Here is a 182782-nt window from a genome sequence, read left to right on the forward strand (position 1 = left end):
TATGATGAGATTGATCACGCCCGTCGTCGGAGACAGAAGATTGATGACGATGCCGGCGACGATCACCACCGAGATGAAGTGCGGCAGGTAGACGATCGTCTGGGAGAACCGCCGGCCGAACTCGCTTTGCAGTTCGTTGAACATCAGCGCCAGGATGATCGGCACCGGGAAGGCGAAGATCAGCCCGAGCCCGCTGATGGTGATCGTGTTGATGAAGGCGCGGATGAATATCTGATCTTCGAGAAGGGTGCGGAAGTTCTCAAGACCGACCCAGGGACTGCCGGCGATGCCGCGGAAGGGGCTGAAGTCCTTGAAGGCTATCTGCAGCCCTTCCATCGGCTTGTAGAGAAACAGCAGAAACCAGACGATCATCGGCAGGGCGAGCAGATAGAGCTGCCAGTCCCGGCGAAGATCTTCGCCTATGCCTTTCAGATAGTGGGTCATTCTCGATGTCATCATCCACCTCATGAACGGCCGTTGACGGCCCGGCCGGTTTCCAGGTCGAAAATGTGAAGCCTGTCAGTCGGCATCAGCAGTTGCCGGACCTCGGCGAGCTTCTGGACATCGGACGGCGTGTCGACCTTGGCGACGACCGGCTGGCCGGCGATCCGGCAATGCAGCAGGGCTTCGGAACCAAGCGGCTCGACAAGATCGACCGTCGTCGGAATGGTCTGGACATCCGCGACCGTGCCGGTCTCAATCTCCAGATGCTCCGGCCGCAGACCGACGAGAATGCGCTGGCCCGCGTCGAGGGTGGCGGCGCTCCAGCCCGGGAGCGTCAGTAGCGCCGGACCGTCATCGGTCCCGTCGATCCGTGCGACGGCCACGCCGTTCGCAGCCGTCACGGTTGCTTTCAGCAGGTTCATGGGCGGCGAGCCCAGGAAGCTCGCGACGAAGGCATTCGCCGGATTGAGAAAAAGCTCCATGGGAGAGCCCACCTGCTCGACGCGGCCGCTATTCATCACCACGATACGGTCGGCGAGTGTCATGGCCTCCACCTGGTCGTGGGTCACGTAGATGCTGGTGACGCCCATGCGGTTGTGCAGCCGGCGGATTTCGGCGCGCATCTGGGTGCGCAATTTGGCGTCGAGGTTCGAAAGCGGCTCGTCGAAAAGGAAGACCCTTGGCTTGCGCACGATCGCGCGTCCCATCGCCACCCGCTGTCTTTGACCGCCGGAAAGGTCTGCCGGCTTGCGCTTCAGGTAGGGCGTCAGATCGAGGATCGTCGCCGCCTCGCTGACAGCTGCCTCGACCACTGCATTCTTCTCGCCGCGGACGCGCAGGCCGAAAGCAATATTTTCCGCGACATTGAGATGCGGGTAGAGCGCATAATTCTGGAAGACCATGGCGACATCGCGATCCTTGGGCGCCATGCGGTTGACGACGCGCCCACCGATGGAGATCGTGCCGCCGGAGATATCCTCAAGCCCGGCGACCATGCGCAGCGTCGTCGATTTGCCGCAGCCCGACGGGCCGACCAGGACGACGAATTCGCCCTGCACCACCGACAGATCGATAGAATGCACGACTTCAAGTGCGCCGTAGCGTTTCACTACGTCGTTCAATTCCACTGCAGACATTTCAGTTTCCTCCCGCTGCGTCCGCCTTCAGGTCAGACTGCGCCGCGGCCTCCGTTTTTCCGTCGTCGTTGCATTGATGGATTCGATGTAGCTCCACAGCTTCGGATCTTTTGAAAGCTCCGTGATCTTGCTTTCCAACGAACCCAGATGCCGGGTCATCGCCGCCACCGCCGCATCCGGGGACGCAGCCCCGATGGCCTCGACAATGGCGCGATGTTCGTCGATGACCTCGCCGGTGCGGCGCACCCCGAACACCATCTTCAGATGACGCATGCGGTCGATTTCTCCCTTCGCCTGATTGACGAAAGACCAGACGCCGCTGAGGCGCGCCGCCGCAAAGATCGCCTTGTGAAAGCTCTCGTCCAGTTCGAAGAAGCTGGTGTAGTCCTCGCTCGCGACGGCCTCGATCTGCTGGTTGAGCAGGAGTTCCAGGCGGCCGAGATCCTCGAACGTGTGGCGCTTGGCCGCTTCCGCTGCAGCTCCCGCCTCCAGGCGGAACCGGATAAAGCAGGCCTCGATGTAACGCTGCACCTCGATCGTCGCGACGAACGTGCCCCCTTGCGGGACGACCTTGATCAGGCCCTCTTCCGAAAGACGGATGATTGCCTCGCGCACCGGCGTCTTGCTGACATGCAGGATCGCGGCGACCTCCTTCTCGGGAAGGGCGCGGCCGGGAAGCAGCCTGACTTCGACGATAAGCTGCCGCAGCAGGCGATAGACCTTGTTGGTCGTATTGCCCGTGCCTTCCATCAGGAACGGCCGGAGCAATTCCTCAAGGGGAAGAGCAGGAATCTGCACGACTTCAGACATATCTATTCACCAACTGATATCTTAGTTTCCAGATTGATGTCCTAGCTGAGAATTGTCAAGTCCAGATGCCCAAGATTCTCGGGCGCCAAAAAACCGCCGCAACGGAGCGTTGCGCGGCGTATGGAGGCGATGTCCAAATGTGCATGAATTACGTTTTGCGGCTTGCGCCTGCAGAGGCTGTTCGCGCCGAACACGAAGGCGTCCGGACTCGCGGGCGCCCGCATCAAGTGGCAAGGCGCGGCGCAAAAGGGGCAGGATTCTAGGACCCCGAGTGAGTCTGCTCGAATGAATGCTTACCGAGACCTGTCAGAACACATCGCGGGCCGGTCGTCAGGCGGACACCTCCATCCGCTCCGACGGCCACGGTCTCGCTGAACCCGAGTGCTTTCGCTGTCGCATAAAGATGGAAAACCATGCCTTCTTGCAGAACCCAGTTCGATGTCGGCAGGAAAACCCTCGAAAAGTCGCTGCTGCGCGGCGTGCGGGTATAGAGGCCCAATGTGTAAGCCGTCACGTTTTCGTATGTCGGCCGCAGATGTGCGTTAAGCGCGCCCTGCCGCATGATGGCATCGATATCGCGAGCGACGGCACCCGGCTTCATCGCGGCGATCTGGCGATCCTGCAGCGCCACGAGCTTTTCGGCAGCCGCATTGAGGGCGGCCGACGGCTCCCCGACCACGACCGGGCGCATCATGCGGGCGCCATAGTTTCCAACGCGCGGGATGAGTTCGACATGCAGGACGTCGCCCTGCATGATCGTTTCGGTCTTGAACGCACCATGCAGAAACTCGTGGCTGCCGGTGGCCTTGACGACGGGGCCGACTTCGCCGGTATCGGCACCTTCACGCAGGAAGACCTGCGAGGCGATTGCCGCCGCATCGCGGGTGGTCATTCCCGGACGGGCCTGCCGTGCGATCTCCAGCATCGCCTTGTCGGCGATTGCGGACGCCTGACGGAGTACGGCAATCTCATCCTCCGACTTGACCCAACGCAGGCTGTCGCTAAGCCCCGGCATGGGAATGAAGCGCGCATCCGGCAGCAGCGCCGAAAGCCGAGTGAACGTCGCAGCGCTCATGCTATAGGAATTGGTATCGAGGCCGATGCGCGCTCCAGCAAATCGGCGCTCGCAGATGCTTGCAGCGACGGCCGCTTGCGCGTCGTCGGTATCGGCGAAACCGACCACGTCGGAAATCCAGCTCTTTTCCCGGCACGGCGCCTCGTCCAGCGCCCGCAGTGTGAACCAGGCATTGCCCTCGCGCGGCAAAAAGGCGGCGCGGTACATGGTTTCGGAGACGGTGTAGCCGGTCAGCCAGGCCAGCAGCTCGCCGCTATCGACGAGCAGCAGATCGACGCCGGCGGATGCCATGGCGTCCCGGGCGCATGCGATACGGCGATCGAATTCCGCCCGGGAGAACATGGTCAGGCAACCTCGCAGATATCGAGGATGGTCAGCATGTAGACGCGGATCATGTCGAGATAGTCGACGATGTCGACACGCTCGTCGGGCATGGTGTTGTAACGGCCGCCGGGGCCGCACACGATGCCTTCCATGCCGAGTTCCTTGTAGAGATGGCCGGCATCGGTGCCATAGAAGCGGGTCGGCGTGATCGCGCCGGTCGGTTGTTTTTCGCCGCGCACGGCTTCATAGGCCGCGTTGATCGACTTGACGATGCGCGATGTCGGCGAAACCTCGAAGGGCGGCATCAGCGGGCGACCCTCGATCAATTCCGGAACCAGCTTTGCCTTGAGGCCGGGGAAGCGGCCTTCAAGGGCCACCAGTTCCTTTTCGAGATCGGCCAGCACACCCTCCTGCGTCTGCCCCGGCGCATAACGGCACGAGCCCTTGAGACGGACGAAATCCGCGACCTGCGGCGGGCGCCATTCTTCGAGACCGCGCCCGAGCGCACCATGGACGACGCCGACATGGCCGCGGTTGATCGACCGGTGCACGTCGCTCCTGGCGCCGCTGAAGGTCATGGCGTTGATGCGCGGGATGATATCGCAAGCCGCGGCGATCGCGTCGACGGATTCCTCGCGCTTGGAGAGGTGGCGCGTGTCGCCGGTCAATTCGATGACGTAGCTGAGAGCTGCCGCGTGCATGGTGACGGCGACGAGATCACTCGGCTCGCTGTTGATGAAATAGTCCGCCTTGACGCCGTGCCTGATCGCCGCAAGCGTGCCGACGCCGCCCTGCAGTTCGCCGACCACGAAGGTCAGGATAACGTCGCCCTTGAGCCTGACGCCGGCGTCGAGCAGCGTCTTGACTGCGCAGAAATAGGCGGCATCGCCGGCCTTCATGTTCGACACGCCGATACCGTAGATGAACTTGTCATCGACAAGGCCGGCATAGGGATCGACCGTCCAGCCTTCGGTGACCGGATTGGTGTCGAGATGACCGTTGAACAGCAGGCTCTTGCCGCCGCCGGTGCCCCCGAGGCGTCCGATCGTGTTGAAGCGGCGGCCTTCGTCGAACGGCTGCAATTCGGCTTCGACCCCGATCTTTTCCAGTTCGCCGGCCATGTAGCGCGCAAGATCACGCTCACCATCGGTTTCCGAATGGCTCTTGTGCTGAACCATCTTCGACAGGAAATCGAGGCAGGCCTTTTCGTCGATCCGATCCACCAGGGATTTCGGGTCCATTGTCATACTCCTTGATGCATTGTCATAGGTATTGGCCCGCCGCGCGTGGCACCGCCTCGATCAGTCGGCGGGTATATTCGGCGCGATCCTGGCTATCGATGTCTGCCGCCGGTGCGATCTCGACGAGATTGCCGCGATACATCACGGCGATCCGGTGGGCGATCTGGCGGATAAGGTTGAGGTCGTGGGTAATGAACAGGTAGGCGGTGCCGCTGGCCTTCTGCAACTCCAGCAGCAGCTGGACGATGGACGCCTGCACCGACACGTCGAGCGCCGAAGTGATCTCGTCGCAGATCACCAATTTCGGCTTGGAAGCAAACGCACGGGCGATCGCCACCCGCTGTTTCTCGCCGCCCGACAGCTGATGCGGATACCGCTGGGCATGCGTGCGCGGCAGGCGCACCTGCTCCAGCATATCGCCGACCTTCTGGTCGAGATGAGACGCGTCCCCGAACAGCTTTAGCGGTCGCGACAGGATCTCGCTGATCTTCTGGCGGGGATTGAGCGAGGCGTCAGGGTGCTGGAAGATGATCTGCACGTCCTTGCGATAGGCATTGTCCATGTCGCCAAGGTTCCTGATCTCGCGACCGTCGAACCAGATCTTGCCCTCGAAGCGGTTGAGACCGGTCATCGCCTTCGCCAGGGTCGACTTGCCGGAGCCGGATTCACCGACGATGCCGAGAATTTCCCCCGGATTGATGCTGAGGCTGATGGCATTGTTGCCGGCAACGCGTTCGGTGGCGCGGCCGGTCAGCGCCGCCAGAAACAGCTTGCGCCCATAATGGACGCTGACGTTTTCGATACGCACCAGCGGCTTGTCCGCGTCAACGACGATGTCGCCGACCAGCCTGCGGGCCGGATCGGGAACCGCTGCGATCAGCTCGCGGGTATAATCCTGCTGCGGATTGGCAAAGATATCGCGCACCGCACCCTGCTCTACGATCTCGCCGCGACGGATGACGGCGACGCGGCTGGCCGTGYGCGACACCAGCGCCAGATCGTGGGAAATGTAGAGCGAGGCGACACCGGTCTCGGCCTGCAGTTCCACGAACAGGTCGAGGATCTGGCATGAGGTGATGACGTCGAGCGCCGTCGTCGGTTCGTCGAAGATGATGCATTCGGGATTGCACGCAAACGCCGATGCGATGACGACGCGCTGCTTCTCGCCGCCCGATGCCTCGTGCGGCATGCGGTTCATCATCGCGGCCGGCGTCTTCAGGCCGACGCGATCCAGCATCGCCTCGCCTTCCTTCCAGGCCTGCTGTCGTGTCAGCCCGCGGTGACGGACCAGCACCTCGGCGAGCTGGGTGCCGAGCGACAGGGTCGGGTTGAGCGACGTGCTCGGATCCTGGAACACCATGCTGATCCGCCGGCCGCGAAAGGCCTCGATCTGGGCATCGGTCTTTTCGAGCAGGTTCTCGCCGCTCAGCAGGATGCGGCCGCCCGGTTCGCGGGCGTTCTTGGGCAGATAGCGCATGATCGACCAGGCAAGCGAGGTCTTGCCGGAACCGGATTCGCCCACCAGGCCGAGGATTTCGCCCCGGTGGACGGAAAGGTCGATGTTCTTGAGCGCATGGAAGACGCCGGAGGCCGTGTCGTAATCCAATGAGTAATTCTCGATCGCGAGAACCGGAGTTTCTGGTTTTGTCGTCATCATGGCAGCCTCAGGTTCGCGGATTGAGGGCATCGCGAAGACCGTCGCCCAGAAGATTGAAGCCGACGGCGACGACGGCGATCGCCACGCTCGGCCAGATCAGGATGCCGGCACTCAGGTGCATGTAGCGGCGCGCCTCCGAGACCATCAGGCCCCATTCGGCCGCCGGCGGCTGTGCGCCGAGACCGAGAAAACTCAGCGTCGCAAACAGCATGACCGCAAAGGAAATGCGGATGGTCATCTCGACGATGATCGGCGCGATGACGTTCGGCAGCATTTCCCGCAGGATGATGTAGGCGGAGCTTTCGCCACGGGCGACCGCCGCATTGACGTAATCCTGCTTGCGCACCGACAGCGCGACGCTGCGGGTGATGCGGGCCATGCCCGGCGCAAACGCGATGGCAACGGCGATCAGCGCGTTGACCGTGCTGGACCCCAGAAGGTTGACCACCAGAAGTGCAAACAGCAGGCTCGGGATCGACATGACGGCATCGATGGTGCGCATGATCAATTCATCCGCCCGGCCGCCGAGGAAGGCGGAGGTGGTACCGACGAAGGCGCCGAGCAGCGTGCCGGCGATGGTTGCGAGCACGGCCATGACCACGGTGGCGCGGGCGCCGATCAGCAGGCGGCTGAAGATGTCGCGGCCATATTGATCCGTTCCCAGCCAATAGGCGGCGCTCGGCCCCTTGTATCGCGCAAGCGGTGCAAGCGTTTCCGGGTCGTGCGGCGCGAGCATTGGTCCGAACAGCACGATCACCAGCACCAGCAGGACAAGCAACATGCCGATCGCGCCCTGCGGCGTGCGCAGGAGGCGTTTGATGAAATCAGTCATACTGGATCCTCTTGTCGAGCCAGGCATAGAGGATGTCGGCGATGAAATTGACGATCGAATAGGTGGCCGCCATGATCAGCACGCCGGCCTGGATGGCCGGCAGGTCACGCGCCTGGATCGCCACGATCAGCTGGCGGCCGATGCCGGGAATGGCAAAGATCTCTTCGACGACAATGACGCCGCCGAGCAGGTAACCCACATCGAGCGCAACGATGGTGATGGTCGGCAACAGCGCATTGCGCAGTGCGTGGCGACGAAGGACTTGTCCGCGTGAAATCCCCTTCAGCCGGGCGGCGCGGATATAATCGGTGTGCAGCACGTCAACGAGTTCCGACCGCACCATCCGCGAGACGTGGGCAATCAGGATCACCGAAATGACGCAGACCGGCAGGACCAGATGCGCGATGCCGCTCGAAAAATTCTCGGTGAGCGGCACATAACCGGTCGGCGGCAACCATTTCATCAGGTCGGCGAAGACCAGGACGGCCACGGTCGCCGTGACGAATTCGGGAAGCGCCACGCCGGCGTAGGAGATCAGGCTGACGACCATGTCGGCGATCTTGCCGCGACGGACGGCGGCGATGATGCCGAGCGGAATGGCGAGAACCAGCATCAGGCCGATCGACAGGAAGGCCAAAAGCAGTGAACGGCCGAGCGCCTCGAACATCACCGGGCCGACAGGCTGGCCGGTGCGTAGCGAGGTGCCGAGATCGCCCTGCAGCACGTGGCCGAGCCATATGGCATATTGCTGCCACACGGGAGCGTTGAGCCCCATGTTTTGACGCAGCGCAGCGAGGGCGTCCTGTGTCGCATTCTCGCCCAGCATCATGACGGCCGCATCGGCCGGCAGGATCTGGGTGATGGCGAAAACGATGAGCGATACGATGAAGAGCGTATAGACGATCATCACCAGCCGCTTGGCTATATAGTTCGGGGACACGGTCGTGTTCCTTGTTCCACCAGCCGGACGCTCAAGGAGCGTCCGGCATAGTTGGGGTTAGCCGCGCTTGGGCGCCTTGTCGGTCAGGGAGGCGTAGTCGAGGCGGAAGACCGAGGCGCGTGGATGCGCTTCGTAACCCTTCACCCAGCTCCGCTTGGCCGACAGCACGTCGAAGAAGGACGGGATAATCGAGGGTACTTCCTCGTTCATCAGTTCCTGAGCCTTGGTGTAAAGCTCGGTGCGCTTGGCTGCGTCGATCGTGCCGCGAGCTTCGGCGACCAGGGCGTCGAAGGCCTTGTTGTTCCAGCGCGTCTCGTTCCAGGAGGCATCCGAGGTATAGAGAAGCTTGAAGATTCCGTCCGGAGTCGGCTGCATGTTGTAGAAGCCGACGTAGAAGCTGCCCTTCTTCCACACCTGCTCCAGATAGGTGGCATGCGGCATTGTCTGGACGTTGATGGTGATGCCGGCTTCCTTGGCCATTTCCTTGAGGGCGACGGCAAGCTGCGTGCGCACCGCCGGGCGGTCGGAGGCGATGAGCGTTGCTTGCAGGCCATTCGGGAAACCGGCTTCCGCGAGCAGCTTCTTGGCTTCCGCGATATTCTTCTGGCGCTGTTTGGCAGCCTTGAAGAACTGGTAGGACGGGTTCAGCGGCGTGTCGTTGCCCGGCGTTCCAAAACCTTCGGTAACGAAGTTGACCATCGCCTCGCGATCGACCGTGAGCGCGATCGCACGGCGGACGCGCGCGTCGTTGAACGGTGCGGTGTCGCAACCGAAGTTGATGTTGCAGAACTGGCCGGACGGCGTGCGCAGGACCTCGACGCCGTCATTGCCGTCGAGCCGCAGGTATTCGGTCGGCTGCAGCGTCGAGATGATGTCGACATTGCCGGCGATCATCGCCGAGCCTTCGGCGGAGATATCCGGGAATACCTGGACTTCGATACGATCGAGATAAGGGCGTGCCGGGTCGTAATAGTTCGGGTTGCGTTCGACGACGATCAGGCGGTCCGGCTCGTAGGATACCAGCTTGAACGGGCCGGTGCCCACAGCCTTGGTGGAAAGGCTCTTGAGATCGCCGGTGGCGATCGAGGCCGGAATGATGCGAGCGTTGGTGTAGGCCATCGCGACCGGCAAGTCGGCATAGGCGCCGGAGAGCTTGAACTGCACTGTCGTATCGTCGACGGCGACGATGTCGGAGATCGGGCCGACATTGTTGCGGCCGGGCGACGCGGTTGCCGGATCGAGGATTGCCTTGAAGGTGGCGACGACGTCCTTTGCCGTGAACGGCGAGCCGTCATGGAAGGTCACGCCCTTGCGCAGCTTGAACGTCCATTCGGTCAGGCTGCCATTGGGCGTCCAGCTTTCGGCCAGATCCGGCTCGACCGACATGTCGACCTTCAGGCGTGTCAGATTGCTATAGAGCAGCTCGGTCACCAGGTATTCCGGGTTGACGCGGGTCAAAAGCGGATGGATGACGCTTGCAGCCTGGTCGACGGAGATGCGCAGCGTGCCGCCCTTGGCCGGCTTTGCGGTCTGCGCCAGGCCAAGCGCCGGTGCAGCAAAGACGGCGGCGGTGCCGGCGAGGAAGAGGCGACGTTTCATTTCCAGCATTTTTCAGTTCCCTTATGGTTCAGGCGCGGTTTTCAGGAATGGAGTCGGCGGCAAAGCCCGCCGCGAGATAGGCCAGTATGCTTTTCGCCAGGGCGATGATGTCCTGGCGGGTGGTATGCTCTTCGGGACTGTGGATGCAGCTTTCCGGGCGGCCGAGCCCGCCCAGCAGCACCTCCTGTGCAAAGCCGGACTTCTGCACGTAGCCGAAATCGGAGCAGCTTGCGGCGCCCCATTTTTGAAAGTCTTCCGGCTTGTAGCCGAAGCCCAGCGACAGCGCCTCTTGCCAGCGTGGCCAATGCGGACCTTCCGGATCGTCCGTCGGGATGAGGTGTCCGACCAGATCAATTTTGAGCCCCAGCCCCGTGCCGGCAACGCTGTCGCGGATCACGCTTTCGATCTCGGCGCGCGCATCCTCATAGCTTTCTTCCGGAGCGTAACGGCGGCTGACGAGAATCTTGATCTCCGCCGGCACCTGTCCGCCGGCGGTGCCGCCATTCACGGCCGAAATCGAAAGCTGCGGTCGCAGCGGACCTGACGCGTGCGGCGGCGGCGCCAGCGCGGATGCCCGGCTGGCCACGTCCAGCTTCAAGACCATCAGGGCATTGAGCATGGGCAAGGCGCCTTCGATCGCATTGATGCCGGCGCCGGTGCGATTGCCTTCGCCGGCATGAACGGCGTGCCCCCTGATCGTCACCTGCAGATGGAAGACACCGAAGCATCCAGCCCAGATGCGCGGCGCCGCGGACCCGTTGAAATTGAGGATATGACCTTTCAACTTGCCCTGCTCCGCCAGATAGCGAATGCCGGGATAGAGGCCTCCTTCCTCATCGGTGCAGAGGAGCAGCATCGGATCGTAATAGAGAGGCAGGCCGCATTTTTTGGCGGCGCGCAACGCCAGCAGGGTGGCTGCGATCGTGCCCTTCATGTCCGCTGCCCCGAGCCCGAACAGATCGTCACCCTCGACCGTCAGCTTCAAAGGATCGCGTGCCCAGCCAGGCGCGGCCGGGACCGTGTCGACATGATAATAAAGACCGCAGACGGGCTTTCCCATTTCGCGGGTGGCAATGAGATTGGTCCGCTGGCCGGATGCCGGTCCCCCGGCCACGTACCAAAGATCACGCGGCACGACGACCCGCTCGAACTCAAACCCCAGGGGCGAAAGCAGTTCGGCCATCAGATCGGCAAAAGCGTCATAGCCCAGACCCGGCGGGAATGAGGTGTCAACTTCGATCATCCGGGCCAGATCATCGACAGCAACCTCGACATCCCGCTCAATCGCTGCCATGGCAGGTCCAAGGATCTGTTGCGAAGAAGCTGGCTGCGGCGTGGTCATGGCAGTGTCCTCGGTACCCGTCGCGCCAGCCTCCCCAGCTTGCGCTTTAATATAAACTATATAGTAATACTGCGTAGATCGAGACCCCGAGTCAACTCCAAAGAAGAGGCAAATCATTGCCGGAACTGCCCAATAATTCATCAGGAGTGATCAAGCTGACGGAACTGTCGTTGCCGCTCTATGAAGTGGTCAAACGACAGATCACCGAAGCGATCATGCTCGGCAAGCTGGAACCGGGTTCGGTTCTGCCGAGCGAAGTGGCGCTGTCGCAAACCTATGGCGTGGCCGTGGGCACCATCCGGCGGGCGCTGATGGATCTCACCAATGACGGCCTTCTCAGCCGTCGTCGCAAGACCGGCACCGTCGTGACCGGCCGCAAGCCGCAGCACAGCCTGCGCCTGTTTTTTCAGTATTTTCGACTGCACGGGCTGGACGGTTCGCTCAGCAAATCGGTTACCAAGGTGACTTCGCTCGACAGGAGCGTTGCTTGTGGGGCCGATGCGCGAAAACTTCAGATCGAGGAAGGCTCGCCGATCGTCACCTTCCACCGGGTGCGTTACGTCGACGAGCGGCCGATCATGCACGAGACACTGACGCTTTCCCGCGAACGCGTTCCGGACTTCCCGGAAAGGCCGGAGGAAATCCCTCAGCTCTTCTACCTGCATCTGCTGGAAAATTACGGGATCCGCATCTCGGCCATACGCGAACAGATCGGTGCCGATCTTGCGAACGATTTCGATGCCCGGTGGCTGGATCTGGCCCTACCCGCTGCCGTTCTGACGATCGACGAGGTCGCCTATGATCAACTGGCGGTCCCGGTTCTCATCTCCGCCCATCGCGCGACGACTGCACACCATAGGTATGTCAACGAGGTTCAATGAGAATGTGGCCGTTGACGGTGGTGGACGACTATCCTGAACGGGAAGGTCGTCCATCCTGCCGCCGTCAGTTCTCCAATGCCTGCATGACGAGATGGCTGTCGACATATTGGACCATGGTGGCGATCTTGCCATCCGATACGCGGTAGAGATGGGCAAAGCTCGCGGTCATGGACTTGCCCGTGGCCTTGTAGGTGCCGGAATAGAAGCCGAAGGCGGCTACGCGATCGCCGTCTTCCAGATAGGTATGGACTTTGGCGCTGTAGCCGATCCATTCGGTGGCGAGCCGGTGAAAGACACCGGCGATGATGGCGTCGGTTCCCACATAGGTGCCGGCATAAGGAAAGCCTTCGGCCTCCGTCCAGCTCGCATCGGGCGCCAGGGCCGCAACTAAGTTGCGGCCATTATCTTCCGAGGTGCCCTCATACGTGGCGCGGATGAGATCGAGATTTGCACCCATGACCGGTCAGCCCCACTTCATCTCGCCTGTGGCGACCTTGGAGCCGATGTCCAGAGCAATGCCCATGCCGAGGCCCGGGAAGCGTGCTTCTATCGCCGCCTTGAGTTCGGGCGAGCCCTTGGCCTTGGCAAGTTCTTCCTCGAACGCCTTCAGATAGGCAAGGGTATGCGCGACACCTGAAAGGTCAGTCGACGCTTCCGGGGTCATATGGCCGGCGACCACGATTGCCGGTTTGCGCGCTGCGATCTTCTCGAGATTGGCGATCCAGGCGGCCCGCAGTTCGGCGCTGTTGGTGTCCGCGGTCCAGACGTGGACGCCATTGAAGATCAGCACCCCGCCGAAGACCGCGTTCAGGGAAGGGACGAAGAGATAGCGGCGATTGGACAAGCCTTCCGCGTCGACGATCTCGATGGTTTCGCCGTCCACCGTCAGCGTCTTGCCGTCAAAGGCTTCCGGAAGAACGACGTCGGCCAGTGTCTGCGGACCGTTTTCCTTGAGCTGCGGACCCCAGACGGCGAGCTTCTTCTCGACGCTGCCCTTGATGGCGGCAACCGTAGCCGACGCGGCGATTACCTTGGCATCCGGGAAAGCCGCCTTGATCGGCCCAAGGCTGAAATAATAATCCGGATCCGACTGGCTGATGTAGATCGTAGTGAGCGTCTTGCCAGTCGCCTTGATCGCGTCCGCCAGCGCCTTGCCGTCTGGGAGCGTGAAGCCGCCGTCGATCAGTACGGCTTCCGTCGCACCGGAAACCAGAACGGGAGCGCGGAAAAAGCCGTTCTGCCCGGCGGGGAAATGCTTCCAGGTCAGGGTTCCGGCTGCATGGCCAAGTCCTGCAGGCGCAAAAACGGCGGTGGCGCCGGCGGCGAGAGTGGTTTTCATGATCGTTCTCCTTGTAAACATGGAATGTCTCCGGGGGCTTCGTTCGCTATCTGGGACTGAGAGATGACAGCCTTGCAGGTTTCGCCTCTCCTGCCTCGCTCCTTGTGAAGCCAAAGATGACACGGCGAGATAGAACGAAGAAGACCAACAAATACGACAGAATGTATGCTATAAGTTGACAGTCACGCGGGGGCTTTTATGCAAGAAGCGAGAAATCTCAACCGGCTCGCCTATTTTGTCGCTGTCGTCGACGCGGGATCTTTCACCCGGGCGGCGGAGTATCTCGGCATTACCAAGGCAGTCGTCAGCCAGCAGGTTGCCAGGCTCGAACAGGAGGTCGGCACCACGTTGCTGATGCGCACGACGCGGCGGGTCCAGCCTACCGAGGCAGGACAGATGTTTCACGCCCGTTGCGTGTCGATCCTCAGAGAGGCCGAGGATGCGCTGGGGGAACTGGCTCAAGCCAGGTCGGAACCCAAGGGCCTGTTGAGGATCACCGCACCCTACGACTATGGCACGTCGGTAGTCGTGCCTTTGGTCACCGCCTTCACGTCCCGCTATCCGGATTGCAGGGTGGAACTCAATCTCAGCGACAGGATGGTCGATCTGGTCTCTGAGAACATGGACCTCGCCGTTCGCGTCGGGTGGCTGGCCGACTCAAGCCTCCAGGCCAGACGGATCGGCTTCTTTCGGCAATATCTTGTCGGCCCGCCTCAGTTTGCCGCACGACTAGCGGAATTAAACGGGCTCGCCGATTTGCCCGCCCTGCCCTTCGTTGCCAATAACGCGCTGCGAGAACCTTTGGAATGGACGTTTACGCGCGGTGATCAGGAGGCACTCACGGTGCGGTTCAAGGCGTCTATCGCCATCAATACCACGCCGGCGGTCATGGAAGCGGTAAGGCAAGGTGGCGGATTGTCCGTGCTGCCGGATTTCCTCGCGACTGCTGAGTTGGCCGATGGACGCCTTCTCCACGTCCTGCCTGAATGGCAGCTACCGTCGGGCGGCGTGTTCACGGTCTATCCGGCTGCACGTTTTCGCCCGCCTAAAGTGTCTGCGTTCGTGGACATGCTGATAGCGGCGCTGAGAACGGAACCGCCGCGCGTGGAATAGGCAGATGGACACTTGACAGATTTTTCAATTAACCCATAGTAGAAATTGGTCAGACAATCTGACCGCTTGCGCATCAGAGGAGTGATGCGCTCGGAGGAGTTCGATGTTCGTGGCCTTGGAGCCGCGCCGGCTTTATCGCCAGGTTGCGGAGCAGATTCGTACACTGATCGATACGGGGGAGTTGAAGCCGGGTTCGAGGCTTCCGCCCGAACGAGAGCTTGCCGAGCGATTTTCCGTTTCCCGGCCGACGGTCCGCGAGGCTCTGATCGTGCTCGAGGTCGAAGGCCGGATTCAGATCCGGATGGGATCCGGCGTCTATATCAGCAGTACTCCGCGACAGCCCGCCAGCGTCCTGCCGAACGACGAAGGAGGCGGTCCCCTGGAAATCCTTCAGGCGCGCTGCCTGATCGAAAGCAGCATCGCGGAGGAGGCCGCGCGTCTGGTGACGCCCGATGGCATCGCCCGGATCGATCTGCTTTTGGAGCGCATGGAGCAGTCGCTGGACGACGGCCCGGTCGCTCTTGCCTGCGACCGCGATTTTCATACGGCGATCGCCGACATCATCGGCAATTCGGCCCTGAAGCACTTCACCGGGCTGATCTACGATACGCGGATGTCGCCCTATTTCACGAAGCTCGCCAGCTATTTCGAAGGGCCGCACACATGGAAGCTGGCGCTTGAGGAGCACCGCATCATTCGTGACGCCATTGCAGCGGGAGACCCTGCCGCGGCACGCGAGGCCATGCGCCGTCATCTGACGCTGGCGCAAAAGAGATTCTCGGAAAGCTTCGAGGAGGAGCAGACCAGAGAAGACTGACCGTCCATCATTGCGGTGGGGTCGACCATACAGTTCCGTTTCACTGGGAGGAAAGAATGAAACACCGACTGAAGACATTGCTTGGCGCCGCCGCAGTCATCATTGCATCGACGCTTTCGGCGCATGCCGAAACCGTGCTGAAATGGGCTCATGTCTATGAGACATCCGAGCCTTTCCACACCGACTCGGTCTGGGCTGCCGGCGAAATCGCCAAGCGGACCAATGGCCGCTACAAGATCGACGTATATCCGGCTTCACAGCTTGGAAAAGAAGCCGACATCAACCAGGGCCTCAAGCTCGGCACCGTGGATATCATTATCTCCGGCTCCAGTTTTGCAGCGCGCGATTACAAGCCGATCGGCGTCACCTATTATCCCTATATCTTCCGCGATGCGAGCCACCTGATCGCCTATACCAAGAGCGACATCTTCAAGCGTCTCGCCAAGGGCTATGAAGACAAGACCGGCAACCATATCGCCGCCGTAACCTATTACGGAACGCGCCACACCACATCCAACAAGCCGATTTCAAAGTGCGCCGACCTTCAGGGCGTGAAGATGCGCGTGCCGGATGTTCCGGCCTATCTCGCCATGCCGCGCGCCTGCGGCGCCAATACGACGCCGATCGCCTTTGCCGAAGTTTACCTCGCCCTGCAGAATGGCACGGTCGACGCGCAGGAAAATCCGCTGACCACGATCGAGGCGAAGAAGTTTTATGAGGTGCAGAAGAACATCGTCCTGACCGGCCATATCGTCGACCACCTCAACACGCTGTTTTCGAAGAAGCTGTGGACCAGCCTGTCCGACGAGGACAAGAAGATCTTCTCCGACGTCGCGCAGGAAGCCAGCGTGCGCTCGTCGAAAGCGATCGAAGCCCGTGAAAAGGAACTGGTCGACGAGTTCAAGAAGAAGGGCCTGACCGTGACGGAAGTCGACAAGGCAGACTTCCAGAAGAACGTCGTCGAAAAGGTCAAGCTCGAAGATTTCGGCTATGAAAAGGCCGACTGGGAAGCAATCCGCGCAATCAAGTAAGCCCATGGCGCGGTCTTCGGGCCGCGCCTGTTCGACAATTCCTTCCATTGCGCATGGGACCTGCCGTTTCGGCTGATCATCCGGCATGCTCGCCGCAGCTTTCTGAAGGCTGCGGCGGCTCGCCCGGCCGGCGGACGTTTCCCCGGCGCAGTGAGGTTCATATCCGGACAGGATGCTATCGATGTCAGCGTCGCAGGAAATTCATACCAAGGTCACGCCTGAAGAACTTGCCCATACATTTGACGAGGCGCCAACTGAGGCCAATCTCAGCGCCTATGCGTTCGAGGACTGGATCACCCTGGCCCTTTTCTGGCTGATGACGGGTTGCGTCTTCCTCCAGTTCTTCACGCGCTACGTCCTCAACGACAGTTATGCCTGGACAGAGGAAATCGCCGTCAACTGCCTGATCGGCGTGGTGTTCCTGGGCGCCGTGATGTGCGTGCGCACATCGCGACATATCCAGGTGGATGTCCTCTATCATTATCTGCCCGCCCGCCTGACCCGCGTGATGGCGACGGCGGTGGATCTCATCCGCATCGGCTTCTTCCTCTACGGATCATGGCTGATGTGGCGTTACATGGAGATCGTGGCGGACGAGGAGATGGTGACGGTGCAACTGCCGCGCAACATCGTCTTTTATTCCGTGTTTGCCGCCTTCGTGCTGATGCTGCTGCGCTCGATCCAGGTCTTCATCGCCAACATGCGCCGGGGTTACTCCGTTCTGGAGCGACCGGAAGCTTTCCAGAGCGTGGAGGATTGACGCCATGTTGCTGCTCATAGGCTCGTTTCTTGTCCTGATGCTGATCGGACTTCCGGTCGCCGTCTCCATGGCCGTGTCATCGGTCCTGTACATCGTCTTCTACGATGTCGCGCCCGACATCATTGCCGCGCAGCGGCTGATTGCCGGCGTCGAAAGCTTTCCGCTGCTGGCGGTTCCATTCTTCATCCTCGCCGGCAACCTCATGAATATCGCTGGCGTCACCGGCCGCATCTACGCCTTCGCCGTTGCCCTTGTCGGCTGGATGAAGGGTGGCCTCGCGCAGGTGAACATCATCGGCTCGGTGGTGTTTTCCGGCATGTCGGGCACGGCCCTTGCAGATGCCGCGGGTATCGGCACCATCGAGATCAAGGCCATGCGCGATCACGGCTATCCGGTGGAAGCGGCCGTCGGCGTTACCGCGGCCTCTGCCACGCTCGGGCCGATCTTTCCGCCATCGCTGCCCTTCGTCATCTACGGCATGATGGCGAATGTCTCGATCGGCGCCCTGTTCATGGCCGGCATCGTGCCCGGCGTCGTCATGACGGTGCTGATGATGGTCACCGTCGCGGTCTTTGCCTATGTCAAACGCTGGGGCTCGGATGCCCCGTTCAGCATCAAGGGCCTGATCGGCGCGTCGTCGGAGATCCTCGTCGTGATGATGGTCCCCGTCGGCATCTGGGTGCTGCTGACGCTCGGCCTGTCGCTCAACCTTGCCATTTTCATTGCATTGGCCGTGCTGCTGATATGCGACTGGTATTTCAACTTTTCCGCGGTGATGGCGCTGATGACCCCGGTCATCCTGATCGGCGGCATGACCATGGGCTGGTTTACGCCGACGGAGGCAGCCGTCGCGGCCGTTCTCTGGTCGCTTTTCCTCGGCATGGTGCGCTACAGGACCATGACATTCAGGACGATCGCCAAGGCGAGCTTCGACACGATTGAAACGACGGCATCCGTGCTGTTCATCGTGGCCGCAGCCTCCGTGTTTGCCTGGCTTTTGACCGTCAGCCAGACGGCGCAGCTTCTGTCGAATGCGATTCTCTCCATCACCAGCAACAAATGGATCTTCCTGATCCTGGTAAACCTGCTGATGCTGTTCGTCGGCTGCTTCCTCGATACGATTGCGGCGATTACCATCCTCGTCCCGATCCTGCTGCCGCTGGTCAAGCAGTTCGGTATCGATCCGGTGCATTTCGGATTGATAATGACGCTGAACCTGATGATCGGCCTCCTGCATCCGCCGCTCGGCATGGTGCTCTTCGTTCTGTCGCGTGTCGCGCGACTGTCCGTCGAGCGAACAACGATGGCGATCATTCCCTGGCTGGTGCCGCTCATCATCGCCTTGCTGCTGATCACCTTCATCCCGGCCATCACTCTCTGGCTGCCGACGGAGATGGGACTGATCCGCTGAAACCCGGTCCCGTACGGCTTTCTGAAGCCTACGGGGCACGATCTCTCTGACTGGAAAGGCATCCAAGCATGAAGACGCGCGTCGCTCGTCTCCACGGTATCCGTGACATCAGGATCGAAGATCTTGATTACCGCACGCCCGGCCCGGGCGAGGTGCTGTTGGCCATGGCGGCGGGCGGCATCTGCGGCTCGGACCTCCATTATTACCAGGATGGCGGGTTCGGGCCGGTGCGGGTTCGCGAACCCATCATCGCCGGCCACGAGGCCTCCGGCTTCGTCGAAGCCTTGGGTGCAGGGGTTTCCGGGCTCGATCTTGGGCAACTGGTAGCGGTCAACCCATCGCAGCCCTGTGGCCATTGCCAATACTGCCGGATTGGCCAGCCGATCCATTGCCTCGACATGCGTTTCATGGGCTCGGCCATGCGCCTGCCGCACGAAAACGGCATGTTCCGCGAGAGGCTGGTCGTCCCCGCGATCCAGTGCCATCCGGTGGGACGTGACGTGTCGCCGGGCGAGGCTGCCTGTGCGGAGCCGCTTGCGGTGTGCCTGCATGCCATCGCTCAGGCCGGAGACCTGTCGGGTCGCAACGTGCTGGTCACGGGGGCAGGCCCGATCGGGCTTCTGACGGTTGCCGCGGCCCGGCATGCGGGTGCCGCCAGGATCGTGGTGACGGATCTGGCCGACGCAGCCCTGTCGCGGGCGCCGTCGATGGGAGCGACCGAGACGATCAACGTGGCCTCCGATCCGGACGGGCTCCTCCCCTTCCAGGAGAACAAGGGCAACTTCGACGTGGTGTTCGAATGCTCGGCTTCAGGTGCGGCCCTGCGATCGGCATTTGCCGCGATCAAGCCGCGCGGAACCCTCGTCCAGGTCGGCGTGACCGGTGACATGACCATCCCGCTCAATGCGCTGGTCGGCAAGGAGATCGTCTGGCGCGGCTCGCAGCGTTTCCATGCAGAATTTGCCGAGGCGGTCGATCTGATCGCCACGCGGCGCATCGACGTGCGGCCGATCATCTCGCACAGTTTCCCGCTTGATGCGGCGACCGCGGCTTTCGAACAGGCCGGAGATCGTTCCAAGGCCTGCAAGGTGCAGATCACATTCAAACAAACTGAGAAAGCGTGAAGGACGAGACATGAGACATACGTGGCGCTGGTTCGGCCCGATCGACAAAGTGAGCGTAAGAGACGCGGCGCAGGCCGGCGCGGAAGGCATCGTGTCAGCGCTCCACCACATTGCGACCGGCGAGGTCTGGCCGGTCGACGAGATTTACAGGCGACACGAGGAGATCAAGGCTGGTGGCCTGGTGTGGGATGTCGTGGAGAGTGTTCCGGTTTCCGAAGACATCAAGACGCAGACGGGCGACTGGAAGCGCCATATCGCCAACTGGCAGGAAACGCTGCGGCGCCTGTCGACCTCCGGCATCCGCACGGTCTGCTACAATTTCATGCCGATCCTCGATTGGACACGCACGGACCTGCGCTGGGACACCCGCCATGGCGCCAAGGCCATGCGGTTCGACCTGACGGATTTTGCCGCCTTCGATATCCATATCCTCAAACGTCCCGAGGCTTACCGCGATTACCCGGAATGGCTACAGGAGGACGCGGCGGAACGGTTTTCCGAGATGGCGGACGCCAAGATCGCCGCCTTGGGCAAGAACATCGGGGCCGGCCTGCCGGGCTCGGCGGACGGCTATACGCTCGACCAGCTGCTGGAAAAGCTTCGCTCCTACCAAGGTATCGACCGGGCTCGACTGCAGCAGAACCTTGTCGACTTCCTGACTGAAGTCACGCCCGTGGCGGAAGAGGTCGGCATCAATATCTGCGCTCACGGGGATGATCCGCCCTGGCCGCTGCTTGGCCTTCCGCGCATCTTGTCGACCGAGGCCGATTATGCACATATGCTGGATCAGGTCGGCGCGCGCGCCAATGGCGTGACGCTCTGCACCGGCTCGCTCGGCGCCAGACCCGATAACGATCTGCCCTTCATCGTCTCGCGCTTTGCCGACCGCATCCATTTCGTGCACCTGCGGAATGTGACACGGGACACCGACACGGTCCCCTGCTCTTTCTTCGAGGACGAACATCTGGAAGGCGCAACGGACATGGTTGCGGTGATCGCGGCGCTGCTTTCGGAAGAGGCCCGTCGCTGCGAGGAAGGCCGCGAGGACCACCGCATCCCCATGCGGCCGGATCACGGGCAGGAAATCCTCGACGACCTGACGCGCGGAGCTCAGCCGGGCTACCCCGCCATCGGGCGGCTCAAGGGGCTGGCGGAGCTTCGCGGCATCGAGAGAACTCTGATACATGCCCGCTACGGCTTGCGGGCATGATCATGAGCCACTGGTTCGGCATCGCATGTTTGCGGCCGATCTCCGGCGGTTTTCACGGATAGGCCGTCGAGCCGTCCGGCTTGCGGGTGATCTTGCGCTCCCAGTGGATGTAATCGTCCTTGGCCAGCACCTTTTCGTCGATCTCGATACCCCAGCCCGGGCGATCCGGGCGCAGGTTCATATATCCGTCCACCGGCATATAGGGGTCGAGCGCCCAGGGCGCGTGCACATGCGGCTTGAACTCCAGGATCTTGAAGTTCGGCTGGGCGGCGGAGAAGTGGATGTTCACCGCGGTTGCGAGCGGCCCCATCGGGTTATGCGGTGCGACGGTGACATAGTGGGCTTCCGCGATCGCCGCGATGCGGCGCATTTCGCTGACGCCGCCAACGACGCAGATGTCCGGCTGGATGATGTCGGCGCCGCGGGCGGAGAGCAGCGCCAGGAATTCGAAGCGGTTGTAGAGAGATTCGCCGGTCGCCAGCGGCACCGTTACCTTCGACTTCAATTCCGTCCATGCGGGAATATGTTCAGGCCGGATCGGTTCTTCGTAGAAAAGCGGATCATAGGGTGCGATCGCCGCAGCCAGCTGGACGGCCTGGTAAGGTTCGTAGATCTTCGCGTGTGCATCGAAGGCGAATTCGAAATGCGAAGGGGTGATCTCGCGGATCTTGCCGAAATAGTCGCCCGTTTCCTTCACCAGTTCGCCCCAGCGGCTGTTGTGAAGATCGCGGCGGTAGGGGCTCAGCTTGAACGCGGTATAACCGTAGTCTTCATGGAGCTTGAGCGTCTGATCGAGCGCATCCTGTGGATCCGGTGCGGTATAGACGCCGCAATAGACGCGGACGCGGTCACGCACATTGCCGCCGAGCAGCATGTAGACCGGCAGACCCGCAGCCTTGCCGGCGATATCCCACAATGCGTGATCGATTGCGGAAATCGCGGCAAGACCGAGCGCCCCGGGAGGAAACCGGCACTGTTGGTTGAGCTTGAGGACGAGGAATTCCACGCGGCGCGGGTCTTCTCCCTCGATCTGGTGGAAGAAGTAATCGAGAAGCGGCGGAAGCGCCCAATCGGGGCCATGATTGTAGCATTCGCCCCAGCCGGAAATGCCTTCGCTGGTCTCGATCTTGAGCAGCAGGCGAGGACGGTCGTCCACGCGCTGCATGTATGTCTTTATTCCGGTAATATGCACCTTCGTTTCCTCCTCAGGCGGCAAGCGTTTCGGTTTTGACGCGATCGACGATGGCGCGCAGGATCCGCCGCTCATCCTCGTTGAGGGCGACGACGCCCGGAATGCGCACCGGCCCCACATCGGTGCCGAGCATGCCGAGCGCTTCCTTCACGACTGTCACGTTGGCGCCGTTATTGTATTTCGTGCGCAGCGTTTCGAAGCCGGCGATGCCGTCGATCAGTTGCCGCGCCGCTTCATAGTTGCCGGTCTCCAGCGCCCGGTGGATGGCGTGCGAGCGTTCGGGAAACACGTTGACGAGACCCGAGGTGAAGCCTTTGGCGCCCATGGCGTAAAATGCCGGCGCCCAGCCTTCCGCCAGGCCGCAGACCCAGATCGCGGGAGCGTCGCGGGTCGCACGAATGACTTCTGCGAGCAGCATCAGGTTCGACGAGGCGAACTTGATGCCGGCGATGTTCGGATGCAGGGCGAGCTTTCGAAAATCCTCGACCGAGAAACTATCGCTGCGCACGTAGGCGATGACCGGTACGGTGCAAAACTCCGCCAGTTCCAGGAAATAGCCGGCCTGATAGGACGGCCCGGCAAATGGGTCCATGGGATGGTGGCCCATGATTGCATCAGCACCTTCGGCAATCGCATCCTTGGCAAGCGCCTTTGCTTCGCTCAGCGAGCGACCGACGGCGGCGCTCACCAGCGACATGCCGTCGGCCGCCTTGATCGTGGTGGCATGCACGATGCGAACTTCGTCCATAGTGAGCGTGAAGAACTCGCCGGTATTGCCAGCCGCCATCAAGTTGTGGACCTTGGCAACCGCCAGGCGCCTGATCAGCTCTCCCAGCTTTTCGACGTCGACAGTCCCGTCTTGCCGGTAAGGCGTCACGGGAACACCGGAAATGCCGGTCAGCGCCTTTCTTACAGTCTGAAGCCTGTCATTCACGTCCGATATCCTTTTTGCTGCCGAAAACGATGTTCAAATAGGTTTCGCCGGAGCGCACGACATGGTTGCGCATCTGCCGCTCGGCGAGATCCGCATCACCGGTGACGATAGCCTTAGCGATGGCGGTGTGTTCTTCGAGGGCTTTTTGCCGCTCGGCGGGATCCATGTGGATGACGCGGCGGATGCTGGCGTCATAAAATTGCTGCCGCTCGATCAGTTTCGCCAGATAACTGCAGCGCGAACTGCGGTGAATGTGCTCGTGGAATTGCTCGTTGAGGGAAATGAGGCTGTCCGCATCCGCCGAGGTCGTCGCCTTTGCCATCAGGTCGGCTATTGCCGTCAGCTCGGCGCCGGCAGGCTTGCCGATGCGCTTGGCGGCCAGGTGCGCAATCATCGATTCGAGCGCCGCGCGGGCAAGAATCATCTCCTCCGCCCATCCCATATCGAACCGGATGATGACGCCGCGCCGGGGCAGCGCCTCGACCAGGCCTTCCGTCTCGAGTTGCCGCAGCGCCTCCTTGATCGGCGTGGTACTGACGCCGAATTGTTCGGCCAGGCTGCGCTCGTTGACCTTCTCCCCAGTTGCGAACCGCCCCGCGAGGATGGCAGCCCGCAAGCTGCGATGGACGTGATCGCGCACGGTCATCTGAAATTTCGGGTCGATCTTCGCAAACGGTTCGGACCGTGGGCTTCCGGTGGGCTCAGGAATCATTTTCGCGAAATCCGTTGACGAGGCGGTGAGAGTACAGCATCTGATATACCAGATTTCAGATCTATGTCGATACGGGTTGCGTTCTGCTTCGCGTGCCGCTGTGCGCGCCGTCGATCATCATCCGCCCGACCCTCAACATGTCGGGCATCCTCCTCACGGTCGCCGGTCTCGGCTTTCTCGGCCTCGGCGCCAGGGCGCAACTGGTGGTGGGAACCCGCCGACATCGATGACAATCTTCGGCAACATCATATAACAACTATAAACAATCATTCGCGCCGAAGTCGCTTAGACCGTCTCCAGATTATCGATGGAGCGGCATGTTGGTTACGATTGTTTGCATGAAATGGGGCACGGCTTTCACCGCCAGCCATGTCAATGCTCTTTATGCCGGTGTGCTGCGCAACATGGAGGAGCCGTTCGACTTTGTCTGCCTGACCGACGATCGTCGCGGCCTTGCTTCCGGCATTCTCACTCGTCATATCCCGAATCTCGGCTTGCCTGAGCAGGCGTGGAGACGAGGGTGCTGGCCCAAGATCGGCGTGTTTGCCCCGGGTCTTTTCCCGCCCGGAGACGTCGTGCTTTTCCTCGATCTCGACGTCATGATCCAACAATCCCTCGCCCCGCTGGTCGGCGTGCTTCGGGAGCGCCGTCATTTTGTGATCCAACGGGAATGGAATCCGGATCTCTGGAGCCTTCTCCCAAATAGCTTCAGGCCGGACAGGGGTGCCCAGTCATCCGTCTTTGGATTTCATGCAGGACATGTCGATGGAATTTACCACGACTTTGTAGGCAAAGCTGAGGCGATCATCGCGCAATTCAAAAACGACCAGTCCTACCTGACGCAGGCGGTGCGGCAAAAAAGTTACTGGCCGACAGGTTTCTGCGTCAGCTTCAAGAGAAGCTGCACAAAATACTTTCCGATCAATCTGCTCCTGCCGAGGATCAGGCAGCCGCGGAACGCAAAAATCATCGTCTTCCACGGGAAGCCGAGGCCCTGGGATACGATGGTCGAAAAAGGCCAGCGGTGGGGATCGAAAAGGCGATTTGGCGTCGGCCCCGTCCCATGGATCAAACAATATTTCAACCAGGCGGACGCGATGTTGGCTTCCCTCACCAATGCTGCAGACAATTTCGACGCGGGCGCCCATGCCTCCGCAGCAAATGCCGGCCCAGAGCGGGCAAACCCGCCGAGTTATAGCCATAGCTGAGGTGGTCACCGCGCAGATAGGCGAAGCAAGAAAGTTGCCCGCAGGCGGATTAAGGCCATACGCGCAAGCCTTCACCGCACCTGCGCGGTAATGCCGTCAGCCTGGAGATCTGCTGGAAACGTTAACCGCGCCAAGAGGCCGGATGGCTCCCCGTCCAACAGTTCCAGCGTTCCTCGGTGAGCTTGCACGATTTCCCCAACGATGGACAATCCCAGCCCGAACCCGGCGTTGCCGTCAGTCCTCGCCGCATTCAGCTTGAAGAATGGCTCCAACACCTGCGCACGTGATTGCTTCGGTATCCCGGGGCCGTTGTCCGATACGTCGACAACGACCTTGTCTCCGCGTCGCTTCAGCTCGATTGCGACCTTGTCGCCAAATTTCACAGCGTTTTCACAAAGGTTGGTCACTGCACGCGTTATCGCGAGGGGCTTGCAATTGGCGGACAGATGATTGGGGCCGATATAATTGATTTTGTGACCCACATCGTCAAATTCGCTGCAGATCGTCTGCAGAGTCGTTGCCAGGTCGATCGTCTCTACCTGCTCTCGATGATGGTCGTCACGCAGATAGCTGAGGCTCTCTTTGAGGAGACTATCGATGCGAGAGATATCCGCCAGCAACATATCGCGCAATTGCCCGTCGCCGACCCGCTCTACTCGAAGTCTCAGTCTCGTCAATGGCGTGCGCAGATCGTGGCTCACCCCGCGCAGCATCCGCGTCCTGCCTTGAATCATATCGGTGATACGATCGCTCATCCCGTTCAAGGAGCGCGCAACAGCGACGATCTCTACGCTGCCTTCCTCTTCGAAGATTACCCGGCCGGATGTGATGTCAGCATTCGCAGCCGCGGAAGCAATCTTCCGTAGCGGCCGCGTGATTGCCCAGACCCCGAACGAAGAAAACAGCACGATCAAAGTAATAACCGCCACCAGATAATCGAGGACCTCGCTCCAGAACGCCGTGCTGGGAAGGCCGTCCAAAACGAGGATTGTTTTATCGTCAATCTCAGCTGAGACGACGCGCTTGTCATCAACAAAGGTCTTCCAGCCGCCGAGTGGCGTCTGTCTCCCATCGGGCGAAAAAAGCCAGTCTATCGTAGCGTCCAGCACACTTTCCTCCGGCCATGAGCTCTTGAACGTTTCCGCAAAGGCGCGAGGTCGCAGAGTGAAGTGCCAACCGGCACGATTGGCTGCTTGAAGAACGATGTCGCGCTCTTCGGGCGTGGACGTTTTGAGGATGGAGCTTATCGTGAACACACTGTCGGCGAGTTCCTCAACATCAACTAGCGAGTATCCGCTTTCAACCCGCTGCTTGAGAAAAGAGCCGCCTAAAACGGTGATGGTGAGGCTGAGAAGAATGACGCCCGTGATCTGACTATGGATCGTCGATAGGCCTGGAAGCCGGCGAAAGAACATGAGCACCCTTTTGGAATTGAGAAGCGCGCTTGAGCCGAGGCCGCTCGGCGAACCGGAAACATAGTCGAACTCCCTCACAAGATCCCGCGTTTCCTGCTGCGCGATTATTACGTTTTGTTACGGCGGGGCCGCCTCGTTGCCGATCGCGGCGGGCTGCAACAAAGTGCAACAAAAAAACACGCAACCGAGGGCTCCAGCATGAAACACAAGCCATCGCAGGCTCCTCTGTTGGGGGGACTGATAACCTGTTCTGGAGCCCTTATGCTACATCTTAAAAAAGCCAAGCGGCGTCTTTCGCCCCTCGCCTTATGCGCCGCATTCAGCGTTGCGGGATTTTCTCCAAACGCCTATGGCGCCGACCAGACCGCCACCGAGCAGACGCCGGAGCCACCTTTCGACAAGCAGCGTTTCGACAAACGCCAACCGGAGCGCAATTGGAGCCTGATCCTTGGCGCAGGCGCTTCTTACGAGCCCAAATACGAAGGGAGCGACGAATTTGAAGTCAGCCCCATTCCCTTCGTCGTGTTTACCTACGGCAAATGGTTGGAAATCGATCCAGGTGGGATCAGCGTCACTGTCCTGGATCAAGGCGGATTTTCCATTTCCGCTGCGGTTGGCTACGAATCAGGGCGGGATGAGGGTGACGGTGATCGCCTCCGCGGCCTCGGCGACATCGACTTCGCCGCAACAGTCGGCGCAAAAGTCGGCTATGATTGGGGTCCGGTCAAAATCTATGCGAGCGTCGACCAGACCATCAATGGCAGTGAAAGCCTGATCGGAAAGTTTGGGGTAGAGTACTCGGCCCCGGTCACGGAGCGTCTCATTCTGGGCGCACGCGCCGAAGCCACCGTGGCCAATGACAAACATATGCAGGCCTATTTTGGCGTCGATGCCGCTCAGTCGGCACGTTCAGGCCTGCCTGAATATAAAGCGGAAGCAGGCTTGAAGCGTGTCGACCTTTCTGCCTCTGCCACATACGCACTGAGCGATCATTGGTTGGTGCGTGGTGAAGCAGGCATCGGAGTGCTCACCGGAGATGCCGCGGATAGCCCGATCGTCGAGAAGAAGATCCAGCCTTCCGTTTCTGCTTTTGTTGGCTACAAGTTCTAAAGCCGGCGAGCGAAGATAAATGGCGTGTCGCCTGCACGGATCGCATCCGATCCGCAGGCGACATGCGTTGCCGTGCGCAATATGGCAGTTGCGGCGGCGGAGAAAGATCGCGGCCGCTACTTCAGACCTCCTCCACCGACGCGGTGAACGTATATCCTCCCAGCCTGACCGTCTGCAGGAGCGTTGGCTCGCGAGGATCAGCCTCGATCTTTTGGCGGAGGCGGCTGATATGCACATCGATACTGCGCTCGATCGGCCCAGCCAGCCCGGAATGGGTAAACAAGAGCAGCTCCTCGCGGGTGATGACCCTGCCCGGATTTCTGCAGAACGCCAGCAGAAGATCGAATTCCGTCGTTGTCAAAGCGATGCGAGCGTTGCCGGGGTCGTGAAGCCGGCGCCGCATCGGGTCAATCACCCATCCGTCAAACCGCAGCTTCCTTTGAGCAGAGCTACTTGTCAGTCCGTAGGAGGCGCGACGCAGGAGACTGCGAATCCGAGCGACCACTTCTCTTGGGCTGAAGGGTTTCGTAATGTAATCATCGGCGCCGACTTCCAGTCCCACGATCCGGTCGACTTCCTCTCCGAGTGCCGTCAACAGGATTATCGGGATCGTTCTTTCCGAACGGATGCGTTTGCAAATGCTCAGGCCATCTTCGCCCGGCAGCATGACATCGAGGATGATCAGATCATAGGAATTGCTGCGAAGCAGGGACTGCATCACGTTTCCGTCCTCAGCCACGGTCGGCAGCATCCCGCTTTCCTGAATTGTCGACGCCAGAAGATTGCCGATTTCGAAGTCGTCTTCCACGATCAATATCTTCGCGGATGCTGAATTGGGCTGCATAGGTCTTTTCCTGTTTAAGGACCCGACAATGGGCCGGCTGCTGGTCCTCGAATATTTCGCTTTATTAAGTTTTGTTACGGTCACTACACGCAGTGATACCAAACGCGCCCAGCCATGGCGATAAGAGCCGCAGCCGCTCGGCAACATACGGCAGGGCCGGCCAGGTGGTTGGCCGGCCCTCCATTGGTAGTGCAAGCGTCCTTGCGGCGCCTGCAACCTTCAGATCTCGGCCGACTGGAGGAAGGGCTTGAAGATCCGAGCGGTACGATCGCCAAAGTCGGAAACGATCAGGTGGAGCGACGGGATGACGATCAACGATAGAACCGTGGACACGAGCAGACCGCCAATCACCGCGATCGCCATCGGCGCCCTGAATTCGCCTCCGTCCCCTACCCCGAGCGCGGAGGGGGCCATTCCCCCGATCATAGCGAACGTGGTCATGATGATGGGGCGAACTCGCTCCGAACAGGCTTCGACGATCGCAGCGACCCGAGACAGCCCATGGGCTTCACGTTCAATGGCGAAGTCCAGGAGCATGATGGCGTTTTTCGTCACGATCCCCATCAGCATCAGGATACCGATGACGACGGGAAGCGAGACGGCGTTGCCGCTCAGCATGAGGCCAGCTGCAACGCCGCCGATCGACAGGGGAAGGGAGGCCAGGATGGTCCAGGGCGCCAGCACGCTTCCGAAGAGGAGGATGAGAACGACAAGCACAAGCATGACGCCCGATCCCATCGCCACCGCAAAGCTTGAGAACACCTCGCCTTCGGTATCGGAATCCCCGGTCGCCTGAATGCGCACGCCCGCCGGCAGGTTCTTGACGCTATCGAGCTGTGCGAGCCTATCGAGACCCTGGCCCGACGTCATGCCGTCAGCCATGTCCGCTGAGATTTCGATGCGACGCTGGCGATCAAATCGCTCGATGGCGGCGACCCTCTCATCGAAGCTGACGTCGGCGACGGAAGACAACGGAACCGACGTCCCTCTCGTCGTCGGTACCGACAGCATTTCAAGGGTTGGCAAATCGTCGCGAGCATGCGTTTGGAGCAGCACACGGATTGGGATCTGTCGGCCGCCGTCAACGAAGTTGGGCAGCCGGCTGTCGACGTCGCCCACGGTCGATACGCGGATCGTGCGGGCAAGTTCTGCCGGAGATACACCGATCGTTGAAGCCTTGTCCGCGTCAATTTTTACCCGCAGTTCCGGTCGTGTTGCCGCGTTGTCGGCGGTCGGGTTGACGAAGTTTCTGTCGGCTGCGAGCTCCTGCAGTATGTTATCTGCGGCCTGCTGAGCCAAAACGCCATCCGCGGACAGGACAGCGAAAGATATGTCCCGCCCACCGCGGGTGTTGAGAAAGCGCAGCCTGACATCCGAAATGGAGGAAAGCGCCTTTTCAAGATCGGCTTGTATCGAGAACGATGAACGGTCGCGGTCGGATTTGTGGAGCAGATCGATCAGGACGACCGCATATCGTACGTCTTCCTGTCCGGCCGTACTCGACCCCGCCCTGACGAATACGCCTTCCACCGCGGGATCCCGCCGGATCAGGGCGGCTATTTCGTCCGTCGCTGCTCTTGTTTCGTGCAAAGCGGCTCCAGGCGGCAGCTCCACCGAGAGGGTCAACCGCCCCGTGTCCTCTTCCGGCAAAAAGGCGGTCGGCAAGGAGGTCAGGGCGTATAAAGCCAGTGCGAAAGCCGCGAATGCGGATCCGACCGTCATCCATCGCCACCGCAGACTGACCTTCAGCACTCCCTCATAGGCCGACACCAGGCGCCCTCTCAGAATGTGGGACGGAGGAGCGTTCGTCATGATGTATGCAGCCATGATTGGGGTGATCAATCGGGCCACCAGAAGTGAAAAGAACACCGCTATCGCAACGGTCTGCCCGAATTCTCGAAAGTACAGCCCGACCACTCCGCTCATGAAGCCCACGGGTATGAAGACAGCCATGATCGTTGCGGATATGGCTATGACCGCAAGCCCTATTTCGTCAGAGGCGTCCAACGCAGCCCGGTAGGCGGATTTGCCCATGTCGCGGTGACGCACCACGTTTTCGATTTCAACGATCGCATCGTCCACGAGAATTCCTGTCACCAGGGTGATCGCAAGCAAACTGAGGATGTTGAGGGAAAAGCCCAGGAGATCGATGGCAAAAAAGGTCGGGATGATCGAAAGCGGAAGCGCGATTGCGGCCACGACCGTGGCCCGCCAGTCGCGCAGGAATAGAAATACGACGACGATTGACAATGCCGCGCCCTCATAGAGGGTATGCATGGCCGAGTTGTAGTTGCCCGCCGTGTAGGACATATTGTCGTCGACCAGCTTGAAGCGGGTCGACGGCTGTTCGAGATGTAGCTTCTCCAGTGCGACGGCCACTTCCTCCGCAACAGCTAACTCGCTCGAACCCTTTGAGCGATAGACCACGAAACCTACGACGTCCTCCTGATCCAAAGTAGCAAAGGCGCGGGCCTCCGTGATCGTATCTTGGACGTTTCCGACATCTTCCAGTTTCACACTGGCGTCGTCCGACAGGAGGATGCGAGAACCACCAAGTTCTGCAATCGTCTGCGCCGCCGCGGCGGTCGTCAGCGTCCGTTCTCTGCCATTCAGGTTGCTGCGGCCCCCGGAACGATCCAACTGGCTTGCGATGAGGCTCTCGTTAACGGCATTCGCCGTCAGGGAGAGCGCCAGCAATCGCGAAGGATCGAGTTCGACATGGATTTCCCTGTCAGCACCTCCGACACGATCAATGCGGCCAACGCCCTTCAGACCCTGCAACTGCCGGGCAACAACATCGTCGACGAACCACGAAAGCTCAGCAACGGCCATGTCCTGGCTTGTCACGGCATAAGTCACCACCGCCTGCGCTTCTTCCTCAGCCCGTTCGATGACAGGCTCATCTATTCCATCGGGAAGATCGCTGCGGATTTTCGCAACCGCGTCGCGGACGTCACCCATGGCGCGGTCTGGCGAAATCACGCCCAACTCAAATTCGACAGCGGTAACGGAACGGCCTTGAGTGACAGTCGACTTGATCTCTTCCACGCCTGCAAGAGACGCTACCGCGTCTTCAACAAGACGAGTGACTTCAGTCTCCAACTCGCTCGGCGCGCCGCCGGGTTGGTCGATAGTCACATTCACCGCCGGCTCGTCGATGGTCGGGAAGTAAGTAACGGGCAGCCGTGAAAAGCTGTAAAGACCCGCGGTGACAAGGAGTAGGAATAGGAGGATCGAAGGAAGCGGGTTGCGAATAGCCCAGGCCGATATGTTCATTGAAGTCGAGCTCCGAGCCGATTTGGCGTAGATGTGGAGGCGTCGGCATGCGTTGCCGGTGTCGCGGCCAATACGGGCCTCACCCGCTCCTGTGCCTTCAGGAAGGCACCTGATTTCAGGACGACCTCCTCTCCCTCCCGGATGCCGTCGACGATTTCCACGAAGCCGCCTTGCTGTAATCCGATGTGGACCGGGCGGATATCCACGAGCCCGTCTGAAACGACGTAGACGTTGTGGCCAGCCGCCGTGCTTTTGACGGCCGTTCCCGGGAGGAGAACATTCTGCCGGTCTTCGACACTGATACTACCCCGCGCAAAGACGCCTGGGATAAGTCCGGCCTTGTCTGCAAGTTCGATCCGCACCGTCCCGCTTCTTGTCTTGGGATCGAGTTGCGCGGCATTCAACCGGACGGTTCCCGCGATGGCTCGGTCGTGTCCTGGCAAGGTAATTTCGGCGCTCATGCCTTCGCGCAGCCGAACGAAGCTTGTCTCCGTCACCTGCGCCACGAACTCGATATCATCATCGTCAGCGATGACAAAAAGAGGTCCGGCGGAACTCGATGTCATCCCCCCGACACGCGCTTTCCGGCTCAAGATCCGACCCGAGCTGGGGGCCCGCAGGGTGCTTCTCTGAACAGTCAGTTCGATTTCCCGCCGCTCGCTGGCGATCAACTGTTGATCTGCGTTGGCGAGCTCCAACGATTGGCGCGCCAGTCGCAATTCCGCGACGGCTCGGGCGTGAGCGTTCAAGTCTTCCTCGAGGACATTGTCGGCGATCGCTCCTTTTGGCTGTAGCGAGCGGCTGCGTTCCAGCTTCTTGCGCGCTTCGGCTTCGGTGACCGTTGCCACATCTATCTTGCTGCTTTCGACGGCCACGGCAGCACGCGCGCGAAGGAGGCTCACCGCATTCTTGTCCAGCAACATCAGTGCTTCGGTCGTGTCCAGGAGCGCGAGCGCCTGGCCGCGTTCAACATGTTGCCCGGCCTCTACCAGAATCTGTCTGACCTCCTTGCCGACGACGGCGGGATAGACCTCGATTTCTTCCCGCGCCGCGAGCGAACCAACCACCTCGATCCTTTCCGTCAACGCGCCTCGCTTGGCGACGATCGTCGTCACCAGCATTTGGGCGTCTGCGGACGCCACTGTCGAAAACGCACATGCGAGCATCGCTGCTTTAGCGACAAGCGTGCAGCAGCGTCGAAGCGTGGATGATACGGTCGATAACGCGATCATGGAGTGGACCTTTTAACTGGGCCGGCGAGCGCCCTGGCGTGTTTGGTCACACGATAGCGATGGGGAGGAGCCGCACTGTGTAGTCGCATTAAGAAATGTTGCGGCCCGCTCGTGCCTCGGATCCTCAAGAGGCGCGGCCCGGTAAACTCTGCGTCTGGAAGTAGGACTAAAGACCGGCCTGCTGCGGGGCTAAAGTCTGAATCGCGGTGACGGCCACAGTTTGGTCGGATTTTGCCTGAACTTTTCGGGCTGCAAAAATAGGTTTTCGGGGTTCCAAACAAAGCACGGCGGCAAAATACAAGCGAAGCGGGAGTTATCACAAGTTCTGCTCAACTGGGGGCTCCATGCTTCATGCACGCGACCGACAATTGGATGGTCTTAGAACTCTTGCCATCTCAATGGTTCTATACGCGCATTTTTTCGCGGCCGACGGGTCGCATTGGGGCCATATCGGCGTACGCCTGTTCTTCGTCCTCAGCGGCTTCCTGATAACGCGAGTTTTGCTGGAAGCGCGCTCTACCGCCCAGTTCGAACCACGCACCGCGATAGGATCGTTCTATATTCGCCGGGCGCTGCGCATATTTCCGCCGTACTTTGCGGTGCTGAGCTTCGTCTGGCTGGTCAACCTCGAGCAGGCGCGCGGCAGCATCAAATGGCATGCCCTTTACCTCTCGAATTTCTGGTATGCCCTTCGCGATGAATGGACGCCCTGGGTACTTTGTCACACCTGGAGCCTGAGCATAGAAGAGCAGTTCTATGTCGTGTGGCCGCTCGTCATCCTGCTCGCCCCGCGCCGCTGGCTTGAGCCGATCTGCATGGCTCTCATCGCATGCTCGCTCGCCTATCGGTTCTATTGGCCGTTCACGGGGACGCCTTCGCTCGCGCGGGATCTTCTTCCTCCAGCGTCGATGGACGCCCTGGTGGCCGGCGCGCTCCTTGCGCTCCATCGAGCGCGATCTCAGACATTGCCGCACTGGATGCGGCTAAGCTCGGCGCTGTTGCTCGTTGCAACAGCCATTTTGATGTGGCTGAAACCGCTCCCACTGTCACCGACGCTCGCCTGGATGAATTGGATCGGCTTGGAGGTCCTTCCTCTTGTTCCGCTCACGGCCTTGGTCGGATACTGTTCGTCAGGCCTGCGGGGAACTCCCGGCCGTCTATTGGAATCCGCTCCGATTAACGCAGTCGGACGTGTCAGCTACGGGGTTTACCTGTTCCATCCGATCGTCCTGTCCTTCGTTGTAGGCGCACAACCGTGGATTCCGTTCAACGTCTCGGAACAGGGTTTCGGTCGCCTCATCTTAGGAACCACCGGAACATTGGTATTGGCCGCGATCTCGTGGCTGGCGTTCGAAAAACCACTCAACCAGTTCAAGCGCTATTTCCCATACGTCCCTCAAAGAAGGCTTCAACCCACGTATGACGCGCCGTCTGCCGCAGCCATTTCGAAGGCTGGGCAAGTACAGGAACCTCAAATTGCCACGCCATTGCGAGTCGAACGATGTCCTCCCCGCTGATCTCCGTCGTATTGCCCGTCTACAACGGCGAACCTTATCTCGCTGCGGCGGTCGAGAGCATTCTGCGCCAGGACTACAAGCGCTTTGAGATCGTCGCCATCGACGATGGTTCAAACGATCTCTCGCTGGATATTCTGCACCGATATCAGAAGCTTGACGATCGCGTTCGCATCGTCTCGCGCGAGAACCGCGGGCTGATCGCGACCTTGAACGAGGGCATCGCCCTGGCTAGAGGTGACCTGATCGCCCGAATGGACGCGGATGATATCTCCTATCCAACCCGCTTTTCCCGCCAGGTCTCGCTCTTTGAGCAGCAGCCCCAGCTTGCGATCTGCGGAACGGAAGTCGATCGGCTTCTCGGCAACCGCGTCGTGCGCAGCACGCCCAATCCCATTTATCAGTCAGGGGATTGGCACATACTGTCGCTGTTCTTCACGATCTTCCTGCATTCGACGGTGATGTACAATCGCAAGATCATTCCGGAAGATATGCTGGTTTATGACGCAAGCTATGTCCATGCGGAGGACTTCGATCTCTTCAGGCGCATTACGCGCGCGTTTCCGGCGGCGATGATCGACGAGGCCCTGATCGCCTATCGTATCCACAGCGACAGCGTTACCAACAAGCACAAGCGGCAGATGCGCCGAACCCACCTGAAGATCGTCGCCGAGAACCTCGAACGGCAGGCTCTTAACGATGATCCCGGTGCTCTTCTTGCTATCGGCGCAGCCGTTACGCCGGAAACGGTGCGCCGAGCCGCCGATTGCGTGCTCGCGATCGAAGAAAAGGTCGCCGAGCAAGTTGGTGCAAGCGCCAGCAACTACGCAGAAGGCGCCTTGTGCTTCTTCTATTTCCTCTATCAATTCATTGCCGATGAGCAACGTCCTGAGTTGACCCACGCATTTCTTATGCGAACGGGAAAATGGGACGTCATCCGGCGGCGGGAGCGTTATGGCCTTCGAGCCGCCGTCGCTGCGCCCTGGTTGAGCCGCATGTCGGAAGAGGCGATCCGGCGGCTCGATGGGGTGGCACGGTACTATCAATCGGTGCCGGCCAAGACGGTGTTACCGCTTCGAGGGCTCGCCTGATGCCCAGAGAGCGTCCCCCTCTGTCCCCCGATGGGGGTCACCCCATCGATGCAAGCTTTATCGTCTGCACCCGCAACAGGGCGGCCGCGCTCGAGGCATGTATCAGCTCGATCGAAGCCGCCTGCCAAGCCGGTTCCCTAAACTGCGAGCTCGTGGTGGTCGACAATGGATCCACCGACGATACAGCCACGCGTCTATCCCGCATCGCGGCGAAATCCGCTGTTCCCGTCAGATGGATGGTGGAGCCGCGGCCTGGCCTTGCTGCCGCGCGCAATACGGGAATGGAGCGGGCGCGAGGCAGGCTTCTGATCTTTGTCGATGATGACTGCGTCGTCGACGGTTCCTACCTCCAGGATCTGAACCGGCATTATTCGGCAGGCGAGCGATGCATCGTCCGGGGCGGCCGCGTCGATCTCGGCAGCCCGCACGATCTGCCTTTTACAATCAAGCGGTCGCGATTCCGGGCCCGTTTCACGCCGGATGTTCATCCGGGCGGGTTCGTGCTTGGCTGCAACATGACCATGCATCGAGAAGCGGCAGCCTGCATCGGGCGCTTTGACGAGCGGTTCGGGGCCGGCGGCCCGCTGCGGTCCGCAGAAGACACGGATTACCTCGTCCGTGCCTATCAACTCGGCATTCCAATCGAATATGTTCCCGACATGACGGTCCAGCATTTTCACGGGCGAACCACACGCGATGCAATCGAACAACTTCACCGGGATTACAGCCTTGGAAACGGCGGCCTTTGCATCAAGCATGCGTTCAAGGCTCCCTGGCTGCTTCGCCATTTCTGCTGGACGACCCGATCGGCCTGGCGGGAGCTGTTCGGCGGCTACCGTTTCGATCCGGAAATTTCCCTGTCCCACCTGACGATCGTGGGCATGAACCTGGTCGGAGCAGCCAAATTTGCCTTGCTCGCCATTCGGTGGCCCAAACAGGCGGATCCTGGGACGACCAGCCATCTGCCCCGTCCGCAACGGGAATCGCCGCCATGCTAGATGTCCTCACATCGAGTTCTCACCTCCTGCGCAACGCTCTGGGGAAAAACACCGGTCTGTTGGCGATCGTCGTCATCCTGGGACTGAGCAGCGCCGTTCTCGAAGGCACAGGCATTGGTCTTGTCATTCCGATGCTCAGCATCATTGCCGGTGAAAATGATGCTTCGGGAATGGCCGGCCTTTCCGCCGTTTTTCAGCGGGTGGGAACCGGATTGGACGATCAGACCCGGCTGATCGTCATCGCGGCCGCCATTCTCGGATTGATCACCGTGAAGAACGTGCTGGCTTTTGCCAACGCGGTGCTTGCCAATTTCATATACGGCAAGGCCGGCCATTCGATCCGGAACCGTCTCGCCGACCAGCTTTTGACGATCGGCTATCCGTTCTTCCTGCAGCAAAGCCCGGGGCGGTTGCTGAACATCATCTCCAACGAGTCCTGGCGGGCCTCGGATGCTGTCCAGACCATCCTTGCAGCGATCGTGAATGCGTCAGCGGCCATTATCCTGCTCGCATTTCTGCTGCTTCTTTCGTGGCAGATGTCGCTGTGTGTCACACTTGGGCTTGTCCTGATCCAGGCCATCCATGCTTTGCTATCGGCAGGCCTGAAGGGCCCGAGCCGCAAGGTCACGTCGTTCAACAGTGAACTTGCCGCGAGGATGCTTCACCTTGTTCATGCCGGGCGCCTCATCCGCGCATTCGGACAGGAACAACGTGAAGGAACGATCTTCGACGCGGCTTCGAATGCCGTGCGAAAGGCGGGTTTCGTTCTTAACAGCCGCCAGGCAGCTCTCCCCCCGCTAACCGAAGTCCTGCATTCCGCCCTCTTTCTGGGTGTGGTTGTCAGCGCATGGCGGATTGGGGTCGGTTTCCCGGTCATCGTGGCTTTTGTCGTCCTGCTCTATAGGCTGCAACCGCATGTCCGCGCGCTGCAGATGGCCTGGAGCCAGATTCAGGGATGGAGTGGAGCGCTGGAAGAAGTCGGATGGCTGCTGGATTCCTCCGACAAACCAGCGGCGCCCCAGGGAAGTCGTCCGATCCAGGGGCTCCGCCGGCAGATCAAGTTCGACCAGGTGACCTTCAGGTATCCGGGTTCCAGCACACGACCCGTGGTCCTGCGTTCGGTAAGCTTTGATATTCGCCAGGGCCGCTCGACGGCAATTATCGGACGGTCGGGCGCCGGCAAGAGCACGATAGTCAATCTCCTATGCCGGTTTGTGGAGCCTGATCAGGGCAATATTCTTGTCGACGGCATTCCACTCGACCAAATCGATCCCGCCGAGTGGCGCCGACAAATTGCGCTTGCCAGCCAGGATCTTGAACTGGTGGATGGCACCATTTTCGAGAATATCGTCTACGGCCACGAGACCTCCCTTCTCGCGGCGGAAAACGCGGCCAGACTTGCCGAGGCGCATGAATTTATCGAGAAGCTGCCTGACGGATATGAAACTGTCGTCGGCTACCGGGGAGCGAGCCTGTCTGCCGGTCAACGACAGCGGATCGCCCTGGCAAGAGCTCTGGTCCGCGATCCGGAAATTCTGATCCTAGACGAGGCCACAAATGCCATGGACGGCTTGTCCGAGGCATCGATCGTGGAGACGTTGAAATTAAGAGCCGGGCGCCGCACCACGATCGTTGTCAGCCATCATCACAGCACCATTTCCTTCTGCGACGAGGTTGTCATTCTCGGTGCCGGCCGCGTCCGCAATCAGACGCCCTTTGCCGAAGTTGCAACCTTGAGCATGGAACAGCTTTACGAACATGAGATGTCGCATGGCAGCCCATCGTGAAAATCCCGTTCAAATCCGCAAAGTTGCTGCGCTCTCACAATCAACTGCCAGGCGACAATCGACGCTGCCCCTGATGATCCGACGATCGGGGTGTGTCGGCAGCGGCCTCGCTCCGACGCATCCGGACATCTGAGCGAAGGCCACCGTTCGTTTTGAAGGACAAACCCTTTAGTCGCCGCGCGAATTTCTCATCACGCGCAGCCTCCGAGCTCATCCTCGATGTGGACCCGGATGATCTCGTCGAAATTTTTCTCCGCGGTAAAGCCGAGGGCGGTGGCGCGTTTTGCCTCGAAACCGGGCGCCCAGCCCGCAACCATTTTCATGATCATCTCGTCCGGTACCCGACGAATGAGGTTTACCGCTCTTTCGCCCCCCACCCGGCGGAGCGCATCGATCTGCTCGCCGACGGTCGCACTGACGCCCGGCATGGAAAGATTGCGATGCGGGCCGACCTGATCGAGATCCATATTCGCCGCATGGACGAGGTATCCGACGGCCGAGCGAGGCGATGTATGCCAGTGGCGCACGTCATCCGACACGGGCAGGATCGCCTCCTGCCCGATCAACGGCTCCCGCAGAATGTTGGAGAAGAAGCCGGATGCGGCCTTGTTCGGTTTGCCGGGCCTGATGCACACGGTCGGCAGCCGGATGCCGATGCCCTCGAAGAACCCGCGGCGGGTGTAGTCCGAAAGAAGCAGCTCTGAAATGGCCTTCTGGGTGCCATAGCTGGTGAGCGGCGTCAGGTGGAAATCATCGGGAATGGGGAACGGAAGCGGGGCACCCGCGACAGCGATGGACGACGTGAAGACGACCCGCGGCCTGTAGCCGTCCTCGCCGTTTGCGAGGCGGATTGCATCGAAAAGATAGCGGGTGCCATCCAGATTGACCCGGTAGCCCTTTTCGAAATCGAGCTCCGCCTCCGCCGAAACGATCGCAGCAAGGTGAAAGATCACGTCGGGGCGGGACCCGATGAGTTTTTCGGCCTCGCCCGGCATCGAGAGGTCGGCGTCGCTCGTCACCACGGACCCGGAAAAACTCTGCGGGTGCTCGGGCTTCACGACGTCGACGAGGGTCAGCTTGTCGATCGGCTTGCCGAGAATGCCGCCCTCCGCAATGAGACGCGCCGTCAGTTTGCGGCCTACCATCCCGGCCGCGCCTATGATCAGAATATGCATGCTTCCTCCCGTCTCGACCCGAGGCGACGACTGCCCGGATACGCTAATATTTATATTGTACGGTTGTCTGATAACCTTATATGCTTCGGTTGAAAACAGGATAGTTGTGCGCCGAGACAAGGCGCAGAGCAAATCAAACTATCCCGCCAAGGGACGGATCTTCCAAAGGAACCACCGAGAATGACGAGCCTGCAAACTGACCCGGCCGGAGAGCATCGCCTCCTCCTGCGATCGATGCTTGGCGAAGACCTTGTCTTGACGGATGCGGATGCGATGGCGCGATATTGTCGCGACTGGCACGGGGACGTCGCGAGTTCGGCGGTTGCCGTCCTCAGGCCGCGGTCGACGGAAGACGTGGCCGTCTGCGTCAAAGCCTGCCGTGAGCTCGGCCTCGCGATTGTCCCGCAGGGAGGCAATACCGGCCTAGTGCTGGGCGCTATCCCGGATATGCCGGAGCGGCAGGTCGTTCTCAGCCTCGAACGCATGAACCGCATCCGCAAGATCGACGCCGACGACTTCTCCGCCGTCGTCGAGGCGGGCTGCATCCTGTGGGAACTGAAGGAAGCTATCGCCGCGGAGGGAATGTTCTTTCCGCTGGCCCTCGGTGCGCAGGGAAGCTGCCGGATCGGCGGCAATATCTCGACCAATGCCGGCGGCATCAACGTGCTCCGATACGGCATGACACGCGAACTGGTGCTGGGCCTGGAGCTCGTGCTGCCGGACGGAACGGTCTTCGACGGCCTTTCGACGCTCAGGAAGGACAATCGCGGCATAGACTTGAAGCAACTCTTCATCGGCGCCGAAGGCACGCTCGGTATCGTCACCGCCGCATCGATCAAGCTGACGCCCAACCCCGACCAGGTGGCGACCGCCCTTGTCGGTCTCGCATCCCTGGAGGATGCGATCACCCTCTATCGCCGTGCCCGGCGCGACTGCAGCGACCTGATGTCCGCCTTCGAATTCATGCCGCCGCTTGCCTTCACGCTCGCCCGTGAGGCCATTCCGGACCTGCCGATCCCGATGGCGACCGATTATCCCTGCTATGTCCTCATGGAAGTATCCGGTTCCGGGCTCGTCGATATCGACAACCTGATGCAGCGGTTCCTAGAAGCGGTCATGGAAGATGGCATCGTCGTCGACGGCGCGATTGCCTCGTCACAGGCGCAGGCGAGAAACCTTTGGCTGATTCGTGAAGGAATGAACGAGGGCCAAGCGAAACGTGGAGTTCATATGCGCAGCGACGTTTCGGTTCCGCTCTCCAAGGTACCTTCCTTTGTCGCCGAGGCCGAAAAGGCGATCCACGAAGCGCTGCCCGATTGCGTCTGTGTCTCCTACGGTCATGTCGGAGATGGAAATGTTCATCTCAACGTTCTGCCGTCCGTGGAACTGCCCCATCAGCAGCGGCTCGAAAGGATCTATCAGTCGAAAACGATCCTGAACCAGGTGCTTGACCGTTTCCACGGCAGCCTCAGCGCCGAACATGGCATCGGCCGGCTCAAGCGGGCGGATTTCGATGCACGCCTCCCCGAAACCAAGCGCCGACTGCTGACGGCTATCAAGAATGCCATCGATCCTGACATGGTGATGAACCCGGGCTGCCAGTTGAATTTTACCGGGAAGTCGTAGAAGAGCGTCACAAGGGGAGAGCCGGCGCCGTGGTAATGGACTTCAGCCAGATCAGACGAAACGAACACCTGCCCGCCCGGATCGCGTCGCAGATCGGACGCGAGATCAGCGACGGCCGGATAACGGCCGGCGAAAAATTGCCCACCGAACATATTCTGGCAAAGACCTTTGGCGTCAGCCGGTCTGTCGTGCGCGAGGCGATCGCGCAGCTTCGCAATGAGGGCCTGGTCGAGACCCGGCAGGGTGTCGGAGCGTTTGCCACCGATATCGAGCACCGCCATTCGATTCGCATCGAACAGGGCAATCTCGCCCACCGAGCCAGTTTTCAAAGCCTGTTTCAGCTGAGGCTGCCACTGGAGATCGAAGCTGCCGGTCTCGCCGCGGTCAATCACACGGACGAAGACCTTGTGAGGCTCGACGAAGCGCTCGAGCAGATGACGGGCGGAGAGAAGTGGACCGAAAAAGGCATTCTCGCCGACCTCGCCTTTCATCGCCAGATCGCGGCTTCCACGCATAACGAATACTTCCTGCTATTCATCGGTTTCATCGCGGAGCGAATTCATCTTGCCATCAATACGGCTCGGGAGGCAGCCGTATTGACGGAAATCGTCGAGGTGACGATCGCCGAACATGTCGCGATCCGCGACGCCCTCGCCAGCCGCGATCCGGTCTGTGCCCGGGAAGCGATGCGCCATCATCTCCACGGCGCGGCAAGCCGCCTCGACCTTCAATTGGAGGTTTATTGGGGTGTCGGCCGGGGCTCAAGTTAGATCGATCCAGCGATTTCCTGAAACAGGCCAAGGGCCGCTGGACAGCGGGTAAAACTGTCTTTAGAGATACCGCAGGTGGAGGGTTGTCAGACATCCTGACAATTGAGGGAGCGCTGGAGAGGTCTTTGCGATGGAGGAGAGGCTGATCGCATATCAAATAGGAAACCGCATCGTGACGTCCAGCCTGCCGCTTGAGCCGCTGGTCGATGAAGCGGATCATCGGGGCAAATGCCCGGAGCGGAACTTGAGGTTGTCGACGGTGACGAAGACGCTCGCCCGGCGCGGGCGTTTGTAGGAATTCGGGAGGGGAATATGCAAAAGGCAATCGATCTATTTTTTAAGGCATTGGAAGTCCTATTGATCCTGCTGCTTTCAGCAATGGCGATCATGGTGTTTGCCAATGTGGTTCTTCGCTACGCCTTCAATTCCGGCATGTCCGTCTCTGAGGAATTGTCCCGCTACTTCTTCGTCTGGCTGAGCTTCGTCGGCGCAGTCGTCGCCTTTCGCGAACATGGTCACCTCGGCGTCGAAAGCGTCGTGGCGCTTTTCGGCCGCAAGGGCCGGCTCGTCTGCATGATCCTGTCTAACCTCGTCATCCTCGCTTGCTCGATGATCTTTTTCTGGGGGACTTGGCAGCAGTTCGAGATCAACGCCAGCATGAGCGCGCCGGTGACCGGGATTTCGATGATCTGGGTCTACGGCATCGGCCTGTTTACCGGCGCCGGCTTGTCGCTGATCGCGCTGGAGCGGCTGTTCCGCTATGTCACCGGCCGCGCGACGGCGGAGGAGATCAGCATCTTTGCCGGTGAAAACCTGACGATCGAGCAGATGGCGGAGCGTACCTGATGACACTTATCGTATTCATCGTATCGCTTCTCGGAGCCATGGCGATTGGCGTGCCCGTCGCGTTCTCACTGATGTTCTGCGGCGTCGTGCTCATGTGGTACATGGACATGTTCAACACCCAGATCATCGCCCAGAACATGATCGCCGGTGTCGACACCTTTACCCTGCTTGCCATTCCATTCTTCATCCTGGCCGGTGAGCTGATGAACTCCGGCGGCCTGTCGCGCCGCATCATCGATTTCGCGATTGCCTGTGTCGGCCATATCCGCGGCGGCCTCGGCATTGTCGCGATCATGGCAGCCGTCATCATGGCCAGCATTTCGGGCTCGGCCGCTGCCGATACGGCAGCCCTTGCCGCCATCCTTATCCCGATGATGGCGAAGGCTGGCTATAACGTGCCCCGTTCCGGCGGTCTTATAGCGGCGGGCGGCATTATCGCGCCGATCATTCCGCCGTCGATGGCCTTTATCGTATTCGGCGTCGCGGCCAACGTGTCGATTACCCAGCTTTTCCTCGCCGGCATCTTTCCCGGCATCCTGATGGGCGTTGCGCTGGTCATCGCTTGGTTGATCACCGTGCGCCGGGACAAGGTCCAGCCGTTACCGAAAGCGCCGATGAGCGAGCGGCTGCATGTGACCGGCAGGGCCGCCTGGGCGCTCGGCATGCCGGTGATCATTCTTGGCGGCATCAAGGCCGGCATCATGACGCCGACCGAAGCTGCGGTGGTTGCCGCCGCCTATGCGCTCTTCGTCGGCATGGTCATCTATCGGGAGCTTAAACCGAGCGAACTGCCGCGTGTCATCCTGCAGGCTGCCAAGACCACATCGGTCATCATGTTCCTGGTGGCTTCGGCACTGGTGTCCTCATGGCTGATCACCGCCGCCAATATTCCGTCCGAGATCGTCGGTTATATCGAGCCGCTGATCGACCGTCCGATGCTGCTGATGTTCGCCATCATGATCCTGGTGCTGGTCGTCGGCACGGCGCTCGATCTGACGCCGACCATCCTGATCCTGACGCCGGTCCTGATGCCGATCGTCAAGCAGGCGGGAATTGATCCGGTCTATTTCGGGGTGCTGTTCATCATGAACAACTCCATCGGCCTCATCACTCCGCCGGTCGGCGTCGTATTGAACGTGGTCAGCGGCGTAGCGCGCATTCCGCTTGGCAAGGTGACGGCCGGGGTCTGGCCGTTCCTGATTGCCGAAACGATTGTGCTGTTCCTGCTGGTCCTGTTTCCAGACCTCGTGCTCGTGCCTGCACGCTGGCTCCATTAAACCTGTCTCAAGCTCATCCATGGGAGGATAATATGAGAAAACTGTTACTGACGACCACCGCCCTTGCCATCGCATGCGCGTCGGCCGTACCGGCCTTCGCCGAATTCAAGGCGCGCAACATCCGCGTCTCGAACGGCATCAATGCCGATCATCCGGTTGGAAACGGCATCAATGCGATGCAGAAATGCCTGGACGAGAAGTCCGGCGGCAAGATGAAGTTGACCGCCTTCTGGGGCGGCGCACTCGGCGGCGACCTGCAGGCCACCCAGGCGCTGCGTTCCGGCGTCCAGGAAGCCGTGGTGACGTCGTCGTCGCCGCTGGTCGGCATCGTCCCCGCCCTCGGCGTTTTCGATCTGCCCTTCCTCTTCGGCAACGCCCAGGAAGCCTACAAGGTCCTCGACGGCAAGTTCGGCGACATGATGAACCAGAAGCTCGACGCTGCCGGCCTCGTCAACCTCGCCTATTGGGAAAACGGCTTCCGCAACCTGTCGAACTCGGTTCGCCCCGTCACCAAGTGGGAAGACTTCTCGGGGATGAAGGTTCGCGTCATGCAGAACAACATCTTCCTCGATACCTTCCAGAACCTCGGCGCCAACGCCACCCCGATGGCTTTCGGCGAAGTCTTCTCGGCTCTCGAAACCAAGGCGATCGACGCGCAGGAAAATCCCTACGTGACGATCGACACGTCGAAGTTCTTCGAAGTGCAGAAATATGTCACGGAGACGAACCACGCCTACACGCCATTCCTCTTCCTGTTCTCCAAGGCGATATTCAACACCTATGCGCCGGACGAGCAGGCAGCCTTGCGCGCCTGCGCAGTCGTCGGACGCGACGTTGAGCGCCAGGTGATCGGCGATTTGAACAAGAAGTCGCTCGAGAAGATCAAGGCGGCCGGCCTGCAGGTCAACACGCTGTCGCCGGAAGAGCAGCAGCGCATCCGCGAAAAGTCCGCGGTCGTCTATGAGAAGCACAAGGCTGAAATCGGCGCCGAGGTGGTCGACAACATTGTCGCCGAGCTCAAGGAAGTCCGCAAGTAACGGAACGCCCGCATCCCGGATGTAGTCCGTCTGAGGAATGCATACCCGCGGTGCCCTAAAGCGCCGCGGGTTATTTCATTCCGGAACAGCCGGAAGCACGCTCTGCCGCTTCTTGAGCATCTGTTCGCGGATGAAGATGAAGAGGCCGGACGCGACGATCAGGGCTGCCCCGACCATCATGCCGAGCCGCGGCATATCGCCGAAAAACATCCAGCCGAAGATCACCGCCCAGAGCAGCAGCGTATATTGAAGCGGCGCGACGGTCGCCGCATCGGAAACCTTGAGGGCGCGGTTGACCAGCATATGCGCTGCCATGGCGACGATGCCGAGCAGTCCGAGCAGAAGAAGGTCGCGGTTCGACGCGATCGGCGACCAGTCCAAGGGCGCGAAGGCGAGGCCGGCGATGCCGGCGCCCACGACCTGGAAAAACACCAGCGCACTATCCGGCGTGCCGCGCAGAAAGCGTCCGGAAATCAGCATGAAGGCAAACGCGGCGCTGCCGACGATCGAAATGACCGCCGGCATGCTGAACATGGCGCTCGAAGGTTCGAGCGTGATGATGACGCCGACGAAACCGACGGCAATCGCCGTCCAGCGCCGCCAGCCGACCTTTTCGCCGAGCAGAAAGGGCGAGCATGCCGCGACATAGATCGGCGCCGCCAGCCAATAGGTCATGACGTCAGCGAGCGGCAGATACATGACCGCATAATAGAAGCAGAACACTTCAGCCGTCGAAAACGCCACGCGGAAAAACTGCATGCCGGGCCGTTCGACGGCCAGTAGATTGCTAAAACCTGCCTTCCAGACCATCGGCACCAGGATGATCAGTGCCGCAAGGCTGCGGATCAGGACAACCTGACCCAGCCCATAATTCGCGACGAGCCATTTGCCCATGGCGTCGTTCAAGGCAAACATCAACATGCCGAGAAGCATCAGCATCGGGCCGGTCATGCTCGCGGTTCTGAGCATGGTCGCCGAGGATATCGTCATTTCAGTCGCACCTTAGAGAATGGAGGCGTCGGACGTCCGCCAGCTGACGGTGAAGGCGCGATCGAGCTCGGGGTTGAGCTCCATGCCAAGACCCGGGCCTGGCGGCACCGTGATCATGCCGTTTTTCACCTCCGGCAGCGCCGTCACCAGGTCGCGGTACCACGTCTTGTAGAACGCGCGTACGCTTTCCTGCACCAGTGCGTTCGGTGCATTGAGAGACAGATGGGTCGATGCGCAGAGAACGACGGGGCCGGTGCAGTCATGCGGTGCGACCGGCAGATGCCAGGCTTCCGCCATGGAGGCGATCTTGCGGGCTTCCGAAAGGCCGCCGCACCAGGAAATGTCGAGCATGACGATGCCGGCGACGCCGGTTTCCAGGTAGTCGCGAAATCCCCAGCGGGTCGCGAGCGTCTCCGAGGCTGAGATCGGCGCCGGCGATACTTCCGCATAACGCTTGAGGCTCGACAGGCTGTCCATCTTGATCGGATCTTCATGCCAGAAGGTCTGGTAAGGGGTCAGGGCCTTCGCAATCTGCATGGCCGGCAGGAGCTGCCACATGGAATGGAACTCGACCATGATATCCATCCGGTCGCCGACGGCCTTGCGGATCTTCTCGAAAGGCTGAAGCGCAAGCTTCATATCCGGCATCGATATATACTGGCCTTTTGTCCTCTCCGCAGCCGCGTCGAACGGCCAGATCTTCATCGCCGTGATGCCCTCTTCGAGCAGCGACAAGGCCAGTTCGTCGGCACGATGCAGAAAGCCGTTGAGGTCGTCGTAAGCTGTGCCACCGGTCAGACCGTAGTTGGCGGTCGCCTGGCCGGTTGCCTTCTTGATATATTCCGTGCCGGCGCAGGTATTGTAGGTGCGGATTTCCCGGCGGCTGAAGCCTCCCAGCAGCTGGGCGATGGGCTGGTTGGCGACCTTTCCGAAAATGTCCCAAAGGGCGATATCGAACGCCGAATTGCCCCGCACTTCCGCGCCTGAGGAGCGAAAACCGATATAACCGACCAGTTCCTGCGCCAGGAGGTCGATCTGGAGCGGGTCGCGGCCGATGACCCTTGGAGCGACATATTCGTGGATGTAGCTCTCCACGGTCTCGGCGCCGAAAAAGGTTTCGCCGAGGCCGGTAATTCCCTCGTCGGTGTGGACAAGCACCCACAACAGGTTCGCACGCTCTGCGACGCGCACAGTTTCAAGCTTGGTGATTTTCATGTTTCTTCCCTTGGCGAAATTCAACCACAGGCGGCGGTCTTTGGTAAGGCAGGATCTTGTATTTTCCCGCTCCCTGAACACCGTCACCTAGACAGGCCAAAATCAGCCTATTGCGCCGTTGACAAAATGTCGACAAAGTGATGACATATTCTTATCAAGGCGAGGGTGAGGCAGGTGACGGAAAAACCGAACAAAATTCGGGGCCGCCATACATGGGAAAGCGGGCAGAAGACGGTGAGCATGGCTGCCAACAGCTGCCGTGCCGAAGGTCATGCGCATCTTGTGGGTCACCCTGTCGACGCCCTCATTCGAGCGGCCTGCGCCGCCATTATCCGGTAGGAGCTCCCCGAGTGACGCCAACCGCCCCCACCCCGCTTCTGGCCGTGGATGACCTTTCGGTCGAGTTCGGCGCCTCCCGCGTCATCGAGAATTTGAGCTTTTCCGTTTCGGCCGGCCAGACCGTCGCGATCGTCGGCGAGTCCGGTTCGGGCAAGTCGGTGACCTCGCTGTCGATCATGCGGCTTGCGGACATGCTCGGCGCCAATTACCCGACCGGGCGCATCCTGTTCCAGACATCAGGCGACGAGATCGATCTCCTGAAACTCGACCAGAAGAAGATGCGCAGCATTCGCGGCAAGGAGATCTCGATGATCTTCCAGGAGCCGATGACCTCGCTCAACCCGGTCTTCACGATCGGCGACCAGGTGGCCGAAATCCTGAAGCTGCACGAGGGTAAGTCGAACAGCGCAGCGCTTGCCGAAGCGAAACGGCTGCTCGACATGGTGCGGCTGCCGGATGCGGCGGAACTGCTGACCCGTTATCCGCACCAGCTTTCCGGCGGCATGCGCCAGCGCGTGATGATCGCCATGGCACTTGCCTGCCGGCCAAGGCTGCTGATCGCCGACGAGCCGACCACCGCGCTCGACGTCACCATCCAGGCGCAGATCCTCAATATCCTGCGCGACCTGCAGAAAGAACTTGGTGCCGCCGTCATCTTCATCACCCATGACATGGGCGTCGTCGCCGAGATGGCCGACGACGTGGTGGTGATGTGGAAAGGCAAGGCGGTGGAAAAGGGCAAGGCACTCGACATTTTCGAGAAGCCGACCAATGCCTACACCCGCACGCTGCTCGCGGCCGTGCCGAAGCTCGGCAGCATGACCGGCGAGGAATTCCCCAAGCGCCTGCCACTGACCGTGCTCGAAGATGGAGAGCCGAAGCTTTCAGGCGTCGAACGCATCCAGGATACCGCCCGTTACGATGCCGATCCGCTACTGTCGGTGCGCGATCTCGTGGTTCGTTTCGACATCAAGAAGGGGCTGCTCGGCAAGGTCACCCACCGCGTCCACGCCGTGGAAAAGGTCTCCTTCGACATCCATCCGGGCGAGACGCTGGCGCTGGTCGGCGAATCCGGATCGGGCAAGTCGACGATCGGCCGCACCATCCAGCAGCTTCAGAAGGCAACGGCCGGCAATATCACCTTTTCGGGCAAGCCGCTCTCGGCAATGACCATGGCGGAACGGCACAACCTGCGCCGGGACGTGCAATATATCTTTCAGGACCCGTTCGCCTCGCTCGATCCGCGCAAGACGGTCGGTTTCTCGATCGCCGAACCGATCCGCACCCACGGCCCACTCGACAGCGAGAAGGAGATCGCAAAAACCGTCGATGCCCTGCTCGAGCGGGTCGGCCTCACCTCCGCGCACGCCCGCCGTTATCCGCACGAGTTCTCCGGCGGCCAGCGCCAGCGCGTTTGCATCGCCCGGGCGCTCGCCTCGAAACCGAAGCTGATCATCGCCGATGAGGCACTGTCCGCACTCGATGTCTCGATCCAGGCACAGATCATCAACCTGTTCATGGATCTGCAGGAAGAGCGTGGCCTCGCCTACCTCTTCATCAGCCATGACATGGCCGTGGTCGAAAAGATGAGCCATCGGGTGGCGGTGCTCTATCTCGGCCAGATCATGGAATTCGGCAATCGCCGCCAGATCTTCGAAACGCCGACGCACGACTATACGCGGCGGCTTCTTTCGGCCGTGCCGGTCGCCGATCCGCGCCGGCGCAAGCCGTTGGCGATGATCGAGGGAGACATTCCAAGCCCGATCCGGGCGGTCGGAAACGAACCGGTGCTTCTCGCCCGGGAGGAAATCGCGCCAGGCCATTACGTGGCACGCGGTGCATGACGATTTGACATTCGGTTTTTCAACAGGAGCAAAAACGATGATAAAAATACAGAGGGGTTTGCGGACGGCATTCGTGGCGATGGCGCTCGCAGGCGTCGCATTCGCGCCGGTCTCGGCGCTCGCCGCCGGCAAGCTGACGGTGTCCTCGCCGCAGGATCCGGGCAGCTGGGATCCGATCGACACATTCCTGGTCAACTGGGCCTCGGTCTCGACCAATATCTTTGACGGCCTCACCTATCGCGGCCCCGACCTGAAGCTCGTCCCGGGTCTCGCGACTTCCTGGGAAGTGCTCGACAACGGCATGCGCATCCGCTTCAAGCTGCGTGAAGGCGTGAAATTCCACAACGGCGAAACCTTCAATGCCGAAGCGGTCAAATTCACCTTCGACCGCCTGCTCGGCCCGGAAGGCGCCAAGGGGCCGCAGCAATCCAACTACAATTCGATCGGCAGCGTCGACGTTGTCGATGCCAACACGATCGACATGAAGCTGAAGGTGGCCGATCCGGTCATCCTCACCAAGCTCGCCGGTTACGGCGGCATGATCGTTCCGCCGAAATACATCGCCGAAAAGGGCGATGCCTATTTCAACGCCCATCCAGTCGGCACCGGCGCCTTCAAGTTCGTTTCCTACGAGCCGAAGGTGAACATCGTTCTCGCCGCCAACCCGGACTATTTCGGCGGCGCGCCGAAAATTTCGGATCTGGAATACAAGTTCATCTCCGAGCCGGCTACAGCGGTTGCCGAACTCCAGGCCGGCCGTGTCGATCTCGTTATCCCGCCGACCATTCCGATCGGCATGATCCCGACGATCCAGGGCAATGCCAAGCTCGCCGTGGTCACTTCGCCCGGCCCGACGGTCTATGCACTGCGCTTCAACACGCGCGACGGCATCACCAAGGATCCGAAGGTTCGCCAGGCGCTGATCATGGGCGTCGATCGCGACGCGATCATCAAGTCGATCCTCGGCGGCCAGGCACAGCCGATCGCCAGCTTCCAGGGGCCGCTGTCCTTCGGCTTCGACAAGGCCATGAAGCCGCTGCCCTACGATCCGGTCAAGGCACAGGCTCTGCTGAAGGAAGCCGGCGTCGCGCCGGGCGCATCCCTGCAGATCGACCTTCGCGGCAACGAGGCGACCTTCATCGAAGTCGCCCAGGCGATCTCCGCCTATCTGCAGACGATCGGCATCACGGCAACGATCAAGCCCTATGAGACCAACGTTCTCTTGAACGACATCATTCCCGGCGGCAAGACCGGCGCGATGTTCCAGCAGTCCTGGGGCGGCTGGACGCTCGACTACGACAACACAGCCGTCGCCATGTACCACACCGGCGAAAAGTGGAACCCCTACGACAGCGACCCGAAGATGGACGAACTGCTTGCCAAGCAGCGCACCATCACCAATGTCGCCGAGCGCGAGAAGGTTCTGCAGGAAATCGCTCATTACGCAGCAGACCGAGCGCTGGAAATGCCGCTCTACAACTTGAACGCCATCTTCGGCATCAACAAGCGCGTGAAGAACTTTACGCCGGTGCCGGACAGCCGTTTGAAGTTCACCGACGTCACCGTCGACTAAGACTTCGCGGAGCCGCCGCCTTCGAGTGGAGGCGGCGGCTCCGACAAGAAAACGAGGAACGAGAGATTGGCCGTATTCCTGGTAAAACGCCTTTTGCAGGCGATTTTCGTCGTGATTGCCGTGACGCTGACGGTCGCTTTCGCGATCCGCCTCACCGGTGACCCGGCGCTGATGCTGACGCAAGGCGCCGGCAGCGTCACCGAGGCCGATCTCGTGCGCATCCGCGAGGGTCTCGGCCTCAACGAACCGTTCTTCGTTCAGTACCTGAATTTCCTGAAGGGCATCTTCACGCTCGATTTCGGCAAGAGTTTTCTGGGCGGCACGCCGGTATCGCTGCTGATCGGCAAGGCACTGCCGGCGACGCTGGCGCTCGCCTTCACCTCGCTGATCGTCTCGATCGTCATCTCCATTCCGCTCGGCATCAAGGCCGCCACCGCGCGTGGCAAATGGGCCGACCAGATGATCCGCATCCTGTCGCTCGTCGGCCTGTCGTTTCCAAATTTCTGGCTGGCGACGATGCTCGTCCTGCTCTTTGCGATCGCCCTGCCACTGCTGCCGCCAAGCGGCATGGACGGATTTGAAAGCTTCATCCTGCCGGCCGTTACCATGGGCATCATCCTGACAGCGACCAATGTCCGCCTGGTGCGCACCACCATGCTGGAGACGCTGCGCTCGCAATATATCATGGTCGCCCGCGCCAAGGGGCTCAGCGAAAACGCCGTGCTTTATAAACATGCACTCCGCAACTGCGCCATTCCGCTGATCACCTATTTCGGCCTGCAGTTCGGGGGCCTGCTGGGCGGCATCGTCGTCGTCGAGCGGGTGTTCAACTGGCCGGGCCTCGGCACGCTCGCCTTCGACGCCGTCGGCGCCCGCGACTATCCGGTGCTGCAGGCGGTCATCACAGTCCTGTCGCTGATGATCATCGGCATCAACCTCCTCGTCGACATTGCCTACGGCCTCGTCGATCCCCGCATCCGGACGGAGTGAGAGCCATGGCCTTGCGCACTGCTTCCTCGAATTTCCTGAAGCTCGAATTCGTCCTCGGCGCCCTGCTGGTCGGCGTCATCGGTCTTGCCGTCATCTTCTCCGGCGTGATCTTTCCCGGCGGCGCCGAAAAGATCGACCTGATGTCGCGCCTCGTTTCGCCGTTCGTCAGGCCTGCGCATGTCTTCGGCACCGATCCGCTCGGGCGCGACGTCCTCGCCCGCGTCATGGCCGGCGGCAAGATCTCGCTGCTGGTCGGCTTCGTGTCGGTTGCCGGCGGCGTCACGATAGGTGTCTTCATGGGCCTGATCGCCGGTTATTACCGCGGCATCTGGGACATGCTGGTGATGCGTTTTGCCGATATCCAGCTGGCGCTCCCCTTCATCCTGCTCGCCATTACCTTCATCGCCATCGTCGGCGGCGGGCTGACCAACACCATCATCCTGCTGATCGTCTCGCAATGGGTGCAATATGCCCGCCTGGTGCGGGGTTCGGTGCTGACGCTGCGCGAGCGGGAGTTCATCCTTTCGGCGCGTGCGATCGGGGTCAAGAACTGGCGCATCATCGTCCAGCACCTGCTGCCCAACCTGATCGGCCCGGTCATCGTGCTGATGACGCTCAACGTCGCCACCAACATCCTGCTCGAATCGAGCCTCACCTTCCTCGGCCTCGGCATCGACCCGACCATCCCGAGCTGGGGCGGCATGCTCGCCGAAGGCCGCACCTATCTGCAGACCGCCTGGTGGGTCAGCGTTTTCCCGGGCCTTGCCATCCTTCTCACCGTCCTTGGCCTCAACCTCCTCGGCGACTGGCTACGCGACAGTCTCGATCCCACAGGCAGAACCTCCGCATGACACTGATCCACGAACAGCAGGTCGAGCGCACGCTCGATGCCCTCGTCGCACGTTTTTCCGGCGCCCGAGGCACGAAGATCGAGGCCTGGGTTTTCGACGACGAGAAGACCCGCAGGCAGGCCGAAGCGAAGCTCGCCGCCACCGGCGTCGAGGCAAAGTTCCGCAGCGCCTACAAACCCTTGCTTCACTTCCTCCTCGAAGAGGTCGATCTCGATAACCTCTCGGCCCTGCACATCGTTTATCCGGTACACACGGCCTGCCCGAAAAACCGTTTCCTGCTCGAAGCCTATCCCTTGGCTGGTCTTGTAAACGAAGCGCGGCTGACCTTCGAAGCGGGGGTCGAAGATGCCTTTTACGCTTTGACGCTGACCGCAAAGGACGGCAGCATCGAAACCCATAAAGTTTTCGCACCGAACCGGCTCCACACGGATTTCATCGGCGAAACATTGCTGTCGCCGACCGGCTGGCTAAGCCTCGATGGCGGAACCGGCGAACGGTTGGAGACCGACTACGAACTCCTGTTCGTCTCGGCCGTGGAAGCTGTCGCGGCCCATGAGTGGGGGACGAAGGAGCCTTATTTCGACGAGCTCAACATCGCCGTCACCCTGCCTGCCGAAGACAGGCGTCTGCCCGTCGGCGAGGAGGTCGTCAGTCTGCGCGAGGCGCTGCACGAGGATTTCTATTTCACGCTTCTGGAAGTCTTCCAGAAGAAAGCCGGCCGTCCGATCGGCGACCGCGGCCTGCAGCCGGGCCAGATCATCCCGGAAATCCGCGACGGTGAGACCCTCTCCGTCCGCGTCGAAACGCGGCCGCTGTGGGCTTCCGAGGCGGTGACCGAGCCGCAGCGTCTCGCTTCAGCCGTGTCGCCGGTCTCCGTGGCCCAGATCCGCAAGGAACTCGCGGCAATCGATGGCGTCGCCTTCGAAGCCCGCTCGCGGAGCGGCCGCGCTGTCGAAGCTCGTTATCACTCAGGCGCTGACAAGCCGGTCATCATCAGCGGTGGCCAGCATGCAAACGAGACGACCGGCATCGTCGGCGCACTGCGCGCGGCGCAGACGCTTCACTCACGGCCAAATTCGCATTTCGTCATATCGCCGCTCGAAAATCCCGACGGTTACCAGGTGCATTGGCGGCTGCGCACTGACAACCCGCTGCACATGCACCATGCTGCACGCTACACCGCGCTTGGCGACGATCTCGAATATCGCTCCGGCAAGGACCTGTTCGAAAAGGCGATCCGCATCGAGGCGGAACGGCTGAGCGGCGCCAGGCTGCACGTCAACCTGCACGGCTATCCCTCGCATGAATGGACGCGGCCGCTTTCCGGCTACGTGCCGCGCACCTTCGCCATGTGGACGGTCCCGAAGGGCTTCTTCCTGATCATGCGCCATCACGCCGAATGGACGGAACAGGCGGAAATCCTGATCGACCGCGTCAGCCGCCACCTCGCCGCCATTCCCGGCCTCGTCGCCTATAACGCCGCACAGATCAGGCTTTTCGAAACCCATGCCGGTGAAACCGGCTTCCGCATCATCAACGGCTTCCCCTGCCTGATCTCGATCGACGACCGGCACACGGTTCCGCTGACCTTGATCACCGAATATCCGGACGAAACCATCTACGGCCCGGCCTTCATCCAGGGGCACACGGCGCAGATGGAGACCGTGCTTGCCGCCTACGATGCGATCCAGACGATCGACGAACCGGCCGCGAGCCCGCAACCTTCGGCATAATTATTTCCGGCAAGCACTCGGCGGACATTTCCGCTTGCTTATGCGAGGGGACCTGTTAAACGTTTAACGGTAAAACGTTTAACAGTGAGGCTGCGGTGTCCCGCAAACGTGCAACGCTCAAGGAAGTCGCCGAACGCGCGGGCGTTTCGATCGCCACCGTGTCGAACGTCTTCAGCGGCCGCAAGCCGGTGAACGACGATCTGCGGGAGAAGGTCGAGCAGGCTGCCAAGGACCTTTCCTTCCAGATCGACCGCGCCGCTTCGCAGCTGAAATCCGGCAAGGCCCGGGTGGTCGGCGTTCTCGTTCCGGATCTCGACGACACGTTCTTCACCTCGCTCATCTCGCGCATCGAAGTGATGGCGCTGAAGGACGGTTACGACGTCATCGTCGCGAGCTCGCGCGACGACCGGCAACTGGAGGAATCCAGGCTGCAGACGCTGCTCGGCTGGCGGCCCTCGGGCATTATCGCCGTGCCTTGCTCCGATACGATACCGGCAGCACTTGCCCGCGAAGTCGGGCATCTGCCGATCGTGCTCGTCGACCGAGTGATCCCGCAATCGGCCGCCGCCGATACGGTGACGATCGACAATTTCGAGGCGGGAGAAATCGCCGGTCGTTATCTTGTCGAGATGGGCCATTCCGATATCGTGCTTGCCGCGTCGCATCTCGATATCGCGCCGATCCGCGAGCGTGTCCGCGGCGCGACGTCGATCGTGCGCGAGATGATCGGCCGGGAGCCCGTGGCAATCGCGCTGGGCTCCAATGCAGAACGAGGCGCCGAGATCTTTGCGCATTGGCTTGAACGCCATCCGCTGCCTTCGGCGGTCTTTGCCCTGACCAACGTCACCACGCTCGCCGTGCTCACCGCGCTCGCCAGGCAGCGGATCGACATTCCCGACCAGGTCTCGATCATCGGCTTCGACGACTACACATGGATGAGCGCCCGCAAGACGGCGCTCACCGCGATCCGCCAGCCGGTCGACGAGATCGCTCACCTTGCCTGGGAACGGCTGCAGAAGCGCATGCGGGGCGATGCCTCGGCGCCGTCGCCGAGCGTTCTCAATACCAGCCTTCAGGTCCGGGATTCGACCCGCCGCCTCGTGTCACCGCCCGTGGAGGGGCTTCTCAAGAGCTTGGAGGAACAGGCGGCCGATACGTCGGACAAGGTCAAGGAGCGACCGAACCGCATTCACTAGGCGTCAGACAAGAACGCCAGCCAAAGACTACGCTCGCATGGGAGGAGCATTTGCGTTTGAACAAGATCACCGAGGTCGTGCCATTCCTGGCGCCGGTACAGATACTGATCCTCAGTGTCATCGTCATACCGTCGTTTTATGTCGTGTGGCTCAGCCTGCATGCCTCCAGTTTCGGGCAGTCCGCGACCTTCTTGGGCCTTCAGAACTATATCAAGGTGCTGACCGATCCGGCCTTCCTGCTGGCGCTCGGCAACACCGTCCTCATCGTCATCTTCGCCGTGCATCTGGAACTGGCGCTCGGGCTTGGAATGGCGCTGCTGTTTGCAAGCGGCCTGCCGTGCCGGCGTGTTCTCCTCGTTGCGGTCCTGGCGCCCTATGCCGTCAGCGAAGTCATCGCCGTCGCCATGTGGCGTTTCCTGTTCGATCCGGATGTCGGCCCGGTCACCGCCATGCTCACATGGCTCGGCCTGCCGATGCTCGACTGGTCCTTCGAGCCGTCTCACGCCCTGATCATGATCGGTCTGCTGACCATCTGGCTGCACCTGCCCTTCACCTTCATCATTCTTTATGCGGCGCGCCTGGCGATCCCGAAGGATCTCTACGAGGCGGCCCGCATCGACGGCGCCAAACCTTTCGATGCCTTCCGCCGCGTGACGATACCGCTGCTCGGGCCGGCGATCGTCGTGGCGCTGCTGTTTCGCTATATCTTCGCCTTTCGCATCTTCTCGGAAGTCTGGCTGATGACCCAGGGCGGGCCGGCCCGTTCGACGGAAGTCGTCGCGGTCTATCTCTATCAGGAGGCGTTCAGCTTCAACGCCTTCGGCACGGCCGCCGCCACCGCCTGGATCATGGTGCTCGCATCGCTGCTTCTGGCGACCGGTTATGTCTTCCTCCTTCGCAAGCAGGTGGCCGGCAATGCGCACTGACAAGCTCGCCATCGGTCTTGGAAAAACACTTGCGGTCACGGTCATCCTCGCCTGGTCACTGTTTCCGATCGCCTTCCTCGTCATGTCGTCGTTCAAGCCAGGCCAGGATATTTTCGCCGTGCCGCCGAAACTCGTCTTTTCGCCGACAGTGCAGCACTATGTCGAACTCTGGAACGGCTGGGGCGTGTTCTTCACCGGGCTCCTGAACAGCACCATCATCACTGCCGGTGCGACCATCATCGCGATCACCACCAGCACGGCGGCGGGTTACGTCTATTCGCGCCACAGCAGCCGGATGCTGGACGCGAGCGTGATGTTCCTGATCATCGTGCGCCTCATCCCGCCGATCGTCGTGACGCTGCCGCTGTTTCCGATCATCAACGCGATCGGCCTCAACGATACGCATATCGTGCTGATGGTGCTTTATGCGACCTTCTTCGTGTCGCTCGGCACGGTGCTGATGCGCACCTTCATCGACCAGATTCCGCGTGAACTCGATGAAGCGGCCCAGATCGATGGCGCCAAGCGGCTGACGATCTTGAGGCGCGTCATCGTGCCGCTCGCGGCACCCGGCATTCTCGCGGTCGCCGTCTTCGTCGTCGTCTTTGCCTGGAACGAGTTCCTGTTCGCCTTCATCTTCACCGCGACCAAGGCCAAGACCGCGCCGCTGGTGATCTCCGAAATGATCGGATCGATCGACGGCGTCGACTGGGGCGTGCTGTTTGCGGCGTCCACCGTCCAGCTCATACCGGTTCTGCTCTTCGTCATCTTCATGAACCGCTATCTCGTGGCCGGCCTGACCGCCGGCGCGACCAAGGGTTAGTCACCCGGGTTATTCAACTGTCTGCAAGGGAGGGAAATCATGTCAGACAAATCGCTTACCAACATCACACGGCGCGGCTTCTTAGGCACCGCTATGGGAGGAGCGGCGATGCTCGCCGCCGGGCCGTCGTTTGCGGCGGGCAAGACGCTGAACGTCTTGAGCCACAAGGTGCACCAGACGGTGCTCGGCACCGGCGACGGTGACCTGCTCAAGGACTGGCGCGCGACAAACGATGCCGACGTCGTCTGGACGACGTTTGATTCCAATCCGCTCCAGGACCGCCTGTTCCGCGAGGCGAGCCTCAGCTCGACCGATTTCAACGTCGGTTACATCGTCGACAACCGCCCGACCAAGCAGATCGCCGCGATGTTCGAGCCACTCGATGCCTATCTCAAGAAGGATGCCATCGAGGACTTCGGCGATATCGCACCGGGCCTCGTGCAGGGCATGACCGTCGACGGCAGACTGATCGGCATTCCGGTCCGCCATGCGACCCAGGGCCTCTTCTACAACGAAGCGCTCCTCGAAGAGCAGGGCATCACCGCGCCGCCGACGACACTCGAAGAACTGGTGGAGCAGGCCCAGAAGCTTACCTTCACCTCCAAGGCCGGCACGCCGGTCGCCGGCATGGTGCTGGCAAGCGACCTCGCCGTCTTCCCGGTCATGTTTGCCCGCGCCTTCGGCGGAGATTTCATCAACGCCAAGTTCGAACTTCTGCCGAATCCCGAGGCCATGGAAAAGGGCCTGACCATCCTTCGCAAGATGTTCGAGGGCGCCGCCCTGCCGCGCAGCTACGCGACCACCAAGAACGACGACCAGGTAACCTGGCTGCAGCAGGGCCGCGCCGCCTTTACCGTGCTGCCCTTTGCCCGGTTTGCTCAGCTCAACAACAAGGAACAGAGCAAGTTCCCCGGCAAGATCAAGGCGATCGAATTCCCGATCTCCGCAGGATTGAAGGGCAAGATGCCGATGTCCTCGATCGTCGAGGCCTGGGGCATGGTCATCCCCGCGAACTCCAAGGACAAGGACCTGTCCTGGAAGTTCATCAAGGAAGTCTCCAGCAAGCGCGCCACGCTCGGCATGGCCAAGAATGGCAATGGCCCGGTCCGCGTCTCCACCTATGCAGACCAGTCCTTCGCCGCGAACAGCCCGGTCGCCGCCGTCGAGGCCGCGGTGCTGAAGAATGCCCGCGGCGCCTTCCCGCCCTTCCCCGAAGCGGCACGTGCCCAGTCGATCTTCCTGGAGGAAGTCCAGCTCGCTGTCCTCGGCCGCAAGGAGGTCAAGGAAGCCGTAGCCTCGATCGCCACGCGGGTGAAGCCCCTGCTTCAGGCCTGAACATTTGTGAAGACCGTCCGGGCGCTAGCCGCCCGGACGTCGGATATCGCCGAAACAGGCATGAACGATGCGGGACCCTGAAGGTCCATCCACGAAAGAGACAAGGACAATGTTGAACACCACCAGTCGATCGATCCAGGAGCCCGCCCGGGCAACCCCCATCATGGCGGAATATGACGTGCTCGTTATCGGCGGCGGACCGGCCGGCCTGACGTCGGCGCTCGCCGCCGCGGAAGACGGGCTTCGGGTGGGACTTATCGAAAGCCGCAGCTTCGTCGGCGGCAACATGACCATCGGCCTTCCGGTCCTCGGTTTCCTCGGCCAGAAGGGCAACCAGATCATTGAAGGCCTGCCACAGAAATTCATCGACCGTCTCAAGGCGCGCGACGGCGCCAGCGAACACCGGCCCTGCCCGCTCCACATGGGCATCACGCTCGTCGAACCGGAAGCGGTGAAGACCGTGGCGCTCGAAATGCTGACGGAAGCGGGCGTCGAGGTGTTGTTCTACACGTTCTGCGCCGGCGTCGTGATGGATGGAGACATGATCCGCGGCGTCATCACCGAGAGCAAGAGCGGCCGCGGCGCGATCCTCGGCAAGGTCGTCATCGACTGCACCGGTGACGCGGACGTCGCCTATCGCGCCGGCGTCCCCTGCGAGAAGGGCAACGAAAACGGCGGCATGCAGCCGCCGACGCTGATGTTCTGCATCGCCGGCGTCGATACCGAAAAGCTGCGCCTCAGCATCGCCAACCAGCCGCCACAGGCACGCACCTATCTCACCGACTTCATCCCGGCGGAATATTTCGGTCAGAACAACCAGTTCATCGTGGTTGGCCTGCGTGAGCTGATCATCAAGGCGGAGGCCGAGATGGGCCTGAAGATCGCCAATGAACGCACGATCATCATCACCGGCCTGAAGGCCGGCGAAGTCTGGATCAACATGACCCGCGTCAAGGGCGTCGATGGGACGGATGCATCCAGCCTCACGATGGGCGAAATCGAGGCCCGCGGCCAGATCGACGACATCGTCACCTACCTGATCAACTACGTCCCCGGTTTCGAGAAGGCCTATTTCACCAAGACGGCGCCGTTCCTCGGCATCCGCGAAACACGCCGGATCATCGGCGAATATGTGATGAACCAGGAGGACGTGCTCGGCTGCCGCCATTTCGACGACTCGATTGCCGTTGCCAGCTATCCGATCGACATCCACCGCCCTGCCGACGACGGCTGCACGCTGATCTGGTGCGGCGACTGCTACGACATTCCCTATCGCTCGCTGATCCCGACCAAGGTCAGCAACCTGATCGTTGCCGGCCGGGCTATTTCCACCACCCATGAGGCGATGGGCGCGATCCGTGTCATGGCGACCTGCATGGCGATGGGCGAAGCGGCAGGACGGGCGGCAAAGATCTCGGTGCGCAGTAACCGCGCGCCCGCCGATATCGATGTCAGGGAACTTCGCCGCCAGCTGATCGCCAAGGGCGCCTATCTGCGCGTCAAGGACAGTGCCGAGCGCGCAAGGGAACTGGAAGACGCCTGACCGCAAACCGGCAGGCCCGGCGGTGCACGCTGCCGGGAATGGGATGGTTTGGAACGTTTGTTTTGCCCACAGGCGGACCGTGGGCGACGGGTGCGGTCCGGCGGCTTGTCCAACGGTGCCGCGCCCGAAGATTTCAAGGAAAGTGAGGAAGCATGGCAAGTTTGCGTCTGGCCGGGCTCAAGAAGAGTTTTGGTGCCGTGGATATCATCAAGGGCGTCGACCTTGAGATCAAGGACGGCGAATTCGTGGTGTTTGTCGGGCCTTCCGGCTGCGGCAAGTCCACGCTGCTGCGGATGATCGCAGGGCTCGAAGACATATCCGGCGGCGAGCTTTATATCGGCGACCGGCTTTGCAACGAGGTCCAGCCGCGCGAGCGCGGGATCGCCATGGTGTTCCAGTCCTATGCGCTTTATCCGCATATGAGCGTCTACGACAACATGGGCTTTGGGCTTTCCCTGAACAAGACGCCGAAATCCCAGCTCGATGCCCGGGTGCGCGAGGCGGCCCGTATCCTGAAGATGGAGCATCTGCTGGAGCGCAAGCCGAGCCAGCTTTCCGGCGGCCAGCGCCAGCGCGTCGCCATCGGCAGGGCGATCGTGCGCAAGCCCGGCGTCTTCCTGTTCGACGAACCGCTTTCGAACCTTGACGCCGCGCTTCGCGTGGATATGCGCATGGAGCTTGCCAAGCTGCATCGCGATCTGGGGGCGACGATGATCTACGTCACCCACGACCAGATCGAAGCGATGACGCTTGCCGACAAGATCGTCGTGCTCGACGGCGGCCTGGTGCAGCAGGTCGGCTCGCCGATGGAACTCTACAAGAACCCGGCAAACAAGTTCGTCGCAGGCTTTATCGGTGCGCCGAAGATGAATTTCCTGCCCGTGAAGGTGCAGTCGGTCGCCGGCGATACTGCGATGGTCGCCTCCGATACGATGCCCCCGATCCCGGTCAAGGGAAGAGGCTTTTCGATCGGCGATCAGGCCTGGCTCGGGATCAGACCGCAATTCCTGAAACCTGGCCCGCCGACAGACGGCGAAGGAGCTCTTCGCGGGCGCATTGCGCTGGTCGAGCGTCTGGGAACCGAGACGATCATTGCGGTCGATACTGCCGAAAACGAGAGAGTGGTCGCCGCAATCCCGGTGGATGTGGAACTGGCATTCGGGGATGCCGCCGAGTTTCAGTTCAACCCGCAGGCTGCGCATCTGTTTCACTGATCGGGGCACAAGCCGGGCCGGGCCACTGCAATCGGCTCCAAAGCGGCTCCCATACTGATTGTTATAATACCGAAGCAAGGAACGACATGAGACAGGATCTTTCCGGAAAGGTGGCCGCAGTGACCGGTGCGGCGTCGGGCATCGGCCTCGAATGCGCGCGAGCCCTGTTGGCCGAAGGCGTCAGCGTCGCTCTTGTCGACAGGGCCGGCGATACGCTCCAAACACTCTGCTCGGAACTGGGGCCGAACGCTTTTCCGCTGGCGATCGATCTGACCGATTCCGCAAGCGTCGCAACGATGATGCCCCGCATCCTCGACCGATTCGGCAAGCTCGATATCTTCCACGCCAATGCCGGCGCCTATATCGGCGGAGACGTCGTCGAAGGCGACCCGGATGCCTGGGACCGCATGCTCAATCTCAATATCAACGCCGCCTTCCGTTCCGTCCAGGCCGTGCTGCCGCATATGGTCGAGCGCAAGACCGGCGATATCATCATGACCAGCTCGATTGCCGGCCTGGTGCCGGTCGTCTGGGAGCCGATCTACACCGCCTCCAAACATGCGGTGCAGGCGTTCGTCCACACCGTGCGGCGCCAGGTCGCCAGACACGGCATCCGCGTCGGCGCGGTCGCGCCGGGGCCGGTCATCACCGCATTGATCAGCGATTGGCCCCAGGCGAAACTCGATGAGGCGATCGCGGCGGGAGGTTTGATGGAGGCGACGGAAGTCGCCGAAGCCGTGATGTTCATGCTCTCGAGACCCCGCAACATCACTATTCGCGATCTCGTCATTTTGCCTCTCAGCACGGATCTCTAGTCATGACCCGCTTCTTTATCGGCATCGATGTGGGAACAGGCAGCGCGCGGGCCGGCGTGTTCGATGAAGCCGGGACGCTGCTGGCATCCGCCAAACGCCCGATCACCATCTGGCACGAGGCCGGCAATATCGTCGAGCAATCCGGCGAGCAGATATGGCAGGCGGTCTGCGAAAGCGTTCGCGAAGCCGTCAGTTCCGGCGGTATCCCGCTGTCGGCGGTTGCGGGAATAGGTGTCGACGCGACCTGCTCGCTGGTCGTCGTCAACACTGACGGGATGCCGGTCTCGGTCAGCCCCTCGGGAGAGGCCGACCGCAATGTCATCGTCTGGATGGATCACCGCGCCGCCGGCGAGGCGGCCGAGATCAACGGCAGGCGGCACGAGGTCCTGCGTTATGTCGGGGGCAAAATTTCGCCGGAAATGGAAACGCCGAAGCTTCTCTGGCTGAAGCGCAACCTGCCGCGATCGTTTGCGGACGCCGGACATTTCTTCGATCTCGCCGACTATCTGACCTTTCGCGCGACGGGATCGCTCAGCCGGTCGGCCTGCACCGTCACCTGTAAATGGACCTATCTCGCCCATGAAAAACGCTGGGATGCCTCATATTTCAGGGCGATCGGCCTTGGAGAACTGGCCGAGGAAGGCTTCAAGCGGATCGGGACCGACATCGTCGATCCGGGAACGCCGGTTGCAAACGGCCTGACGGAACAGGCCGCTGCCGATCTCGGCCTGAGGCCGGGAACCCCTGTCGGTGCCGGCCTGATCGACGCCCATGCCGGCGGCATCGGCACGCTCGGCGGTCAGGACTCCGAAGGCCATGCGGACGTTCGAAACAGGCTCGCCTATATTTTCGGGACATCCGCCTGTTCCATGGCCTCCAGCGATAATCCCGTGTTTGTCGATGGTGTATGGGGGCCGTATTATTCGTCGATGGTCCCCGGACTGTGGTTGACCGAAGGCGGTCAGTCGGCAGCCGGCGCTGCCATCGATCACCTGGTCACGATGCACCCGGCATTCGCTGAAGCGCGCTCCAGGGCCGAAGCCGACGGGATATCGCTCGTAAGCTGGCTCGACCGCGAAGCGACGAGACTGTGTCCAGATCTCGCCCAGGCCGTTGAATTTGCCGGCACTGTCCACGTCCTGCCCGAATTCATGGGCAATCGGTCGCCGCATGCGGACCCCGATGCGCGCGCCGTCATTGCGGGGCTCGGGCTGGAAACCGATATTGCCAGCCTGATCTCGCTGTTTGTCGCCGGGCTCTGCGGCATCGGCTATGGCCTCAGGCAGTTGCTGGACAAGCTGTCACAGAGCGGCATGGCCTTCGACCTGATCATCGCCAGCGGCGGTGCCGCGCAAAGTCACCTCGTGCGTCAGATCCTGGCGGACACGACAAATCTGCCGGTCGCTGTCGCCGATACGGAGGAACCGGTTCTGCTCGGCAGTGCGATGCTTGGAGCCGCCGCGGCGGGCCGATACGGATCGCTGCAGGAAGCCATGAGCGCGATGTCGCGTCTCTCGACGCTCTACAGCCCCGCCGGAGGCACGATCCGTCAAATGCACGATCACCGATACCGCACTTTTGGTCGGCTTCAGGAGGTGGAAAGGCAGATACGGTCAGATCGCAGAACGCTATCGTCTTGAGAGATCTGGACTGGGCCACATGACATGGGTAAGCACGGTCGCGTCGCCTAGTTCTCTCCGCCCGGCGTGAAGCGGGCGACCAGCGCGTGCCGGTCGCCCGGATAGGTGAAGCGCACGAATGTTACCGGACCGGTGCTGCCCCAGGTCCGTCGTTCGATGGCCAGACAGGCAGCGTTCCTGGAAATGTCGAGCCTCTTTGCGACCTCCGCGCCGGCCGACTGGGCATAGATCCGATGTTCCGCAGTGCTCCACGGGATCTGGCTGATGAGCCAGGTCCCCGGCGCCGACTTCGAAAAATCCTCGCTCTCCGCTTCGGGCACGGTCGTCAGGTTGATCAGCCGCTCCTCAAGGCAGAACGGCCGTTCGCCTGCATGGTGAAGGCAGACGAGATCGAGGACCGAGGCCGTTTCCGAAAGCTCCAGATGTTGCCGGTCTAGGGGGGTTGCTTCGCGTCGAGCCCGATTTTCAAGCCGGTAGGAATAGGCAAGCTTAAGGGAGCGGACCTCCGCCTCGATACTATGGATTTCGAGCACCGCGGCCTGCGTCACCGGTTGCGCCACGAAACTGCCGGACTTCTTGCGCCGCTCGATCAGCCCAGCCCTCGCCAGATGCGTCAGCACCTTGTTGGCGGTCATCCGCGAGCAGCCGTATTGTACGGCAAGGTCGACCTCGAAAGGCAGGCGATACCCGGGAGGCCATTCGCCGGAGACGATCCGTCCCTCTATGTCGCTCAAAATGCGATGATGGAGGGTGGCTTCCTTGCCATTCGTCATGCTGTCAGCAATTCCTGCATTACCATCCTGAACCGGCGGCCGATCGCATCCCGCCGGACATGCCGCCCACCCTCGACCTGCTTGCGGCCAAGCGCCCAGACGCAATCCAAGGCAATGCCACCCGCAAATATCCAATGGTCGAGAATCTGATCGGCGGCAAGATAGGGAACGTCATTGACGTCGAGCGAGACGATATCGGCGTAATTGCCCGCTACCAAGCCGGCAGCAGCGTTAAGCGCCATTCCGCCGCCCGAAAGCGCCGCCTCGAACAGCCGCCGCCCCGTCGAACCCTCCGGTTTTGCCAGGACATTGCGCCTCTTCAAGCCGAGGCGCTGGGAATATTCGAGCTGACGCAGCTCCTGCGCCACGGAAATCAGCATGTTCGAATCCGAACCGATGCCGAAGCGGCCGTTCTGGCCGAGGAAAAGATCCCCGGGGAATATCCCATCTCCGAGATTGGACTCGGTGATCGGGCAGAGCCCTGCGATAGCGCCGCTTTCCGCCATGCGGCGGGTTTCATCCTCGGTCATGTGAGTTGCGTGGATGAGGCACCAGCGTTCGGTCACCGGCATGTTTGCAAACAGCCATTCGACGGGCCGGGCGCCGGACCAGGCAAGGCAGTCCTCGACCTCCTTCACCTGTTCGGCGATGTGGATATGCACCGGGCCGTCGCCTGCCATTTGCACGACCCCATCGAGTTCCTGCGGAGTGGCGGCGCGGAGGCTATGGGGCGCGACGCCAAGTTTGGCGCCGGGCATGGCCGCAGTCAGGCGACGGCAACCTTCCATCGTCTTGGCGAAATCGTCGATCGAGTGGATGAAACGGCGTTGGCCCTCGATCGGCGCAGCGCCGCCGAAGCCGGAATGCGCGTAAAAGACCGGCAGCAGCGTCAGGCCAATACCGGCCTTCGCACTCGCTGCCGCGATACGTTCGGCCATCTCGGCGATATTGGCGTAGTGGCCGCCATCCCCGTCGTGGTGGAGATAGTGGAATTCGCCGACCCGCGAAAAGCCGGCCTCCAGCATTTCCATATAGAGCTGCGAGGCAACGGCCTCGACCTGTTCCGGCGTTATCGAGAGCGCGAACTTGTACATCAGCGTCCGCCAGCTCCAGAAACTGTCGTCGCCGGGACCGCGAATTTCCGTAAGGCCCGCCATGGCGCGCTGGAAGGCATGGCTGTGCAGGTTCGGCATCGCAGGCACCAGCACCTTGTGACGCTCATCTCCTGCCGCAGCCTCGATGCCGACCTCCACTCCCGCAAGTCGGTCCGCCTCGATCGTCAACCTTACATTCTGCTGCCAGCCATCCGGCAGGAGAGCCAATTGCGCATGAAGCGTGGCCATGGACGCCCTTCCCTTTTCCTCGCGGAGACCAAAATTCTTCTTGTCACTCGGATTATTATGTATATACATGTTCTTCCATAAGGAAAGGCGAAAAGCTTATGGATGGGGAAGATTCTTCAAAATCTGCAGCAGGCTCCGCATCGCTTTGGCACAATGCGCGGATCGCCACTTTTGCTCCCTCGGCATCCGGCCTCGGCATTATCGAAGCCGGCGCGATCGCCGTGCGCGACGGGCGGATCGCCTTTGTCGGCGCAATGGCCGACCTGCCTGCCGAATTTGAGAAATCCGAACACAAAACCGATTGCGGCGGGCGGTGGATCACCCCGGCCCTGATCGACTGTCACACCCATCTGGTATTCGGCGGCGACCGCGCGATGGAATTCGAAATGCGCCTGGCGGGATCGACCTACGAGGAGATCGCACGGGCCGGCGGCGGCATCATCTCCTCTGTGAAGGCAACCAACGCACTCTCGGAAGACGAACTCCTCAACCAGGCGCTTCGCAGGCTGGACACGCTGCTCGCCGAGGGTACCGGCACAGTCGAGATCAAATCCGGCTATGCGCTGAACATCGCGGGCGAACTGAAAATGCTTCGAGTTGCCCGCAGGCTTGCCGAAGTCCGGCCGGTGCGGATCGTCACCAGCTGGCTTGCCGCCCATGCGACACCGCCGGACTACAAGGGCCGCAACGGCGATTATATTGCCGACGTGGTCCTACCGGGCCTCGAGGTTGCGCATTCGCAAGGGCTCGTCGATGCGGTCGACGGTTTCTGCGAAGGCATCGCTTTCTCGCCGGCCGAAATCAGCCGGGTTTTCGACAAGGCGAAATCACTTGGCCTTCCCGTCAAGCTGCACGCGGAACAGCTGTCCGATCTCGGCGGCGCACGCCTTGCCTCCTCCTATGGCGCGCTGTCGGCCGACCATCTGGAATATCTTTCCGCGGCGGATGCCAGGGCGATGGCGCAGGCAGGTACGGTCGCCGTGCTGCTGCCGGGCGCCTTCTATACGCTTCGCGAAAAGCAGGCACCGCCCGTCCAGGCGCTGCGCGATGCCGGCACCCGTATCGCGCTGGCGACCGACAGCAATCCCGGCACATCACCGCTGACCTCGCTGCTCACGACCATGAACATGGGCGCGACGCTGTTCGGTCTGACGGTCGAGGAATGCCTTGCCGGCGTCACGCGGGAAGCCGCCCGCGCCCTCGGCCTCCAGGCTGAAACAGGCACGCTCGAGGCCGGGAAATCCGCCGACTTCGCGATCTGGGATATCGAACGGCCGGCGGAGCTTGTCTATCGCATCGGCTTCAATCCGCTGACGGCACGAATCTTCAAGGGCGAGAGGGTTTCCGCATGAGCATCATTCTGACACCCGGCTCGGTGAGCCTTCGCGAGCTTCAGGACATATACTGGAACGGAACGCCGGTGCGGATCGATCCTTCGTTCGACGCGGGGATAGAGAAGGCTGAGGCGCGGATCGCCCAGATCGCCGCCGGCAACGAGCCGGTCTACGGCATCAATACCGGCTTTGGAAAACTGGCGTCGATCAAGATCGACAGCGCCGATGTCGCGACGCTCCAGCGCAATCTGATCCTCTCGCATTGCTGCGGCGTCGGCGCTCCGCTTGCCGAGAATATCGTCCGCCTGATCATGGCGCTGAAACTGATTTCGCTCGGCCGCGGCGCATCCGGCGTCCGGCTCGAACTGGTGCGCCTGATCGAGGCGATGCTGGAAAAGGGCGTGACCCCGCTCATCCCGGAAAAAGGCTCCGTCGGCGCCTCGGGCGATCTCGCGCCGCTCGCACATATGGCGGCCGTGATGATGGGCGAAGGCGAAGCCTTCTATCAAGGCACGTTGCTGCCGGCTGCCGAGGCTCTCGCGAAGGCCGGATTGAAACCGGTCGTGCTGGCCGCCAAGGAAGGCCTTGCCCTGATCAACGGCACCCAGACCTCGACTGCCCTGGCACTGGCCGGCCTGTTCCGTGCCCATCGCGCCGCCCAGACAGCACTGGTAACCGGCGCGATGTCGACGGATGCCGCCATGGGCTCCTCCGCGCCTTTCCATCCGGATATCCACACGCTTCGCGGCCACAAGGGCCAGATCGATGCGGCCGCGGCTCTGCGCGCGCTATTGTCGGGTTCGGTCATCCGCGAAAGCCATCTTCAGGGCGACGAACGGGTGCAGGATCCCTATTGCATCCGCTGCCAGCCGCAGGTGGACGGCGCCTGCCTCGATCTGCTGCGGTCGGTCGCACGCACGCTCGAGATCGAAGCCAATGCGGTAACCGACAATCCGCTGGTGCTTTCGGATGACACCGTCGTTTCCGGCGGAAATTTTCACGCCGAACCGGTGGCCTTTGCCGCCGATCAGATCGCGCTTGCCGTCTGCGAAATCGGCGCGATCTCCCAGCGCCGCATTGCGCTTTTGGTTGACCCGGCCCTCTCCTACGGACTGCCGGCGTTTCTTGCGAAAAAGCCGGGGCTCAATTCCGGGCTGATGATCGCGGAAGTCACGTCCGCCGCCCTGATGTCGGAAAACAAGCAGATGTCGCATCCGGCCTCGGTCGATTCGACGCCGACCTCCGCCAATCAGGAAGACCACGTTTCGATGGCCTGTCATGGCGCGCGCCGGCTTCTGCAGATGACCGACAATCTCGCGACCATCATCGGCATCGAGGCGCTGACGGCGGCGCAGGGCGTGGAACTGCGCAAGCCGCTGACGACCAGTCCTGAACTCCAGACGGTGATCGCCACCATCCGCTCCGTCGTTCCGAGCCTGGAAGAAGACCGCTATATGGCAAACGACCTCAAGGCGGCGACAGATCTCGTCGCTTCAGGCGCGCTCGCCGCATCCGTTTCAGGGGATATCCTGCCGGTCCTGGAGGCGTGAAATGGCTGTCCTTGAAACCAGACAGGGCACGTCTCCCGTCATTCTCGGCTTTCCGCATACGGGAACCGATGTGCCCCCAGTGATCTGGGACCGGCTGAACGACAACGGTCGCCTGCTTGCCGATACGGACTGGCATATCCACCAACTCTACGACGGCCTTCTGGCGGATGCGACGACGGTGCGCGCCACGTTCCACCGCTACGTGATCGACGCCAACCGCGATCCGCAAGGCGCCAGCCTCTATCCCGGCCAGAACACCACTGGCCTGATCCCGGAGACGGATTTCGACGGCAGAAGCATCTGGAAACAGGGCGCCGCGCCGGCCGAAGCCGTCACCACTGAGCGGCTGCGCGATTTCCATGCGCCCTATCACGCAGCGCTCGCGGCCGAAATCGAGCGGGTCAAATCCATTCACGGCATTGCCGTGCTCTACGATTGCCACTCGATCCGCTCGCATATCCCGTTCCTGTTCGAGGGCACCTTGCCCGATTTCAACATCGGCACGGACATGGGCAGGACCTGCGCCCCGGCCATCGAACAGGCGGTGCTCGATGTGACAACGGCAGCTTCGGGCTACAGCAGCATCCTCAACGGCCGTTTCAAGGGCGGCTGGACGACGCGGTTTTACGGCAGGCCGGAAACCGGCGTCCACGCGATCCAGATGGAGCTTGCCCAGTCCACCCATCTTGCCGCGAAAGCCCTGCCCTTTGCCTATGATCCGGCCAAGGCAGAGCGGCTGCGCGTCCATCTGAAAGATATTCTGACGCGGATCGAGCGGGTGGCCCTCGGCCTCGCGTCGCAGAAAAACAACAACCGATAAAGGGAACGTTCCGATGACCAATCCCCGCCACAACATCCGCGAAATTCGCGCGCCCCGCGGCAATCAGCTCAACGCCAAAAGCTGGATGACGGAAGCGCCGCTGCGCATGCTGATGAACAATCTCGACCCTGACGTGGCGGAAAACCCCAACGAACTGGTCGTTTATGGCGGCATCGGACGCGCCGCCCGCACCTGGGACGATTTCGACCGGATCGTCGCGACGCTGAAGACGCTCACGGAGGAAGAAACGCTTCTGGTGCAGTCCGGCAAGCCGGTCGGTGTGTTCCGCACCCACAAGGACGCCCCACGCGTGCTGATCGCCAACTCGAACCTCGTGCCCCATTGGGCGACCTGGGACCATTTCAACGAGCTCGATAAGAAGGGGCTGGCCATGTATGGCCAGATGACCGCCGGTTCGTGGATCTATATCGGCACCCAGGGCATCGTGCAGGGCACCTACGAGACGTTCGTGGAAGCCGGACGCCAGCATTATGGCGGCAATCTCAAGGGCAGATGGATCCTGACCGGCGGCCTTGGCGGCATGGGCGGCGCCCAGCCGCTTGCCGCCGTCATGGCCGGCGCCTGCTGCCTGGCCGTCGAGTGCAATCCCGACAGTATCGATTTTCGGCTGCGCACCCGCTATGTCGACGCGAAAGCGGAAACGCTCGACGAGGCCATGGAGATGATCACCCGCTGGACGGCAGCCGGCGAGGCAAAATCCGTCGGCCTGCTCGGCAATGCGGCGGAAATCCTCCCCGAGATGGTCCGTCGCGGCATTCGTCCGGACATGGTCACCGATCAGACCTCCGCCCATGACCCGATCAACGGCTACCTGCCGAAGGGCTGGACGATCGCCGAATGGAAAGCGAAACGCGAGACCGATCCGAAGGCGGTGGAAAAAGCCGCCCGCGCGTCGATGCGCGAACATGTGGAGGCGATGATTGCCTTCTGGAACGCCGGCATCCCGACGCTCGACTACGGCAACAACATCCGCCAGGTCGCCAAGGACGAGGGGCTGGAAAACGCCTTCGCTTTCCCCGGCTTCGTGCCGGCCTATATCCGTCCGCTGTTCTGCCGCGGCATCGGCCCGTTCCGCTGGGCCGCCCTTTCCGGTGATCCGGAAGACATCTACCGCACCGATGCCAAGGTGAAGGAACTGCTGCCGGACAACGCGCATCTCCACAACTGGCTCGACATGGCGCGCGAGCGGATTTCCTTCCAGGGCCTGCCGGCGCGCATCTGCTGGGTGGGATTGGGCGTGCGCCACAAGCTCGGCCTTGCCTTCAACGAGATGGTCCGCAACGGCGAGCTGAAAGCGCCGATCGTGATCGGCCGCGACCACCTGGACTCCGGATCGGTCGCCTCTCCCAATCGCGAGACGGAAGCGATGAAGGACGGCTCGGATGCGGTATCCGACTGGCCCCTCTTGAATGCGCTTTTGAACACAGCGTCCGGTGCCACCTGGGTGTCACTGCATCACGGCGGCGGCGTCGGCATGGGTTATTCGCAGCATTCCGGCATGGTCATCTGCTGCGACGGCAGCGAGGACGCCGACCGCCGGATCGAACGCGTGCTCTGGAACGACCCCGCCACCGGCGTCATGCGCCATGCGGATGCGGGTTACGAGATCGCCGTGGATTGCGCCAGGGAAAACGGACTTCGCCTGCCCGGCATTCTCGGCAACTAACCCATGAAAATCCTGCGCGCCTCCGACCACAAGCGAATGCCGTGGAAGAACGGCGGCGGCGAGACGGTGGAGATCGCCGTCTATCCAGCCGGTGCTTCGATCGAGGGCTTCGATTGGCGCATCAGCATGGCGACCGTCGCTTCTGACGGACCGTTCTCGATCTTTCCGGACGTGGACAGAACGCTGTCGATCCTCTCCGGCGCGGGCATGGAGCTGACGATCGATGGCGGCGAGCCCCTGATCCTCGATCTCGATTCCGAGCCCCACCCATTTCCGGCCGACAGGCCGGCTTCGGCAAGGCTTTTGAACGGCAGCGTAACCGACCTCAACATCATGACGCGGCGCGGCCGGTTTTTCCACCGTGTCATCAGGCAGCCGACGCCGGTTTCGCTGTCGCCGTCCGCCTCCTTGAAGTTCGTTCTTGCGACCGGAAAACACACGATTGCCTTCGGTTCGGAGAACGCCGCCCTCGGGCCACTTGATTGCCTGGCCTTGGAGGCCGAAGCGAGCAGCGATCTCGTTATCTCAGGGGGCACAGGTGTTTTCCTGATAGAGCTGGATCCCTACGGCGGGGACAATTTACGCTGACACTCCCAGTTGGGGTTGTCAGGCGCGGTCCTGCCGATGTCGTTTGCCTCGACAGTCGAAGGGAACGACCATGCTTCGCCTCGTCAAGCGCGGGCCGGGTCATTGACCGCCCGCTGGCAGACCACAGGAACGGCGACCACGGGCTCTTTTTGGTTGTCGCCATTTTCTGGACGGGCAGGCTTCAGAATGAGGAGACCGCGACCAGAAGGCCGGCCAAGGCCGAAGGCTCCAGTGAGGTTACGTCGTATATGCAGGGTGTCGCGAATACGGCTGCTCCGAGGAGGTAGATAATCACCAGTTTCATTGGGTTCTCCAAGGACGAGGCCTCAGCCTCGTCCAGTGCGCATTCCATCCCTGTCGTTGCGATCCTCAGGCAAGGATCAGCTCGACGTTGATGTTGCCGCGGGTCGCCTTCGAATAGGGGCAGGTCTGGTGGGCTTCTTCGACAAGCGCCCTGGCAAGATCCGGATCGATGCCCGGCAGGCTGATGTTGAGGCGGGCCTGCAGGAAATATGCGCCCTCGGTGGTTCCGAGATCGACCTCGGCATCGACCGCCGTCTCAGTGGGGAGCTTGATCTTCCGCTTGCCCGCTGCAATCCCCATGGCGCCGATGAAACAGGCCGACCATCCGGCTGCAAAGAGCTGCTCGGGATTGGTACCGGCATGGGGGCTGCCGGGAGGCGAAAGCTTGACGTCCAGCTGCGCATCGTCACTGCGCGAGAACCCATCGCGCCCGCCGGTGGTATGCGTCTTGCCGGTATAGAGAACCTTGTCGATCGTGGTCATGGAACACTCCTTTGTTCGTGTCGCCGATTGCGGCATCCGTTGACGGGGAGTGGTTTGACGGGTCGATATATCCGGCATGTTTCTAAAATCACCGGAAATGTATCGAAGCGTAATGCCGGCCTCGCCGGACATTCTCTCATACAAAACGCTTCGAGAATTTCGGCCGCTCTCGGAGATCAGCGGATGGTGATTTCAGCGGCCAGCCCGCCGCCGGCGCGATTGTAGAGCCTGACCGAACCGCCGATCGCTGCGGCCAGTTGCTGGGCGATGGCAAGGCCAAGTCCCGTACCGCCGGTCTCGCGGTTGCGGGATTGCTCCAGCCTGAAGAACGGCTGCATCGCAGCCTCCAGCATATCTTCCGGAATTCCCGGCCCCCGATCGAGGACCGTAATTGCGAGGTCGCCCTCGCCTCGTCGCTCAACGCCGATCTCGGCCGCGCCGGCAAATTTCACGGCGTTGTCGATAAAGTTCGACAGGATGCGGCGCAGGGCATACGGCTTGGTGGACGCAGTCCCCTGAACCACGCCCAGCACGGTCACCGCCTTGCCGGTGTCCTGATAGTCATAGGCAATGCTGTCGATGAACGAGGCAAGGTCGATGCGGGAAATTTTCTCGCCATTGCCATGCGCGCTGCGCGCATAGGCTATGCCGTCCTGCACCAGCCGCTCGATTTCGCCGAGGTCATGCACCAGTTTATCCCGCTCGGGCGAATCGTCCGCCATGTCGGCGCGCAGCCGCATGCGGGTGATCGGCGTCTGCAGATCATGGGCGATGGCGGCGAGAATCTGCACCCGTTCCTCGAGATAGTGGGCGATCCTGTCGCGCATGGCGTTGAAGGCCCGTGCAGCATGGGCGACTTCGCTCGGGCCGGTCTCGCTCAAGGGCGGGCCCTTCCTGTTGGGATCGAGCGCATCGGCGGCGGCCGCAAGGTCTCCGAGCGGACGGATCGCCTGCCGGACCGCAAGCCAGGTGCAGACCACCAGAAGCGCCATCTGGATGGCGAACACGTAAGGAAGCCATTCGGCGATCGGCATGACACCGGTCGGGGTAACGTCGATGGTGAGTGGAGAGCCGTCGGAAAGGGTGAGATGACCCTGCAGCCGTCTGCCGTCACCGGGAATGGACTCCACCCGCAGCGGGAACTGATGCCCGACCGCCTCCTCGATCTTGCCGGTAATCTCCGCGCCGCGGCCCGACACATCCGGCACGCCGGCAATCCCCGGGCCGAGCACCAGGCGGTAGTTGCCGCGGCTCAGCCGATCCAGCCAATCGGCCCGCTCGCCGGCCGGCAGCCGGTCGAGGATGGCGATCGATGTCGCAAGATCGTTTTCAAGCGTGCCAAGCATGACGGCCTTTGCCGACATGTAACGTTCGATGAAGAGGATACTGAAGGAGAGCCCGTAGGCGATGGCCAACCCGGCAAACAGGATGAGGAAAAGCCGGGCACGCAGGGTGCTCGGCCACCACTTGCCGGAACGGGAGATGCTGGCGGTCACAGCTTCGGCTCCGAGATCTCGACGGGAACCGAGAAGACGTAACCTTCGCTGCGCACCGTCTTGATATAGGTCGGCTCGCGCGCGTCGTCGCCGAGCCGCTGGCGGAGCCGGCTCACAAGCAGGTCAATCGAGCGGTCGAAGAGGTCCGCATCGCGGCCCTGGGTGAGGTTGAGGATCTGGTCGCGGTTCAACACGCGCTGCGGATGGTCGATGAAAACGCGCAGCAGCCGGTATTCGGCGCCGCTCAAGGCGATTTCCGTGCCCTGTTTGTCGAGCAGATGGCGACCGACCGTATCGAGCTGCCAGTCGCCGAAGGTCAGCAACTGGCCGGCTTCGCTGATCTGCAGGTTGGGCGGCAGCATCCGCGTCCGGCGCAGGACCGCCTTGATGCGCGCCAGCAGCTCGCGTGCGGCAAACGGTTTCGGCAGATAATCGTCGGCGCCCATTTCGAGCCCGATGATCCGGTCCATCTCGTCGCTGCGGGCGGTCAGCATCAGGACCGGCGTCGCCTTGTGCTTGCCGGCCCTGAGTTCGCGGCAAAGCACGAGCCCGTCATCGCCCGGCATCATCACGTCGAGCACGATCAGGTCGACCGAATTGGCTTCGAGGAAACTGCGCATCTGGCGGCCATCGGCGGCCACCGTCGCGCGAAGGCCGTTCTTTTTCAGATAGCTCGACACCAGCTCGCGGATTTCGCGGTCGTCATCGATGATCAGGATATGGTCGACATGATCCATTTTCGGACTTCAGATCCTTTTTCCATGGCAACGGTATCGCGCCGCTCTTCCTTCTTTAAACCGGAGGATGGCCGCCGCGAAGCGGAGAAATATCTCCGCGGCAGCCGTTAGAGGTTTAGAACCGGTCGACATCCAGAACGGCCTGCGCAAAGGCCTTCGGTGCCTCCTGCGGCAGGTTGTGGCCGATCCCGCCGGTAATGGTACGATGCTGGTATTTTCCGGAGAACTTTCTCACATAGGCCGAAGGCTCGGCATGCGGGGCGCCGTTGGCATCGCCCTCCATGGTGATGGTCGGCACCGAGATCGTCGGCCCCGTGGCGAGCTGTTTTTCAAGGGCGTCGAACCGGGCCTCGCCGTCGACAAGGCCCAGCCGCCAGCGGTAGTTATGGACGACGATCTCGACGTGGTCTGGATTGTCGAATGCGGCGGCGGATCTTTCAAAGGTCGCGTTGTCGAATTTCCAGGTGGGCGAGGCCGTCTGCCAGATGAGCTTATTGAAGTCGCGCCGGTTCTGCTCATAGCCAAGCCGGCCGCGTTCGCTGGCGAAATAGAACTGGTACCACCAGGCAAGCTCGGCTTTCGGCGACAGAGGCTTCCTGTTGATCTCCGGGCTGCCGATCAGGTAGCCGCTCACCGATACCATCGCCTTGCAGCGTTCCGGCCAGAGCGCCGCCATGATATTGGCGGTCCTGGCGCCCCAGTCGAAGGCGGCAACGATCGCCTTGTCGATTCCGAGCGCATCCAGGAGCGCGATCATATCGGCCGCAATGGCCGACTGCTGGCCGTTGCGCGGTGTGTCCTTCGACAGAAACCGGGTCGTGCCGTAGCCCCTGAGATAGGGCACGATGACGCGATAACCGGCCGAGGCGAGCAGCGGCGCGACATCCACGAAGCTGTAGATATCGTAGGGCCAGCCATGCAGCAGCAGGACGACCGGACCGTTTGCCGGACCGGTCTCCGCATACCCCACATCGAGCACGCCAGCCTTGACCTGCTTCAGCGTTTCGAAGGACGTGTTGGTGCCGGCCTTGGCCGGAGTCGGTGACGTTACGGGAGCCTGAGCTCCGGCAGTGCCGGTCATTCCGAATTCGACCGCTGCAACGGTCATGGCGGCAACACCGAAGAAGCGGCGACGCTGGTGGTTGATTGGGTCGGACATCGATCTCTCCAATTCATGTTGAACACGATCGGAAAAGAGCCCTGGCCATGTATCCCCGATGTGTCCCGAGCCGCGGGTTTTGAATGCGGATGTAGCATCCGGCCGTCGAGATACGTTCTGATACAATTCAGGCACTGCCGATCCGGGCACCTTCCGCCGCGCCTGGCGATTTGTGTCGCTCTGTAGCGCGTCGGGTAGTTTCCTACACTTCGGTACATTTCCCCTCGAAGTTGGACACATCCGGGATACGCCGCGCCGACCAGATTGGCCCGTTGCTGGTCGAGCCGCACCGCCGCCCAGAACCCGAACACTCGGTATCAAAGGAAACGATGATGACGCTTCTTATCATTGCCTATCTTGGAGGCGCGCTGACGATCCTCAGCCCGTGTATTCTCCCTATTCTTCCCTTCGTCTTTGCGCGCGCCGGACAGCCGTTCGTCCGCAGCACATTGCCGATGCTCATTGGCATGGCCGCCACGTTTGCGCTCGTCGCCACGCTTGCAGCCGTCGGCGGCAGCTGGGCCGTCCACGCCAACGAATACGGCCGGCTCGCCGCCATCGTCCTTCTTGCAGTCTTCGGCGTCAGCCTCCTTTCGCCGCGCGTCGCAAGCTTCGTCACCCGGCCGGTCGTCGATTTCGGCAACAAGCTCATGAATGCCTCGGGCAAACCCGGTTCGGTGCGGACCGCAGCGAGTTCATTCGTCCTCGGCATGGCGACCGGCCTGCTCTGGGCGCCTTGCGCCGGCCCCATTCTCGGCCTCGTCCTGACCGGTGCCGCGCTGCAGGGCGCGAACCTTGAAACGACATTCCTGCTCGCTGCCTATGCGGCCGGCGCGGCAACTTCCCTCGCCATTGCGCTCATCGTCGGCGAAAAGGTCTTTGCCGGGATGAAGCGTTCGCTCGGTGTCAGCGAACGAATCCGCCAGGTCTTGGGTGCCGCCGTACTTGCCGGCGTCGCGGCCATCGCGCTCGGCCTCGATACCGGCCTGCTCGCCCGTCTGTCCTATGCGAGCACCGCCTCCTTCGAACAGGCCGTGCTCGACAAGCTCCACGCAAAGCCCGCAAACGGATCGCCTTCGGAAATCGCCAGCAATGACATGATGGTGGCCTCCGCCGATACCGCCCGGCCGTTCCGCAGCAACCTGCCGGTCGAAGGCCGTGCGCCTTCGCTCGACGGCGCGGTCGAGTGGCTGAACTCTGCCCCGCTGACGGCTGAACAGCTCCGCGGCAAGGTCGTGCTCGTCGATTTCTGGACCTATTCCTGCATCAACTGCATCCGCACCGTGCCTTACGTCCGCGCCTGGGCCGAAAAGTACAAGGATCAAGGCCTCGTGGTGATCGGCGTGCATGCCCCGGAATTCGCCTTCGAGAAGAAGATCGACAATGTCAAAAAGGCCGTCGGCGACTTCAAGATCGGCTACCCGATCGCAATCGACAACGACTACAAGATCTGGCGCGCCTTCGAAAACAGCTATTGGCCCGCCCAATATCTGATCGATGCCAGGGGCCAGATCCGCTACCATCACTTCGGCGAAGGCAATTACCGGCAGTCCGAGCAGGCCATCCAGGACCTGCTGCGCGAAGCCGGCAGCGAGACGGCTGCCACCGCACCGGTGGTGCCGGACGCCAAAGGCGCCGAAACAAGCCCGGACCTGCGCAATGTCCGTTCCGGCGAAACCTATCTCGGCTACAAGCGCGCGACCAACTTCGCCTCCCGGGAAACCCTGCTCGCCGACGCCGCCCGCGACTATTCGGTCGAGGAGCCCAGCCTCAACGAATGGGGCCTCTCCGGCACCTGGACCGTCGGCGCGGAACAGGCAACGCTCGGCCAGCCGGGCGGCGGCATCGCCTACCGGTTCAGCGCCCGCGACCTGCATCTCGTCCTCGGTCCCGGCGCTGCCGGCAAGCCGGTGCGCTTCCAGGTGACGATCGACGGCAAGCCTCCGGGAATAAACCACGGCGCCGATATCGACGCCGATGGCAACGGCACGGTGACCGCGACAAAGCTCTACCAACTCGTCCGTCAGGCCGGCGATGTCGAGGCGCGCAATTTCGAGATCCGCTTCCTCGATCCCGGCGTCGAAGCCTACGCCTTCACCTTCGGCTGAAACCTCATCCAAAACCTCCCCTACATCAACTGACAGGAGTTAAGCTCATGAAAAGACGTGTCTCCACCTTCGCACTTGCCCTCGCCACCAGCGTCATCGCCTTTGCCGCACAGGCCGCCGAGGTCAAGAACATCGTTATCGTCCACGGCGCGCTGGCTGACGGCTCGACCTGGCGCAAGGCGACCGAAATCCTCGAAAAGCGCGGCTTCAACGTCACGATCGTCCAGCAGCCGATCACCTCGCTTGCCGACGATATCGCCGCGACGAACCGGGTGCTGGACCTGCAGGACGGCCCGACCCTGCTCGTCGGCCACAGCTATGGCGGCATGGTGATCACCGAAGCCGGCCACAGCCCGCATGTCGCAGGCCTCGTCTACGTGGCGGCGTTCCAGCCCGACAAGGGCGAAAACCTGCTCGGCCTCGCAAGCTCCAAGCCGGCCGGCGGCATGAACATCCGCGAGACGAAGGACGGCAAATATCTCTATATCGACCCCGCCGCATTCCCCGGCGATTTCGCCGCGGACCTGCCGAAGGACGAAGCACGGTTCCTTGCGAGATCCCAGGTGTTTGCCGCCAAGGAGGCTTTCTCGGCCAAGGTCGGCGACCCGGCCTGGCACGCCAAGAAGAGCTGGTCGATCGTCGCCACCGAAGACCGCTCCATCAACCCGGAACTGGAAAGGGACATGGCGCGGCGAGCCGGCAGCGACATCACCGAGATCAAGGCAAGCCATGCCGTCTTCGCCTCCCAGCCGGAGAAGGTCGCCGACGTCATCGAACGTGCGGCCAGGCAGGCGGGCGAATAAGTCCTGAGAGACGACAGCCCGGCGCAGAAAAACCTCCCGCGCCGGGCCTGCCTCAAACTCCGGGATATCGGACCTCAGGTCCGGCCTATCTCTCGATCTGCGAAACGTGGTTGAGCGCGATCACCCATTTGCCGTCGCGCTTGCGCATCAGCCGGGTGTTGACACCGGTCTGGTTGCCGGCCGGCCGGACCAGCTTGTAGTCGCTGATCAGCTGGGCCGCATCCGGCGCCAGCATTTCGATGCGGATGTTGGTGAAGGCGAGCTCGCCTTGCGAGCCCGGAGACCCGCCGTAATCGGCGATATAATGCTCGAGCGTCGCCTGCCAGTCCTTTTGTATACGACCGCGCGAGACGAAGATGACGTCGGGATTGGCGAACCCGGCCATGTAGCCATGGAAATCGGCCCGGTTCCAGGCCGCCTGCATGTCGGCAATGACGGTGCGGATGACGTCTTGATCTGTATTGGACATTCGGTAATTCATGCCTTTCCAAGAAGATTGATCTTGGCGACGGCGTCGTCTTCCTGCCGCTGCCGTTTGACGAGAACTTCCTGTGCCGCCGAGACGAGATGCCGGCGAAGCGCGTTTTCCACCGCCTTGGCATCTTGATCGAGGATCGCGTCGACGATCTGCTGGTGCTCGCTGCAGGAACGCTTCAGGCGTCCCTTGTCTTTCAGCTGGTATTTGCGGAACGGCGCGAGCTTCAGCCGCAATGTCTGTGCCGCGGCGATCAGGTCGCTGTTGTGGCTGCCCTGGAACAGAAGGCTGTGGAAACGGGTATTGATCTCGTTGTAGCCAGCGTGATCGCCCTCTTCGGCAAGCGCATTCATCTCCCGGTGTAGGCTTTCGAGCTCGGCGCGCTCGCTCATCGTCATCCGATGGGAGGCAAGGCGCCCGCAGGTGGCTTCGAGTTCGGCCATGGCCTCGAACATCTCGTCGATCCGCTCGGCCGAGATCTGCGTCACGATCACGCCCTTGTAAGGCTCGCGCTCGGCAAGCCCGCGCCCGCACAGAATATGCAACGCTTCCCGCACCGGCGTGCGCGAGACGTTGAACTGGGCGGCGATGGAGGTTTCGTCGAGGCGCGATCCCGCTGCGATCTCGCCGTTGATCACCGCCTCTTCAAGCTGTTCGGCAATCGCGTCGCTGCGAATTTTCTTTCCCGTGGCAGGTGTGTCCAGCATCTCTTTGTTTTCCCAAGCAGCGTCCCTTAGAGCCAGGCGCCTTTCAATTATGCGAGCATGAGTAGGTTACACAATACGCTTGCATTGTGGGCAGAGAATATACAATATGTCCACAGGGAGTGGCCGCATGTTGGCGCCTGCGGCTGACTGCAGCGTTGGCATGTACATAATCCAGCCTCTATGACTTTGACTTGTCGACAAGTCTCCAGCATGGAGGCGGTCTGCGCGCATGTCGTGCTGGATGAGAGATTGGGAATCGATATGACCTTCACGACGCGACCGGAACTCAGAGGCACATTTGGCGCCGTGTCGTCCACCCATTGGCTGGCCTCGGCCGTCGGCATGTCCATTCTCGAAAGGGGCTTCACGGCTTTCGACGCGGCGGTCGCCACCGGTTTCGTCCTGCAGGTCGTCGAACCGCATTTGAACGGCCCCGCCGGCGAAGTGCCGATCATCGTCACGCCGGCCGGCGCCAAGGCGCCGACCGTGATTTCCGGCCAAGGCCCCTCGCCTGCCAAAGCGACGGTCCGGTATTTCAAGGATCTCGGCCTCGACATCATTCCCGGCACCGGCCTGCTGCCGGCCTGCATTCCCGGCGCCTTCGGTGCCTGGCTGACGCTGCTGCGCGACTACGGCACGGCCGAACTCGAAGACGTGCTGGCGCCGGCGATCTATTATGCCCGCACTGGCCACCCGCTGGTGCCGCGCATCGCCAATACGATCGCTTCCATGCGCGAACTCTTCGAAACCCACTGGCCGAGCTCGGCGGAAGTCTACCTGCCCGGCGGCGTAGCACCGCAATCCGGCAAGCTGTTCCGCAATCCGCAGATCGCCGACGTCTATCAGCGCATCATCGACCAGACCAAATCTGCCAAGAACCGCGAAGCGCGCATCGATGCGGCGCTCGATTTCTGGTATCGCGGCCCGATCGCCGAGCGGATCGAGGAATTCTGCGCCACCGAAAACGTCTGGGACGTTTCGGGCCGCCACCACAAGGGCCTGATCACCGCCCAGGACATGGCCGACTACAAGCCGCTGATCGAAAAGCCGGTCTCGGTGACCTATGGCGACTACGAGGTCTTCAAATGCGGACCGTGGTCGCAAGGCCCAGTGCTCCTGCAGATGCTGCAGATCCTGAAAGGCACCAACATCGCCGATCTCGACACGATGAGCCCGGATTTCATCCATCTCATCGTCGAAACGACCAAGCTTGCCATGGCCGATCGCGACAGCTGGTACGGTGACAATCCGGACGTACCGATGAAGACCCTCCTGTCTTCCGGTTACGCCGATATCCGCCGTGCGCTGATCGGCAGCACCGCCTCGATGGAAATCCGCCCCGGAGCGCCCGATGGGCGCAATCCCAATGTGCCGCCGCTTCGCGCCGTCGGTACCATCGCGCAGCCGGGTCTCGGCGGCGGCGAGCCAACCGTGGCGCGCGAACACAAACTGCCGAACGATCGTGAAGGCGAGCCGACGCTGACCCGCGAAGGCGCCCAGCGCGGCGATACCGTGCAGGTCAGCGCCGTCGACAAATGGGGCAACATGGTTTCGGCGACGCCGTCCGGCGGCTGGTTCCAGTCGAGCCCGGTCATTCCGGGCTTGGGATTCAGCCTGACGACCCGCGGCCAGATGTTCTGGCTCGAGGAGGGTTTCAACTCCACGATGATGCCGTCGGTGCGCCCGCGCACCACATTGACACCGTCGACGGCCTTCCGCAACGGCAAGCCCTACATGGCCTTCGGCACGCCCGGCGGCGACCAGCAGGATCAGTGGCAGCTGATCATGTTCCTGCGCCACGTCCACAAGGACATGAACCTTCAGGAGGCGATCGACGCGCCGTCCTTCCATACTGACCACCTGCCGAGCTCCTTCTGGCCGCGCGAGATCAGCTTCGGGGCGGTGACGCTCGAAGCGCGCTTCCCGGAAGCGGTGCGCGAGGAACTGGCGGCACGGGGCCACAAGATCACCATCAGCGATGCCTGGTCGGAAGGCAGGCTGGCCGCCGTCGCCCGCGAGATGGATGGAGATACCCAGCTGATCAAGGCCGGCTCCAATCCGCGCGGTGTGCAGGGATACGCGGTCGCGCGCTGATCTTCGAATTCGAGTTTAAAACAAGAGAGGGAATGTTGATGAAACCACTTTATCTCGCACTCGCAGCCGGCCTGGCGCTGAGCGGCATGACGGCACTCGCCGCCCCCGCCGCTGCCCAGTCGGTCCTCAAGATCGGCCTGCAGGACGATCCCGATACGCTCGACCCGGTTTCCAACTGGAGCTTCGTTGGCCGCCACGTGCTTCAGTCGCTCTGCGACAAGATCGTCGACATCGACACCGAAGGCAAGATCGTCCCCATGCTGGCGACCAGCTGGGAATGGAACGCCGACAGCACCGCGCTGACGCTCAAGCTGCGCAACGACGTGGTTTTCCACGACGGCACCAAGATGGATGCCGCCGCGATCAAGTACAATCTTGACCGCGAACTCACCATGAAGATCTCCCGCCGCAAGGCGGAAATCAGCGCCGTCAGCAGCGTCGACGTGGTCGATCCTTTGACCGTCAAGATCAACCTCAAGGAACCGTCGGTTCCGCTTCTGGCCGCCCTCAGCGACCGCGCCGGCATGATCGTGAGCCCCAAGGCCGCTGAAGCGCTCGGCGAAAAGTTCACCGACGCCCCGGTCTGCTCCGGCCCGTACAAGTTCGTCGAACGTGTTACCCAGGACCGTATCGTGCTGGCCAAGTTCGACAAGTACTACAATGCCGACCAGTACCATTTCGACCAGCTCGTCTATCGTGGCATGCCGGACTCCAACGTCCGCCTTCTCAACCTGCGTTCGGGCCAGCTCGACCTGATCGAACGTCTCGCCGCCACCGACGTCGAAGCCGTCAAGGCCGACAAGGCCCTCGCCGTCGCTCCGGTCGTCGGTCTCGGTTACTACGGCATCACCTTCGACATCACCGGCGAAGGCGCCGACCTCGACGCCGGCAAGAAGGCCGCGATCCGCGAAGCCTTCAGCCTGGCGATCGACCGCGACGCGATCAACAACGTCGTGTTCGAAGGCCAATTCACCACCGGCAACCAGCCCTTCCCGCCGGCCAGCCCTTATTACGACAAGAACTTCCCAGTTCCGGCCCGTGACCTCGGCGCCGCCAAGAAGAAGATGGCCGAAGCCGGCGTCAAGGCGGTCGATCTGGAACTCCTGGTTCCGACCGATGCCGAGCGCCAGCAGGTCGCCCAGCTCATCCAGGCCATGGTCGCCGAAATCGGCATCAAGGTGTCGATCAAGCCGACCGAACTGATGACGCTGCTCGACATCGCCCGCCAGGGCAAGTTCGAGTCCCATCTCGTCGGCTGGAGCGGCCGTGTAGACCCGGATCTCAACATCACGCCGATGCTTGCCTGCGGCGCAGCCGGCAACGACGCGCATTACTGCAACAAGGAGCTGGATACGATCCTCACCAAGGCGCGCGCCATCGGAGATATGAATGCCCGCAAGGTCGAGTACAGCAAGGCGATCGCGATCCTTCTCAAGGACCTACCGCTCGTCTATCTCTATCACTCGCAGTGGATCTTCGCGCACAATTCCAACATCACCGGCCTGAAGCCTGCCCCGGACGGCATCATCCGTCTGACCGGCGTCAGCCGTAAGAAATAAGTTGGCAATCGAGCTTCGATGAGCACGTCTCAAGATATCCTCAGCAACCCGTCAGCCCGATCCGTTCGGGCTGACGATGCCGTTACGCCCGTATTGGAAGTGACGGACCTGCGTGTCGCCTTCGAAGGCGACGCGCGGACCGTCACCGCGGTCGACGGCGTCAGTTTCACCGTCCGGAAGGGCCGCACCCTTGCGATCGTCGGCGAGTCCGGCTCCGGCAAGAGCGTCACCTCGCTTGCCGTCATGCGGCTTCTGCCCGAACACTCCGCGCGCATTTCCGGCAAGGTCAATTTCGACGGGCGCCAACTGCTCGACGAGACTAAGAGCGCGATGCGGTCCTTGCGCGGCAACCGGCTGGCGATGATCTTCCAGGAGCCGATGACCTCGCTCAACCCGTCCTATACGGTCGGCGAGCAGATCAACGAAGTCATCCTGCGCCACCGCCCGATTTCCAAGAAGGAGGCGACCGAACGCGCCATCGCCATGCTCCGGCTGGTGCGCATTCCCTCGCCCGAGACCCGCTATCACCAATATCCGCACAATCTTTCCGGTGGCATGCGCCAGCGCGTGATGATCGCCATGGCGCTCGCCTGCGATCCGGAACTGCTGATCGCCGACGAGCCGACCACGGCGCTGGATGTCACCATCCAGGCGCAGGTACTCGAGTTGATGCGCGAACTGCAGGAAAAGACCGGAACCGCCATCGTCCTCATCACCCACGATCTCGGCGTCGTCGCCGAAGCCTGCGACGACGTGATCGTCATGTATGCCGGCCAGGTGGTCGAACAGTGTTCGGTCGAACAGCTCTTCACATTTCCCGAGCACCCCTACACGATCGGCCTGCTCGGCTCGTTGCCGCGCCTCGACGAAAAACGCGAGCGACTGGTGGCGATCACCGGCACCGTGCCCGACATGGCCAATCCGCCCAAGGGCTGCCGTTTCCAGGCCCGCTGTCCCTTCCGCATCGACAAATGTGCCGAAATGCCCGGCCTGATGGAAGTGTCTGCGGGACATTTCAGCCGTTGTTGGCGCGCGCCCATGGAGGACCTCGTCCCATGATCAAGCCGGTGCCCTCCTCTCCCGCCGGCACGCCGATCATCGAGGTCCGCGGTCTTGGAAAGAAGTTCGTCGTCAAGCGCACCGTCTTCGGGCGGCCGCTGGCTGAAGTCGGCGCGGTCGACGACGTGACCTTCTCGCTGATGCCGGGGGAGACCCTTGCGGTCGTCGGCGAGTCCGGCTGCGGCAAGTCCACCCTTGGCCGCATGCTGATCCGGCTGATCAAGCCGACCTCCGGCGAAGTCTTCATCGACGGTCACAACGTCACCAATGTCAGCCATGCCGTGATGCGCAAGCAGCGCCGGCATGTGCAGCTGATCTTCCAGGATCCCTATGCATCGCTCAATCCGCGCATGACGATCGCCCAGACGATTGCCGAGCCGCTGATGCTGCATAACATCGTACCCGCCGGCCAGCGCCCCAAACGCGTCGCCGAGCTCCTGGAAATGGTCGGCCTGCGTCCGGAACAGGCGAACCGTTATCCGCACGAATTTTCCGGCGGCCAGCGCCAGCGTGTGGTGATCGCACGTGCGCTTGCCTCCGAGCCGAAGGCGATCATCTGCGACGAGGCAGTGTCCGCGCTCGACGTATCGATCCAGGCGCAGGTCCTCAATCTTCTGAAGGATCTGCAGAAGCGGCTTGGTCTCGCTTTCGTGTTCATCAGCCATGATCTCGGCGTGGTGAAGCACATCGCCGACCGCGTCGCGGTCATGTATCTCGGCAAGGTGGTCGAGCTCGGCACCGCCGAGATGATCTTCTCGACGCCCCGCCATCCCTATACGCGCGCGCTGCTGTCGGCCATTCCGGTCGCCGCACCGCCGAGCCAGCACCGGTCCCGCGCCGCACGCCTGCACGGCGACCTGCCAAGCCCGATCGCTCCGCCGCCAGGCTGTCGGCTGCACACGCGCTGCCCGCATGCGCGTCCGGAATGCCAGACAGTCAGCATGGCGCTCGATATCGAGCCGAACGGCCACGCCAATGCCTGCGCCTTCTGGCGCGAGCTGCCGGCGCAGGACGCCGACCATATCCGCGAGCCGCGCAATCCGAAACTCGAAAAGCTGTTCGCAGCCTTCGAGGCGATGGCCGCGCGTCCGGCACTAACGGCAACGGAGAGCTAAGCCATGTCCTCGCTTCTCGCCCGCCGCCTGCTGCAGCTCATCCCGACGGTCATTCTCCTGTCGCTGATCATCTTTTCGCTCCAACATCTCCTGCCGGGCGATCCGGCGCTGGTGCTTGCCGGCGACAATCCGGACGAGGCCACGCTTGCCGCCATCCGGGAACAGTACCATCTCGATCAGCCGGTCGTCGTCCAGTACATCTTCTGGGTCAAAGGCGTGTTGACCGGCGATCTCGGCGAATCCATGCGCCACAACCGGCCCGTCCTCGACCTCATCCTCCTCAAGCTGCCGGTCACTCTGCAGCTCGCGGTCATGGGTATCGTCGTCGCGCTGGTGCTGGGCATTGCCGGCGGCGTCATCTCGGCACTTCGCCAGAACACCCCCATCGACTACATGACCAATGTCGTGTCGCTCGCCGGCATTTCGGTGCCGAACTTCTGGCTCGGTATCATGCTGATCATGTTCTTCTCGGTCTATCTCGGCTGGCTGCCCGCATCCGGCTTCGTCAGTCCCTGGGAAGACTGGAGGATGAACCTCTCGACGACGATCATGCCGGCCTTCGTGCTGGGATCGGCGATCGCCGGGGTCATCATGCGCCATACCCGCAGCGCCATGCTGCAGGCGCTGGAAAGCGATTATGTCCGCACCGCCCGCGCCAAGGGCCTCAGCGAATGGGTCGTGGTTTTCAAGCACGCCATGCGCAACGCGCTGACGCCGATCATCACGCTCGGCGCGCTGGAATTCGGCGCTCTGCTCTCCGGTGCGGTGCTGACCGAGCAGATCTTCACGATCCCCGGCTTCGGCAAGCTCATCGTCGATGCGGTCTTCACCCGCGATTATCCCGTGGTGCAGGGCGTCGTGCTGGTCACGTCGATTTTCTACATCATCCTCAACCTCCTGGCTGACATCGGATACATCCTCGTCAACCCCCGACTGAGAAGCTGACCGTGCTGACGATCTCCGAACCCAAGACATCGATCAATCCCGTCTCGGCCTTCTTCCGGGGACGGTTGTGGCGGCGGCTCTCGAAACGCAAGAGCGCCCTCGTCGGTCTGGTCGTCGTGCTGATCATGGTGTTCGTCGCGGCCTTCGCGCCGCTTCTGGCACCCTATGATCCGGCCGCCCAGAGCTGGACGGCGGTCCGCAAGGCACCGTCCGCCCTCCACTGGATGGGCACCGACGAAGCCGGCCGCGACATGCTCTCGCGCATCATCTGGGGCGCCCGCGCCTCGCTGATGGCCGGCCTCACCTCGGTCGGCATCGCCATGGCGATCGGCGTGCCGCTCGGACTTGCAGCAGGTTTCCTCGGTGGCCTCATCGACGGGCTGATCAGCCGTTTCACCGACGCCATGCTCGCCTGCCCGTTCTTGATCCTGGCGATCGCATTCGCCGCCTTTCTCGGCCCAAGCCTCACCAATGCGATGCTGGCGATTGGTATCACGGCTATGCCGTTGTTCATTCGCCTGACGCGCGGCCAGGTTCTGTCGATCAAGGCGGAGGAATATGTGGAAGCGGCAAGTGCTGTCGGCAATCCGCAATGGCGCATCGCGGTCCGGCATATCCTGCCGAACATCCTGCCGCAGCTGATGGTTCAGGCGACGCTGACCATCGCATCCGCGATCATCGCGGAGGCCAGCATGTCCTTCCTCGGCCTCGGCCTGCAGCCGCCCGCCCCCTCCTGGGGTTCGATGCTCAACTCGGCGCAGCGCTTCCTCACCAACGCACCGTGGATGGCGCTCTGGCCTGGCATGGCGATCTTCATGACGGTGCTGTCCTTCAACCTCCTCGGCGACGGTCTCCGCGACGCTCTCGATCCGCGCTCCCGTTAAGGAGTAGGATAGTCGTCTTCCGAAAGCTCCAGCCAATTTAGCCCTCGGGATGAGGCAAAGCTTCGCACCGCGGAAAACGCCGTCGCAATCGATCGTCAAACTTTCGCAGATGACTGATTTATGTTTGGGCCATCATCAGCGCGTCAGCGGATAGATCAGCTGGCCATCCTCCTCACCTCTTGGGAAAGCACCCTCGCGGCTGCGCTTTTCTGACTGCTGGTAGCCCTGCGGGCTGATGCCGATATAGCGCTTGAACATGCGGGAGAAATAATAAGCGTCCGTATAACCGGAAAGCTCGGCGGCTCGCTTCACCGTGCAGCCGCCGGCCATCAGGCCCATGGCCCGCTCCATCCGCTTGAATTCCTGGAACTTGTCGGGCGTCCAGCCGACCCGCTTCCTGAACTCCCGCTTGAAATAATCCGGATTATAGGGCGCCGAGTTGATCGTTCTTTCGACGATCTCCTCGCCCAGCGGATCGGCGGCGATCTGGCTCGCGGCCACCATCACCGAAAAGGACAGCGCATCCGGATTGTTGACATTGCCGACCGACTGCTCTTTCCAGCCGATATGGGCCTGTTCGATGAACTCGATCAACAGGAACATGAAAAGATGGTGCTGGAGGAGCGTCGTCGAATAGGGCGGCGCGTTGTCGTGGTAATAGCGCGTCAGCGGCTCCATCATCTCCCACCGGGCGAGCGTGACGGCATGTTTCAGGTTCATCTGAGCGATAAGGTCGAGCCGCCCGAAGAGGTCGAGGGTAAAATGCTGGGCGATGCCGGTATAGGCCTCCAGCGAGGTCGAATGGCCGGAAAACCAGGTTTCCGCAGGCAGCAGCATCGCCCTGCCCGGCGCCATGTCGATCGTCTCGCCTTCGACCTCATAGCGCGCCGAACCCGTCAGGCAGATGATCAGGTCGTGCACGCTGTTCGATTTGTCGACGCCCCAGGTATGCGAATGCTGCATCCTTATGGTTGAACGCGTCAGCGTCAACGCCATCGCATTCATCGGAATGGCAGACAGAATGCTACCTTCGATTTTATCCATCCTTTTCCCCGAATTCGTCGATTTGATCTGGCTGGCAAAATGAGAATATCAGCCCGGGAGCTGAAAACTCAACACGCCTGAGACATTAATGGGAGGAAATGGCGCTTCAATTGCGGAAGCCTGAGGGATCAGGCGTGTCCGCAGATAGAAGAGCCAGAGGTCGCGATGCACAATATAGCAAGTGTCTCTTCGTTCAACGTCGCCTCTATCGGCGGCGGTTCGCTCAACTGCGCGACGAAATCCACGGGCGACGTCGCCTGTGACGGAACCGTCACCGCGCATGCCGGCCAGATGCTGCGCCTGCCGGAAGCGCCGGCCGGATTGGGGCAGCCGGCATGAGCGGCGACAACAAGTTTCTGGGGCTGTTCTACCTGTCGCCCTTCATCATCGGACTGCTGGTGTTCACGGCGCTCCCCTTCCTAGCGTCGCTTTATCTGAGCTTCACCAACTACAACCTGATGAACGAGCCGGTCTTCACCGGCCTGCAGAATTATATAAGGCTGTTCACCAACGACCGGACGTTCCGCAAATCCCTCTGGGTGACGCTGATCTACGTGTTCACGACGGTGCCGCTGAAGCTCGTCTTCGCGCTCTTCATGGCCGTGATCCTCAATTACAAGCTGAAGTTCATCAACGTGTTCCGGACGGCCTATTACGTGCCGTCGATCCTCGGCGGCTCAATCGCCATCGCGGTCCTGTGGCGCTACATCTTCGCCGATGTCGGCCTCGTCAACATGGGCCTCGCCCTCATAGGCTTCGAGCCGGTCAACTGGTTCGGCGACCCGACCAATGCGCTGTTCACCATCACGCTGTTGCGCCTCTGGCAGTTCGGCTCGGCCATGGTGATCTTCCTCGCCGCCCTCCAGAGCATCGACAAGACGCTCTACGAGGCCGCCTCGATCGACGGCGCCAGCAAATGGACGAGCTTCGTCTACATTACCCTGCCGCTGATCACGCCTGTGATCTTCTTCAACCTGATCATGCAGATGGTCCAGGCCTTCCAGGAGTTCAACGGGCCCTACATCATCACCCAAGGGGGGCCTTTGAAATCCACCTATCTCCTGCCGATCTACATCTATGACGAGGCCTTCAAGCGCTTCGACATGGGTTATGCCTCGGCGATCGCCTGGGTCCTGTTCCTGATCATCATGGCCCTCACCCTCATCGCCTTCTGGTCTTCGCGCCACTGGGTCTATTACGCCGGCGACAAGAGGAGCTGACCGTGACCGATCACATCCTCTCCAATTCTCCAGCAGCCCGCGACATCGACGTCGTCCGCAGCCGCGAAACACGCCGCCACCGCTTCAATGCCGTGCTGCGTTACGCCCTGCTGACCCTGGTCGGGTTGCTTATGCTCTATCCGCTGATCTGGCTGATCGGCGCATCGTTCAAGACCAATTCGGAGATCTTCTCCAATCCCGGCTTCTGGCCGGAACACCCGACGCTCGACGGTTATATCAGGGGCTGGAAGACCTCGACGCCCTATTCCTTCGGCACGTTCTTCGTCAACACGCTGTGGATCGTCATCCCGAAGGTGATCGGTACGGCGATTTCGTGTACGGCGGTCGCCTACGGTTTCGCCCGTTTCGATTTTCCGTTCAAGAAAGTGCTGTTTTCCGCGCTGATCGCGACGCTGCTGCTGCCGAACGTGGTCACCCGCATTCCGCAATACCTGATCTTCCGCGATCTCGGCTGGCTCGACAGCTACCTGCCGCTCTGGGTGCCTTCGGCGCTGGCGGGCGATGCCTTCTTCGTCTTCATGCTGGTGCAGTTCCTGCGCGCCATCCCGCGCGACATGGAGGAGGCCGCCCGTGTCGACGGAGCGACAACCTGGCAGACGCTGATCTTCATCGTCGTGCCGCTCTTGATGCCGGCGCTGATCTCGGTCTGCCTGTTCCAGTTCATGTGGACGATGAACGACTTCCTCGGCCCGCTGATCTATATCTCCTCGGTCGAAAAATACCCGATCTCGCTGGCGCTGAAACTGTCGATCGACACGACCGAAGCCTTCGAATGGAACCGCGTTCTGGCAATGTCGGTGCTGTCGCTGGCGCCGGCGCTCGCGGTCTTCTTCCTCGCCCAGAAATATTTCATCGACGGCATCTCCTCCGGCGGGATCAAAGGATAGTCACATGGCGCGTCTTCAGCTGAGAAACCTCGAAAAAGACTATGGTACCTTCCGCGCCGTGCATGGCATCAATCTCGATGTCGAGGATGGCGAGTTCATGGTGCTGGTCGGCCCCTCCGGCTGTGCCAAGTCCACCACGCTCCGGATGATCGCCGGGCTGGAACGGATCACCGGCGGTGAGATCCGCATCGGCGGCGAACTGGTCAACGACAAGACGCCGGGCGACCGCGGTATATCCATGGTCTTCCAGAACTACGCGCTCTATCCGCATATGAAGGTGCGCAAGAACCTCTCCTTCAGCATGCGGCTGAAGCGCCGTCCCAGTGCCGAGATCGAGCAGGCGACGAGCCATGTCGCCGGCCTCTTGGAGATCGACCCGCTGCTCGACCGTCTCCCAAAACAGCTCTCCGGCGGCCAGGCGCAGCGCGTCGCGGTCGGCCGGGCGCTGATCAAGAAACCGCAGGTCTTCCTGTTCGACGAACCGCTCTCCAATCTCGACGCCAAGCTGCGCGCCTCGATGCGCGTCCGCATCACCGACCTGCACAAGCGGCTGAAGGCGGAAAACCAGCAGGCGACCGTCATCTACGTCACCCATGACCAGACCGAGGCCATGACCATGGGCGACCGCATCTGCGTCATGAAGGACGGCCACATCATGCAGGTCGCCGACCCGGTGACGCTCTACAGCCGCCCGGCCAACACCTTCGTCGCCGGCTTCATCGGCAGCCCGGAAATGAATTTCCTCGACGGCACGTTCGAGGGCGACAACAGCGTGCGGGCGGCGGAACAGCTGATCACGCTCGGCGACGAGTTCACCAAGCGGATTTCCGGACGCAGCGAGCACGTCACGCTCGGCATCCGCCCGCAGCATCTGCGGATCGCCGTAGCTGAAACGCCCGGCACCATCAGGGGCAAGCTTACCCATATCGAGTTCATGGGCCACGAAGTCTACCTCTATGTCGACATCGGCCCGAAACGCCTCATCGCCGTCGTGCCGTCCGCGTCCTACGACCGCGGCGCGCTTCGCGACGACTGGGTCTGGCTCTCGGCCGATCCGAAGGGCGTCCATCTGTTCGACCGCCAGTCCGGGGAAAACATCAGCCTGGCGATTTGAAACGTCATCGTTCCAACTTGGGAGGAGCCAAAATGAGAACCATGTTCATGACGGCGGCTTTGTTTGCCGCCACCAGCCTTTCGACCGCATTCGCTTCGGATCTGCGCATGTCCTGGTGGGGCAGCGACGACCGCCATATCGCAACCCAGGAGGCCCTGAAACTCTGCGGCGCCAAGTTCGGCCACACGATCGCGCCTGAATTCACCGGCTTCCAAGGCCATCAGGAAAAGATCGCCACCCAGCTCGCCGGTCGCACCGAGGCCGACATCATGCAGGTGAACTGGCCCTGGCTGCCGCTGTTCACCAAGAACGGCGACGGCTTTGCCGATTTGAACCAGTACAAGGACATCATCGACCTCAGCCAGTGGTCGAAGCCGGACCTCGACAGCGGCACCGTCAAGGGCAAGCTGAACGGCATTTCCGTCTCCACCACCGGCCGGGTCTTCATGTTCAACAAGACCACCTATGACAAGGCCGGCATCCCGATTCCGAAGACCTGGGAGGAGCTGATCGCCGCAGCGCCGAAGATGAAGGAAAAGCTCGGCAAGGAGTTTTATCCCTTCGAAGGTGCCGCCCTCGATGCCCGCCTGATGGTGATCCTGCGCACCACCCAGAAGACCGGCAAGGACCTGATCGACCCGGCCACCAACAAGGTCGCCTGGAGCGAAGCCGAACTCGTCGAAGGATTGGAATTCTACAAGACCCTGGTCGACAAGGGCGTCATCGAGAGCTGGAAACAGGTCGCCGCCGGCGGCAACACGCCGCTGCATGAAAACCAGAAATGGGCCAAGGGCCAGATCGCCGGCACTTATCAGTGGGACAGCACCTACGGCAAGATCGCAACGCCGATGGAAAAAGGCCAGGAACTGGTTCCCGTCAAGCTCCTGACCATCGAGGGCGCCAAGACCGACGGCGTCTATCGCAAGCCCTCCATGTTGTTTTCGATCTCCAGGAACAGCAAGGACCCGAAGGGCGCGGCCCAGGTGCTCAATTGCCTGCTCAACGATCCGGCAGCGGTCAAGATCATGGGCGCCACGCGCGGCATTCCGTCCAGCAAGATAGCGCTCGATACGCTGACCAAGGAAGGCAAGATCAAGCCGGTGCAGATCGAAGCCTACAAGCGGGTGATGGAGCCGACCAGCCCCGGCGTCTCGCCGCTCAACGAGCATCCGCGCGTCACCGAAGTCTTCGACACCAATTTCGAAGCCTTCGCCTATGGCCAGCAATCCTCCAAGGATGCCGCAACCGAGATCATCGCCGGCATCAACCAAGCGCTGACGGGGATCTGAGGACGTGACGGACGTCGCCATCGAACTCCTGATCACCGGCCCCCGCAGCGCGACCTTCCGCGTCGATGCCGAAAGGCATCTCCACACGCGCGAGGAAGCGCTTGCCTGGCAGGTTCGGAGGCTCGATGGCGCGTTGGTGGCCGAGGGGACGACGTCGAAGGTCGTCTTCACCGTCGCCTCCCTTGAGCCGGGAGCTACCTATCACCTGCATGCAGGCGAAGCCCGGCTCGAATTTATCACACGGCAGGAAGCGGCCCTGATCGACATCCGCGATTTCGGCGCCTCGACGGATGCACGAGACAACGCGCCGACGATCCAGCGGGCCATCTCGGTGCTCGCTCCCGGAGCCACGCTGAGAATACCGGTCGGGCGCTGGCTGAGCGGCCCGATCTTCCTCAAGAGCGGCATGACCCTGCTCGTCGAGGACGGTGCGGAGCTCGCGGCGATCGCCAGCAGGCAAGACTTTCTGATCCTGCCGGCGCGCCATGCGGATGGCCGCATTCTCGGCACCTGGGAAGGCGTGGCCGAGCCCTGTTACGCCAGCCTGATCAACGCGATCGACTGCCGGAATGTTCATCTCGCCGGCACCGGCATTATCGACGGCGGCGGTGATCGTGGCGACTGGTGGTCATGGCCGAAGGAGACCCGCCAGGGCGCCAGACGCCCCCGTACCGTCTTCCTTTCGGCCTGCGAAAATGTCACGCTTTCCGGCCTCACCGTCCGCAACTCGCCGTCCTGGACGGTCCATCCGGTCCTCTGCAAGGGGCTTGTCGCGGCGGACCTGACGATCAAGAACGATCCGGATTCTCCGAATACCGACGGGTTCAACCCCGAAAGCAGCTCCGATATCCATCTTGTCGGCCTGCACATTTCGGTCGGCGACGACTGCATCGCACTGAAGGCCGGCAAACGCAGCCCGTTCGGCGGACCCGACCGCCCGACCGAGCATGTGCGGATCGAGAACTGCCTGATGGAGCGTGGCCACGGTGCGGTCGTCATCGGCAGCGAGATGAGCGCCGGCATCAGCGACATCGCCATCCGCAACTGCCACTTCAGGGGCACGGACCGCGGGCTGCGCATCAAGACGCGCAGGGGACGCGGCGGCACGGTCGCCGACATCCGGCTGACCGACAGCCTGATGGAGGACGTTGCAACCCCGGTCGCCGTCAATTCCTTCTACTTCTGCGATGCCGACGGCCGGTCCGATTACGTCCAGTCCCGGTCGCCGCTACCGGTCTCCGTGGAAACGCCGAGCATCAGCTCGATCACCGTTAAGAACGTCACCGTTTCGGGCGCGCGAACGGCCGCCGCCGTCTTCTACGGACTGCCGGAGGCGGCAATCCGGGATATTGCCTTCGAAGACTACACCGTCTCCTTCGCGCCGGATGCCGAGGCCGAGGTGCCGGAAATGGCCTCTCTTCTCCTGCCGCTCCGGCATGCCGGGATCGTTGCGGAAAACGCCGTTTTCAGCCGCCTCGCGCGACTTTCTCCGGTTTCCATTCATCCAGCTCAAGACTGAAATCCGATGCTTCAGGACTATTTCGAGACTTACGCCCGCGATTATGAATATTACAAAGGCGGCGCCTGGTGTTACGAGGACGGCTGCCTCTATCGCGGCCTGATCGCGCTTTACGAGGCGACCGGCCAACGGTCGTGGCTCGATCACCTCATCCGGCTGGTGAGCGGCCAGATCGATGCACAGGGCCGGCTTGTCGGCTACGAGATCGACGAGTTCAACATCGACAACATCCTGCCCGGCCGGGCCCTCGTCTTTCTCCATCGGCTGACCGGCGAGAGCCGCTGGCTTGATGCCGCCGCCCCGCTGGCGCGGCAGCTCGAAACGCATCCGCGCACCGGCAGCGACGTCTATTGGCACAAGCTGCGCTACCCGCATCAGATCTGGCTGGACGGGCTCTACATGGCGCTGCCCTTCAAGGTGGAATATGCCCGCGCAGCTTCCGAGCCCCAGATGGTCGAGGAGGCGCTTCGGCAGTTCACCGCCGCACTCGACCTTACCTATGACCGGCAGGCGGAGCTTTATCGCCATGGTTACGACGAGGCCCGGCAACAGGCTTGGGCGGATGCCGAAAGCGGCCTTTCGCCGGCCCATTGGGCAAGATCGATCGGCTGGCTGGCAATGGCCTTCGTCGACATCATCGAAAACCTGCCCGTCGGCGCAGCGCGGCGGGAGCTGACCGACCGCGCCGCGGCGCTGGCGTCCCGGATCATCGCCCTTCGCACCGCGGATCACCGCTGGCTGCAGGTCATCGACCGGCCGGATGAGGCCCAGAACTACCCGGAAAGCTCGGCAACGGCGATGTTCTCCTATTTCCTCCAGAAGCTCGCGCGGCTCGGCGGGCCGGCCGGTGTTTCCGAGGCCGGTAGAGCGAGCCTGCAATCGCTCGTCGGACATGAACTGCGCCAGGATGCGGATGGACGGTTGAGGCTCCATAACATCTGTTGCGTCGCAGGTCTCGGAGGCTTCAACGGCCGCTATCGCGACGGCACCGTCGGCTACTACCTCTCCGAGGAAATCCGCGCCGACGACATCAAGGGTGTCGGACCGATGATGATGGCCTATGCGGAAACGCTGCTAGACACGCAATCGATGATGTCACAGTCTGCGCAGCCGGAGGGCCGGGTCGAGCTCATCGCTGCCCTCAAGCGATAGCAGCGTACGCGCCAAAAAACAGGAGAAAACAGACCATGACGATCGATGTCCGAACGCGCCATGCCGTTCACTACAGCCAGTCGGAGCGCATGACGAGTGCGGAGCTGCGCGAAAATTTCGTGATCGAGGATCTCTTCGTCGCGGGGACATTGCAGGCTGTCTATACCCACTACGACCGCATGCTGGTGGCAGGCGTCACGCCGACACAGACAAGCGTCGGCATCGGCAGCGAACTGGCGAAACTTGTCGGCGCGGATTACGTCTTGGAACGCCGCGAGCTTGGCCTCATCAATATCGGCGGATCGGGCCGCGTCATCGCCGATGGCAGGGCTTACGCGCTCCAGCCGATGGACGGGCTCTATCTCGGCATGGGAACGAAGGAAATCTTGTTCGAGAGCGACAACCCGGCTGCGCCCGCGAAATTCTATATCAACAGCGCGCCGGCGCACGCCGCCTTACCCTCGCAAGTCATCAGCAGCGCAGAAGCGATCGAGAACAATCTCGGCGATAGCGCCACATCGAACAAGCGCAAGCTCTACCAGTACCTGCATCCGAAGGTGCTGCCGACCTGCCAGTTGCTGATGGGGCTGACCCGGCTGGAAACCGGCAGCGTCTGGAACACCATGCCGGCGCATCTGCATGACAGGCGGATGGAGGCCTATCTTTATTTCGAGATCCCGGAAAACGCCTTCGTCGTTCACCTGATGGGCCGTCCGGCGGCGACAAACCATCTGATCATCCGCAACGAACAGGCCGTGCTCTCGCCGCCCTGGTCGATCCATTGCGGCGCCGGCACCGGCGCCTATGCCTTCATCTGGAGCATGGCCGGAGATAACCAGTCCTTCACCGATATGGACATGGTGGATATGAAGAGCCTCAAATAGGCCTCGAAGTCGGTCCGCCAGCGGAGCACCGATCTGCTCCGTCAGACCGGCACAATGCGCGGCTCCTGCCGAGGCGCCGCACGATCGCGTGGATGCGCCGGGTCCCTGCATGGCCCGGTGGAGCGGCGCTCGATGATCCTCGACGCGACCTGGACCCTGCGGGCGGGGGTTCCCGGCTGGCGCGGGTTCTCGATCCGCTCGAGCAGCAGCCGCAGGCCGACAGCTCCGCATTCCTGGCCTTCCATGCGCACCGTCGTCAGCGCCGGCGAGATCTGTTTTGCCGGCGAAAAATCGCCAAAACCGACCACCGAGACATCATCGGGAATGCGATAGCCCTGGCCCAGGAGCTCGGAAACGACGGTAAGCGCCAGGCCGTCATGGGCGCAGAAGAAGGCGGTCGGTCGCGCGCCTTCTTCCTTCAGTGCGCGATAGGTTTCGGCAAAACCATTCTCCTCCTCGAACTGCAGGACATGCAACGTGACATCCGGGTGACGTTCGGCGATTTCGCGGGCGCCATAAAAGCGCTCGCGGCGGCCGCGATAGCCGGGTGTGCCATGGACATAGGCGATGGAACGGTGACCGAGGTCTACCAGGTATTGGATCACCGCCTGTCCTGCCTCGTGGTCGGTGCCGGAGACCTGATCGGCATCCTCCAGCGGATCGACCCAGCCGAACCGGATGATCGGAGTGCCGGTCGCCATGGCGGCGCGGATCGCCTCGCGGTCGTGAGGTCCGACCAGCAGCAGCCCGGCGCAGGTTCGGGCCAGTTCTTCAAGCTGCCCCTGGCTATGGGTCCATAACATCCTGAGAGCCATGCCGAGCCTGTGCGCCTCTGCCTGGACGCCGTTCTGGATCTGCATGTGCAGCTCGCTATTGACCGGATCGAGATCGTGAAACACCACCGCGATATCGCCCGGCGTGGTCTGGCTGGCGGGCTTGCTATAGCCGAGACGCAGGGCTGTTTCGCGGATCCGCTCGCGGGTTTCCTCGCTGACGCCGCTCTTGCCCGATAACGATCTGGATACCGCATATTTCGAAAGGCCGACCTCGCGCGCGATGGTCTGTAAGGTAACCCGCCCCCTGCTCTTCATTGCCCATCCCCCTGCAGCTACCGTGTGGCTACACTGCTGCACTGCAAAACGCAATTTTGCCAAACAACGCTACATAACACTTTACCTAACAGTATTCGAATGCAAACTTTTCGTTATCCACGCCCAAGGGAAATAATAGGTGACGGCGGGGACTGTGTGGAGGAGACACCCATGATCAAGCTGAAACGTCGCGCGTTTCTGGCCGGGACTTCGGCCGTTTTGATTTTGCCGGCCCTGCCGGCCTTAGCCGTCGACTACAAGGAAGCAAGCCTTTTGAAGGACAAGGTCGCCAGCGGCGCCCTGCCCCCTGTCAAGGACCGGCTGCCCGCCAACCCGCTTGTCATCAAGCCGGTCGAAAGCGTCGGGAAATACGGAGGCGACTGGAAGCTGGCGCTGGTCGGCGGCGGTTCGCTCTCCATGCTGTTCCGCTACCAGGCCTATGAACCGCTGCTGCGTTATACGCCGGACTGGTCCGGCGTGACGCTGAATGTCGCGGAAGCCTTCGAAGGCAACGCGGACTCGACCGTCTACACCATCCGGCTGCGCAAGGGCATGAAATGGTCGGACGGGCATCCCTACACCACGGCCGACGTCAAGTTCTGGTATGACACGGTGCTCACCGACAAGCGCGTCGCCGTCACCAGCCAGGGCCACTGGAAAACCGCTGGCAAGCCCGCCAAGCTGGAAGTAGTCGACGAGCAGACCTTCAAGGTCATCTTCGAAAAACCTAACGGTATGTTCCCGTTGCAGGTCGCATGGTCCAACCTGGACCACACCACCCGCTGCCCCAAGCACTATCTCGAACAGTTCCATATCGACTACAATCCGAAGGCGGATGAGCTGGCCAAACAGCGCGGTTTCCAGAGCTGGATCGCCGCATTCCAGTCTGCCTCCGGCTTCCAGGACGACAACGCCTTCTTCCTCAATTCCTCGAAGAAGCCCTGCCTCAACGCCTGGATGTTCACGATCGCGCCGGGCGAAAACACCGAACGAGTGGTGGCCGAGCGCAATCCCTACTATTGGAAGGTCGATACCGAGGGCAACCAGCTGCCTTATATGGACCGCATCGTCTACCAGATGGTCGCCGATCCGCAGGTACTGCTGTTGAAATGCATGCAGGGCGAAATCGACCTGATGGACCAGTATATCGCCACCCCCAACAACAAGTCGGTTCTCTACGACGCGCGCAAGCAGGGCGGCTACGATTTCTACACTCTGACCTCCACCGAGGCCAACGTGATGAACTTCATCTTCAACCTGAACCACAATGATGAGACGAAGCGAAAGCTCTTCCGCAACAAGAAGTTCCGCGCGGCCCTGTCGACGGCGCTCGACCGCCAGACCCTGATCGATGCGGTGCTGGTCGGCCAGGGCGCCCCCGCCCAGCCGTCGATCAAGGAAGGCGACCCGCTTTATAATGAGGTGCTCGCCAAGCAGTTCACCGAGTACAGCGTCGACAAGGCGAACGCGATGCTCGACGAGCTGATCCCCAAGCGCGACAGCCAGAATTTCCGTCTCGACGAGAAGGGCCGGCGGCTGACGATCATCTTCGAGATCGACCAGGCACGGCCGATCTTCCTCGATCTCTTCCAGCTGGTCATCCCGATGTTCCAGGCGGTCGGCATCGATGCGCAGATGCGCACCATGGACCGCTCTCTGTGGGAGACCCGCGTTCGCCAGGGCCGCGACTTCGACGCCACTGCGCACCAGTTCGGCGCCAATGGCGGCGTCGCGGCGATGCTCGATCCGCGCTACTACGTGCCGACCGACAGCAATGCGATGTATGCCCCGGCCTGGCAGCTCTGGTATCTCGATCCCAAGAACGCCAATGCCGAGGAACCGCCGGAAGACACCAAGAAGCAGCTTGCACTCTATGACAAGCTGAAGGCCACCTCGGACCAGGCAGGCCAGCGCGAGATCATGAAACAGCTCCTGCAGGGAGCTGCGGAAACCTTCTACGTGTTCGGCATTTCGCAGCCGCCGGACGGCTACGGCATCGTCAAGAACAACATGAAGAACATCACCAAGACCATGCCGAATTCGTTCGGCTGGCCGACCCCCGCCCCGACCATGCCGGAGCAGTTCTACAAGGTCTGACGACCTCGCACATTCCGATGTTTTCCGGGCGCCGGTCTCACCCGGCCGGCGCCGAGGGCACCCCTTTTCCGATGATTGGACGCTATCATGCTTGAGGCGAGACGACAGAACACCGATACCTTGCGGACCCCGGACTGGTTCAGGACCGCGACGCGCTGGACCCAGCTGACCTTCGTCGAGGACGATCCGGACAAATACGACCCCGCCTTCTGGATCGACGTCTTCAAGCGCACGAAATCCAACGCAGTCTGCCTCAGCGCCGGCGGCTACATCGCCTACTATCCAAGCAAGGTCCCTTATCACTACGTCAGCCAATATCTAGGCGACAAGGACATTTTTGGCGCGCTCGTCGATGCGGCCCGCAAGCTTGACATGCATGTCATGGCCCGCGTCGATCCGCATGCGATCCACGACGATGCGGCAAAGGCCCATCCGGAATGGGTGATGATCAATGCCGACGGCACGCCGCGCCGCCACTGGGCCTATCCGGATGTCTGGGTCGCCAACGCCTATGGCGACTACAATTCCGTCTTCATGCCGGAGGTGGTGAAGGAGATCGTCCGCGAATACGATATCGATGCGATCTTCGCCAATCGCTGGCAGGGCCATGGTGTCGACTACAGCGAGGATAGCGCCCGCCGTTTCAAGGACATGTCCGGCTACGCCCTGCCCAAGAAGGCGGATGCCGAGGACCCGGCCTGGCAGGCCTGGCTGCAATGGCGCCGCCGGGTGCTGACCGATATGATCGCCCAGTGGGACGATGCGGTCAAAGCCATCCGGCCGCATGCGAGCTTCATTCCCAACATGAGCGGCGCGTCGCTGATGGAGTTCGATCTCTCCGTCATCACCAAACATTGCCCCTTCCTCGTCGTCGACCACCAGGGTCGCAAGGGGCTGGAGCTCGGCTGGTCGGCCGGCCGCAACGGCAAGCGCATCCGCGCGACCTTCGCCGATCGCCCCGTGGTGCTGATCACCTCGATCGGTCCGGAGGAGGAATACCGCTGGAAGGATGCGGTGACCTCCGGCGAGGAAATGCAGCTGTGGATCAACAACGGCACGGCCCATGGGCTTTTCGCCTGGTTCACGAAATTCAACGGCGTGGTGCCCGACAAACGCTGGGTGGAGCCGGTTGCCGAGGCTTTCGTGCTGCAGTCGGCCGTCGAGCCGGTGCTCGAAAGCATGACGCCGACCGCGGAAATCGCCGTGATCGACCCGTCGACGACCTTGCGCCACTGGGCGCCGGAAGAACGCCACGCGGCGGAGAAACACGATCTCGGCGTCTATCACGCCCTGGTCGAGGCACGCCTGCCCTTCGAACTCCTGTCCGATCAGGTGCTCACCAGGGACAATCTCGACCGCTTCAAGGTGATCATCCTCGCCAACGCCTCCTGCCTTTCGGACGCGCAGAACGAGGCGATCCGCGCCTATGTGGCGCGCGGCGGCAGCGTCGTTGCCTCCTACGAGACCTCGCTTCGCGACGAATTCGGCAAGACCCGGCCCGAATTCGGCCTGTCGGACGTGCTTGGGATGAAATTCGTCTCCGGCCCGCGCGGCATCGTCAAGAATACCTATGTGGCGCTGTCCGGCGACCACCCGGTCAACAAGGGTTTCGACGGCGCCGAGCGGATCATGGGCGGCACAAGGCTGATCCATGTCGAGCCTGCTGCGGGCGCTGAAACACCCTTCCTCTACGTGCCCGATTTCCCGGACCTGCCGATGGAGGAAGTTTATCCGCGTAAAGACCCGGAAGGGGCGGCGGTCATCGCCCGCGAAACCGGCAAAGGTGGGCGCACGGTCTATATTCCCTGGAATATCGGTGAAATCTTCTGGGAAGTCTTTGCCGTCGATCACGCCCGGCTTCTGTCCAACGCCGTCCACTGGGCGCTCGGCAAGACCCCGCGCGTCACCGTCAAAGGCCCGGGCGTCATTGACCTCGCGCTTAGGGAAAACGCCGAGGGTATCGCGCTCAGCCTCTTCAACCTCACCAACCCGATGATGATGAAAGGCCCGATACGCGAGAATTACCCTCTGGCGGCCCAGACCGTTTCGGTGGAAGTTCCAGAAGGCAAGTCGGTGGCGAAAGCCTGGCTGGTGGTTGCGGACCGGGCGGCAAGTTTCAGCGTGAAGGATGGACGCGCGGAGGTGGACGTGCCGGGAATAGAGCGGCTGGAGGTACTGCATCTCACCTGGAAATAGGGTGAGAGACTAAATTGAGGAGCGTTGCCGGCCTCAAAGGGCCGGGAGCGGATGGAGATCCGAAGGTGGCGCCTGCGCGGTGCCTTCAACGGGAGGAGAACTATTCCGATGCTTGGCTACATCTTCAAGCGCGTGCTCTACATGATCCCGACCCTGTTCGGCATGTCGCTGATATCGTTCCTGATCATCCAGCTGCCGCCGGGTGACTACCTGACGTCGATGATCGCCACGATGAGCGACAGCGGCCAGGCGGTCGATCCGGCCCAGATCGAGCGGCTGAAGGAAATCTACGGCTTCGACGACCCCTTCTACATCCAGTATCTCAAATGGATCTGGGGCATCGTCAGCCGCGGCGACTTCGGTTATTCGTTCGAGTGGAACCAGCCCGTCTCCGGCCTGATCTGGGGCCGGATGGGCTCGACGCTGGTCATCTCGCTTCTGAGCCTGCTGTTCGTGTGGATCGTCGCGCTGCCGATCGGCATCTATTCCGCCGTTCGCCGCCACTCGATCAGCGACCACGTCTTCACCTTCTTCGGCTTCATCGGGCTTGCCGTGCCGAACTTCATCCTGGCGCTGGTGCTGATGTATTTCGCCTACCGCTATCTCGGCCAGAGCGTCGGCGGCCTCAACTCTCCTGAATTTGCCGAGGCCCCCTGGAGCCTTGCCAAGGTCGGCGATTTCCTCGCCCATCTGTGGATCCCGATCATCATCATCGGCGCCTCAGGGACGGCGGCGCTGATCCGCGTCCTGCGCGCCAACCTGACCGACGAGCTTCACAAGCCCTATGTGATCACCGCCCGCGCCAAGGGCCTGCCGGAATACAAGGTCATCCTCAAATATCCGGTGCGCATCGCCCTCAATCCGTTCGTCTCGGCGATCGGCTGGGTGCTGCCGCATCTGGTCTCCGGCGTGACGATCACCGCCATCGTCCTCAACCTGCCGACCGCCGGCCCGCTGCTGTTCCGGGCTCTAGTGTCGCAGGACATGTATCTCGCCGGCAGTTTCATCCTGCTTTTGAGTGCCCTCACCCTTGTCGGCATGCTGCTATCGGATCTGCTGCTGGCGCTGCTCGATCCGCGCATCCGGTTCAATTGAGGGAGGCGGCATGAGCACGCACGAAACATTCGAAACCTATTCCGGCCCCGTCCACACCGTCGCCGACGGCCCTTCGATCAGTCCGCTGAAAGCCGGCAAGACCGTTTCGACCGCAACCGTCGGCCCTTGGAAGCTGATCGCCGGCAAGCTGGTCCGCCAGAAGGTGGCGATGTTTGCCGGCATGGTCATCCTGATGCTTTATCTGATCGGCCTGTTTGCCGAATTCCTGGCGCCCAGCCTGCCTTCGACCTCTCGGCCGCAATATACCTATGCGCCGCCGCAGGGCCTGAGCTTTTTCGTCACCAAGCCGGACGGCAGTTCGGAGTTCAATTTCCATGTGAAGGGCTACAAGGTCGAGATCGAAAAGGTGGCGCTGCGGCGCACCTTCGTGGTCGACGACACCAAGGTCGTGCCGGTTGGCCTGTTCGTCAAAGGCCCGCGCTATGAACTCTGGGGCTTGATCCCGATGGATCGCCACCTGATCGGCCCGATCAATCCGAACGACCCGATGTACCTGCTCGGCGCCGACCGCCTAGGGCGCGACGTGTTCTCGCGGCTGGTCTATGGCACGCGGATTTCCATGTCGATCGGCCTCGTCGGCGTCGTCATGTCGCTCGTCCTCGGTGTCGTGCTCGGCTCGATATCGGGCTTTTACGGCGGCTGGGTCGATACTGTGATCCAGCGCATGATCGAGGTGGTCAGCGCCATGCCGACCATCCCGCTCTGGCTCGGCCTTGCTGCGGCGATCCCACTCACATGGTCGCCGGTCAACGTCTATTTCGTCATCACCATCATCGTCTCGCTGCTCGGCTGGACCAGTCTCGCGCGCGAGGTGCGCGGCCGTTTCCTCGCCCTTCGCAGCGAAGACTTCGTCACCGCCGCCATGCTCGACGGTTCGAGCGAAAAACGGCTGATCTTCCGCCATATCCTGCCGTCCCTGACCAGCCATATCCTCGCTGTCGTCACGCTTGCCGTACCGACCATGATCGTTGCCGAAACTTCGCTTTCCTTCCTCGGCATCGGCCTGAAACCGCCGGTCGTCAGCTGGGGCGTGCTGCTGCAGGACGCCCAGAACATCCGCACGGTGGCAACCGCGCCATGGCTGCTGATCTGGCCCTCGCTTGCCGTGATCGTCGCCGTGCTGTCCTTCAATTTCTTCGGCGACGGCCTTCGCGATGCCGCCGACCCCTATGACAATTGAGGAGGTAACCATGACCGATCTTGCCGAAGACACCGTCCTCTCCGTCGAGAACCTGTCGATCGATTTCCGGTTGAGAACCCATATCCTGCATGCCGTCGAGAACGTCAGCTTCGAGCTGAAGCGCAGCCAGACGCTTTGCCTCGTCGGCGAAAGCGGCTCGGGCAAGAGCGTCACCGCCCGCTCGCTGCTGCAGATCGTCGACAGGCCCGGCAGCATCGTCGACGGGCGCATCCTTTTGCAAAACGCCGGCGCGGTCACCGACATCGCCAGGCTCGACCCGGATGGCCAGGCCATGCGCGCCATCCGCGGCCGCAGGATCGGCCTGATCTTCCAGGAACCGATGAGTTCGTTGTCGCCGGTCCATACGATCGGCTCGCAGATCACCGAAGCCGTCCGCCTGCACAGCGATCTCGACAAACGCGCCGCGCGGGCGAAAACGGTCGAATTGCTGCGCCAGGTGGAAATCCCCAATCCGGACCAGATGGCGGACCGCTACACGTTCGAATTTTCCGGCGGCATGCGCCAGCGGGCGATGATCGCCATGGCGCTCGCCGGCAATCCCGATATCCTGATCGCCGACGAGCCGACCACGGCGCTGGACGTCACCACCCAGGCCGAAATCCTCGACCTGATCAAACGGCTGCAGGTGGAGCGCGGCATGGCGATGCTGCTGATCACCCACGACATGGGCATCGTCGCCGAAGTGGCGGACGACGTCGCGGTCATGCGCTTCGGTCATATCGTCGAGCGCGGGCCGGTCGACGCGATCTACCATGACGCACAGCATCCCTATACCCGCCAGCTTCTCGCCTCGACGGTGAAGCTCACCCGGCATGTCGAAGGCAGGGTGCCGGCGGTGGCCCTGTCGTCGCAGCCGCTGCGGCCGATCCTTTCGGTCCGCAATCTCGGCAAGACGTTCGGCTGGCACGGCAAGACCAGTTCGTTGCGCGCCGTCGACGACGCCAATTTCGATCTCTATCCCGGCGAAAACCTCGGCATCGTCGGAGAAAGCGGCTCGGGCAAGACGACGCTCGGCCGGCTGATCCTGCGCACCGTCGAGCCGACGACAGGCAGCGTCGTCTACCACAACAAGGATGGCAGCGAGATCGAGGTCACCCGCCTGACCAAGAAGGAGCTGCGCGGCTTCCACCGGGAGGTCCGCCTCGTCTTCCAGGATCCGTTCGCCTCGCTCAACCCGCGCATGACGGTCAAGGAAGTGATCGGCGACCCGCTGATCATCAACGGTCTCGCTAAGGGCAAGGCGCTCGAGGAACGCGTCGCCGAACTGATGCGCCTCGTCGGTCTCGATCCGATGGGCATGGAACGGTATCCGCATGCCTTTTCAGGCGGCCAGCGGCAGCGCATCGGCATTGCCCGGGCGCTGGCGCTCGATCCGCGCATCATCATCGCCGACGAGGCGACGTCAGCGCTCGACGTATCGATCCGCAGCCAGATCCTCGACCTGCTGCTCGATATCCGCCAGCGGCTGAACCTCAGCTTCATCTTCATCTCGCACGACATTTCGGTGGTGCGCTATTTCTGCGATCGTGTCGCCGTCATGCATCGCGGCAAGATTGTCGAACTCGGCGAGGCCGAGCAGATCTGCACGGCGCCACAGGAGGCCTATACCAAGAGCCTGATTTCCGCCGTTCCCAATCCCGACCCCCGCGACAAGCGCATGCTGCACCGGCACCGCTTCGTCGCACCCGTTCTCTAAAGGACAGCGCCAGTGCCGAAATTCTCCGCCAATCTCTCCTTCCTTTACCAGGACCTGCCCTTCCTCGATCGTTTTGCCGCGGCCGCGAAGGACGGTTTCGGCGGGGTCGAATATCTCGGCCCCTATGCCGAGCCGAAGGAAAAGGTCGTCGATGCATTGAAGGCGAGCGGCCTCGTCCAGGCGCTTTTCAACGTGCCTTCGGGAGACTGGGCCGGCGGCGAGCGCGGCATTGCCTGCCTGCCGGACCGCATCCAGGAATTCCGCGACGGCGTCGCCCTGGCACTGGATTATGCCAAGGCGCTCGATTGCCGCCAGGTGAACGTCATCTCCGGCCTCGTGGCGAAGGGTGCCGATGTCGATATTCTGGAAAAGGTGCTGGTCGACAACCTGAAATATGCCGCGCCGCGTTGCGCCGATGCCGGCGTCAGGCTGCTGATCGAGCCGATCAACCTGCGCGACATTCCCGGATTCTTCCTGTCGACGACGGATCATGCCGAACGCATCCTCGACAAGGTCGGCTCCGACAATCTCTACATCCAGTACGATTTCTATCACATGCAGGTCATGCAGGGCGATCTCATCTCGACCTTCACCCGCCTGAAGGACAGGATCGCCCACGTGCAGATCGCCGACAATCCCGGCCGCAACGAGCCGGGCACCGGCGAGATCAACTACGATTTCATACTCCGCGAACTCGACCGCCTCGGTTACGACGGCTGGGTCGGCTGCGAATACCGGCCGAAGGCCGGCACCAGCGAAGGCCTTGGCTGGATGAAGCCCCATCTCGGCGGAGGGCCACGCTAAGATCAACACTTTTCCGACCTAACCGGACACCATCGACGCCACTTCCAAACCGGAGCCTTTCTCCGGAAGGCGGAGCCATGTCCGAACATCGATGAAGAAGGACAGGACCATGCTCAAAACCGATATCCAATTCCCCTACGGCGCCGTCTATTTCCGCAAGTCCAATCCGCCCCGCGAAGACTGGGAGCGCGATTATACGACGGCGGGGGACGACGGCCTCAACATCTTCCGCCACTGGTTCATGTGGAGCGCGATCGAAACCGCGCCCGGCGTCTATGACTGGGAGGAATACGACCGGCAGATGGACCTCGCGGCCCAGAACGGCATCAAGACGGTCATCGCCGAACTGATCCACGCCGTGCCCGACTGGGCGGTGCGCAAATATGCCGATGCGCTGCAGGTCAATGCCGACGGCACCAGGCTCGGCTCCTATATGGGCGTGTCGGCGGCGACCGGCGGCTTTTCGAACAATGGCGGCGGTGCCGGCGCACTGACGCTCAACTGCCCGGAAGTGAAGGAAGCGGCCGGCAAGTTCCTGACCGCACTCGCCACCCGCTATAAGGACCACCCGGCGATCTACGGCTACGACGTCTGGAACGAGTGCAATTACTCCGCCGATGTCGATTACAGCAGCTACGCCAAATCGGCTTTCAGGAAGTGGCTGGAGCAAAAATACGGCACGCTGAAAGTACTCGCCAAGGCCTGGCATCGCTACAGCTATGCGGAATGGGAGGATGTCGAACCGCCGGTCCACATGGCGCCCTATCCGGAATGCATAGACTGGCTGCAGTTCAAGCGCGACAATTTCTACGACCAGATGCAATGGCGCATCGACACCATCCGCGCCGTCGATCCGAAGAACACCATCGCCGCCCACGGCATTTCGGGCGCGATCCCCAACATGGCGGCGAACGGCTGCGACGACTGGCTGGCCGCCTCCAAGGTCGAGATCTACGGCTTCACTTGGATCCAGGCCCGCAAGGGATCGGAAGCCTGGAAGAACTGGTACGGCGTCGACATCAACCGCGCCGCCGCTCGTGGAAAACCCTTCTGGCACGCCGAGCGCCAGGGTGGACCGCTCTGGCTGCAGCCGCAGGTGATCGGCCGCGACAAGGACGACGGCCGCGTCGCCGAGCCCGAGGATATCCGCCTGTGGAGCATGACCTCGTTTGCTGGCGGCGCCCGCGGCGTGCTGAACCTGCGCTGGCGGCCACTGCTCGACGGCCCGCTCTTCGGCGCTTTCGGCGCCTACGGCATGGACGGCGCACGCACGCCGCGCTCGAAACTGCAGAGCGACATGGCGAAATGGGCGAACGATCCGGCACAGGCCGCCCTCTGGGAGGCAAAGCCGGTGCGCGGCGAAATCGGCATTCTGGTGGTTCCCGAGACGCAGGAATGGGATTACCTCTTGAACTACGACCGCAAGGAAAAGCCCTATCCGGAAGCGATGTGGGGGGCCTATCGCGCCTTCCTCGAAAACGGCGTCCAGCCGGACTGGGTGCATATCGACGATATCGACGCCTATGATCGGCTCTATTTCCCCTATCCGATCATGTTCACCACGGATCAGGCAAAACGCCTTGCCGCCTGGGTGGAAAACGGCGGTACGCTGATCGCCGAAGCCTGCCCCGGTTATTTCGGCGACCGTGGCCATGTCGGCCAGGTGCAGCCGAACATGGGCCTCGACAAGGTTTTTGGCGCTCGCGAGGATCAGGTCGAGTTCATGCCGGATATCGGCGACCGCATCCATTTCAAGCTGGATGGGGCGGCGGTCGACGGCGGCGGTTTCCTGCAATCCTATGTACTTGCCGGCGGCACCGCGCGCGGCAATTTCGACGACGGGCGGCTTGCCGTGGTCGAGAACGCTTATGGCAAGGGCCGCACGCTGCTGATCGGCACCAATCCGTCGGTCGCCTATTACAAGTCTCAGGGCAAGGCGAACGGTGCCTTTTTCGCCGAACTGCTGCGCTGGAGCGGTTGCACGCCGCATGCGGCCCTGTCGAACAGGGCGCTGTTCGCGCGTGTCCACAAGGGCGACAAAGGCAGCTTCTTATGGCTCGTCAATCCGACCCGCTCGCCGCAGACGACCGAGGTGAAGCTCGCCGAAGGCCATGGCCGGCTCGCCGCCGGCAAGGCGGTCTGGCCGATCGGACACGCCCATGACGGTGGCAAGATCGAGGTGCCGGCTCGCGACGTGCTGATCCTGCCGCTCGCCTGACACCAATTTGCCGCCCTCAGTCATCGATGCCCGAGGGCGGCATGGATTCCGATCGTTCACCTGCATCCTCGTAGACGTTCCGAAGCGCTTGCGGTAATGGCAAAGGCAGGAAGATCGTCGGAGAAAAGAATGCCTGAGCGGGATGCCATCGTCGTCGGCGCGGGGTTTACGGGCCTGAGCGCCGCGCTGGAGCTTGTCGAGGCAGGGCTCGACGTGCTGCTGCTCGAAGCGCGCGACAGGGTCGGCGGCAAGGTCGAGTCCGAGACGCTGCCGGACGGCACCCGGATCGACACCGGCGGGCAATTCTTCTGCCGCGACATGAGCGAGCTGATGGCGCTCATCGCGGAAAACGGCAAGACCCCGGTCATGACGCACTATGATGGCGAGGCCATCTATCGGCCGCCGGTCCCGCCGCAGCAGGGTTATGCGCGCTGGCAGGGGGTCGATGCGCTCCGCGACCGGATGATCGCCACCGATCCGGATGATCCGGATCTCGCGAAACTGACGGTGGCCGATTGGGTGGACCGGCAGGACGACGTGCCGGCCGACGTGCGGAAAAGTTTCCTGCGGCTGATCAAGGGCCTCTGGTGCCGCGCGCCGGAGGAGGTCGCCTTCACCTGGCTCGCCTCTAACGACCGGCGTATCACCAATACCTATTCGGAAATGGAAATGTTCCTGCCCGGCACGCTGCATGCACTGGCCGAGCAGCTGGCGGCCAGGCTCGGCGACCGGCTGCGCCTCGGCACGCCGGCGATCGGGATAGAATATTCCGATACCGGGGTCACCGTCGCAGCCGGCGATGAACGGTTCGTCGCGAAACGCGTCATCCTGGCGCTGCCGCCGGTGATGATCCGCCGGTTGCCGTTTTCGCCCGCTCTTCCCGAGCGGCTGCGGAAGGCGCTTTCCGCCTGGGCGCCCGGCCTGTCGATCAAGCTGCAGGTCAGTTACGACAAGCCGTTCTGGCGAGAGCGGGGGCTTTCCGGCGCCGTGATGTGGCACGAGCCCCAGGGCCTCTATGCGTGCGACGGCAGTCACGACGATTATGCCGGCCTCATCGTCTTCGTCGGCGGGCCGGAAGCGCAGCAATGGCATGGCCGGCCGCGCGAGGACCTCACCACGTTCATCCGCGAACAGTTAAGCGCAGCTTTTGGCCCCGAAGGGGGCAATCCGCGCGACATCCATGTCCGGGACTGGGTCGACGACCCCTGGAGCGGCGGCGCCTATAGCGACGTCGTCGTCGATCTCGATGCCCGTTATGCGGAAGACATCATCAACGAAGGCGTGCCCCCTGTCCATTTCGCGTCGTCGGAACTCTCCCCGTCATATCCGGGCTATGTCGACGGTGCGATCGTCGCTGGCAGGCTGGCCGCAGCGCGGATCATCGCGGCGACCCTGCGCGGCCAGTCCGAGGCCAGTGACCACTGAAGCTTCGATCCGATAAAACGGCACCACATCCGTTCTGCCACCTTGTGGGCTTTCCTGTCGACAATACGTGTGCAATTGTCCTGCCGCATTGGCTTGCGACGCAGAACGGTTAAATGATGGCGAAGAACGAACCTGCAGAAACGGATATCCCCCGCCCGCGTGGCTCCGGGACGCAGAGCGTTTATACGATCCTGCGCCGGGAAATCCTTGCAATGACCTTGGCCCCCGGCAGCCCGCTCGACGAGGTCCGGCTGTCCGAACGTTTCGGCATGTCGCGCACCCCGATCCGCGAAGCGCTGCTGCGGCTTTCTGCCGATGGCCTCGTCACCACGCTGCCGAACCGCAACACCATCGTCGCGACAATCGATTTCGCCTCCCTGCCTCCCTATTTCGATGCGCTGACGCTGATGTACCGTGTCACCACCCGCGGCGCCGCCATGCGCGCGACGTCGCAGGCGATGGGGGAGATCCGCAAGCGACAGGCGGAGTTCGCCGCAGCGGTTGCAGCCCACGACGCCTTCGCGATGATCGAGGCGAACCGGGAATTCCACGTGGCGATCGCCGAACTCGCCGGCAATGCCTATTACACCACCTTCTTCGCCCGGCTGCTCGACGAGGGGCGGCGCATCCTGCGCCTCTATTATCGTACGTTCGACGACCGGCTGCCACGCCAGTATGTCGACGAACACGAGGAGATGATCGCCGCGATCGAAGCCCGTGACGTCGAGCGCTCCGACAGGCTCGCCATCAAGCATGCGGAACAGATCGTCCGGCAGATCCAGGATTATATCGCCCGCGATCTCGGCCATCCGATCGATCTTGCCGTCTCCTGACCCCTTCCGCATTCGCTTCACAGGACCAGAAATCATGAATTCCTCTTCGGTCGACGCCGTCGTCATCGGCTCGGGCATAATCGGCGCGATGTCGGCGCATTACCTGCTGGAGGACGGCCGCTCGGTGCTGATCATCGAGCGCGGTGAGGTGGCCCGGGGTGCGAGCAGCGGCAATGCCGGCATTCTCGCCTTTCCGGAAATCATCCCGATCGCCGCACCCGGCATGATGTGGAAGGCGCCGAAATGGCTGCTCGATCCGCTCGGTCCCCTCAGCCTGCCGCCTTCCTATGCGCTCAACATGGTGCCTTGGCTGTGGCGCCTCTGGCGGGCCAGCGCCCGGCCGGCCTATGCGCGCACCGTCGGCGTGCATGCCAGGATGATGCCGATGGCGCGCAGCGAAATGCTGCAAACCGTCGAACGCGCTGGCCTTCGGGCGATGATCAAACAGACCGGCACGCTCGACCTCTACGACAGCGAGGCGAGCCTCAATGCCGCGGCTGACGACTGGCAGGCGAAACGCAAGGCGGGTTTCGAATTCCAGAAGGTCGGCCGCAATGAAATCGACTCCCTGCAGCCGGGCCTTGCGCCGCAGTTCCGGCATGGCGTCTTCACACCGTCCGGCCTGCAGGTTTCAGATCCGCTGGAATTCACCCAGGCCCTGTTCAGCAACGCCATGTCCCGTGGCGCATCGCTGAGGATCGGTGAAGTCATCCGCGTCGAGCCGATAAACGATGGCGCCAGGGTCGTTCTGGCGGATGGCGCCATCTTCGATGCGAAAACCGTCGTGCTAGCCGGCGGCGCCTGGTCGAAAAAGATCGTCACCGGCCTCGGCGACCATGCGCCGCTCGAAACCGAGCGGGGTTACAACACGACGCTGCCGCAAGGGGCCTTCCCGCTGCATCGCCAGCTTTATTTCAACGACCACGGCTTCGTGGTGACGCCGCTCTCCTCCGGCATCCGCGTCGGCGGCGCGGTCGAGCTGGGCGGGCTGAAGCTGGCACCGAACTACAAACGCTCGGAGGCGATGCTGAAAAAGGCAAAAAGTTTCCTGCCCGAGCTGAGGACCGAGGGCGGCCGCCAGTGGATGGGTTTTCGTCCCTCCATGCCGGACTGCCTGCCGGTGATCAGTGCTTCGACCGCGACGCCGGCGATCATCTATGCCTTCGGCCACGGGCATCTCGGCCTCACGCAGTCCGCTGCGACCGGCCGGCTGGTTGCCGATATCGCCGCACGCCGAAAGCCTRCCGTCGATATCGAACCTTACAGCATCAGCCGGTTTCGCTGACATTTGCGACGGCGGGATGGCGGCTGGCTATATGTGCTGAATATCTCTGTCGACAAACTGACTACAGCGCGATATAACGTCGGTGAAATCGAAAGGAACCGGACATGGCCTGGTCGCATCCCGTCCCGAAGATCACCGACGACGAGCGGCGGCAGCGTCTTGTCCGGCTCCAGGCGACGCTGGACGAAAAGGGGCTGGGTGGCATCCTGCTCGGCGCCAGCGAAAGCCTGCGTTATTTCACCGGCCTCGTCTGGCACCAGAGCGAACGCCTGCTCGGCGCGCTGGTGACGCCGAAGTCGGTGACCTACATCGTGCCGGGGTTCGAACAGAGCCGCGTCGAGAGCTTGTCCCACTTGCCGGGCGAGATCGTCGCCTGGCAGGAGGATGAAGCGAGCGCCGCGCTGGTCGCCTCGCTTCTGCCTGCCAATGTAAAACTCGCGCTCGACGACGCGCTGCCGCTGTTCGTCTACCATCAGCTAGCCGCCGTTTTCGGCACGGAACGGCTTGCCGATGGCGGCCGGCTGATCCGCGATCTCAGGCTTCGGAAGTCGAAGGCCGAGATCGACCTCATCCAGCATGCGATGAACCTGACGCTGGAAGTGCATCGCCGCGCCCATGCCTTCATCAAGCCGGGTGTGCCTGCCTCCGATGTGGTCCGCCATATCGACGAGCAGCATCGTGCGCTTGGGGCAACAGGCGGTTCGAGCTTCTGCATCGTCTCCTTCGGGGTCGCGACCTCCCTCCCCCACGGCGCCGACGGCGAGCAGGCCTATGCGCCCGGCGACGTGGTGCTGGTCGATACCGGCTGCCGGCTCGACGGTTATCATTCCGATCTCACCCGTACCTATGTACTGGAAGAGCCGACCCCGGAATTCGCCAGGGCCTGGGCGATCGAGCGGGAAGCGGAACAGGCCGTCTTCGAGGCCGCCCGCCTCGGCGCCACCTGCGGCAGCCTCGATGACGCCGCCCGCAAGGTTCTTGCCAGCCACGGACTCGGCCCGGATTACCTCCTTCCCGGCCTGCCGCATCGCGCCGGCCACGGCCTGGGCCTCGAAATTCATGAGGAACCCTACCTGGTGCGCGGCAACGCGACCGTGCTCGAACCGGGCATGTGTTTCTCCAACGAACCGATGATCGTTTTCCCGGACCGTTTCGGCATCCGCCTCGAAGACCATATCCACATGACCGAAACCGGCCCGCAATGGTTCACGGAGCCAGGCAAAGGCCCCGCGGAGCCCTTCGCGTGACAGATATCGGCGCGCCCGCGCATATTATCACCCATCAACCAGAGGAGTGCATTTCATGACCACAGGCTGGAGCGGCGTTTTCCCCGCAGTGACGACACAATTCAACGAAGACTTCTCGATCGACCTCAAGGCCACCCAAGGGGTGCAGGACGCGCTCGTCAATGACGGCGTCAACGGCCTGATCGTCATGGGCACCTGCGGCGAGAACAACTCGCTCGATCCGGAAGAAAAGCGCACCATCCTCAAGGCCGCCGTCGAGGTGGTGAACGGCCGGGTGCCGGTCGTGACCGGCGTCTCCGAATTCGACACCCGCCGCGCCGTCGCCTATGCCCGCGATGCCGAAAAGCTCGGCGCCGACGGCCTGATGCTGCTGCCGGCCATGGTCTATGTGCCGAAGCCGGAAGAGTTGGTCGCCCATTTCAAGACGGTCGCCGCCGCCACCTCGCTGCCGATCATGCTCTACAACAACCCGCCAGCCTATCGCGTCAACATCGGCGCCGACGTATTGCGCCAGCTCGAAGACGTGCCGAACATCAAGGCCGTCAAGGAAAGCGCACCGGATCCGCGCCGCTTCACCGACCTGATCAACACCTTCGGTGACCGCTTCGACATCTTCGCCGGCCTGGACGACGTGGCGCTCGAAGGTCTGATGCTCGGCGCCAAGGGTTGGGTCTCCGGCCTCACCAGCGCCTTCCCGCAGGAATCCGTCGCCCTGGTGGCCGCCGCCAATCGCGGCGACTGGGTCGAGGCCCGCGCCATCTATCGCTGGTTCATGCCTTTGCTGCATCTCGATGCCGAGCACGACCTCGTCCAGTCAATCAAGCTCGCCGAGCAGATCATGGGCCGCGGCTCCGAGCGCGTCCGCATGCCGCGCATGCTGTTGACGGGCGCGCGCCGTGCTGAAGTGACGGCGATGGTGGAAAAGGCTGCTGCGACGCGGCCGACGCTTGCCAGGAAGGCTGCTTGAGCCCGCCACGGGTTCAACGATATATGCATACAAAAAAGCCGGGCTCGCCCGGCTTTTTTCGTTTCTCTTTTACCGCTGACCGCCAGGCTCGCCGCTCTGGTCCAGGACCCGGCTGAGGCTGAGCGCCGCGATCGTGCAGATCGCACCGGAGATCAGATATCCGCCGATGAAGATGATGCCGAAACTGCTGGCGAGGCCGAGGGCCACCAGCGGTGCGAAGCCGGCACCGATCAGCCATGCGAGGTCGGAGGTGAGTGCCGCACCGGTATAGCGGTAATATTGCCCGAAGCGCGAGGAGACGGCGCCGGAGGCCTGGCCGAACGAGAGGCCGAGGATCCCGAAGCCGATGATGATGAAGGCATCCTGCCCCTTGCCGCCGGCATCGAGCAGGAAGGGTGCCGAAAACGAGAAGATCGCGATGATCACCGCACCGATCATCAGCTGGCTGCGGCGGCCGATGCGGTCGGCGATCAGGCCGGACAGGATGATGCCGACGATGCCGACGGCAGCGCCGATCACCTGCACGAACAGGAATTCCGCCGCCGACTGCCCACCATAAAGCGTCACCCAGCTCAACGGGAAGATCGTCACCAGATGGAACATGGCGAAGCTGGCCAGCGGCACGAACGCGCCGAGCACGACGTCATGGGCATGCTTGCTCAGCATTTCGAAGATCGGTCGGGCCTGCAGCTCGTTGGCTTCGAGCGCCGAGCCGAATTCCTTGCTGGCGACGATGCGCAGGCGGGCAAACAGCGCCACGACATTGATCGCAAACGCCACGAAGAACGGATAACGCCAACCCCAGGCGATGAAATCCGCTTCCGAGAGATTGGCGACGAAATAACCGAACAGGATGCTCGCCAGCGCAAAACCGATCGGTGCGCCGAGCTGCGGGATCATCGCATACCAGCCGCGCCGGTTGGGCGGCGCATTGAGGTTCAGGAGCGAAGCAAGCCCATCCCAGGCGCCGCCGAGCGCAAAACCCTGCCCCATGCGGAACAGCGCCAGCAAGGCCACGGCCCAGTAGCCGATCGTGTCGTAGCCGGGCAGGAAGGCGATCGAAGCCGTCGATCCGCCGAGCAGGAACAGCGCGATCGTCAGCTTGGTGCCGCGCCCATAATTGCGGTCGATCCACATGAACACGAACGACCCGACGGGTCGCGCCATGAAGGCGAGCGGGAAGATCGCGAACGACATCAGGGTTGCTGCGACCGGGGTCGGCGCAAACGGGAAGATCAGCTTCGGGAAAACGAGGACGGAGCCCAGCCCGTAAACGAAGAAGTCGAAGAATTCCGACATGCGACCGATGATCACACCAAGCGCGATGCTGCCCGGCGAGATCGGCCCGTCGTCATGAATGCGGCGGGCGTCCCTTTCGAGGCCGGACGATGTCGGGCCTGTTGACGCGGGATTGACGACCGTGGTCATGAATTCCTCCTGGCGATAGTTCGCCTCGTCCTCGAAATGTTGATCAACATGCCGTCGAGATCAAGGAACAAGACTAAAAAAACCTGACATATGCGACGGACCGCACCGTCTTCTCATCCACACCCTCTGGTCGCCCCCTCAGGCTGTCCTAGATTTCCGATTGGCGAATGCGGAAACTGAGCGTGCAGGTTGGTGCAGCAAAACGGCTCGGAAGACCATGCGGTTTTTTGCTGCACTGCGACAGATTGCTGCACTGCGACGAACGACCTCATTCCAGCCCATGCAGGAACCTGACTATTCCGAACTAGACAAAACACAAATTCGAGCCCGAGATGACCCCTCAGTTGAAAATCGTCGCACGGTTGTTCGCTCTCTTCACCCTTTTAGGGCTTTCCGGATGTAACCTGGTCGTGATGTCGCCTTCCGGCGATATTGCCCGACAGCAGGCAAACCTGATCATCGTCGCCACGGTGCTGATGCTGATCATCATCGTGCCGGTCATCTTCCTCACGCTGTTCTTCGCCTGGCGCTATCGCGGCTCGAACACCAATGCGCCCTATGATCCCGAATGGCACCATTCGACCCGGCTCGAAGTCATCATCTGGTCCGCACCGCTCGCCATCATCATCGCGCTCGGCGCCGTCACCTGGATGAGCACCCATAAGCTCGACCCCTACAGGCCGCTCGACCGGATCGATGCCCAGCGCGCCGTGCCTGCCGAGGTGAAGCCGATCACCGTGGAAGTCGTGGCGCTCGACTGGAAATGGCTGTTCTTCTATCCGGAATACGGCATCGCCACCGTCAACGAGATGGCGGCCCCCGTCGATGTGCCGATCAACTTCAAGATCACCGCCTCCTCGGTGATGAACTCCTTCTATGTGCCGGCGCTTGCCGGGATGATCTATGCCATGCCGGGCATGGAAACCAAGCTGCATGCCGTCATCAACAGGGCGGGCGAATACGAAGGCCTTTCGTCGAACTATAGCGGCGACGGTTTTTCGCATATGCGCTTCAAGTTCCATGGCGTCGACCAGGCCGGTTTCGACCAGTGGGTCGCCCGCGTCAAGCAGAACGGCACCGCACTTAACCGCGACGCCTACCTGAAGCTCGAAAAGCCGAGCGCCAAGGAGCCGGTGCGCTATTACGCCAATGTCGAGGACGGGCTCTACAGGGCCGTGCTCAACATGTGCGCCGTACCCGGCAAGATGTGCATGGATGAGATGATGCATGTCGACATGATGGGCGGCGGCGGGACAGAGAGCCAGGAAAACCGGGCGCGTCTGGAGCATGACAATCGCCATGCCTTGGGAGAAAGGCTTGGCGCGACCGTGCCGGCCAGCGGCGAACCCTCCCGCATGCCCGAACCGAGACCGAGCGTGGACCAGCCGCAGTCGACCAACCACGACACGCACAACATGCAAGATATGCCGGGAGGCAACACCGCGCCCGACGGCAATCAGGGCGGTCCGGCGCCGGCTCAACTCAACAGCAATGCTCCGGCGCAGCCTGCAACTCAGCCCTGAGACTGCATTTCAAGAGATTTTGGACAGACCCATGTTCGGCAACAGCACTTTGACGGAATTCCTTTTCGGGCGGCTTACCCTCGAAGCCATTCCCTATCACGAGCCCATTCTCGTCGCGACCTTCGTCGTCGTCGCGCTCGGCGGTCTCGCCGTTTTGGGGGCTATCACCAAATATCGGCTCTGGGGTTATCTCTGGAACGAGTGGTTCACCAGCGTCGACCACAAGAAGATCGGCGTCATGTACGTGGTTCTGGCGATCATCATGCTGCTGCGCGGCTTTGCCGATGCGATCATGATGCGCATCCAGCAGGCGATCGCGTTTAACGGTTCGGAGGGCTATCTGCCGCCGCACCACTACGACCAGATCTTCACCGCCCACGGCGTCATCATGATCTTCTTCATGGCCATGCCCTTCGTGACAGGCCTGATGAACTATGTCGTGCCGCTGCAGATCGGCGCCCGCGACGTCTCTTTCCCGTTCCTCAACAACTTCTCGTTCTGGATGACGACGGCCGGCGCGATCATCATCATGATGTCCCTGTTCGTCGGAGAATTCGCCCGCACCGGCTGGCTCGCCTATCCGCCGCTCTCGGGCGCCGACTATAGTCCGGGCGTCGGCGTCGATTATTACATCTGGGGCCTGCAGGTGGCCGGCATCGGCACCACGCTTTCCGGCATCAACCTGATCGCCACGATCGTCAAGATGCGCGCGCCGGGCATGACCTTCATGAAGATGCCGATCTTCACCTGGACCTCGCTCTGCACCAACGTGCTGATCGTCGCCTCTTTCCCGATCCTCACTGCCACCCTCGTTCTGCTGTCGCTCGACCGTTATGCCGGCACGAACTTCTTCACCAACGATCTCGGCGGCAACCCGATGATGTACATCAACCTCATCTGGATCTGGGGCCATCCGGAGGTCTACATCCTCGTCCTGCCGGCCTTCGGCATCTTTTCCGAAGTGGTCGCCACCTTCTGCGGCAAGCGGCTCTTCGGTTACGCATCGATGGTCTACGCCACCTGCGTCATCATGATCCTTTCCTATATCGTCTGGCTGCACCATTTCTTCACGATGGGGTCCGGCGCCTCGGTCAACGCCTTCTTCGGCATCACCACGATGATCATCTCGATCCCGACGGGGGCCAAGATGTTCAACTGGCTGTTCACCATGTATCGCGGCCGCATCCGCTACGAACTGCCGATGATGTGGACGGTCGGCTTCATGGTGACATTCGTCATCGGCGGCATGACCGGTGTCATGCTCGCCGTGCCGCCGGCCGATTTCGTGCTCCACAATTCGCTGTTCCTGATCGCACATTTCCACAACGTCATCATCGGCGGCGTGGTGTTCGGGCTGATGGCGGGCGTCGTCTACTGGTGGCCAAAGGCCTTCGGCTACAAGCTGGATGTCTTCTGGGGCAAGATGAGCTTCTGGTTCTGGTTCATCGGCTTCTACGTCGCCTTCATGCCGCTCTACGTGCTCGGCCTGATGGGCGTCACCCGCCGTGTCAACCAATTCGAGGATCCGTCGCTGCAGATCTGGTTCGTGATCGCCGCCTTCGGCGCTGTGCTGATCGCCTGCGGCATCGGTTCCTTCATCATCCAGCTGGTCGTCAGCTACCTGAAGCGCGACCAGCTGCGCGAGACCTCCGGCGACCCCTGGGACGGCCGCACGCTGGAATGGTCGACCTCCTCGCCGCCGCCGGACTACAACTTCGCCTTCACGCCGGTCGTGCACGACCATGACAGCTGGTACGACATGAAGAGCCGCGGCTATGAGCGCCCGCTCGGCGGCTTCAAGCCGATCCACATGCCGAAGAATACTGGCACGGGCGTCATCCTTGCCGCTATCAGTGTCGTCTTCGCCTTCGCGATGATCTGGTACATCTGGTGGCTGGCAATCGTCGCCTTCGTCGCCATGATCGCCGTCGCGATCGGCCACACCTTCAACTACAATCGGGATTTCTACATTCCAGCCGATACCGTGACCGCAACAGAGGACGCGCGCTCGAAGCTGCTCGCGGAACGGACCTGAGACCATGAGCCAGACGCAAGTTCAGACCCACGGCCCCTCGGGCAATCGCGAAACCGACAAGCCGCAATTCTATGTCACCGAAGATCACCACCCGGAAGGCAGCACCATGCTGGGCTTCTGGCTGTACCTGATGAGCGACTGCCTGGTCTTCGCCGTCCTCTTCGCCACCCACGGCGTGCTCGGCCGCAATTATGCGGCAGGCCCCTCGCCGGCCGACCTGTTCGACCTGCCGATCGTCGCCATCAACACGGCAATGCTGCTGTTCTCGTCGATCACCTACGGTTTTGCCATGCTGCAGATGGAACGGGGCGCCAAGACCGAGACGCTGTTCTGGCTCGGCGTAACGGGCGTGTTCGGAGCGATCTTCCTCGGCCTCGAACTCTACGAATTCAACCACCTGATCCACGAGGGCGCCGGCCCGACCCGCTCGGCCTTCCTCTCCTCCTTCTTCACGCTGGTCGGCACCCACGGGCTGCACGTCACCTTCGGCATCATCTGGTTGATCACGCTGATGGTGCAGGTCGGCAGACACGGACTGATCGAGGCAAACAAGCGCCGCCTGATGTGCCTGTCGATGTTCTGGCACTTTCTCGACGTCGTCTGGATCGGCGTCTTTTCCTTTGTTTATCTCATGGGAGTCCTCGGATGAGCTCGCACGGCCAAGCCCCGCACGCCCCCGCGCACGAAAGTGCCTCAGAGGCCCATCACGGCCACAGCAATGGCCATCAGGCTGGCCACGGCACGCTGAAAGGTTACCTGATAGGCTTCAGCCTGTCGGTGATCCTGACCGCCATCCCGTTCTGGCTGGTGATGAGCGGCGCCATCGACAGCAAGCTGTTCACCGCCTTTCTCGTCATGGGGCTCGGCGTCATCCAGATCGTCGTGCACATGGTCTATTTCCTGCACATGAACCCGCGCTCCGAAGGCGGCTGGACGATGATGGCGCTGCTCTTCACCCTGGTTCTGGTCGGCATCACGCTTGCCGGATCGCTCTGGGTCATGCACCATCTCAACGCAAACATGATGCCGATGTCGCCGGAGATGATGAAAAACATGCCGTGACCCCCCTCGGGGGCAAGCTGGGAAGGGATAGACGCGTGGCTCTCGACCATCCTTTGACCGGAGAAACAGCGGATGCGGCACCGGCTCGTTCCAGGTTCGCCTTCGCAGCCGCGATGCTGTTGCTGACCGTCGTCTTCCTCGGGCTCGGCACCTGGCAGGTGCAGCGGCTCTTCTGGAAGCTCGACCTGATCGCCCGCGTCGATGCCCGGGTCACGGCAACCCCGGTGCCTGCGCCCTTATCGCCAGCCTGGCCCACCATCAACGCCGAAGACGATGAGTATCGGCGCGTCACGGCGACAGGCACTTTCCGCCATGACGCGGAAACGCTGGTCCAGGCGGTCACCGATCTCGGTCCCGGCTTCTGGATTCTGACGCCTCTGGAACAGAAGGACGGGACCACCGTCCTCGTCAATCGCGGCTTCGTGCCTGCCAACCGCCGCGATCCGGCCTTGCGGCCGGATGGGCAGCTCGTAGGCCCGGTGAAGATCACCGGCCTCATCCGCATCAGCGAGCCGGAGGGCGCGTTCCTGCGCTCCAACGATCCCGCGAACGGCCGCTGGTACTCCCGCGACGTGGCCGCGATTGCCGCCGCCACCGGCCTCGAAAGGGTCGCACCCTATTTCATCGATGCCGACGCGACACCGAATCCGGGCGGCCTGCCCGTCGGCGGACTGACGGTGATCCGCTTTCGCAACAGCCACCTCGTCTACGCCGTGACCTGGTATCTGCTGGCGGTGATGAGCGCGGCGGCCGCCTATGCGATCCAGCGCCGGCGGCTCGCCTGAAACTTGAGGCGTGGATTTCCACGGAATACCAGGTCCGCAACCTGTTCATCGCGCGCCGAATTTCTCATACTCGATAAACGGCATTTGCCAGCGCCGCGGGCGGCCAGTTTAAGAGCGGATTTGATATTATGCGCCAATTTTTCAACTCGAAATACAAGATCATTTTCGCGGCCGCGCTGTTCGTCCTGACATCGATCTTCATGTCGATCTCTGCGACCGGCCATGTCAGCGGCAATTATATCGCCATCGTCCTGATCGCGTTCCTGTTCACGATCCTGTCGCTCTACTCGACGGCGAGATCGCAACACGCCGAGTATCTGATTATCGGCAGCCTGCTATTGTCCCTCTCGACCCTGGTCGGGATCACCGAAGTACTGACCAAGAAGATCTCCAACATGCAGTACGGGGTTTATTTTTTCGCCTTCCTCGGCTGCGTCGGCTTGCTTTCGCTCGGCCTGATCGCACGGTATCTCACCAGCGAGGGGTGGAGCGTCAGTTCCGAAAAGACGCGCGAGGCCTTGTCTGTCTGCGCCACGATCCTGGGATTCGTGCTGGCGATCGCCTCGGCCTTCGTGCCGACCTGAAAAGCCCGGCGGTAAATCACCGTTGAAAAGCTGCCCGGACGCAGCTGAGCCACGTCCGGGCGATTTTTGTCGATCAGACGAGATCGAAGCGGTCGGCGTTCATGACCTTGGTCCAGGCCGCAACGAAGTCCTTGACGAACTTCGCCTTGGCGTCGGACTGGGCATAGACTTCCGCGATCGCACGAAGCTGCGAATGCGAGCCGAAGATCAGGTCGACGCGGGTGCCGGTCCACTTGGGCGCCTTCGTCTTGCGGTCATGACCTTCGTAGATGCCATCCTTGCCGGCAACGGGCGACCATTCGGTGCCCATGTCGAGCAGGTTGACGAAGAAGTCGTTCGTCAGCGTTTCCGGTTGGGACGTGAAGACGCCGTGTTCAGGCTGGCCGGCCTTCAGCGCGCGCAGGCCGCCGAGAAGAACGGTCATTTCCGGTGCCGTCAGCGTCAGCAGCTGAGCGCGGTCCAGCAAGGCCTCTTCAGCCTTCATGAACTGCGTCTTGCCGCTGTTGACATAGTTGCGGAAGGCGTCTGCGCGAGGTTCCAGCGCGGCAAAGGAAGCCGCGTCGGTCTGCGCCTCGGAGGCATCCATGCGGCCCGGTGTGAAGGGCACGACGATGTCCTGGCCGCCGGCCTTGGCGGCCTTTTCGACGCCGGCTGCACCGGCAAGTACGATCAGGTCGGCCAGCGAGATCTTCTTGCCCCCTGCCTGGGCAGCGTTGAAATCCTTCTGGATGCCTTCGAGGATGCCCAAGACCTTGGCGAGTTGCGCCGGCTGGTTGGCTTCCCAATCCTTCTGCGGAGCAAGCCGAATCCGCGCGCCGTTGGCACCGCCGCGCTTGTCGGAACCGCGGAAGGTCGAGGCGGAAGCCCAGGCGGTGGAAACCAGTTCCTGCACCGTCAGGCCGGTCGCCAGAACCTTCGCCTTCAGGTCGGCGACATCCTTGTCGTCGACGAGCGGGTGGTCGACGGCCGGGATCACATCCTGCCAGATCAGGTCTTCGGCCGGAACTTCCGGGCCGAGATAACGAACCTTCGGCCCCATGTCGCGATGGGTCAGCTTGAACCAGGCGCGGGCAAAGGCATCGGCGAATTCGGCCGGGTTTTCCAGGAACCGGCGCGAGATCTTCTCGTAGATCGGGTCGAAGCGCAACGCCAGGTCGCTGGTCAGCATGGTCGGCAGCTGCTTCTTCGATGGCTCGAAGGCGTCCGGAATGGAAGCTTCGGCGTTCTTCGCCACCCACTGCTTGGCACCGGCCGGGCTCGTGGTCAGTTCCCATTCGAAGCCGAACAGGTTTTCGAAGAAGTAGTTGCTCCACTGGGTCGGCGTCTGGGTCCAGGTCACCTCCAGGCCGCTGCCGATCGCATCGCGACCGACGCCGGTGTTGAACTTGCTCGACCAGCCGAGGCCCTGCGCCTCGAGCTCGCCGCCCTCCGGGTCGACACCGACAAACGACGGATCGCCGGCGCCATGGGTCTTGCCGAACGTGTGGCCGCCGGCGATCAGCGCCACGGTCTCTTCGTCGTTCATCGCCATGCGAGCGAAGGTCTCGCGGATATCGCGTGCCGAAGCGAGCGGATCGGGTGTGCCGTTCGGGCCTTCCGGATTGACGTAGATGAGGCCCATCTGCACGGCGCCGAGCGGTTCTGCCAGCTGGCGTTCGCCGCTATAGCGCTCATCCCCGAGCCAGGTGCCTTCCGGACCCCAGTAAAGTTCTTCCGGCTCCCAGACGTCGGCGCGGCCGCCGGCAAAACCGAACGTCTTGAGGCCCATCGATTCGAGCGCGACATTGCCGGTGAGGATCATCAGATCCGCCCAGGAGATCTTGTTGCCGTATTTCTGTTTGATCGGCCAGAGCAGGCGACGGGCCTTGTCGAGGTTGACGTTGTCCGGCCAGCTGTTGAGCGGCGCGAAACGCTGCTGCCCCTGGCCTGCACCGCCGCGGCCGTCGGTGATGCGGTAGGTGCCGGCGCTGTGCCAGGCCATGCGGATGAACAGGCCGCCGTAGTGACCGAAATCGGCCGGCCACCATTCCTGCGAATCCGTCATCAGGGCCTGAAGGTCTTTCTTCAGGGCGTCGAGATCGAGCGTCTTGAACTCTTCGGCGTAATTGAACGCCTCACCCATCGGGTCGGAGCGGACGGAGTGCCCGTGAAGAATCTGGACGTTCAGCTGGTTGGGCCACCACTCGCGGTTCGATCGGCCGCGAGGCGTATGCGCGACCGGACATTTGCCGGCGTTTTCGCTAGATTTCGCATCCATGACTATCTCCTTGATTTCTTTCATTATCTGTCGTGCAAAAGAGGCTGTTTCTGCCGAACCGTCCGGTCCGGCTGCGCTGTTTCAGACTGTCGTCCCCGCCTTTCGAGCAAGGATCATGGTCACGCGCACCCTCCCTTGGATCCTTCTTATCGGAAGCGCCTCATAAATTTAAGTTGGATTTACTGATCGCCGCGATAAGTTGAGGTTATGAAGAACGTCACACTGAAACAGCTCCGTTATTTTGAAGCCCTGGCGCGGGACGGCCGCTTCCGCCGCGCGGCCGATGCCTGCGCGATTTCCCAGCCGGCCTTGTCGATGCAGATCAAGGAACTCGAACAGGAATTGGGCGGCGAACTCTTCGAGCGAAATGCGCGCGAAGTGAAACTGACCGCCTTCGGCCAGACATTTGCGCTGCGGGTCCGCGATATCCTGCGGGCGGTGGACGAACTGGCGGATCTCGCCCGCGCGTCGCGCGATCCGTTCCTGGCGCGCCTGCGCATCGGCATCATCCCGACGATCGCGCCCTATCTGCTGCCGGCGATCATCAACGACCTGAACAGGACGTTCGAGGGGATCGAATTGCAGGTGCGCGAGACACAGACGGCAAAACTGGTCCAGGAACTGGCGCAGGGCGAGCTGGATCTGGCAATCGTCGCCCTGCCCGTATCGGAACCGTTCCTGACCGAACTCAAACTGTTCGACGAGGAGTTCGTGCTGGTCCGGCGACGCGAGGACGAGGACAAGCCCGTCCCCGAACGCGAGGCGTTGCGCGAAATGCGCCTGCTGTTGCTGGAGGAAGGCCACTGTTTTCGCGACCAAGCCTTATCGTTCTGCAAGATAGGATCGACCCGCGCCCGGGAAGTCATGGAAGGCAGCTCTTTGTCCACCCTGGTCCAGATGGTCAGCGCCGGCATCGGCATCACCCTGATCCCGGAAATGGCAGTGCCTTTGGAAACACGTTCGGCGCAGGTTTCGATCTCCCGCTTCCAGACGCCCCGGCCGGCCCGCACGATCGGCATGATCTGGCGCCATTCGACGCCTCTCGTCACCCAACTCCTGCAGATTTCCGAGGTAGTACGCCGCTCAGCCGATATGGTGCGCGAACAGTATGCGATGCGCGCCTGAGACGTCGATCTGCCAGCGAAGCTGCGCCACCTCGCCAACCAGCGGCGGCGTTTTGTCGGCACGTCGGCACCGATCCTGGTCGAGGCGAAGGCCAATTCCCGCCGGTCGCTCGATTTCGTCCACGACCAGGGCGCCTGCGGCAGACGGTTCCGGGTCGTTGATGACGTGAGGCGCGAATGCCTTGCTCATGGTTTCGTTGCTGACTACGCTCTATCAGAACGTTAGTTGCACCTTCATTGATCGCGTCCGGTCACCGGCCGCCTCGAATGCCTTGACGGCGTCTTCGAGGGGATAGGTTCCGGTGAGCAGCGGCTTCAGGTCAACGCGCCGCTTGCTGATGAGGTCGACCGCCAGGCCGAACTCCTCGTGGAAGCGGAAAGTGCCCTTCATCTCGATCTCCTTGGCCACCACCATGTTCTGCGGGATCGACACGTCGCCGCCGAGGCCGAGCTGGACGAGGACGCCGCGCGGCTTCAGCACCTCCAACCCCGAACGCAATGCGCTCTGGTTTCCCGATGCCTCGAACTGAACGTCGAAGTAACCCTTGTTGGCCGAGTAGGCGGATAGGAGCTCCGGATCGCGGGCGACGTTGATCACCCGGTCGGCCCCTATTTCGAGCGCCTTCCTGAGAACTGCATCCATCACGTCGGTGGCTATGATCTCACGGGCACCATGGGCGCGTGCCGCGATGATCGCCAGCGCACCGATCGGACCGCAGCCGGTCACAAGAACCCGCTTGTCGGCGAGCCCGCCAGCGCGGACGACGGCGTGCAGCGTCACAGCGAAAGGTTCGGCCATCGCGGCTTCGTGGATGGAGACGCCATCGGCGACCTTGTGGCACTGCCATTGTTCGGCGACCAGCCGCTCGCGGAAGGCCCCCTGGATGTGCGGCATCGGCATGGCGGAGCCGTAGAAACGCATGTTGAGGCAATGGTTCTGCTGGCCCTTCAAGCAATAGTCGCAGGCATTGCAGGGGCGGCTCGGGGAGACCGCCACCCGGTCGCCAACGACAAGGCCGGATACGCCCGCCCCCAGCGCCTTGATCGTTCCTGCAACCTCGTGGCCGAGGATCATCGGCTCGCGGACGCGCACCGTGCCGAAGCCGCCGTGATTGTAGTAGTGCAGATCGGAGCCGCAGATGCCGCCCGCCTCGATGGCCACCTCCACCTGGCCAGGCCCGAGCGCCTCGACCTCCCGTTCCTCTATGCGCAGATCCTTGGCGGCATGAATGACGACGGCTTTCATGGGCTTGTCCTCAGAGAACGGGGGTTGGCAAGCTGGCGCCGGCAAAATGGGCGGCGAGATTGTCGCGCACCAGCTTGCCCATCGCCTTGCGGGTTTCGATCGTGCCCGACGCATGGTGCGGCTGCACCAGCACGTTGCCGAGTTCGAGGAAACGCGGATCGAGCTTCGGCTCGCCTTCGAACACGTCGAGTGCCGCAGATCCGAGCGCTCCGCTTTCGAGTGCGGCGAGCAGCGCTTCCTCGTCGATATTGGACGCCCGCGAGATGTTGATGAGCATGCCGTCCGGCCCGAGCGCTTCGATCACGTTCTTCGAAACGATATGACGCGTGACGGTCGAGGCCGCCAGCGTCACGAACAAGAAATCAGAATGCCGGGCAAGTTCCACCGGATCGGCGATGAAGGTCATGTCTTCCGCATACGGCTTGGCCGACACGTCGCTGTAGGCGATCTCCATGTCGAAGCCCTTGAGGCGCTTGGCGACCTCGAAGCCGATGCGACCGAGGCCGAGCACTCCCGCTCTTCTCCCCCAGACGCGACGCTTCAGCGGATAAAGGCCCTTCTCCACCCAGCTTCCGTCCCTCACCCATGTCTCTGCGCCGATCATGCCGCGCGACTGGACGAGCATCATCGCCACGCCAAGATCGGCCACGTCATTGGTCAGCACGTCCGGCGTATTGGTCACGCGGATGCCGCGAGCGCGGGCAGCATCCAGATTGACCGCATCGTAACCGACGCCGTAGACGGAGATGACTTCGAGCTTCGGCAATGCGGCGATAAGATCGGCGGAGGCGCCGAGCTCTCCGCGCGTGGCGATGGCGCGAATTTCGGCGGCATGTTCGCTCATGAAGGCATCACGATCGGACGCCTCGTAGAGCTTGCGCACGTTGTACTGCGCCTCCAGTTCGACCAGATCCCATTCCGGATAAGGGCCGATCAGAAGAATGTCGGGCTTGCTCATGGTTCCTCCAGGTTTCAGTTCGAGCGCCTCTGGCGGGCGCCAGTAGCGTCACGGCCATCACAACGATGGAGTCCAGTGACTGTTGATATCGATGGTCGCAACGTCCGGCTCTGCTGTCGGAAGCTCGCGCGTCGCAAGCTGCCTCTCGAGAAGACGCCCATCACGACGTTCGGCCCGAAGCCGCTCTTCGTCCCGGAACCAGATAGCTCAGAGGCTGGTGGTGATGCCGCCATCGACATAGAGCGTGTGTCCGTTGACGAAGGAGGAGGCGCTGCTTGACAGGAAAACGGCCGCACCGACCAGTTCTTCGACATCGCCCCATCGGCCCGCAGGGGTCCGCTTCTCCAGCCAGGACGAGAACTCCTGGCTGTCGACCAGTGCCTGGTTCAACGGCGTCTTGAAGTAGCCGGGCGCGAGCGCATTGATCTGCAGGCCGTGTTTGGCCCAGTCGGTTGCCATTCCGCGCGTCAGGTTCTTCACCGCGCCTTTGGTCGCCGTATAGGGCGCGATGCCGGGGCGCGCGAGCTCGCTCTGCACCGATGCGATGTTGATGATCTTGCCACGACCGCGGCCGATCATGTGTCGGGCCACCGCCTGGCCGACGTAGAAGACACTGGAGACGTTGGTCTTCATGAGCTGTTCCCAGCGATCGATGGGGAAATCCTCGAGCGGGCTGCGGAACTGCATCCCGGCATTGTTGACCAGGATGTCGATCGCACCGACTTCGGCCTCGATCGCATCGACCCCGCGCTTCACCGCTTCGGCATCCGTCACGTCGAAGTCAGAAACCGAAACCGTCGCACCAGTTTCCTTGAGCTGTCCTGCAGCGGTCTCGAGCCTGGCCCTGTCACGGCCGTTCAGAACGATGGAAGCTCCGTGTTCCGCGAGGCCCCTGGCCAGCGCAAGGCCGATACCCTGCGACGAACCCGTCACCAGGGCTCGCAAACCGGTCAGATCAAACAGGGAATGGCTCATCGGATACCTCGTTCCTTGGACAGGAAAAAATGCTGCGACATCTGGAGCGCCTACTCAGATATCGACGACAAGTCCCTTGGCTTTCAACGCCGGTTCCAGCTTGCTGACCTCGATCACCGACTTTCCCTGCTTGTAGGCTTCGATATAACCGGCTTCCGCATCTTCGCGGGCCTGCGACAGACGCGCTACCTCCTGCGCCTCGGCGCGGCGCACGACAACGAGGCCGTCGGCATCGCCGACGATGATATCGCCCGGATTGATGATCTCTCCGCCGACGATAACCGGATCGTTGACGGCGGCGATGGTTTCCTTGACGGTGCCCTTGATGCAGACGCTGAGCGAAAAGACCGGGAAGCCAAGCTCCCGCAGTTGCAACGTGTCACGGACGCCGGTATCCGTCACCAGGCCGCCGATGCCCTTTGCAAGGCAGGCATTGGCAAGAACATCGCCGAAAGAGCCGGCCTCTTCAAACTCGCCCGCAGACACGACGATGATATCGCCCGGTTTGGCGTAGTTGATGGCAAGCTGCAACATGATGTTGTCGCGCGGTGCACATTTGACAGTAAAGGCCGGGCCGCACAGCTTCATGCGATAGTCGACCGGCTTGAGGCGCGAAGAAAGTGCACCCCTGCGCCCCTGCGCTTCATGGATCGTGGCCGGCGAGAATTTGGCGACCGCCTCGATGTCGGCCTTGCTTGGCCGTTCTGCGATGTCTTTGATATGGATCATGAAAACCTCGTATGGCAAGACCGGCGACGGGCACGTCCCGCCGCCTGCAGCCTTCGTTGATTTGCGATTGAGTTCAGGCAGAGCCGAGCGAGAGACGATTACGGGATTGGGTCGAACTTCAGTTCGGAAAGCGGCACCACCTTGTCGGTGCGGGTCATCTTGTATTCGGTGTCCTGGCCAAGCCACTTGTCCCAGATCTTGTTGAGATCGCCGGACGTGTCGAGCTTGCGCAGGATTTCGTTGACCTTGGCGGTCAGGGCGGGATTGTCCTTGGCCATGCCGATACCGATTGGCTGGAAGAGCATCGGCTCCTCGATCATCCGCATCGGCTTGCCCTTTGTCTTGGATTCGTTCACCAGCTTGGTCGTGGTCATGGTGTTGGCGACCATGCCGCGTGCCTTGCCCTGCTGGACGGCGAGATAGGCGGAGCCGGTGTCCTGGAAGGTCAGCGGATCGGACTTGTTGAGCTTGATCGACATTTCCGATGTCGAACCCTTGGTGGAGGCGACGCGCTGGCCCTCGTAATCGGACTTCTTCTTGCCGGCATCGTCGACTGGAACGATCAGCATTTCCTTGGCGAGATAATAGGGATCGCTGAACTGGATCTGCTCGGCGCGGCCCTGGGTATAGGCAAGATTGGCAACCGTGATGTCGACGCGGCCAAGCTTGACTTCCGGCACGCGGGCTTCGACCGAAACCGGCTTCACTTCAGCCTTGACGCCGAGTTCCTTGGCGATGGCATTGCAGAGATCGACGTCGAACCCGACCATCTCGCGCGTCTTCACATCCGGAGCGGCGAATGGCGGAACGTCGGCGAACGTAGCGCAGCGCAACGTCTTGCTGGCCAGGATCGTGTCGAGTTGGTCCGCGACCGCCGGCGAAGCGGCACCGGCCGCTGCCAATGCGATGGTTAGTGTCAGGCATTTCCAGTTCATTGCTGTTCTCCTTGTTATGATGTCTTGATTGGTCAATGGCGCAGATCGGACAGGAACCGCTGGGCTCGGGGATGACGAGGGTTCTGGAAGAAATCCTTGGGCGGCGCCATTTCGAGGATCTCGCCCGCATCGATGAACCAGATGCGGTCTGCGACATCGCGGGCAAAGCCCATCTCGTGGGTGACGCAGAGCATGGTCATACCGTCGGCAGCCAGGCTCTTCATGACGCTCAGCACCTCGCCCACCATTTCCGGGTCGAGCGCGCTGGTCGGCTCGTCGAACAGCATGACCGGCGGTTCCATGGCAAGTGCCCGGGCAATCGCCACGCGCTGCTGCTGCCCGCCGGATAGCTGGCCTGGATAGGAATTCGCCTTGTCGGCAAGCCCGACACGATCGAGCAGCTTGATGGCCTTGTCGCGAGCGACGTCCGCAGAAACGCCCTTCACCCGGATCGGCGACATAGAGACGTTCTCGACCGCCGAGAGATGCGGAAACAGGTTGAAGCTCTGAAACACAAACCCGATCCTGCTGCGCAGCCGGTTCAGTTCGCGTCCGCGCATCGGGGCATGAATATTCTGGCCCTCGAAGTTGATCGATCCGCTGTTGATTTCCTCCAGCCGGTTGACGGTGCGGATCAGCGTGGACTTGCCGGAACCGGATGGTCCGCAGATCACGACGACCTCGCCGCGGCCGACCTCGGCGTTGATGTTGCGCAGGACCGGATAATCGCCGTAGCTCTTGCAGACATCCGAAAGGCGGATGGCCTGGCCATCCTGCAGCGGGGAAACTGGCATCGTCATGGCTGCTCCACAAGTGTTTTGAGGGGGACGGCCTCGGTGGCCAGGCAAGCGTTGCGGCGCGGACCTGCGCGGCGGCGTGCAATGCGCCGCTCGAGGCTGTTGGCCACATAGGTCAGGCTCCAGCAGAGCACGTAGTAGACGGCAGCCAGGATGATGAAGACCTGGAAGGGCTGGGTGAACAGCTGGTTGTTCACCTGGCTTGCCGCGAAGGTCAGGTCCGGCACGTTGATCACGTAACCGAGCGTCGTGTCCTTGATCGTCGAGACGAATGTCGAGATCATGCTCGGGATCATGTTGTAGAGCGCCTGCGGCAAGATCACGAAGCGCATTGCGCTGAGATGGCTGTGGCCGAGCGCCCTTGCCGCATCCATCTGCCCCTGGCCCAGCGAGACGATGCCGGCCCGCACTACTTCGCTCAGGAACGCCCCCTCGTAGACGACCAACGTTACGAGCATGATCAGGAAGCTTGGTACGTCGGCACCGGTCCAGAGCGGAACCAGGAAATAGCACCACAGAATAAGCATCAGCAGCGGCACGCCCCGGGTGACATAGACGAGGCCCGTCACCGGCCATCTCAACGCCCGCCATTTTGAAAGGCGTGCCAGGGCGAGCAGGATGCTGACCGGAAAGGCAAGCAGGATCGCCAGCAGGGAGAGGATGATCGTATTGGCGAGCCCGCCCAGCGGTCCGTTGGGATACTGCCCGATCAGCAGGAGCAGCCAATAGTCATGGATGATGGTGATGATGTCCTGGATCATATGCGCGCTCTCCGAGCCGGATCAGCGCGCATCGACAGATAAGCACCGGCCCCCATGATGATGAGCGAGAAGAACAGGTAGAGGACCGTGCCGACCAGGTAGATTTCGAAAGTGCGGAAGCTGAGGTTTTCAATCTCCTTGACCGCGTGCGTCAGTTCCGAAGCGCCGACGACGATCGCCAGGCTGCTGTTCTTGAACAGGGAAACGCTGTGATTGATCAGCGGCGGCAAGGCATTGCGCACGCCCTGAGGCATGACCACGAAGCGCAGGGCCGAGATATAGCCGTGACCGAGGGCCTTGGCGGCTTCCATCTGGCCCGGGCTGACGGAGCGCAAGCCGGACCGCAGGTCCTCGCTGAAATAGGCTGCCTGGCACAGTCCAAGGCCGATGATGGCGAAGATCGCCTCCGCATTGTGATCCGTCAGCCAATTCGCCAGGCCCTGCGGCAGCAGCGTGAATATCCCGAAATACCACAGCATCAGCTGCACCAGGGTCGGCACGTTGCGATGGTAGGAGATGTAGGCCTTGACGATGGGCTCGCCGATCCTGACCGGCGACATGCGGAACGCCAGCAGCAGGATCGCAAGCGTCATCGCCAGCAGCCACGAACCGACATAGATGGCGAAGGTCGTCTCGATGCCGTGCAGCAGCATCGCGCGATAGTCGGAATTGGTCAGGATCGCGGATAGATCAAAGCCGGTCACCGCTTCGCGCCTTCAGCTTCGTAGACGGCTGCGGAGGTTTCGGGCCTGGCAGTCTGCAGCCCGCCCATCACCTGCAATGTCGGGGTGATTTCTATATGGCCGATATTGACGGCAACCGGTGCGGCGATCGCAAAGGCGATCGCGTCGGCGATGTCGGATGCCTGCGGCAGCTCGAACCCGTCGATGAAACGTTCGCGTACGCTCGGATCGTTGCCGTGCACGTGATTGAAGATATCCGTCGCGACACGCCCGGGGCAGATTTCCGTCACGCGGACGCGTTTGCCGAATGCGTCGATCCTGAGCTGATTGGAGAGCATGGCGACGCCGGACTTGACCGCGTGATAGATGGAATTGCCGCCGAAATTGTAGTTGCCGGCGATCGAGGAGATGTTGACGACATGGCCGCGGTCGCGCTCGACCATGCCGGGAACGATCAGGCGGCAGATATGCAGAACGGCGCGCAGATTGACGTCGACCAGCAGATCGATGTCTTCGGCATCCGCCTGCAGAAATTTCTTCGGCCGGTCGACGCCGGCATTGTTGATCAGAATGTCGAACTGGACGCTCTCGGCAAGTTCAGCGATCGCGGCACGGTCGGTGACGTCGATGACATGCGCGATACAGCCCGTACGCTCGGCGAGGTCATTGAGGGCATCAGCACTACGAGCGATCGCATGCACCTCGATATTCTCGGCGCGGAGACGTTCGACGACGGCAGCGCCGATGCCGGACGATGCGCCGGTGACCAGTGCGGTCCTGTAATCGGAGAATGACATTCTGATCCCCTTGTTGTTGGCGTGGACAGTATCGAAGCTTTAACGGCTTGCCTAAGACCGATTATTTCTGGAGTAATAAGCAAGTTTTATGGAGCTTGCCGGATGGCGAGCGCCCAGCCCCAAGGCGTTGAATTCCTTGTGGCGGAGTAGGCGGCCATCCTGCAGGGCCGCATTGCCAAAGGCGGGCATGTCTGCAAAACATAGGCCTGCGGAATAGAGCATCACCCGACCCCATGGATATTAGGCGCCTCAAATCCTTCATCGTCATCGTCGACAGCGGCAGCATCACCCGCGCCGCCGATATCCTTCACCTCGCACAGCCGGCGCTCAGCCAGCAGCTTGCGGCGCTCGAGGAGCATTTCGGCCAGAAACTGCTGATCCGCAGCCAGCAGGGCGTCAGCATGACCGATGCGGGACATGCAGTGTACAGGCACGCGCAGATCATCCTGCGCCAGATGGAGCAGGCGCAGGCGGACGCCGCAGCCGCCGGCAATTCACTGGCGGGCCGGGTCTCGGTGGGCCTCGTGCCGTTCAGCAGCGCCGCGACGCTCTCGGTCGATCTCCTGGCGGAAACGCGCAAGCGGCATCCGGGCATCCTGCTTCACCTGACCGAAAGCGTCGGCCAGACCTATAGCCAGATGATCATGAACGGGCGGCTGGAAATGGCGCTGATCCATGGCATCGGGCCGATCAAGGGCGTTCGCTTCGAACCGATCCTGAGCGAGGAATTTTATCTCGTCGCGCATCGCAACTTCGCGATCGAGGCGGATTTGAAACCCGTGCCGCTCGGCGCCCTGGATGGAATGCCGATGCTGCTGCCGCCGGCCTATAATTTCGTGCGCCGCGCCATCGATACCGCTTTCACCCGCAGCAGGATCAATCTCAAGGTCGTGGCGGAAGTGGAAATCGTGCGCACCCTCGCCCGCGCGGTCGGAAATGGGCTCGGGGCGACGATCATGCCGAAGGCCATTGCCGACCGCATCGTTTCCGAGTCGAGCGAACCGCTCGTCTGCCGGGTCGTATCGCCCCGGATAGAGGAAACGCTTTCGCTCTGCACGTCTGACCAGAACTCGTTGTCGGAACCGGCATTTGCCGTCCGGGACATTCTCGTCGAACTGACCGAGCGGTTGAAACTCTGAGCAAGCTATTTCCGAGGCGGAAGTCGGCACTTCATCTCAGTGCATCGATTTGCAGAACTCGGCAATGCGCGCACAACCCTCGTTCAGCATCTCCATGCTGGTCGCATAGGAAATGCGGAAATACGGGCTCATGCCATAGGCCGCACCCTGGACGGTCGCGACATGGTGTTCCTCTATCAGGCCCATGACGAAATCGACGTCGGTCTCGATCTTCCGCCCGCCCTTCGTGGTCTTGCCGATCAGGCCCGCCATGTTGGGATAGAGGTAGAACGCCCCTTCCGGCTTGTGGCAGCGCAGGCCTTCGCTTCCCGAGAGCCTTTCGACGACGAAGTCGCGCCGTTCCCGGTAGATCGCCGCACGCTCCTTGAGCAGATCCTGCGGGCCGTCGAGGGCAGCGATGGCGGCGGCCTGCGTGACCGTCGTGATGCCGCCGGCGTTCTGGGAGTTGACCTTGCTGATCGCCGCGACCAGTTCCTTCGAACCGCTGGCGCAGAAGCCCAGCCGCCAGCCGGTCATGGCATAGGCTTTCGAGACGCCGTTCATCGTCAGGACGCGGTCGTAGAGCCTGGGTTCGGCCTCGGCTATGGTGCAGAATTCGAAATCGTCATAGACCAGATGCTCATAGATGTCGTCGGTCAGGATCCAGACATTCGGGTGCCGCAGCATGACCTGCGCGATCGCCGCCATCTCGGCCCGCGAGCAAGCCGCACCCGTGGGGTTGTTCGGGAAATTCAGGATGAGCCATTTGGTGCGTGGCGTGATCGCCGCGTCCAGATCCTCCGGGCGCAGTTTGAACCCGGTCTGCTCGAAGCAGGGAACCGCGACAGGCGTTCCGCCGGCGAAATGGACGATATCCGCGTAGCTTACCCAGGAAGGGGTCGGAATGACCACCTCGTCGCCCGGGTTCAGGGTTGCGAGCATGGCGTTGAAAATGGTCTGCTTGCCGCCAGCCGACGCAACGATCTGGCTGGCGTCATAGACGAGATTGTTGTCCCGCTTGAACTTCCTGGCGATCGCGGCCTTCAGCTCCGACGTACCATCGATCGGCGGATATTTCGTATCGCCACCCAGTCCCGCAACGTGAGCGGCCTCGATCGCGTGGGCTGGTGTGGGGAAATCCGGTTCCCCGGAGGAAAGGCTGACGACCTTGATGCCCTTGGAGGCCAGTTCCCGGGCGCGCTGGGTCATGGCAGCGGATGCAGGGATGGAAACGTTCTTCAGGCGGTCGGCGATGGACGGCATTGACTTGGTCTCTCGGTGAAACGGAAATTGTGATGGCAGGCATCCGGTCAGGACGCGAGTTCGGTCGCAGGCGCGAGCGTCGCGCCGGAAGCTTCGATTTCGCTGCGGACGATCCGGGCAAGCTCAAGCGAGCCAGGCGTATCGCTGTGCACGAGAATGGAGCGAGCCGGCATGGCGATGATCGTCCCGTCGATCGCTTCGACGGTCGCATCGGTCAGAAACCGGCGCACCCGTGCACGAACCGCCTCCTCCTCCTTGACCAGCGCACCCGGCAACCCGCGGGCGACGAGCTTGCCGCCGGCGTCATAGGCGCGGTCGGCCAGGAAAAGTGCCAGCGTCTTCAGCCTGGCGCGCTTCGCGGCCCTCTCGATTTCGCTGTCCGGCGTCACGAACACCACGAGGTTCGGATCGACGCTCGAAATGGCATTCATCAGCAGGTCCGCCAGCGCGGGATCCCGATTGGCCATGTTGCCCATGGCCGCGTGAAAGCTGAAATGGCCGACGGTCATATTCTCGGCCTTGGCGATCGCGGTCAGGGCGCCGAGCTGGTACAGCATCTGCTGGCGCAATTCGTCCGGCTGGTAAGGCATTTCGCGCCGGCCGAAACCGGCCCGGTCCGGCAGGCCCGGATGTGCGCCGATGCCCACGCCGTTCTGCTTGGCGAGGCGCACCATGCGCGCCATCGTGTCCGGATCCCCGCCGTGAAAACCACAGGCAATATTGGCCGACGATACGACCTGCATCATCGCCTCGTCGTCGCACAGGCGATAGGGGCCGAAGCCTTCGCCCATGTCGGAATTCAGATCAATCTTCATCGCGTCCTCCATCTGATCGCGAATGGCGTCAGGTCATCGCCTTCAAGGCGCGCTTGACCATTTGTGATGTCCGCTCGATGTCCTCGACATACCGGGAGACAATGTATTCGACCGCGCGGGCCTCGGCATGTGTCGAGCGCACGAACCGCAATCGGCTGCCGGCACGCGCCTGCCCGAGCCGCCACAGATCGGCTTCGATCACGCCGGCGATCTTCGGATAACCGCCCGCCGTATTGGCGTCGCTCATCTGGATGATGGGCTCCCCGCCCGGCGGTACCTGGACCACGCCGGGCACCACGCCATGCGAGCGCATTTCGACCGTCTTCACCGGCTTGATCGGTGCACCGGAAAGACGGTAGCCCGTGCGGTCGCTGCGCGACGAAATCCTCCAGACCTGGCTCCAGAAAGCCTCGCCGTCATCGGCGAAAAGCTCATGTTCTCCGGCGGGAATGGCGCGGATGAGCAGCGTGCCGTCATCTGCTACGGGGAACGCGTCGCGCAACGCGGTCGCCGGCGCCACGGCGGCGATGCCGCCTGCCGGGAGCGGAAGAGGTTGGGGAAGGGCACAGACCTCGATCCGGTCTCCCTTCATGAGCGGCCGGCCGGCATTGCCGCCGAACCCACCGCGCAGCGCCGTGCTTCGCGAGCCCATGAGAACGGGAACGTCTATCCCGCCGCCGAGCACGATATAGGCGCGCGCAAGCTTCGGCGGCTGTTTCAGCTCGAGGATCTGTCCAGCCTCGGCCCGATACGCACACCACGGCAGCAATGCCCGGCCATCGAGCAGTGGCTGACCATCGGCGCCCGTGACGGCAAACGCGGTAGGAACCTCGAAACGCAGCTTGAAAGGAAACATCTGTATCTCGATGGCAGCCGCATCCTGCGGGTTGCCGACGAGGATGTTGCCGATCCTGACCGCGAGCGGATCCATGGCGCCGCCGGCGGAGACACCGATATCGCGATAGCCGGGGCGGCCGAGATCCTGCACCGTATTGAAGGGACCGGTTTCGACGATTTCGATCATAGCTCGATCCTGTCCGGCACGAAGCGCACCGTGTCGCCCGGCGCCAGGAGGGCCGGCGTGGAAGACGTCGGGTCGAACATCTGCAGATCGGCATAGCCGATGGAATTCCACCCGTTCGGGCCGGTCAGCATCGCGACGCCCGTCTGCATTCCGCCGATCGTCACGCAACCCTTTTCCATCTTGAGCGACGGAACCGTCTTGCGGGGCATGTAGATACGGGCATCGAGGCCATGCAGGTAACCGAAACCGGGAGCGCTTCCGAGCGCAAAGACCCGATAGGTCGCATCGTGATGGAGGCGCACCACCTCCCGATCGCTCAAACCGGAAAAATCACAGACCGCCGCAAGATCAGTCGCATAGGCACCACCGTAATGGACGGAGATCTCGATCGTCTTTCCGGAGAGATCGAGGCTGGGGACGTTGTCCCAGGCCTCCAGAAGTCGGCCGACGATGAACTGCGGATCCTCCGGCGTTGCCGTAAAGATCGCCAGCAGGTTTGTCATGCCTGGTATCACTTCCGCGACATCCGCCCAATCCCTGACCACATGGGATAGCGCCCAGATGAAACGCTGTGCCGGCAGATCGAATTCACCCGCCGCTTCGAGCAGGAAGGAGCGCCCTCCAATGAAGGAAACGCGCGCCCTGCCTTTCGTCGCCGTGACGATCTGGTGCGAAGACGCAAGGGGCTTTGACGTGGCGATCATGGCTGGGGCTCGATTTCAAACAGGGGATCGCCAAATCCGACCAGTGCGCCGGGCTCCGCCAGCCGCCGCGCCAACAAGCCGGATCGGCCAGCCGGAACGGGAAGCAGCACAGATCCGATGCGGATAAAGCCGACGACATCCTTGTCGGAAACCCTGCGCGGCAGTGTCTCGGTCTCCTCGAAACCCGAAGGATGGGTGGCGTTGAAACATCCTGCAATCGGCGCCTTGACGGTCACCGCATTGGCCGGGTTCGACCCGATGCCGCCTGTCAAACGGATGTGCGGCCCCTCGCCCTTCGAGATGACGAGGCGAAGTTGCCCAACCGGACCGGAAATCTCGAGGCCGTCGACGCCGGCCGCCGTCAGCGCTTCCGTCAGCGCAGCGATCATTGCCGGATCACTGAAATCGATCGTGCTCATGCGGCTCTCCGCTGCTTGAGCCATTTCTCCAGGTAGTGGATGTCCGTTTCGCCCCGAGCAAAGGCTTCGTCCTCGAAGAGCGCCCGCAGGAGTGGCAGGTTGGTGGAAATCCCCTCCACCCTCGTACCGGCAAGCGCCTCGCGCATCCTTGCCATTGCCTCGGCCCGTGTCGGAGCGTGCACGATCAGCTTGGCGATGAGGGAATCGTAATAGGGAGAGACCCGATAGCCGGCGTGAATATGGGTGTCCACCCGCACGCCCGGCCCTTCGGGAAGCGCAAGCTCGGTGATGGTTCCTGCCGACGGCAGGAAGCTCTCCGGAGCTTCGGCATTGATGCGGCACTCGAACGAATGGCCGCTGCAGCGGATATCGTCCTGCCGCAACTCGAGTGGAATACCCTGGGCGGCGTTGATCTGCGCATGGACGATATCGATGCCGCTGGTCATTTCCGTGACCGGATGCTCGACCTGAAGGCGCGTGTTCATCTCGATGAAATAGAACTCGCCGTCTTCATAGAGGAACTCGAACGTTCCGACGCCGCGATAGCCGATCTGCCGGCAGGCCGCCACGCAGGCCATTCCCACCGGTCCGATCAGATCGGGCGAGATGCCGGGCGCCGGGGCCTCCTCGACCACCTTCTGGTGGCGCCGCTGCATCGAGCAATCCCGGTGCCCCAGCCAGATGGCATTGCCGTGGACGTCGCACAGGACCTGGATTTCGATATGCCGGGGATGCTGAAGGAATTTCTCCATGTAGAGCGCGGGAGAACCGAAGGCCTGACGCGCTTCCTCGCGGGTCAGCGCGATTGCCTCGTGCAGTGCGCCGGCCTCGGACACGACGCGCATGCCGCGGCCGCCGCCGCCGCCGGCAGCCTTGATGATGACGGGATAACCGATTTCTTGCGCAGTTCGTTCGACGGTCGCAGGCTCGTCGAGCAGCGCCGTCTGGGGACCGGGAACGCAGGGAACGCCCGCAGCGATCATCGCCCGCTTTGCCGATATCTTGTCGCCCATCGTCGAGATCGACGAAGCATCCGGCCCGATGAACACAAGACCGGCCTTTTCGACGGCCTCCGAGAAGGCCGCGCTTTCCGACAGGAAACCGTAGCCGGGATGAATTGCGCCGGCACCGGTCAGCTCTGCCGCGAGGATGATGGCATCTTTGTTCAGATAACTTTTCGCGGCATTCGCCGGGCCGATACACAGAACGCTGTCGGCCGTCTTGCCAAAAGGCGCCTGCCGGTCGGCCTCCGAGCAGATCGTCACGGCTTTCAGACCAAGCTCGCGGCAGGCGCGCTGAATGCGAAGGGCGATCTCTCCCCGGTTGGCAATCAGGACGGTATCGAAGCGGCGATTGGCCGAGGCGGTGTTTTTGGGAGGTTCGCCCATCACGCGATCTCCGCGAGCACGTCGCCGACTTCAACTTCCACACCATCGATCTCGGTCAGCCACGCAACGCGACCCGCAAGCGGCGCCGCGACCGTATTGAAAACCTTCATGGCCTCGATGATGAAAAGCGTCTGCCCCTCTTCCACGACATCGCCGATCCTGACGAACGGCTCCTGTCCCGGAGCGGATGCCCGATGCAATATGCCGAAGACCGGTGCCTTCAGCTGAAAAGCCTGTTTTGCCGAGGCCGCAGGCGACGAGCCGGAAACAGGCTTCACTGCCGCACCGACGGTTTCGTCCGGATCCGAAACCGGAACGACGATTGCTGCATTGCCAGCGTTACGGAAGATCCGGACCGTGACGTCCTTTTCCGTGACCGACAACTCGGTCACATTCGATCGTCCGACAAAATCGATCAGCGTCTTTATTTTCGACAGGTCCATCAGTGTGCTCGGCATTTCGGAATGCCGATCGCAATCCACGGAAACCGGATCGGGATCGGCTGGCCACTGCGTAACATGGCGATCCCGAGATGGGGTCAGAAGAAGTTTCAATGACCGTCAATCGGAGGCCTCGCACGCGTCAACGAAACCAGCCGGATGGGTACCGGGCGAAGGCGACGTCATTGCTGGGCAATTTGTCCGGCGAGCCTGAAAGGACTTGCAACAGCCGCGCCCGCCGCATCGAAGACCAATACGCCAACGTCTCCGCTCGTTCGCGCACGCGCTTCCGCCTTGACAAGCTCGCCACCAAACCGGGCAAGCGCGGCATAACGGTCGTGACCAAGACCGTCGGATGAACTGACGGACGATATGTCGATGACGCTGACATGAGCGGCCGTTATTTCCTTCCGAACCAGGGGATCATCGATATCAATGCGGCCGACGCGTGGACGTTCGCCACCAAGGAAGCTGGACACCGCCAGAGCCCGGTCGGTTTTTGACACGAGCAATGCAATCGGGTTCCGCAGCATGCCGATATCGCGCAACTGGGACCTGAACACGTCGACGTCTATATCTGGCGCGGCGAGAATGATCTGCAGCTTGCCGACGACGTCGTCACGACCTTGAAGCTTCAGCTGCCTAGCCGCCTCCATGGACAAGAAGCCGCCCATGCTGTGCCCGAACAGGACGACGCGCTTGATCTTCGGAGTTTCGGCCAGCGCCATCAAGACGCTTTCGAGTTCGCTTCTGGAGTAGAGAGTTGCGTCTCGGTCAGTGACATACCCGGTCACGCTTGCCGCAGAAGGCCAGGAAAACAGGATCGGCGGACTGAGCGTTTTGGCGTCCGCTGCCATCTGCGCAGCCCTGAACAGCGCCTCCTGATAGTTGGTGTTGTAGCCGTGGACGAAGACCGCCACGGTCCCGTCGAAGTTTGCCGAACGGATCGCATCGTCGATCCAGGCTTTGCGTGTCAGTTGATCGCGACTGGTCACGACGAACTGGCGGCGCGGGTCCGGCCTTCCCGACGGATAGATGATGGTGCTTCCCTTACGATCGCTGGGAACTGAAAAGGCGTACCGTTCGTAGGTCAGGTCGCCTGACCATTGGCTTCCAAAACCGCCGTCTTCCTTGACCTTGCTACGGTTGGTGACAGAAAGCAGGGTGACCTTCTCGCTTTCGACCTGCTTGATCGCCGCAGGGCGAAGCACCTCGGCTGATGGGCGGGAGGCGCACCCGGCCAGGCCGATCATGACGGCAAGAACGGCAAAGCCGTAGCGTGTCCTGCAAGCATAGATCGAGGGGAAGAAGTGCATCGAGTGCCTTAATCTGGAGAAGAAGGGCGCTCGCAAGCGCCCTTTCGTGGATCAAGCTTGTGCGGCTTCCGGTGAAATATTCGGTTCTTCGCGCGGTATCCGGAACCAGGCCACATAAAGGGCCGGCAGGAAGAGAAGCGTCAGCACCGTGCCGACGACGATCCCGCCCATCATGGCGTAGGCCATTGGTCCCCAGAAGACTTCCCGGGAGATGGGGATGAGGGCGAGCGTCGCGGCCGCGGCGGTCAGCAAGATCGGGCGCATGCGGTGTTCCGTCGCCTCGACCACCGCCCGCCACGGCGGCACGCCCTCGCTGCGCAGATGCTCGATCTGGACCACGAGGATGACCGAGTTGCGGATCAGGATACCGATCAGGGCGAGCACGCCGAGGATCGCGACGAAGCCCATCGGAGCATTGCTGAGAAGAAGTGCCGCCACGACGCCGATAAGAGCAAGGGGAGCGACTGCGAAAACCAGGAACAGGCGGCTGAAGCTCTGGAGCTGGATCATCAGGATCGTCGCCATGGCGAACAGCATGAGCGGAGCGACGGCGGCGATCGGCCCCTGCGCATCGGCGCTTGATTCCACCGAGCCGCCGACCTCGACCTTGTATCCCGCGGGGAGAGTCTTCGTGAACTTTTCGACCTCGGGCTTGAGCTGTTCGACGATTGTAGCGGGCTGCGTCGGCCCGGTGACCGCGGCCTTCACTGTGACCGTGGGGATGCGATCCCTTCTCGCGATCATCGGCTGTTCGAGTTCGTAGCGGAACTTGGCGACTGCGGAAAGCGGGACGGATTTGCCGTTCGATCCGGGAAGCTGGAGATCTCGCAGCGTTTCGATCGAACCTCGCTCCGCATCCTGCGCCCTGCCGATCACGTCGATCAGGTAGATGCTGTCGCGGATCTGCGTTGTCGAAGACCCTTCGACGATGCTGTTGAGTACGTTGGCGATATCCTCGGAGGAGACGCCAAGCTGGCGAGCCTTGTCCTGGAGCACATCCACCTTGACGACGCGCGAGGGCTCATTCCAGTCATAGGTCATGTTGGCGATGAGAGGATGCCGGTTGACGATGGCTCCAAAACGATGCGAGAGCTCGCGCACCGTCTGGATGTCCGGGCCGCTGACGCGGTACTGGACTGGCTTGCCCACCGGCGGACCGATATCCAGGAGTTTGACGAAAGCGTCGGTCCCGGGAAAGGTCTTTGCGACATAGGTCTGCAGGTCCCCGCGCAGCCTGTCCCGGGCTTCCAGGTCCTTGGCGACGATGACGATCTGCCCGAACCAGACAGCCGGGGTCTGCACGTCGTAAGACAGGATGAAACGCGGCGCCCCTTCCCCGACATGTGTGGCCCAATGGTTGATATCGGGGTTGCCGACGAGTTTCTCCTGTTCGAACTGCGTCATCTGGCGGTTCGTTTCGGCTATCGTGCTGTTTTGCGGCATGCTCCAGTCGACGATCAGTTCGACGCGGTCGGACGCCGGGAAGAACTGCTGCTGCACGACGCTAAGACCGCCGAGCGAGAGGCCGAAAACAGCGATGGTGGCGGTGATCGTGACCCAGCGCCAGCGCATGGCAACCCCCAAAAGCCAGGCAAATCCCCGCGCGGTGCGCCCCTTGTGCTCGTGGTGGGACTTCATCGTCTTGGGCAGGATCGCAACGCCCAGCAACGGCGTGAAGAGGACGGCCACAACCCAGGATACCAGGAGCGAAACCGCAATCACGACGAACAGGGTGAAGGTGAATTCGCCCGCCGCGCTGTTGTTGAGGCCGATCGGGATAAAACCGGCGACTGTGACGAGCGTGCCGGTCAGCATCGGAAAGGCAGTCGACGTATAAACATGGGTGGCGGCTTTGCGCAGATCGTCGCCTGACTCGAGGCGCGCCACCATCATCTCGACGGCAATCATGGCATCGTCGACGAGGAGCCCCAACGCGATGATCAGAGCACCGAGCGAAATGCGCTGCAGCGAGATACCCGTATATTCCATGACGACGAAAGTGATCGCCAGGACAAGCGGGATCGAGATCGCGACCACCAGTCCGGCGCGCAGCCCGAGGCTGATGAAGCTGATCGCCAAAACGATAGCGATTGCCTCAAACAGCGCCTTGGTAAAACCGGACACGGCTTCTTCCACGACGGCCGGCTGGTCGGAAACCCGCTCCACACTCACCCCGATCGGAAGATCGGCAACGACGCGCTTCATTTCCTCGTCCAGCGCATGGCCGAAGTTCGTGAGATTGGCACCTGCCGTCATGCCAATTGCCAAGCCTATTGCGGGTTGTCCGTTGAAGCGGAAGAGCGCGGACGGCGGGTCGACATACCCTCGCTTGATCGTCGCGACGTCGGTCAGCGGGAAAAAGCGATCATTCACTCTGAGATTGATGGCCCGCAAACTCTCTTCGGTCGTAAACTGGCCACCGACGCGCAATGCGATCCGCTCCGGCCCTGCATCCACGAAGCCGGATTGCGCCACCGCATTCTGGGCTTGAAGCGTTTCGATAACGGCCTGGCGGTCGATGCCGAGCGCCGCGATCTTGCGGGTCGAAAATTCGAGATAGACGGCTTCATCCTGTGCCCCGATAATGTCGATCTTACCGGCATTCGGAACAGTCAGGAGCTTCGCTCTTGCGTCTTCCACCAGATCGCGAAGCTGGCGCTGCGTCAGGCCGTCGGATTTGAAGGCGTAGATGTTGCCATAAACATCGCCGAAAGTGTCATTGAAGAACGGACCGACGACGCCACTGGGGAATTCGCCCTTGATGTCGTTGATCATGTTGCGGACGCGAAGCCAGTTGCCCGTCACGTCCCTTGCTTTGGTGGTCGCAAGCAATTCAACGTAGACCGTAGTCTGGCCGGCGACCGTTTCGCTTCGCGTGTAGTCCAGCGCGTCAAGTTCCTCGAGCTTTTTTTCTATCCTGTCCGTCACCTGACGGGTCATTTCTTCCGCGGACGCGCCCGGCCACCGTGCGTTGATGATCATCGTCTTGATGGTAAAGGCAGGGTCTTCTTCACGGCCGAGGTTGAAGTAGGAAAACGTGCCTGCAAGGATGAAGACGATCATGAAATACCAGACGAGCGAACGATGCTCGAGCGCCCAGTCCGAGAGGTTGAAGGATTTCACTTGAGGGTCTCCTGATCGATGCGAACGGTCTGGCCGTTTACGAGGGTGTTGACGCCGGCGGTGACGATCCTGTCACCGGGTTTGATCCCGTCGGTCACCGTGACGGGGCCACTTGCAACGGCTTCTTCGGCAAGCGTGACCGGGGCGGAGGTGACCTTGCCCGTCGCGTTGTTGACGATCCAGACGAATGCCTTCGATCCCTCTGTCCGGATCGCGGAGGATGGCAGCCGGATCAAGGTCTTCGCCTCCCCCATGGAACTGGCCGTTATGACCGAGCCGAGCCTGAGTGCCTCAGGCGGATCGATCAGCGTCAACCGCGTGCGTCGCGTACGCGTCGCGTCGTCCGCTTCGGGCGTGATCTCGCGGACCACGCCCCTGGCGTGAATGCGGGGATCAAGCTGCAGGGCGACGTCGAAGGATGCGCCTGGCTTCAAATGGTCGCCGGCAGCTTCGGGCACGTCGACCACCGCGTCGCGCTCTTCCGGTCGCGCGACGGTCGCAACGCTTTGCCCCGGCGAGACGACAAGGCCTACCTCGGCGGCAGTCTTGGTGACCACACCGTCGAATTCGGCGAGCAGACGTGAATAGCTCAGCTGTTCGTTCGCCTTGTCCAGATTTGCCTGGGCCTTGGCGACCGCAGCTTCTGCGGTTTTGCGCTCCAGCTCGGCGGTTTCAAAGGTGGCCCTGGCCCCGCTCTGTCTCTCGAGCAGAGTTCTCTGCCGGTCTTCTGTGATGCGGGCGTTGGCAAGTTGCGCCTGGCTGTTGGCAAGGTCGGACCGTGCGCTTTTGACCGCCAGCTCGAGAGCCACCGGATCGATGGCTGCCAGGACGTCGCCTTTTTTGACGAGGTCGCCGACCTGGACGTTGCGGGCGATGACCCGGCCAAGAATGCGGAAGCTGAACTCGGTCTCGATGCGGGCTTGGACAGTGCCGGGCAGAGTGAACGCCGCTTGCGGGACCGGTTCGGCTAACTGAGATAGGACCGGGCGGGGAGGCAGCGATGTCGCGTCCTCTTGCCCCTGGCAAGCCGACAGCATCGCGGCCGCTGCCAGAAGCGCCGTCAGGCGGAGACCAATTTTCATCTTGCAGTTCCTTCATAAGACACGTGGTCGCCCTCGCTCAGAAACTTCGTGCCGTTGGAAACGACAATGTCACCGGCAGACAGGCCGGACTCGACGGAGAAGCGTCCACTGGCATAGGCCGCGACCTCCACGCGATGGAGGGAGACGGCGCTCGTCTTCGGATCGACGAGCCAGACGGCCGGCCGCCCCGAACGGGAGGCCATTGCCGACCAGGGCAGCTCGATGACGGTCTCAGGCTTGTACCGCGCGGTTGCAACCACGGCGCTCCCCAAGGGAGCGTCAGGCGCATCTTCGAGAGCGAGCTTCACCCGGATCGTCCCCGTCGTGGTGTCGATGGTCGGCGATACCTCGCGAACCGTGGCCCGAAACCTGTCGCTTCCCGACAGGAGCCTGACCTCGGCAACGTCCTCAAGCGCGCGTCCGAGAAGAGCGGACTCGTTGGCATTGATCACGGCGTCCCGTGGACCGTCGTGGGCGAGTGTGAAAATAAGCTGGGCGGCCTGCGCTACCTGACCGACTTCGGCATTCCTGGCGGTAATGATGCCGTTGTCATCCGCCTTGAGGTCCGTTTGGCCGAGCGTATCGCGGGCCGTATCCAGCTGGGCCTGCGCGGACTGAACCGCGGCCTGCGTCGTCAAAAGGGCTTCGCGTGCGTTATCGAGGGCAGCCTGGGTCGTTACGCCCGTGGTGAAAAGGCTCTGCTGCCTGTCGAATGCCTGCTGGGCCTGCGTTTGCTGTGCCTCCGCGGATTGGAGGTTGGCAAGTGCCACCTGAAGGTCAGCCCTCTGCTCCTGCGCGTCGAGGCGTGCGAGAACCTGGCCGGCCTTGACGTGATCGCCGACATCGACCAGCCGCGCGATAATGCGACCGCTGACGCGGAATGAAAGGTCGGACTGGACCCTGGCGCTGATCTCGCCCGTCGTCGAAATGGTTTCCGACACCGGTACCGCTTGAACAGTCACGGTCTCCACGTGTCGCGCGTTCTTCTGTCGAGCCTCTTCCTGAGGAGCGCAAGCCGTGAGGCATGCGATGGAAAACCCCAATAAAACGCCTGTTATTAACTGTCCCATAAGCCGCCTCTCAAGTCGCTTTTAAAGCCGATTATAATTGACTAACCGGAAAGTCAATGAAATAATACTGACGTATTGAGCCGCGGGACCTGTTGGTGAGGAATGTGAACATGAAAAAGCTGACGCGCGCAGAACAGAAGGCTCTCCGGCCCGCGCAGATTCTCGACGCTGCCTTTGAGGAGTTCATCGAACAAGGCTACACGGCAGCGCGGGTGGAAGATATCGCCGCCCGAATAGGCGTGACGAAAGGGACGATCTACGTCTACTTCCCCACCAAGGAGGCTCTATTTTCGGCCATGGCACGGCATATCGCGGTACCATTCGAGAACGTTCTAGCCGAGGCCAGGGAACTCACCGGAAGTTGCGCGGAGCGGCTGAGATCCTTGATCCTGCTTTTTTACGAGCGCGTTATGGAAGACCGCAGAACCCGGGAGCTGCTTCGCTTCGCTATCTCTGAGGGCGTGCGTTTCCCCCAACTCATCGATGACCACTACGCGGAACTCGTCGTGCCGATCCTCGTCACGGGGCAGGCTCTGATCGACGAAGGTGTCCGTCAGGGGGAGTTTCGGGACGGACCTGCCGCGGTTGCACGCGTCATACTTGCGCCTGCGTTGGCCTTGATTGTCGAAACACTGATCCACGACGGTCGTCTCGATCTTGAAACGCCGAGATATATCGAGGCCCATCTTGATCTTGTCTTGCACGGTCTCGCGGCCGCCAGGACCTGATCAGGCGAAAGGGTGTGTGGTCGATCCGGAAATCGACCCTCCATCGGAAGACGTCTCTTCTCGAAGTCAGAGAACAGCGGATGCGTTACGTAGCCGCCAGTGGAAACTATGCGACGGTCGAAAACTTTCCGTTGTCGCCCCTCTGTCCGCCCAGAGGCCCCTCTTCGCCGATGAAGCTAAGGTATGCGCGATGCAACTTTTCCACTCCTTTGGAGAGTTGATCGACGGACATGGACGCATAGCCAAAGATATAGCCGGCTCGTTCATCGCTCGGCGATGAGAACAGGCGAGCGATAGGATAGATTCCAATGTCGTGGCTTCGGGCAATATCCGCGAAACGCGCCTCTTGTCGGCAGGAAATGGTGTTGAACCACACGACCACGTGAAGCCCCGCAGTCGTGCCGACGATCTCGATCTCATCCCCAAAAGCGCTGGTCATCGACGCCAGGAATACGGTGCGTCGCTCGGCGTTAAGCCTCCGCATTTTGCGGACATGCCGCTCGTAAGCCCCGGTCTCGATCAGCGCGGCGAGAGCCTCCTGCTCGAACGTGGATGTGTGCCGATCGGCAATCCGCTTGCATTCGATGAAGGCTTCGACGAGTGGATGCGGAAGTATGATGTATCCGAGCCGGAGCGTCGGCGACAGGGTTTTTGAGACCGTTCCGACATAGATGACGCGCCCTTGCCCCGAGAGATAAAGGGGCGGAATGGGGCTGACATCGTACCGATACTCGCTGTCGTAGTCGTCCTCGATGACATAAGCGCTCGCCGACATGGACCACTCCATCAAGGCTTGGCGATGCGCAGCAGGTAAAACTCCTCCCAGAGGAAATTGGTGGCTCGGCGTCACATAGGCCACCGCGATGTCGCCAACCTCGGGAAGCCTGGTGGTGTCTATGCCATGAGCGCCACAAGGTACGGCAACGATGTTTGCTCCGACGGCGAGCATGACGTTCTTGGCCATGGCATAGCACGGATCTTCGACCACGACTCCGTCTCCGGGATTGACGAGGACCCGAGCGCAGAGGTCCAGCGCCTGCTGCGATCCGTTCACAACCATAATCTGGCCGAGATCGCAGCTGATGCCCCTTGAGCGCCAGACATAGCCCTGCAACGCCTCCCGCAAGGATCGGCTTCCAGCTGGGTCATCGTATCCCAATCTGTCGCGATGCCTGAGGAAAGCGGTATTCAGCGCTTTTCGCCAGGGAGCCTTTGGAAAATCCTCTGCCGCGATATCGCCGTAGCGGAAATCGAATTTGAGCGGCGGCCTTCCGGCGGTGCTGTTCGGCGGCAGAGCCATCGCACGAGTTGCATAGGCGGAAAGCCGGCGGGCGGTGATAGCCGAACGGTCGGGCGGAGCAACCTGGCTCACCCGCCCTGCCGAAGCAACACACGCTTTCCGTCCCTGCTGCACCCGGACATACCCCTCCGAAACAAGCTGGTCGAATGCGGCGGTCACCGTCGTCCTCGAAACACCCAGTTCTTCCGCAAGCGAGCGGCTTGAAGGCAGAGCGTCACCGACACCATAGACGCCAGCCTCGATCTGCTTGAGTAGGGAATGATAGATACGGCGCGTCGCTCCAGTCCTGCGAGACCCTTCTCTGTACTGGACCAATGAAAATCTCCAAAACTGGCAGTTTAGTTTGTGCCAATGAACTGCAATAGGTCATTTGCAGTCAAGACAATCGTCACCGGTAGCAATTGCATCTTTCGATGCTGGATAGGTTTAAAGGGTGTCCAGGAATGAATTCCGACCTGCATCAGTTGCTCATAGTCTATGCAGCATATGTCATCGCCGCTGGTAGCCCCGGCCCGAGCAACATGCGCATTATGGGCGTGGCGATGGCTCGCGGCAGAGGTGCTGCGCTCGTGCTCGCCTCCGGCGTTGTCAGCGGCTCGATCTTCTGGGGTCTGATGGCCTCGACGGGCATCTCCGCCTTGTTGGCCAGGTATGCCCAGGCTCTGATCGTTCTCCAGATTTTCGGGGGCTTGTATCTGCTGTTCCTCGCCATCAAGGCCGGACGTTCGGCGCTGACGTCGAACGAGAAGCTGGCGGCACGCATGTCGGCGGATGACGTTGCTCTTTCTCGGGCTGCTCTCTACCGGCGGGGCCTCCTGATGCATTTGGCGAACCCGAAATCCGTGCTGGCATGGATCGCGCTGGTCACGCTGGGCATCGGCCCGAGTTCTTCATGGCAAAGCATCGCCGCCATATTGGCTGGCTGCGCCGTCTTGAGCGTCGTGATCTTCTGTGGCTACGCCATTGCCTTCTCCACAGCGCCGATGGTGGCTCTGTACCGCCGCTGCCGCCGTTGGATCGAAAGCCTGCTGTCGCTGTTCTTTGCGTTCGCGGGGCTGCGCATGCTGCTCTCCCGTATTTAGTTTGAAAAGGTTGGATCATGACTTTGTTCAATGGCCTGTCTGCGTTCCCCCTGACCCCGACCGATGCTGAGGGGCGCATTGACGCCGAGGCGCTGGCCCGTTTTCTCGAGCGTATCCATCACGCGAGAGCAGATTCCATCGGGTTGCTCGGCAGCACGGGCGGCTATGCATACCTCACGAAGGAAGAGCGCAAGCGTGCCGTCGCGGTTGCTGTTGAATGTATTGGCGGCAAGACTCCTCTTGTGGTGGGTGTAGGAGCATTGCGCACCGACGACGCTCAGGCTTTGGCGCGCGATGCCAAAGCCGCTGGCGCCGACGGTCTGCTCCTGGCGCCCATGTCATACGTTCCCCTGAACGAGGACGAAGTCTTTCAGCACTTCGTCGCTGTGGCCGAGGCGGGCGAATTGCCTTTGTGCATCTACAACAATCCGAGCACCACGCGCTTCACATTCAGCGATACGTTGATCGCCCGGCTGTCGGCGGTGTCCAACGTGGTCGCCGTGAAAATGCCCCTGGCGGCCGGCGGCGATTACGCCGGGGAACTCGCACGCCTGCGACAGGTCACCTCTGACAGGTTCGCGATCGGATATAGCGGCGATTGGGGGGCAGCCGATGCCTTGCTTGCGGGATGTGATAGCTGGTACAGCGTTGCGGCAGGCCTGCTGCCGGGCCCGGCGCTTGCGCTGACGCGGGCTGCGCGGGCCGGCGACACTGTCGAGACCGCGCGGTTGAACAAAGCTTTCGAACCCCTCTGGACCTTGTTCAAACGCTACGGCAGCTTCCGCGTTATGTTCGTCATTGCGGACCTCCTGGGTCTGGCGCGCGTCCAGCCGCCGCGTCCGATTCTGCCGTTGCCGAACGACGCCGGAGATGACGTCAGGCTGGCATTGGAGATGATCGAAGGCGCGAGCCGGCAGAGGCTTTAGCGCGCCGGGCGCGGTTGGGGCATCTTCCGTTTATCTGCCGCCTTTACTCAGCCAAGGTTCCAAGCCGGGGGAAGGCATGGTCACGGCTCTCGACCTTGCACCTGAAAAGGCACGACGAGCAGAAGGAAGATGGGCAAGGTGAATGCCGGCCCTGTCGGCGGGCGGCTTGAAGGGAACGGCGCTTAGTTCGGAGACACTCAGGAGGAGCCGTCGAATATCTTTCGGCAGATGGCCAGCATATGCCGGTTGTAATCCTGGTTGCGCATGGCGTTTTCAAAAATCCGACGCATGATCGGGTGCTCCCGATACTTGAGCAATGTATTCTCCCAATCGACAATCAGGTCTTCCCGATCCTTCTGCGACATGCCGAGATCGATGGCCTGGTTATGGGCAATAAAGACCATGCGCGAAACCTGCCCAAACAGTCGCTTCATGAAAATAAAGGCTGCCAGATCCTCGTCCTTCCAGGAAGGGTCGATCTCGGGCGCATAAGCCTGCCTGATAACTGCTGGGGGAGCATTGATGAGCGTTTCCATAGCGCGGTCGAACTGACCTTCTGCCTGCAGGATGAAGTTGACGGCGGCAGTGTCGGATTGTTTTTTTGCCTGCCGGCGAACCAGCCGAAACTGCCGAATGGCGAGAAGTATAGCGATGGGCGTTGAGATGCTCGCGAGCGCCTGCGCCACCATCAACACGGTCTGAAGCGAAAATTGCATGTGATCCTCCAGGAACGGCTTGCGCTTACCATGAAGCTTATGGAGGGACAACGATGGCGGCTCGTCCGGCCACCTCGGAGGCGGACGTGGACATTGGCGCGGACCAACGTTCAGCCTGCCTTAAACTCCTGAAGGAATAGAACTGGCGACCACTGCCAAAGAGCCGTTTAAATCGTAGAACCCATTGAATATAGCCGCTCAGTTTCAGACTGCCGGCTAATGGTTTTCTTCGAGATTTCCATGAGCAATGCGACGTCCGACAAAACCTAGCCGTACTGCCGGGTGGGCCGGCGATGGCGCCGGACCGAGCCTCCAAAACGTTTTGGTTGACTCCCAAAACGTTTTGGAGGAAGTTTATTCTAATTCGGGAGGAAGATCTTGGCCAATCTGAAACAGCTGGCACATTCGCTCGGACTGTCGATTACCACTGTGTCCCGGGCACTTGATGGTTATCCCGACGTGTCCGCGGCCACCCGCGAGCGGGTTCGCGAGGCGGCGGAGACTGCAGGTTATCGGCCGAATGCGTCTGCTCGTCGGTTGCGCAAGCAGCGCGCGGAACTGGTCGCCGTGACGCTGCCGAGTGATCCTGGCCACGTCGGCCCTCCTCATTTCCTCGACATGCTGTCAGGCTGCGCCGAACATCTCGCCGCGGCCGGTCTCAATCTCGTTATCGCGCCTGTGCCACGGGGTGTCAGCGAACTTGAGATATGCCAGCGCTTCGTCGATGGGCGCCGCGTCGATGCCATGCTGCTGGTCCGCACCAAACGGAAGGACGAGCGCGTCGAATACCTTCAGTCGCGGGGCATTCCCTTCGTCACCAACGGCCGCACCGAAAGCCTGATCCCCCATCCGTTCATCGATGGCGACGGTTTTGCCGGATTCCACGCCGCAACGCTGCGCTTCCATGCAGCGGGGCATCGGCGCATTGGTCACATCGCCGGGCCGCAGGAATATTACTTCGCGCATGTCCGTCGCCGCGGCTGGCAGGCGGCGATGGAGGAATGCGGGCTTGCGACCGATCTCTGCGCCGAAGGAGCGCCGCTCGAACAGGGCGGCTATCTCGCAGCGCTGGAACTTCTGCGCCAGCCGTCGCGTCCGACGGCCCTTGTCTGCGCCACCGACGAAATGGCGATCGGCGCGCTTCGGGCACTGCGCGAGGTCGACGGCGGCAGCCAGATCAGCATCGTCGGTCATGACGACCTGTCGATGGGCGCCTTCACCAGCCCGCCGCTCTCGACCATGCGCATGACCGGCGAGAACCTCGGTGCGACCTTCGCCTCGTTGCTCCTGCGCGCCATCGCGGGAGAGCCCGCCGAAGACCTTCAGGAGCTTCACGCGATCGAATTTGTCGACCGCGACAGCCACCGCCGCCCACCCGTGGCCGCATAGACAGCAACGCATTCAAGACGAACAAAATAAAGGAGGAGAAGATGAAACATATCGTGTCACTTACAATTCTGGCTTCGACCGTGCTGGCGTTTGCCTCGCCGGTGCTTGCCCAGACGGTTTTCGTATCCACCCAGCTTCGCCCGATCGAGGAGGCGACCGTGGTCCGGCAGGACCTTTTGAAGGATGCCGGCAAGGTCGATTACGTGGTTGAAGAGCCGCCGCAGTTTGCAGTGCGCATGGAAGCCGAAGCGCAGGCCGGCAAGCACACCGTCAGCCTCGTCGGCGCGCTGCATGGCGAGCTTTCGCCGCTCTCCGACAAGGGCCAGCTCGAACCGCTCGACGAGCTTGCCAAGAAGCTCGCCGCCGGCGGCATGCCGCAATCGGTCCTCGATCTCGGCAAGCTCGGCAAGCCGACGCAGCAGTATATTCCGTGGATGCAGGCGACCTATGTCATGGCCGCCAAGAAGGACGCCCTGCAATACCTGCCGAAGGGTGCGGATATCAACGCCCTGACCTACGACCAGCTGATCGAGTGGGGCAAGAACATGCAAGCTGCCACCGGCCAGCCGCAGATCGGTTTCCCGGCTGGTCCGAAGGGCCTGATGGCCCGTTATTTCCAGGGCTATTTCTATCCGTCCTTCACCGGCGGCGTGGTGCGCACCTTCAAGAATGCAGATGCCGCAGCCGGCTGGGAGAAGCTGAAGGCGCTCTGGGCCTATGTCACCCCGAACTCGACCAATTACGATTTCATGCAGGAGCCGCTGGCCTCGGGCGAAGTCATGGTCGCCTGGGACCATGTCGCTCGCCTGAAGAACGCCATCTCGGCTGCGCCGGATGACTATGTCGTCTTCCCGGCACCGGCCGGCCCGAAGGGGCGTGGCTACATGCCGGTTCTGGCCGGGCTTGCGATCCCGAAGGGCGCACCCGACACGGCAGGGGCCACGAAGGTCATCGAAACGCTGACGACAGAGAAGACCCAGCTGCTGACGGCTTCGAAGGTCGGCTTCTTCCCGACCCTCAACGTCCAGCTGCCGCCGGACCTCGACAAGGGCGTCGCGCTTCTCGCCGGTGCGGTCACCAAGACGCAAGGCTCCAAGGATGCCGTGATCTCGCTTCTTCCGGTCGGTCTCGGCGACAAGGGCGGCGAATTCAACAAGGTCTACATGGACGCCTTCCAGCGCATCGTGCTGCAGAACGAGCCCGTCGCCGACGTGCTCGCCAAGCAGGGTGCCACCATGGCCAAACTGATGACCGACGCCAAAGCGCCCTGCTGGGCTCCGGACGCCAAGAGCGACGGCGCCTGCCCGGTTCAATAAGGCACCATCCGACAAGCCTCCCAAGGCTGATGGCATCCGGGCGCGAATGCCCGGATGCCAAATCCGAAGGAGCGGGAGCAGCGGACCGCACGGTGCCTGCATTCCGTCGCGATACGGGTGGCGGAGAGAGGAACAAGCCGATGTATGATCAATTCTCAAAGCCCCCTTGCGAGGGCAATCGATGACCCAGAACCGACCCTGGATCCCCTATCTGCTGATCCTGCCGTCAGTCGCCTTTCTGGCGCTGCTCTTCGTCGTGCCGCTGGTGCAGACGATCTGGCTGGCTCTCTCGGACAACGGCGCACCGTCGCTGGCGAATGCCGAGCGCATGGTGACCGACATCAATTTCACCCGCTCGGTCAGGAACACCTTTCTTCTGACGATCGTCGTCGTGCCGGTGCAGATCGCCATCGCGCTCGCCATGGGCACGATGGTCGCCAAGGTCGGCCGCGGCCGCGAGACCATTCTCTGGATCTGGACCATCCCGCTTGGCATTTCCGATCTTGCTGCCGGCCTTGTCTGGCTGTCGATCCTGCAGAATACCGGCTATTTCAACTCGCTCCTCTTCAGCCTCGGCGTCATCGGCCGGCAGGCGAGCTGGCTGTCCTACCAGACGCCGGTGGCGCTTTTCATCGCCATCGCAGTTGCGGAAATCTGGCGCGGCACGGCGATCGTCATGGTCATCATCGTCGCCGGCCTCAACCAGGTGCCGAAGGAATTCAAGGAAGCCGCCGAGATCTTTGGCGCGGGCCCATGGACGCGCTTCTGGCGTATCACCCTGCCGCTGATCCGGCCGGCTCTGCAATCGGCGCTGATCCTGCGCACCGTGCTCGCCTTCGAGGTGTTCGCGGTTGTCTACGCGCTCGGCGGGCGCAATTTCCCGGTCCTCGTCGGCGAGGCCTATAACTGGCAGAACCAGAACCAGAATTACAGCGTCGCGGCGGTCTACGCGGTGCTGATCATGATCATCTCGCTTGCCGCGACGCTGATCTATCTGAAGGCCCTGAAAGTCGATCCGGAGCGCCTGCCATGAGTACGGAAACCATGAGCGGGACGGAAACGGCTTCCCGTCCCGCAAGCTTCGCCTCCTCCCGCCGCTGGCTCCTGTGGAGCGGCATTGCGGCGCTCTGCGCCTGGGTTCTGGTGCCGATCTATCTGGTGGCGTTGGGGGCACTCGGCGGTCGCCAGGGTGTCTATATCTGGCCGAAGACGGGCCTGCCGACCGGGATTTCGCTCGAACCGTTCATTCTGTTCCTAAAGACCGAAGGCGTCGTCCAGTCTTTTCTCAACTCGCTGGGGGCAGCCGGCATCACGGTGGCGCTTTCCATCCTGCTGGGCGCGCCGGCCGGCTATGCACTGGCCCGCTACGATTTCCGGGGCAAGGACAGCTACCGGCTTCTGGTCCTGCTGACCCGCGCCTTCCCCTTGGCGATCCTGGCGCTGCCGCTCACCGTCTCCTTCATCCGGCTCGGGCTCTATGACACGATCATCGGCGTCGGCCTGATCCACACGGTCCTGGCGCTGCCCTTTGCGGCGCTCGTGACCCAAGGCATATTCCTTGGCGTTCCGAAGGAACTCGAGGAGGCCGCCTGGGTGTTCGGCTGCACCCGCGTCCAGGCCTTTTTCAAGGTGGTCGCGCCGCTGGCTTTGCCCGGCATCGTCGCCACGGCAGTGTTCGCCTTCGTCATCTCCTGGAACGAGGTGTTCGCCGCCTCGGTACTGACGGTGCGCAACCGCACGCTCACGGCCTATCTGCTGACGGTGCTGTCGGAAAGCCCGATGCATTACCGCTTTGCCGGCGGGCTTATGCTCATTCTCCCTTCCGTTGTCTTCATCTTCGCGGTCAGGCGTTACCTCTTCGCGATCTGGGGCATTTCCTCCAAATAACGGGACCATCGACATGGCCAATATTGTCATTGACCGCATCCGCAAGAGTTTCGGCGCTTTTCAGGCGCTGAAGGAGGTCTCGCTGACGATCAACGATGGCGAGTTCGTATCGCTGCTCGGGCCATCGGGCTGCGGCAAGACCACGCTCCTGCGCATCATCGCCGGTCTCGAAACCTCGACCTCGGGCGATGTCCGCATCGGCGACCGGTCGATCATCGGGCTGGCGCCCAAGGATCGCGGGCTGGCGATGGTCTTCCAGAACTATGCGGTCTTCCCGCATATGACGGTCTACGAAAACGTCGCCTTCGGCCTGCGCATGCAGAAGGCGGACGACGCGCGGGTGAAGGCGCAGGTGGAGAAGGCGGCCGGCCTGCTGCATATCGAGCCGTATCTCGACCGTTATCCGAACAAGCTTTCGGGCGGCCAGCGCCAGCGCGTGGCGGTCGCCCGCGCGCTGGCCGTCGAGCCGAAGGTGCTGCTGATGGACGAGCCGCTCTCCAATCTCGACGCATTGCTGCGGCTCGAAATGCGCACCGAACTGAAAACCGTGCTGCAATCGGCGGGTACGACGACGATCTATGTCACCCACGACCAGACCGAGGCGATGGGCCTGTCGGATCGTATCGCGGTCATGCACAACGGCGTCGTCGAGCAGGTCGGTCATCCGGTCGAGATCTACAATCATCCGGCCACGCGGTTCGTCGGCGGCTTCATCGGCAATCCTCCGATGAACTTCATCAAGGTGCCGGTCTCGAACGGCCGGGTGGCGGCGGGTGCTGAACAGCTCGCGGTGCCGGAAGATGTCGGCAATGAAATCGTGCTTGGGCTGCGTGGCGAAGCGGTCGAACTGGCGCCGCTGCCGCAGGGGATCGAGATGAAGGTACGGGTCGCCGAGCCGATGGGGTCGCATCTGCTCCTGACGGGCTCGATCCACGACCAGCCGGTGCGGGTCATCCTGCCTGCGTCCGAAACCGTGAGGAGCGGCGACACGATCGGCCTGAAGCTCGACCGTAAGCGCATCACCTGGCTTTCGCCCGAAAGCGGCAAGTCGTTTCCAGCCGTTTCGGCCTGAGCATACCGGAGTACCCGACATGAACGTGCATATCACCGAGGCGAAGCGCATCCTCGTCGCCAACGACCGCGGCGGCTATACGGTGCCGACCGACAGGCTCTACCCGTTCCAGTGGAACTGGGATTCCGCCTTCGTCGCCATGGGGTTCGCGCTTTATGATACCGACCGCGCCTATCGCGAGCTGGAACGGCTGATCGAGGGGCAGTGGGCGGACGGCATGGTGCCGCATATCGTCTTCCACCAGCCGAGCGACACCTATTTCCCGGGTCCGAACGTCTGGCGCACCCGTCACACGATCCCGACCTCCGGCATCACCCAACCGCCGGTCTTTGCAATCGCGCTGCGCAAGGTCTTCGAGGCGGCCGGCAGCGACGCGGAGGCCCGCACCCTGCCGCTCTACGAGGCCGCGCTGAAATGGCATCGCTGGTGGTATTCCGCACGCGATCCGCAAGGCACCGGCCTGGTCGCCCTGCTGCACCCTTGGGAAAGTGGCAGCGACAACTCGCCGGCCTGGGACATCGCGCTCGCCCGCGTGCCGACCACCACCGACACGCCGGTCGTACGCAAGGATACCGGCCATGTGAACGCCTCGATGCGCCCGCGCGACGAGGACTATAACCGCTTCATCCATCTGGTCGACACCTATGCCGCCTGCGGCTGGGATCCCGCAAGGCAATGGGAAAAGGCGCCGTTCAAGGTCGCCGAGATCCAGACCACCGCTATCCTGCTGAAGGCCGGCGAGGACCTCGAGCATCTCGCCCGCGAATTCGGCCGGATGGAGGACGCCGCCGAGATCGCCGCCTTCAACGCACGGACCCGCAAGGCGATACTCGCGCAGTGGCGCCCTGCCCTGTCGCGCTTCGTATCCCGCGACCTGATCTCCGGGGAGGATGTCGAGGCCGCCACGCAGGCCGGGTTCATCCCCCTCCTGTCGCTCGACCTGGAGAAGGGCATCGCCGATGCGCTGGTCGATGAGATGAAGGCTTGGTCGAAGGGCCTCAAGGTCGCCTTTCCGACCACCAAGCCGGGTATCGTAGGCTGGGAACCGAAACGCTACTGGCGCGGCCCGGCCTGGGCGATCATCAATTGGCTGCTGATCGACGGCTTCAAGCGCAACGGTCATCCGGAAGCGGCGGAAGAGCTGCGCAGATCGACGGTCGCCGCGATCGAGGCGGAAGGTTTTGCCGAATATTTCGACCCGGTAACGGGCGAAGGCTGCGGCGGCCTCGGCTTTTCCTGGACGGCCGCCGCTTATATGTGGCTTACGTGGACATAAGATCAGCGGAAAGCGGCAGATTGCGACATAGTCGAACGACTCGAGTGCTTGTTACCTGACATGCGCACGAGGCAAGATAAAAAATTCCAGTGCCCGTCTGATGCCAGGAGACGCCCGATGGAAAGGAATTGCTGCAAACGGAAAAGGAGTCACGCAACATCGGAACTCAACACCGGCAGGCGGCAGGCTTTTTCCACAGAATATACCGATCCGTTTGGAGCAAAAGCGTTTCCGTTTTTTCAGCCTCTTACGTCCGGATGCATAGAAACCTCTCTATAAATTTAAAGCAATATTAAGGGCCGCGCCGATCGTTGGGTCGACAGTGTTTGCCCGGCGTAGCCATATTCCCCGATCGTGAGTGCCTTTTATCTCGAGTGAGACTTGGCTCCCGCTCAGCAGTCGATTTCAGCCAGTAGCGGAGTTTCACATGTTCATTCGTGTACTCGATTGCATCAGCACCGATCATAATCCGACGCTTGTCGTCCTGGCGATTGTCGTCGCGCTCTTTTCGGGTTTTGCACTGTTCACCATCCTCGACCATGCTAGAGCGCGACATGGACGTATGAAGACCGTTTGGGTATTTGTGGCTGCCTTCGCGGCGGGTGGCGGAATTTGGTCGACGCACTTCATCGCCATGCTGGGTTTTCAACCTGCTGCGTTTGTCAGCTACGATGTAGGTCTCACAGCAATTTCGGCCTTTTTTGCAATTGCCTTTGCCGCAGCTGCCACGCCCCTGTTACTGTCGCCTGGTCTTGTCAACGCTCTCGCGGGCGGTCTTCTTCTCAGCGCCGCAATTGGCACCATGCACTTCATCGGCATGAGGGCTTTGCTATTTGCCGGCACTCTCGAGTGGCATTTGCCTCTCGTTGCGCTTTCGCTCTGCGCGGGCAGCTTACTGGTGATCGCGGCGACATTCGCTGGACGTCGACGTGCCTCGGTCGGATCTCGCCTTGCTGCGGGAACCTTATTCGGTGCAGCTATCTGCACACTGCATTTCACCGCGATGAGTGCCGCCCTTCTTAAGACAGACCCGTCTCTTCGAGTTGCGGATGGGAACCTGTCGGAATTTCTCCTCGGGCTCTCCGTTGCCGCGGTCACAACATTGATCGTGGTCTTCAGTCTGGTGACGGTTATGTTTGATCGACGTGCTCACGACGCGACCGCCGATGCCCAACAGATGCGATCAATTCTTGAGGCCGCACAGATCGGCATCCTTGTTTGTCAGGATGATGAGGTCATCTCGGCAAACAAGGCATTCGAGCGGCTCGTGGGCTGTGAAGGGTCGAGTATCGAAGGTCGTGCCGTTGCCGACTTTTTTGAACTCCCGGCAGGCGTCAATCGTCACACACCTCGCCTTTACGAGACCGAAGGGCAACTAAGGACGGCAAATGGGGTGCGGGTGGACGTTGCGCTCAACACAACACCGATCCTGTCGGGAGACACGTTGCGACATCTCGTCGAAGTTCGCGATATTGGCGATCATAAACGCGCTCGTGATCGCTTGGACTACCTCGCCAACCATGACGAGTTGACGGGACTTCCAAATCGCAGGCTGTTAAATGCCGAGCTGCGAAAAGAGGCGCTGTCCAATCAGGAGTTTGGGCTACTCTGGGTCGATCTCGATCGTTTCAAGGAGATTAATGACACGCATGGGCATGCGATCGGAGATGCTCTTCTCCACGCGGTGGCGCAACGCTTCCGCTTGGTTCTGGACGAGCGGCATTTGCTTGCGCGTGTCGGTGGAGATGAGTTTGTCGTTCTGTTCAGGCACTCATCAAGACAACGCGATCCCGCCAGCGCGGCTGAAAGCCTGTTGAAGGCAATGGTCAATCCGATTGTCGTCGACGGCCAAATTCTGGAGGTCGGGATTTCTATCGGTCTGGCAAGATACCCCCATGACGCGAAGTCGACAGACGCTTTGATGCGCCGAGCCGATCTTGCTCTTTATGAGGCAAAAAAGACCGGCCGCAGCCGCTACGCCGCCGCGTCGTGAGCCTTGCGTTGTCGGTTAGGTGGCGATACCGCCATGGCTCCTTCGCGGTTGCGCATCCACGGCCACCACCATCGCCGGTCGGCGATCAGATCGTCTCCTCTGGCAATGTGATCGGGGCTCTCCTGATTGACGAAATATAGTTCTTTAGGACCGTCTGAACGGTATCTTCTGCCGTCTGTCCGGGTATCGCCCACTGCGCGAAATGACCATCGATGTACATACGGGCAAGCCCGTAAACGAGCGCCCTTGCGGCAATTTGTGTTTCCATGATGTCGTTTGACTGAAGCAAATTTCGCCGCCTGGCCTCCAGCATCGCTCCTTCAACAAGCAGACGCACGGCGTCATTGTCCCGGCGTAGAGATTCAGAATTTTCCCAATCAATCAGGCTCCGCGTCGAGATGATCTGGAAGTGTGTCGGGTTTCGAATCGCCCATCGCAGATAGGCCACTCCCACCGCTGCAAACCGATCAACCGGATCGTCAGTGATAACAGCCTCCACCGCGTTGACGATCTCCAGCCTAAAACGCGCCATCGCCTGCTCAGCAACAGCTGTCATCAAAGCGGTCTTGTTGCTGAAGTGCCGGAAAGGGGCGCCTGGGGAAACGCCAGCCCGTTTTGCTACTTCTCGAACACTCACGTTGGCGGGGCCGTCCTCCTCGACAAGTTGAACAGCCGCATCGATCAGCGCCTGCCGGAGATTTCCGTGATGATAGCTTGGGCGATCTTTGCCCTGGTCTTCGCTCATAGGTGTTTCCGTTCAGTTGGATGGCATTCGGTATCACAACGACATGAGAAATGTAATCGCTGTTTACACTCCTCACAAATGAATGTAAGCAGTGATTACGGACGGGAACTGGAACACCTTGCGATCCTCGCAACTCTCTACTTTCCCGGATGGAGGAAACATCATGCTCGCGAAAAACACCCCTGCTTTATCGCCTACACCATCTGGCAACCTCGCAGTCTCCAGCTCCAGCACAAGGTTTCGGCCATTTTCGGCGATGTCCGGCGTTTCAGACGGTATCCTTTATCGTGTCGCAGCTGTCTGTGGAGTAGGAAGTGCAATCATACTGCTGATCAATGCGGCCAAGCGTAGCGGACTGATCGCGACCACCAATCTCACCCAAATTCTCGCACCCCTTGCCGAAATTCTGGCGCTTGGACTGATCGTCGGTTTGTTTCTATCCGTCGGCCGCCGTACCGGCCTGTTTGGGTTGATTGCCTTCGTTCTCAATTTCGCGGCCCTTGCGAGCCTGGAAGGGGTGGAAGTCGTCATCAATCTGGTATTTTCCAAACTTCCGATGGCAACCATCGTTGAGCTTCAGGCGGGACCGCTCGGGCTAGTCCTCGTGGCGAGTTCATTGCTGTTTCTCTTCGGGACGTGCGCGTTTGTAATCTCGCTTGTGATCGCAAAGGACGTACCCCGGATTCCACTTGCGCTCTATTTCCTAAGTGCGATGCCGATTGCCCTTCGCGCTTTCGTACCGGAACTGGCGCTTGACCTCGGCCTGGCAGGCCTGGCAGCCGCATTGATTTGTCTTTCGACGTGGCTATGGACGCGCGCAAGCACATTCGCCCAGCCGGCCTACGAAGTGTAGCCTCTGTGCGCTCACGCCGAAGCGATTGGCTTATGAGTGTGGCACGGCGCTGCGTTTATCGCCCTGGCGATCGGCGCGCTGTTCTCCTCCATCCTGCCGACCTTCCCCGCGAAAGCGTGCTCGTCGCCCTCCGGACACGCTTTCGCGACCGCCTTCCTCAAATGCGTCAATTCCTTCCATTGCGTTGCATCTGCTTCAAGCCTACGTAAGGGCAATGAAGACAATCATCAGCCACAACGTGCAGAGGCCATAATGGGTTGGCTGATCGGCGGCGCGATAGTTTTGATAACTTTCTTGTTTTCGCGCAGAGCTGGCGCCGTTGTGGTCGCTTCGCTCGCCGTTGCCTGGGTCGGACTTTGGCTCGTCACGGATCGTAAAAGCGAGCAGGAGCCCTCGAACCAATCCGTCTCTATCAATGCGAACCCCGATCCCCAGCTGTGTCCAAATCCGGATATGCCGATCTCGGTCCGGATTACCAATCATGCGGACACGGCCCTTCAGACTGTCTCATTCAGCCTAGTTGCCAAACAACGCAAGTCGATCGTTTACAGGGCGTCCCATACGAGTGATGAAGTCATCGCGCCGGGAGAGACCTTCTCGACGTGCTACGGACTAAACCCTCTTTCCTTTGCGATCCGCACTGTCCGCTATGAGCCGCGAGAACTGGATTGGGTGGGCGAAACTTCCCTAACCCGGTTTGCGAGCTCGTAAGCCGCGCTGCACGACCTTCGACATTGGTCCCGCCGGCCCTCCGCGCTGCCTGACCGGCCAGTTCTGACCATTGACCGCCAGGAGAACCGCGCTATGCCGTTGACAGTCTACAAGTTCGAGGTCATCGAAGGCCAGGAGTGGATATTCCCGGCTGATGACGACGACTATGAGACCTTCTCTGCGATGGATGGGCGCGTCATTCAGGATTGGATCGCTCCTGTCATGAAACTGGACACGGCGGATCGGACCTATTCCGATTTCCCCTGGCTAGGCGAGCACGCGCCGATCCTGAAAAGACCCGCAGTCGACGCACTGGCGCCGGTTCTCGTCGAGCATGGGCAGCTTCTGCCCATGAAGGGGGAAGAGGTTTGGCTTTTCAACACGACGACGGTCCTCGACGCGCTCGATCATGAACAGTCACGCATCGCCTATTTCGACAACGGAGACATTCTCGATATCGAGCGTCATATCTTCAGGAGGGAGAAAATTGGAGCCGCACAGCTCTTCAAACTGCCGACGCGGGCCTCGGCCGTCTATGTCACCGACAGTTTCGTGGAACAGGTCAGCAGCGCTGGACTTCGCGGTGTCTCGTTCATCCGCGTGTGGACGTCAGCAGAGAAATGAGCGGGCGCGCCAGGCTGGCTGAGCCCATAAATCTGCCGTTCGAGATTCGACATATCCAATCTCCTGTATCTTGAATAATGAGCTCTGATCAGGGTACTTCTTTCAGGGGCCAAACTTCAACGACGCCGTGTGCAATCGCGCACGGTACGTGGGAAACCTTCTCTATGGCGTCGGCCAGGTCGGTGGCCTCGATGACGGCAAATCCCGCAATCGGCAGGGCTGACGACATGAACGGTCCATCGCGGGTTTCCACCCCGCGCGCCTCCGGATTGCGGACCTGCACCGGTGTGCCGGCGATCCCGATCACGGCGCCCTCGGACCGCAGTTTTGCGTCCTGGGCATGCGCGGCGTCTTTGACGGGTCCGGGCGTGCGATCGTAGCCAGCCGGGTCGCCATATCCGATTGTGATAAACTTCGACATGGTCTTGTCTCCTTTCCTTTCCTTTCCGTGGTATGCGGCGGGCCGGCCACAACGGCGTCAGGGGCGGCTACAGACCGTCTGATCCGGCCAATAGCCAGGCGCCTATCCGGCGTCCTCGAGTGGCAGGGCGTACGCTATGATCTTCTGATCGGTCAGACCGGGACTGAACCCGAGAACATTCGACGCTGCCAGATCGTGCGAAGGGCGCCTGCGAAAACCAAGGCCCTCATACAGGTTGCACGCCGCCATCATGAACTCGGCGGTGTGCAGCGTGAGAGCACGTGCTCCATCTTGTTGGGCGCGTCCTATGCACCACAAACAAAGTGCCCGACCGTAGCCACGTCCTTGAGCGGAGGGCGCGACGGCCAATGTTCGAAGCCCTGCAACACTGGAAGGCCACCCCATTCCCTCGCGCGACGCCTCCGCGTAATAGGTGACCGTTCCCACGAGGCGCCCTTGCATCTCAAGCACCGCAATATCCGCCTGCCCCCATCGGCTCGTGAAGTCGCGCGAGTCTCTCAAATAGGGATCGAAGATGTGGGCGGGCAAAACTCCGCGATATTGCGCGAAAGCGTCGGTGACGAGAGCGGCCGTGGCGCCAAGTTCCCGAGGCTCTGCAAGGCGTACCCTATATTCAGTGTCGATCATTCCGTGTCCTCGTCCAAGGTGAAGGAAAAAGACTGCTTTCCCTCAAGGCTCGCGGCGCTCAATCTTCGGCTACCTGCCGTTGTTCGGAGCAAAGCCGGCCAGGCTTGCATAATCGCGCACGACCTATGATGAGAAGATAGCGCGCCAACGTCCGGCGCTCCGATCTGCATTACAGCCATCGCCAAGGTATCGAACGAGTCTTGTGGCGGGAATGACAAAAAGATTGCATTTTCTGCCAATGCCTGGCGTTACCGTCATTGTCTCTTCAATATGATGATCAGCCTGATAACCCGCCCCATGGCATTCTGCTCTTCATCAGATAGCGGCAACGCCGGTCGCGAGGGAGCTAAGGCAGTCATGCCTGGGCAGCATACGCCGCAGGATCTCCGCAGCGTCCGGATAGGCAAGCACGGCTCGCCAGGCGCTCGATCGCCACCACGCAGGAGCACGCGAAAAATTCGCCGGGAAGCCGCCACCGCCATGATCGCGATCGCCTCGCAGGTCAGCAGCGAGACGGGGCGATTGCCAACGAGGAAGAACAGCTTGGTCGTCTCCAGTGAAGGCCATTATAAGTGACGCACCAACAGCGTCAATAAATATATTGACATTTTGTCACAGATTGTATAGCTTTTTATTGACGAAATGATTTAATCCGTCAACATACGAGTCTCCAATGGGCGTGAAGCAAACCGTACGTCGGCAGTATCAGGCGATTGTAGATACGGCGCATGGAAACGATATCGAGAGACCCGCTGAAGGCTGGATCCGAACCGTGCGCAGAGCTTTGGGCATGTCGGGCGCGCAACTCGCCAAGAAAATGGGCGTCACGCGCTCGCGCATCGCGCAGGCCGAAAAAGCCGAGCTTGATGGCGGTGTGACCTTGAAGTCCATGGAGGCGATCGCAGAAGCGATGGGTTGCCGCTTCGTCTACGCCTTTGTCCCACCTCAGACGATCGAAAATGTCATTATCGCCCAGGCCAGGAAAAAAGCACAGGCGATCGTCGGTAGGGCCGCAAAGCATATGGCGTTGGAAGACCAAACTGTTTCGCGCAGCCTGACCCAGCAGGAAGTCGCGCGCCTGATGAATGAGCTGATGTACCAGATGCCCTCCGATTTCTGGGAGGATAAGTGACCTTTGAGTTCGAATATCCCGATGGTGCGACCCCTCTCGACCCAAACGAAATCGGCGGGCTGAAATTTGAGCATCTTAAAACGCAGAGTGAGCTGGACGAGCTCGAACAGGCGAACATCGCTTCTGGACTGCGCTGGATTTCTCGTATGCGCCGAAAAGATATTCTGACCGATGACTTTGCAATCGAGCTTCATCGGCGCCTTTTTGGCGATGTTTGGGATTGGGCGGGCGCATTTCGCAAAACGGGGAAAAACATTGGTATCGATCCCGTGCAGATAGGAGTCCAACTGCGGGGGCTCATGGATGATGCCCGGTATTGGGCTGATAACAACACGTACTCTGCGATCGAGGTGGCTGTCCGGCTACATCATAAGCTGGTATTCATTCATCCGTTTCCGAACGGTAATGGCCGGCATGCGCGCATCATGGCGGATGTCGTTCTTGAAAAGATATATGGAGCCGAACCTATCGATTGGACGTCGGGCTCCAATCTTCAAAAGATGAGCGAGAGACGCGCCGCCTATATCGCGGCGCTGAAAGCGGTAGATAATTACGATTTGGAACCGCTGCTGGCTTTTGTGGCGCCCGGGGTCTCTTGACTTCCTGCGACGCATTTCACGTCGACGCCAAGGCGGTCGCCGGGCGATGACAGGCTTCCTGGTGATGCCGTGCACGACATCTCCAACTGTCTCGACGGAATATTCCAATCCCACGATGAACTCCTCGATCAAAACATCCCGGGCCGTTCCCTCGCCGCCGCTCGACAGCAGATGGGCCACCTGCTCTCCAACATCTCCACCGTCCAGACAAAGACGCACGCGGGTGCTTCCACTTCCGACCACCGGCTTGACGATCAGCGGAAAGCCGATCCGGATCGCTGCTTCGACAGCGGACGGGACATTGTGGACCAGTTCATAAGCCGGGGCGAGTAATCCGGCATTCTTGAGCGTTCCCCGCTGGCTCTGCTGGTGGCTAGTTCCTGATCACCTATGTCCCGGACCTGGTGCTTTGGCTCCCGCGTTTAGCCGGCGCGATGCGATGACGATAGGAAAAGCCAACTTGACGCCGCCTTCTTCTTATTGTCCATTTGCTCAACGAAATTAAGGCCATTCGTGATTACAGCATTCTCTGAACGACGAACACCGTCTCAGCGCCGTCGTCAGCGCAGGTAGAAAATGCAGCTTCCGATCAAGGCCATTCTCGTTTTTCACGCCGCAGCTCGTGCCGGCAGCATTTCCCGCGCAGCCGCAGAGCTGAGCGTGACGCCATCGGCGGTCAGCCAGCAGATCCAGTTGCTGGAGGTTCAACTTGGCATCTCCCTGCTTGCCAAAGCCGGCCGAGGCGTCGTGTTGACGGAGGCTGGCGAACGTTATTTCTCGATGATCGCCGAGCAGATCGAGCGCATCGAGGAAGCAACCGGCACGATCCAAGGGTTTCGCTCAGTTACGACGCTGACCGTTCGCGCCACCCCCACCCTGTCCAACAAGTGGTTGCTGCCACGCCTCGGCAAGCTGCTCGACCAGCATCCCGATCTCGAAGTTCGCCTTGACGGCACCAATGAGCCTACCGACTTCAACCAGGAACTGGTGGACATTGAGCTTCGCCACGGCAATGGACGCTGGCCGGGACTGTTCGTGGAAGGTATCGCCGACGAACAGTTCATGCCGGTCTGCTCGCCCGATTATGCGGCGGCAGGTAGCCTCCAGCCGCAGGACCTGCTCGATCACCGCCTGATCCATTCGGTCAAGTCGCAGGCGCAATGGACGACCTGGTTTCAGCTGACCGAGGTTGCGCCACAGGAGCGCTGGTCGCGGATTCTCTTTGACCGCAGCCATATGGCGATCGACGCCGCCATACGCGGCATGGGCATTGCGCTGGAGAGCACGCTGATGATGGGCGATGAATTGAAGAGCGGGCGGCTAGTCTGTCCGGTCGCGGCGCCACCGGAAATCCGCATTGTCACGCAGTGGATCGTCTGCCCGCGAGACCATCTGCGTCAGAAGAAAGTGCGGATCTTTCTCGATTGGCTGCGCACCGAGCGGGATGTCTGGCAGGCTGCTCAGCGGGACGCTGTCTCCTGACGGCAGATCCCGTGACGGCCGAGGGCCACGGGATGGCTCATATTTCGCTGCCGCTTCAGTAGAGGCCCAGCAGCCGGATGGGCGTCAGCGTCAGCTGCGGGAACAGCACCAGTGCGAGAATGGCCCCGACCAGGATGGACATTGGCGCAAGCGAGCCCTTGATCACATCCTCGATCGACATCTTCGCCACTTGCGCCACGGCAAACAGGCAAACCCCGACGGGCGGCGTCACCAGACCAAGCGTCAGGGTGATGACCATAACGATCAGAAAGTGAATCGGATCGACCCCGAGGGAGACGGCTGACGGCATCAGCACCGGGATCAGGATGAACATGGCGGCGATGGCATCCATGAACATGCCGACGACGATCAGGAACAGGAAGATCAGGACAAGAACCATGGTCGGGCCGGTGCTGATCGCGGCCAGGAACGTCGCCACCTGCGCCGGCAGACCATCGAAAGTGAAGACCCAGGCGGCCAGCTTGGCGGTGGCGGCAATGAAGAGGATCGTGCCCGAGGTCCGTGCCGTTTCGATGAAGATCGTGGGCAGTTCCCGCAGCGAAATTGTGCGGTAAAGGATGACCGATAGAAACAGGGTATAGAGCACTGCGATACCGGCTGCTTCGGTTGGCGTGAAATAGCCATCGACGATACCGATCAGCAGAATGACGGGCGTCAGCATCGGCAGGATGGCCGCGATGCCCGTCGTCACCACCAGGCGCATGTTGAACGGCGTGGACGGGTTGAAGCCGTACCGTACCGCGTAAAAATGGTTAAACACCATGAACATCAGCGCGATAAACAGGCCGGGTATGAGGCCGGCGACCAGCAGCGTGCCGATGGAGGCATTGGCGATCGATCCCGCAATGACAATCAGGATTGACGGCGGAATGATCGACGAGAGGGTGGAGGTACAGAGCGTCATCCCCACGGCGTAACCCTTGGGAAATCCATGGCGCTCCATCGCCTTGATCTCGATTGCGCCGATGGAAGCAATATCGGCAACAGACGACCCGGACACGCCGCCGAAAATGACGGACGATGCCACGTTCACATGGCCGAGTCCGCCCGGCAGCCAGCCGACGATGGCTTCAGCAAAGTCGAAGAGCTTTTCGGCAACGCGGCCGCGCTCCATCAGCACCCCGACCAGAATGAACAGCGGCACCGCGACCAGCAGGAACGAATTCATCGCCGAGAACATGCTCTGCGCCAGAAGATCGATCGGGGTCGAGGTAAAGACCACGATGGCCAGCAAGCTGGCGAGGCCTAGAGCAACGGCAAGCGGAACGCCAAACGCACTCATCACGAGGAAAAGGACAAGAAGAACGAGGCTCATGGCTGCTTCTCCGGCTTGGGCAGTACAGTCTCGGCGAGCGTGATTTCCGGCATGCCCTGGGCGGGATCGGAAATTTCAATGAGGTCGCGGCGGGTCCGTAAGGATTCGAAGATGGCAAGTACCGCCAAGGCGGAGCTAAGAGGCATGATCATGCCGATCACCCACATAGGCACGATCAGCGTGGCCGTGGTTTCGTTCATCATGAACTGCTGCTTGACCAGATGATAACCGGTCCATCCTGTCAGGACGAAGAAGATGACCGATGTCGTCACATAGATCGGCACCGAGAGCCGCTGGATCGCGCGTGGCAGCATCGCCAGAAAGACAACCACGCGCGCGGTTTCCACCGTGCGAAAGCCCGCCGCCAGTCCCAGGAAGATCATCCACACAAAAAGATAACGCGTAGCCTCCTCGGTCCATGAGACCGGAACGCCGAGAAGACGGCTTGCGACCTGGAGAAGGACGACGATCAGCACGCAGAACACGGCGATGCCGGCGACGACATCGGTCATGCCCTTGATGATCTTGTTTAAGAGAGAGCTGTTTTTAACCATGGCTTATTCTCCTGTCCGGACCGGTGCAGGACCGGTCCGGCTTGGGACGAAGGATCAGTTCTTTCCGACAAAGGCGATGGTCTTGTCGAAGAAGGCCTGGTCTTTCACCAGTCCGGCAAAGACCGGGTAAAGGCCCTTCGAGATCGCCACGAACGCCTTTTGCTGCTCGGGCGTCAGGCGGTTGATTTCCATACCGTGCTTCTGCAACTCCGCGATGGTAGTCTCCGCCGTTGCGGCGTCGTTTGCGACCTTCCAGGCCTCCGCTTCCTTGCCCGCCTCCGCAAGCGCCTTCTTATGCGCTTCGCTCAATCCCTCGAATTTCGCCGGATTGATGCCCAGCACCCAGCCGTCACCCATGTGATTGGTGATCGAAGCATATTTCTGCACCTCGTAGAACTTGGCGCTGAGCGGCACGTTGATCGGGTTTTCCTGGCCGTCGACGACCTTCAGCTGCAGGGCGTTGTAAACCTCCGCGAAAGCAAGGGGCGTCGGCGCCGCACCCATCTTCTTGAAGAATTCGACCCAGAGCGGATTGTTCGGCACGCGGAACTTCAGCCCCGACAGATCCTGGGGCTTCGTGATCGCAAGCTTGGAATTGGTCATCTGGCGGAACGGACGCGGCCAGAGATTGATGCCCTTGATGCCGATCTTTTCGAGATCAGTGATCAGCTCCTGGCCCGGCGCGCCCGAGAGGTAGCTGCGCAGCTGCGCCTCGTTGTCGAAGACGTAGGGGATGGAGATCGCCGAGAACTTCGGATTGAAGTTGGCATAGAGCGATGTCGCGAGCAGCAGCATGTCGAGCGAACCGCCGGCCAGCTGCTTTACGGCGCCGGAGGGATCGCCGCCATAGAGCGTGCCGTTCGGGAAGACCTTGACGGTCAGTTGGCCGTTGGTCTTGGCGGCCACGAGTTCAGCGAATTTGTTGGCTGCAACGGTGATTTCGGAATTGTCTGGATCAGGCGTCGATAAGGTCAGCGTCGCTGCCTGGACGATCGAGGCGGTCAGCATGGTAGCGGCGGCCAACAGGCTGCGAAGTGCGAAGTGTTTCATTTTCATTCCTCCCTTTTGATAGTCTCAACTGGATGTCAGGCGGACTAGCCTCCGCCCCGGTTCATGCGTTGCAATTGAAGAATGACGCCGCTGTGATCGAGATCGCCGTCACCATCATCCACCATGGCTTGAAAAAGCCGATCAACCTCCTCGCTGACCGGTAGCGTCAATCCAAGGCTGCGCGCAAAGGCCAGCGCCGTCGATGTGTCCTTCACCTGATATTTCGCGGGCCCACCGGGCTGGAAATTGCCTTCCACCATGCGCAGGCCGTGCTGGCGGAACACCGTGGAGTCGGCGAACCCGCCGAGCAGAGCCTCGCGCACCCTGGCCGGATCGGCACCGCCCCGCTTGGCGAGCGTCAGCGCTTCGGCCACCGCGCAAATGGTCGAGGCGACGATCAACTGATTGGCAAGCTTGGTCAGCGCGCCGCTGCCCGCCGGGCCGACATGGGTCACCCGCCCGAGAGGAGCGAAGACCGGATGCAGCCGATCGACGACTGCGGCATCCCCGCCAGCCATGATCGCAAGCGTTCCTTCCCTGGCACCCTTCTCGCCACCCGAAACCGGCGCATCGACACAAGCCACACCGTGATCGGCGGCCTCCTTGACCAGGGCCACGGCGGTCTCCACCGGAATGGAGCTCATGACGGCCAGGATCGCTCCCGGCCGCATGGCGGAGATCACGCCATGTTCGCCCATCAGCACCGTTTCGCAGACGGGACCGGAACTCAGCATGCAGATCACCACGTCGGCGTCCGCTGCGGCGGCGACGGCATCCGATGCCGTGACCACGCCGCGGCCGCTCAGCGCCGCCGCCTTTTCCGGCGTCCGGTTCCAGCCCGAAACCGCAAAACCTGCCTCGGCCAGACGCCCGGCCATGGGGCCTCCCATGATGCCGGTGCCGATGACGGCAATGCGCTGTATGCTCTCGGTCATTTGTCCTTCTCCCGCCATCACGGATAGTCCCGGCGTGAAAAGCGGACCGGCCGCTCCTCGACGATCAGCGGCGGGAAAGCCTGCCGGAAACGCTCGAGATGCGGCGTTTCCAGATGAGCGTCGAAGGCGGCCCTGCTATCATAGACCTCGTAGAACACCACAGTATCTTCCGATCCTTCAGGGCAGATCACGTCGAACTGCCGGCAACCAGGCTCATCTGCGGTAGAGTGCTTGGCGTCATCCCGCGCAGCTTCCAGGAAAGCCCGCATCTTGCCGGGCTTCACCTGGAATTCCGCGATCACGACAAAGGCTGGCGGGCTCATCTGGTCACCCGTGCTCACGCTGCCGCGCTCTTGGCCGGGCGGAAGCTGCCTTCCATTTCCTGGCGCAGCTTCACCACGTCGAGGTCATTGACGATCTCGACGTCGTCGAACGAGACGATCTGATCCTTCTTGATCGGCCGCTTGAGCTTGACGTTATGGGCAAGACCGATCGGCAGGGCCTTGAGATCAAGGCTGCGGGTTGCCGGAATGGCATTGGCCCAGACGGCATAACCGCCCTCGCCATCCAGCATTTCGCCGGGCTGCATGTCCTTCTTGGCGGTCGCGACCGCATCGCCGCGGAATTCCTTGGAGCAACCGGTCGGCTCGTTGCGCAGCACGGCGGACAGGACGCTGATCGACGTCTCCAGGCCGATGATGTGGAACGGACGCCACATCGAGGCATACCAGCCCGACGGATCGGTCAGCAGGCCATATTGCTTGAAGCAGGACCGGGCATATTCGTTATGCGCCTTGAAGGTGACGAACACGCCGTAGCGGATATTGTTGAACACCTCGCGACCATCCGGCTCCTGGCTGGCGGCAATGTCGACGAGACCCGAACGCGCCATGCGGCCACCGTCGGATGCCGGGCGGAAGACGCGAGCGAGATCGTGGAGGCCCGCGGGCGGGAAGGCCAGGCCATCATCCGGGCAATCCAGGCCGGTGCCATTGGCGACCGCAGCCATTTCGATTGCGGCCTTGGTGCCGTCGGTAAAGGAATTGTAGAGCTTCGGGTTGAGATTGTCCGCCGCGACCTGTTCCTCGGTCCAGCCGAAGAGGCCCCAGACCGTATCCGGGGTGGAATAACGGTAGCGCGGCTCGAAATTCATGCCCTTGCCGGCGGCGGTAATCTCGAAGCCAGTGGCGCGTGCCCAGTCGACCAGTTCGCAGATCAGCGCCGGCTGATCGCCGTAGGCCATGGAATAAATGAGCCCCCTGGCGCGGGCCTTCTCGGCCAGGATCGGCCCGACCATGACGTCGGCCTCGACATTGACCATCACCACATGCTTGTTGTGCTCGATCGCGCCCAGCGCATGGCGGGTGCCGGCGATCGGATGGCCTGTCGCCTCGATGATGCATTCGATTTCGCCGCATTCGAACAGCGCCTTGACATCATCGGTGATGAAGGTCGTGCCGTTCTTGACGGCATCGCCGGCGCTGGTCGCGCTGTAGCGCTCCTTGGCCCAGCCAACCCGCTGCATGGATTCCCTCGCCTTTCCGACATCGAGATCGGCCACGGCAACCATGTGCAGGCCGGCAATGCGCTGGGCCTGGGCGAGCACCATCGACCCGAACTTGCCGGCACCGATCAGGCCGACCCTGACCGGACGTCCATCGGCGGCACGAAGCGAAAGCAGTGAATACAGATTCATTTCAACATCCTCGGCTGGGGAATATCTTTTGCACAGAGCCCGGCCGGAGACCCGATCGATAACAACCGCTCCCGGATTGCGGGCATGGTTGCCCCTCCGGCGAATGCGGTTCCCGCGATGATAAAGTCTCCTCCCGGAGAACGCGGCAACCTGCCTGCGCCCCTCTCGGCCGCCTCCCACAAACGGCTTGTGGCCAGACAGTAGGAGCGAAAAGCGGTTAGCTCAATTTAGAAGATTGGGAATATGCGTTAGATTTTCTAAGCATTCCTGAGCGAGCTGACTTCAGGTCGCGCACCAGCTGACAAACACCGCACGGCCATGTGTTTCTTGGGATTACTGGTGCAAAGCGTCGCTTGAAGCAGTGGGCGATCATCGAGCCGTACGACAGGCAAGCTTGAACGGTGCCGGAGGCTTTTACCTGCTGACTTTACCCAAGACGGTCTGCTTCAGGTGTACCAACCAGTTTTGCCGCGTCCATGTTCGCCTTTCGAAGCGCGTCGTTCATCGTTTTGCCAGACGCGATTTCCGCCGCAAGGACGCCGATAAATTCGTCTCCCGCCCCATGCGTGCTTTCAACATTCACCCTCACAGCCGCAATGACGATCTCCTTTCCATCGCGGTTCGCGTAGGCGACACCCGAACCTCCAGCGGTGACGACGACCTCGGGAAAGATCCGCACAAGTTTCCGTGCGGCCTCAAGGGCGCCGTCGAGTGTTTCAACGACCGGGACGCCGGCCAGCATTTCGGCCTCAATGGCATTGACGACGATGATATCGATGAGGGGTTGCAGCTCGTTCGACAGAACGCGTGCCGGGGCTGCATTGATCAACACGCACCCGCCTGCCTGCTTGACGGCCCTTGCCGCCGCGACGTTGGCGGCATCGGGAATCTCATTTTGCAGAACGAGAACTGTTGTTTTGCTGAGCAGATCGCGAGCCGCCAGGACATCATGGTCGCCAAGCGTCAGGTTGCTGCCCGACACGATAACCGCACCATAGTCGCCCTCGTCGTCGAAAATAGCGACACTCATGCCGGTCGATTGCCAGGCGCCGCGCCGAACGAATGTGTGATCGACATTCCGACGGTCGAGATTCGAGATGAGAAATCGCCCGAAGTCGTCATCGGCGACAGCCCCGATCATGGAGGTGGCAATCCCCGTACGCGCAGCCGAAACCGCCTGATTGCCTCCCTTGCCGCCGCTTTTCGGATGCCAGGACGTCCCCGTTATTGTCTCGCCCTTGCGGGGCCGTGCCGGGCCGAAAACGGCGATATCGTAGTGAAGGCTGCCGAAGACGGTGACAACGGGCGAAGATGTCATAGGAGGCGATCTTTTCGTTTGGACGTTACGGCGGACATGGTGCGTTCAAGATTGCGTTCGGCAGCCTGATAGTCACGCTGGGCGACGGCCACGAAGATGGCATCGAGAATATTGAGCTGGGCGATGCGTGCCGCAGCATTTTCGCCCATCAGCGGCGACCCTTGCGCGGTGGAACACAGAACCACGTCGGCGGACTGGGCGAGCGCCGAAGAGCCGTAATTGGTGATGGCAATGGTGCGCGCGCCGTTCCTGCGCGCAAGCTGGATCGCCTCGATCACCGCGATCGTGTTGCCGGAATGGGAGAAGCCGATGGCAATATCGCCCTCCGCCAGCAGCGAGGCCGACATCAGCATCATGTGCGAATCGTCGAACACGCTGGCGCGCACGCCGATCCTCAAGAACTTGTGGGCCACGTCGCGGGCAATCTGCGCCGAGCCGCCGACGCCGTAGAAATCCCGCGTTGCTGCCTTGTGGATCAGATCCGCCGCCCGGTCGAATGCTGCCATGTCGAGAATGGCAAGCGTTTCCTCGAGCGCGTGGATCGAAGTTCGAAACACCTTCTGGACGATTTCGAGCGAGGTATCGTCCACGGACAGTTCCTGGTGCATCTCCGCCGTCGGCTGCCGGTTGTATTGGCTAACGGCAGAGCGGAAGTCGCGAAAGCCGGAGAAGCCGAGCTTCTTGGTTATCTTGACCACCATGGCTTCGGAAACGCCGGCGTTCTCCGCGATCTGCTTGAGCGACGTCTCGTCGCTGAAATCCCGCATGGCGAAAACGGTATCGACGACCTTTGCTTCGAGCGGCGTCAAGAGCGGCATCATCATGCGGATGCGTGGTCCCACGGCCTTCATGTCGAAGCTTTCACCGTTCATCCCCGTCCCCTTGTCGCGCGATCGATTATCATTGCGGCGAGGATTATAAGGCCGGTGGCGAGCAGTTGATAGAAGGCTTGGACATTCATCAGGGTCAAACCGTTGCGCATCGCGCCAAGGATGATCGCGCCGAGGATCGTGCCGAGAATGCTTCCCTTGCCGCCCATCAGGGAAGCGCCGCCGATGGCCGCAGCCGCAATCGCGTCGAGTTCCCATAGATTGCCGAGGATAGGCTCGGCAGCTCCCAGACGCCCGATCAGGATCAGCGAAGCCAGCGCTGCCAGCCAGCCCGAAATGACGTAGGCTGTGATCTTGGTGCGCGCAATCGGAACGCCGGCCACATAAGCCGCCTCTTCATTGCCACCGACAGCCATCAGATATTCGCCGATCGGCGTCTTCTTGAGCAGGATCCAAGCGGCAATCGCCACGACCGCGACGATAATGACTGGCGTCGGAATGCCGAAGAGATTGCCGTTGAAGAGCGAGCGGAAGCCCGAGGGAATGCCGAGGACGGGATTGCCGCCGGTATAGATGAGCGCGATGGCCCGGTAGGTACTGAGCGTGCCGAGTGTGACGATGAACGGCTGCAGGCCGACATAGGCGACGAGCACGCCGTTGATGAAGCCGCAGACGATGCCCACGCCGAGACCCGCAAGGATCGCCAGGGGTATCGGCGTGCCGGCGAGCAGCAGGGTCGCGGTGATGACGGCGGAGATCGCGGCCATCGGACCGACCGACAGATCGATGCCCCCCGAAATGATCACCAGCGTCATCCCAAGCGCCAGGCACGCATTGATGCTCGACTGCTGAAGAATGTTGACGAGGTTTCGCTCGGACAGGAATCCCGGGACGAGTGCGGCGAATACAGCCATGATGACGATGAGGCCGATCAGCGTTCCCGCGTCGCGCAGCGAAAACGAGAAGCGGCGGAAGGCCGGTGTTGATTCTGCAGCGTTCGACGAACTGGTCATTGTATGTCCTATCTGGGTATGTCCTATCTGGTTCATGCGGTCTGGGCGGCACGTGTATCCGCCGCACCGGCATTCGCCCCCGGAATGGCGTGCGCAACGATCGCGCTTTCTGTCAGCTGGTCGCGTGGAATACCGGCAGCGACCCGACCTTCCCGCATGACCAGCACGCGGTCGGAGAGCCGGATAATCTCCGGCAATTCCGAGGACACGACGATGATCGAATGGCCTTCGCGGGCGAGATCCTCGATCAGGTGATAGATCTCGGACTTGGCGCCAACATCGATGCCGCGGGTGGGCTCGTCGAACAGCAGGATCTGCGATTTGGCCGCCAGCCATCGGGCGATGATCGCCTTCTGCTGGTTGCCTCCGCTGAATAGCCGGATCGGCCGATCCAGTTGGAACGGTCTCAGGTTGACGCGCTTCAACAAAACCTGCGCGGTCGCACGAAGCTTGCCCGTGCTGATCATGCCGCCCGCGGAAAAGCTGGAGAGCGAAGCGAGCGCCATGTTGGTGCTCACGGGACGCAGAGGAATGATCCCCTCCCGCTTGCGTTCTTCCGGCACAAGACCGATGCCGGCAGCAATCGCCTCGCGTGGCGTGGCGAAGCGCACTGCCTTGCCGTCGATGGTGATCGATCCGGCGCTCAGGCGGTCGGCGCCGGCCAAAAGCCGCAGCAGTTCCGTTCGGCCTGAGCCCACGAGCCCGGCAATGCCGAGCACTTCGCCCTTGAGTAGCGTGAAGGACACATCGCGGATCTTCGTTGCCGACGAGAGATTCTTCGCGTCGAGCTTGACCGTATCGGTCACGAAGGAATTGTGTTCCTCCTGCATCAATTGACGACCGACCATCATCGCGATGACGTCCTTTTCCGACGCAGTCTTGAGATCGACCTTGCCGACCAGCTTGCCGTCGCGCATGACGCTGGCGCGTTGGCAGATGCGGAAAACTTCGTCCATCTTGTGGGAGACATAGATGATCGAGACGCCTCTCGCCGAGAGGCTGGCGATCACCTCCGCCAGGCGGTCGAACTCGGTCGGCGTCAAGCTGGAGGTCGGCTCGTCCATGGCGACGACCCTCGCGTTGTCCAGCAGCGCACGGCCGATCTCGACAATCTGGCGCTGCGCCACCTTAAGGGAGGAGATTGGAGCGGCAGGATCGATGCTCCTGTCGATCATCGATAACGCTTCAGCGGCGCGCGCCTCCTGCTCGCGGCGAGAGACGAACAGCCCCCCCATGCGGGTCAGCGAATGACCGAGGAACATATTCTGGGCGACACTCAGATGCGGCACCTGCTGCAGTTCCTGGTGAATCATGGCGATGCCGGCTCCGCGGGCATCCATCGGCTTCTTGAAGGCAACGCCCTGGCCATCGATCAAGACCATTCCGGAGGTCGGGCGAAACACGCCGGAGAGTATCCGCAGAAGGGTGGATTTGCCGGCGCCGTTTTCGCCAAGGAGCCCGTGGATCTCGCCGGGTGCAACGTCGAACGACACGTCGGTGAGGGCGTTCACACCGGGAAAGCTCTTGGAGATCGTCTCGAATCTCAGTCGGGGGATCATTATTCCACCTCGTTCACTAAACCCGGATGCCGGCCTTGACGGCCGGCATCCATTCGACGTTCGTTACTTGGCCGCCTTGGCATCTTCCATCAGCACCGCGCGGACATCGACGTTCGCACCCTGGTAGCGGCTGAGATTGTCGGCGGTGATGAGGGCCTGGGGCGTGGCGACGACGCGGGGCAGCTTCTGGCCGGCGACAAGGCGCAGCGCGGTTTCGAGCGCGACTTCGCCTGTCAAGACCGGAAAGCTGTCGACGGTGCCGGTCAGTTCACCTGCCTTGATCGAGGAATAGGCATCGGAAATTCCGTCGGTGCCGAACACTGCGACCTTGCCGGCAAGGCCGGCGGCCTTGACGGCTTCCACGATGCCGAGCGCCATGCCGTCATTGTTGGCATAGAAACCGACGAGATCTGGATGCTGGTTGAGAATGTTGGTAGCGGCATCGTAGGACGTCTGACGGTCCCAGTTTCCGGGAACGCTGGCGACGACCTTGAACTTGCCGCCTTCGCTGATGGTCGACTTGAAGCCGTCGGTGCGCTGGACGGCAGCGTAGACACCGGCCTGACCTTCGACAATCGCCACCTTGCCGCCCTGGGGACGGTTTTTAATGAACCACTTGGCGACGCGGACGCCATTATCGCGCTGGACGTTGCCGACATAGTGCTCGGCCTGCGGGATGACCGCGTCGTTGACGTTGACGACCGGAATCTTGGCGGCCTTGGCCTGCTCGATTACCGGCTGCAGGTTGGCGTCCGTCTGCGGCGAGACCAGCAGGACGTTATAGCCTTGCGTGATCATACCTTCGGCGATCGTCAGCTGGCCGAGCTGGTCGCCCTCGCTCTGGGCGGCCTGATAGACGACGGGCACGTGGACCTTCTTGCCGAGGGACACATAGCCTTCGCCGAGCGACCGCCAGTATTCGTTGGTCAGTGTCTTTGAAACGGCTCCGGCCTTCGTGCCCTCGGGCAGTTTGGGAAATGGGCCGAGCTTGGCTTCAAGCTCCGACCAGTCCATGCGATTCTTTTCGGTATCGGAATTCAGCGGCGCGAGATCCTGCGCAACGGCTGCGCTGAACAGGAAGCTGGCGGCGACGCCGGCAGCAAGGGTCGTCTTCATAAAGATCTTCATCGGTTCCTCCCGGATGGTGTCGATCGGCACGCCTTCGGCATGCCCTGGGTTCAAGGTTCTTAAGGTTTCAAGAATTTCAGCGTTCGGGCGGCTCAGCCGAGCATCAGCTCCTGGACAACGGCCTGCGCAGATACGGCATCCTGTCGGTCAATCGCCCCGGAAAGGCGGTTGTCCTGCTCGAGGCGATCCACCACCGTCAGCATCCGCTTGACGGTCTGGATGTTTACCTCGCATTCGTGGACCGGATCGAGACCGGTCATATCGGGAAACGTGTCGAAATAGATCGCGCCGTCATAGCCGTCCTTACGGATCTGGCGCAGAAGCTCGATCGTCTGCTGGGCATGCACCGCGCCGACCATCAGGCCGTCGTCGCGCTTGGCATAGCCGTCGTTGAGATGAACGCCGAGAAGCCGGCTGTATCGGGCGATGAGAGCTGCGGCAAAGGCCGGCTGCTCGTCGGCATAGAGCACATGGGCGAAATCCAGCGTCACGCCCAGATTGGGCATATCGACGTCCTTGATCGCAAGAAGCGTGGTCGCGCAATCGGGCATCAGGCTGTAGGAGCGTGGCTCGTTCGGTTTGTATTCGATGCTGATGCGGCAGTCGGGATCATGGGCGCAAACTTCACGAATTCCATCTACTTCGTGTTGCCACAACATATGATAGTTGGCCTGAAAGGCATAATCGAAACCATCCTGTCCGAGCCAGAGCGTCATCAGGTTGCTGCCGGCGGCGCGCGCCGCGTCGATGCCTTTCTTCGTCAAGTCGATCGCCTCGCGGCGAACCGCCGGATCGGGGTTGGTGAAGGCGCCGATCTTGAAGGCCGGATTGGTATAATAACGCATGGCGAAGCCGTTGATCGCCAAGCCGAGATCGCCAATCATCCCGGCCAGAAGCGACGGATCGTCGGCAACATGGTCGGGATAGTTGAGATCGAGATCAGTCAGACCTTCGACCTTGGCTGCGCGCGTCGCCATCTGCATCATTGTCGGCTTGCCCGAAAGATCGGGCCATTCGGCCTTCGGCTTCGAGGCAAAAGAATTCAGTCGGGTGGCAAATCTCGGTTCTGGCACGGGTCTGGCTCACTTCAATCACTACAGATGCAACTTCACAAGATTATTATTACTTGTAAAGTTATAATTGTTGTGCAGCGCACCAATTCGTAATGACGAACGCGAGAGAGACCGGTTCCCGGCCTTTTCCCGTGATGCACGAACGCGCGCGTAAGCAGCCAGCCTGGATCTGCAGCCATGACTGGACGAACCTCGAAACCGGCCCCGAAAAGTTTCAGTCGGCTGCACCGGCAGGACTTCGGCGTCAGCCCGCCATCACCGCCTCGATCTCGGCAAGCGTGGGCATTGCGGGGGCCGTCCCGCGTCTTGTGACGGCGATGCCGGCGGTGGCGCAGCCGAAGCGGACGGCATCGAGCGGTGCCGCGCCCCGCGCAAGCGCTGCAGCAAAACCGCCGACGAAAGCATCGCCGGCACCGGTCGTATCAATGACTGGGCCGCAGGAGACGGCGGGCACATGAGTGGATTGCCCAGCACTGTGGAACAAGACGCCCTGCCCGCCGAGCGTGATGACCGCCGTACCGACACCATGCGACAAAAGCACATCGCCCGCGCGCTTTGCATCCTCCAGGGTTTCGAGCGGAAATCCGACCAACGCCGCGGCTTCTGTCTCGTTGGGGACGATATAGTCGCAGAGCCCGTAGATCTCCGCTGGAAAGACGCCCGCGGGTGCGGGGTTGAAGATCGTGGTGACACCGGCCTGCCTTGCGATTTCGAGCGCCCGATGGGCCGCCGGTGCGGGCTGTTCTAGCTGGGTGATGAACACGGCGGATAGCTCGATGGTACCCCGCGCTGCCTCGACATCCTCGACGTCGATCGTGCCGGCCGCTCCGGCATAAACGATGATCGCGTTGTCGCCGGTACGGTCGTTGACATAGATGAAGGCAGCGCCGGTCGGATGGTCGTCCATGACGGTCAGCTTCGCCGTCACACCGGCCTGCTCGTAGGTCTTGAGCGCCAGATCACCGAATGTGTCGCGGCCGATCTTCGAGATGAAGGACACGTCGGCCCCTGCCCGCGCGGCAGCCACCGCCTGATTGGATCCCTTGCCGCCCGGCCCGACGGAAAAGCCGCTGCCGGCGATGGTCTCACCCACGGCTGGCATGCGCGGCGCGAGATAGGCCGTGTCGGCGACGAAAATGCCGAGAATGGAAATTCCGGTTCCCATGCCGAAAACCTCACACGCCTGCAGGCGGGATGACGCCCTTGGTGAACAGGAAGCAGCCATAGAAGCGCGTTTCGCCGGTCGAGATCACGCAATAGGCCTTCTTGGCCAGATCGTAGAAAGCGAAGCGCTCGATACCGTACATGGGCGAATGCCTGCCTTCCGCCCGGTCGATCTCCGCCTGCACCTCGCCTTGCACGGTCGGAATTTCGCCCGGCGCGCCCATGACTTCCATGCGACCGGCAGAATTCTGGAGCGGCGTGTCGAGCGGCAGCACCGAGAGAATGGCACGGATCGCGTCA

Annotated in this window: 163 protein-coding genes and 3 pseudogenes (1 of these 166 cut by a window edge); 91 read left to right on the forward strand and 75 right to left on the reverse strand. The window is 61.6% G+C overall.

What is annotated here, in order from left to right; genetic code table 11:
• From AC1DLT_RS19945 to AC1DLT_RS19990, 10 genes are all read right to left on the reverse strand, one after another.
• A protein-coding gene (locus tag AC1DLT_RS19945) for an ABC transporter permease (protein ID WP_477487884.1) crosses the window boundary here: on the reverse strand, positions 1-456 show its 5' end (the start). The gene continues 474 nt to the left of window position 1, outside the view; only the first 456 of its 930 coding nucleotides appear in the window; it begins with the start codon at positions 454-456; the stop codon falls past the left edge of the window.
• An 8-nt stretch (positions 457-464) separates the two neighbouring features.
• A complete protein-coding gene (locus AC1DLT_RS19950) occupies positions 465-1580 on the reverse strand; it encodes an ABC transporter ATP-binding protein (RefSeq protein WP_477487885.1) in 1116 nt (371 codons plus the stop codon).
• Between the two features lie 27 nt (positions 1581-1607).
• Positions 1608-2390: a GntR family transcriptional regulator gene (locus tag AC1DLT_RS19955; protein WP_477487886.1), complete on the reverse strand. Its 783-nt coding sequence runs from the start codon at positions 2388-2390 to the stop codon at positions 1608-1610.
• Between the two features lie 259 nt (positions 2391-2649).
• On the reverse strand, positions 2650-3807 hold the full coding sequence (locus AC1DLT_RS19960) for a M24 family metallopeptidase (RefSeq protein WP_477487887.1): 1158 nt from the start codon (positions 3805-3807) through the stop codon (positions 2650-2652).
• A gap of 2 nt (positions 3808-3809) precedes the next feature.
• A complete protein-coding gene (locus tag AC1DLT_RS19965; RefSeq protein WP_477487888.1) occupies positions 3810-5030 on the reverse strand; it encodes a M20 family metallopeptidase in 1221 nt (406 codons plus the stop codon).
• Between the two features lie 22 nt (positions 5031-5052).
• A complete protein-coding gene (locus AC1DLT_RS19970; RefSeq protein ID WP_477488008.1) occupies positions 5053-6684 on the reverse strand; it encodes a dipeptide ABC transporter ATP-binding protein in 1632 nt (543 codons plus the stop codon).
• A gap of 10 nt (positions 6685-6694) precedes the next feature.
• Complete coding sequence (locus tag AC1DLT_RS19975; RefSeq protein WP_477487889.1) at positions 6695-7519, reverse strand: ABC transporter permease; 825 nt, start codon at positions 7517-7519, stop codon at positions 6695-6697.
• Entirely contained in the window at positions 7512-8459 is a 948-nt protein-coding gene (locus AC1DLT_RS19980; protein ID WP_247031297.1) for an ABC transporter permease, read from the reverse strand. The genes AC1DLT_RS19975 and AC1DLT_RS19980 overlap by 8 nt, the downstream gene beginning before the upstream one ends.
• A 57-nt stretch (positions 8460-8516) precedes the next feature.
• Positions 8517-10067: an ABC transporter substrate-binding protein gene (locus AC1DLT_RS19985; protein ID WP_477487890.1), complete on the reverse strand. Its 1551-nt coding sequence runs from the start codon at positions 10065-10067 to the stop codon at positions 8517-8519.
• Between the two features lie 19 nt (positions 10068-10086).
• The gene (locus AC1DLT_RS19990) at positions 10087-11400 is read right to left on the reverse strand and encodes a M20 family metallopeptidase (protein ID WP_477488009.1); all 1314 of its coding nucleotides are present in this window, start codon (positions 11398-11400) and stop codon (positions 10087-10089) included.
• A 116-nt stretch (positions 11401-11516) separates the two neighbouring features.
• Between AC1DLT_RS19990 and AC1DLT_RS19995 the strand changes: the two genes are divergently transcribed.
• Positions 11517-12281, forward strand: a complete 765-nt coding sequence (locus tag AC1DLT_RS19995; protein WP_477481900.1) for a GntR family transcriptional regulator — start codon at positions 11517-11519, stop codon at positions 12279-12281.
• Positions 12282-12345: 64 nt separating this feature from the next.
• Here AC1DLT_RS19995 and AC1DLT_RS20000 read toward each other — a convergent pair whose 3' ends face one another.
• Together AC1DLT_RS20000 and AC1DLT_RS20005 are read right to left on the reverse strand one after the other, a co-directional pair.
• Complete coding sequence (locus AC1DLT_RS20000; protein ID WP_477487891.1) at positions 12346-12738, reverse strand: nuclear transport factor 2 family protein; 393 nt, start codon at positions 12736-12738, stop codon at positions 12346-12348.
• 6 nt (positions 12739-12744) lie between these two features.
• Positions 12745-13641 (reverse strand): MBL fold metallo-hydrolase, encoded by an 897-nt coding sequence (locus AC1DLT_RS20005; protein WP_477487892.1) that lies wholly within the window; start codon positions 13639-13641, stop codon positions 12745-12747.
• Between the two features lie 177 nt (positions 13642-13818).
• On the opposite strand from AC1DLT_RS20005, the gene AC1DLT_RS20010 reads away from it, so the two are divergent.
• The 7 genes from AC1DLT_RS20010 to uxuA all read left to right on the forward strand — a co-directional run bounded on the left by AC1DLT_RS20010 (position 13819) and on the right by uxuA (position 21086).
• Entirely contained in the window at positions 13819-14733 is a 915-nt protein-coding gene (locus AC1DLT_RS20010; RefSeq protein WP_477487893.1) for a LysR substrate-binding domain-containing protein, read from the forward strand.
• A gap of 103 nt (positions 14734-14836) precedes the next feature.
• Complete coding sequence (locus tag AC1DLT_RS20015) at positions 14837-15550, forward strand: FadR/GntR family transcriptional regulator (RefSeq protein WP_040124396.1); 714 nt, start codon at positions 14837-14839, stop codon at positions 15548-15550.
• 56 nt (positions 15551-15606) lie between these two features.
• A complete protein-coding gene (locus AC1DLT_RS20020) occupies positions 15607-16581 on the forward strand; it encodes a sialic acid TRAP transporter substrate-binding protein SiaP (RefSeq protein ID WP_477487894.1) in 975 nt (324 codons plus the stop codon).
• 181 nt (positions 16582-16762) lie between these two features.
• Positions 16763-17341 carry a TRAP transporter small permease gene (locus AC1DLT_RS20025; RefSeq protein ID WP_477487895.1) on the forward strand — a complete coding sequence of 193 codons (579 nt, stop codon included), beginning with the start codon at positions 16763-16765 and terminating at the stop codon, positions 17339-17341.
• Positions 17342-17345: 4 nt separating this feature from the next.
• Entirely contained in the window at positions 17346-18752 is a 1407-nt protein-coding gene (locus tag AC1DLT_RS20030; protein ID WP_477487896.1) for a TRAP transporter large permease, read from the forward strand.
• A gap of 68 nt (positions 18753-18820) precedes the next feature.
• Positions 18821-19876 carry an L-idonate 5-dehydrogenase gene (locus tag AC1DLT_RS20035; protein ID WP_477487897.1) on the forward strand — a complete coding sequence of 352 codons (1056 nt, stop codon included), beginning with the start codon at positions 18821-18823 and terminating at the stop codon, positions 19874-19876.
• A 10-nt stretch (positions 19877-19886) separates the two neighbouring features.
• Positions 19887-21086 (forward strand): mannonate dehydratase, encoded by a 1200-nt coding sequence (gene uxuA / locus AC1DLT_RS20040; protein WP_477487898.1) that lies wholly within the window; start codon positions 19887-19889, stop codon positions 21084-21086.
• 52 nt (positions 21087-21138) lie between these two features.
• Here the strand turns inward: uxuA and AC1DLT_RS20045 are convergent, their stop codons facing one another.
• Genes AC1DLT_RS20045 through AC1DLT_RS20055 form a run of 3 tightly spaced genes read right to left on the reverse strand, consistent with a single transcriptional unit; the run spans position 21139 to position 23924 of the window.
• Positions 21139-22278, reverse strand: coding sequence for a mandelate racemase/muconate lactonizing enzyme family protein (locus AC1DLT_RS20045; protein ID WP_040125716.1), 1140 nt, complete (start codon positions 22276-22278; stop codon positions 21139-21141).
• Between the two features lie 13 nt (positions 22279-22291).
• On the reverse strand, positions 22292-23212 hold the full coding sequence (locus AC1DLT_RS20050; protein ID WP_477487899.1) for a dihydrodipicolinate synthase family protein: 921 nt from the start codon (positions 23210-23212) through the stop codon (positions 22292-22294).
• Entirely contained in the window at positions 23205-23924 is a 720-nt protein-coding gene (locus AC1DLT_RS20055; protein WP_247031325.1) for a GntR family transcriptional regulator, read from the reverse strand. The genes AC1DLT_RS20050 and AC1DLT_RS20055 overlap by 8 nt, the downstream gene beginning before the upstream one ends.
• Before the next feature lie 92 nt (positions 23925-24016).
• Between AC1DLT_RS20055 and AC1DLT_RS20060 the strand changes: the two are divergent.
• Positions 24017-24118: pseudogene (locus tag AC1DLT_RS20060) on the forward strand (D,D-dipeptide ABC transporter permease); the annotation flags it as partial.
• A 123-nt stretch (positions 24119-24241) separates the two neighbouring features.
• Complete coding sequence (locus AC1DLT_RS20065) at positions 24242-25132, forward strand: hypothetical protein (protein WP_477481892.1); 891 nt, start codon at positions 24242-24244, stop codon at positions 25130-25132.
• A gap of 71 nt (positions 25133-25203) precedes the next feature.
• On the opposite strand, the gene AC1DLT_RS20070 is transcribed toward AC1DLT_RS20065, so the two are convergent.
• A complete protein-coding gene (locus AC1DLT_RS20070; protein ID WP_477487900.1) occupies positions 25204-26625 on the reverse strand; it encodes an ATP-binding protein in 1422 nt (473 codons plus the stop codon).
• 183 nt (positions 26626-26808) lie between these two features.
• Here AC1DLT_RS20070 and AC1DLT_RS20075 point away from each other — a divergent pair, with 183 nt between their 5' ends.
• Positions 26809-27657, forward strand: coding sequence for a MipA/OmpV family protein (locus AC1DLT_RS20075; RefSeq protein ID WP_247135552.1), 849 nt, complete (start codon positions 26809-26811; stop codon positions 27655-27657).
• A 121-nt stretch (positions 27658-27778) separates the two neighbouring features.
• Here the strand turns inward: AC1DLT_RS20075 and AC1DLT_RS20080 are convergent, their stop codons facing one another.
• The 3 genes from AC1DLT_RS20080 to AC1DLT_RS20090 all read right to left on the reverse strand — a co-directional run bounded on the left by AC1DLT_RS20080 (position 27779) and on the right by AC1DLT_RS20090 (position 32898).
• Positions 27779-28501, reverse strand: coding sequence for a response regulator transcription factor (locus AC1DLT_RS20080; RefSeq protein WP_040124382.1), 723 nt, complete (start codon positions 28499-28501; stop codon positions 27779-27781).
• 219 nt (positions 28502-28720) lie between these two features.
• Positions 28721-31777: an efflux RND transporter permease subunit gene (locus tag AC1DLT_RS20085; RefSeq protein WP_477487901.1), complete on the reverse strand. Its 3057-nt coding sequence runs from the start codon at positions 31775-31777 to the stop codon at positions 28721-28723.
• Positions 31774-32898, reverse strand: a complete 1125-nt coding sequence (locus AC1DLT_RS20090) for an efflux RND transporter periplasmic adaptor subunit (RefSeq protein ID WP_477487902.1) — start codon at positions 32896-32898, stop codon at positions 31774-31776. Before AC1DLT_RS20090 ends, AC1DLT_RS20085 begins: the two co-directional genes overlap by 4 nt.
• Before the next feature lie 455 nt (positions 32899-33353).
• Here AC1DLT_RS20090 and AC1DLT_RS20095 point away from each other — a divergent pair, with 455 nt between their 5' ends.
• Genes AC1DLT_RS20095 through AC1DLT_RS20110 form a run of 4 tightly spaced genes read left to right on the forward strand, consistent with a single transcriptional unit; the run spans position 33354 to position 38399 of the window.
• Entirely contained in the window at positions 33354-34526 is a 1173-nt protein-coding gene (locus AC1DLT_RS20095) for an acyltransferase family protein (RefSeq protein WP_477487903.1), read from the forward strand.
• Entirely contained in the window at positions 34511-35614 is a 1104-nt protein-coding gene (locus tag AC1DLT_RS20100; protein ID WP_477487904.1) for a glycosyltransferase family 2 protein, read from the forward strand. Before AC1DLT_RS20095 ends, AC1DLT_RS20100 begins: the two co-directional genes overlap by 16 nt.
• A complete protein-coding gene (locus AC1DLT_RS20105) occupies positions 35614-36612 on the forward strand; it encodes a glycosyltransferase family 2 protein (protein WP_051900357.1) in 999 nt (332 codons plus the stop codon). The genes AC1DLT_RS20100 and AC1DLT_RS20105 overlap by 1 nt, the downstream gene beginning before the upstream one ends.
• Complete coding sequence (locus tag AC1DLT_RS20110) at positions 36606-38399, forward strand: ABC transporter ATP-binding protein (protein WP_477488010.1); 1794 nt, start codon at positions 36606-36608, stop codon at positions 38397-38399. The genes AC1DLT_RS20105 and AC1DLT_RS20110 overlap by 7 nt, the downstream gene beginning before the upstream one ends.
• A gap of 191 nt (positions 38400-38590) precedes the next feature.
• On the opposite strand, the gene denD is transcribed toward AC1DLT_RS20110, so the two are convergent.
• The gene (gene denD, locus AC1DLT_RS20115) at positions 38591-39574 is read right to left on the reverse strand and encodes a D-erythronate dehydrogenase (RefSeq protein WP_477487905.1); all 984 of its coding nucleotides are present in this window, start codon (positions 39572-39574) and stop codon (positions 38591-38593) included.
• Between the two features lie 180 nt (positions 39575-39754).
• On the opposite strand from denD, the gene AC1DLT_RS20120 reads away from it, so the two are divergent.
• From AC1DLT_RS20120 to AC1DLT_RS20140, 5 genes are all read left to right on the forward strand, one after another.
• Complete coding sequence (locus AC1DLT_RS20120; RefSeq protein WP_477487906.1) at positions 39755-41200, forward strand: FAD-binding oxidoreductase; 1446 nt, start codon at positions 39755-39757, stop codon at positions 41198-41200.
• Between the two features lie 35 nt (positions 41201-41235).
• Positions 41236-41970, forward strand: coding sequence for a FadR/GntR family transcriptional regulator (locus AC1DLT_RS20125; protein WP_477488011.1), 735 nt, complete (start codon positions 41236-41238; stop codon positions 41968-41970).
• Positions 41971-42282: 312 nt separating this feature from the next.
• Positions 42283-42816, forward strand: coding sequence for a TRAP transporter small permease (locus AC1DLT_RS20130; RefSeq protein ID WP_046666103.1), 534 nt, complete (start codon positions 42283-42285; stop codon positions 42814-42816).
• Positions 42816-44093: a TRAP transporter large permease gene (locus AC1DLT_RS20135; RefSeq protein ID WP_477487907.1), complete on the forward strand. Its 1278-nt coding sequence runs from the start codon at positions 42816-42818 to the stop codon at positions 44091-44093. Before AC1DLT_RS20130 ends, AC1DLT_RS20135 begins: the two co-directional genes overlap by 1 nt.
• A gap of 32 nt (positions 44094-44125) precedes the next feature.
• On the forward strand, positions 44126-45130 hold the full coding sequence (locus AC1DLT_RS20140; protein ID WP_477487908.1) for a TRAP transporter substrate-binding protein: 1005 nt from the start codon (positions 44126-44128) through the stop codon (positions 45128-45130).
• Positions 45131-45205: 75 nt separating this feature from the next.
• On the opposite strand, the gene AC1DLT_RS20145 is transcribed toward AC1DLT_RS20140, so the two are convergent.
• Together AC1DLT_RS20145 and AC1DLT_RS20150 are read right to left on the reverse strand one after the other, a co-directional pair.
• Entirely contained in the window at positions 45206-46099 is an 894-nt protein-coding gene (locus tag AC1DLT_RS20145; RefSeq protein WP_477488012.1) for a DMT family transporter, read from the reverse strand.
• A 33-nt stretch (positions 46100-46132) separates the two neighbouring features.
• The gene (locus AC1DLT_RS20150; protein ID WP_477487909.1) at positions 46133-47335 is read right to left on the reverse strand and encodes a mandelate racemase/muconate lactonizing enzyme family protein; all 1203 of its coding nucleotides are present in this window, start codon (positions 47333-47335) and stop codon (positions 46133-46135) included.
• Positions 47336-47685: 350 nt separating this feature from the next.
• On the opposite strand from AC1DLT_RS20150, the gene AC1DLT_RS20155 reads away from it, so the two are divergent.
• The 13 genes from AC1DLT_RS20155 (at position 47686) to AC1DLT_RS20215 (ending at position 64157) form a co-directional block, all read left to right on the forward strand.
• The gene (locus AC1DLT_RS20155; protein WP_477487910.1) at positions 47686-49518 is read left to right on the forward strand and encodes an ABC transporter ATP-binding protein; all 1833 of its coding nucleotides are present in this window, start codon (positions 47686-47688) and stop codon (positions 49516-49518) included.
• 37 nt (positions 49519-49555) lie between these two features.
• Positions 49556-51091 (forward strand): ABC transporter substrate-binding protein, encoded by a 1536-nt coding sequence (locus AC1DLT_RS20160; RefSeq protein ID WP_477487911.1) that lies wholly within the window; start codon positions 49556-49558, stop codon positions 51089-51091.
• Positions 51092-51157: 66 nt separating this feature from the next.
• A complete protein-coding gene (locus AC1DLT_RS20165; protein WP_477481881.1) occupies positions 51158-52081 on the forward strand; it encodes an ABC transporter permease in 924 nt (307 codons plus the stop codon).
• 5 nt (positions 52082-52086) lie between these two features.
• Positions 52087-52932 (forward strand): ABC transporter permease, encoded by an 846-nt coding sequence (locus tag AC1DLT_RS20170; protein WP_477487912.1) that lies wholly within the window; start codon positions 52087-52089, stop codon positions 52930-52932.
• The gene (locus tag AC1DLT_RS20175; RefSeq protein WP_477487913.1) at positions 52929-54665 is read left to right on the forward strand and encodes a M14 family zinc carboxypeptidase; all 1737 of its coding nucleotides are present in this window, start codon (positions 52929-52931) and stop codon (positions 54663-54665) included. The genes AC1DLT_RS20170 and AC1DLT_RS20175 overlap by 4 nt, the downstream gene beginning before the upstream one ends.
• A gap of 95 nt (positions 54666-54760) precedes the next feature.
• Positions 54761-55861 (forward strand): LacI family DNA-binding transcriptional regulator, encoded by a 1101-nt coding sequence (locus AC1DLT_RS20180; protein WP_477487914.1) that lies wholly within the window; start codon positions 54761-54763, stop codon positions 55859-55861.
• Positions 55862-55917: 56 nt separating this feature from the next.
• Entirely contained in the window at positions 55918-56787 is an 870-nt protein-coding gene (locus AC1DLT_RS20185) for a carbohydrate ABC transporter permease (protein WP_477487915.1), read from the forward strand.
• A complete protein-coding gene (locus tag AC1DLT_RS20190) occupies positions 56777-57610 on the forward strand; it encodes a carbohydrate ABC transporter permease (protein WP_477487916.1) in 834 nt (277 codons plus the stop codon). Before AC1DLT_RS20185 ends, AC1DLT_RS20190 begins: the two co-directional genes overlap by 11 nt.
• Before the next feature lie 39 nt (positions 57611-57649).
• A complete protein-coding gene (locus AC1DLT_RS20195; RefSeq protein ID WP_477487917.1) occupies positions 57650-58945 on the forward strand; it encodes an ABC transporter substrate-binding protein in 1296 nt (431 codons plus the stop codon).
• A 109-nt stretch (positions 58946-59054) separates the two neighbouring features.
• Positions 59055-60488, forward strand: coding sequence for an FAD-dependent oxidoreductase (locus AC1DLT_RS20200; protein ID WP_477487918.1), 1434 nt, complete (start codon positions 59055-59057; stop codon positions 60486-60488).
• Between the two features lie 152 nt (positions 60489-60640).
• Positions 60641-61702 carry an ABC transporter ATP-binding protein gene (locus AC1DLT_RS20205; RefSeq protein ID WP_477487919.1) on the forward strand — a complete coding sequence of 354 codons (1062 nt, stop codon included), beginning with the start codon at positions 60641-60643 and terminating at the stop codon, positions 61700-61702.
• Positions 61703-61788: 86 nt separating this feature from the next.
• Complete coding sequence (locus AC1DLT_RS20210) at positions 61789-62517, forward strand: SDR family oxidoreductase (protein ID WP_477487920.1); 729 nt, start codon at positions 61789-61791, stop codon at positions 62515-62517.
• Positions 62518-62519: 2 nt separating this feature from the next.
• Positions 62520-64157, forward strand: coding sequence for an FGGY-family carbohydrate kinase (locus AC1DLT_RS20215; protein WP_477487921.1), 1638 nt, complete (start codon positions 62520-62522; stop codon positions 64155-64157).
• Between the two features lie 47 nt (positions 64158-64204).
• Here the strand turns inward: AC1DLT_RS20215 and hutC are convergent, their stop codons facing one another.
• Together hutC and AC1DLT_RS20225 are read right to left on the reverse strand one after the other, a co-directional pair.
• Positions 64205-64930 carry a histidine utilization repressor gene (gene hutC / locus AC1DLT_RS20220; protein ID WP_477487922.1) on the reverse strand — a complete coding sequence of 242 codons (726 nt, stop codon included), beginning with the start codon at positions 64928-64930 and terminating at the stop codon, positions 64205-64207.
• Positions 64927-66273, reverse strand: a complete 1347-nt coding sequence (locus AC1DLT_RS20225) for a formimidoylglutamate deiminase (RefSeq protein WP_477487923.1) — start codon at positions 66271-66273, stop codon at positions 64927-64929. Before AC1DLT_RS20225 ends, hutC begins: the two co-directional genes overlap by 4 nt.
• Before the next feature lie 98 nt (positions 66274-66371).
• On the opposite strand from AC1DLT_RS20225, the gene hutI reads away from it, so the two are divergent.
• Genes hutI through AC1DLT_RS20250 form a run of 5 tightly spaced genes read left to right on the forward strand, consistent with a single transcriptional unit; the run spans position 66372 to position 72252 of the window.
• On the forward strand, positions 66372-67625 hold the full coding sequence (gene hutI, locus AC1DLT_RS20230; RefSeq protein WP_477487924.1) for an imidazolonepropionase: 1254 nt from the start codon (positions 66372-66374) through the stop codon (positions 67623-67625).
• Positions 67622-69157, forward strand: coding sequence for a histidine ammonia-lyase (gene hutH, locus AC1DLT_RS20235; RefSeq protein WP_477487925.1), 1536 nt, complete (start codon positions 67622-67624; stop codon positions 69155-69157). The genes hutI and hutH overlap by 4 nt, the downstream gene beginning before the upstream one ends.
• A gap of 1 nt (position 69158) precedes the next feature.
• Positions 69159-69977, forward strand: coding sequence for an N-formylglutamate deformylase (gene hutG, locus AC1DLT_RS20240; protein ID WP_477487926.1), 819 nt, complete (start codon positions 69159-69161; stop codon positions 69975-69977).
• Between the two features lie 13 nt (positions 69978-69990).
• Positions 69991-71664, forward strand: a complete 1674-nt coding sequence (hutU, locus tag AC1DLT_RS20245) for a urocanate hydratase (protein ID WP_477487927.1) — start codon at positions 69991-69993, stop codon at positions 71662-71664.
• 3 nt (positions 71665-71667) lie between these two features.
• The gene (locus AC1DLT_RS20250) at positions 71668-72252 is read left to right on the forward strand and encodes a HutD/Ves family protein (RefSeq protein ID WP_477487928.1); all 585 of its coding nucleotides are present in this window, start codon (positions 71668-71670) and stop codon (positions 72250-72252) included.
• 181 nt (positions 72253-72433) lie between these two features.
• On the opposite strand, the gene AC1DLT_RS20255 is transcribed toward AC1DLT_RS20250, so the two are convergent.
• The 5 genes from AC1DLT_RS20255 to AC1DLT_RS20275 all read right to left on the reverse strand — a co-directional run bounded on the left by AC1DLT_RS20255 (position 72434) and on the right by AC1DLT_RS20275 (position 76430).
• Positions 72434-72556: a hypothetical protein gene (locus AC1DLT_RS20255; RefSeq protein WP_040125710.1), complete on the reverse strand. Its 123-nt coding sequence runs from the start codon at positions 72554-72556 to the stop codon at positions 72434-72436.
• 65 nt (positions 72557-72621) lie between these two features.
• A complete protein-coding gene (locus tag AC1DLT_RS20260) occupies positions 72622-73038 on the reverse strand; it encodes an organic hydroperoxide resistance protein (RefSeq protein WP_040124338.1) in 417 nt (138 codons plus the stop codon).
• A 176-nt stretch (positions 73039-73214) separates the two neighbouring features.
• Positions 73215-74534: an ATP-binding protein gene (locus AC1DLT_RS20265; RefSeq protein WP_477487929.1), complete on the reverse strand. Its 1320-nt coding sequence runs from the start codon at positions 74532-74534 to the stop codon at positions 73215-73217.
• Positions 74531-75271 carry a response regulator gene (locus tag AC1DLT_RS20270; protein ID WP_151047000.1) on the reverse strand — a complete coding sequence of 247 codons (741 nt, stop codon included), beginning with the start codon at positions 75269-75271 and terminating at the stop codon, positions 74531-74533. Before AC1DLT_RS20270 ends, AC1DLT_RS20265 begins: the two co-directional genes overlap by 4 nt.
• 115 nt (positions 75272-75386) lie before the next feature.
• On the reverse strand, positions 75387-76430 hold the full coding sequence (locus AC1DLT_RS20275; protein WP_477487930.1) for an alpha/beta fold hydrolase: 1044 nt from the start codon (positions 76428-76430) through the stop codon (positions 75387-75389).
• Between the two features lie 332 nt (positions 76431-76762).
• Between AC1DLT_RS20275 and AC1DLT_RS20280 the strand changes: the two genes are divergently transcribed.
• Positions 76763-78538: a cytochrome c biogenesis protein DipZ gene (locus AC1DLT_RS20280; RefSeq protein ID WP_477487931.1), complete on the forward strand. Its 1776-nt coding sequence runs from the start codon at positions 76763-76765 to the stop codon at positions 78536-78538.
• Between the two features lie 47 nt (positions 78539-78585).
• Positions 78586-79341: an alpha/beta fold hydrolase gene (locus AC1DLT_RS20285; protein ID WP_477487932.1), complete on the forward strand. Its 756-nt coding sequence runs from the start codon at positions 78586-78588 to the stop codon at positions 79339-79341.
• Positions 79342-79426: 85 nt separating this feature from the next.
• On the opposite strand, the gene AC1DLT_RS20290 is transcribed toward AC1DLT_RS20285, so the two are convergent.
• Positions 79427-79810, reverse strand: a complete 384-nt coding sequence (locus AC1DLT_RS20290) for a YybH family protein (protein ID WP_244447594.1) — start codon at positions 79808-79810, stop codon at positions 79427-79429.
• A gap of 8 nt (positions 79811-79818) precedes the next feature.
• Positions 79819-80523, reverse strand: a complete 705-nt coding sequence (locus AC1DLT_RS20295; protein ID WP_477487933.1) for a GntR family transcriptional regulator — start codon at positions 80521-80523, stop codon at positions 79819-79821.
• A gap of 261 nt (positions 80524-80784) precedes the next feature.
• Here AC1DLT_RS20295 and AC1DLT_RS20300 point away from each other — a divergent pair, with 261 nt between their 5' ends.
• The 6 genes from AC1DLT_RS20300 to AC1DLT_RS20325 are packed head-to-tail and all read left to right on the forward strand — an operon-like array spanning position 80785 to position 88179.
• The gene (locus AC1DLT_RS20300) at positions 80785-82617 is read left to right on the forward strand and encodes a gamma-glutamyltransferase family protein (RefSeq protein ID WP_477487934.1); all 1833 of its coding nucleotides are present in this window, start codon (positions 80785-80787) and stop codon (positions 82615-82617) included.
• Between the two features lie 38 nt (positions 82618-82655).
• Positions 82656-84176, forward strand: a complete 1521-nt coding sequence (locus AC1DLT_RS20305; protein WP_040125706.1) for an ABC transporter substrate-binding protein — start codon at positions 82656-82658, stop codon at positions 84174-84176.
• Between the two features lie 18 nt (positions 84177-84194).
• Positions 84195-85235 (forward strand): ABC transporter ATP-binding protein, encoded by a 1041-nt coding sequence (locus AC1DLT_RS20310; protein ID WP_477487935.1) that lies wholly within the window; start codon positions 84195-84197, stop codon positions 85233-85235.
• Entirely contained in the window at positions 85232-86350 is a 1119-nt protein-coding gene (locus AC1DLT_RS20315) for an ABC transporter ATP-binding protein (protein WP_477487936.1), read from the forward strand. Before AC1DLT_RS20310 ends, AC1DLT_RS20315 begins: the two co-directional genes overlap by 4 nt.
• Before the next feature lie 3 nt (positions 86351-86353).
• Positions 86354-87295 carry an ABC transporter permease gene (locus AC1DLT_RS20320; RefSeq protein WP_477487937.1) on the forward strand — a complete coding sequence of 314 codons (942 nt, stop codon included), beginning with the start codon at positions 86354-86356 and terminating at the stop codon, positions 87293-87295.
• A 2-nt stretch (positions 87296-87297) separates the two neighbouring features.
• Positions 87298-88179: an ABC transporter permease gene (locus AC1DLT_RS20325; protein WP_477487938.1), complete on the forward strand. Its 882-nt coding sequence runs from the start codon at positions 87298-87300 to the stop codon at positions 88177-88179.
• A gap of 135 nt (positions 88180-88314) precedes the next feature.
• Here AC1DLT_RS20325 and AC1DLT_RS20330 read toward each other — a convergent pair whose 3' ends face one another.
• Positions 88315-89223: a helix-turn-helix domain-containing protein gene (locus AC1DLT_RS20330; RefSeq protein WP_477487939.1), complete on the reverse strand. Its 909-nt coding sequence runs from the start codon at positions 89221-89223 to the stop codon at positions 88315-88317.
• A 165-nt stretch (positions 89224-89388) separates the two neighbouring features.
• Between AC1DLT_RS20330 and AC1DLT_RS20335 the strand changes: the two genes are divergently transcribed.
• Genes AC1DLT_RS20335 through kduI form a run of 8 tightly spaced genes read left to right on the forward strand, consistent with a single transcriptional unit; the run spans position 89389 to position 97309 of the window.
• The gene (locus AC1DLT_RS20335) at positions 89389-89562 is read left to right on the forward strand and encodes a hypothetical protein (protein ID WP_477487940.1); all 174 of its coding nucleotides are present in this window, start codon (positions 89389-89391) and stop codon (positions 89560-89562) included.
• Positions 89559-90443, forward strand: a complete 885-nt coding sequence (locus AC1DLT_RS20340; protein ID WP_477487941.1) for a carbohydrate ABC transporter permease — start codon at positions 89559-89561, stop codon at positions 90441-90443. The genes AC1DLT_RS20335 and AC1DLT_RS20340 overlap by 4 nt, the downstream gene beginning before the upstream one ends.
• A gap of 44 nt (positions 90444-90487) precedes the next feature.
• Positions 90488-91351, forward strand: a complete 864-nt coding sequence (locus AC1DLT_RS20345; RefSeq protein ID WP_477488013.1) for a carbohydrate ABC transporter permease — start codon at positions 90488-90490, stop codon at positions 91349-91351.
• Positions 91352-91355: 4 nt separating this feature from the next.
• On the forward strand, positions 91356-92465 hold the full coding sequence (locus tag AC1DLT_RS20350; RefSeq protein WP_477487942.1) for an ABC transporter ATP-binding protein: 1110 nt from the start codon (positions 91356-91358) through the stop codon (positions 92463-92465).
• Positions 92466-92497: 32 nt separating this feature from the next.
• Positions 92498-93754, forward strand: a complete 1257-nt coding sequence (locus tag AC1DLT_RS20355; RefSeq protein ID WP_041364245.1) for an ABC transporter substrate-binding protein — start codon at positions 92498-92500, stop codon at positions 93752-93754.
• A gap of 4 nt (positions 93755-93758) precedes the next feature.
• Complete coding sequence (gene pglA, locus AC1DLT_RS20360; protein ID WP_477487943.1) at positions 93759-95273, forward strand: polygalacturonase PglA; 1515 nt, start codon at positions 93759-93761, stop codon at positions 95271-95273.
• A 6-nt stretch (positions 95274-95279) separates the two neighbouring features.
• Complete coding sequence (locus AC1DLT_RS20365) at positions 95280-96425, forward strand: glycoside hydrolase family 88/105 protein (RefSeq protein WP_477487944.1); 1146 nt, start codon at positions 95280-95282, stop codon at positions 96423-96425.
• A 35-nt stretch (positions 96426-96460) separates the two neighbouring features.
• Entirely contained in the window at positions 96461-97309 is an 849-nt protein-coding gene (gene kduI / locus AC1DLT_RS20370; protein ID WP_477487945.1) for a 5-dehydro-4-deoxy-D-glucuronate isomerase, read from the forward strand.
• Between the two features lie 41 nt (positions 97310-97350).
• Here kduI and AC1DLT_RS20375 read toward each other — a convergent pair whose 3' ends face one another.
• The gene (locus tag AC1DLT_RS20375) at positions 97351-98400 is read right to left on the reverse strand and encodes a LacI family DNA-binding transcriptional regulator (protein ID WP_477487946.1); all 1050 of its coding nucleotides are present in this window, start codon (positions 98398-98400) and stop codon (positions 97351-97353) included.
• A 171-nt stretch (positions 98401-98571) separates the two neighbouring features.
• On the opposite strand from AC1DLT_RS20375, the gene AC1DLT_RS20380 reads away from it, so the two are divergent.
• The 12 genes from AC1DLT_RS20380 to AC1DLT_RS20435 all read left to right on the forward strand — a co-directional run bounded on the left by AC1DLT_RS20380 (position 98572) and on the right by AC1DLT_RS20435 (position 115485).
• Entirely contained in the window at positions 98572-100497 is a 1926-nt protein-coding gene (locus AC1DLT_RS20380) for an ABC transporter substrate-binding protein (RefSeq protein WP_477487947.1), read from the forward strand.
• Positions 100498-100584: 87 nt separating this feature from the next.
• The gene (locus AC1DLT_RS20385; protein WP_477487948.1) at positions 100585-102693 is read left to right on the forward strand and encodes a family 10 glycosylhydrolase; all 2109 of its coding nucleotides are present in this window, start codon (positions 100585-100587) and stop codon (positions 102691-102693) included.
• 108 nt (positions 102694-102801) lie between these two features.
• Positions 102802-103788, forward strand: coding sequence for an ABC transporter permease (locus AC1DLT_RS20390; protein WP_040124307.1), 987 nt, complete (start codon positions 102802-102804; stop codon positions 103786-103788).
• A gap of 10 nt (positions 103789-103798) precedes the next feature.
• On the forward strand, positions 103799-104989 hold the full coding sequence (locus tag AC1DLT_RS20395) for an ABC transporter permease (RefSeq protein WP_477487949.1): 1191 nt from the start codon (positions 103799-103801) through the stop codon (positions 104987-104989).
• A 10-nt stretch (positions 104990-104999) separates the two neighbouring features.
• Positions 105000-106706, forward strand: a complete 1707-nt coding sequence (locus AC1DLT_RS20400) for an ABC transporter ATP-binding protein (protein ID WP_477487950.1) — start codon at positions 105000-105002, stop codon at positions 106704-106706.
• Between the two features lie 12 nt (positions 106707-106718).
• Positions 106719-107510, forward strand: a complete 792-nt coding sequence (gene otnI, locus AC1DLT_RS20405) for a 2-oxo-tetronate isomerase (protein WP_477487951.1) — start codon at positions 106719-106721, stop codon at positions 107508-107510.
• Between the two features lie 109 nt (positions 107511-107619).
• Positions 107620-109728 carry a beta-galactosidase gene (locus AC1DLT_RS20410; RefSeq protein ID WP_477487952.1) on the forward strand — a complete coding sequence of 703 codons (2109 nt, stop codon included), beginning with the start codon at positions 107620-107622 and terminating at the stop codon, positions 109726-109728.
• A gap of 96 nt (positions 109729-109824) precedes the next feature.
• Entirely contained in the window at positions 109825-111153 is a 1329-nt protein-coding gene (locus tag AC1DLT_RS20415) for a flavin monoamine oxidase family protein (protein ID WP_477487953.1), read from the forward strand.
• Between the two features lie 116 nt (positions 111154-111269).
• Positions 111270-111986: a GntR family transcriptional regulator gene (locus AC1DLT_RS20420; RefSeq protein ID WP_477488014.1), complete on the forward strand. Its 717-nt coding sequence runs from the start codon at positions 111270-111272 to the stop codon at positions 111984-111986.
• Between the two features lie 34 nt (positions 111987-112020).
• Positions 112021-113271: an NAD(P)/FAD-dependent oxidoreductase gene (locus tag AC1DLT_RS20425; RefSeq protein WP_477487954.1), complete on the forward strand. Its 1251-nt coding sequence runs from the start codon at positions 112021-112023 to the stop codon at positions 113269-113271.
• A 104-nt stretch (positions 113272-113375) separates the two neighbouring features.
• Entirely contained in the window at positions 113376-114518 is a 1143-nt protein-coding gene (locus AC1DLT_RS20430) for a M24 family metallopeptidase (protein WP_477487955.1), read from the forward strand.
• A 55-nt stretch (positions 114519-114573) separates the two neighbouring features.
• Positions 114574-115485 (forward strand): dihydrodipicolinate synthase family protein, encoded by a 912-nt coding sequence (locus tag AC1DLT_RS20435; RefSeq protein WP_477487956.1) that lies wholly within the window; start codon positions 114574-114576, stop codon positions 115483-115485.
• Positions 115486-115554: 69 nt separating this feature from the next.
• Here AC1DLT_RS20435 and AC1DLT_RS20440 read toward each other — a convergent pair whose 3' ends face one another.
• Complete coding sequence (locus tag AC1DLT_RS20440) at positions 115555-116913, reverse strand: MFS transporter (RefSeq protein WP_041364209.1); 1359 nt, start codon at positions 116911-116913, stop codon at positions 115555-115557.
• Between the two features lie 332 nt (positions 116914-117245).
• Between AC1DLT_RS20440 and cyoA the strand changes: the two genes are divergently transcribed.
• The 6 genes from cyoA to AC1DLT_RS20470 all read left to right on the forward strand — a co-directional run bounded on the left by cyoA (position 117246) and on the right by AC1DLT_RS20470 (position 122902).
• Positions 117246-118436 carry a ubiquinol oxidase subunit II gene (cyoA, locus tag AC1DLT_RS20445; protein ID WP_477487957.1) on the forward strand — a complete coding sequence of 397 codons (1191 nt, stop codon included), beginning with the start codon at positions 117246-117248 and terminating at the stop codon, positions 118434-118436.
• Positions 118437-118467: 31 nt separating this feature from the next.
• Entirely contained in the window at positions 118468-120471 is a 2004-nt protein-coding gene (gene cyoB, locus AC1DLT_RS20450; protein ID WP_477487958.1) for a cytochrome o ubiquinol oxidase subunit I, read from the forward strand.
• A 4-nt stretch (positions 120472-120475) separates the two neighbouring features.
• Positions 120476-121120: a cytochrome o ubiquinol oxidase subunit III gene (cyoC, locus tag AC1DLT_RS20455; protein ID WP_477487959.1), complete on the forward strand. Its 645-nt coding sequence runs from the start codon at positions 120476-120478 to the stop codon at positions 121118-121120.
• Positions 121117-121533 carry a cytochrome o ubiquinol oxidase subunit IV gene (gene cyoD, locus AC1DLT_RS20460; protein WP_477487960.1) on the forward strand — a complete coding sequence of 139 codons (417 nt, stop codon included), beginning with the start codon at positions 121117-121119 and terminating at the stop codon, positions 121531-121533. The genes cyoC and cyoD overlap by 4 nt, the downstream gene beginning before the upstream one ends.
• Before the next feature lie 35 nt (positions 121534-121568).
• Positions 121569-122318, forward strand: coding sequence for an SURF1 family protein (locus tag AC1DLT_RS20465; RefSeq protein WP_477487961.1), 750 nt, complete (start codon positions 121569-121571; stop codon positions 122316-122318).
• 128 nt (positions 122319-122446) lie between these two features.
• The gene (locus AC1DLT_RS20470) at positions 122447-122902 is read left to right on the forward strand and encodes a hypothetical protein (RefSeq protein ID WP_477487962.1); all 456 of its coding nucleotides are present in this window, start codon (positions 122447-122449) and stop codon (positions 122900-122902) included.
• Between the two features lie 73 nt (positions 122903-122975).
• Here the strand turns inward: AC1DLT_RS20470 and katG are convergent, their stop codons facing one another.
• On the reverse strand, positions 122976-125159 hold the full coding sequence (katG, locus tag AC1DLT_RS20475) for a catalase/peroxidase HPI (RefSeq protein WP_477487963.1): 2184 nt from the start codon (positions 125157-125159) through the stop codon (positions 122976-122978).
• Between the two features lie 207 nt (positions 125160-125366).
• Here katG and AC1DLT_RS20480 point away from each other — a divergent pair, with 207 nt between their 5' ends.
• Both AC1DLT_RS20480 and AC1DLT_RS20485 read left to right on the forward strand, forming a co-directional pair.
• Positions 125367-126284 (forward strand): LysR substrate-binding domain-containing protein, encoded by a 918-nt coding sequence (locus tag AC1DLT_RS20480; protein WP_477487964.1) that lies wholly within the window; start codon positions 125367-125369, stop codon positions 126282-126284.
• Between the two features lie 42 nt (positions 126285-126326).
• Positions 126327-126506, forward strand: a pseudogene (locus AC1DLT_RS20485) (IS3 family transposase); the annotation flags it as partial.
• Here the strand turns inward: AC1DLT_RS20485 and AC1DLT_RS20490 are convergent.
• The 9 genes from AC1DLT_RS20490 to AC1DLT_RS20530 form a co-directional block, all read right to left on the reverse strand.
• Entirely contained in the window at positions 126498-127529 is a 1032-nt protein-coding gene (locus AC1DLT_RS20490) for an L-idonate 5-dehydrogenase (RefSeq protein ID WP_477487965.1), read from the reverse strand. The pseudogene AC1DLT_RS20485 and the gene AC1DLT_RS20490 sit on opposite strands and share 9 nt — an antisense overlap.
• A 10-nt stretch (positions 127530-127539) precedes the next feature.
• Positions 127540-128487, reverse strand: coding sequence for a 2-hydroxyacid dehydrogenase (locus AC1DLT_RS20495; protein WP_477487966.1), 948 nt, complete (start codon positions 128485-128487; stop codon positions 127540-127542).
• A 207-nt stretch (positions 128488-128694) separates the two neighbouring features.
• Complete coding sequence (locus AC1DLT_RS20500) at positions 128695-129462, reverse strand: SDR family oxidoreductase (RefSeq protein ID WP_477487967.1); 768 nt, start codon at positions 129460-129462, stop codon at positions 128695-128697.
• A gap of 54 nt (positions 129463-129516) precedes the next feature.
• Positions 129517-130191: a 4-carboxy-4-hydroxy-2-oxoadipate aldolase/oxaloacetate decarboxylase gene (locus AC1DLT_RS20505; RefSeq protein WP_477487968.1), complete on the reverse strand. Its 675-nt coding sequence runs from the start codon at positions 130189-130191 to the stop codon at positions 129517-129519.
• Between the two features lie 98 nt (positions 130192-130289).
• Positions 130290-131126 (reverse strand): ABC transporter substrate-binding protein, encoded by an 837-nt coding sequence (locus AC1DLT_RS20510; RefSeq protein WP_041364086.1) that lies wholly within the window; start codon positions 131124-131126, stop codon positions 130290-130292.
• A 32-nt stretch (positions 131127-131158) separates the two neighbouring features.
• Positions 131159-131926 carry an amino acid ABC transporter ATP-binding protein gene (locus AC1DLT_RS20515; protein ID WP_477487969.1) on the reverse strand — a complete coding sequence of 256 codons (768 nt, stop codon included), beginning with the start codon at positions 131924-131926 and terminating at the stop codon, positions 131159-131161.
• Complete coding sequence (locus AC1DLT_RS20520; protein WP_477487970.1) at positions 131923-132684, reverse strand: amino acid ABC transporter permease; 762 nt, start codon at positions 132682-132684, stop codon at positions 131923-131925. The genes AC1DLT_RS20515 and AC1DLT_RS20520 overlap by 4 nt, the downstream gene beginning before the upstream one ends.
• Entirely contained in the window at positions 132681-133388 is a 708-nt protein-coding gene (locus AC1DLT_RS20525) for an amino acid ABC transporter permease (protein WP_247135760.1), read from the reverse strand. Before AC1DLT_RS20525 ends, AC1DLT_RS20520 begins: the two co-directional genes overlap by 4 nt.
• Positions 133385-134164 carry an SDR family oxidoreductase gene (locus AC1DLT_RS20530; RefSeq protein WP_477487971.1) on the reverse strand — a complete coding sequence of 260 codons (780 nt, stop codon included), beginning with the start codon at positions 134162-134164 and terminating at the stop codon, positions 133385-133387. Before AC1DLT_RS20530 ends, AC1DLT_RS20525 begins: the two co-directional genes overlap by 4 nt.
• A gap of 233 nt (positions 134165-134397) precedes the next feature.
• On the opposite strand from AC1DLT_RS20530, the gene nac reads away from it, so the two are divergent.
• Complete coding sequence (gene nac, locus AC1DLT_RS20535) at positions 134398-135303, forward strand: nitrogen assimilation transcriptional regulator NAC (protein WP_477487972.1); 906 nt, start codon at positions 134398-134400, stop codon at positions 135301-135303.
• Positions 135304-135339: 36 nt separating this feature from the next.
• On the opposite strand, the gene AC1DLT_RS20540 is transcribed toward nac, so the two are convergent.
• The 11 genes from AC1DLT_RS20540 to AC1DLT_RS20590 all read right to left on the reverse strand — a co-directional run bounded on the left by AC1DLT_RS20540 (position 135340) and on the right by AC1DLT_RS20590 (position 147914).
• Positions 135340-136545 carry a pyridoxal phosphate-dependent aminotransferase gene (locus AC1DLT_RS20540; RefSeq protein ID WP_477487973.1) on the reverse strand — a complete coding sequence of 402 codons (1206 nt, stop codon included), beginning with the start codon at positions 136543-136545 and terminating at the stop codon, positions 135340-135342.
• Between the two features lie 47 nt (positions 136546-136592).
• A complete protein-coding gene (locus AC1DLT_RS20545; protein ID WP_477487974.1) occupies positions 136593-137360 on the reverse strand; it encodes a 5-oxoprolinase subunit PxpA in 768 nt (255 codons plus the stop codon).
• A gap of 28 nt (positions 137361-137388) precedes the next feature.
• A complete protein-coding gene (locus AC1DLT_RS20550; protein WP_477487975.1) occupies positions 137389-138384 on the reverse strand; it encodes a 5-oxoprolinase subunit C family protein in 996 nt (331 codons plus the stop codon).
• On the reverse strand, positions 138381-139088 hold the full coding sequence (gene pxpB / locus AC1DLT_RS20555) for a 5-oxoprolinase subunit PxpB (RefSeq protein WP_477487976.1): 708 nt from the start codon (positions 139086-139088) through the stop codon (positions 138381-138383). Before pxpB ends, AC1DLT_RS20550 begins: the two co-directional genes overlap by 4 nt.
• The gene (locus tag AC1DLT_RS20560; protein ID WP_477487977.1) at positions 139085-139507 is read right to left on the reverse strand and encodes an acetyl-CoA carboxylase; all 423 of its coding nucleotides are present in this window, start codon (positions 139505-139507) and stop codon (positions 139085-139087) included. The genes pxpB and AC1DLT_RS20560 overlap by 4 nt, the downstream gene beginning before the upstream one ends.
• Positions 139504-140895, reverse strand: a complete 1392-nt coding sequence (gene accC / locus AC1DLT_RS20565; protein ID WP_477487978.1) for an acetyl-CoA carboxylase biotin carboxylase subunit — start codon at positions 140893-140895, stop codon at positions 139504-139506. The genes AC1DLT_RS20560 and accC overlap by 4 nt, the downstream gene beginning before the upstream one ends.
• Positions 140895-141338 carry an acetyl-CoA carboxylase biotin carboxyl carrier protein gene (locus AC1DLT_RS20570; RefSeq protein WP_477488015.1) on the reverse strand — a complete coding sequence of 148 codons (444 nt, stop codon included), beginning with the start codon at positions 141336-141338 and terminating at the stop codon, positions 140895-140897. Before AC1DLT_RS20570 ends, accC begins: the two co-directional genes overlap by 1 nt.
• A 179-nt stretch (positions 141339-141517) precedes the next feature.
• Positions 141518-142588, reverse strand: a complete 1071-nt coding sequence (locus tag AC1DLT_RS20575) for an alpha/beta hydrolase (protein WP_477487979.1) — start codon at positions 142586-142588, stop codon at positions 141518-141520.
• Positions 142589-142702: 114 nt separating this feature from the next.
• Positions 142703-145774 carry an efflux RND transporter permease subunit gene (locus tag AC1DLT_RS20580; protein ID WP_477487980.1) on the reverse strand — a complete coding sequence of 1024 codons (3072 nt, stop codon included), beginning with the start codon at positions 145772-145774 and terminating at the stop codon, positions 142703-142705.
• On the reverse strand, positions 145771-146856 hold the full coding sequence (locus tag AC1DLT_RS20585) for an efflux RND transporter periplasmic adaptor subunit (RefSeq protein ID WP_477487981.1): 1086 nt from the start codon (positions 146854-146856) through the stop codon (positions 145771-145773). Before AC1DLT_RS20585 ends, AC1DLT_RS20580 begins: the two co-directional genes overlap by 4 nt.
• On the reverse strand, positions 146853-147914 hold the full coding sequence (locus tag AC1DLT_RS20590; RefSeq protein ID WP_477488016.1) for an efflux RND transporter periplasmic adaptor subunit: 1062 nt from the start codon (positions 147912-147914) through the stop codon (positions 146853-146855). The genes AC1DLT_RS20585 and AC1DLT_RS20590 overlap by 4 nt, the downstream gene beginning before the upstream one ends.
• Before the next feature lie 122 nt (positions 147915-148036).
• Here AC1DLT_RS20590 and AC1DLT_RS20595 point away from each other — a divergent pair, with 122 nt between their 5' ends.
• Complete coding sequence (locus tag AC1DLT_RS20595; protein ID WP_477487982.1) at positions 148037-148654, forward strand: TetR/AcrR family transcriptional regulator; 618 nt, start codon at positions 148037-148039, stop codon at positions 148652-148654.
• A 106-nt stretch (positions 148655-148760) separates the two neighbouring features.
• Here AC1DLT_RS20595 and pdxR read toward each other — a convergent pair whose 3' ends face one another.
• Positions 148761-150269: a MocR-like pyridoxine biosynthesis transcription factor PdxR gene (pdxR, locus tag AC1DLT_RS20600; protein ID WP_477487983.1), complete on the reverse strand. Its 1509-nt coding sequence runs from the start codon at positions 150267-150269 to the stop codon at positions 148761-148763.
• A gap of 128 nt (positions 150270-150397) precedes the next feature.
• Here pdxR and AC1DLT_RS20605 point away from each other — a divergent pair, with 128 nt between their 5' ends.
• Both AC1DLT_RS20605 and AC1DLT_RS20610 read left to right on the forward strand, forming a co-directional pair.
• Positions 150398-151036: a LysE family translocator gene (locus AC1DLT_RS20605; RefSeq protein ID WP_477487984.1), complete on the forward strand. Its 639-nt coding sequence runs from the start codon at positions 150398-150400 to the stop codon at positions 151034-151036.
• Between the two features lie 17 nt (positions 151037-151053).
• Entirely contained in the window at positions 151054-151962 is a 909-nt protein-coding gene (locus AC1DLT_RS20610; RefSeq protein ID WP_477487985.1) for a dihydrodipicolinate synthase family protein, read from the forward strand.
• A gap of 197 nt (positions 151963-152159) precedes the next feature.
• On the opposite strand, the gene AC1DLT_RS20615 is transcribed toward AC1DLT_RS20610, so the two are convergent.
• Positions 152160-152651: a hypothetical protein gene (locus tag AC1DLT_RS20615; RefSeq protein WP_477487986.1), complete on the reverse strand. Its 492-nt coding sequence runs from the start codon at positions 152649-152651 to the stop codon at positions 152160-152162.
• A 405-nt stretch (positions 152652-153056) separates the two neighbouring features.
• Here AC1DLT_RS20615 and AC1DLT_RS20620 point away from each other — a divergent pair, with 405 nt between their 5' ends.
• The 7 genes from AC1DLT_RS20620 (at position 153057) to AC1DLT_RS20650 (ending at position 161611) form a co-directional block, all read left to right on the forward strand.
• On the forward strand, positions 153057-154067 hold the full coding sequence (locus tag AC1DLT_RS20620) for a LacI family DNA-binding transcriptional regulator (RefSeq protein ID WP_477487987.1): 1011 nt from the start codon (positions 153057-153059) through the stop codon (positions 154065-154067).
• Positions 154068-154108: 41 nt separating this feature from the next.
• On the forward strand, positions 154109-155383 hold the full coding sequence (locus tag AC1DLT_RS20625; RefSeq protein WP_477487988.1) for an ABC transporter substrate-binding protein: 1275 nt from the start codon (positions 154109-154111) through the stop codon (positions 155381-155383).
• A gap of 181 nt (positions 155384-155564) precedes the next feature.
• Positions 155565-156416, forward strand: coding sequence for a carbohydrate ABC transporter permease (locus AC1DLT_RS20630; protein ID WP_040124232.1), 852 nt, complete (start codon positions 155565-155567; stop codon positions 156414-156416).
• Positions 156413-157270, forward strand: a complete 858-nt coding sequence (locus AC1DLT_RS20635; protein WP_040124231.1) for a carbohydrate ABC transporter permease — start codon at positions 156413-156415, stop codon at positions 157268-157270. Before AC1DLT_RS20630 ends, AC1DLT_RS20635 begins: the two co-directional genes overlap by 4 nt.
• 13 nt (positions 157271-157283) lie before the next feature.
• The gene (locus tag AC1DLT_RS20640) at positions 157284-158342 is read left to right on the forward strand and encodes an ABC transporter ATP-binding protein (RefSeq protein ID WP_477481823.1); all 1059 of its coding nucleotides are present in this window, start codon (positions 157284-157286) and stop codon (positions 158340-158342) included.
• Positions 158343-158361: 19 nt separating this feature from the next.
• Positions 158362-159618 carry an MGH1-like glycoside hydrolase domain-containing protein gene (locus tag AC1DLT_RS20645; RefSeq protein ID WP_477487989.1) on the forward strand — a complete coding sequence of 419 codons (1257 nt, stop codon included), beginning with the start codon at positions 158362-158364 and terminating at the stop codon, positions 159616-159618.
• A gap of 427 nt (positions 159619-160045) precedes the next feature.
• On the forward strand, positions 160046-161611 hold the full coding sequence (locus tag AC1DLT_RS20650) for a sensor domain-containing diguanylate cyclase (RefSeq protein ID WP_477487990.1): 1566 nt from the start codon (positions 160046-160048) through the stop codon (positions 161609-161611).
• An 85-nt stretch (positions 161612-161696) separates the two neighbouring features.
• On the opposite strand, the gene AC1DLT_RS20655 is transcribed toward AC1DLT_RS20650, so the two are convergent.
• Complete coding sequence (locus tag AC1DLT_RS20655; protein WP_477487991.1) at positions 161697-162356, reverse strand: TetR/AcrR family transcriptional regulator; 660 nt, start codon at positions 162354-162356, stop codon at positions 161697-161699.
• 163 nt (positions 162357-162519) lie between these two features.
• Between AC1DLT_RS20655 and AC1DLT_RS20660 the strand changes: the two genes are divergently transcribed.
• From AC1DLT_RS20660 to AC1DLT_RS20670, 3 genes are all read left to right on the forward strand, one after another.
• Positions 162520-163209 (forward strand): hypothetical protein, encoded by a 690-nt coding sequence (locus AC1DLT_RS20660; protein ID WP_477487992.1) that lies wholly within the window; start codon positions 162520-162522, stop codon positions 163207-163209.
• Positions 163210-163461: 252 nt separating this feature from the next.
• On the forward strand, positions 163462-163920 hold the full coding sequence (locus tag AC1DLT_RS20665; protein ID WP_040124223.1) for a hypothetical protein: 459 nt from the start codon (positions 163462-163464) through the stop codon (positions 163918-163920).
• A gap of 93 nt (positions 163921-164013) precedes the next feature.
• Positions 164014-164544 carry an imm11 family protein gene (locus tag AC1DLT_RS20670; protein WP_477487993.1) on the forward strand — a complete coding sequence of 177 codons (531 nt, stop codon included), beginning with the start codon at positions 164014-164016 and terminating at the stop codon, positions 164542-164544.
• Positions 164545-164632: 88 nt separating this feature from the next.
• Here the strand turns inward: AC1DLT_RS20670 and AC1DLT_RS20675 are convergent, their stop codons facing one another.
• On the reverse strand, positions 164633-164965 hold the full coding sequence (locus AC1DLT_RS20675; RefSeq protein WP_477481816.1) for a YciI family protein: 333 nt from the start codon (positions 164963-164965) through the stop codon (positions 164633-164635).
• Between the two features lie 102 nt (positions 164966-165067).
• A complete protein-coding gene (locus AC1DLT_RS20680) occupies positions 165068-165613 on the reverse strand; it encodes a GNAT family N-acetyltransferase (protein ID WP_477487994.1) in 546 nt (181 codons plus the stop codon).
• A gap of 673 nt (positions 165614-166286) precedes the next feature.
• Here AC1DLT_RS20680 and AC1DLT_RS20685 point away from each other — a divergent pair.
• Complete coding sequence (locus AC1DLT_RS20685; RefSeq protein WP_477487995.1) at positions 166287-166745, forward strand: mobile mystery protein A; 459 nt, start codon at positions 166287-166289, stop codon at positions 166743-166745.
• Positions 166742-167344: a mobile mystery protein B gene (locus tag AC1DLT_RS20690; protein ID WP_477487996.1), complete on the forward strand. Its 603-nt coding sequence runs from the start codon at positions 166742-166744 to the stop codon at positions 167342-167344. The genes AC1DLT_RS20685 and AC1DLT_RS20690 overlap by 4 nt, the downstream gene beginning before the upstream one ends.
• A 153-nt stretch (positions 167345-167497) precedes the next feature.
• On the opposite strand, the pseudogene AC1DLT_RS20695 reads toward AC1DLT_RS20690, so the two are convergent.
• Positions 167498-167656: pseudogene (locus AC1DLT_RS20695) on the reverse strand (ATP-grasp domain-containing protein); the annotation flags it as partial.
• Positions 167657-167920: 264 nt separating this feature from the next.
• Here AC1DLT_RS20695 and AC1DLT_RS20700 point away from each other — a divergent pair.
• Positions 167921-168826 carry a LysR substrate-binding domain-containing protein gene (locus tag AC1DLT_RS20700; protein WP_477487997.1) on the forward strand — a complete coding sequence of 302 codons (906 nt, stop codon included), beginning with the start codon at positions 167921-167923 and terminating at the stop codon, positions 168824-168826.
• Between the two features lie 55 nt (positions 168827-168881).
• Here AC1DLT_RS20700 and AC1DLT_RS20705 read toward each other — a convergent pair whose 3' ends face one another.
• The 14 genes from AC1DLT_RS20705 to AC1DLT_RS20770 all read right to left on the reverse strand — a co-directional run.
• On the reverse strand, positions 168882-170162 hold the full coding sequence (locus AC1DLT_RS20705) for a TRAP transporter large permease (RefSeq protein ID WP_477487998.1): 1281 nt from the start codon (positions 170160-170162) through the stop codon (positions 168882-168884).
• Entirely contained in the window at positions 170159-170716 is a 558-nt protein-coding gene (locus AC1DLT_RS20710) for a TRAP transporter small permease (RefSeq protein WP_477487999.1), read from the reverse strand. Before AC1DLT_RS20710 ends, AC1DLT_RS20705 begins: the two co-directional genes overlap by 4 nt.
• Positions 170717-170770: 54 nt before the next feature.
• Positions 170771-171766 carry a DctP family TRAP transporter solute-binding subunit gene (locus AC1DLT_RS20715; protein ID WP_040124210.1) on the reverse strand — a complete coding sequence of 332 codons (996 nt, stop codon included), beginning with the start codon at positions 171764-171766 and terminating at the stop codon, positions 170771-170773.
• A gap of 44 nt (positions 171767-171810) precedes the next feature.
• Positions 171811-172701, reverse strand: coding sequence for an NAD(P)-dependent oxidoreductase (locus AC1DLT_RS20720; RefSeq protein WP_477488000.1), 891 nt, complete (start codon positions 172699-172701; stop codon positions 171811-171813).
• A gap of 17 nt (positions 172702-172718) precedes the next feature.
• Positions 172719-173024 (reverse strand): putative quinol monooxygenase, encoded by a 306-nt coding sequence (locus AC1DLT_RS20725; protein ID WP_477488017.1) that lies wholly within the window; start codon positions 173022-173024, stop codon positions 172719-172721.
• Positions 173025-173038: 14 nt separating this feature from the next.
• A complete protein-coding gene (locus tag AC1DLT_RS20730) occupies positions 173039-174397 on the reverse strand; it encodes an NAD(P)H-dependent oxidoreductase (RefSeq protein ID WP_477488001.1) in 1359 nt (452 codons plus the stop codon).
• A gap of 427 nt (positions 174398-174824) precedes the next feature.
• On the reverse strand, positions 174825-175715 hold the full coding sequence (locus AC1DLT_RS20735) for a ribokinase (protein WP_477488002.1): 891 nt from the start codon (positions 175713-175715) through the stop codon (positions 174825-174827).
• Positions 175712-176587, reverse strand: a complete 876-nt coding sequence (locus AC1DLT_RS20740) for a MurR/RpiR family transcriptional regulator (RefSeq protein WP_041364133.1) — start codon at positions 176585-176587, stop codon at positions 175712-175714. The genes AC1DLT_RS20735 and AC1DLT_RS20740 overlap by 4 nt, the downstream gene beginning before the upstream one ends.
• Positions 176584-177558 carry an ABC transporter permease gene (locus tag AC1DLT_RS20745; RefSeq protein ID WP_477488003.1) on the reverse strand — a complete coding sequence of 325 codons (975 nt, stop codon included), beginning with the start codon at positions 177556-177558 and terminating at the stop codon, positions 176584-176586. Before AC1DLT_RS20745 ends, AC1DLT_RS20740 begins: the two co-directional genes overlap by 4 nt.
• A gap of 32 nt (positions 177559-177590) precedes the next feature.
• Positions 177591-179117, reverse strand: coding sequence for a sugar ABC transporter ATP-binding protein (locus tag AC1DLT_RS20750; RefSeq protein WP_477488004.1), 1527 nt, complete (start codon positions 179115-179117; stop codon positions 177591-177593).
• A gap of 63 nt (positions 179118-179180) precedes the next feature.
• The gene (locus AC1DLT_RS20755; RefSeq protein ID WP_477481805.1) at positions 179181-180245 is read right to left on the reverse strand and encodes a sugar ABC transporter substrate-binding protein; all 1065 of its coding nucleotides are present in this window, start codon (positions 180243-180245) and stop codon (positions 179181-179183) included.
• Between the two features lie 92 nt (positions 180246-180337).
• Positions 180338-181318, reverse strand: coding sequence for a sugar phosphate isomerase/epimerase family protein (locus AC1DLT_RS20760; protein ID WP_477488005.1), 981 nt, complete (start codon positions 181316-181318; stop codon positions 180338-180340).
• 244 nt (positions 181319-181562) lie between these two features.
• Positions 181563-182483 (reverse strand): ribokinase, encoded by a 921-nt coding sequence (gene rbsK, locus AC1DLT_RS20765; RefSeq protein WP_477488006.1) that lies wholly within the window; start codon positions 182481-182483, stop codon positions 181563-181565.
• A 10-nt stretch (positions 182484-182493) separates the two neighbouring features.
• On the reverse strand, positions 182494-182782 hold a 289-nt coding region (locus AC1DLT_RS20770; RefSeq protein WP_477488007.1), incomplete at its 5' end, for an RbsD/FucU family protein.

The sequence above is a fragment of the Neorhizobium sp. 05N33 genome (genome assembly GCF_056397445.1).

Coding starts and splice junctions, on each gene's coding strand:
- AC1DLT_RS20685 (WP_477487995.1), top strand. CDS start 166,287: ATGGGCGTGAAGCAAACCGTACGTCGGCAGTATCAGGCGATTGTAGAT.
- AC1DLT_RS20510 (WP_041364086.1), bottom strand. CDS start 131,126: ATGAACTGGAAATGCCTGACACTAACCATCGCATTGGCAGCGGCCGGT.
- AC1DLT_RS20725 (WP_477488017.1), bottom strand. CDS start 173,024: ATGAGCCCGCCAGCCTTTGTCGTGATCGCGGAATTCCAGGTGAAGCCC.
- AC1DLT_RS20645 (WP_477487989.1), top strand. CDS start 158,362: ATGAACGTGCATATCACCGAGGCGAAGCGCATCCTCGTCGCCAACGAC.
- AC1DLT_RS20730 (WP_477488001.1), bottom strand. CDS start 174,397: ATGAATCTGTATTCACTGCTTTCGCTTCGTGCCGCCGATGGACGTCCG.
- AC1DLT_RS20700 (WP_477487997.1), top strand. CDS start 167,921: ATGCAGCTTCCGATCAAGGCCATTCTCGTTTTTCACGCCGCAGCTCGT.
- cyoC (WP_477487959.1), top strand. CDS start 120,476: ATGAGCCAGACGCAAGTTCAGACCCACGGCCCCTCGGGCAATCGCGAA.
- AC1DLT_RS20000 (WP_477487891.1), bottom strand. CDS start 12,738: ATGGGTGCAAATCTCGATCTCATCCGCGCCACGTATGAGGGCACCTCG.
- nac (WP_477487972.1), top strand. CDS start 134,398: ATGGATATTAGGCGCCTCAAATCCTTCATCGTCATCGTCGACAGCGGC.
- AC1DLT_RS20120 (WP_477487906.1), top strand. CDS start 39,755: ATGACGAGCCTGCAAACTGACCCGGCCGGAGAGCATCGCCTCCTCCTG.
- AC1DLT_RS20030 (WP_477487896.1), top strand. CDS start 17,346: ATGTTGCTGCTCATAGGCTCGTTTCTTGTCCTGATGCTGATCGGACTT.
- AC1DLT_RS20250 (WP_477487928.1), top strand. CDS start 71,668: ATGAAAATCCTGCGCGCCTCCGACCACAAGCGAATGCCGTGGAAGAAC.
- AC1DLT_RS20385 (WP_477487948.1), top strand. CDS start 100,585: ATGCTTGAGGCGAGACGACAGAACACCGATACCTTGCGGACCCCGGAC.
- AC1DLT_RS20745 (WP_477488003.1), bottom strand. CDS start 177,558: ATGACCAGTTCGTCGAACGCTGCAGAATCAACACCGGCCTTCCGCCGC.
- AC1DLT_RS20545 (WP_477487974.1), bottom strand. CDS start 137,360: ATGAAGATTGATCTGAATTCCGACATGGGCGAAGGCTTCGGCCCCTAT.
- AC1DLT_RS19955 (WP_477487886.1), bottom strand. CDS start 2,390: ATGTCTGAAGTCGTGCAGATTCCTGCTCTTCCCCTTGAGGAATTGCTC.
- AC1DLT_RS20470 (WP_477487962.1), top strand. CDS start 122,447: ATGCGCCAATTTTTCAACTCGAAATACAAGATCATTTTCGCGGCCGCG.
- cyoA (WP_477487957.1), top strand. CDS start 117,246: ATGACCCCTCAGTTGAAAATCGTCGCACGGTTGTTCGCTCTCTTCACC.
- AC1DLT_RS20490 (WP_477487965.1), bottom strand. CDS start 127,529: ATGAAAGCCGTCGTCATTCATGCCGCCAAGGATCTGCGCATAGAGGAA.
- AC1DLT_RS20705 (WP_477487998.1), bottom strand. CDS start 170,162: ATGAGCCTCGTTCTTCTTGTCCTTTTCCTCGTGATGAGTGCGTTTGGC.
- AC1DLT_RS20015 (WP_040124396.1), top strand. CDS start 14,837: ATGTTCGTGGCCTTGGAGCCGCGCCGGCTTTATCGCCAGGTTGCGGAG.
- AC1DLT_RS20210 (WP_477487920.1), top strand. CDS start 61,789: ATGAGACAGGATCTTTCCGGAAAGGTGGCCGCAGTGACCGGTGCGGCG.
- AC1DLT_RS20710 (WP_477487999.1), bottom strand. CDS start 170,716: ATGGTTAAAAACAGCTCTCTCTTAAACAAGATCATCAAGGGCATGACC.
- AC1DLT_RS20190 (WP_477487916.1), top strand. CDS start 56,777: ATGCGCACTGACAAGCTCGCCATCGGTCTTGGAAAAACACTTGCGGTC.
- AC1DLT_RS19965 (WP_477487888.1), bottom strand. CDS start 5,030: ATGGACCCGAAATCCCTGGTGGATCGGATCGACGAAAAGGCCTGCCTC.
- AC1DLT_RS20010 (WP_477487893.1), top strand. CDS start 13,819: ATGCAAGAAGCGAGAAATCTCAACCGGCTCGCCTATTTTGTCGCTGTC.
- AC1DLT_RS20095 (WP_477487903.1), top strand. CDS start 33,354: ATGCTTCATGCACGCGACCGACAATTGGATGGTCTTAGAACTCTTGCC.
- AC1DLT_RS20615 (WP_477487986.1), bottom strand. CDS start 152,651: ATGGTGGCGCAGGCGCTCGCGAGCATCTCAACGCCCATCGCTATACTT.
- AC1DLT_RS20125 (WP_477488011.1), top strand. CDS start 41,236: ATGGACTTCAGCCAGATCAGACGAAACGAACACCTGCCCGCCCGGATC.
- AC1DLT_RS20090 (WP_477487902.1), bottom strand. CDS start 32,898: ATGCTGGTGACGACGATCGTCGCCAAGCGAGGCGCGTTGACGGAAAGG.
- AC1DLT_RS20585 (WP_477487981.1), bottom strand. CDS start 146,856: ATGAAAATTGGTCTCCGCCTGACGGCGCTTCTGGCAGCGGCCGCGATG.
- AC1DLT_RS20650 (WP_477487990.1), top strand. CDS start 160,046: ATGTTCATTCGTGTACTCGATTGCATCAGCACCGATCATAATCCGACG.
- AC1DLT_RS20285 (WP_477487932.1), top strand. CDS start 78,586: ATGAAAAGACGTGTCTCCACCTTCGCACTTGCCCTCGCCACCAGCGTC.
- AC1DLT_RS20420 (WP_477488014.1), top strand. CDS start 111,270: ATGGCGAAGAACGAACCTGCAGAAACGGATATCCCCCGCCCGCGTGGC.
- rbsK (WP_477488006.1), bottom strand. CDS start 182,483: ATGGGAACCGGAATTTCCATTCTCGGCATTTTCGTCGCCGACACGGCC.
- AC1DLT_RS20255 (WP_040125710.1), bottom strand. CDS start 72,556: ATGAAACTGGTGATTATCTACCTCCTCGGAGCAGCCGTATTCGCGACA.
- AC1DLT_RS20335 (WP_477487940.1), top strand. CDS start 89,389: ATGCACAATATAGCAAGTGTCTCTTCGTTCAACGTCGCCTCTATCGGC.
- AC1DLT_RS20655 (WP_477487991.1), bottom strand. CDS start 162,356: ATGAGCGAAGACCAGGGCAAAGATCGCCCAAGCTATCATCACGGAAAT.
- AC1DLT_RS20515 (WP_477487969.1), bottom strand. CDS start 131,926: ATGACGATGCCAGTTTCCCCGCTGCAGGATGGCCAGGCCATCCGCCTT.
- AC1DLT_RS20200 (WP_477487918.1), top strand. CDS start 59,055: ATGTTGAACACCACCAGTCGATCGATCCAGGAGCCCGCCCGGGCAACC.
- AC1DLT_RS20570 (WP_477488015.1), bottom strand. CDS start 141,338: ATGGACCTGTCGAAAATAAAGACGCTGATCGATTTTGTCGGACGATCG.
- AC1DLT_RS20315 (WP_477487936.1), top strand. CDS start 85,232: ATGATCAAGCCGGTGCCCTCCTCTCCCGCCGGCACGCCGATCATCGAG.
- denD (WP_477487905.1), bottom strand. CDS start 39,574: ATGCATATTCTGATCATAGGCGCGGCCGGGATGGTAGGCCGCAAACTG.
- AC1DLT_RS20430 (WP_477487955.1), top strand. CDS start 113,376: ATGGCCTGGTCGCATCCCGTCCCGAAGATCACCGACGACGAGCGGCGG.
- AC1DLT_RS20500 (WP_477487967.1), bottom strand. CDS start 129,462: ATGAGCCATTCCCTGTTTGATCTGACCGGTTTGCGAGCCCTGGTGACG.
- AC1DLT_RS20320 (WP_477487937.1), top strand. CDS start 86,354: ATGTCCTCGCTTCTCGCCCGCCGCCTGCTGCAGCTCATCCCGACGGTC.
- AC1DLT_RS20435 (WP_477487956.1), top strand. CDS start 114,574: ATGACCACAGGCTGGAGCGGCGTTTTCCCCGCAGTGACGACACAATTC.
- AC1DLT_RS20675 (WP_477481816.1), bottom strand. CDS start 164,965: ATGTCGAAGTTTATCACAATCGGATATGGCGACCCGGCTGGCTACGAT.
- hutH (WP_477487925.1), top strand. CDS start 67,622: ATGAGCATCATTCTGACACCCGGCTCGGTGAGCCTTCGCGAGCTTCAG.
- AC1DLT_RS20560 (WP_477487977.1), bottom strand. CDS start 139,507: ATGAGCACGATCGATTTCAGTGATCCGGCAATGATCGCTGCGCTGACG.
- AC1DLT_RS20100 (WP_477487904.1), top strand. CDS start 34,511: ATGTCCTCCCCGCTGATCTCCGTCGTATTGCCCGTCTACAACGGCGAA.
- AC1DLT_RS20660 (WP_477487992.1), top strand. CDS start 162,520: ATGCTCGCGAAAAACACCCCTGCTTTATCGCCTACACCATCTGGCAAC.
- AC1DLT_RS20670 (WP_477487993.1), top strand. CDS start 164,014: ATGCCGTTGACAGTCTACAAGTTCGAGGTCATCGAAGGCCAGGAGTGG.
- AC1DLT_RS20715 (WP_040124210.1), bottom strand. CDS start 171,766: ATGAAACACTTCGCACTTCGCAGCCTGTTGGCCGCCGCTACCATGCTG.
- AC1DLT_RS20410 (WP_477487952.1), top strand. CDS start 107,620: ATGCTCAAAACCGATATCCAATTCCCCTACGGCGCCGTCTATTTCCGC.
- AC1DLT_RS20665 (WP_040124223.1), top strand. CDS start 163,462: ATGGGTTGGCTGATCGGCGGCGCGATAGTTTTGATAACTTTCTTGTTT.
- AC1DLT_RS20495 (WP_477487966.1), bottom strand. CDS start 128,487: ATGAGCAAGCCCGACATTCTTCTGATCGGCCCTTATCCGGAATGGGAT.
- AC1DLT_RS20610 (WP_477487985.1), top strand. CDS start 151,054: ATGACTTTGTTCAATGGCCTGTCTGCGTTCCCCCTGACCCCGACCGAT.
- AC1DLT_RS20310 (WP_477487935.1), top strand. CDS start 84,195: ATGAGCACGTCTCAAGATATCCTCAGCAACCCGTCAGCCCGATCCGTT.
- AC1DLT_RS20750 (WP_477488004.1), bottom strand. CDS start 179,117: ATGATCCCCCGACTGAGATTCGAGACGATCTCCAAGAGCTTTCCCGGT.
- AC1DLT_RS20280 (WP_477487931.1), top strand. CDS start 76,763: ATGACGCTTCTTATCATTGCCTATCTTGGAGGCGCGCTGACGATCCTC.
- AC1DLT_RS20260 (WP_040124338.1), bottom strand. CDS start 73,038: ATGACCACGATCGACAAGGTTCTCTATACCGGCAAGACGCATACCACC.
- AC1DLT_RS20505 (WP_477487968.1), bottom strand. CDS start 130,191: ATGATCCATATCAAAGACATCGCAGAACGGCCAAGCAAGGCCGACATC.
- AC1DLT_RS20140 (WP_477487908.1), top strand. CDS start 44,126: ATGAGAAAACTGTTACTGACGACCACCGCCCTTGCCATCGCATGCGCG.
- AC1DLT_RS20215 (WP_477487921.1), top strand. CDS start 62,520: ATGACCCGCTTCTTTATCGGCATCGATGTGGGAACAGGCAGCGCGCGG.
- AC1DLT_RS20550 (WP_477487975.1), bottom strand. CDS start 138,384: ATGATCGAAATCGTCGAAACCGGTCCCTTCAATACGGTGCAGGATCTC.
- AC1DLT_RS19990 (WP_477488009.1), bottom strand. CDS start 11,400: ATGACCACGCCGCAGCCAGCTTCTTCGCAACAGATCCTTGGACCTGCC.
- AC1DLT_RS20170 (WP_477487912.1), top strand. CDS start 52,087: ATGGCCTTGCGCACTGCTTCCTCGAATTTCCTGAAGCTCGAATTCGTC.
- AC1DLT_RS20375 (WP_477487946.1), bottom strand. CDS start 98,400: ATGAAGAGCAGGGGGCGGGTTACCTTACAGACCATCGCGCGCGAGGTC.
- AC1DLT_RS20145 (WP_477488012.1), bottom strand. CDS start 46,099: ATGCTCAGAACCGCGAGCATGACCGGCCCGATGCTGATGCTTCTCGGC.
- AC1DLT_RS19985 (WP_477487890.1), bottom strand. CDS start 10,067: ATGCTGGAAATGAAACGTCGCCTCTTCCTCGCCGGCACCGCCGCCGTC.
- hutI (WP_477487924.1), top strand. CDS start 66,372: ATGGATGGGGAAGATTCTTCAAAATCTGCAGCAGGCTCCGCATCGCTT.
- AC1DLT_RS20480 (WP_477487964.1), top strand. CDS start 125,367: ATGAAGAACGTCACACTGAAACAGCTCCGTTATTTTGAAGCCCTGGCG.
- AC1DLT_RS20605 (WP_477487984.1), top strand. CDS start 150,398: ATGAATTCCGACCTGCATCAGTTGCTCATAGTCTATGCAGCATATGTC.
- AC1DLT_RS20330 (WP_477487939.1), bottom strand. CDS start 89,223: ATGGATAAAATCGAAGGTAGCATTCTGTCTGCCATTCCGATGAATGCG.
- kduI (WP_477487945.1), top strand. CDS start 96,461: ATGACGATCGATGTCCGAACGCGCCATGCCGTTCACTACAGCCAGTCG.
- AC1DLT_RS20415 (WP_477487953.1), top strand. CDS start 109,825: ATGGCAAAGGCAGGAAGATCGTCGGAGAAAAGAATGCCTGAGCGGGAT.
- AC1DLT_RS19975 (WP_477487889.1), bottom strand. CDS start 7,519: ATGACTGATTTCATCAAACGCCTCCTGCGCACGCCGCAGGGCGCGATC.
- AC1DLT_RS20640 (WP_477481823.1), top strand. CDS start 157,284: ATGGCCAATATTGTCATTGACCGCATCCGCAAGAGTTTCGGCGCTTTT.
- AC1DLT_RS20520 (WP_477487970.1), bottom strand. CDS start 132,684: ATGATCCAGGACATCATCACCATCATCCATGACTATTGGCTGCTCCTG.
- AC1DLT_RS20270 (WP_151047000.1), bottom strand. CDS start 75,271: ATGGATCATGTCGACCATATCCTGATCATCGATGACGACCGCGAAATC.
- cyoB (WP_477487958.1), top strand. CDS start 118,468: ATGTTCGGCAACAGCACTTTGACGGAATTCCTTTTCGGGCGGCTTACC.
- AC1DLT_RS20225 (WP_477487923.1), bottom strand. CDS start 66,273: ATGGCCACGCTTCATGCGCAATTGGCTCTCCTGCCGGATGGCTGGCAG.
- AC1DLT_RS20400 (WP_477487950.1), top strand. CDS start 105,000: ATGACCGATCTTGCCGAAGACACCGTCCTCTCCGTCGAGAACCTGTCG.
- AC1DLT_RS20595 (WP_477487982.1), top strand. CDS start 148,037: ATGAAAAAGCTGACGCGCGCAGAACAGAAGGCTCTCCGGCCCGCGCAG.
- AC1DLT_RS20035 (WP_477487897.1), top strand. CDS start 18,821: ATGAAGACGCGCGTCGCTCGTCTCCACGGTATCCGTGACATCAGGATC.
- AC1DLT_RS20150 (WP_477487909.1), bottom strand. CDS start 47,335: ATGAAAATCACCAAGCTTGAAACTGTGCGCGTCGCAGAGCGTGCGAAC.
- hutU (WP_477487927.1), top strand. CDS start 69,991: ATGACCAATCCCCGCCACAACATCCGCGAAATTCGCGCGCCCCGCGGC.
- AC1DLT_RS20540 (WP_477487973.1), bottom strand. CDS start 136,545: ATGCCGTCCATCGCCGACCGCCTGAAGAACGTTTCCATCCCTGCATCC.
- AC1DLT_RS20195 (WP_477487917.1), top strand. CDS start 57,650: ATGTCAGACAAATCGCTTACCAACATCACACGGCGCGGCTTCTTAGGC.
- hutG (WP_477487926.1), top strand. CDS start 69,159: ATGGCTGTCCTTGAAACCAGACAGGGCACGTCTCCCGTCATTCTCGGC.
- AC1DLT_RS19950 (WP_477487885.1), bottom strand. CDS start 1,580: ATGTCTGCAGTGGAATTGAACGACGTAGTGAAACGCTACGGCGCACTT.
- AC1DLT_RS20350 (WP_477487942.1), top strand. CDS start 91,356: ATGGCGCGTCTTCAGCTGAGAAACCTCGAAAAAGACTATGGTACCTTC.
- AC1DLT_RS20440 (WP_041364209.1), bottom strand. CDS start 116,913: ATGACCACGGTCGTCAATCCCGCGTCAACAGGCCCGACATCGTCCGGC.
- AC1DLT_RS20130 (WP_046666103.1), top strand. CDS start 42,283: ATGCAAAAGGCAATCGATCTATTTTTTAAGGCATTGGAAGTCCTATTG.
- uxuA (WP_477487898.1), top strand. CDS start 19,887: ATGAGACATACGTGGCGCTGGTTCGGCCCGATCGACAAAGTGAGCGTA.
- AC1DLT_RS20085 (WP_477487901.1), bottom strand. CDS start 31,777: ATGAACATATCGGCCTGGGCTATTCGCAACCCGCTTCCTTCGATCCTC.
- AC1DLT_RS20390 (WP_040124307.1), top strand. CDS start 102,802: ATGCTTGGCTACATCTTCAAGCGCGTGCTCTACATGATCCCGACCCTG.
- AC1DLT_RS20305 (WP_040125706.1), top strand. CDS start 82,656: ATGAAACCACTTTATCTCGCACTCGCAGCCGGCCTGGCGCTGAGCGGC.
- AC1DLT_RS20300 (WP_477487934.1), top strand. CDS start 80,785: ATGACCTTCACGACGCGACCGGAACTCAGAGGCACATTTGGCGCCGTG.
- AC1DLT_RS20065 (WP_477481892.1), top strand. CDS start 24,242: ATGTTGGTTACGATTGTTTGCATGAAATGGGGCACGGCTTTCACCGCC.
- AC1DLT_RS20395 (WP_477487949.1), top strand. CDS start 103,799: ATGAGCACGCACGAAACATTCGAAACCTATTCCGGCCCCGTCCACACC.
- AC1DLT_RS20105 (WP_051900357.1), top strand. CDS start 35,614: ATGCCCAGAGAGCGTCCCCCTCTGTCCCCCGATGGGGGTCACCCCATC.
- AC1DLT_RS20740 (WP_041364133.1), bottom strand. CDS start 176,587: ATGAACGGTGAAAGCTTCGACATGAAGGCCGTGGGACCACGCATCCGC.
- AC1DLT_RS20365 (WP_477487944.1), top strand. CDS start 95,280: ATGCTTCAGGACTATTTCGAGACTTACGCCCGCGATTATGAATATTAC.
- AC1DLT_RS20355 (WP_041364245.1), top strand. CDS start 92,498: ATGAGAACCATGTTCATGACGGCGGCTTTGTTTGCCGCCACCAGCCTT.
- AC1DLT_RS20175 (WP_477487913.1), top strand. CDS start 52,929: ATGACACTGATCCACGAACAGCAGGTCGAGCGCACGCTCGATGCCCTC.
- AC1DLT_RS20635 (WP_040124231.1), top strand. CDS start 156,413: ATGAGTACGGAAACCATGAGCGGGACGGAAACGGCTTCCCGTCCCGCA.
- AC1DLT_RS20205 (WP_477487919.1), top strand. CDS start 60,641: ATGGCAAGTTTGCGTCTGGCCGGGCTCAAGAAGAGTTTTGGTGCCGTG.
- AC1DLT_RS20340 (WP_477487941.1), top strand. CDS start 89,559: ATGAGCGGCGACAACAAGTTTCTGGGGCTGTTCTACCTGTCGCCCTTC.
- AC1DLT_RS20735 (WP_477488002.1), bottom strand. CDS start 175,715: ATGACATCTTCGCCCGTTGTCACCGTCTTCGGCAGCCTTCACTACGAT.
- AC1DLT_RS20530 (WP_477487971.1), bottom strand. CDS start 134,164: ATGTCATTCTCCGATTACAGGACCGCACTGGTCACCGGCGCATCGTCC.
- AC1DLT_RS20380 (WP_477487947.1), top strand. CDS start 98,572: ATGATCAAGCTGAAACGTCGCGCGTTTCTGGCCGGGACTTCGGCCGTT.
- AC1DLT_RS20020 (WP_477487894.1), top strand. CDS start 15,607: ATGAAACACCGACTGAAGACATTGCTTGGCGCCGCCGCAGTCATCATT.
- AC1DLT_RS20135 (WP_477487907.1), top strand. CDS start 42,816: ATGACACTTATCGTATTCATCGTATCGCTTCTCGGAGCCATGGCGATT.
- AC1DLT_RS20720 (WP_477488000.1), bottom strand. CDS start 172,701: ATGACCGAGAGCATACAGCGCATTGCCGTCATCGGCACCGGCATCATG.
- AC1DLT_RS20075 (WP_247135552.1), top strand. CDS start 26,809: ATGCTACATCTTAAAAAAGCCAAGCGGCGTCTTTCGCCCCTCGCCTTA.
- AC1DLT_RS20055 (WP_247031325.1), bottom strand. CDS start 23,924: ATGATTCCTGAGCCCACCGGAAGCCCACGGTCCGAACCGTTTGCGAAG.
- AC1DLT_RS20080 (WP_040124382.1), bottom strand. CDS start 28,501: ATGCAGCCCAATTCAGCATCCGCGAAGATATTGATCGTGGAAGACGAC.
- AC1DLT_RS20755 (WP_477481805.1), bottom strand. CDS start 180,245: ATGAAGATCTTTATGAAGACGACCCTTGCTGCCGGCGTCGCCGCCAGC.
- AC1DLT_RS20160 (WP_477487911.1), top strand. CDS start 49,556: ATGATAAAAATACAGAGGGGTTTGCGGACGGCATTCGTGGCGATGGCG.
- AC1DLT_RS20005 (WP_477487892.1), bottom strand. CDS start 13,641: ATGTTTACAAGGAGAACGATCATGAAAACCACTCTCGCCGCCGGCGCC.
- AC1DLT_RS20575 (WP_477487979.1), bottom strand. CDS start 142,588: ATGATCGGCCTGGCCGGGTGCGCCTCCCGCCCATCAGCCGAGGTGCTT.
- AC1DLT_RS20680 (WP_477487994.1), bottom strand. CDS start 165,613: ATGATCGACACTGAATATAGGGTACGCCTTGCAGAGCCTCGGGAACTT.
- accC (WP_477487978.1), bottom strand. CDS start 140,895: ATGGGCGAACCTCCCAAAAACACCGCCTCGGCCAATCGCCGCTTCGAT.
- AC1DLT_RS20295 (WP_477487933.1), bottom strand. CDS start 80,523: ATGCTGGACACACCTGCCACGGGAAAGAAAATTCGCAGCGACGCGATT.
- AC1DLT_RS20625 (WP_477487988.1), top strand. CDS start 154,109: ATGAAACATATCGTGTCACTTACAATTCTGGCTTCGACCGTGCTGGCG.
- cyoD (WP_477487960.1), top strand. CDS start 121,117: ATGAGCTCGCACGGCCAAGCCCCGCACGCCCCCGCGCACGAAAGTGCC.
- hutC (WP_477487922.1), bottom strand. CDS start 64,930: ATGACGAATGGCAAGGAAGCCACCCTCCATCATCGCATTTTGAGCGAC.
- AC1DLT_RS19960 (WP_477487887.1), bottom strand. CDS start 3,807: ATGTTCTCCCGGGCGGAATTCGATCGCCGTATCGCATGCGCCCGGGAC.
- katG (WP_477487963.1), bottom strand. CDS start 125,159: ATGGATGCGAAATCTAGCGAAAACGCCGGCAAATGTCCGGTCGCGCAT.
- AC1DLT_RS20025 (WP_477487895.1), top strand. CDS start 16,763: ATGTCAGCGTCGCAGGAAATTCATACCAAGGTCACGCCTGAAGAACTT.
- AC1DLT_RS20110 (WP_477488010.1), top strand. CDS start 36,606: ATGCTAGATGTCCTCACATCGAGTTCTCACCTCCTGCGCAACGCTCTG.
- AC1DLT_RS20290 (WP_244447594.1), bottom strand. CDS start 79,810: ATGTCCAATACAGATCAAGACGTCATCCGCACCGTCATTGCCGACATG.
- pxpB (WP_477487976.1), bottom strand. CDS start 139,088: ATGATCGCCACGTCAAAGCCCCTTGCGTCTTCGCACCAGATCGTCACG.
- AC1DLT_RS20630 (WP_040124232.1), top strand. CDS start 155,565: ATGACCCAGAACCGACCCTGGATCCCCTATCTGCTGATCCTGCCGTCA.
- AC1DLT_RS20275 (WP_477487930.1), bottom strand. CDS start 76,430: ATGTCCGACCCAATCAACCACCAGCGTCGCCGCTTCTTCGGTGTTGCC.